161 protein-coding genes, 5 tRNA genes and 3 pseudogenes are annotated in these 197,805 nt (G+C 65.2%); 93 read left to right on the forward strand and 76 right to left on the reverse strand.

Features of this window, described 5'->3' with window-relative positions; genetic code table 11:
• Positions 1-20: 20 nt before the first annotated feature.
• The 6 genes from kdpF (at position 21) to E3U47_RS06085 (ending at position 7,952) form a co-directional block, all read left to right on the forward strand.
• A complete protein-coding gene (gene kdpF, locus E3U47_RS06060; protein ID WP_011534724.1) occupies positions 21-110 on the forward strand; it encodes a K(+)-transporting ATPase subunit F in 90 nt (29 codons plus the stop codon).
• Positions 111-119: 9 nt separating this feature from the next.
• Positions 120-1,814, forward strand: coding sequence for a potassium-transporting ATPase subunit KdpA (gene kdpA, locus E3U47_RS06065; protein ID WP_134690097.1), 1,695 nt, complete (start codon positions 120-122; stop codon positions 1,812-1,814).
• A gap of 10 nt (positions 1,815-1,824) precedes the next feature.
• Positions 1,825-3,879 (forward strand): potassium-transporting ATPase subunit KdpB, encoded by a 2,055-nt coding sequence (gene kdpB / locus E3U47_RS06070; RefSeq protein ID WP_134690098.1) that lies wholly within the window; start codon positions 1,825-1,827, stop codon positions 3,877-3,879.
• 13 nt (positions 3,880-3,892) lie between these two features.
• On the forward strand, positions 3,893-4,450 hold the full coding sequence (kdpC, locus tag E3U47_RS06075) for a potassium-transporting ATPase subunit KdpC (RefSeq protein ID WP_134690099.1): 558 nt from the start codon (positions 3,893-3,895) through the stop codon (positions 4,448-4,450).
• Between the two features lie 158 nt (positions 4,451-4,608).
• Positions 4,609-7,263 (forward strand): sensor histidine kinase KdpD, encoded by a 2,655-nt coding sequence (locus tag E3U47_RS06080; protein ID WP_134690100.1) that lies wholly within the window; start codon positions 4,609-4,611, stop codon positions 7,261-7,263.
• Positions 7,260-7,952: a response regulator gene (locus tag E3U47_RS06085; RefSeq protein ID WP_134690101.1), complete on the forward strand. Its 693-nt coding sequence runs from the start codon at positions 7,260-7,262 to the stop codon at positions 7,950-7,952. The genes E3U47_RS06080 and E3U47_RS06085 overlap by 4 nt, the downstream gene beginning before the upstream one ends.
• 160 nt (positions 7,953-8,112) lie before the next feature.
• Here E3U47_RS06085 and lysA read toward each other — a convergent pair whose 3' ends face one another.
• Complete coding sequence (lysA, locus tag E3U47_RS06090) at positions 8,113-9,348, reverse strand: diaminopimelate decarboxylase (protein WP_134690102.1); 1,236 nt, start codon at positions 9,346-9,348, stop codon at positions 8,113-8,115.
• A 170-nt stretch (positions 9,349-9,518) separates the two neighbouring features.
• Between lysA and E3U47_RS06095 the strand changes: the two genes are divergently transcribed.
• The gene (locus E3U47_RS06095; protein ID WP_134690103.1) at positions 9,519-10,430 is read left to right on the forward strand and encodes a LysR family transcriptional regulator; all 912 of its coding nucleotides are present in this window, start codon (positions 9,519-9,521) and stop codon (positions 10,428-10,430) included.
• Between the two features lie 39 nt (positions 10,431-10,469).
• On the opposite strand, the gene E3U47_RS06100 is transcribed toward E3U47_RS06095, so the two are convergent.
• The 3 genes from E3U47_RS06100 to E3U47_RS06110 are packed head-to-tail and all read right to left on the reverse strand — an operon-like array spanning position 10,470 to position 11,677.
• Entirely contained in the window at positions 10,470-10,946 is a 477-nt protein-coding gene (locus E3U47_RS06100; protein ID WP_134690104.1) for an OsmC family protein, read from the reverse strand.
• Entirely contained in the window at positions 10,933-11,271 is a 339-nt protein-coding gene (locus E3U47_RS06105; protein WP_134690105.1) for an antibiotic biosynthesis monooxygenase, read from the reverse strand. The genes E3U47_RS06100 and E3U47_RS06105 overlap by 14 nt, the downstream gene beginning before the upstream one ends.
• A 19-nt stretch (positions 11,272-11,290) precedes the next feature.
• Positions 11,291-11,677, reverse strand: a complete 387-nt coding sequence (locus E3U47_RS06110; protein WP_134690106.1) for a hypothetical protein — start codon at positions 11,675-11,677, stop codon at positions 11,291-11,293.
• Positions 11,678-11,800: 123 nt separating this feature from the next.
• On the opposite strand from E3U47_RS06110, the gene E3U47_RS06115 reads away from it, so the two are divergent.
• The 15 genes and pseudogenes from E3U47_RS06115 (at position 11,801) to E3U47_RS06185 (ending at position 26,883) form a co-directional block, all read left to right on the forward strand.
• Positions 11,801-12,637, forward strand: a complete 837-nt coding sequence (locus tag E3U47_RS06115) for a helix-turn-helix transcriptional regulator (protein ID WP_372239485.1) — start codon at positions 11,801-11,803, stop codon at positions 12,635-12,637.
• A 146-nt stretch (positions 12,638-12,783) separates the two neighbouring features.
• Positions 12,784-14,976, forward strand: a complete 2,193-nt coding sequence (locus tag E3U47_RS06120; RefSeq protein ID WP_134690107.1) for a TonB-dependent siderophore receptor — start codon at positions 12,784-12,786, stop codon at positions 14,974-14,976.
• A 187-nt stretch (positions 14,977-15,163) separates the two neighbouring features.
• Positions 15,164-15,778 (forward strand): YjfI family protein, encoded by a 615-nt coding sequence (locus E3U47_RS06125; protein WP_134690108.1) that lies wholly within the window; start codon positions 15,164-15,166, stop codon positions 15,776-15,778.
• 17 nt (positions 15,779-15,795) lie between these two features.
• Entirely contained in the window at positions 15,796-16,497 is a 702-nt protein-coding gene (locus E3U47_RS06130) for a PspA/IM30 family protein (RefSeq protein WP_134690109.1), read from the forward strand.
• A gap of 237 nt (positions 16,498-16,734) precedes the next feature.
• Entirely contained in the window at positions 16,735-17,394 is a 660-nt protein-coding gene (locus E3U47_RS06135; RefSeq protein ID WP_167659441.1) for a DUF2491 family protein, read from the forward strand.
• A 12-nt stretch (positions 17,395-17,406) separates the two neighbouring features.
• Complete coding sequence (locus tag E3U47_RS06140) at positions 17,407-17,832, forward strand: DUF350 domain-containing protein (protein ID WP_134690110.1); 426 nt, start codon at positions 17,407-17,409, stop codon at positions 17,830-17,832.
• Positions 17,833-17,857: 25 nt separating this feature from the next.
• Positions 17,858-18,610: a DUF1190 domain-containing protein gene (locus tag E3U47_RS06145; protein WP_134690111.1), complete on the forward strand. Its 753-nt coding sequence runs from the start codon at positions 17,858-17,860 to the stop codon at positions 18,608-18,610.
• A gap of 2 nt (positions 18,611-18,612) precedes the next feature.
• Positions 18,613-19,770: a glutathionylspermidine synthase family protein gene (locus E3U47_RS06150; RefSeq protein WP_134690112.1), complete on the forward strand. Its 1,158-nt coding sequence runs from the start codon at positions 18,613-18,615 to the stop codon at positions 19,768-19,770.
• 98 nt (positions 19,771-19,868) lie between these two features.
• Complete coding sequence (locus E3U47_RS06155; protein WP_134690113.1) at positions 19,869-20,564, forward strand: B3/4 domain-containing protein; 696 nt, start codon at positions 19,869-19,871, stop codon at positions 20,562-20,564.
• 303 nt (positions 20,565-20,867) lie between these two features.
• Positions 20,868-20,981 (forward strand): annotated as a pseudogene (locus tag E3U47_RS25190) (hypothetical protein); the annotation flags it as partial.
• A gap of 25 nt (positions 20,982-21,006) precedes the next feature.
• Complete coding sequence (locus E3U47_RS06165) at positions 21,007-21,432, forward strand: DUF1289 domain-containing protein (RefSeq protein WP_134690114.1); 426 nt, start codon at positions 21,007-21,009, stop codon at positions 21,430-21,432.
• Between the two features lie 357 nt (positions 21,433-21,789).
• Positions 21,790-22,275: a formate dehydrogenase subunit gamma gene (locus tag E3U47_RS06170; protein WP_134690115.1), complete on the forward strand. Its 486-nt coding sequence runs from the start codon at positions 21,790-21,792 to the stop codon at positions 22,273-22,275.
• Positions 22,269-23,813: an NADH-quinone oxidoreductase subunit NuoF gene (locus E3U47_RS06175; RefSeq protein WP_134690116.1), complete on the forward strand. Its 1,545-nt coding sequence runs from the start codon at positions 22,269-22,271 to the stop codon at positions 23,811-23,813. Before E3U47_RS06170 ends, E3U47_RS06175 begins: the two co-directional genes overlap by 7 nt.
• A complete protein-coding gene (fdhF, locus tag E3U47_RS06180) occupies positions 23,810-26,686 on the forward strand; it encodes a formate dehydrogenase subunit alpha (RefSeq protein WP_134690117.1) in 2,877 nt (958 codons plus the stop codon). Before E3U47_RS06175 ends, fdhF begins: the two co-directional genes overlap by 4 nt.
• The gene (locus E3U47_RS06185) at positions 26,683-26,883 is read left to right on the forward strand and encodes a formate dehydrogenase subunit delta (RefSeq protein WP_134690118.1); all 201 of its coding nucleotides are present in this window, start codon (positions 26,683-26,685) and stop codon (positions 26,881-26,883) included. Before fdhF ends, E3U47_RS06185 begins: the two co-directional genes overlap by 4 nt.
• Before the next feature lie 151 nt (positions 26,884-27,034).
• On the opposite strand, the gene E3U47_RS06190 is transcribed toward E3U47_RS06185, so the two are convergent.
• The gene (locus E3U47_RS06190) at positions 27,035-27,454 is read right to left on the reverse strand and encodes a GNAT family N-acetyltransferase (RefSeq protein WP_134690119.1); all 420 of its coding nucleotides are present in this window, start codon (positions 27,452-27,454) and stop codon (positions 27,035-27,037) included.
• A 143-nt stretch (positions 27,455-27,597) separates the two neighbouring features.
• Between E3U47_RS06190 and E3U47_RS06195 the strand changes: the two genes are divergently transcribed.
• Entirely contained in the window at positions 27,598-29,412 is a 1,815-nt protein-coding gene (locus E3U47_RS06195; RefSeq protein ID WP_134690120.1) for an ABC transporter ATP-binding protein/permease, read from the forward strand.
• 116 nt (positions 29,413-29,528) lie between these two features.
• Here the strand turns inward: E3U47_RS06195 and E3U47_RS06200 are convergent, their stop codons facing one another.
• Positions 29,529-30,707, reverse strand: coding sequence for an MFS transporter (locus tag E3U47_RS06200; protein WP_134690121.1), 1,179 nt, complete (start codon positions 30,705-30,707; stop codon positions 29,529-29,531).
• 362 nt (positions 30,708-31,069) lie between these two features.
• Here E3U47_RS06200 and E3U47_RS06205 point away from each other — a divergent pair, with 362 nt between their 5' ends.
• The 7 genes from E3U47_RS06205 to E3U47_RS06235 all read left to right on the forward strand — a co-directional run bounded on the left by E3U47_RS06205 (position 31,070) and on the right by E3U47_RS06235 (position 50,933).
• Entirely contained in the window at positions 31,070-32,800 is a 1,731-nt protein-coding gene (locus E3U47_RS06205; RefSeq protein WP_134690122.1) for a ShlB/FhaC/HecB family hemolysin secretion/activation protein, read from the forward strand.
• A gap of 27 nt (positions 32,801-32,827) precedes the next feature.
• Entirely contained in the window at positions 32,828-45,946 is a 13,119-nt protein-coding gene (locus E3U47_RS25195; RefSeq protein WP_256660230.1) for a hemagglutinin repeat-containing protein, read from the forward strand.
• Positions 45,947-45,961: 15 nt separating this feature from the next.
• A complete protein-coding gene (locus tag E3U47_RS06215; protein ID WP_134690124.1) occupies positions 45,962-46,696 on the forward strand; it encodes a hypothetical protein in 735 nt (244 codons plus the stop codon).
• A gap of 255 nt (positions 46,697-46,951) precedes the next feature.
• The gene (locus E3U47_RS25440; RefSeq protein ID WP_372239486.1) at positions 46,952-47,137 is read left to right on the forward strand and encodes a putative toxin; all 186 of its coding nucleotides are present in this window, start codon (positions 46,952-46,954) and stop codon (positions 47,135-47,137) included.
• Positions 47,138-47,442: 305 nt separating this feature from the next.
• The gene (locus E3U47_RS06225) at positions 47,443-47,994 is read left to right on the forward strand and encodes a hypothetical protein (RefSeq protein WP_134690126.1); all 552 of its coding nucleotides are present in this window, start codon (positions 47,443-47,445) and stop codon (positions 47,992-47,994) included.
• A gap of 182 nt (positions 47,995-48,176) precedes the next feature.
• Positions 48,177-48,551, forward strand: coding sequence for a hypothetical protein (locus E3U47_RS06230; protein ID WP_134690127.1), 375 nt, complete (start codon positions 48,177-48,179; stop codon positions 48,549-48,551).
• Positions 48,552-48,722: 171 nt separating this feature from the next.
• Positions 48,723-50,933 (forward strand): TonB-dependent siderophore receptor, encoded by a 2,211-nt coding sequence (locus E3U47_RS06235; RefSeq protein ID WP_134690128.1) that lies wholly within the window; start codon positions 48,723-48,725, stop codon positions 50,931-50,933.
• A gap of 189 nt (positions 50,934-51,122) precedes the next feature.
• On the opposite strand, the gene E3U47_RS06240 is transcribed toward E3U47_RS06235, so the two are convergent.
• From E3U47_RS06240 to E3U47_RS06280, 9 genes are all read right to left on the reverse strand, one after another.
• Positions 51,123-52,487: a lysine N(6)-hydroxylase/L-ornithine N(5)-oxygenase family protein gene (locus E3U47_RS06240; protein WP_134690129.1), complete on the reverse strand. Its 1,365-nt coding sequence runs from the start codon at positions 52,485-52,487 to the stop codon at positions 51,123-51,125.
• Positions 52,488-52,562: 75 nt separating this feature from the next.
• Entirely contained in the window at positions 52,563-53,012 is a 450-nt protein-coding gene (locus tag E3U47_RS06245; protein WP_134690130.1) for a GNAT family N-acetyltransferase, read from the reverse strand.
• Positions 53,013-53,027: 15 nt separating this feature from the next.
• Complete coding sequence (locus E3U47_RS06250; protein WP_134690131.1) at positions 53,028-53,462, reverse strand: VOC family protein; 435 nt, start codon at positions 53,460-53,462, stop codon at positions 53,028-53,030.
• Between the two features lie 2 nt (positions 53,463-53,464).
• Positions 53,465-55,141, reverse strand: coding sequence for a non-ribosomal peptide synthetase (locus tag E3U47_RS06255; protein ID WP_134690132.1), 1,677 nt, complete (start codon positions 55,139-55,141; stop codon positions 53,465-53,467).
• Between the two features lie 12 nt (positions 55,142-55,153).
• Positions 55,154-56,080: a 3-oxoacyl-[acyl-carrier-protein] synthase III C-terminal domain-containing protein gene (locus E3U47_RS06260; protein WP_256660231.1), complete on the reverse strand. Its 927-nt coding sequence runs from the start codon at positions 56,078-56,080 to the stop codon at positions 55,154-55,156.
• A gap of 114 nt (positions 56,081-56,194) precedes the next feature.
• Positions 56,195-56,671, reverse strand: coding sequence for a cupin domain-containing protein (locus tag E3U47_RS25200; RefSeq protein WP_256660232.1), 477 nt, complete (start codon positions 56,669-56,671; stop codon positions 56,195-56,197).
• A gap of 104 nt (positions 56,672-56,775) precedes the next feature.
• Entirely contained in the window at positions 56,776-57,348 is a 573-nt protein-coding gene (locus E3U47_RS06270; RefSeq protein ID WP_134690133.1) for a biliverdin-producing heme oxygenase, read from the reverse strand.
• Positions 57,349-57,454: 106 nt separating this feature from the next.
• Positions 57,455-58,240, reverse strand: coding sequence for a sulfite exporter TauE/SafE family protein (locus E3U47_RS06275; RefSeq protein WP_134690134.1), 786 nt, complete (start codon positions 58,238-58,240; stop codon positions 57,455-57,457).
• Positions 58,241-58,504: 264 nt separating this feature from the next.
• Positions 58,505-59,107, reverse strand: a complete 603-nt coding sequence (locus tag E3U47_RS06280; protein ID WP_134690135.1) for a helix-turn-helix domain-containing protein — start codon at positions 59,105-59,107, stop codon at positions 58,505-58,507.
• 113 nt (positions 59,108-59,220) lie between these two features.
• On the opposite strand from E3U47_RS06280, the gene E3U47_RS06285 reads away from it, so the two are divergent.
• From E3U47_RS06285 to E3U47_RS06295, 3 genes are all read left to right on the forward strand, one after another.
• The gene (locus tag E3U47_RS06285; protein ID WP_134690136.1) at positions 59,221-60,381 is read left to right on the forward strand and encodes an FAD-binding oxidoreductase; all 1,161 of its coding nucleotides are present in this window, start codon (positions 59,221-59,223) and stop codon (positions 60,379-60,381) included.
• Positions 60,371-60,751: a RidA family protein gene (locus E3U47_RS06290; RefSeq protein ID WP_134690137.1), complete on the forward strand. Its 381-nt coding sequence runs from the start codon at positions 60,371-60,373 to the stop codon at positions 60,749-60,751. The genes E3U47_RS06285 and E3U47_RS06290 overlap by 11 nt, the downstream gene beginning before the upstream one ends.
• Before the next feature lie 104 nt (positions 60,752-60,855).
• Positions 60,856-61,920, forward strand: coding sequence for a hypothetical protein (locus E3U47_RS06295; RefSeq protein ID WP_134690138.1), 1,065 nt, complete (start codon positions 60,856-60,858; stop codon positions 61,918-61,920).
• Between the two features lie 75 nt (positions 61,921-61,995).
• On the opposite strand, the gene E3U47_RS25445 is transcribed toward E3U47_RS06295, so the two are convergent.
• The 3 genes and pseudogenes from E3U47_RS25445 to E3U47_RS06305 all read right to left on the reverse strand — a co-directional run bounded on the left by E3U47_RS25445 (position 61,996) and on the right by E3U47_RS06305 (position 64,917).
• Positions 61,996-62,736 (reverse strand): methyl-accepting chemotaxis protein, encoded by a 741-nt coding sequence (locus E3U47_RS25445; protein ID WP_372239487.1) that lies wholly within the window; start codon positions 62,734-62,736, stop codon positions 61,996-61,998.
• A gap of 114 nt (positions 62,737-62,850) precedes the next feature.
• Positions 62,851-63,882 (reverse strand): annotated as a pseudogene (locus E3U47_RS25450) (cache domain-containing protein); the annotation flags it as partial.
• Between the two features lie 135 nt (positions 63,883-64,017).
• A complete protein-coding gene (locus E3U47_RS06305; protein WP_134690140.1) occupies positions 64,018-64,917 on the reverse strand; it encodes a LysR family transcriptional regulator in 900 nt (299 codons plus the stop codon).
• A gap of 103 nt (positions 64,918-65,020) precedes the next feature.
• Between E3U47_RS06305 and E3U47_RS06310 the strand changes: the two genes are divergently transcribed.
• Positions 65,021-65,449, forward strand: coding sequence for a PACE efflux transporter (locus E3U47_RS06310; RefSeq protein WP_134690141.1), 429 nt, complete (start codon positions 65,021-65,023; stop codon positions 65,447-65,449).
• Positions 65,450-65,670: 221 nt separating this feature from the next.
• On the opposite strand, the gene E3U47_RS06315 is transcribed toward E3U47_RS06310, so the two are convergent.
• On the reverse strand, positions 65,671-66,666 hold the full coding sequence (locus tag E3U47_RS06315; protein WP_134690142.1) for a hypothetical protein: 996 nt from the start codon (positions 66,664-66,666) through the stop codon (positions 65,671-65,673).
• A 166-nt stretch (positions 66,667-66,832) separates the two neighbouring features.
• A complete protein-coding gene (locus E3U47_RS06320; protein ID WP_134690143.1) occupies positions 66,833-67,276 on the reverse strand; it encodes a GNAT family N-acetyltransferase in 444 nt (147 codons plus the stop codon).
• 89 nt (positions 67,277-67,365) lie between these two features.
• Here E3U47_RS06320 and E3U47_RS06325 point away from each other — a divergent pair, with 89 nt between their 5' ends.
• On the forward strand, positions 67,366-67,938 hold the full coding sequence (locus tag E3U47_RS06325) for an isochorismatase family protein (RefSeq protein ID WP_134690144.1): 573 nt from the start codon (positions 67,366-67,368) through the stop codon (positions 67,936-67,938).
• On the opposite strand, the gene E3U47_RS06330 is transcribed toward E3U47_RS06325, so the two are convergent.
• Positions 67,910-68,545, reverse strand: coding sequence for an HD domain-containing protein (locus tag E3U47_RS06330; protein WP_134690145.1), 636 nt, complete (start codon positions 68,543-68,545; stop codon positions 67,910-67,912). The two genes, E3U47_RS06325 and E3U47_RS06330, sit on opposite strands and share 29 nt — an antisense overlap.
• Positions 68,546-68,690: 145 nt before the next feature.
• Here E3U47_RS06330 and E3U47_RS06335 point away from each other — a divergent pair, with 145 nt between their 5' ends.
• On the forward strand, positions 68,691-69,653 hold the full coding sequence (locus tag E3U47_RS06335) for a GlxA family transcriptional regulator (protein WP_134690146.1): 963 nt from the start codon (positions 68,691-68,693) through the stop codon (positions 69,651-69,653).
• On the opposite strand, the gene E3U47_RS06340 is transcribed toward E3U47_RS06335, so the two are convergent.
• The 4 genes from E3U47_RS06340 to E3U47_RS06355 all read right to left on the reverse strand — a co-directional run bounded on the left by E3U47_RS06340 (position 69,635) and on the right by E3U47_RS06355 (position 72,947).
• Positions 69,635-70,321, reverse strand: a complete 687-nt coding sequence (locus tag E3U47_RS06340; RefSeq protein ID WP_134690147.1) for a GntR family transcriptional regulator — start codon at positions 70,319-70,321, stop codon at positions 69,635-69,637. The genes E3U47_RS06335 and E3U47_RS06340 overlap by 19 nt on opposite strands.
• Positions 70,322-70,339: 18 nt before the next feature.
• Positions 70,340-71,041 (reverse strand): FadR/GntR family transcriptional regulator, encoded by a 702-nt coding sequence (locus E3U47_RS06345; protein WP_134690148.1) that lies wholly within the window; start codon positions 71,039-71,041, stop codon positions 70,340-70,342.
• Positions 71,042-71,111: 70 nt separating this feature from the next.
• Positions 71,112-72,422 (reverse strand): C4-dicarboxylate transporter DctA, encoded by a 1,311-nt coding sequence (locus E3U47_RS06350; protein ID WP_134690149.1) that lies wholly within the window; start codon positions 72,420-72,422, stop codon positions 71,112-71,114.
• A 210-nt stretch (positions 72,423-72,632) separates the two neighbouring features.
• Positions 72,633-72,947, reverse strand: a complete 315-nt coding sequence (locus tag E3U47_RS06355; RefSeq protein ID WP_134690150.1) for a helix-turn-helix domain-containing protein — start codon at positions 72,945-72,947, stop codon at positions 72,633-72,635.
• A 276-nt stretch (positions 72,948-73,223) separates the two neighbouring features.
• On the opposite strand from E3U47_RS06355, the pseudogene E3U47_RS25455 reads away from it, so the two are divergent.
• The 3 genes and pseudogenes from E3U47_RS25455 to E3U47_RS06365 form a co-directional block, all read left to right on the forward strand.
• A pseudogene (locus E3U47_RS25455) lies at positions 73,224-73,505 on the forward strand (PAS domain-containing protein); the annotation flags it as partial.
• Between the two features lie 180 nt (positions 73,506-73,685).
• Positions 73,686-74,789 (forward strand): methyl-accepting chemotaxis protein, encoded by a 1,104-nt coding sequence (locus E3U47_RS06360; protein WP_372239488.1) that lies wholly within the window; start codon positions 73,686-73,688, stop codon positions 74,787-74,789.
• Positions 74,790-74,801: 12 nt separating this feature from the next.
• On the forward strand, positions 74,802-76,484 hold the full coding sequence (locus E3U47_RS06365) for a bifunctional diguanylate cyclase/phosphodiesterase (protein WP_134690152.1): 1,683 nt from the start codon (positions 74,802-74,804) through the stop codon (positions 76,482-76,484).
• Between the two features lie 4 nt (positions 76,485-76,488).
• On the opposite strand, the gene E3U47_RS06370 is transcribed toward E3U47_RS06365, so the two are convergent.
• The 9 genes from E3U47_RS06370 to folD all read right to left on the reverse strand — a co-directional run bounded on the left by E3U47_RS06370 (position 76,489) and on the right by folD (position 88,334).
• The gene (locus tag E3U47_RS06370; RefSeq protein ID WP_134690153.1) at positions 76,489-81,300 is read right to left on the reverse strand and encodes a dermonecrotic toxin domain-containing protein; all 4,812 of its coding nucleotides are present in this window, start codon (positions 81,298-81,300) and stop codon (positions 76,489-76,491) included.
• 96 nt (positions 81,301-81,396) lie between these two features.
• Complete coding sequence (locus tag E3U47_RS06375; protein WP_134690154.1) at positions 81,397-81,888, reverse strand: Lrp/AsnC family transcriptional regulator; 492 nt, start codon at positions 81,886-81,888, stop codon at positions 81,397-81,399.
• A gap of 13 nt (positions 81,889-81,901) precedes the next feature.
• Positions 81,902-82,720 (reverse strand): ABC transporter ATP-binding protein, encoded by an 819-nt coding sequence (locus E3U47_RS06380; RefSeq protein ID WP_256660233.1) that lies wholly within the window; start codon positions 82,718-82,720, stop codon positions 81,902-81,904.
• 4 nt (positions 82,721-82,724) lie between these two features.
• Complete coding sequence (locus E3U47_RS06385) at positions 82,725-83,438, reverse strand: ABC transporter permease (RefSeq protein WP_134690155.1); 714 nt, start codon at positions 83,436-83,438, stop codon at positions 82,725-82,727.
• The gene (locus E3U47_RS06390) at positions 83,435-84,142 is read right to left on the reverse strand and encodes an ABC transporter permease (protein WP_134690156.1); all 708 of its coding nucleotides are present in this window, start codon (positions 84,140-84,142) and stop codon (positions 83,435-83,437) included. Before E3U47_RS06390 ends, E3U47_RS06385 begins: the two co-directional genes overlap by 4 nt.
• Positions 84,143-84,238: 96 nt before the next feature.
• Complete coding sequence (locus tag E3U47_RS06395; RefSeq protein ID WP_134690157.1) at positions 84,239-85,021, reverse strand: ABC transporter substrate-binding protein; 783 nt, start codon at positions 85,019-85,021, stop codon at positions 84,239-84,241.
• 249 nt (positions 85,022-85,270) lie between these two features.
• On the reverse strand, positions 85,271-86,317 hold the full coding sequence (locus E3U47_RS06400) for an ornithine cyclodeaminase (protein WP_134690158.1): 1,047 nt from the start codon (positions 86,315-86,317) through the stop codon (positions 85,271-85,273).
• A 19-nt stretch (positions 86,318-86,336) separates the two neighbouring features.
• Positions 86,337-87,254 carry a citrulline utilization hydrolase CtlX gene (gene ctlX, locus E3U47_RS06405; protein ID WP_134690159.1) on the reverse strand — a complete coding sequence of 306 codons (918 nt, stop codon included), beginning with the start codon at positions 87,252-87,254 and terminating at the stop codon, positions 86,337-86,339.
• A 225-nt stretch (positions 87,255-87,479) separates the two neighbouring features.
• The gene (gene folD, locus E3U47_RS06410) at positions 87,480-88,334 is read right to left on the reverse strand and encodes a bifunctional methylenetetrahydrofolate dehydrogenase/methenyltetrahydrofolate cyclohydrolase FolD (RefSeq protein ID WP_134690160.1); all 855 of its coding nucleotides are present in this window, start codon (positions 88,332-88,334) and stop codon (positions 87,480-87,482) included.
• Positions 88,335-88,587: 253 nt separating this feature from the next.
• On the opposite strand from folD, the gene E3U47_RS06415 reads away from it, so the two are divergent.
• From E3U47_RS06415 to E3U47_RS06465, 11 genes are all read left to right on the forward strand, one after another.
• Positions 88,588-88,664 (forward strand) — tRNA-Arg (locus E3U47_RS06415).
• A gap of 40 nt (positions 88,665-88,704) precedes the next feature.
• Positions 88,705-88,780, forward strand: a tRNA-His gene (locus E3U47_RS06420).
• A gap of 54 nt (positions 88,781-88,834) precedes the next feature.
• A tRNA-Leu gene (locus E3U47_RS06425) sits at positions 88,835-88,919 on the forward strand.
• Positions 88,920-88,955: 36 nt separating this feature from the next.
• Positions 88,956-89,031, forward strand: a tRNA-His gene (locus E3U47_RS06430).
• 129 nt (positions 89,032-89,160) lie between these two features.
• A complete protein-coding gene (locus tag E3U47_RS06435; RefSeq protein WP_134690161.1) occupies positions 89,161-89,460 on the forward strand; it encodes a DUF6388 family protein in 300 nt (99 codons plus the stop codon).
• Positions 89,461-89,796: 336 nt separating this feature from the next.
• The gene (gene tig, locus E3U47_RS06440) at positions 89,797-91,110 is read left to right on the forward strand and encodes a trigger factor (protein WP_134690162.1); all 1,314 of its coding nucleotides are present in this window, start codon (positions 89,797-89,799) and stop codon (positions 91,108-91,110) included.
• Between the two features lie 91 nt (positions 91,111-91,201).
• Positions 91,202-91,843 (forward strand): ATP-dependent Clp endopeptidase proteolytic subunit ClpP, encoded by a 642-nt coding sequence (clpP, locus tag E3U47_RS06445; RefSeq protein ID WP_043213484.1) that lies wholly within the window; start codon positions 91,202-91,204, stop codon positions 91,841-91,843.
• A 108-nt stretch (positions 91,844-91,951) separates the two neighbouring features.
• Entirely contained in the window at positions 91,952-93,235 is a 1,284-nt protein-coding gene (gene clpX / locus E3U47_RS06450; protein ID WP_134690163.1) for an ATP-dependent Clp protease ATP-binding subunit ClpX, read from the forward strand.
• A 153-nt stretch (positions 93,236-93,388) separates the two neighbouring features.
• Complete coding sequence (gene lon / locus E3U47_RS06455) at positions 93,389-95,785, forward strand: endopeptidase La (RefSeq protein WP_134690164.1); 2,397 nt, start codon at positions 93,389-93,391, stop codon at positions 95,783-95,785.
• A gap of 153 nt (positions 95,786-95,938) precedes the next feature.
• Positions 95,939-96,211: a nucleoid-associated protein HU-beta gene (gene hupB, locus E3U47_RS06460; RefSeq protein ID WP_011533117.1), complete on the forward strand. Its 273-nt coding sequence runs from the start codon at positions 95,939-95,941 to the stop codon at positions 96,209-96,211.
• 179 nt (positions 96,212-96,390) lie between these two features.
• A complete protein-coding gene (locus tag E3U47_RS06465) occupies positions 96,391-98,250 on the forward strand; it encodes a SurA N-terminal domain-containing protein (RefSeq protein ID WP_134690165.1) in 1,860 nt (619 codons plus the stop codon).
• A gap of 93 nt (positions 98,251-98,343) precedes the next feature.
• On the opposite strand, the gene E3U47_RS06470 is transcribed toward E3U47_RS06465, so the two are convergent.
• Positions 98,344-99,372: a patatin-like phospholipase family protein gene (locus E3U47_RS06470; protein ID WP_134690166.1), complete on the reverse strand. Its 1,029-nt coding sequence runs from the start codon at positions 99,370-99,372 to the stop codon at positions 98,344-98,346.
• 160 nt (positions 99,373-99,532) lie between these two features.
• Here E3U47_RS06470 and E3U47_RS06475 point away from each other — a divergent pair, with 160 nt between their 5' ends.
• The 3 genes from E3U47_RS06475 (at position 99,533) to E3U47_RS06485 (ending at position 101,473) form a co-directional block, all read left to right on the forward strand.
• Positions 99,533-99,811, forward strand: coding sequence for a hypothetical protein (locus E3U47_RS06475; protein ID WP_134690167.1), 279 nt, complete (start codon positions 99,533-99,535; stop codon positions 99,809-99,811).
• 14 nt (positions 99,812-99,825) lie between these two features.
• Complete coding sequence (locus E3U47_RS06480) at positions 99,826-100,593, forward strand: CHAD domain-containing protein (RefSeq protein WP_134690168.1); 768 nt, start codon at positions 99,826-99,828, stop codon at positions 100,591-100,593.
• 82 nt (positions 100,594-100,675) lie between these two features.
• On the forward strand, positions 100,676-101,473 hold the full coding sequence (locus E3U47_RS06485) for an acyl-CoA thioesterase II (protein WP_134690169.1): 798 nt from the start codon (positions 100,676-100,678) through the stop codon (positions 101,471-101,473).
• A 15-nt stretch (positions 101,474-101,488) separates the two neighbouring features.
• On the opposite strand, the gene E3U47_RS06490 is transcribed toward E3U47_RS06485, so the two are convergent.
• From E3U47_RS06490 to E3U47_RS06500, 3 genes are all read right to left on the reverse strand, one after another.
• Positions 101,489-101,857: an Mpo1-like protein gene (locus E3U47_RS06490; RefSeq protein ID WP_134690170.1), complete on the reverse strand. Its 369-nt coding sequence runs from the start codon at positions 101,855-101,857 to the stop codon at positions 101,489-101,491.
• Between the two features lie 92 nt (positions 101,858-101,949).
• On the reverse strand, positions 101,950-103,428 hold the full coding sequence (locus E3U47_RS06495; protein WP_134690171.1) for a methyl-accepting chemotaxis protein: 1,479 nt from the start codon (positions 103,426-103,428) through the stop codon (positions 101,950-101,952).
• An 86-nt stretch (positions 103,429-103,514) separates the two neighbouring features.
• A complete protein-coding gene (locus tag E3U47_RS06500) occupies positions 103,515-104,321 on the reverse strand; it encodes a TatD family hydrolase (protein ID WP_134690172.1) in 807 nt (268 codons plus the stop codon).
• Positions 104,322-104,479: 158 nt separating this feature from the next.
• On the opposite strand from E3U47_RS06500, the gene E3U47_RS06505 reads away from it, so the two are divergent.
• The 4 genes from E3U47_RS06505 to greB all read left to right on the forward strand — a co-directional run bounded on the left by E3U47_RS06505 (position 104,480) and on the right by greB (position 107,529).
• Positions 104,480-105,886, forward strand: coding sequence for a transglycosylase SLT domain-containing protein (locus E3U47_RS06505; protein WP_134690173.1), 1,407 nt, complete (start codon positions 104,480-104,482; stop codon positions 105,884-105,886).
• 117 nt (positions 105,887-106,003) lie between these two features.
• Positions 106,004-106,438 carry a DoxX family protein gene (locus E3U47_RS06510; RefSeq protein ID WP_134690174.1) on the forward strand — a complete coding sequence of 145 codons (435 nt, stop codon included), beginning with the start codon at positions 106,004-106,006 and terminating at the stop codon, positions 106,436-106,438.
• Between the two features lie 214 nt (positions 106,439-106,652).
• A complete protein-coding gene (locus tag E3U47_RS06515) occupies positions 106,653-106,961 on the forward strand; it encodes a hypothetical protein (RefSeq protein ID WP_134690175.1) in 309 nt (102 codons plus the stop codon).
• A gap of 85 nt (positions 106,962-107,046) precedes the next feature.
• Complete coding sequence (greB, locus tag E3U47_RS06520; RefSeq protein ID WP_134690176.1) at positions 107,047-107,529, forward strand: transcription elongation factor GreB; 483 nt, start codon at positions 107,047-107,049, stop codon at positions 107,527-107,529.
• A gap of 125 nt (positions 107,530-107,654) precedes the next feature.
• Here greB and E3U47_RS06525 read toward each other — a convergent pair whose 3' ends face one another.
• Both E3U47_RS06525 and E3U47_RS06530 read right to left on the reverse strand, forming a co-directional pair.
• On the reverse strand, positions 107,655-110,162 hold the full coding sequence (locus E3U47_RS06525) for an ABC transporter permease (RefSeq protein ID WP_134690177.1): 2,508 nt from the start codon (positions 110,160-110,162) through the stop codon (positions 107,655-107,657).
• Complete coding sequence (locus tag E3U47_RS06530) at positions 110,162-110,845, reverse strand: ABC transporter ATP-binding protein (RefSeq protein ID WP_134690178.1); 684 nt, start codon at positions 110,843-110,845, stop codon at positions 110,162-110,164. Before E3U47_RS06530 ends, E3U47_RS06525 begins: the two co-directional genes overlap by 1 nt.
• A gap of 10 nt (positions 110,846-110,855) precedes the next feature.
• Between E3U47_RS06530 and E3U47_RS06535 the strand changes: the two genes are divergently transcribed.
• From E3U47_RS06535 to E3U47_RS06545, 3 genes are all read left to right on the forward strand, one after another.
• Positions 110,856-111,461: an arylesterase gene (locus E3U47_RS06535; RefSeq protein WP_167659442.1), complete on the forward strand. Its 606-nt coding sequence runs from the start codon at positions 110,856-110,858 to the stop codon at positions 111,459-111,461.
• 58 nt (positions 111,462-111,519) lie between these two features.
• Positions 111,520-111,801, forward strand: coding sequence for a hypothetical protein (locus E3U47_RS06540; protein WP_028692618.1), 282 nt, complete (start codon positions 111,520-111,522; stop codon positions 111,799-111,801).
• A 106-nt stretch (positions 111,802-111,907) separates the two neighbouring features.
• Positions 111,908-112,882, forward strand: a complete 975-nt coding sequence (locus E3U47_RS06545; protein WP_134690180.1) for a L,D-transpeptidase family protein — start codon at positions 111,908-111,910, stop codon at positions 112,880-112,882.
• Between the two features lie 127 nt (positions 112,883-113,009).
• Here the strand turns inward: E3U47_RS06545 and oprI are convergent, their stop codons facing one another.
• Positions 113,010-113,261, reverse strand: a complete 252-nt coding sequence (oprI, locus tag E3U47_RS06550) for an outer membrane lipoprotei OprI (protein ID WP_003259780.1) — start codon at positions 113,259-113,261, stop codon at positions 113,010-113,012.
• Between the two features lie 494 nt (positions 113,262-113,755).
• Between oprI and E3U47_RS06555 the strand changes: the two genes are divergently transcribed.
• Positions 113,756-114,037 carry a GNAT family N-acetyltransferase gene (locus E3U47_RS06555; protein WP_134690181.1) on the forward strand — a complete coding sequence of 94 codons (282 nt, stop codon included), beginning with the start codon at positions 113,756-113,758 and terminating at the stop codon, positions 114,035-114,037.
• 57 nt (positions 114,038-114,094) lie between these two features.
• Here E3U47_RS06555 and E3U47_RS06560 read toward each other — a convergent pair whose 3' ends face one another.
• Positions 114,095-115,171: a 3-deoxy-7-phosphoheptulonate synthase gene (locus tag E3U47_RS06560; RefSeq protein ID WP_011533136.1), complete on the reverse strand. Its 1,077-nt coding sequence runs from the start codon at positions 115,169-115,171 to the stop codon at positions 114,095-114,097.
• A gap of 223 nt (positions 115,172-115,394) precedes the next feature.
• Here E3U47_RS06560 and E3U47_RS06565 point away from each other — a divergent pair, with 223 nt between their 5' ends.
• The 3 genes from E3U47_RS06565 to cysB all read left to right on the forward strand — a co-directional run bounded on the left by E3U47_RS06565 (position 115,395) and on the right by cysB (position 118,036).
• Positions 115,395-116,342 carry a putative 2-dehydropantoate 2-reductase gene (locus tag E3U47_RS06565; protein WP_134690182.1) on the forward strand — a complete coding sequence of 316 codons (948 nt, stop codon included), beginning with the start codon at positions 115,395-115,397 and terminating at the stop codon, positions 116,340-116,342.
• Positions 116,343-116,437: 95 nt separating this feature from the next.
• A complete protein-coding gene (locus E3U47_RS06570; protein WP_134690183.1) occupies positions 116,438-116,935 on the forward strand; it encodes a universal stress protein in 498 nt (165 codons plus the stop codon).
• A gap of 126 nt (positions 116,936-117,061) precedes the next feature.
• Positions 117,062-118,036 carry an HTH-type transcriptional regulator CysB gene (gene cysB, locus E3U47_RS06575; RefSeq protein ID WP_134690184.1) on the forward strand — a complete coding sequence of 325 codons (975 nt, stop codon included), beginning with the start codon at positions 117,062-117,064 and terminating at the stop codon, positions 118,034-118,036.
• Positions 118,037-118,074: 38 nt separating this feature from the next.
• On the opposite strand, the gene E3U47_RS06580 is transcribed toward cysB, so the two are convergent.
• From E3U47_RS06580 to E3U47_RS06600, 5 genes are all read right to left on the reverse strand, one after another.
• Positions 118,075-118,809 carry a phosphoadenylyl-sulfate reductase gene (locus E3U47_RS06580; protein ID WP_134690185.1) on the reverse strand — a complete coding sequence of 245 codons (735 nt, stop codon included), beginning with the start codon at positions 118,807-118,809 and terminating at the stop codon, positions 118,075-118,077.
• Positions 118,810-118,922: 113 nt separating this feature from the next.
• Complete coding sequence (gene pabB, locus E3U47_RS06585) at positions 118,923-120,266, reverse strand: aminodeoxychorismate synthase component I (protein WP_134690186.1); 1,344 nt, start codon at positions 120,264-120,266, stop codon at positions 118,923-118,925.
• A 165-nt stretch (positions 120,267-120,431) separates the two neighbouring features.
• A complete protein-coding gene (locus E3U47_RS06590) occupies positions 120,432-121,412 on the reverse strand; it encodes an alpha-L-glutamate ligase-like protein (protein WP_134690187.1) in 981 nt (326 codons plus the stop codon).
• Entirely contained in the window at positions 121,412-122,944 is a 1,533-nt protein-coding gene (locus E3U47_RS06595; protein ID WP_134690188.1) for an inactive transglutaminase family protein, read from the reverse strand. Before E3U47_RS06595 ends, E3U47_RS06590 begins: the two co-directional genes overlap by 1 nt.
• Positions 122,945-122,949: 5 nt before the next feature.
• The gene (locus tag E3U47_RS06600) at positions 122,950-123,486 is read right to left on the reverse strand and encodes an ATP-dependent zinc protease (RefSeq protein WP_134690189.1); all 537 of its coding nucleotides are present in this window, start codon (positions 123,484-123,486) and stop codon (positions 122,950-122,952) included.
• Positions 123,487-123,772: 286 nt separating this feature from the next.
• On the opposite strand from E3U47_RS06600, the gene E3U47_RS06605 reads away from it, so the two are divergent.
• The 6 genes from E3U47_RS06605 to prpD all read left to right on the forward strand — a co-directional run bounded on the left by E3U47_RS06605 (position 123,773) and on the right by prpD (position 132,290).
• Positions 123,773-124,489 carry a GntR family transcriptional regulator gene (locus E3U47_RS06605; RefSeq protein WP_134690190.1) on the forward strand — a complete coding sequence of 239 codons (717 nt, stop codon included), beginning with the start codon at positions 123,773-123,775 and terminating at the stop codon, positions 124,487-124,489.
• The gene (prpB, locus tag E3U47_RS06610) at positions 124,486-125,376 is read left to right on the forward strand and encodes a methylisocitrate lyase (protein ID WP_134690191.1); all 891 of its coding nucleotides are present in this window, start codon (positions 124,486-124,488) and stop codon (positions 125,374-125,376) included. Before E3U47_RS06605 ends, prpB begins: the two co-directional genes overlap by 4 nt.
• A 138-nt stretch (positions 125,377-125,514) precedes the next feature.
• Entirely contained in the window at positions 125,515-126,642 is a 1,128-nt protein-coding gene (prpC, locus tag E3U47_RS06615) for a 2-methylcitrate synthase (RefSeq protein WP_046854911.1), read from the forward strand.
• Between the two features lie 157 nt (positions 126,643-126,799).
• Positions 126,800-129,388: a Fe/S-dependent 2-methylisocitrate dehydratase AcnD gene (acnD, locus tag E3U47_RS06620; RefSeq protein ID WP_134690192.1), complete on the forward strand. Its 2,589-nt coding sequence runs from the start codon at positions 126,800-126,802 to the stop codon at positions 129,386-129,388.
• A 154-nt stretch (positions 129,389-129,542) separates the two neighbouring features.
• Positions 129,543-130,733, forward strand: a complete 1,191-nt coding sequence (gene prpF, locus E3U47_RS06625) for a 2-methylaconitate cis-trans isomerase PrpF (protein ID WP_134690193.1) — start codon at positions 129,543-129,545, stop codon at positions 130,731-130,733.
• A gap of 72 nt (positions 130,734-130,805) precedes the next feature.
• Positions 130,806-132,290, forward strand: coding sequence for a 2-methylcitrate dehydratase (prpD, locus tag E3U47_RS06630; RefSeq protein ID WP_134690194.1), 1,485 nt, complete (start codon positions 130,806-130,808; stop codon positions 132,288-132,290).
• A 123-nt stretch (positions 132,291-132,413) separates the two neighbouring features.
• On the opposite strand, the gene acnB is transcribed toward prpD, so the two are convergent.
• Positions 132,414-135,023, reverse strand: coding sequence for a bifunctional aconitate hydratase 2/2-methylisocitrate dehydratase (acnB, locus tag E3U47_RS06635; RefSeq protein ID WP_134690241.1), 2,610 nt, complete (start codon positions 135,021-135,023; stop codon positions 132,414-132,416).
• A gap of 405 nt (positions 135,024-135,428) precedes the next feature.
• On the opposite strand from acnB, the gene E3U47_RS06640 reads away from it, so the two are divergent.
• Entirely contained in the window at positions 135,429-135,899 is a 471-nt protein-coding gene (locus tag E3U47_RS06640) for a DUF1289 domain-containing protein (RefSeq protein ID WP_134690195.1), read from the forward strand.
• 67 nt (positions 135,900-135,966) lie between these two features.
• Positions 135,967-136,563 (forward strand): hypothetical protein, encoded by a 597-nt coding sequence (locus tag E3U47_RS06645; protein WP_134690196.1) that lies wholly within the window; start codon positions 135,967-135,969, stop codon positions 136,561-136,563.
• 113 nt (positions 136,564-136,676) lie between these two features.
• Here the strand turns inward: E3U47_RS06645 and queD are convergent, their stop codons facing one another.
• Both queD and E3U47_RS06655 read right to left on the reverse strand, forming a co-directional pair.
• A complete protein-coding gene (queD, locus tag E3U47_RS06650) occupies positions 136,677-137,033 on the reverse strand; it encodes a 6-carboxytetrahydropterin synthase QueD (RefSeq protein ID WP_134690197.1) in 357 nt (118 codons plus the stop codon).
• A gap of 53 nt (positions 137,034-137,086) precedes the next feature.
• Positions 137,087-138,166 (reverse strand): patatin-like phospholipase family protein, encoded by a 1,080-nt coding sequence (locus tag E3U47_RS06655; RefSeq protein ID WP_134690198.1) that lies wholly within the window; start codon positions 138,164-138,166, stop codon positions 137,087-137,089.
• Positions 138,167-138,476: 310 nt separating this feature from the next.
• On the opposite strand from E3U47_RS06655, the gene E3U47_RS06660 reads away from it, so the two are divergent.
• From E3U47_RS06660 to E3U47_RS06680, 5 genes are all read left to right on the forward strand, one after another.
• Positions 138,477-138,785 (forward strand): PepSY domain-containing protein, encoded by a 309-nt coding sequence (locus E3U47_RS06660; protein WP_134690199.1) that lies wholly within the window; start codon positions 138,477-138,479, stop codon positions 138,783-138,785.
• Positions 138,785-139,099, forward strand: a complete 315-nt coding sequence (locus tag E3U47_RS06665) for a PepSY domain-containing protein (protein WP_134690200.1) — start codon at positions 138,785-138,787, stop codon at positions 139,097-139,099. Before E3U47_RS06660 ends, E3U47_RS06665 begins: the two co-directional genes overlap by 1 nt.
• Entirely contained in the window at positions 139,100-139,768 is a 669-nt protein-coding gene (locus E3U47_RS06670) for a response regulator transcription factor (protein ID WP_134690201.1), read from the forward strand. It begins immediately after the preceding gene.
• Positions 139,765-141,084, forward strand: coding sequence for a sensor histidine kinase (locus E3U47_RS06675; RefSeq protein WP_134690202.1), 1,320 nt, complete (start codon positions 139,765-139,767; stop codon positions 141,082-141,084). Before E3U47_RS06670 ends, E3U47_RS06675 begins: the two co-directional genes overlap by 4 nt.
• Before the next feature lie 260 nt (positions 141,085-141,344).
• Positions 141,345-142,502, forward strand: a complete 1,158-nt coding sequence (locus tag E3U47_RS06680; RefSeq protein WP_134690203.1) for an HPP family protein — start codon at positions 141,345-141,347, stop codon at positions 142,500-142,502.
• On the opposite strand, the gene E3U47_RS06685 is transcribed toward E3U47_RS06680, so the two are convergent.
• Positions 142,476-143,342 (reverse strand): LysR family transcriptional regulator, encoded by an 867-nt coding sequence (locus tag E3U47_RS06685; protein ID WP_134690204.1) that lies wholly within the window; start codon positions 143,340-143,342, stop codon positions 142,476-142,478. The two genes, E3U47_RS06680 and E3U47_RS06685, sit on opposite strands and share 27 nt — an antisense overlap.
• Positions 143,343-143,437: 95 nt before the next feature.
• On the reverse strand, positions 143,438-144,712 hold the full coding sequence (locus E3U47_RS06690; protein WP_134690205.1) for a leucine-rich repeat-containing protein kinase family protein: 1,275 nt from the start codon (positions 144,710-144,712) through the stop codon (positions 143,438-143,440).
• A gap of 153 nt (positions 144,713-144,865) precedes the next feature.
• Between E3U47_RS06690 and E3U47_RS06695 the strand changes: the two genes are divergently transcribed.
• Positions 144,866-146,755, forward strand: a complete 1,890-nt coding sequence (locus tag E3U47_RS06695) for a propionyl-CoA synthetase (RefSeq protein ID WP_134690206.1) — start codon at positions 144,866-144,868, stop codon at positions 146,753-146,755.
• A 34-nt stretch (positions 146,756-146,789) separates the two neighbouring features.
• On the opposite strand, the gene zapE is transcribed toward E3U47_RS06695, so the two are convergent.
• Positions 146,790-147,890 carry a cell division protein ZapE gene (gene zapE / locus E3U47_RS06700; RefSeq protein ID WP_256660234.1) on the reverse strand — a complete coding sequence of 367 codons (1,101 nt, stop codon included), beginning with the start codon at positions 147,888-147,890 and terminating at the stop codon, positions 146,790-146,792.
• A gap of 108 nt (positions 147,891-147,998) precedes the next feature.
• Positions 147,999-148,241, reverse strand: coding sequence for a hypothetical protein (locus E3U47_RS06705; protein ID WP_134690207.1), 243 nt, complete (start codon positions 148,239-148,241; stop codon positions 147,999-148,001).
• Positions 148,242-148,565: 324 nt separating this feature from the next.
• Here E3U47_RS06705 and E3U47_RS06710 point away from each other — a divergent pair.
• A tRNA-Gln gene (locus tag E3U47_RS06710) sits at positions 148,566-148,640 on the forward strand.
• Positions 148,641-148,836: 196 nt separating this feature from the next.
• Here the strand turns inward: E3U47_RS06710 and E3U47_RS06715 are convergent.
• Genes E3U47_RS06715 through E3U47_RS06725 form a run of 3 tightly spaced genes read right to left on the reverse strand, consistent with a single transcriptional unit; the run spans position 148,837 to position 153,959 of the window.
• Positions 148,837-151,221: a response regulator gene (locus tag E3U47_RS06715; protein WP_134690208.1), complete on the reverse strand. Its 2,385-nt coding sequence runs from the start codon at positions 151,219-151,221 to the stop codon at positions 148,837-148,839.
• 11 nt (positions 151,222-151,232) lie between these two features.
• Positions 151,233-151,694 carry a response regulator gene (locus E3U47_RS06720; protein ID WP_134690209.1) on the reverse strand — a complete coding sequence of 154 codons (462 nt, stop codon included), beginning with the start codon at positions 151,692-151,694 and terminating at the stop codon, positions 151,233-151,235.
• Between the two features lie 15 nt (positions 151,695-151,709).
• Positions 151,710-153,959: an ATP-binding protein gene (locus E3U47_RS06725; protein WP_134690210.1), complete on the reverse strand. Its 2,250-nt coding sequence runs from the start codon at positions 153,957-153,959 to the stop codon at positions 151,710-151,712.
• Between the two features lie 260 nt (positions 153,960-154,219).
• Between E3U47_RS06725 and E3U47_RS06730 the strand changes: the two genes are divergently transcribed.
• From E3U47_RS06730 to E3U47_RS06760, 7 genes are all read left to right on the forward strand, one after another.
• Entirely contained in the window at positions 154,220-154,747 is a 528-nt protein-coding gene (locus E3U47_RS06730; protein WP_256660235.1) for a spore coat U domain-containing protein, read from the forward strand.
• A 24-nt stretch (positions 154,748-154,771) separates the two neighbouring features.
• Entirely contained in the window at positions 154,772-155,308 is a 537-nt protein-coding gene (locus E3U47_RS06735) for a spore coat U domain-containing protein (protein WP_134690244.1), read from the forward strand.
• Positions 155,309-155,325: 17 nt separating this feature from the next.
• Positions 155,326-155,859, forward strand: a complete 534-nt coding sequence (locus tag E3U47_RS06740; RefSeq protein ID WP_134690211.1) for a spore coat protein U domain-containing protein — start codon at positions 155,326-155,328, stop codon at positions 155,857-155,859.
• Positions 155,860-155,862: 3 nt separating this feature from the next.
• A complete protein-coding gene (locus E3U47_RS06745; RefSeq protein ID WP_256660236.1) occupies positions 155,863-156,366 on the forward strand; it encodes a spore coat U domain-containing protein in 504 nt (167 codons plus the stop codon).
• A 34-nt stretch (positions 156,367-156,400) separates the two neighbouring features.
• A complete protein-coding gene (locus tag E3U47_RS06750; RefSeq protein WP_134690212.1) occupies positions 156,401-157,177 on the forward strand; it encodes a molecular chaperone in 777 nt (258 codons plus the stop codon).
• Between the two features lie 68 nt (positions 157,178-157,245).
• Positions 157,246-159,579: a fimbria/pilus outer membrane usher protein gene (locus E3U47_RS06755; RefSeq protein ID WP_134690246.1), complete on the forward strand. Its 2,334-nt coding sequence runs from the start codon at positions 157,246-157,248 to the stop codon at positions 159,577-159,579.
• A complete protein-coding gene (locus E3U47_RS06760) occupies positions 159,576-160,544 on the forward strand; it encodes a spore coat U domain-containing protein (RefSeq protein ID WP_134690213.1) in 969 nt (322 codons plus the stop codon). Before E3U47_RS06755 ends, E3U47_RS06760 begins: the two co-directional genes overlap by 4 nt.
• A gap of 13 nt (positions 160,545-160,557) precedes the next feature.
• Here E3U47_RS06760 and E3U47_RS06765 read toward each other — a convergent pair whose 3' ends face one another.
• From E3U47_RS06765 to E3U47_RS06775, 3 genes are all read right to left on the reverse strand, one after another.
• A complete protein-coding gene (locus E3U47_RS06765; RefSeq protein WP_134690214.1) occupies positions 160,558-161,706 on the reverse strand; it encodes a M14-type cytosolic carboxypeptidase in 1,149 nt (382 codons plus the stop codon).
• Positions 161,707-161,919: 213 nt separating this feature from the next.
• Positions 161,920-162,435: a DUF4880 domain-containing protein gene (locus E3U47_RS06770; protein WP_134690215.1), complete on the reverse strand. Its 516-nt coding sequence runs from the start codon at positions 162,433-162,435 to the stop codon at positions 161,920-161,922.
• 429 nt (positions 162,436-162,864) lie between these two features.
• Positions 162,865-163,182: a DUF6124 family protein gene (locus tag E3U47_RS06775; RefSeq protein WP_134690216.1), complete on the reverse strand. Its 318-nt coding sequence runs from the start codon at positions 163,180-163,182 to the stop codon at positions 162,865-162,867.
• 129 nt (positions 163,183-163,311) lie between these two features.
• Here E3U47_RS06775 and E3U47_RS06780 point away from each other — a divergent pair, with 129 nt between their 5' ends.
• A complete protein-coding gene (locus E3U47_RS06780) occupies positions 163,312-163,968 on the forward strand; it encodes a LexA family transcriptional regulator (protein ID WP_134690247.1) in 657 nt (218 codons plus the stop codon).
• A gap of 132 nt (positions 163,969-164,100) precedes the next feature.
• Here E3U47_RS06780 and E3U47_RS06785 read toward each other — a convergent pair whose 3' ends face one another.
• From E3U47_RS06785 to E3U47_RS06800, 4 genes are read right to left on the reverse strand one after another with little or no spacing between them, the layout of a single operon-like run.
• On the reverse strand, positions 164,101-166,056 hold the full coding sequence (locus E3U47_RS06785; RefSeq protein WP_134690217.1) for an acetyl/propionyl/methylcrotonyl-CoA carboxylase subunit alpha: 1,956 nt from the start codon (positions 166,054-166,056) through the stop codon (positions 164,101-164,103).
• The gene (locus E3U47_RS06790) at positions 166,053-166,862 is read right to left on the reverse strand and encodes a gamma-carboxygeranoyl-CoA hydratase (RefSeq protein WP_134690218.1); all 810 of its coding nucleotides are present in this window, start codon (positions 166,860-166,862) and stop codon (positions 166,053-166,055) included. The genes E3U47_RS06785 and E3U47_RS06790 overlap by 4 nt, the downstream gene beginning before the upstream one ends.
• Positions 166,863-166,865: 3 nt before the next feature.
• A complete protein-coding gene (locus E3U47_RS06795) occupies positions 166,866-168,473 on the reverse strand; it encodes a carboxyl transferase domain-containing protein (RefSeq protein WP_134690219.1) in 1,608 nt (535 codons plus the stop codon).
• A 19-nt stretch (positions 168,474-168,492) separates the two neighbouring features.
• Positions 168,493-169,656: an isovaleryl-CoA dehydrogenase gene (locus E3U47_RS06800; RefSeq protein ID WP_134690220.1), complete on the reverse strand. Its 1,164-nt coding sequence runs from the start codon at positions 169,654-169,656 to the stop codon at positions 168,493-168,495.
• Positions 169,657-169,963: 307 nt separating this feature from the next.
• Between E3U47_RS06800 and E3U47_RS06805 the strand changes: the two genes are divergently transcribed.
• Positions 169,964-171,634 (forward strand): AMP-binding protein, encoded by a 1,671-nt coding sequence (locus E3U47_RS06805; RefSeq protein WP_134690221.1) that lies wholly within the window; start codon positions 169,964-169,966, stop codon positions 171,632-171,634.
• Here E3U47_RS06805 and E3U47_RS06810 read toward each other — a convergent pair.
• Together E3U47_RS06810 and E3U47_RS24910 are read right to left on the reverse strand one after the other, a co-directional pair.
• The gene (locus tag E3U47_RS06810) at positions 171,609-171,869 is read right to left on the reverse strand and encodes an acyl carrier protein (protein ID WP_046856293.1); all 261 of its coding nucleotides are present in this window, start codon (positions 171,867-171,869) and stop codon (positions 171,609-171,611) included. The two genes, E3U47_RS06805 and E3U47_RS06810, sit on opposite strands and share 26 nt — an antisense overlap.
• Positions 171,870-172,031: 162 nt before the next feature.
• Positions 172,032-172,193: a hypothetical protein gene (locus tag E3U47_RS24910; RefSeq protein ID WP_167659443.1), complete on the reverse strand. Its 162-nt coding sequence runs from the start codon at positions 172,191-172,193 to the stop codon at positions 172,032-172,034.
• A gap of 139 nt (positions 172,194-172,332) precedes the next feature.
• On the opposite strand from E3U47_RS24910, the gene E3U47_RS06815 reads away from it, so the two are divergent.
• The 3 genes from E3U47_RS06815 (at position 172,333) to glgB (ending at position 179,995) form a co-directional block, all read left to right on the forward strand.
• A complete protein-coding gene (locus E3U47_RS06815) occupies positions 172,333-174,351 on the forward strand; it encodes an alpha-1,4-glucan--maltose-1-phosphate maltosyltransferase (RefSeq protein WP_134690222.1) in 2,019 nt (672 codons plus the stop codon).
• Positions 174,352-174,466: 115 nt separating this feature from the next.
• Positions 174,467-177,784, forward strand: coding sequence for a maltose alpha-D-glucosyltransferase (gene treS / locus E3U47_RS06820; RefSeq protein WP_134690223.1), 3,318 nt, complete (start codon positions 174,467-174,469; stop codon positions 177,782-177,784).
• Positions 177,785-179,995: a 1,4-alpha-glucan branching protein GlgB gene (gene glgB / locus E3U47_RS06825; protein ID WP_134690224.1), complete on the forward strand. Its 2,211-nt coding sequence runs from the start codon at positions 177,785-177,787 to the stop codon at positions 179,993-179,995.
• An 85-nt stretch (positions 179,996-180,080) separates the two neighbouring features.
• On the opposite strand, the gene E3U47_RS06830 is transcribed toward glgB, so the two are convergent.
• The 9 genes from E3U47_RS06830 to E3U47_RS24915 all read right to left on the reverse strand — a co-directional run bounded on the left by E3U47_RS06830 (position 180,081) and on the right by E3U47_RS24915 (position 193,750).
• Entirely contained in the window at positions 180,081-181,157 is a 1,077-nt protein-coding gene (locus tag E3U47_RS06830) for an autotransporter outer membrane beta-barrel domain-containing protein (protein ID WP_134690225.1), read from the reverse strand.
• A 320-nt stretch (positions 181,158-181,477) separates the two neighbouring features.
• Positions 181,478-182,272, reverse strand: coding sequence for an endonuclease/exonuclease/phosphatase family protein (locus E3U47_RS06835; RefSeq protein ID WP_134690226.1), 795 nt, complete (start codon positions 182,270-182,272; stop codon positions 181,478-181,480).
• A gap of 86 nt (positions 182,273-182,358) precedes the next feature.
• Entirely contained in the window at positions 182,359-184,512 is a 2,154-nt protein-coding gene (gene glgX, locus E3U47_RS06840; protein WP_134690227.1) for a glycogen debranching protein GlgX, read from the reverse strand.
• A gap of 143 nt (positions 184,513-184,655) precedes the next feature.
• Positions 184,656-184,922 carry a DUF2934 domain-containing protein gene (locus E3U47_RS06845; RefSeq protein WP_134690228.1) on the reverse strand — a complete coding sequence of 89 codons (267 nt, stop codon included), beginning with the start codon at positions 184,920-184,922 and terminating at the stop codon, positions 184,656-184,658.
• 17 nt (positions 184,923-184,939) lie between these two features.
• Complete coding sequence (locus E3U47_RS06850; RefSeq protein ID WP_134690229.1) at positions 184,940-187,714, reverse strand: malto-oligosyltrehalose synthase; 2,775 nt, start codon at positions 187,712-187,714, stop codon at positions 184,940-184,942.
• The gene (gene malQ / locus E3U47_RS06855) at positions 187,711-189,780 is read right to left on the reverse strand and encodes a 4-alpha-glucanotransferase (protein ID WP_134690230.1); all 2,070 of its coding nucleotides are present in this window, start codon (positions 189,778-189,780) and stop codon (positions 187,711-187,713) included. Before malQ ends, E3U47_RS06850 begins: the two co-directional genes overlap by 4 nt.
• On the reverse strand, positions 189,777-191,519 hold the full coding sequence (gene treZ, locus E3U47_RS06860) for a malto-oligosyltrehalose trehalohydrolase (RefSeq protein WP_134690231.1): 1,743 nt from the start codon (positions 191,517-191,519) through the stop codon (positions 189,777-189,779). Before treZ ends, malQ begins: the two co-directional genes overlap by 4 nt.
• A 14-nt stretch (positions 191,520-191,533) precedes the next feature.
• Positions 191,534-193,093 (reverse strand): glycogen synthase GlgA, encoded by a 1,560-nt coding sequence (gene glgA, locus E3U47_RS06865; protein ID WP_134690232.1) that lies wholly within the window; start codon positions 193,091-193,093, stop codon positions 191,534-191,536.
• A 489-nt stretch (positions 193,094-193,582) separates the two neighbouring features.
• On the reverse strand, positions 193,583-193,750 hold the full coding sequence (locus tag E3U47_RS24915) for a DUF6026 family protein (RefSeq protein ID WP_220036851.1): 168 nt from the start codon (positions 193,748-193,750) through the stop codon (positions 193,583-193,585).
• A gap of 149 nt (positions 193,751-193,899) precedes the next feature.
• Between E3U47_RS24915 and gnd the strand changes: the two genes are divergently transcribed.
• Together gnd and zwf are read left to right on the forward strand one after the other, a co-directional pair.
• A complete protein-coding gene (gene gnd / locus E3U47_RS06870) occupies positions 193,900-194,931 on the forward strand; it encodes a phosphogluconate dehydrogenase (NAD(+)-dependent, decarboxylating) (protein WP_256660240.1) in 1,032 nt (343 codons plus the stop codon).
• On the forward strand, positions 194,932-196,440 hold the full coding sequence (gene zwf, locus E3U47_RS06875; protein WP_134690234.1) for a glucose-6-phosphate dehydrogenase: 1,509 nt from the start codon (positions 194,932-194,934) through the stop codon (positions 196,438-196,440).
• Between the two features lie 46 nt (positions 196,441-196,486).
• Here the strand turns inward: zwf and E3U47_RS06880 are convergent, their stop codons facing one another.
• On the reverse strand, positions 196,487-197,479 hold the full coding sequence (locus E3U47_RS06880) for a 3-oxoacyl-[acyl-carrier-protein] synthase III C-terminal domain-containing protein (RefSeq protein WP_256660238.1): 993 nt from the start codon (positions 197,477-197,479) through the stop codon (positions 196,487-196,489).
• Between the last annotated feature and the right edge of the window lie 326 nt (positions 197,480-197,805).

The following is a 197,805-nucleotide window of genomic DNA, read 5'->3' on the forward strand; positions in this document are numbered from 1 at the left end:
GCAACTAGGGGAGATTGCACATGTACATGCTCGACGGGCTGTCACTGCTTCTGGCGGTGGCGTTGGCGGTTTACCTGCTGGTGGCGCTGCTGCGCGCCGATCGCGGCTGAGGGGCGACCATGCACAGTTACGATTACCTGCTGCTGCTGGCGTTCTTCGCCATCGTGCTGTTGCCGGCGCCCTGGCTCGGACGCTTCTACTACAAGGTGATGGAAGGCCAGCGTACTTGGCTGTCTCCCGTCCTCGGCCCGGTGGAGCGGGGCTGCTACCGCCTGGCCGGGGTGAACGCCGAACAGGAGCAGGGCTGGAAGCAGTACACCCTGGCGCTGCTGGCCTTCAACCTCGCGGGCTTCCTGCTGTTGTTCGCCGTGCTGCTGCTGCAAGGCTCGCTGCCACTGAACCCGCAGCACCTGCCGGGCCAGGAATGGTCGCTGGCGTTCAACACCGCGGTCAGCTTCATGACCAACACCAACTGGCAGGCTTACAGCGGTGAAGCCTCGGTCAGCTACCTGACGCAAATGATCGGCCTGACCGTGCAGAACTTCGTCAGTGCCGCCACCGGCCTGGCCGTGCTGGTCGCCCTGTGCCGGGGTATCGCCCGACGGTCTGCCAATACCCTGGGCAACTTCTGGGTCGACCTGACCCGCGCCACCCTCTACGGCCTGCTGCCGCTGTGCCTGCTGCTGGCATTGTTGCTGGTGTGGCAGGGCGTGCCGCAGACCTTCGCCGACTATGCCCACGCCATCACCCTGCAGGGCGCCGAGCAGACCATCCCGCTGGGCCCGGCCGCCAGCCAGATCGCCATCAAGCAGTTGGGCACCAACGGCGGTGGCTTCTTCGGCGTCAACTCGGCGCACCCGTTCGAGAACCCCACGGCCTGGAGCAACCTGTTCGAAGTGGCCTCGATCATCCTGATCCCGGTGGCCCTGGTATTCACCTTTGGCCACTATGTGAAGGACCTGCGCCAGAGCCGCGCGATCATCGCCTGCATGCTGGCGCTGTTCCTGATCGGCGGCAGCACCGCGCTGTGGTCGGAGCACCAGCCCAATCCGGCCCTGGAAAGCGCCCAGGTGCAACAAGGCGCGCCGCTGGAAGGCAAGGAAAGCCGTTTTGGCAGCACAGGTTCGGTGCTGTGGACGGTGACCACCACCTCGGCCTCCAACGGTTCGGTCAACGCCATGCACGACAGCCTCAACCCGCTGACCGGCATGGTGGCGATGGTCAACATGATGCTTGGCGAGGTGATCTTCGGCGGCGTCGGCGCCGGCCTCTACGGCATGCTGCTGTTCGTGCTGATCGCCGTGTTCCTGGCCGGCCTGATGATCGGTCGCACCCCGGAATACCTGGGCAAGAAGCTGCAAGCCCGTGAAGTGCAACTGCTGGTGGCGACCCTGCTGGTGATGCCGGTGGGCGTGCTGGTGCTCGGCGCCATCGCCGCCAGCCTGCCAGGGCCTGCCGGCGCGGTGACCAACCCCGGCGCCCACGGCTTCAGCCAACTGTTGTACGCCTACACCTCCGGTACCGCCAACAATGGCTCGGCCTTCGCCGGCTTCGGCGCCAACACCCCGTTCCACAACGTGATGATCGGCCTGGCCATGCTGATCGGCCGCTTCGGCTACATCCTGCCAGTGCTGGCCCTGGCCGGCAGCCTGGCGGCCAAGAAAAGCGCGCCGCAAGGCCTGAACAGCTTCCCCACCCATGGCCCGCTGTTCACCACGCTGCTGCTGGTGACCATCCTGCTGGTCGGTGGCCTGACCTTCCTGCCGACCCTGGCCCTGGGGCCGATTGCCGAACACCTGAGCCTGGGTTTCTGAGGGACACACCATGAACATGCCCATTCCCGAAGTGAAGGCGCGTCATAGCGCCAAGGACCAGACCCGTTTCGCCGCGCTGTGGCGCCCGGCGCTGGTGCAGGCTTTCGTCAAGCTCGACCCGCGTCAGCTCAAGCGCTCGCCGGTGATGCTGGTGGTGGCGCTGACCGCCGTATTGACCACCGTGCTGTGCTTCGCCCCCGGTAGCGGGGTGAGCACAGCCGTGGCGGTGCAGATCGCCCTCTGGCTGTGGTTCACCGTGCTGTTCGCCAACTTTGCCGAAGCCCTGGCCGAAGGGCGCGGCAAGGCCCGCGCCGACAGCCTCAAGGCTGGCAGCCAGGGCCTGACGGCCCAGCGGCGCAAGGCCGATGGCGGTTTCGAAACCGTGGCCGCCACGCAGTTGCGCAAGGACGATGTGGTGCGGGTAGTGGCCGGTGAGATGATCCCCGGCGACGGCGAGGTGCTCGAAGGCATCGCCGCGGTCAACGAGGCGGCCATCACCGGTGAGTCCGCCCCGGTGATCCGCGAGTCCGGCGGTGACCGCTCGGCCGTCACCGGCAACACCCGGCTGGTCTCCGACTGGCTGCTGATCCGCATCACCAGCAACCCCGGCGAATCGACCCTGGACCGCATGATTGCCCTGGTCGAAGGCGCCAAGCGGCAGAAGACCCCCAACGAGATCGCCCTGGACATCCTGCTGATCGGCCTGACCCTGATCTTCCTGATCGTGGTGGTGACCTTGCAGCCGTTCGCACGTTTCGCTGGCGGCGAGTTGCCGCTTATCTTCCTCGCCGCGCTGCTGGTGACGTTGATCCCCACCACCATCGGTGGCCTGTTGTCGGCCATTGGCATCGCCGGCATGGACCGCCTGGTGCGCCTGAACGTGATCGCCCGCTCTGGGCGCGCCGTGGAAGCGGCAGGCGACGTGCATACGCTGATGCTCGACAAGACCGGCACCATCACCTTCGGCAACCGTCGCTGCAGCGCCCTGCACGCAGCCTCCGGCGTGACTGCCAAGGAGCTGGGGGCCGGCGCCTTGCTCGCTTCGCTGGCCGATGACACTGCCGAGGGCAAGTCGATCGTCGAGTACCTGCGCCAGTTGCACGACTTCGCCGAACCTGCAAGCAATCAGTACCAAGCCATTGCCTTCAGCGCCGAGACGCGCCTGTCGGGCATCGATTTCCAGCAGCGCCGCTACCGCAAGGGCGCCGTCGACGCGGTGCTGGCTTTCTGTGGCCTGCAACGCCTGGAGCTGCCCACCGCCCTGGCCCGTGAAGTGGAACGCATCGCCCAGAGCGGCGGCACCCCGCTGCTGGTGTGCGTCGACAAGCACCTGCTCGGCGTGATCCACCTCAAGGACGTGGTCAAGCCCGGCATCCGCGAGCGCTTCGCCGAACTGCGCAAGCTCGGCATCCGCACCGTGATGGTTACCGGCGACAACCCACTGACCGCCGCCGCCATCGCCGCCGAGGCTGGGGTCGATGACGTGCTCGCCGAGGCCACCCCGGAGAAGAAGCTGGCGCGGATCCGCCAGGAGCAGAACGACGGCCGCCTGGTGGCCATGTGCGGCGATGGCGCCAACGACGCCCCGGCCCTGGCCCAGGCCGATGTCGGCATGGCCATGAACGACGGTACCCAGGCCGCCCGCGAGGCCGCCAACATGATCGATCTGGATAGCGACCCGACCAAGCTGCTGGATGTGGTGCAGGTGGGCAAGGAGCTGCTGGTCACCCGCGGCGCGCTGACCACCTTCTCCATTGCCAACGACGTGGCCAAGTACTTCGCCATCCTGCCGGCGCTGTTCGCCGCCATCTACCCGCAACTGGGCGTGCTCAACCTGATGCACCTGGCCAGCCCGCAGAGCGCGATCCTCTCGGCCATCGTGTTCAACGCGCTGATCATCATCGTGCTGATTCCCCTGGCGCTGCGCGGGGTGCGGGTACAGGCCGCCAGCGCCGCCCACTTGCTGCGGCGCAACCTGCTGATCTACGGCCTGGGCGGGATCCTCGTGCCGTTCGCCGGGATCAAGCTGATCGACATGCTGCTCACTGCGCTGCACCTGGTCTGAAGGAGAGACGAACATGACTGCATACGTACGCGCGGCCCTGAGCCTGGTCTTGCTGATGACCCTGGTCACCGGCGCCTTGTACCCGCTGGCGGTGACCGGCATCGCCCAGGTGGCCTTCCCCCAGCAGGCCAATGGCAGCCTGGTGCGCGATGACCGTGGCCAGGTACGCGGCTCGGCGCTGATCGCCCAGCAATTCAAGGGCGATGGCTGGTTCCAGTCGCGGCCTTCGGCCGGTGACTACGCCACCGTATCCAGCAGCGCGAGCAACCTGGCGCCGAGCAACCCGGCCCTGGCCGCGCGCGTCGACGACGCGGCCAGCGCGCTGTACCAGGCGCAGCAGGGGCCAGTGCCGCTGGCGCTGCTGACCACCTCGGGCAGCGGGCTGGACCCGCACCTGCCGCCGGACGCCATCGCCTATCAGCTGCCACGGGTGGCGGCGGCGCGGCAGGTGCCGGTCGAGCGCTTGCAAGTGCTGGTGAATGACGCCACCCTGCGGCCATTGGTCGGGCCGCCGGTGGTCAATGTACTGGCGCTGAACCAGGCGTTGGAGCGCCTGGCGCCGATTAGGTAGGAGCGGCCTTGCGTCGCGAAAGGGTCGCGCAGCGGCCCCAGGGTTCAAGTGTTGATACAAGGATCGCCGGGGCCGCTTTGCGGCCCTATCGCGACACAAGGCCGCTCCTACAGAAACTGAAAGGTTGCTGATAATTGCACCTGATTAAGGACTCAAACATGAGTGACTCCACCCGCGCCGACGCGCTGTTGGCCGGCCTGCCCCGCGAAGGCCGCGGCCGGCTCAAGGTGTTCCTCGGCGCCGCGCCCGGGGTCGGCAAGACCTTTTCCATGCTCCAGGCCGCCCACGCCCAGCAACGCCAGGGCGTGCAGGTGGTGGCGGGGGTGGTCGAGACCCACGGCCGCGCCGAGACCGAGGCCCTGCTCGGCGGGCTGACCCAACAACCCCTGCTGCGCAGCGAATACCGCGGCGTGATGCTCGAGGAAATGGACCTGGACGGCCTGCTCAAGGCCGCGCCACCGTTGGTGCTGGTGGACGAGCTGGCCCACAGCAATGCCCCCGGCAGCCGCCACGCCAAGCGCTGGCAGGATGTGCAGGAGCTGCTCGCCGCCGGTATCGACGTGTACACCACGGTCAACGTCCAGCACCTGGAAAGCCTCAACGACAAGGTGCGCGACATCACCGGCGTGCAAGTGCGCGAAACCCTGCCGGACTGGGTACTGCAGGAGGCTTTCGAGCTGGTGCTGATCGACCTGCCGCCACGCGAGCTGCTCGAACGTCTGCGCGAAGGCAAGGTCTACGTGCCCGAGCAGGCCCGTGCCGCCATCGATGCGTTTTTCTCCCAGACCAATCTCACCGCCCTGCGTGAACTGGCCATGCACACCGCTGCCGCCCAGGTCGATGCCGACCTTGCCAGCGGCTACCGCCAACGCGGCCAGGAAGCCCCGGCCCTGCGTGGCCGGTTACTGGTGGGCATCGATGGCGATGAGCAGGCCGAGCGGCTGGTGCGCCATGCCTGCCGCGTAGCCCAGCGCCGTCACCTGCCATGGAGCGCGGTGCATGTCGACAATGGTCGCCTACGTGACGAAGCCGCCCGTCATCGTCTGCAAGCTGCCCAGCAACTGGCTGAGCGCCTGGGTGGCGAGGTGGTGTTGCTGCGTGCTGGCGAGGTGGCGCGTACCTTGATCCAGCATGCCAGCGAGCGCCGCGCCAGCCTGGTGCTGGTGGGCCAGTCCCGCGACCTGCTGCGCCGACGCTTCTTCGGTGCCGGCGTGGCGACCCGTCTGCTGCGCGAAAGCCATGGCCTGGAAATCAACGTGCTCGACCGCGACGCCCAGCCGCAACCGCCGCGGGCGGCGGTCAAGCGCGTGTGGGTGTGGCGCCATTACCTGCTGGCGCTGCTGGCCACGCTGCTGGCCGCTGGCTTGTCGTGGGCGGTGTCCAGCGTGCTGGCGCTGCCCAATATCTCGCTGGTGTTCCTCGCCGCCGTGTTGCTGGTGGCGGTGCGCAGTAGCCTGGGCCCGGCGCTGGCCTGCGCGGCGCTGTCATTCCTGACCTACGATTTCCTGTTCATCCCACCGAATTTCTCGTTCAGCATCCAGCGCGAAGAAGACGTGCTGACCTTGGTGTTCTTCCTGCTGATGGCCGCGCTCACCGGCAACCTCGCCGCGCGTCAGCGCCGCCAGTTGCAAGCGCTGCGTGAAACCCAGGCGCAGACCAACCAGTTGCTCGACCTGTCGCGTCGGTTGACCGTGGCCACTGACCGCCAGGCAGTATTCAGCGCCGCCGGCCAGCACCTGGATGGCTGGCAGGACGTGCAGGTATGCCTGCTCGAGCGTAGCGCCGATGGCCTGCTGCAAGTGGCCAGCGGCGCTGCCCCGGCTTTCACCGACAACGAGCGCGCCGCCGCCGAATGGGCCTGGCAGCACGGCCAGGGCGCCGGTTTTGGCAGCGATACCTTGCCTCATGGCCGCTGGTGGTGGTGGCCGTTGGCGGTGGACGACCAGGCCCTGGCGCTGCTCGGCGTGCGCCCGCGCAGCGGCGAGCCGCTGACGGCCCAGCGCCGGCGCTTGCTGATGGCCCTGGCACAACCCCTGGCCCAGGCCTTGGCCCGCGCCCGCCTTGGCGAGCAGTTGGAAGCCGCGCGCCTGCACGGTGAAACCGAGCAACTGCGCAGCGCCTTGCTCGCCTCGGTGTCCCACGACCTGCGCACGCCGCTGACGGCGATGCGCGGCAGCATCGACAGCCTGCTGGCGCTGGGCGACGCCATCTCCCCGGATGACCGGCGCGAGTTGCTGGAGGGTACTCGCAACGAAGCCGAGCGCCTGGACCGCTACATCCAGAATCTGCTGGACATGACCCGCCTGGGCCACGGCAGCCTCAAGCTCGCGCGCGACTGGGTGGCCCCCGGCGATATCGTCGGCAGCGCGCTAAACCGCCTGCGCGTGGTGCTGGCGCCGCTGCGGGTGCATAGCGAAGTCCCCGGCGAACTGCCGTTGCTGTTCGTGCATGCAGCGTTGATCGAGCAGGCGCTGGTCAATGTGCTGGAAAACGCCGCGCGTTTCTCGCCCGCGCAAGGACGCCTGGTATTGCAGGTGCAGGTGCGCGACGAGCAGCTGTGCTTCGCCGTCAGTGACCAGGGGCCTGGCATTGCGCTGGAGGAGCGCGAGAAGATCTTCGACATGTTCTACACCGCCGCTCGGGGCGACCGTGGCGGGCAGGGCACCGGCCTGGGCCTGGCCATCTGCCAGGGCATGATCGGCGCCCATGGCGGGCACATCCTGGTGGGCGACGGCATCGATGGCCAGGGCACCTGCATCACTCTATGCTTGCCGCTGCCGACCCAACCCGCTAGCGAAAGTGAAACACCATGAGCCAAGCCGCCACCCTGCTGGTCATCGACGACGAGCCGCAGATTCGCAAGTTCCTGCGCATCAGCCTGGCGTCCCAGGGCTACAAGGTGATAGAGGCCGGCACCGGTAGCGAGGGCCTGGCCCAGGCGGCGCTGGGCAAGCCCGACCTGGTGGTGCTCGACCTCGGCCTGCCGGACATGGACGGCCAGCAGGTGCTGCGCGAGCTGCGTGAATGGAGCACGGTACCGGTGATGGTGCTGTCGGTGCGGGCCAGCGAGGTGCAGAAGGTCGATGCGCTGGATGGCGGGGCCAATGACTACGTGACCAAGCCGTTCGGCATCCAGGAGTTTCTGGCGCGGGTGCGGGCCTTGTTGCGCCAGGCGCCACAGGCGGGCGGGGTGGTCGCGACCGCGAGCTTCGGGCCGCTGGTGGTGGATTTTGCTTTTCGCAAGGTGACCCTGGACGGCGTCGAGGTGGCGCTGACGCGCAAGGAGTACGCACTGCTGGCGCAACTGGCCGGGCACCCGGGGCGGGTGATTACCCAGCAGCAGTTGCTCAAGGATATCTGGGGGCCGACCCATGTCGACGACACCCATTACCTGCGGATCGTGGTGGGGCACCTACGGCAGAAGCTGGGCGATGACCCCACGGCGCCACGGTTCATCATTACCGAAGCAGGGGTAGGGTATCGCCTGGTGACACCGGCCTGAGGTCACAAGGGCGCCGCGCATCCTGTAGGAGCGGCCTTGCGTCGCGAAAGGGCTGCGCAGCGGCCCCGGCGATCTACGCGGCGCAGCTGAAACCTGGGGCCGCTACGCGCCCCATCGCGACGCAAGGCCGCTCCTACAGGGGACGCGGTGTGTTTGTGGATCAGATATCCAGCTCCAGGGCCAGCAGCTCCTGCACGCTCTGGCGGCGGCGGATCATCCGCAGGTTGTCCTGCTCGATCAGAAACTCCGGCAGCAGCGGTCGGCTGTTGTAGTTCGACGACATCGAGGCACCATAGGCCCCAGCGTCGTGAATCACCAGCAGATCGCCCACCTTGGCCTGGGGCAGGTCCTGGGGCGTCAGCTCCTCGTCGTTCTGGGTGAACACATCACCGGACTCGCACAGCGGCCCGGCCACCACGGTCGGTTGCAGGGGGCGATTGACTGGGCGCCCCACGGCATCGAACAGGCTCATGCGGTGATAAGCACCATACATCGCCGGGCGCATCAGGTCGTTGAAGCCGGCATCGACCAGGATGTAGTGCTTGTCGCCCATCTGCTTGACGGCGCGCACCTCGGTCACCAGGTAGCCGCACTCGGCCACCAGGAAACGTCCCGGCTCGATCTCCATGCGCACGGGGTGGCCGAGCATCGCCTCGATCTCCGAGCGCGCCACCGCCCAGGTGCGGGCATAGCGCTGCAGGTCAACCGGCTGGTCGCCGTCGCGGTAGGGCGTGGACAGGCCGCCGCCGATGGAGAAGGCCTCGATGTCCATGCCCAGGCGGCCGATCAGTCCGACCATGGCGCTGGCCACCTGCTCCAGGTGCTGGTAGTCCACCCCCGAGCCGATATGCATGTGCACGCCCACCAGGTGCAGGCCGTACTGCTGCACGCAGGCCAGCGCCTCAGGCAGTTGCGCGTGCCAGATGCCGTGCTTGCTGTTTTCGCCGCCGGTGTTGGTCTTGCGGCTGTGGCCGTGGCCGAACCCAGGGTTGATGCGCAGCCACACGCGGTGGCCTGGGGAGTGCTCGCCCAACTGGCGGAGCATGTCGATGGAGCCGGCGTTGACCTCGATGCCGGTCTCGACCACCCGCGCCAGGGTCGGCTGGTCCAGTACATCGCAGGTCAGCACCACGCCTGCCGGTTCACCCCCCACCGAAGCCCCGGCGGCGAAGGCACGCTCCATTTCCCCCAGGGATACCGCGTCGAGCACCAGGCCGCGTTCGCGGATCAGGCGCAGCACGTGCAGGTTGGGGTTGGCCTTTTGCGCGAAGCGCACGGTGTCGAAGTGCTGCTTGAGCTGGTCGATGCGTTGGCCGATGGTCCGGGCATCGTAGGCCCAAAGCGGCGAGCCGTGCTGGCGGACGGCGTTGGCCAGGAGCGGGGCAGGGGTGGTCATGGTGGTGTTCCTTGTTTGGGATGCACCGATGGTGAGGCAATCATGCAATCCAGAAAAATATCTATTCTTGGCCTTGCTATTCATATTTGATATGTAGATCAATCGTTGTAGGCGCAGGCCTTGCCAGCGAACACCAGCGTAACCGCTGCCACCACAACCCGGAGCCAGCCGTGAAACTGTCCATCCGCCATATCGAAGTCTTCCGCGCGATCCTGACCGCTGGCAGCGTCACCGGCGCCGCGCGCCTGCTGTTCACCTCCCAACCCACCGTCAGCCGCGAGCTGGCGCGCATGGAGCAGGTCACCGGGCTGACTCTGTTCGCGCGCGAAGGCGGGCGCCTGGCCCCCACCGCCCAGGCCTTGCTGCTGATCGAGGAAGTCGAGCGTGCCTTCGTCGGCCTCGAGCGCATCGACCGTTTCGCCCAGGCCATCCGCAACTTCGAGCAGGGCCGGCTGGCCATCACCTGCCTGCCGCTGTTCTCGCAAACCCTGCTGCCCAAGGCCTGCCAGCGTTTCCACCAGCAGCACCGTGGTGTCAGTGTCAGCATCACCGCGCAGGAATCGCCGCTGCTGGAGGAATCGCTGGTCGCCCAGCAGCACGACCTGGGCTTGACCGAGGTCGAGCAGGTGCCACGGGGGGCGGTAGGCGAACTGCTGTTCAGTGCCGACATGGTCTGCGTGCTGCCCCAGGGGCATCCACTGCAAGCCAAGCCGGTACTGGCTCTAGGCGATTTCCACGAGGTCGACTTCATCAACCTGGCCAGCCTGGACACCTATCGACAACAGCTCGACCAGTACTTTCGCGCGGCCGGGGTGAACCGCCGCACGGTGATCGAGACCACCAGCGCGGCGTCGGTCTGCGCCATGGTCCGACAGGGCTTGGGGGTGGCGATCATCAACCCATTGAGTGGCCTGGACGCGGCGCACAGCGGGTTGGCGATGCGCCGTCTGGCACTGTCGGTACCGTATCGGGTGATGTTGATCCAGCCCGAGCACCGCCCGGCCTCGGTGGTGGTCGAGCCGTTTTGCCAGGCGTTGCGCGAGCAGGCGCGGGTTATAGCCACGGCGCTGGGCGCCTTGTAGGGATGGCCCGGGGATCATCCGTGGGGGCGGGCAAGCCACTCAGGGGGTGGCGCAGGTGATGACCGCTTCGCAGGTCACTGGGAAGTTCACCGAGTTGGCAATGAAACATTCATGGTGGGCCTGTTCATGCAGGTGCATGGCCAGGTCGATGTCCGACGCCTGGCTGACCACGATCCGGGGGCGTAGCACGACCTGGGTGAAATGGCCTTTGCGCGTGCTGCTACCTTCGACCATCCGCCCGTGCGGCTGGTCGAGGTATTCGAGCACGTTCACCTGGTTGACCGCACACAGGTGCAGGTACCACAACTTATGACAGGCCGAGAGCGAGGCGAGCAGCATGTCCTCGGGGTTCCAGCGGTGCTGGTCGCCACGGAACGCCGGGTCGGCGGAGCCGAGCAATGTGCGCTTGCCCGGCATGTCGACGGTGAAGTCACGTGTGTAGGCATCATAGCTGGCGGTGCCCTTGCCAGTATTGCCTACCCAGTTCACGGTGACGCTGTACTCATGTTCCTTCATGGTGGATCTCCCAGGCTTGGTAGGGCGAGGCGGGTGCGAGCAGAAATGTACTACAGCCGATCCTCGATATCAGCCGCTGGGTCGCCCACTCGAACAGTGCCATCAGGCAGGGCAGTTGAAAATGCGCGGTCATCCGTTCGACCGAGTCCCAATAGCCGGTGATGATCCAGGGGCCTTTCAAAGCGTCCGTGTAGGCGAGGGTATAGCGCTGGCAGCCCGAGGTGCGATTGAGCGTCTCCAGCAGGGCGCCCAGGCGTATCCGCAAAGCGGCCGTGGCGCCGGGGGTGGGCACGATTTCCACGGTATTGATTGCAACCAGGCCCATGCGCCCATCACTCCCTTGGTTACTTGGCCAATAGCCGGTCTGCCACCTTGAACGCTTCCTCCTGGCTGGCCGCCACGAACAGCGGATACCCCCAGAACGCTTCGAACGTTGGCCTGAAGGCACGCACGCAGGCCTGCCTGGCGGGATCTGGCTCGACATTGATCTGCCCCCTGACAAACGTACGCAGCGCGGTCTTGTGGCGTTTCATCCACAACGACAGTTGCTTGCGCTCTTCGTGGGCGTGCTCGCGCTCCTCGCGTTGTGCGCTGTCGGCATCGAGCAACACGAACGGCTCCTCGCGCAGCAGCAGTGCCTCGAAGGTGGCGAAGCCCTCGTCGGTGGTATCGATGCCGGCATTGCCGAGCTGCATCCAGACCAACGGGAAATAGGTGGTGTTCAACAACATGACGAGTCCTCCTGAAAACAAAGCGTCGACGACGCAGTGCCACGATAGCCAGGCCAGTGATGGACGTCATTGCGCAATTTAGTCATTCTATTTTTCATTCCGGCCATCGTTCAGGACCCCGCCGTGCAATCCAGCAGCGCCGCAGATCATCCACCTACGTGGGACATCGATGGCATGGCCCGCCAGGTCATCGCCCTCAATGCCTCCTCGGTCGGTAGCGACTGGGAACATGCGCCGCACCGGCACCGCAAGGCGCAGCTGATCTATTCGGTACGCGGGGTGCTCAACTGCGAAGTGGATGCCGGCGTGTGGATCGTGCCGCCGCAGTGCGCGCTGTGGATCCCCGGCGACCTGCTGCATGCGGTAAGGGGGTCGGGGCAGACTGAGTGCTATTGCCTGTTCGTCGAGCCGGACACCGTGGTTGGCCTGCCTGCGGTGTGCTGCACGCTGGCGGTGTCGCCGCTGTTGCGTGAGCTGCTGTTCAAGGCCAGCGGTTTCGAGGCGCTATACGCCGAGCACGGGCCACAGGCACGCTTGATTGCGACGCTGCTCGACGAGTTGTGCGCGGCTCCGGTCGAAGACCTGCACCTGCCACTGCCCAGCGACCGCCGCTTGCGCCAGTTGACCCAAGGGCTGTTGGCGCACCCGGCGAGCAAGCTCTCGGGCGCGCAGTGGGCGCGGCGCATCGGCATGAGCGAGCGCAGCATGAGTCGCTTGTTGTTGCAGGAGGTCGGCATGAGCTTTGGCCGTTGGCGTCGGCAATTGCACGTGATCCTGTCGCTGCAACGCTTGGCCAGGGGCGAAAGCGTGCAGACGGTGGCGTTGGAGCTGGGCTATGAAAGCGCCAGTGGCTTCGTCACCATGTTCCGCAAGGCCATGGGCAAGCCGCCGGCGCGCTATCTGCTGGAGCGCGGCGGCCCAGGGGAAGGCGAGACGGGGCGTATCATGCTGGCACCCTGAGCGACGCAGACGCCTGCGACACACTTTCCCCCTACCGTTCATCCCTGCAGTGGCACAAGGCCGCTCTGTTGATTGATGTTAGTATTTGAGAAGCATTAACATTAACTCCCTTGTTCTCAAATATAACATCCGTCAGGACTCCCGCCATGCCGTGCCGTTTCCCTTCTCGCCCAGCCCTGCTGGCGCTTTGCTGTACCGCCACCTTGATGGCGCAGGCTGCTGGGCCCATCCAGCTCGAGGCCACCGACGTCAATGCCGACGCGATCAAGCCAGGACCTTCCGCGTTGCCCGAGGCTTTTGCCGGGGGCCAGGTCGCCCGGGGCGGCCAGATGGGCGTGCTGGGCAACCAGGATTACATGGACGTGCCGTTCACCATGACCAGCTATACCTCCAAACTGATCGAGGACCAGCAGGCCGAGGACATCGGCGATGTGCTGGCCAACGACCCGTCGGTGCGCGAGTCGTTCGGCTTCGGCAACCAGTCAAAGGTCTTCGTGATCCGTGGCCTGCCGCTCAGTGGCGATGACATTGCCTTCAACGGGCTGTACGGCATCCTGCCGCGGCAGATCATGTCCACCGACGGGGTGGAGCGGGTCGAGGTGTTCAAGGGGCCCAATGCCTTCCTTAACGGCGTGAGCCCCACCGGCAGCGGCCTGGGCGGCAACGTCAACCTGCAATCCAAGCGCGCCGGCGATACCCCGACCCGTCGCTACACCCAGGACATCAGCAGCGATGGGCGCATCGGCGAGCACCTGGACATTGGCCAGCGCTTCGGCGAGGACAACCGCTTCGGCGCGCGGCTGAACCTCAGCCAACGCGAAGGCGAAACCGCTGTCGATGATCAGGACCAACGCACCAAGCTGTTTATTGCCGGGCTGGATTACCAGGGCGATGGCTTTCGTGTGTCCTCCGACTTCGGCTACCAGAAACAGCGCATCAATCACTTGCGCAATTCCGTGCGCCCAGGCAGCGCCACCCGGGTGCCCACCGCCCCGGACGCCAGCCACAACTATGGCCAGGCCTGGACCTACAGCGAATCGGAAGACACTTTCGGCATGATCCGTGGCGAATGGGACCTGAGCGATAGCTGGACCGCCTACCTGGCTGGCGGCGCGCGCCACACCCGCGAGCACGGCACCTACGGCACGCCGGTGCTGGTGGGCAACAGTGGCCAGGCCACCCTCGGCGGCTCGGATATCGTCCACGGCGAGGACAACAGCAGCTTCAGCGCCGGGCTCAATGGCCGCCTGCAGACCGGCCCGGTCAGCCACCAGATCGCGCTGGGCGCCAACACCCTGTGGACCCAGGCGGAAAACGCCTACACCTTCTATCGCTCGACGCCTGGCAACAGCAATATCTACAACACCGGCAAGCTACCCCGGCCCAGCGACGTCAGCATGACCGGTGGCGACATGGGTGATCCCGGCGTGACCGGCAAGACCCGCAACCGCAGCATCGCGATTTCCGACACGCTGGGCCTGTTCGACGACCGACTGCTGCTGACCTATGGTGTGCGCCGTCAGCAGTTGCGTGTGGAGAACTATTTCTACGACGGCACCACGCCAAACAGTGTTACCAACCCCTCGAAGGATGGCAGCCGCAATGGTCCTGCCTACGACAAGGGCGTGACCACGCCGGTCTACGGCATCGTGTTCAAGGCCAGCGACAGCGTTTCGCTGTACGCCAACCGCATCGAAGGCCTGGCCCAGGGGCCGAGCGCCCCGGCCAATACCCTGAACGCCGGCACCCTGTTCCCGCCAGGGCGCACCAAGCAGCTCGAGGCTGGCATCAAGTTCGACAAGCAGAGCTACGGCGCCAACCTGGCCGTGTTCCGCATCGAGAAACCGTCCGATGGCTACACCTTGGGCAACCTGTTCGTCCGCGATGGCGAGCAGGTCAACAAGGGCATTGAGCTGAGCGTGTTCGGCGAGCCCATCGACGGCCTGCGCCTGATGGCCGGTGGCACCCGCATGAGCTCGGAGCAGAAGAAAACCTTGAATGGCACCAACGACGGCAACCACGCCATCGGCGTGCCGACCTTCCTGCTCAACGCCAGCGTGGACTGGGATGTCCCCGGCGTGCCGGGCCTGGCGCTCAATGCGCGCATGCTGCGCACCGGTGGACAGTTCGTCGACGCCGCCAACAACCTTAGCCTGCCGACCTGGAACCGCTTCGATGCCGGGGCGCGCTACAAACTGAAGGTGGCCGAGAAGGACCTGACCTTGCGGGTGAACGTTGAGAACCTCACCGACAAGAACTACTGGGCCTCGGCCAATGGCGGCTACATGACCCAAGGTGATCCACGGCTGGTGAAGTTCTCGGGCACTATCGATTTCTGAGGTCCTGCCGACGCGTACCGGTGTGGCCGGTGCCTTGCGCTGCGTTGTCTGCCTCGCTTGCAAGCTGCCCCCTTCGGGCATTGCACGGCGCAGCGAAAGAGTTCTGATCCATGCTCACATGTGAGACTTGCGCAGGTCACAAACCAGGCGTAACGTGCCTCACATGTGAGACAAGGACTCTTCCTCGATGGCCGGCAAGAAAAGCTCCACCGACTACATGCGCGACATGCGCGCCCGGCTCAAGGCCGCGGGCCTGGTCAAGCGCGAGCTGTGGATCCTGCCGGAGCACGCGGCCGCCCTGCGCGGTATCGAGAAAGCATTACGCCAGCCCCACGCGGGCAACCAGGTCAGAACGGAGGATTTCATGACCGAGCACAACCACTGGACGATCGAATCGCTGCACGGCGCCCTGCAGGGTCTGGACGAGGTGCGTGACGGGTCGATCGGCCTGTCCCTGCAACAGGGCGCCGAGCCCAGCCTCAAGCTGGTGATGAACGAACTGGACGGCCTGCCGCTGTACATCGCCGTGGCTGGTGAGCAGATCTTGGTCGACACGCTGCTGGTGGAAGCCAGCCAGGTAAAAGACCGTGCTGCATTCAACGATGCGGTGCTGCGCACCCGCGACGTGTTCCCGCTGTCGTCCATCGGCCTGCACACACTGCCGTCGGGCGAGTCGGTGTACACCATGTTCGGCGCCCTGAGCGCGGCTTCGTCGCTGGACAACATCGCCCAGGAGATCCACACCCTGGCCGACAACGTCATCACCGCCGCCGAAGACTTCGAAGACTACTTCACCCGCTGATTGCCCGGAGATTCACCATGAGCCTGTTGAAAAAGATCGTTACCGCCCTGCGTGGTGGTGCTTCGGAAGTCGGTGAGGCCATCGTCGATTCCCAAGCCCTGCGCATCCTCGACCAGGAGATCCGCGACGCCGACAACAACCTGATCGACGCGCGCAACCAACTGGTCAAGATCATGGCCAAGCAAAAGACCGCGCAGCAGCGCATCGGCGAGTTCGACAAGACCATCGGCGATTGGGAACAGAAAGCCATTGCCGCCCTGGACAAGGGTGAAGACGGCCTGGCCCATGAGTGTGCGGCACGTATCGCCGAGCTGACCAACCAGCGTGACAGCGAGCAGGCGCTGGCCGACCAGTTCGGCGCGTCGGTCGCCACGCTGACCGCCACCGTGAGCAAGACCGAAGCGCAGATCAAGAGCCTCAAGCAGCAGGTCGACCTGGTCAAGGCCCGCGAGAGCGTGCAACGCGCCCAGGTGAGCGCGGCGTCGGCCACCGGCGGCGCCAATGGCAGCCTGGAGACCGCGGTCGGTTCGCTGGACCGTATCAAGAAGCGCCAGAGCGAGCGCGCGGCTGAGCTGGAAGCGGCGGCGGAACTGGCCAGCAAGGCCGATGGCAGCGACCTCGAGGCGCGCTTGAAGGCGGCCGGTATCGGTGCCAGCAACAGCGGCGCCGACGATGTGCTGGCGCGCTTGAAGGCCAAGGCGGCCAAGCCGGCGCAGTGATCCGTTGATCGGACCGGCCTATCGTGGGCCCCGCGATGGAGCCGGCCCGGCTGGCGCAAAACCCTGCTGCAGGCCCGTTGGCGGGGCACACGAAAAGCAGTATCGTGTCGCCCCCGCCAAAGGACTGCCGCGACCCAAGGGACTTTCAATGTCGCTTTCCCCCCACAGGCCCTGCCTGTTTGCTAGCGGCCAAACCTTGGCAGCTGTCCCGTCATCCCCTCAGCCAGGAGATACCCCGTGGGTTGGTTGAAACGCTTCATGGGCTTCGAAGCCCCCAAGCCGGCCGCCAGCGGCCAGCGAGCCGCCGGCAACCTGCCGTTCGGCCTGGGCAGCGGGCGCATGCTCAAGCTCGACCCTTCGCTCAAGTTGCTGCTCGATGGCCATAGCGAACTGGAAGTACCCGAACAGGAAGTGGTCTGGGCCGTCGGTGAAGTCGACCTCGGCCAGTCGGTGCGCCTGGCGCGCTTCTACATGGAAGACGAGGACTACTGGCTGCAGGTGGTGATGAACGGCGCGAGCGCCGACGATGTACGCGATATCATCCTGTTCGGCTACTACAGCGTGGTGCCGGTCACCAGCGACGCCGAGCTCAAACGCCTGGTCGGCCCCGAGTCGAACATTGGCCTGCCGTACTACGAGCACGAAGGCTACGAGTTCGTCCGCCAATGGGGCAGCGAAGAAGGCCAGACCGAGCTGACCCCGATCAGCGAATGGGTCAGCAGCCCGGAAACCAGCTACCGCATCCAGCACCTGTCGATGCTGTATGCCCGCGAGACCGGCTTGACCGAGCGCCGCGAATTCCTCCTGTTGTCGGTGGAGGAAGACGAGGAGGGCAATGTCAGCCTGACCACTTCGGTGGGTGTCACCCTGCAATCAACGGACTTCAACGTCATCTGACAAGGATTCACCATGCTCGACGCGCTTCGCATGTCGCTCAACGCCCAGGCCGTGATCGGCTTCATCCTCTACATCAGCGTGGCGCTGGTGCTGTTCTGGTTGTTCCAGTTCATCTACACGCACCTCACCCCGCACCGCGAGTTCGCCCTGATCCGTGACAACAACAGTGCCGCGGCCATCGCCCTGGGCGGCGCGCTGATCGGCTTCTCGCTGCCAGCCAGCAACATCATCGCCTACAGCGTCAGCCTGCTCGACTTCGTGGTCTGGGTGGTGATCGCCGCGGTGGTGCAGTTGCTCGCCTTTGCCCTCACCAGCCTGGTGCTCAAGGGCCTGGCCAGCCGCATCGCCAAGGGCGAGATGGCTGCCGCGATCTACGCCGCCGCCGTGGCGATCAGCGTGGGCTTCCTCAACTCGGCCTGCATGACCCCGTCGGTCTGAGCCGTCCGCGCGCAAGGAGCCATTCATGAGACGCAGTTCCGTCAAGCTGGTGCTGGCCAGTTCCCTGCCGCTGGCGCTCACCGCGTGCAGCGCGCCGGAGGAAACCTACACGGTCAGCAAGCGCAGCAACTACACCACCGTCCAGGCCTGTGTCGATGACAAGGTGCCGGTGGACGTGTGTTCCGATGCCTACATGCAGGCGCTGGCCGACCACCGCCGCGTCGCCCCGACCTATGCCGACAAAACCGCCTGCGAGGCCGACTTCGTGCCGGACTACTGCCAGGTCACCAGCGATGGCCGCTACATGCCACGCCTGGGCGGTTTCGAACTGGCGGTGTCGGGCGAGGTGAGCCAAGCCCAGGTCGATGCCGCTCGCGCCCAGGTCGAAAGCAGCGGCCAAGCCAGCAGTGGCGGCAGCAACTTCAACGGCCTGCTCACCGGCCTGCTGCTTGGCCAGGTGCTCAGCGACGGCAACCGCCAGTACTACTCGCAGCCGGTCTACCAGTACCGTGACAGCAGCGGCGGCTACCGCAGCACCACCCTTGGCCAGCAGATCGACCAGGGCAAGCGCTTCGAACGCTCCGACCAGGCCCAACAAAGTGGCGGCAGCTACGGCAGCTACTACTCCGGCAGCACCAGCGGGCGCACCTACAAGTCCAGCACTTCGACCCGCTCCAGCGTGTCCTCGTCGATCTCCCGCGGCGGCTTCGGCAGCCAGGCCACCGCGCGCAGTGGCTGGGGCGGCAAGAGCAGCGGCGGCTTCAGCTTCGGTGGTTGAGCATGCGCAAGATCCTCTGCGACGAACGTCCGGACTGGCGTGCCACCGCCGAGCGTGAAGGCTTCGCCTTCCACACCATCGACGGCGAGCGCTACTGGGACGAGCGTGGTTACTACCAGTTCAGTGAGGCCCAGGTCAGCCGTGACCTGGAGGCGCCCACCCAGGAGCTGCACGCGATGTGCCTGGACGCGGTGGCGCGCATTGTCGACAGCGAAGCGTTGATGACCCGCCTGGCGATTCCGCCAGCGTTTTTCGACCTGGTGCGTCGTTCGTGGAAGGAGGGGCATCCGCACCTCTACGGGCGTTTCGACTTCAGCTACGACGGCACGGGCCCGGCCAAGTTGATCGAGGCCAACTACGACACGCCGACCTCGCTGTACGAGGCGGCGGCGTTCCAGCTGATCTGGCTTGAGCAGCAGATCGAGCGCGGTGTGCTGCCGGCCCATGCCAGCCAGTTCAACACCCTGGCTGAAGACCTGGTGCGGGCTTTTGCCGCCTTGGAATGTGAAAGCCCGTTCTACTTCTCGGCCATCGGCGGCTCGATCGAGGACCGCGGCACCACGGATTTCCTGCGCAAGATGGCCGGGCACGTGGGTATCAGCACCCGACATATCGACCTGGAGGATATCGGTCTGAACCACGAGGGGCGTTTCGTCGATCTCGACGGGCGGCCGATCCCGCGCCTGTTCAAGCTGCACGCCTGGGAGCACATCTTCCACGAGGATTTCGGCCAGGCCATCGCCGGGTGCGACACCCAGTTCGTGGAACCGGCGTGGAAGGCGCTGATCTCCAACAAAGGCATCCTGCCGCTGTTGTGGGAGTGGCACCAAGGGCACCCGAACCTGCTGCCGGCGTTCCTCGACGCAGACCCGCGCCGCCCGGTGCCCAAGGGCTGGGTGCGCAAGCCGTACTTCTCCCGCGAGGGGGCCAACGTGGATATCCGCACCGTCGACGACCAGCGGGTGTTCGAGGATGGGCCCTACGACGATGCGCCCTACATCCTGCAGGGCTTTGCCCCCTTGCCGAAGTTCGGCGACAGCTACACGCTGATTGGTGCCTGGGTCATTGGCGACCTGGCTTCGGGGATCGGTATTCGCGAGGACGACACGCTGATCACCAAGGACAGCTCGCGCTTCCTGCCCCACGTGGTGGTGGACTGAGCGCGATCAGCTGGGCTTATACAGGGTAAGGAGATATCACTTTTCCTCACCCTCATGGGGCATCAGCATGGCGCTTTTCAGCCCGTGCGAGATGCCCGATGCAACCTGTCATGCCATCCATCGACCCTGCCATCTTCAACTTGGCCCCCGGCTTCCGGGCGCTGAGCATCACCGTGCAGGCGGCACCGATCCGTCATCCGGAGGTCGCCGGCCAGGCATTGGCCAGTGCCTGCGCCGCCGTCGTGGCAGGCCAGCCGGCCTGGGCCGACGCCCACCTGCAGGCCTGGGCCGAGGTGTTCCGCGGTTTCGGCGCCAAACCCCAGCGTACTCCCTGTTCGGCCGAAGCCTTGCGCAAGCGCGTGCTGCGCGATGGCGCGCTGCCGGCCCTCGACCCGCTGGTCGATCTGTACAACGCCATCAGCCTGGCCTATGCGGTGCCGGTCGGCGGCGAGAACCTGCAGGCCTATGTCGGCGTGCCGCGCTTGGTGCTGGCCGACGGCAGCGAGTGCTTCGACACCTTCAAGGAGGGCGCGCTGGTGCAAGAAGCGCCCGCGGCCGGGGAGGTGGTCTGGCGTGATGACGCCGGAGTTACCTGCCGGCGCTGGAACTGGCGCCAAGGTGTGCGCACCCGGCTGGACGCCCAGGCGCGGCAGATGTGGTTCGTCCTCGAAAGCCTGCCGGCGATGCCGTTGGCGGCACTGGAAGAGGCGGGCAACCGGCTGTCGGAGGGGCTGCACCGGATGATGCCAGGGGCTGGGGTGATCCAGCGCCTTGTCGATGGCCCTGAGGGGTGAACCACTACATGTTGTGTTGACCTTGCCGCTCTTGATCTATATCTTGTGTCCCGCTTTCGTTGGGGACACAGTATGTTGTGTTTTTTGTTTTTCTTAACACTAGATATGGTGTTTTCCTCTGGTAAAGCCCTCATCCGAAACGCGGCACGTTTCGGTATAAAAGCTGACTCTGAAGTCGGTTTTTCAGGTCCAGGAAGGAAGATCGCATGAACAACACGAACCCATCCCCCGCAAACCCACCGGCCGGCACCCCGCGCCGAGGGCTCGATATGGCGGAGCAGGTTGCCGCGCCAACCCCCGTGGCTGGAGAACCCGTTGCCGTGGATGAGCGAGATCTTGGCTTTGAAGAGAGAGAAGAACCTCTTCGCGACCCGGGTGATCGAGTACCAGGCCGGCGCTGCGCTGTCGTGGGATTGATGGCGAGCACGCAGGGGAGAGGCCGATGAACCGGATAAAGACGCCCTGCATCGGCTTGTGTTCGACGGTGTATGGCGATGCGGTGTGCCGTGGCTGCAAGCGCTACGATGACGAGATCATCGCCTGGAACGGCTACGACGAAGCGCGCAAGGGTGCGGTGATGCAGCGGCTCGATGGCTGGTTGGCGCAGGCCATGCGGGACCGGTGCGAGGTGGTCGATGTCGAGCGCCTGCTGGCCGGCGCCAAGGTGTTGGGGGTGCATGGCGGCTCGCGTGCCTTCGTGCATCATTGCGCCTATGAGGTGATCCGGCGCGGTGCCAGGGTCATCACGGCGCTTGAGGATTATGGTATTCGCTTGCTGCCTGCGGTGGCGTCGTTGCCATTGGACGAACTCAGGGACCTGCTGGACCAGGCTGTCTTCCAAATGGCGGTGCAGGCATCAACGGCATAGGGGCGCTCCAGCGTGTCGCCGGGTTCGCCAGCAAGCTGGCTCCTACAGGTATTGCAGGTCGCGATCGGCGTAGGAGCCGGCTTGCCGGCGAACACCGGCGCAGCCGGTGCCAGCCACCGCGTCGCCGGGTTCTCTCGGGGTCGGTTTCAGGACGCGCCTGGTCGCCCGCGTGCAACCCAGCCGCGCCAGACCTGCCATGCTCTGGGGATGCCCATGGACCGAGCGCGCCCAGACGCCCGGCCAGCGGCAAGGAGGGTGCCCGCACCGCGCCACCGTGACGTGCGCGGGCACCACAGCTGAACACCGCCGGACACTGGCCCGCCGCAAGGGCCGGGCCGGGTTGCCGAGGTCTGCTGTATGCCTGATGAGTTGAAACACCTGCCATTGATCCAGCGCGTCCTGGCCCGCGAGAAGGACACTCCCGGCGCGCTGCTGCCGATCCTTCACGCCATCCAGGCCGGTGCCGGCTACATTCCCGACCTTGCCGTCGGCGAAATCGCCCATGCCCTGAACCTCAGCCTGGCCGAAGTGCGCGGGGTGATCAGTTTCTATCACGATTTTCGTACCACGCCGCCTGCGCGTCACACCTTGCGCCTGTGCCGCGCCGAATCCTGCCAGAGTCGTGGCGCCGAAGCGTTGGCCGCGCAGTTGCGCGAGCAATTGGGGCTGGATGACCATGGCGTTAGCGCAGACGGCGCGCTCGACCTGCGCCCGGTCTACTGCCTGGGCGCCTGTGCCTGTTCGCCAGCGCTCGAACTCGATGGCCAGTTGCACGCCCGGGTCACCCCTGAACGCCTGCGGGCCCTGGTGGCTGGCTGCCGCGAGGAGGTGAAGGCATGTTGAACCTGTGCATTCCCTGCGACTCCCTGGCCCGTGCCGTCGGCGCCGACCAGGTGGCCGAGGCATTGCTTGCCGAAGCCGCCCGCCGCCAGCTGGCGCTGCATATCAAGCGCACCAGCGCCCGCGGCCTGTACTGGCTGGAACCTTTGATCGAGCTGGAGAGCGACCAGGGTCGCCAGGGCTTCGGTCCGGTGACCGTCGAGGACGTGCCCGGCCTGCTCGATGCCTTGGCCGGCAACGCCACAGGCCATCCGCTGGCGCTGGGGCCGGTCGAGGAAATAGCTTATTTGAAGACTCAACAACGCTTGCTGTTCGCCCGTGCCGGCATCACCCGCCCGTTGTCCTTGGATGACTACCATGCCAACGGTGGCTTCGAGGGGCTGCGCCGGGCCAGCGTGCTGGACGCCGAGGAGGTGGTCGCCGCGGTGCTTGAGTCTGGCCTGCGTGGCCGTGGCGGCGCGGCTTTCCCGGCGGGCATCAAGTGGCGCACCGTGCGCCAGGCCCAGGGTAGGCAGAAGTACGTGGTGTGCAATGCCGACGAAGGTGACTCCGGCACCTTCGCCGACCGCATGCTGATGGAGGGCGATCCGTTCCTGCTGATCGAAGGCATGATCATCGCCGGCCTCGCGGTGGGGGCGAACACCGGTTACATCTATGTGCGCTCGGAGTACCCGGACGCGGTGCGTGCCTTGAACGAAGCCATCCTGCTGGCTCGCGAGGCGGGCTACCTGGACGTCGCCGGCAAGGGCGTGGCCTTCGATCTGCAAGTGCGGGTCGGCGCTGGGGCTTATATCTGCGGCGAGGAAACCGCGTTGCTCGAGTCCCTGGAGGGCAAGCGCGGCATTGTTCGCGCCAAGCCGCCGCTGCCCGCGCTGGAGGGCCTGTTCGGCCAGCCGACGCTGGTGCACAACGTGCTCACCTTGGCCTCGGTACCGATCATCCTGGCCAAGGGCGCGGCGTTCTACCGCGATTTCGGCATGGGCCGTTCGCTGGGCACCTTGCCGTTCCAGCTGGCTGGCAATATCCGCCACGGCGGCTTGGTGGAACGCGCCTTCGGCCTGACCTTGCGTGAGCTGGTGGAGGTCTACGGCGGCGGCACCGCCAGCGGCCGACCGATCAAGGCGGCGCAGGTCGGTGGCCCGCTGGGTGCCTGGGTGCCGCCTGAGCAGTTCGACACGCCGCTGGACTACGAGGCCTTCGCCGCCATCGGCGCCATGCTCGGCCACGGCGGCGTGGTGCTGGCCGACGACAGCCTGAACCTGGCCAGCATGGCCCGTTTCGCCTTGCAGTTCTGCGCCGAGGAGTCCTGCGGCAAGTGCACGCCCTGCCGGATTGGCTCGACCCGTGGCGTGGAGGTGGTCGACCGGCTCATCGCCAGCACCGACCCGGCCTACCGGCAAAGCCAGGCGGCGTTGCTGCGCGACCTGTGCGACACGCTGCAATACGGCTCGCTGTGCGCCATGGGCGGCATGACCGCCTACCCGGTAGCCAGCGCCCTCAAGCACTTCCCCGCCGATTTCGGCCTGGAGGCCGCGCAATGATCAACTACTTCGACCCCCGCAGCGACATCGACCTGGGCACCCCCGAGCGGATCAGCGAGGTGCAGGTCAGCCTGGTCATCGACGGTCGCGCGATCAGCGTGCCGGCCGGCACCTCGGTGATGCGCGCCGCGGCCATGCTCGGCACCAGCATCCCCAAACTGTGCGCCACCGACAGCCTCGAGGCCTTCGGCTCGTGCCGCATGTGCATGGTCGAGATCGACGGCATGCGCGGCTACCCGGCCTCCTGCACCACGCCGGTGGGCGAGGGCATGGTGGTGCGCACGCAGACGCCACGCCTGGCCGACCTGCGGCGCAACGTGATGGAGCTGTACATCTCCGACCACCCGCTGGACTGCCTGACCTGCTCGGCCAACGGCAACTGCGAGCTGCAGACCGTCGCCGGTCAGGTCGGCCTGCGCGAGGTGCGTTATGGCTACGATGGCGCCAACCACCTGGCCGAACAGAAGGATGTGTCCAACCCGTACTTCGATTACGAGCCGAGCAAGTGCATCGTCTGCAACCGCTGCGTGCGCGCCTGTGAGGAGATCCAGGGCACCTTCGCCCTGACCATCAGCGGGCGCGGCTTCGCCTCGCGGGTGGCGGCGGCGGGGGGCGACAACTTCCTCGAGTCCGAATGCGTGTCGTGCGGCGCCTGCGTGCAGGCCTGCCCGACGGCGACCCTGAGCGAGAAAAGCCTGATCCAGCTAGGCCAGCCCGAGCGCGCGGTGACCACCACCTGCGCCTATTGTGGCGTGGGTTGCTCGCTGCGCGCCGAGATGAAGGGCGACCAGCTGGTGCGCATGGTCCCGGACAAGCACGGCGGCGCCAACCACGGCCATGCCTGCGTCAAGGGGCGCTTCGCCTGGGGCTATGCCACCCATCCGGACCGCATCACCAAGCCGATGATCCGCAAGCGCCTCGAAGATCCCTGGCAGGAAGTCAGCTGGGACGAGGCGGTGGCTTATGCCGCCAGCGAGTTGCGGCGCATCCAGCTCAAGTACGGGCGCGATTCCATTGGCGGCATCACTTCCAGCCGTTGCACCAACGAGGAAGCCTACCTGGTGCAGAAACTGGTGCGCACGGCGTTCGGCAACAACAACGTCGACACCTGCGCGCGGGTCTGCCATTCGCCCACCGGCTACGGCCTCAAGCAGACCCTCGGCGAATCCGCCGGTACCCAAAGCTTCGACTCGGTGATGCAGGCCGATGTGATCCTGGTGATCGGCGCCAACCCCACCGACGCCCACCCGGTGTTCGGTTCGCAGCTCAAGCGCCGCCTGCGCCAGGGCGCGCGGCTGATCGTCATCGACCCGCGGCGCATCGATCTGGTCGACTCGCCTCATGCCCGCGCCGAACTGCACCTGCAACTGCGCCCCGGCACCAACGTGGCCATGCTCAATGCCCTGGCCCATGTGATCGTCAGTGAAGGCCTGCTCGACCAGCGCTTCATCGATGCCCGCTGCGAGACCGAGGACTTCGCCCGCTGGCGTGATTTCGTCGCGCTGGCGGACAACGCGCCCGAGGTGCTTGGCCCGGTGTGCGGCGTGCCCGCCGAGCAGATCCGCGCCGCCGCCCGGCTGTACGCCAGCGGCGGCAATGCGGCGATCTACTACGGCCTGGGCGTCACCGAACACAGCCAGGGCAGCACCGCGGTGATGGGCATCGCCAACCTGGCCATGGCCACCGGCAACATCGGCCGCGAAGGGGTGGGGGTGAACCCGCTGCGTGGGCAGAACAACGTGCAGGGCTCCTGCGACATGGGCTCCTTCCCCCATGAGCTGCCCGGCTATCGGCACATCTCCAATGCCAGCGTGCGTGCCGAATTCGAGCAGGCCTGGGGCGTGACCTTGCAGCCTGACCCCGGGCTGCGCATTCCGAACATGTTCGAGGCCGCGCTCGATGGCAGTTTCAAGGCGCTGTACTGCCAGGGCGAAGACATCGCCCAGAGCGACCCCAACACCCAGCACGTCACCGCCGCGTTGCTGGCGATGGAGTGCGTGGTGGTACAGGACATCTTCCTCAACGAGACGGCCAAGTTCGCCCATGTGTTCCTGCCGGGCAGCTCGTTCCTCGAGAAGGACGGCACCTTCACCAACGCCGAGCGGCGCATCTCGCGGGTGCGCAAGGTGATGGAGCCACTGGCCGGCAAGGCCGACTGGGAAGCCACCATGGCCCTGGCCGGCGCGCTGGGATACCCCATGCACTATCCTGACCCGTCGGCGATCATGGACGAGATCGCCCGCCTGACGCCTAGCTTCCACCGCGTCAGCTATGCCGAACTGGAGCGCCATGGCAGCCTGCAGTGGCCGTGCAACGATGTCGCGCCCGATGGCACGCCGACCATGCACATCGAGCAGTTCGTGCGCGGCAAGGGGCGCTTCATGCTCACCGGCTACGTGCCCACCGACGAGAAGGTCAACAGCCGCTATCCATTGCTGCTGACCACCGGACGCATCCTTAGCCAGTACAACGTCGGCGCCCAGACCCGACGCACCGGCAACGTTGCCTGGCACGACGAGGATCGCCTGGAAATCCACCCCAGCGACGCCGAGAGCCGCGGCATCGCCGATGGCGACTGGGTCGGCGTGGGGAGTCGCGCCGGGCAGAGCGTGCTACGCGCCAAGGTCAGCGGCCGGGTGGCGCCGGGCGTGGTGTATACCACCTTCCACTTCCCCGAGTCCGGGGCCAACGTGATCACCACCGACAATTCCGATTGGGCCACCAACTGCCCGGAATACAAGGTTACCGCGGTGGAGGTGGTGAAGGTGTTCCAGCCCTCGGAGTGGCAGAAGCGCTACCAGCATTTCAGTGAAGAACAGCGGCGCTTGCTCGAGGAACGGCGCCAGGCGGACAAGGTGGAGGTGCGTCGATGAGCAATGACAACCTGGTCAAGATGGCCAACCAGATTGCCCACTACTTCGACAGCGAGCCGGATCATGCCAAGGCGGTGCAGGGCGTGCGCCAGCACCTGCAGAGCTTCTGGACGCCGGCGATGCGCCGGCAGCTGGCCGCGTGGGTCGAGGCGCATGCCGGGGAGGGGCTCGATGCGAAGGTGCGGGAGGCGTTGTAGCCATTCACCGGCTGCTACCGCGTTGGCAGGTTCGCCAGCAAGGCTGGCTCCTACAGGGCAGGGGCGGGACAACGTGTAGGAGCCGGCTTGCCGGCGAACACTGGCAGGCACCGTGTTGGGGGCGCCACAAGGCTGGCTCCGACAGGTGTTGTCAGGGGCATTGGCAGAAATAGACCAGCTCCGGGTCGCCGTCGTCGAGGTGCTCGATCACCCCGCTCTCGACGAACCCCTGCCGCTCCAGCAAACGGCGCATCGGCGCATTGGAACGATTGCTCGAGGTGAACAGCTTGTGCCCCGCGCAATCGGCTTGTATCCATGCCAGCAGCGCCCCAGCCACCCCCAGGCGTCGTTGGTTGCCCGCCACCATCAGCATCTCGATGAACGCGCAGCCGAAAAAATGCCGGTGCGTCACCGCATAGGCCACTACCTGGCCTTGTATCTCGGCCACCAGGCAACGGTAATGCCCGAGCCAGTAGGCAATCTGCCCGGCGCGCCGTGGCTCCTGGCGCGCGAGGCTGTCCAGCGCGACCAGGGCGTCATGGTCCTGAGCCGTGGCTATACGTATGTGCATGGCGCGATCTCCGATAACGGTCATCCGGCGATTATCGACGCCCAGGCCCTGCCTGGCGAGGCAACATGAAAAGTCCGTCATCTTTGCCGGCTTGCCCCAGGGCCGGTGCTACGCTCGCAAAAACACCGTCACGGAAGCCCACCATGGACATGAACTGGCACCAGGCCTTGCAAGAGAGCCTGCGCTGGCTGGCAATCGCCTCATCGATTACCCTCGTCTGCTTCACTGTCTGCGCGCTGCTGGCAGTGCGCCATACCCGCTGGGGCGCCCAGTTCTGGCAGTTGGCCGGGCCCTATTTCAGCTGGCGGCGCAGTTGGCGGCCACTGCTGGCCTTCGCCTTGCTGCTGGTGCTGACACTGTTCGCGGTACGCCTGAACGTGCTGTTCTCGTTCTGGTACAACGGCTTCTACAGTGCCCTGCAGGCTCTGGACCAGACCGCGTTCTGGTACCTGCTCGGCGTGTTCGCGGTGCTGGCGAGCATCCATGTGCTGCGTTCGCTGTTCACCTTCTACGTCACCCAGGCATTCACCATTCGCTGGCGGGTGTGGCTCACCGAGCGTCTGACCGCCGACTGGATGCAGGGTGATGCCTACTACCGTGGGCAGTTTCTCGCAGAGCCGGTGGACAACCCCGACCAGCGTATCGAGCTGGATGTGAACGCCTTCGTCACCGGCTCCGTGTCGTTGGCGCTGGGGGCTGTAAGCGCGCTGGTGTCGCTGGTGGCCTTCACCGGCATTCTCTGGGGGCTGTCGGCGCCGCTGACGGTGGCCGCCATCGAGGTGCCGCGGGCGATGGTGTTCGCGGTGTACGTCTATGTGCTGATCGCCACCTGGATCGCCTTCCGCCTCGGCCAGCCGTTGATTCGCCTGAATTTCCTCAACGAGCAGTTCACCGCCAATTTCCGCTACGCGCTGATGCGCCTGCGCGAAAATGCCGAGAACATCGCCTTCTACCAGGGCGCGCAGGTGGAGCGGGGCACCTTGCTGGGCCGTTTCTTCACCTTGATCGGCAATGCCTGGGCGCTGGTGTTCAGAAACCTCAAGTTCAGCGGTTTCAACCTGGGGGTCAGCCAGGTCGCCGTGGTGTTCCCGTTCATTCTCCAGGCGCCACGCTTCTTCAGCGGCGCGATCAAGCTGGGCGATGTGATGCAGACCGCCCAGGCCTTCGGCCAGGTGCAGGACTCGCTGTCGTTCTTCCGTGAGTCGTACGACACCTTCGCCAAGTACCGCGCTACCCTCGACCGTCTGACCGGCTTTCTCGATGCCAACCAGCAGGCCAGCGCCTTGCCTCGCGTGACCACCGTCGAGCAGGCCCACGCCCTGGATATCCTGGGGTTGCAGGTGCTGCGTCCAGATGGACACGCGCTGATCGCAGACCTGCGCCTGAACCTGCAGGCCGGCCAGGCGCTGCTGATCAAGGGCCCCTCGGGCAGCGGCAAGACCACCTTGCTGCGCGCCCTGGCCGGGCTCTGGCCTTATGCCCAGGGTGAAGTGCGCCGACCCTTGGGCCAGCAATCGTTGTTCCTCGCCCAGCGCCCGTACCTGCCCCTGGGCGACCTGCGCACTGCCATCGCCTATCCGGCCGCTGGCCTGCCGACGGACGATGCGCGCATGCAGCAAGCTTTGCAGCAGGTCAACCTGGCGCACCTGGTCGAGCGCCTCGGCGAGCAGCGCGACTGGTCGCGCATCCTGTCGATCGGCGAGCAACAGCGCTTGGCTTTTGCCCGGGTGCTGTTCAACCGGCCGCAGGTGGTGTTTCTCGACGAATCCACCTCGGCCATGGACGAAGGGCTGGAGCATGCGTTGTATGGGCTGTTGCGCCGCGAGATGGCGGACAGCCTGCTGGTCAGCGTCGGGCACCGCAGTACGCTGGCGGGGTTTCATTCCCATCGGCTGGAGGTGGACGGGCAGGGGGGCTGGGCGTTGTTGCAACAACAAGGGGTTCAAGCGCCAGCTTGATCCTCCACGGCGCTCGGTGCGCCAGCAAGACCGGAACAGACCATAAATGCCGTAGGAGCCAGCCTTGCTGGCGAACACCGGCGTCGCCGGTGCCAGGCACCGCGCGCTCTTATGATTCACAGGGGTGTCCGAACGGGAGTCAGCCATAGCCCTGCCAGCGTGACCAAGGCGAACACGCTTCCCATCATGAAGGTCGCCTGGTAGCCCAGCCAGTCCCACAGCCCGCCGGCCAGCACGCTGGCCAGCAGCAGCGCCACCCCGGTCAGCAAGTTGAACACCCCGAACGCCGTACCGCGCAGGTGCGTCGGGGCATGGTCGGCGATCAGCGCGGCGAAGATGCCCTGGGTAAAGCCCATGTGCAGCCCCCACAGGCCCACCCCCAGCGCCAGGCCTGGCCAGCCCGGCAGCCAGGCCAGGACCAGGTCGGCGATCACCAGCAGGCCCAGCCCGGACATCAACACACCGCGCCGGCCAACCCGGTCCGACAGCGCCCCGGCGGGGTAGGCCGACAGCGAGAACGCCAATGACATCACCACCAGCACTCCAGGCGCCCACAGGGCCGGCAAGCCCAGGGCCTGGCCGCGCAGTAGCAAAAAAGCCTCGCTGAAGCGCGCCAGGGTGAACAGCGTGGCGAGGACCGCCAGCCGCCAATAGCCAGCGCCCAGGTGCGTCAGTTCACCCAGCGCCAGCGGTGCCCGCGCCGGGCTTGCGCTAACGCTGTCGGGCTCGTGGACGAAAGCCGCCAGCACGTAGACGGCCAGGCACGCCGGGATCACGGCCACCCAGAACACTGCCTGGAAGTGGCTGGCGGTCAGCCACATCAACAGGATCGCCAGCAGCGGGCCGATGAACGCGCCCACCGTATCCAATGCCTGGCGCAGGCCGAACGCCGCGCCGCGCAGCTCGGCCGGGGTGATGTCGGCGATCAGCGCATCCCGCGGTGCGCCGCGGATGCCCTTGCCGATACGGTCGACGAAGCGCGCGGCGCTCAGCCATTCCAGCCCAGAGGCCAGCGGGAATACCGGTTTGCTCACGGCGGCCAGGCCATAGCCGATCACCGTGAGCAGCTTGCGTTTGCCCAGACGGTCGCTGAGGGTGCCGGAAAACACCTTGGTGATCGACGCCGTGGCTTCGGCGATGCCTTCGATCAGGCCTACCGCGAGCACCGAGGTGCCGAGCACGGTGACCATGTACAGGGGCAGCAGGGCGTGGATCATCTCCGAGGAGATATCCATGAGCATCGAGACCCAGCCCAGGGCCCAGACGCTGCGGGGGATGGGGTGATGGTCGGGCATGCTGCTCTCGAGGATGGCGTCGCCTTCACTGTAGCCGATGTCGCCCGCGAGCCAGGCGGCTCCTACAGGATTGCGTAACGCGCAAGCCAATCGTCAGGACTTGAAACGCCCCACCAGCCCCTTCAATTCATCAGACGTCCATATACCGCCACATATTTTTTTGCGTACAAAAAATACAGATATTGTTCTTTTTTTCGGAACTCACTGATTAACAAAGAATAATTAATCAGATGGAACAGGCAGGGTGAACGGCCCCTGAAAACTTTCATTTTTACTGGCCGTTCGTTCATTGACGCAGGCGTTAATGGCTAAATAATATCGCGCCTTTCGCACCGGCAGTTCATTGCTTCGAAGGACCGAACATGGAGCTTTTTGCCCACGGCGCACGGTGGTGCGCTGCCTTGGCTGGCCTTTGCCTGGCCGTCACCCTGAACCCGGCCATGGCCGCCTCGCCGATTCTGCCGGGGGACCAGGAGCTGATCCGCGATCGCCAGAACCGCTTGCTTGAAGAACAGCAACGGCGTCTCGAGGAGCTCAAGGATCTGCCCGGCGAGCGGACCGCGCCGGCGACGCCCACGGCGCCGAGCCAGAACCGTTGCTTTGCGATCAAGACCATCGAGCTCAAGGGCGCCGACGCCCTGTCGGCCAGCGAGCGCGACAGCCTGTTGGCACCCTATGTCGGCCAATGCCTGGGCGTCGCCCAGCTCAACGAGCTGCTCAAGGCCATCACCGACCGCTATATCGCCAAGGGCCTGGTCACCAGCCGCGCCTACCTGCCACAGCAGGACCTGTCGTCCGGTCACCTGCAGGTGCTGGTAGTCGAGGGTCGTCTCGAAGGGCTCAAGGCCGTCGAGGGCAGCAAGCTCAGCGCCCGCGAGTTGGACATGGCGTTTCCCGGCCAAGCCGGCGACCTGCTCAACCTGCGTGAAATCGAACAGATGGTCGACCAGCTCAATCGCCTGGCGTCCAACCAGGCCCGCATGCAATTGACCCCCGGCCAGGCCGTCGGCGGCAGCGAGGTGCAGGTCGCCAACACCCCGCAAAAAACCTGGCGGGTCGGCCTGTCGCGCAGCAACGATGGGCAGAAGAGCACCGGCGAGCAGCAGTGGGGCAGCAGCTTCGAGTGGGACAGCCCGCTGGGCCTGGCCGACCAGTTGGTGCTGCGCGGTGGCCATGATGCCATCAGCGACCACCAGAAGACCTCGCGCAACGCCGCGTTCTACTACAACCTGCCGTTCGGCTGGTGGAACCTCAGCTACAGCTACAGCCAGAGCGAGTACCGCGCCCTGGGTGAGGCGGCCAACTACAACTTCAAGCAGTCCGGCGACAGCCAGAACCACCAGTTGCGCCTCGAGCGGGTGATCCACCGCGACTCGCTGAGCAAGACCTCGCTCAACAGCGGCCTGAGCTACCTGCGCACCAACAACTACATCGAAGACAGCCGCCTGGCCAACAGCAGCCATCGCCTCAGCGAAGCGCAGTTCGGCATCAATCATGGTCGGCGCATTGGCGGCGCCTTTCTCAACATCGACCTGGGCCTGCAAGAAGGCATCGGCGCCTTCGACGCCCAGCGTGAGCGCGAGCGTGATAACAACGGCAACCGCCTGCCCAGCGCTCGATATCGCAAGTACAGCGCCACCGCCAGCTACCTGCAGCCGTTCAAGGTGCTGGGCGAGTCGCTGGTGTTCAGCAGTCTGGTCACTGGTCAGCGCAGCGAGGATCGCTTGTTCAGCCCCCAGCGCATGAGCCTGGGCAGCCAGTCCTCGGTGCGTGGCTACAAGGACCAGAGCCTGAACGGCGACAGCGGCTACTACTGGCGCAACGACCTGCGCTGGAGCCGCCAGGTGGGCTGGGACTGGCTGCGCCCGGTGCTGGCCGAGTACGGCCTGGGCCTGGGCTACGACGTCGGTGCGATCAGCCATGACCGCTACAGCGGCGCCCAGCATGGCCGGGTGTCCAGCGATTCGCTCGAGCTGTTCGCCCGTGGTCGCAACCTGTCGGCCAGCGTGACCTTCGCCCATTCCCTCGAACGCCCGGACGGGCTGCTCGAGCGCGAGGCGCCCGTCTACTTGCGCCTGGACCTTTTCCTTTAACCCCGCTTGTTACCCGAGATGCCCAACATGGATGTTCGTCAGTTCGCGTTCCTGCTCCGCCAGCCTTCGGCTGCCCTGCAAACCCGTGACACTTTCTGGGGGCTGTCCAAGCGTGGCCTGGCATTCATGCTGGCCAACATGATGTTCTGGCAGCCGCTGGTGGCCATGGCCGACGGTATCGCGGTCAACGGTAGCGCCACCAGCCTCGGCCAGGCTGGCAACGGCGTGCCCATCGTCAACATCGCCGCGCCCAGCGGCGCGGGCCTCTCGCACAACACCTTCAGCGACTACAACGTTGGCCAGCAGGGGGTGATCCTCAACAACGCCACCAACCGTACCCAGTCCACCCAGCTGGGCGGGATCATCCTGGGCAACAGCAATCTGGGCGGGCGTTCGGCCAGCGTGATCCTCAACGAGGTCAACGGCGCCAACCCCAGCCAGCTCAAGGGCTACACCGAAGTGGCGGGGCAAGCGGCGCATGTCATCGTCGCCAACCCCTATGGTGTTACCTGCAACGGCTGCGGCTTCATCAACACCCCCCGGGCCACCCTGACCACCGGCAAGCCGGTGGTGGAGAACGGCCAATTGCAGCGTTACCAGGTGGAGCAGGGCAGTGTCGCCATCGAGGGCGTGGGGCTCAACGCCAGCAATGTCGACCAGTTCGAGATCATTACCCGCAGCGCCAAGATCAATGCGCAGATCCAGGCCCGGCAACTGGCGGTGGTCGCTGGCGCCAACGACGTCGATGCGCGCACCCTCAAGGCCAGCGCGCGCGCCGCCAACCCGGCGGATGCGCCGCAACTGGCCATCGACTCGTCGGCCCTGGGCGGCATGTACGCCGGCGCCATCACCCTGGTCGGCACCGAGGCCGGGGTCGGGGTGAAGCTCGACGGCAAGCTGATCGCCAGCGGTGGCGACATCCAGCTCGACGCCAACGGCCAACTGCGCATGGCCCAGGTGACGGCCGACCAGGGCTCGGTGGCGATCAACGCCGGCCAGCTCGAGACCCAGGGCGCGGTGTATGCCGGCCGCGAACTGAAGGTCAAGACCCAGGGCGACCTGGACAACCGCAACAACCTGGTTGCCGGCCAGCGCATCGACCTCGACAGCGGTGGCCGCCTGACCAACCACGCCATCATCGAAGCCGGGGTCAATGCCGACAACAGCCGCAACGCCAGCGGCGACGTGCGCCTGAATGCGCAGCACATCGACAACCGCGGCCAGAGCGTGGTGGCCAGCCGCGACCTCAGCGCCAGCGCGGCGCAAACCCTGAGCAACCAGGGCGGTACCCTGAGCGGCCAACGCCAGCTGAGCGCCAGCGCCGAGACCCTCGACAACCACGACAAGGGTCGCCTGCTCAGCTCTGGCCAGGCCAACCTGCAAGCTGGCCGGCTGTTGAACGGTCAGGGCGGCTTGATCAAGGCCGACCAGGCCATCGAGGCGCGCGCCGGACACCTCGACAACAACGCCGGTGAGGTGCTCAGCCAGGGCAGCCTGAGCGCGCAGGTCGAGACGCTGGACAACCTCGCCGGCACCTTGAACGCCGGCCAGCACCTGAGCCTGACCGCCAGCGCCGCGGTGGACAACCGCGGTGGCCAGCTCACCAGCGTGCAGACCCTCGCGCTCAAGGCCGGGCAGGTGAACAACAGCGCCGCCGGGCGCATCGCCAGCAACCAGGCGTTGAGCGCCAATGTGCGCGGGCTCGACCAGCATGATGGCGGCCGCCTGACCAGCCTCGGCGAGCTGCGCCTGGACCTCGACAAAGGCCACCTGAACAACCGCGGTGGCTTGATAAATGCCCCGCGCCTGATCCTGAACAACCTCGACAGCGTCGACAACCACCAGGGCGAGATCTCCAGCGCCGAGGCCTTCGCGCTGGTGGCGCGCAACCTCGACAACAGCCTGGGCAAGCTGCTGGGCAACCAGGGCCTGAGCGTGCGTCTGGACGAGGCGCTGAACAACGTCGGCGGCCTGGTTTCGGCCAGTGGCGTCAGCGTGCACGCGGCCAGCCTGGGCAACCATGACGGCATCGTCACCAGCCGCGCCGACCTGGCCCTGACCCTGGCCGGTGCCAGCGACAACCAGGACGGCGAGATCTCCAGCGCCGGCAGCACCACCCTCACGGGCGCCAGCCTGGACAACCGCAACGGCCAGGTCAGTGGCGACGGCGCCTTGAATCTGGCCCTCGGCGGCGCCCTGGACAACCGCGACGGCCTGCTCGGCTCCGCCGGCAAGATCGACCTCGAGGCGGCCAGCCTGGACAACCGCGAGGCCGGCAAGCTGGTCGGCGACGCGGCCTTGAATGCCCGCATCGAAGGCCTGCTGGACAACCAGCAGGGCGAGATCATCGTCAAAGGCGCCATCGACCTGCGCGCCGCCAGCCTGGACAACCGCGCCGGCAAGCTGCGCGCCGACCAACAGGCCGTGCTCAACGTCGACCAGTTGGACAACCGCCAGCAAGGGTTGCTCAACAGCCTGGCGGCGCTGACCTACAACGGCACCCGGCTGGACAACCGTGGCGGCCTGCTGATTGCCGCAGGCCCGGTGCGCCTGCAGGGCGCCAGCCTGGACAACAGCGGCGGGCGCATTTCCAGCCAGCGCGCGCTGGTGGCCCAGGTGACCGAGGTTACCAACCACAAGGGCGTCATGGCCGCCGATGGCGATCTGAGCGTGAGCGGCACCCGCCTGGACAACGGCAACAGCGGCAAGCTCGGCAGCAAGCAGGCATTAAAGCTGGAGGTGGCCGAGGTCGACAACCGTGGCGGCGAGCTGTCGAGCCAGACCGGGCTGACGGTCAAGGGCGCCAAGCTCGACAACAGTGACAGCGGCAAGCTGCTCGCCGGTGGCGACCTCGAGCTGAAGGTGGGCGAACTGCTCAATCGCAATCAGGGCCTGCTGTCTGGCAAGGCCACGGTGAAAATCGTCGGCCAGCGCCTGGACAACGGCCAAGGCCGCCTGGTCGCCCGCCAGGCCCTGGACATCCGCCTGGACGCCGGCCTGGACAACCTGCTCGGCGTGATCAGCGCCGACGGTCGCCTGAGCGCCAGCGTTGGCCGCCTGGACAACAGCACCGGCAAGCTGTCGAGTGTCGATGCCCTGGCCGTGACCAGCCAGGGCGCGTTGCTCAACCGCAACGGCTCGATCATCGGCGACGCCAGCCTGACCCTCGCCAGCCAGACACTGGACAACAGCGAGGCCGGCCTGCTCAGCGGCCAGGGCGCGGTCAAGGTCGACACCGGCACCTTCGACAACGGCGCCGGTGCGCGGTTGGTCAGTGGCGATCGCCTCGACCTGACCACCGGCCAGCTCAACAATGGCCAGGGCAGCCGCATCGCCAGCGAAAAAGCCTTGGTCGCCAGCGTCAGCGGCCTGGCCCAGGACGGTGGCGAGTTGTTCAGCAAGAGCGCCCTGACCCTCGACCTGAACCAGGGGCGCCTGCGCAACCACAAAGGGTTGATCAACGCGCCGCTGCTGGTGCTCAAGCAACTGGCCGAGGTCGATAACCAGAGCGGCGAGATTTCCAGCGCCCAGGCCTTCACCCTGGCGGCCCGCAGCCTGGACAACAGCCACGGCAAGCTGATCGGCCAGCAAAGCCTGACCTTGCGCATCGAGCAGGTGTTGAACAACCTCGACGGCCTGGTTTCGGCCAATGGCCTGGACCTGCGCAGCCACAGCCTGGACAACAGCCAGGGGCTGATCAGCAGCCGGGGCACGCAGAACCTGGTGATCGACAGCGTGTTGAACAACCAGGACGGCACGCTGATCGCCGACCAACGCCTGGACCTGCAGGCTGGCACGCTGACCAACCAGCAAGGGCTGGTATCCGGCAAGCGCGCACTGCAGGCCAAGGTTGGCAACCTCGACAACCAGGCCGGCCAACTGCTGGCCGGGGAAGACCTGCAACTCAGTGGCGAGGTGCTCGACAACCGTCAGGGCGGCCAGGTGGCGGCGACCCAGAGCCTGGGCCTGCAAGTGGCCAAGGTGGACAACCGTGGCGGCGAGCTATCGGGCAAGGTCGACGTGACCCTGGTTGGCGCACGCCTGGACAACAGCGACGCTGGCAAGGTCCTGGCCGAGGGCCAGTTGCAACTGACCGTGGCCGAGCTGATCAACCGCAGCAAGGGCCTGCTTTCAGGCAAAGCCGGCCTGACCCTGAGCGGCGCCAGCCTGGACAACACTGGCGGCCTGCTGCGCAGCCAGCAAGCGCTGGCCGCGAGCCTGAGCGGCAAGCTGGATAACCGCGATGGCCAGATCGACGCCGAAGGTACCCTGGGCCTGGCCAGTGCCAGCCTCGACAACCGTGCCGGCGGTATTTCCAGCGGCGGTGCGTTGAGCCTCGAACAAACGGGGGAGATCCTCAACCAGGGCGGCGAACTGCTCACCGATGGCACGCTGCTGCTCAAAGGCGGCCACCTCGACAACAGCGACCAGGGCATCATCAGCGCCAAGGGCGCGGCCACCGTCACCACCAGCAGCCTGGACAACAGCCGCAAGGGGCGCCTGGACAGCGCCGCCAGCCTGACGCTGGTCAGCGGCCAATTGACCAACCGCGATGCCGGCCGCCTCGGCAGCAACGGCGCGGTGAGTGTCAGTGTCAGCGGCCTGGATCAGCAGGGCGGCCAGCTGTTCAGCCATAGCGCCCTGACCTTGGACCTCAACCACGGCCTGCTGGACAACCGCCGGGGCCTGATCAACGCGCCGCTGCTGGTGCTCAAGCAGCTCGATGGGGTCGACAACCAAGGTGGCGAGATATCCTCGGCCCAGGCTTTTACCCTGGCTGCCCGTAGCCTGGACAACAACGCTGGCAAGTTGCTGGGCAACCAGGCGCTGACCCTGCGCATCGACCAGGCCCTGAACAACATCAAGGGCCTGGTGGCGGCAGCGAGCGTCGATGCCCAGGCCGCCAGCCTGGATAACCGCGGCGGTACCCTGGCCAGTCGCGGCGATCTGCGCCTGCAACTGGCCGATGGCCTGAACAACGGCCAGCAAGGGCTGATCAGCGCAGTGGACAAGCTGGCGATCAGCAGCCGGTCGCTCGACAACCAGGGCGGGGCGCTGCTCGGCAGCGCCATCGCCATCGACCTGGGCAGCGCCACGGGTGACCTGAACAACGACGGCGGCCTGATCAAGACTGAGGGCGTGTTGACCCTCACGCATCTGCGCGACCTGAGCAACCAGGGCGGCGAGCTGTCCACCCAGCAAGGCCTGGTGCTCGAGGCTCGCAACCTGGACAACAGCGCTGGCAAGTTGATCAGCAGCGCCCAACTCACACTCAACGCCCAGCGCCTGCTCAACCAGGCCGGCCTGGTCTCGGGCTGGCAGGGGCTGAACGTCACTGTCGACAGCCTCGACAACCGCAACCTGGGCACCTTGTCCAGCCGCAGTGGCGCGTTGCAGGCGCAGGTCGGCGGCGACCTGCTCAACAGCGGTGGTGGCGCCTTGGTCAGCCAGCAGGCGCTGACGGTCAAGGCCGTCAACCTGGACAACAGCGCCAAGGGCATCCTCTCCAGCGGCGCCAATCAACACCTGGATATCACCGGCCGGCTCGACAACGGCCAGGGTGGCCTGATCGATAGCGGCGCGGCCCTGACCCTCAAGGCCGTGACCCTGGGCAACGTCGCCGGTGCTATCAACGCCCAGCAGGCCCTGACGCTCAACGCCACTACCCTGGACAACAGCGGCGGCACCTTGGTCGGTAATGGCGCGGTCAGCCTCGACCTGCTCGGCGCCTTGACCAATACCCAAGGCAAGCTGGCCAGCGCCGGCCCGCTGCGCATCGAGCGTGCCACCCAGGTCGGCAACCAGGGCGGGCAAATCGTCAGCCAGGGCCTGCTGAGCCTGCTGGCCGGCAGCCTCGACAACCGCAACCGTGGCACGCTGGCGTCCAGCCAGGCCTTGACCCTGAGCGTGGCCGGCGCCGTGCAGAACGACGCCGACGGCCTGATCTACAGCCAGGGCGGCGACCTCGAGGTACACGCCGCCAGCCTGAGCAACGCCAAGGGCACGCTGCAAGGGCAGGGCGCCCTGCAGCTGGTGACCGGCGATATCGACAACCAGGGCGGGCGGATTCTCGCCGACAGTGGCAACCTCGACGTCAGCGCCGGCCAACTGGACAACCGTGGCGGTGTGCTGGCCAGCCTCAAGGGTGGCGTGAGCGCCGACCTGCGCGGCGTGCTGCGCAACGGCTATGACCTGAACAACAACCGCCAGGGCGGCGTGACCCAGGGCCAGTTCCTGACCCTCAAGGCCCTGGGTGGCATCGATAACTATGGCGGGCGTATTTCCGCCCAGGGCGGCGACGCCAAAATCACCACCGCCGACTTCGACAACCGTAACGGCGGCTTGTACGCCAAGGGCCTGGTGCAGGTCAGCGGCGGCAATTTCGACAACAGTGGCGACAACCACGGCCAGATCGGCGGCCAGCGCATCGACCTCGACCTCAGCGGTGCGCTGAACAACCGCTCGGGCATCATCGAAAGCGACAGCACCCTGGCGATCAAGGCCGCCAGCCTCGACAACCAGGCCGGCCAACTGCGCGCCCTGGGCAACAGCGGCGCCACTCGCCTGCAGATTGGCGGCCAGTTCGACAACCGCAACGGCACCCTGGAAACCGCCAACACCGACCTCAGCCTGGGCGTCGGCAGCTTCCTCAACGGCGGCGGCAGCCTGCTGCACGTGGGCAACGGCACCTTCGATATCGCCACCGCCCATGTCACCGGTGCCGGCGGCAGCATCGTCACCCGTGGCGGCCTGACCCTCAACGCTGGCAGCTGGCGCAACAGCAACGTCATCCAGGCCGGGCGCCTGACGGTCAATGTCGGCGATTTCAGCCAGACCGCCAGCGGCCAGCTACTGGCCAGCCAAGCGCTGGTCGGCAGTGGCGGCAACTGGAGCAACGATGGCCTGATCGCCAGTGACGGCAGCCTCAGCCTGAATCTGGGCGGCACCTACACGGGCAGCGGCCGCCTGAGCAGCCGTGGCGACCTCGGCCTTGGCGCCGGGCAGCTCAACCTTGGCGGCACCGGCAGCATCGCCGGCGGCGGCGCGACCAGCGTCTCGGTTGCCGGGCAACTGAACAACGCCGGGCGCCTGACCTCCGCGGCCGGCCTCAGCCTTGGCGCCGGCGCCGTCAACAACACCGGCACCCTGGGCGCGGCGCAGAACATGACCCTGACCACCGGCGCCCTGGTCAACGACCATGGCCTGCTGTTCAGCGGTGCCGACATGGGCCTGCGCGTCGACAGCCTGAACAACAGTTACGCCGATGTGTACAGCCTCGGCAGCCTGACCATCGACCGCGACGGCCAGGGCAGCTTGGCCAGCCGCATCGTCAACAGCTCGGGCTCGCTGCAAAGCGATGGCTCGATGAGCCTGGCCGCCAGCACCATCGAGAACGTGCGCGCGGTGCTCAAGACCGACAACAAGGGCGTGTACACCGCCCGCATCGGTGAAGTCGCCTGTATCGAGGGCTACAACGCCGGCGACTGCGGCGGCAAGCGCAACCACGTCTGGGAAATCGTCCAGCGCGACAAGTTCGATGTCACCGAGGCCAGCGCCGCGTCGAACATCACCACGGGCGCCAACCTCACGATCCGCGGCGGCGACCTGCTCAACAGCAGCAGCACCATCGCTGCCGCCGGCAGCCTGGTGGCGTCGGTGAACAACCTCACCAACAGCGGCGTGGAGACCGGCGAGACCGAGACCACCCGTATCTTCCGCTCGGCGCGCACCAAGAACGCCGGCGGCTGGTACAGCGTCGCCAACTCGGTCACCAGCAAGTACTGGTACGAGAGCGCGGGCTACAACCCCAACGACCTGGGCGGCCTACAAGGCGCCCTGGCCGGCTTCATCGGCATGACAGAAGCGGAGCTGGTATCGCTGGGCAGCAGCCGCAAGCTCGCAGGCGGCGACCAGAGCTACGCCGGGGTGATGCAGGCCGGCGGCGCGGTGAGCATCACGGCCGGCAACAACATCAGCAACAGCGTGGTACGTCCGGGCTACGACTACATCGGCAGCGGCGCGCGAACCGACACCTCGGCGCCGGGCACGGCGTTCTCCACCCGGATCAACCTCAACCAGCAGTTGCCGCCAGACCTGGCCCAGCAGCAGGTCAATCCGCTGGCGCTGCCCGGCTTCAGCCTGCCGAGCGGCCAGCATGGCTTGTTCCGCCTGAGCAGCGACGCAGGCAGCGTGCCGGCCAACAGCGGCCCGCAAACCTGGACACTGGGCGGCGCCAGCCTGAGCGCGGTGCAACGCCAGCAACCGCTGCCGCTGGCACAGGCCCGCGATATCAACCTGGCCGACGCCGCCCAGGCGGCCGCGCGTCGTACCGAACTGAGCACCGCCAACCGCGTCCCGGTGGGCAGCATCGGCGAGGCCAGCGCCCTCGACACCGCCTTGCCTGGCAGCGGCAACGGCCCGCTGTTGCCGGGGCGATCGTCGGTAGATGACGCCATCAGCCAGGCGTCGACCCTAGCCGGCCAGGCCCCGGCGCCGATCAGCATCGACCGGGTGCAGGGCCTGCCCGACAGCAGCGTGCGCAGCAACCCGCACAAGTACCTGATCGAAACCAACCCGGTACTCACCGACCTCAAGCAGTTCATGAGTTCGGACTACCTGCTGGGCAAGCTCGGCTACGACCCCGACCTGAGCGCCAAGCGCCTGGGCGACGGTTTCTACGAGCAGAAGCTGGTGCAGCAGGCCGTGGTCGCGCGCACCGGCCAGCGCTTCATTGGCGGCCAGGACACCGACGAGAAGCTGTTCAAGTACCTGATGGACAACGCCATCCAGAGCAAGCAGCAGCTCAACCTGGCGGTGGGCGTCAGCCTGACCGCCGAGCAGGTGGCGGCCCTGACCCACGACATCGTCTGGCTGGAAAGCGCCGAGGTGAATGGCGAGCAGGTGCTGGTGCCGGTGCTCTACCTGGCCCACTCCAACGACCGCCTGGCGCCCAACGGCGCGTTGATCGCCGGCAGCGACGTCAACCTGATCGCCGGGCAGAACCTCGACAACGTCGGTACCCTGCGCGCGAGCAACAACCTCTCGGCCCAGGCTGGCAACAACCTGGTCAACAGTGGCCTGGTCCAGGCCGGCAACCGCCTTGACCTGCTGGCGGGCAACAACCTGGTGAACCAGGCCGGCGGCATCATCGCCGGGCGTGACGTGAGCCTCACTGCCACCCAGGATGTGATCAACGAACGCACGCTGACTTCGCACCAGAGCAGCAACGGCAGCTATGCCCAGCGGCGCGACTTCGTCGACAACGCAGCCCGGGTCGAGGCGGCCAACAACCTGGCGATCAATGCCGGGCGCGACCTGGTCAATCGTGGCGGCGTGCTCGAAAGTGGCGCCGACACCAGCCTCAAGGCCGGGCGCGATGTCAGGTTGACCGCGGTCGAGCAAGTGGTCAGCAACGACCAGGGCGTGCGCTCCAACGGCCTGAGCGTGACCCAGAACGGCGCGAGCCTCAAGACCGGACGTGACCTGGCCGTCAGTGCCGGGCGCGATATCACCGCGGTCGCCAGTGCCATCGAGGCCAAGCGCGATGTAGCGATGACCGCGACCGGGGACCTGAGCCTGGTGTCCGCCGCCAACGAGCAGCATTCGGCGAGCAAGACCAGGAAGGTCACCAGCCAGGAAGATCATGTCCAGCAAGTGGCCAGCACCGTGCTGGCCGGCGGCAACGTGACGCTCAAGGCCGGCGATGACCTGAGCCTGAGCGCCAGCCGGGTGACCGCGGGCAATGAGGCGTATCTGTATGCCGGCGGTGACGTGAACCTGGTCGCCGAGGAAAACAGCGACTACAGCTATTACCGCAAGACCAAGACCAGCCGCTCCGGACTTTCGAGCAGCCAGAAAACCCGCATCGACAGCAGCAATGCGGTCACCCAGGAAGGCTCGTCGGTCAGCGGCGACACGGTGGCGATCCGCGCCGGGCAGGATATCGGCGTCTCGGCCAGCAGTATCGTGTCGACCCACGACACGCGCCTGGTGGCGGGTGGCAACGTACAGATCGAGAGCGCCACGCAAACCTTCGAGCAGAGCCAGTCGACTTCGAAGAAAAAGTCCGGCCTGCTCAGCAGTGGCGGCATCGGCTTCACCCTCGGTTCGACCAGCCTGGAGAACACCTCCACCAGCAAGACCGAGAGCGGCAAGGCCAGCACCGTCGGCAGCGTGCTCGGCAGCGTGTCCATCGAGGCCGGCAAGGACCTGGGCATCAAGGGCTCCGAGGTCATCGCCGGCAAGGACATCACCCTGGTCGGGCAGAACGTCGAGATCGTCGCGGCCGAACACCACAACACCAGCGAGCAGACGTCCAAGAGCAAGAGCAGCGGCCTGACCCTGGCCTTGTCCGGCACGGTCGGCAGCGCCGTGGACGCCGCCTACCAGACCACCAAGCAGGCCACCCAGGAAGAAGACAGCCGGCTCTCGGCCCTGCAAGGCATCAAGGCCGGCCTGACCGGCATCCAGGCCTGGCAGGCCGCGCAGGAAAATGGCGGCATGACCTCGGAGAACGCCGGCCAGTTCGTCGGCGTCTCCATCTCGCTCGGCGGGCAGAAGTCCAGCTCGCGCCAGACCCAGGAGCAGACCGTCAGCCAGGGCAGCAGCCTGACCAGCGGCAACGACCTGACCATCGTCGCCAAAGGCAACCAGGCAGACGCCACGGGCGGCGATATCCATGTGCAGGGCAGCAAGCTCAAGGCTGGCAACGACCTGTCGCTGGAGGCCGAGCGTGACATTTTGCTGGAGGCCGCGGCCAACACGCAGAAGCTGGACGGCAAGAACAGCAGCAGTGGCGGCGCCATCGGCGCCAGTATCGGTGTTGGCCCGAACGGCGGTGGCCTGAGCATCTTCGCCAATGCCAACAAAGGCAGCGGCAAGGAGAAGGGCAACGGCACCACCTGGAGCGAAACCACCCTGGATGCCGGTCACCAGGCCAGCTTGCTCAGCGGGCGGGATACCACGCTCAAGGGGGCGCAGGTCAACGGTGACAAGGTGGTCGCCGATGTGGGGCGCGACCTTACGCTGCAGAGCCTGCAGGACACCGACGACTACAAGTCCAAGCAGAGCAACGTCAGCGGCGGCGCGAGCGTCACCATCATTGGTGCCGGCGGAGCCAGCGGCAACCTCAGCGTCAGCCAGAGCAAGCTCGACTCCACCTACAAGAGCGTGCAGGAGCAGACCGGGCTGTTCGCCGGCAAGGGCGGTTACCAGGTCGAGGTGGGCAAGCACACCCAGCTCGACGGCAGCGTCATCGCCAGCACCGCCGAAGCCGACAAGAACCGCCTGAGCACCGGCACCCTGGGCTGGAGCGATATCAAGAACAAGGCCGAGTTCAAGAGCGAGATGGCCAGCGCCAGCATCAGCGGTGGCAACAGCGGCTCGAGCGGTTTCACCAGCAACATGCCGACCGGCACGCTGATCGCCTTCAACCACAGTGGCAGCGCCAGCGGCACCACCTCCTCGGCGGTGTCCGACGGCACCCTGCAGATCCGCGATCCAGACCAGCAGAAGCAGGACGTCGCGACCCTGAGCCGTGACGTCGAGCATGCCAACGACAGCATCAGCCCGATCTTCGACAAGGAGAAAGAGCAGCGGCGTCTGCAGCAGGTGCAGTTGATTGCCGATATCGGCAACCAGGTGTCGGACATCGTGCGCACCCAGGGCCAGCTCAAGGCCAAGGAGGAAGGCCGTGCCGAGCTGAAGGCGCGTGGAGTCGAGGAGCCGGGGAAAGACGCGAGCCAAGAGGCGGTACAGGAGTACCAGAGAAAGCTGGCGGGTACCGATGCTTACCAGAGGATCATGGGTAAGTACGGTACCGGAAGCGATTATCAGAAGGCGACTCAGGCGGTCACAGCGGCGCTACAGGGCCTTGCCGGGGGCAACATCGGCGGTGCGCTTGCGGGCGCGTCGGCGCCATACCTGGCCGGGGTGATCAAGAGGGTTGCTGGTGACAATGAAACTGCACGGATCATGGCGCATGCGGTTCTCGGTGCAGTTGTCGCCCAGGCGCAGGGGAACTCGGCGGCGGCGGGTGCGGCAGGTGCGGCAGGCGGTGAGCTGACTGCCCGATTGATCACCCAGCAACTGTACGGCACCAGTGATACCAGTGCCCTGAGTGAAGAGCAAAAGCAGACAATAGCCGCGCTATCGACCTTGGCGGCTGGTTTCGCAGGCGGTGTTGCGAGCGGTAATGGCACGGATGCTATTGCGGGTGCTGGGGCGGGTAAGAATGCGGTGGAGAACAACCACTTAGGAACCGGCGTCAACATTTTTGGCCACCAGCTGGGCCAGAATCAAATAGCCGAGTTCAGTCAGGAACTTAAAGCTTCCTGTGGCGATGCAGGTGGCTCGCAAGATTGCCTGAAGACATATGACAAGTGGAAAGAAACCTCCTATCGGCAAGGTGGCCTGGATACGAAAGAGGCGCAAGCGGGCTGGGAGGAGTTCGTACAGGCAGTTTACACAGACAAAGTGTTACCCCTGTGTAAAGGCAACGCTGCTTGCGAGCGGAATGTCGCTACTCATATGGCTGTCACAACGATCACCTATGCGGGCGACAGCGCAGGCATAGGGCAAGCGGTGGGTGAGGCCACCCGAGCCGTCAACCTAGCCAATGGGAACTGGGTTCGTACGGGATTGCAAGTCGTAGAGGATGCAGGTTTACTAGCTACGCTTGGCAGCATGGCGGGGGTGTTCTCAAAAGCAGGTAGTGTCGGAGCAAAAGGGGGAGGGGCTGCCGGAAAGTTAGAGACTCCCAAAATCACGATGAACCGCCAGAACGGCTCAGCATTTGAGAAACAAGTAGTTGATGCGTTCAGTCATGTGGGGGGTACGAAAAATACAACTCTGGTAACTGTTCAACTCCCTAATGGAAAGCAGGTAACAACAATCCCAGATATGTGGGGTAGAAATACTGGTGGGTTGCTCGAAGTCAAAAATGTTAAAAATCTATCTATGTCTGACCAGTTGCGCGCACAGTTGCAGTTAGCCGAAATGACTGGGCAGCCATTTAATTTGGTTGTAAGTCCACGGACACAGAGTATTTCTGCACCGCTAAAGGCAAGGATAGATGCAGTTACAAGTAAGGTTGGTGGAGGTATATACAGATATGATCCTTCTACTAAATTGCTGTCAGATTTCTAATTTATTTGGTGGGTTATGCTGCGCATCTCTGTAATAACAAATTTTGATACTACAAATTGGATTGTTGGGAGTCAGGTTCTTTCGGCATTTTCAGAACGGGATTCAAAGCTTATTCCGGAAAGCTTATTTCAATGGGAAAGTCGCATTGCTGACTTTGAAAATGTTCCTGCTTGTGAGGCACATTGGGCTCAAATGGCGACAATGCAGGTTCAGGGTTCAAAAATGGAGTTTCCTATAGGGCTCCGCTGGAAGAGAAAAAAGGTAGCAAAGTATGATGCGGAGATTAGTCATACTCATAGGAATGTGAAGGGCGAGCAAATAGATGGCTCACTTATTGTGCAAGCACAATTTAATAGTAAAATCGATTGGTTCAGTGTTTTTCGAGAGACATGCTTAGCTATGAGAGCAAGCTATGCTCTGATGCATGTTTTTCATGAAAGTGAAGCCGTTAATGTAAGGCCTGGGACTTCGGAGAGCTATTTTCTTTCTGGTGTTCTACATCGTGGCACGATACCGAATATTGGCTGGGCAGTATTTTATGGTGAAGAATTCGCTGGGTCAGTTGACGTTGATCGAATTGCAGGTGCAGGATTTCCTATTGAAAAAATAGGCAGCGGTTACTTGGTAAGAGTTACAGAAAATATTCAAGATGTTGTGAACGATTTCCCTCTTTTTTCTAGGCGTCGTGCTGAGCTCAAAGCTTTGTTTCGGGAGGGTTTTTTTCTCATCCAAGACGAGCCCCTAATCTGAGTGCTTATTTATCTGATCTCTTGGAGCAAAAGGCGCAGGGGTTGTAATTGAAGTTCCGCAGATTACCCTCAATCGCCAAAATTGCACTGCGTTTGAGCGACAAGTCGTGGATGCATTCGACCATGTGGGTGGGGTGAAAAATACAACTCCCGTAACTGTTTAGCTTCCTAATGGTGCGCAAGTAACAACGATTCCTGACTTGTGGGGAAAAACGTAGGAGGTCTGTTAGAGGTTAAAAATGTCCAGAACCTTTCAATGTCTAGCCAGTTGCGGGCGCAGGTTAAAGTTGCAAGCGACACTGGTCAGCCTTTGAATCTTGTTGTGAGTCCTAGAACAAGCAATGTCTCTGGGGAACTCATACGTCAGGTGAGAAGTGCTGGTGGTGATGTTTTTAGATGTGATCCGCCACGGGCGACTTGGCGAGGTTTTGATAATATATGAAGTCAGGGATATCGAGTGAGTGGCAAGGAAATATCCTTCGGTAGATCCTGTGGTACGGGGCGTTGTAGGCCGGATATTGTGGCTGAAGCGCCTGATGGAACGATTAGGATAATTGAGGTTAAGACGGGTAACGCTGATCTAAGTATCTGGTAGTCTGAAATTTCCCCGCAGATTCGTGATGGCAGCTCAATTCCTAGAGGGCAGGTGGCTGAACGTTTCGGTCTTATTCCAGGCAAGCCACTCAGAGAGCAAGGCTATCCCAATGGAATTCCGGTTGAGATCATGAATTTTCCAGGTGCTAAGTAGTGAAGGAAATAGAGATATTGCCAGCTCTAGAGGGGCTTGGCTGGAGATGCGGCAAAGATGAGGTTGGGGATTGTTTTTGCCTAATGGACGTTGGCGATGTCCAGGTTCAGATTATTCCGGCTATAGGGAAGCGCTCTGATCATTTTAGGGTTTCATTAATGCCATCTGTTTCTACAAGGAGTTTTACGGCGGCAGCTGCATTCGTTTTGGGTGAGGCCCGTGATTATGTACCGATCATTGTGAGTAATGACGTGCCGGAGAAAATAGTCGATTTCTCGCTGGATGATGTCGTTAGACTTTCTCGAAGTGCTATATCTTGGGCGTCTGCTCAAGATATAGAAAAAGGCTTGGCAGCTTATAGAGCTTTGCCAACAAATTCGAAGGGCGCTATGCCGTTGCGGCACTTGGCCGCGTTGGCGATAGCTGGAGACGTTAGCTGTCTTGCACACTATCAGTTCAGCTTCGAGCAGGGTGACAGATTAGGGTTTGTTCCGTATATCACCCAAGACATGATAGCGCGCGCTCTCTTGATTGCGCGAGATGTGCGTTGACGCTAATCACCCAACGCCGGCCCCGCGCCGGTGTTGTTCTATTTGCGCTCAGCGGCAGGCAGTAGCTGCCCATCCACATCGAGCATCCAGCCGGTTGCACAGAGCCGTTTCGCATGCTTAGCATGCGCCCCCTCCGCCCACGGCCATGCGGGATCAATGGCCGGTTCAAGGACCATGGACGTATGCTGGCGCTGTTTTCCCGTTTGCTGCTTCACGCGCTCGCCTGCGTGGCGTTTCCCTATCTGCTCGCGCTGGGCTTCGACCTGTATCGCCAGCATGTCGGCCCACCACTGGCTCGTGGTGTCGGCGTGGGCCTGGCCACGATGCTGGTGTTCTACACCTTCGTGTTCTGCAACCTGCTGATGGTGGTGATCCCCCGCCTGCTGATCCGTTGGGCGTTGACGGGCCTGCTGGCGCTGCTGGTGCTGTTCTACTTCAACCCCCATCACCCCGTGCGCGCCCTGGGCTTTGCCGCAGTCTGCGTGGCGCTGTGCGCAGCGGCGATCCTGCTGACCGGGCCGCTGACGGCCTGGTTGCGGGCGACCCTCAAACGCTGAAGACGGGCAGGACGCAACCTGTAAATTTCGTAAATAAGATTTAAATGCATATGAGAATATCTATATTTACCATCCCTGACGGTTCCCCAGGCCCTGCCTGAGCGACCGGTGGGCGAGGGGCCCGCCGGTTCGGAGCCCTGCCATACGCCCACGCTTTCAGGAGATGTACCGATGCAACCGAGCACCTCACCTCGCCGTCTGGCCCTGGCGCTGATGACCCTGGCTTCACCGACCCTGGCCCTGGCGGCCGTGGAGGTCGAGGACAAGCGCGGTGGCGCGCTGGTGATCGAGGACACCTTGGTCACCGCCGAACGCGAGGCGCGCCAGGCGCTGGGTTCGTCGATCATCACCGCCGAGGACATCCAGCGCCGGCCGCCGGCCAACGACCTCTCCGACATCATCCGCCGCGAGCCTGGGGTCAACCTCACCGGCAACAGCGCCAGCGGCGCGCGGGGCAACAACCGGCAGATCGACCTGCGCGGCATGGGCCCGGAAAACACCCTGATCCTCATCGACGGCAAGCCTTCGAGCGCACGCAATGCCGTGCGCTACGGCTGGAACGGCGACCGCGATACCCGCGGTGAAACCAACTGGGTGCCGGCCGAGGCGGTCGAGCGCATCGAGATCCTGCGTGGTCCGGCGGCGGCGCGCTACGGCTCCGGCGCCATGGGCGGGGTGGTCAATATCATCACCAAGCGCCCCACCGAGGAGCTCAAGGGCAGCCTCAACCTGTACACGCAAATGCCCGAGGACAGCGCCGAAGGTGCCAGCCGCCGGGCCAACTTCAACCTCGGCGGTGGGCTGACCGACAACCTCGGGTTCCGTGTCTATGGCGGCCTGGCCAAGACCGACGCCGACGACCTGGACATCAACTCCAAGCACGCCAACAGTGCCTTGGTCGCTGGCCGTGAAGGGGTGCGCAACAAGGACATCAACGGCCTTTTGAGCTGGAAGCTCAACGACGAGCATCGCCTCGAGGCCAGCGCCGGCTACAGCCGCCAGGGCAATATCTACGCGGGCGACACCATGAACAGCAACGGCGGCGGCAATCCCGAGCTGATCTCCAGCCTGTACGGCCACGAAACCAACGTGATGCAGCGCAACACCTACGACCTGACGCACCTGGGCGACTTCGCCTGGGGCACCAGCAAGACCGTGCTGGCCTATGAGTACGTGCGCAACTGGCGCCTCAACGAAGGCCTGGCCGGCGGCCCGGAGGGTTCGATCAACGGCAGCGGCGCGGCGCTGTCGCGGCTGCGCAACACGCGTCTGAGCAGCGAGGTCAACCTGCCGTTCGCCCTGGGCAGCACCGAGCATGTGTTGACGCTGGGCGGCGAGTACCTCTACGAAACCCTCAACGACCAGGGTTCGTTCCGCCCGCAGAGCTTCGACCCCAGTGGCACCGGCAACAATGCCATCATCGGTTTCAACCGCGCCGACAGCAAGATGACTGCCCGCAGCCACGCGCTGTTCGTCGAGGACAACATCATCGTCGGCGACACCACCATCACCCCGGGCCTGCGCTTCGACCACCACGACACCTTCGGCGACAACTTCAGCCCGAGCCTGAACCTGGCGCACCGGCTCACCGAGCAGTGGACGCTCAAGGGTGGCATCGCCCGCGCCTACAAGACGCCCAACCTGTACCAGGCCAACCCCAACTACCTGCTCTACAGCCGTGGCAATGGTTGCAGCGTGCAGCAGGCCAACTCGGGCGGCTGCTACCTGCAGGGCAACGCCGACCTCAAGCCGGAGATCAGCGTCAACAAGGAGATCGGCCTGGCCTATGACCAGGGTGACTGGCGTGCCAGCGCGACGTACTTTCGCAACGACTACCAGAACAAGATCATCGGCGACACCGATGTGCTCTACACCATCAACAGCGGTCGCCGCGTGACCCAATGGGAAAACGCCGGCAAGGCGCGGGTGGAGGGGATCGAGGGCAACCTGTTCGTCGAGCTGAGCCCGAGCCTGGACTGGAACACCAACCTGACCTGGATGCTCGACAACGACAACCGCGAAACCGGCGAGCCGTTGTCGGTGATCCCGCAGTACACGGTCAATACCAGCCTCGACTGGCAGGCCACCGACAAGCTGTCGTTGCAGGTGGCGGGCACCTGGTATGGCAAGCAGAAGTCGCCGACCTACAACTACCGCACCCAGGAGAAGTACGACAGCCAGGCGCAGCAGGATGTCGAGGCATATGGGCTGGTGGACGTCAGCGCCGGCTACCGCTTCAACGCCACCTACGATGTGCGCCTGGGGCTGAACAACGTGTTCGACAAGCAGATCCTGCGTGGCGGCAATGCCAGCAGCTCGGGGGCCAACACCTACAACCAGCCGGGCCGGGCGCTGTTCGCGGCGTTGAATATCTCGTTCTAAGGCCGGCGCGCCCCAGTGTGAGCGGCCTTGCCCGCGAACACCGGCGCAGCCGGTGCCATGCACCGCGTTGCCTGGTTCGCCAGCAAGGCTGGCTCCTACAGAGGGGCGTCTGCGTGATCCCCGTTAGCGGGTCGAAGCAGCCGCAAAACAAGCAAGCTGCCTGCGTGATGTCCTGCTGGCCGGCCAACCTCAGGCCCGTGCGGGGTTGCCGTGCAGGGCCTTGACCTCGGCCTCGGCCCCCGGCAACCACTGCGGGGCGATGCCGAAGGTCTGGAACACGTTGCGGCTGCGCAGTTGGTAGTGCTCGGTGCCGGTCAGGTGGTTGATGATGCTGGCGCTGCGAAAGGCGCCCATGGCCAGGTCGGGCGCGCCGACGCCGTGTGAGTGGATCTCGGCGTTCTGCACGTAGATCCGCCCCTTGATGTGCGCCGAGGTCTTGAGGCTGTAGTCGCGGTTGACCGCGGCATGGCCCTTGCTGTCGAACTCCAGCCATTGCTCCAGGCTGCGCAGGAATGGTGGGAACACATAGTCGTAACCGGTGGCCAGCACCAGCGCGTCGGTGTTGAAACTGAAGCGCTTGTGCATGTCCAGCTGGCGGAAGTCCAATGCCAGGCGCTGGCCGTCGTTGTCGATGTGTTCAAGCTCCGTGCGCGACTGCAGCACCACCGGCAAGGATTGGTCGATCGACTGCATGTACAGGCAGTCGTAGATGTCCTTGATGGTGTCCAGGGAGATGCCCTTGTACCACAGGCTTTGCCCTTGCAGCGCCGCGAGCCGGCTGTGTTCGGGCAGGGCGTGGAAGTGCTCGGCGTAGTCTGGGGAAAAGTGCTCGGAGCCGAGCTTGGAATACTCCATGGCGATGAACCCTCGGCTGCGCGACAGCCAGTTCAGCGCATAGCCGTGACGCGGCCGCTCGCGCAGCAGGTCGAGGAAAATCTCCGCGGCGCTTTGCCCACTGCCGACGATGGTGATGTCGCGGCGGGTCTGCAGCGCTTCTTTGTTCTGCAGGTAGGCGCTGGAGTGGATGCAGTTGCCCTGGCCCATCGCCGCGTTGGCCATGGCCGGCCAGCTTGGTTCGGTGCCGATCCCCAGCACCAGGTGGCGGCCCCGATAGGTCAGCTGCTGCTGGCTGGCCTGGTCGAGCACGCTCAGGTGGAAAATGTCATCGATCACTTCCAACGCCACCACCCGGGATGAGAAGCGGATGTTGTCCATCTGCTCGCTGACCCATTGGCAGTAGCGGTTGTACTCGGCCCGTGGCGCGTAGAAGCTCTCGTAGGAGCAGAACTGGTGCAGCCGGCCTTGCTCGTGCAGGTAGTTCAGGTAGGTGTAGCGGCTGCGCGGTTCGACCATGGTCACCAGGTCGGCGGTGAATGGCACTTGCAGGGTCGCGTCGTCGATCAGCATGCCGGCATGCCACTCGAAGCGCGGCTTGGCTTCGAAGAACAGGCTGTCGACCTGGTCCAGTGGCTGCAGCAAGGCGCAGAGCCCGAGGTTGAACGGGCCGACGCCCACCCCGAGCAGATCGTAGATGCGATCAGTTGAATGTTTCACGTTGGAGTTTCCATGCCCTGGCTGCCGCTGGCAGCCGTATTCCTTGAACTGAACCGCGCCCGTTGGGCGGGCGCCTCAGTCGTTCAACATCTGGTGGTAGGTGATGAAGTCCTGTTCGGCTTCATAACCCAGCGACTCGTACAGGGCCTGCGCCGCTTTGTTGCTGCGCGCGGTGTCCAGGCTCAGGCGCTGGGCGCCTTCGGCCTTGAAGGTGGCGCTGAGGTGGTTCATCAGTGTCCGCGCATGGCCCCCGCGCCGGGCGTGGGGCACCACGAACAGGTCGTACAGCCAGTAGAAGCGCTTCATCGCCAGCGAGCAGGTCGCCGGGTACAGTTGGGCGAAGGCGATCGCCTGGTCGTTGTCGTCCAGCAGCAGGAAGATCCGCGAGTTGCCGGTTTCCAGGTTCTTTTGCAGAAACGCCCGGGCGGTCGGCAGGTCGTCGGCTTCCTCATAGAACATGCGGTACTGGTTGAACAGGTCCGCGGCGGCATCGAGGTGTTGCAGTTCACAGGCAATGATGGGCATGGCTGGGTCTCGTCTTCAGTGGATCTGGCCGATTTCGATCTGCACGTTGTTGATGTCGCGGAAGAAGAACGCCCGGTACCCTTCCAGCTCGCGGGCGGTGTAAGGCTGCTCGGTGGTGGGGGTGATGCCCATGGCCTTGACCCGCGCAAACACCTCGTCGATGTTGTCGACCATGAACGCCAGGTGGATGCCGCCGGAGTCGTTGTGCTGGGAAATGATATGGCGGCCCTTGGAGCTGTGATGCTCGATCAGCTCGAAGTCGCGCTGGCCGATGCGTACCATGCACGAGGTGTAGTCCGGTTGGTGCACGTTGATGACCTGGCCCACGCCGTCGCCGCTGATGCGTACCGCCTCTTCGTAGATTTCCACGGTGGTCAGCTGGCGGTAGAAGGCCAGGGTTTCTTCGATGTTGAGGACGGTGAGGCCTACGTGGTTGAGTGTTTCAAGCATGATTACTGGCTCCGGCTTGCAAGGGTGTGGGTAAGGAAGGCAAGGGTGGGGGTTTCGAGGAAATCGATGAAGTCGACCAGCTCGCCGAACTCGGTTTCCACCGCGGACAACAGGTGCATGATGTTGATCGACGAACCGCCCAAGGCGCGGAAATCCGACGTCGGGCTCAGCGAGGCCAGCGGCACGTGCAATTCATTGGCCCAGAGCTCGGCCAGGCGCGCGAAGGTGTCGCCGTGGTCTTCGCTGCCAGCCTGCGCTTGCGCGGCCGGAACCTGAGCGGGCAACTGGCCCAGGTCGACCTTGCCGTTGGGCTTGTAGGGCATGGCCGACAGGCGCACCACCTGTTGGGGCACCTTGTAGTCCGGCAAGTGCTGGCCCAGCCGGTCGCGCACCTGCTGGCTGCTCAAGGGTGCTGGCGCGACGATATAGGCCACCAGCCCGGCCTGCGGGTCGGCGGTCACCGCCACTTCCTGGTAACCCAGGCGCAGCAGCGCCGCTTCGATTTCTTCCAGCTCGATGCGATATCCGCGCACCTTCACCTGGCGGTCGAGGCGGCCGAGGAAGTGGATATCGCCCTGGGCGGTGCGTTGCACCAGGTCACCGCTGCGGTACAGCCGCGAGGCGTCCAGGGCCGGCAGGCTGATGAAGCGCTCGGCGCTGGTGGCAGGATCGTCCAGGTAGCCGGCGGCCAGGGCCAGGCCGGCGATATGCAGCTCGCCTTGTTCGGCCGGGCGCTGCTGTTCGTCGAGCACGTACAGGCGCACGCCACGAATCGCCTGGCCGATGTTCTGCGCGGCGGTGTCGGCGCTCATGCGCTTGCAGCTGACCAGCACCGTGGCCTCGGTCGGGCCATAGAGGTTGTACAGGCGTCGGCCCTGCGACCAGGCCTCGATGGCGCGCGGATGGCAGGCTTCGCCGCCGGTCAGCACGGTGGCCAGGCTGGGGAAGCGGCTGGGGTCGAAGATGGTCAGCAGCGGCGGTGGCAGGAACGCCTGGGTGACGCCGTGGCGGGCACAGAAGCTGGCCAGTGCGGCTTCGGACATCCGCTCTTCGTCGCTGGCGATGCACAAGGCGGCGCCGCTGAGCAGGGCCGGGAAGATATCCAGCACCGAGGCGTCGAAGTTGATGGTCGAGTATTGCAGCACCCGCGCGCCGGGGCCGAGGTCGAAGGCGTCGATGGCCCAGTCGACCAGGTTGAGCAGGCTCAACTGGCTGACGCTGACGCCTTTCGGGCGCCCGGTGGAGCCCGAGGTGAAGATGGTGTAGGCAGTGTCGCTGGCAATCGTCGCCACGGGCGCGGGGGCCGGGAGGTCGGCCTGGTCATGGGCGTGCAGCCACTGCGGGGTCAGCACCAGCGCGCAGCGGCAGCGCTCGCGCAACTGTTGGCGACTGTCTTCGTTCAAGGCCGGGTCGATCGGTACATAGCTGGCGCCGCTGCTCAGGATGGCCAGGATCGCCACGTAGAGGTCGATGCCCTTGCCCAGCGACAGGCCGATCTTGTCGGTGGGCGCGATGGCCCGCCCGAGTTCGCGGGCAACCTCGTGCTGCAGCAGCGCGGCCATGGCATCGACCCGCGCCAGCAACCCGGCATAGTCGAGCTGGCGGTCACCGGCGATCAGCGCGGGCATGTGCGGGTGACGCTGGGCGCTGGCGTGGAAGCGTTCGATAACGGTATTCATCGGGGCATTCGCTCAGCAGGCAAGGCGGGTGATGAGGCACGCCCCGAGTTGGAACGGCCCGGTGCTGAACAGCAGGGCATGCTCGCCCGGCTGCAGCGCGCCTTCGGCGTGCAGGTGGCCGAGGTTGATCAGGTTGTCGGCGCTGAAGCAGTGGGCATGCTGGGCCAGCGGCGCGGTCACCGCCTTGCTGAAGCTGATCCCGGCGAGCTGGCAGAACAGCCGGGTCGCCTCGAGGGTGTAGTTGTTGCAAATGAAGTGATGCACGGCGCGCGGGGCGATCTCGGCGTGTTGGCAGGTGCGCTTGACCAGCGCGGCGATGCTGCGCATGTCGGTATCGTTGGAGAAATGCTCGATCTGCTCGGTGTTGCTGCTGTACTGCACCTTGCCGCGCAGGGCGTACTGCATCTGCGCCGGCTGGCGGCTGACGACGCAGGCCGCGGCAGCGTCGCCGGTCACGTAGACGAAGTCACTGCCTTCGCCATAGACCCGTTGCAGCGCGTCGCCGGCCTGGTCGAAGGTCACCAGCAGCACATGCTCGGCCTCGCCGCTGGCGGTCAGCGCCGCGGCCATCTTCAGGCCGGCGTGGAACCCCGCGCAGCCTGCCAGGCCCACGGCGTAGAAGGGCACGGCCTGCATCTGCAGGGTGCGGCCCAGTTCCGCGAGCCACAGGGCCTCGAGGTTGTTCTGGGCATCGAGCAGGCCCGATACCAGCAGCACCGCGCCGATGTCGTCGGGCTGACGGCCACTGTCGGCCAGGGCGCGAGTCACCGCGCGGGTCACCAGCTCCCAGTGCTGGCCAGGATGGTGGGAGAAGCAGCGCACGCCATTGGCTTCGGATTGCAGCAGTGCGCGCGTCTGTGGCGCCATCTGCGCCGCCTCGATGTCCACGGCTTGGCCGGTCTCACAGGCGATGCCGCCCAGGTAAACGGTTGGGTTCACGTTTTGCTCATCTTGTTCAAAGGGTGAAGGCAAGCCCGCGCCAGGCCAGCCGATGGGGCGCGAGCGCTGGCACCCGGCGCCTGGTGGCGGCGGGTGTCGGGGGTTACGAGGTGGTCAGTCTTTCCAGTACAGCGGGTGGCGCACCGTCACCTTGGTGATGGTGGCTGGCTGTTTCCAGATGCCCTTGAAACCTTGCGGCAGGACGAAGATGTCACCGGCCTGGTAGTGCTGCTGGGCACCATTGGCTTCGGTGATCTGCACCTGTCCGCTGATCAGCTGGATGACTTCGGTTTCGGGCCAACCTTGCAATTGCAGTTCCACGGGCGGGATTTCGCAAACCTCGACCGCGGCCTGTTCACCGGGGGCGGTGAAGGGCGAGAGGCAACGGTAGCGGTAATGGGTGCCGTTGAGCGCCGTATAGAATTCGGAGGTGTCCGGGGTGTTCACGGTCGGCACGCTGGCCGGAACGCTGCGCGGGATCGGCAGGGTGCTGGGAGATGGCGCTTCAGCGGCGCTGGCGTTGCTGGCGAAAACGGCCGAACTGGCGGCCACGAACACGCAGGCGAGGGGGATTGCGGACAGGCGAGACACGCGTATTGCCTCCTTGGCAACTCTTATTCTTCCGTGGGCTTTTCGAAAAAAAGCACGCGAAGATAGTCTGGTGGCAAAGCGATGTCAAACTGCCTGTGAGCGAGCTAGTCGAGCAAGGTATGACGCGCCTCGAGCCAGCGCTCGAAGCATTCGAAGGTGGTCACCGCGGCCTGGAGCGTCCGCGCCTCGCGCTCGGGCTGGCGGGCGAAGGCGCCGAGCCGCGCGAGGAAGCTGCGCCAGTGGCTGCCGGTCAGCGGGCCGTAGACGTCGAGAAAACCGCCACCGCTGTCAGCGTCGATACCCAGGCGCTTGGCCATGGCCTGCTTGAGCACCTGGCCGCCAAGGGTGGAGCCCTCGAGCACGTACATCACCCCCAGGGCACTGGCCTCGTCGTCGATCCGCGGCAGTTGCTGGCAGCGCGGCAAGGCTTCGACCTCGACGCCAAGCATGCGCAGGTCCCGGGCCAGGGCTGGTGTCTTGTCGCGCTCGCGCCCTTGGTAGTCGGCCAGGCTGGCCTCCAGTGGCGCGTGGAAGCCGTGATAGGCGACCATCAGGTCGCGGTAGCGTGCCAGGTCGAACCCTTCGCTGAAAAACGGCAGGCGTGCCTCCAGCCGTTTGTGGCTGGCCCGGGTGGCCTCGCGCAGGGCGAGCAGCAGCGATTGGGGCGTGTCAGGCATGGCGGAGGTTCTGGGGGGGCGAGGGCTGATAGTGCCAGATCGCTCCCTGTTTGTCCTGGCGTGTCTTGTAGGGGCCGGCCTTGCCGGCGAATCCTCGCAGGCCGTCTCAGAACGCCAGCTTGTAGCCAATCAGCAACAGCATGGTCGCCAGGCACGGGCGCAGGACTCGGTCGGAGATGCGCCCGGTCAGGTGGCTGCCCAGGTAAATGCCCGGCAGCGAGCCCAGCAGCAGGTAGCCCAGCAGCGACCAGTCCATGTTGCCCATGCCGGCATGGCCAAGGCCCGCCACCAAGGTCAACGGCACGGCGTGGGCGATCTCGGTGCCGACCAGGCGGCGGGTGACCAGGAACGGGTAGAGCAGGAACAGCGCCACGGTGCCCAGGGCGCCGGCGCCGATGGAGGTGAGGGTGACCATCACCCCGAGGACGATGCCGGTGGCCACGGTCAGCACGTTGAGGGTGCGGTCGCTGAGGTGGTAGTGATCGCCCGCGTGCTTGCTGGCGAAGGCCTGCAGTTTCGATTTGAACAGGATCGCCAGGGCGGTGAGGATCAGCACCACCGCCAGGCCTTGCTTGATGATGGCGTTGAGCGCGGAGGTGTCGGTGTGCAGGGTGCTGAGGAACCACAAGGTCAGGGCCGCCGCCGGCACGCTGCCCAGGCTCAGCCAGCCGGTGATCTTCCAGTCGATGTTCTTGTTGCGGCCATGCACCCAGACGCCACTGGCCTTGGTGATGGCGGCGTAGAGCAGGTCGGTGCCCACGGCGGTGGCCGGGTTGATGCCGAACCACAGCAGGATCGGGGTCATCAGCGAGCCGCCGCCGACGCCGGTCATGCCGACGATGAAGCCCACGACCAATCCGGCAATGGTGAAACCGAAAGAACCTACATCCATACGCTACTCGACGCCCAGCTTTGCCCGTGATCGGATGCTGCCCAGCATATAGATTTTTTTATAGCCAAATAGACTTGTTCGTTATTAGGTTATAACCGCTCGCTGGTGGCATGCGCTTCTTCCTGTAGTAGCGGCCTGGTGTCGCGAAAGGGCTGCAACGCGGCCCCGGCGATCTGTGCGTCAACGCTGAAATCCTGGGGCCGCTGCGCAGCCCTTTCGCAACACTAGGCCGCTCCTACAGGGGAATGGGCCAGCATTGGATCTTCAGCGATCGGTCATCACCACCATCACTTCGGCATCGCCGCCATCCTCGCTCTCCGACAGGTAGATATGCCCGACCTGGCTGTCGAAATAGGCGGTCTCCTGCGGACCGATGCTCACCGCCTCGCCGGTCTCGAACTCGATACGCACCCGCCCGCTGATGACCATGGCGAACTCTTGCCCGGGGTGGCGAATGAAATCGTCGAACTGGCCGCGTTCGCGGGCGATGATGCGGGCATAGGCCGGGGTCATGCGGCGTTCCGGGAAGGCGCCGGCGATCGGGTAGTAGTCGTAGTTACCGGTGGAGTAACCCGCCACCGTGGCCAGCGAATCCACCACCACGGTGGCCGGTTGCACGGCGCCGCCTGGGCTGCTGGCGCGAAACAGCTGGGCGATGTCCAGGTTCAGCGCGCGGGCGACGGCGGCCAGTTTCTCGTAGCTCACCGACACCTGGGCCAGCTCCATCTTCGACAGGGTCGACAGCGGCACGCCGCTGTGTGCCGACAATTGCTTGAGGGTCATTTGCCGGCTCTTGCGCAACTGGCGCAGGCGCGCGCCGACGGCGCAGCGGTCGAGTTGGGGGCCGGTGGTGGGGGCGTCGGGCATCGGGGCGCTCAGGCAAGTCTTTGGTCGGGCATCTTAGCGTGTCGGCTTGCGCAATTCTAAATTCTCATATATTAGAATTCTCACAAATGATAATTATCCCAGCAGGAGCGCGCATGGGACCGATCCACGATACCTTGATCATTGGCGCCGGCATTGCCGGTGCCTCCTTGGGCTACCGCCTGGCTGGCCAGCGCCATGTGCTGATCCTCGAGCGCGAGGCGCAGCCGGGCTACCATTCCACCGGACGCTCGGCGGCGATGTTCATGGAGGCCTACGGCACCCCACAGATCCAGGCCCTGACCCGCGCCAGCCGGGCGTTCTACGCACAGCCGCCGGCGGGGTTCTGCGAGCATCCGTTGCTGGAACCGCGCGGCTGCCTGTATGTCGCCAACCTGGAACAGCGCGACCTGCTGCACGCGACCTACGCGCAGAACCTGGCCAACGGCACCGCCGTCAGCCTGCTTGACAGCGCGGCGGCGCTCGCCTTGGTACCCAGCCTGCGCGGTGAGCTGCTGGCAGGGGCGGTGCACGAGACCGACGCCATGGACCTCGACGTGCATGCCCTGCACCAGGGCTTTTTGCGTGGCTTGCGCCAGGCCGGTGGCGAGCTGCGCTGCAACGCCGAAGTGGTCCAGGCCTACTACCTGGACGACCTGTGGCATGTCGAGCTGGTCGATGGCAGCCGCGTGCACGCCCGGCAGTTGGTCAATGCCGCCGGGGCCTGGGCCGACCGGGTGGCCGAGCAGTGCGGGGTAGCCAGGATCGGCCTGCAGCCTTGCCGACGCAGCGCCTTCACCTTCCCCGGCCCGGCGCAGCACGACTTCGCGCGCTGGCCGGCGGTGATCGGAGTCGACGAGAGCTTCTACTTCAAGCCCGACGCCGGCCAGTTGCTCGGTTCGCCGGCCAACGCCGACCCGGTCGAGCCCCAGGATGCTGCCCCGGAGGAACTGGACCTGGCCCTGGGCATCTACAACATCGAAGCCATGACCACCCTCGAGATCCGCCGCCCGAGCCACAGCTGGGCGGGCCTGCGCTCGTTCGTCGCCGACGGTGACCTGGTGATCGGCTTCGACCCCGTGGCACCCGCCTTCTTCTGGCTGGCGGCGCAGGGCGGCTATGGCATCCAGTCTGCAGCCGGGGCCTCGCGCCTGGCCGCCGACCTGCTGCTGGGCCAGCCTCTGTGTGCCAGCCTTGTCCGCCAGGGCGTCGAGCCTGCTCGGCTGTCCCCGGCACGTTTCAGCCAACCTTCCATGGAGACTTCCCATGAGCAATGACATCCAGCGTTTTCCCAGCAGCCTGCCGTTTCCTTTTTCCCGCGCGGTGAAAGCCGGCGGTTTCCTGTTCCTGTCCGGGCAGATCCCGATGAGCGCCGGCGGCGAGGTGGTGAAGGGCGATATCCAGGCCCAGACCCGTGCCGCTTGCGAGCGTATCGGCGAGAGCCTGCAAGCCTGCGGCGCGCGTTTCGACCAGGTGGTGAAAGCCACCGTGTGGCTGTCGGACATGAGCCATTTCGCCGGTTTCAACGAGGTATACAAGGAATTCTTCGGCGCCGCGTTGCCGGTGCGTTCGACCGTGGCCTCGGCGCTGGCGCTGGGGGTGGATGTGGAGATCGAGGTGCAGGCCTATCTCGGCCAGGACAACTGACACCGTGGCGGCGGGCTTGCCCGGCGATGTCTGTATCGCGGGGCAGGCCGGCTGCCATGACGCCCTGCAACGACCGGATACAACAATAAGAACCAGAGGTGCACATGCAAGAGCAACTGAAGATCGCCGGCGCATTCGTCGGCGTGATCGTGGGCGCGGGCTTTGCGTCCGGGCGGGAACTGCTGTTGTTCTTCGTCGATTTCGGCCTGTGGGGCCTGGTCGGCGCGCTGGTCAGCGCCGCCTTGTTCACCTTCCTCGGCATGGCCCTGGCCGGGTTGGGCAACCGCCTGCGGGCCACTTCGCACAAAGCCGTCATCGAGGCCATCTGCGGGCGTCACCTGGGGCGCTGCGTCGACTGGCTCATCACCTTCTTCATGTTCGGCGTGACCGTGGTCATGCTTGCCGGTGGCGGTGCCTTGCTGGAGCAGCAGTTCGGCATTCCGGCGCTGGCCGGCAGCGTGCTGGTCACCGTGCTGGTGGTGGCCATAGTCTGCCTCGAGGCGCAGAAGGTGATGGTCGCCATCGGCGTGATTACGCCGCTGCTGATCCTGGTGGCGTCGGCCATCGCCTTGTACGCCGTGTGCACTCGCGGCCAGAGCTTCGCCGCCCTCGACCAGCTGGCCAGCCAGCAGGAGCCCGGCGCGCGGCATTGGTTGCTCGGGGCGTTCCTGTATGTGTCCTACAACATCGTCGCCGGGGCGCCAATCCTGGCGATCCTCGGCGGCTCGGCGCGCACGGGCCGGGTCGCGGTGCTTGGCGGCCTGCTCGGTGGCGCGGCGCTGGGCGGCTTGATGCTGGTGATGAGCGCGGGGCTGCTGTCGCGCCTGGACAGCGTCGCCGCCTTGCCGATGCCGATGCTGTCGATTGCCAGCGAGGTGTCGCCGTTGCTGGGGTTGCTGATGTGCCTGATCATCTTCGGCATGATCGTCAACACGGCCGTGGGCACACTGTTTTCGTTCCTGTCGAGGTTGCTGCCGGCAGGCACGGCGAAGTTTCGCTGGGGGGCGGTGGTGACCGGGGGCGTGGGCTTTGCGTGCAGCCTGGTGGGGTTCATCAGCCTGGTAGGGCAGGTGTATCCGCTGTTCGGCTACCTGGGGCTGGTGCTGATGGTGGCGGTGCTGGTGGGATGGCTGCGACGGGGCAAGGCGGGGAAGGTGGCGGTGGTTTGACCGGCGTCTTCGTCGGCAATGCCGGCTCCTACACGGGGTTGCTGTAGGAGCCGGCTGGCCGGCGAAACGGGCGGCTTAAATGCGGAAGCTGCCCACCAGCTGCTTCAGGCGCCCGGCCTGCTGGCTCAGGGCGTCGCAGTGGCGCAGGGTTTCGTTGAGGTTCTCCACCCCTTGCTGGTTCAGCGCGTTGATCTGGGTGATGTCCAGGTTCAGGCTCTCGACCACGGCGGTCTGTTCCTCGGTGGCGGTGGCCACCGACTGGTTCATGCCGTCGATCTCGCCGATGCGCTGGGTCACGCTGGCCAAACGCTCGCCGGCCTGGTTGGCCACCTGCACGGTCTGCTCGCTGGACACCTGGCTGGTGTTCATGGTGTGCACCGCTTCGCGCGAGCCCACCTGCAGGCTGGTGATCATGCGGTGGATCTCTTCGGCCGATTCCTGGGTACGGTGGGCCAGGTTGCGCACTTCGTCGGCGACCACGGCGAAGCCACGGCCAGCTTCACCGGCACGGGCAGCCTCGATCGCGGCGTTGAGCGCCAGCAGGTTGGTCTGCTGAGAAATGCCCTTGATCACGTCGAGGATCTTGCCGATCTCGTCGGTGCTGGCATTGAGGGTCTCGATTTGCTCGCACGACTCGCTGATGCGCTCGGACAGGGCGGTCATGGCGCTGATCGCTTCCTCGACCACCTCGCGGCCACCGTTGGCCTGTTCGCTGGCACCGCTGGCATGCTGCGAGGCATCGGCGGCGTTGCGGGCGATTTCCTGGGTGGCGGCGCCCAGCTCGTTGATCGCCGCGGCGACGCTGTTGGTGCGCATGCTCTGCTCTTCGGAGCCGGAGAGCGAGGCGTTGGAAGCACCGACGACTTTTTCCGACAGGTCATGCACCAGGCGGGTGGCCGACGATACTTCGCTGATCGAGGCGTGGATACGTTCGACGAAGCGGTTGAACGAGGTGGCCAGTTCGCCGAACTCGTCTTTCTGCTCCACGACCAGGCGGCGGGTCAGGTCGCCTTCGCCTTCGGCGATGTCCTGCATGGCGCGACCCATGGTGGTCAGCGGACGCATCAATACCGGGATCAGCAAGCTCAGCAGGCCTGCGATGACGGCCACGGCGATGAGCATGGCGATGATCGCCGAGGTGCGGAACTGGCTCAGTGGTGCGTAGGCCTTTTCTTTGTCGATCGACAGCCCGATGTACCACTGCGCCGACGGCAGGCCATCGACCGGGGCGAAGGAAATGATCCGGTCCTTGCCGTCCAGGCTGACTTCCTGGATGCCGGTTTCCACGCGCAGCGGCGAGCCTGGGTAGATGTCCTTGAGGTTCTTCATCACCCGGTCCTTGTCCGGGCTGACGATCACCTGGCCATTGCGGTCGACCAGGAACGCGTGGCCGATGCCGCCGAAGTCCACGGCGTTGATGATGTCGACCAGGGTGTTCAGGCTCAGGTCGCCGCCGACCACGCCGATCAGCTCGCCGCTGCCCTTGGCCTTGACCGGCATGGCGATGGTCACCACCAGGCCACCGACCGCCGCCATGTAGGGCGGGGTCAGCATGGTCTGGTTGGCGGCCACGGCCTGGGTGTACCAGGGACGCTGACGCGGGTCGTAGCCGTCAGGCATCTTGGCGTCGGGGCGCTGGGTGAACAGGCCGGTGTTCTGGCCGAAGTAGGTGAACTGGAAGTTGCTGGTGTACGACGGTTGGTCGACCAGGCCTGGCACGTTGTTGCCGGCGCCTTGCTGGGCGATGTCCTGGGCCAGGTTTTCCAGGACCAGGATGCGGCCGCTCATCCAGTTCTGCACGCTGCTGGCGGTCTGCGCGCCAGCCTGGCGCACCGACGACTCGATGTTCTGGCGGATGGTGTTGCGTTGCAGGTAGTCGTTGTACAGGGTGAACAGCGCGAAGGCCAACACAACGACGGCACACGCACTGAGCAGGATCTTGTGGCGGAATTTCAGGTTCATGTTTCGAGACCTTGAGCCGGTGAAAGGAGGGCGCCGCGCGCTTTTGGCACGCTTGGCAGGACCTGTTGCCACGGTTATCGGCCGCTTCTGAAAAATGTTGAAAGACTAAATGCCGCAGTTGTTGGCGGGTACGCCTTAGGGCTTGTAGGAAAAGTCTCCAAGCGACGTCAGCAAGGCGACCAGCGCCCGGGCGGCCTGGCCGAGGGGTTGCTGCTTGAGCCAGAACGCGTGCACGGGCAGTTGCAGTTCGTTGCGGGTGTTCTGGAACGCCAGGCGCACCAGGCGCCCGGCGGCCAGCGAGGGCGCGATCCGTGACAGCGGCAGGTCACCCCAGCCCAGGCCCGCCTCGACCATTTGCACGGCCAGGTCGAGGCTGTCGGTGCGCCAGTGCGAGGTGCCGATCAGCGAGCGAGGGTCGGACAGCGGCAGGTCGCGGCTGCGTACCAGGATCTGGCGCAGGTTGACCAGGTCCTCGAGGTGGCGGATACGCCCTTCGCGCAGGGCCGGGTGGTGCGGCGACAGGGTCGCTACCAGCGACTCCATGGCGATGAACTGGAAGCTGCGCCGCGGATCGACCTGCAACCCGGCGAAGGCCAGGCACAGGTTGGCCCGCCCGCTGTCGAGCAGTTGCAGGGCCTCCTCCTGAGGGGCCGCCAACAGCTCGATATCGAGCAGTGGATAGCGCTCGCCCAGGCGGGCGATGGCCGTCAGCAACGGGCGCTGGTCGATATCCGGCACCACGGCGATGGCCAAGCTGCTTTCCAGCCCACGGGACAGCTCCAGGGCATGCACTTGCAGCAGGCCCAATTGCTCGGCGATCAACCGCGCGTGCGGTTCCAGGGCCAGGGCCTGGGCGGTGGGGCGCGCCTCGCGCGAACCGCGTTGGAACAGGGCGTAGCCAAGCTCCGCCTCAAGGTTGCCAATGGCCATGCTGACCGCCGAGGGTACGCGCCCGGAGGCCCGGGCGGCGGCGGAAAACGAGCCGCGGTCGAGCACGGCGAGGAATAGCAGGATGGTGTCGCTGGAAAAGTTCATGGCAGTCTCCTTTCAGTAAATCTGAAAGGTGTCGACTTTTTCTGTCAAGGTAATTGATGCAATCTGCGCGCCTTTCGTGCAACCCGCAGCAAAGGTAAATCCCGTGCAAGGACTCAAACGCAAACTGGTCTACGTGACCTTCTATGAACTGATCGGCCTGTGCATGTCGACCCTGGGGCTGGCCTACTTGTCCGATACCGAGGCCTCGCACACCGGGCCGTTGGCCGTGATGATCACCACCATCGCCATGGCCTGGAACTTCATCTACAACAGCCTGTTCGAGTGGTGGGAAAGCCGCCAGGCCACGCGTGGGCGCAGTGTGGCGCGGCGGGTGGCGCATGCCATTGGCTTTCAGTTGACCTTGGTGGTGTACCTGATCCCGTTGATTGCCTGGTGGCTGGGCATGACGCTGCTGGAGGCGTTCCTGGTGGACCTGGCGTTCATCATCCTGATCCCGTGCTACACCTTCCTCTACAACTGGGCGTTCGACCGCATTTTCGGCCTGCCCACTTCGGCCATGGCGACTGCCTGACACAGTCTGTAGGAGCCGGCTTGCCGGCGAACACCGGCATAGCCGGTGCCATCCACCGCGTTGCCGGTTCGCCGACAAGCTGGCTCCTACGGGCATTGCAGGGCCGCAACCGGCGTAGGCACCGGCCCCGGCGATCTTTGCCAAGGGCTGAAATCCTGGTGCTGCCGCGCAGCCCTTTTCGCGACGCAAGGCCGCTCCTAAAGGAGCGTGTCGGCTTCGGATCAGGGCGCTCGATAGCCCAGCAAACTGTCCTCCACCTGGCCCGACAGGTAGTACACCCCGGCCATGGCGCCGCTCTGGCGGTTCTCCATCAACTCTTGCCATTCCTGGTTCAGCGCCACGTTGAGGATCACCCGCAACTGCTCGACCATCTGTGGCTGCTCACGGTCATGGGTGATGAGACCGTAGCCGGTCACCGCCACCGAGATCATCGCCCCGGCCGCCTTGCCCACCGCGGCGGCGATGGCGCTGGCCGCGCCGCGCGGCGCCAGCGTGGCACCGAGCTTCTCGCTGGCCTGAGTGGCCACCGACGACAGCCCCGCCTCGGTCTGGCCGGGGGCCTTGGCAGCCTGTTGGTGCAAGTGCTGGCGCAGTGCTTGCCAGGCCGGTTGTTGCTCCAGGGATTTGGCCTGCAGTAATTGATAGAGCGAGGCGTTGCGCGCCGACGGCGGGCCCAGGGCGATGATCGGGATGCGGTTGAGGCGCTGGCTGAACTGCTCGGGCGGGGCGTTGTAGCGTTGGATGATCGTCGGCAATTGCTGGCCGAGCAGTTGCAGGTACAGCTCGCTGGCGCGGTCGCGAATGCCTTCGGGGTTGATCTGCTCGGCCACCGGGTCGATCACCCGCTGGCGGTATTGCTCTTGCAGGTACAGGCCCAGGCGTTTCTCCGCTGGAACCTGGTCGTTGCCGCTGTTCATCTTGTACCAGGCCACCTTGAGGGTGAGCCATTGCTGGGTCCAGTAGCCGGTGAACCAGGGGATGAAATCGTTCTCGGTGCGTTGCTGCACCTGCTCTTTCCACACCCGCATCGAGCGCCGGGCATAGTCGTTGGCCGAGCCTGCGGCGGCAACCGAGGCTTCGACAATGTCCTGGTCGATGCGCTGCCACACGGCTGGCGGCAGGTTCTGCGGCGGCGGCGCGGCGGGCAGGCGTTTGCCAGCGCAGCCGGCCAGGGCCAGCAGCAGGCACAGCGGGACGATCACCAGGCTGGGTTTCACGCGGATGGCCTCCCAGGGAAGGGGCTATCGGCAGTATAGGTTCGTCCTGCTGGACGGGGCGCGGGACAAGCCCGCTCCTACCGGTACTGGGGGCAATACCGGTAGGAGCGGGCTCGCCCTGCGATGGGCCGCAGAGCGGCCCCCTTTGCAGGTTGGCAAGGCATGTTCAGCGCTCCAGTTTCAGGTGCAGCAATGGGTAGGGGTCGCCTTGGCCATCGACTTCGCTGCGCCCGACCTGGGCGAACCCGTGTTTCAGGTAGAAGCCCGCCGCCTGCGGATTCTGTTCGTTGACATCGACCTCGCGCACGCTCAGTTCCTCGATCACCTGGGCCAGCAACGCCTTGCCGATGCCCTGGCCCCGGCACGCCGGTTCGACGAAGAGCATTTCCAGCTTGCCGTCATGCACCCCGGCAAAACCCTGGATCTGCCCCTGGGCATCGTGCCAGGCCCGCAGTTGGACAAAGCCCAGGTACTGCTCGCGCACCAGCGGCTTCAAGCGGTCGATATAGCCCTCGGGCAGAAAGTCATGGGTCGCCCGCACCGAGGCTTCCCAGAGATCGGCGAGCCGATCGAAGTGTTCCGCGCCAACTGGCGCGATGCTGTGTTTCATAAGCCCTCCAAGGCTCCGTGGTGGAAACGCCGGGTAGGGTACGGCATTGCGCTATGCTCGGCACTTCTCTTGCGACCCTTGGAGCGCCGATGACCCTTGCCAAGGCCGATGCCCTGCTGCTGGTGGATGTGCAGTGCGCTTTCATGGAGGGCGCCGATGCGGTGCCCGCACACCTGGCCTTGCAGGCGAGCATCGCCCGCCTGCTGGCCCGTGCCCGCCAGGCCGGGGTGCCGGTGATCTTCCTGCAGAACGACGGTGTGCCCGGTAGCCCGGACGCCCCGCACAGTGCGGGCTGGCAACTGTACTTCGCGCCTGTTCGGGGTGAGCACCTGCTGTTCAAGAGCGAGGACGACGGCTTTCGTGAAACCGAACTGCACGCGCTGCTGATCGCGCTTGGCGTTCGCCGGCTGGCCCTGTGCGGGTTGCTTTCGGACATGTGCCTGACCGCTACCGCGCGCGCCGCGCTGCAACGTGGGTTCGCCGTGCTGCTGCCCCACGATGCCCATGCCACCTACGACGTGCCACCGGGGCCGGGTGGCTCGCCAGGGGTGCCCGCCGCCCTGGCGGCGCGGGCGGCGGAGTGGTCGCTGGGTGACGAAGTGCAGATCCTGGCCGGGGTCGACGCCCTGGGTTTCAGCTCGGCCAGCCTGACTGGCGGATGAGGCTGCAGAAGTTGCCGGGACGGAACGCCGGGTCCTTGTCGGCGATGACGTCGGCCTTGACGTTGCCGAAAGTGGTCTGCGGCTTGTGGCGGATGCCATCGTGGAATGCCTGGATGATCGCTTCCTTGAAGTGCTCGCCGCGCGGATGCGCCGCCACTACCGCATCGCGCTCGCCGGCGGCGAGGGCGTCGTGGTGCAGGCCAAGCACGTCGGTCTCGACCCCGGCGGTAAGCAGCGCGATCAATGGGTGCATGTGCTCGGGAATGCCTGGGGTGGTGTGCAGGGCAATGGCGGTCCAGACTCGTTCGATATCGCGCTCGTCGATGCGCTGCTGCTGCAGGAAATCGCGGGCGGCGTTGGCGCCATCGACCTCGAAGCGGCAGCAGTCGCTGCTGTGGGCGTGGGTCAGGCCCATGTCGTGGAACATACAGCCGCAATACAACAACTCGGCGTCGTACTTCAGGCCCAGGCGGCGGCCGGCGAGGGCGGCGAAATAGTAGACGCGGCTGGAATGATGGAACAGCAACGGTGAAGCGGTGTCGCGAACCCGCTCGGTGATTTCGCGGGTCATGGCGGTGTCGGGGATCTGAATGCCGGCGATGGACATGGTGAGAATTCCTCGTTGGGTGAGTGGCCAGTGTGCGGAGTCTGGTTTTTGTCTTCAATTGACGTAATACGTCAAAATCTGCCATTGTCCGCCAAACCAGGACGCGCGCTTACACAGGCGTGCATGCCAGCAACGAGTGCCTGCCATGCCCATCTCCCTCGCCATTCTCGCCATGCCTGGCGTGCAGTTGCTCGATGCCTGCGGCCCCCTCGATGTCTTCGCCGAGGCCAACCGCCAGCTTGGGCGCGAAGCTTATCGTCTGTCGCTGCTGGCCTGTGAACCCGGCCCGCTGGTCAGTTCCTCCGGGGCCAAGCTGCTGCCCGATGGCTGGATCGGCGATACCCTCGGCCCCTTCGACACCTTGTTGATCGCCGGCACGCCCCAGGCCGCCGAGCAACACCTGCGCAGCGGCATCCTCGACTGGCTGCGCCAGCATGCGGCCAGCAGTCGGCGCTACGGCTCGGTATGCACGGGCGCCTTCGCCCTGGCCGCCGCCGGCCTGCTTGACGAATGTCGCATCACCACCCACTGGGCGGTGGCCGAGGCGCTGGCACTGCGTTACCCGCAAGTGCGGGTCGAGGCCGATGCGATCCAGGTGCACGACGGCAAGGTGCGCACCGCCGCGGGCGTCACCGCCGGGCTGGACCTGGCGCTGGCCTTGGTCGAGGAGGACTTGGGTCGGGAACTTGCCAAACAGGTCGCGGGCCAGTTGGTGATGTATTTCAAGCGTCCAGGCGGGCAGTTGCAGTTCAGCCGCCAGGGGGCGTCATCGGCGCTGGGGCGCTCGGCGTTGCAGGGGCTGCAGCGTTACGTGGCGGCCCATCCGGCGCAGGATCATGGCATTGCCCAACTGGCCGCCCGGGTCGGCTTGAGCCCACGTCACTTCGCCCGGTTGTTCCAGGCCGATGTCGGCATGACCCCGGCGGCCTGGGTGGAGCTGGCGCGGGTCAATGCCGCGCGCGAACGCCTGGAAAGTGGCCTGGAGCCGCCCAAGCAGGTGGCGGCGCTGTGTGGCTTCGCCAATGCCGACACCTTGCGCCGGGCGTTCGTCCGGCATGTCGGGGTGACCCCGGCGGAATACCGCAAGCGCTATGCGCAGCCGTTCTGATCGAGGTCGAGCTTGGCTTCCAAGCGGTCCAGGTGCTCATGCATCAGGGCCAGGGCGCAGGCCTCGTCGCCGCGCTCCACCGCATCGATGATCGCCGCGTGCTCCTGCCAGGCGCAGTGCTCGCAGCAGGGCGACTCATAGCGGGCGATGATCAGCGAGGTCATCGGCACCAGGCCATCGAGAAAGCGTGCCAGCGGTGCGTTGGTGGCCATCTGCGCCAGCTTCATGTGGAACTCGCCACCCAGGCGAATCGCCGTGCAGCGCTCACCGTGCTCATGGTGCTGGCGCTCGCGCTCGACCAGCAGGCGCAGTTGGCGGATCTGCGCTGGGCGCGCACGCTGGGTGGCCAGGCCGATCAGCGTGGTCTCGGCCAGGCGCCGGGCGCTGAGCACCTGGCGCGCCTGCTGTGGGTCGGGTGCTGCCAGGTGCGCGGTGTGGCTGGGGCGCTGCACCACCACCTGCTGGTCGGACAGCCGCCCGAGCACCCGACGGATCACCGTGCGGCTGACGCCAAAGGCATTGCCCAGCGCCTGTTCGGGCAGCGGGCTGCCCGGCGGCAGGCGTTGCTCGAGAATGGCGTCGAACAGCCGGGGGTAGATCTGCTCGGCCGACAGGCGGGTCTCGCCGACGCCGAGCAGGGCAGGCAGGCGGGGGGCACAGGCGCTCATGCTCGCTCTCCTTCTTTATTAAATGCCGGGGTGGTCGTCAGGGATGTTCAGGGCGATGCCCATGCGCTGGCCTTCGGCGAGGATATGTTGGCGCATCTGCAGGCTGGCCTGGGCGCTGTTGCGCTCGCGGATGGCACGCACCACCGCCTCGTTCTCGCTCAGCCGCGCGGCCAAGTGCTCAGGCGAGTTGCGCAGCATCTCGGCGCTCTGCTTGAGGGCATTGCTGGTCTGCTGCACCACGCTCTGGAAGATCGGGTTGGTGGTCAGCGCGAACAGCGCCTCGTGGAAGGCAATGTAGGCATTGACCCCGGCCTCGCTGTCCTGGGCCTCGAGGGCTTCGCGCATATCCATCAGGGTCAGGCGCAGTTGGCCGATGTCCTGGTTGCCGGCCGATTGCGCGACCAGGCCGGCGATGAAGGGTTCAAGGGTGTAGCGCAGCTCGAGCACGTCGGCCAGGCTGGCCGCGGCGACGGCTTCCGGCTCCTGGGCCTGGGCGGTGTCGGCGTCGAGCACCAGCACGCCCTTGCCCGGCAGCGAGCGCACCAGGCCCAGGGTTTCCAGCACGATCACCGCCTCGCGCAGGCTGGGGCGACTGATGCCCAGTTGTTCGGCCAGCTCGCGCTGGCCGGGCAGCATGTCGCCGCTGCGCCACTGGCCACGGGCCAGCGCCTGGCGGAGTTTCTCCACCACTGAGTTGACTACGGTTGAAGAGCTGATCACGGTTCGCTCCTTGGTTGACGCTGCATCTTTGCCGTTGGCGGGCCGGCGCGAGGCGCCGGCGGCCTGGGGCTTAGAATTCCTGTTGATGAGGTTGGCCCTGCTTGCGGGTGGTCGGGGCGTAGCCCGGTTTGTTGGCCAGTACATTGTTGGCCCGCTCCAGGTCGATATCCTTTTCCCAGCGGGCAATGGCCACGGTGGCGACGCAATTGCCGATCAGGTTGGTCAGCGCGCGGCCGATGCCCATGAACCAGTCCACCGCCAGCACCAGCACCAGGCCCACCACCGGGATCGCCGGCACGGCGGTCAGGGTGGCGGCCAGGATCACCAGGGCCGAGCCTGGGATGCCGTGAGCGCCCTTGGAAGTCACCAGCGACACCAGCAGAATGGTCAGCAGGTCGGTCATCGCCAGGGGCGTGCCGGTGGCGTTGGCGATGAACACGATGGCCAGGGTCAGGTAGATGGAGAAACCGTCGAGGTTGAACGAGTAACCGGTGGGGATCACCAGGCCGACGGTGGAACTGCCGATGCCCAGGTGTTCGAGCTTGCGCATCACCTGCGGCAGCACGGCGTCGGAAGAGGCGGTGCCGAGGACGATGGACAACTCCTCGCGCAGGTACTTGATGAACGGCAGCAGCTTCAGGCCCGAAAGGCGCATGACGGTACCCAGCACGATCAGCACGAAGCCGGCGCAGGTCAGGTAGAACAACGCCACCAGCCCGCCCAGGTGTTGCAGCGAGCTCAGGCCGTACTTGCTGGTGGTGAAGGCGATGGCGCCGAACACGCCGATCGGCGCCAGGCGCACGATCATGCCCATGATGCGGAAGATCACGTGGCTCAGCTCGTTGATCAGCCGCGAGATGCCCGAGGCCGACTCGCCCACCAGGTTCAGGGCGCTGCCGAACAGCACCGAGAACAGCAGCACCTGAAGGATGTTGTTGTCGGCGAAGGCGCCCACCACCGAGGTGGGGATCAGGTCCATGAGGAAGGTGGTGGTGCTGTGGATGTGCGCGCCGCGTTCGGCCAAGGCGCCGGCATCGCTGCTGGAGAGCTGGTCGAGGTGGATGTTGGCGCCGCTGCCGATGCCGCTGGTGAAGGCGAACACCAGGCCGATCACCAGGGCCAGGGTGGTCAGCACTTCGAAGTAGATCACCGATTTCAGGCCGATGCGTCCGACCTTCTTCAGGTCGCCGGCCCCGGAAATGCCGCTGACCACCACGCAGAACACGATCAGGCCGATGAGCATCTTGATCAGCTTGATGAAGCCGTCACCCAAGGGTTTGAGTTGCAGGGACAGGTCGGGGAAGCTCAGGCCGCAGACAACGCCTAGGGCGAGGCCGAGCACTACCTGGAGGAAAATCGAACGCGAACACCATTTGAGCATGGGAGGAGTCTCTGGTCGGTGTCCTTGCCCCCCAAGCCACACGGAGCGAAAGAGTGCAGGACTTAATTATTGTGGTCTTACCGGTTTGTTCACTGCGAGGGCCATGAAACGCCGAAATTTTCGACTTTGCAAGGCTTTTTGGCCTGACCGGTCTGACCAGTTATGGTGCATCGACACGGCACTTGCTCTAGGGTGGTACACGGCGGGATTTCAGGCTTTGGCCAGGACCTGATCGACGGCGGCGATCAATTTGCCCAAGTCCTTGGGCGGGGCGTTATGGATGACACCGAAGAGGTAGGCACGCTGCTCTTGCTCGTCGTCGGGTTCGACGAAGAAGGCTTTCGGTTTGACCCCCAGCGCCTCGGCGAAGCTCACCAGGGCCTCGATGCTGGGGGTATAAGTGCCGGTTTCGAAGCGGCTTATGGTCTTGGGGTCGAAACCGGTACGCTCGCCCAGTTGTGCCTGAGTGAAGCCCGCCAGTTTGCGGTAGCGGCGCAGGGCAGGGCCTAGACCTGTTCTCGTCATCGCTCAATTCCCATTTAGAATCAAGCACTTAACGATATATAGCGTTATAGCGCAACGCCATGATCCATCACCTTTATTTGCAAAATGTGATGGAGTTCGTAGAATTGGCCGCTTTGATTGATCAGTCATTCAAGTAATTGTCCAGGGCGATCCGGCCAACTGCCGGCCCGTGCGCAAGCGTTGTCGGACATTTGAACTGATCCACGATGAACGGTTCCGGCACCCCTGGCGTTCTGTCAGGCAGGTCGTCGGGCTGTGTATGAATGGAGTCTCAGCGTGCGTCAGAACCTGCCGGTCAACCCGGTCGAGCAAAGCTTTCCCGAGCACCAGCGGCTCATTTCGGCGACCGACACGGCCAGCTTGATCACCTACTGCAACGCCGAGTTCGCCGCCATCAGCGGTTACAGCCAGGACGAGCTGATCGGCAGCCCGCACAACCTGGTGCGCCACCCGGACATGCCCGAGGCGGTGTTCGAGCTGATGTGGCAGTACCTCAAGGCGGGTCATAGCTGGATGGGCATCGTCAAGAATCGCTGCAAGAACGGTAATTTCTATTGGGTCAACGCCTACGTCACGCCGATCCTTGAAGAGGGCCGGGTGGTTGGCTACGAGTCGGTGCGGGTATGCCCGACCCGCGAGCAGGTCTCACGGGCCGAGGCCCTGTATGCACGTCTGCGCGAGGGCAAGGCAGCACTGTCGCCCGCGCGCCGCCTGGCCCTGCTGGGCCGTGCCCTGGCCGTGCCCCTGGCGGGCGGTGCGCTGGCCGTCGGCGCCAACCTGTTGTGGCCGGGCCTACCGGCGCAGGGGCTGACCCTGGCGCTGTTCGCCGGCATCGGCCTGTGGGCGCAGAGCCGCATGGGCCGGCACCTGCGGCGTATCGTCGAGGGCGCCGACAACACCTTCAGCGATCCGCTGGCGGCGCTGACCTACAGTGACCTGGCCGGTGCCGCCGGGCAACTGCAACTGATCCTGATCAGCGAGGAAGCCCGATTGAAGACCGCGCTCACCCGCTTGAGCGACCTGGCCGGGCAAATGGCCGGGGCTGCCCAGGATGCCGGGCGGCTGTCGCGCGGTACCGAGTCGGCACTGCTCGAGCAGCGCGCCGAAACCGACCTGACGGCCACCGCGATGACCGAGATGGCCGCCTCCATCAGCGAAGTCGCCGGGCATGTGCAACTGACTGCCGAACAGGCCCAGACCGCGCACCTGCTGGCCCAGCAGGGCAGCCAGGTGGCCGATGCCACGGGCGCGGCGATCCATGGTTTGGCCGATACGGTCGGGCAGATCAACCAGGCGGTCAACGACCTGGCCGGTCAGACCGGTGCCATCGCCGAGGCCGCCGGGATGATCCGCGCCATCGCCGAGCAGACCAACCTGCTGGCGCTCAATGCGGCCATCGAGGCCGCCCGGGCCGGCGAGCAGGGCCGCGGCTTCGCGGTGGTGGCCGACGAGGTGCGCGCCTTGGCCGACAAGACCCGCCAGTCCACCTTGCATATCCAGAGCATCATCGACAGCCTGCGCGGCGGCGCCGAACAGGCGGTGAGCATCGCCAGCCAGGGCATCGCCGGCGCCGAGCAAGGCGTGACCCAGGTGGCCCTGGCGCAGGAGGCCTTGCAGGGCATCCGCCACGCGGTGTCGCGGATCAGCGACATGAGCCAGCAGATGGCTGCCGCCGCCCAGGAACAGTCGGCCGTGGCCGAGGATGTCTCGCGGCAGATCAACGGCGTGGCCGGCACGGTCCAGCAGAGCGCCCGCAGTGCCAATGCCGCCGCGTCGCGCGGCACCGAACTGGAGCAGGTCTGTGCCGGCTTGCGGGCGCTGGTGGAGCGCTTCAACCGCTAGGTTGCCAAGGTTATGGACGACAATTACCGCACGGCCGTGGATGCGGCCGCGATCTTTTCCGAGACCGACCTGCGCGGTTGCATCACCTACGTCAACCAGCAGTTCTGCAGCATCTCCGGCTACAGCCGCGAGGAGCTGCTGGGGGCCAACCATCGCATCCTCAATTCCGGCCTGCACGAGCCGACGTTCTTCCTCGACATGTGGCGCGCCCTGGCGGCAGGAAGGGTGTGGAAGGGCGAGATCTGCAACCGCGCCAAGGATGGCTCGCTGTACTGGGTCGATAGCACCATGGTGCCGTTGATCGATCCGCACACCAACAAGGTGCGCAAGTACGTGTCGATCCGTTTCGACGTCACTGAAAAGCGCCAACTGTTGCATACCCTGCAATGGCGCGTGGGCCACGATGTGCTGACTGGGTTGCCCAACCGCGCCTACCTGTCCGACCTGCTCAACCAGGCCTTGGCGTTCTCGCGTCGCGAGCGCATCCCGCTGGCGGTGTGCATGCTCGACCTGGACGGCTTCAAGGCGGTCAACGATGGCTACGGCCATGCCACCGGTGACCTGTTGCTGATGGAGGTCGCCCAGCGCCTGCAGAGCATTCTGCGCGGGGGGGATGCGGTGGCGCGGCTGTCGGGTGACGAGTTCGTGCTGATCCTGCGCCATATCGAGGGCCGCCAGCAGTTGCATGCGGCATTGCAGCGTATCCTGCACGCGCTGGCCGCGCCCTATGTGGTGCGTGAGCACGCGTTGCGCCTGAGCGCGAGCATCGGCGTCACCTTGTTCCCCCAGGACGACGAGGATGCCGACGCCTTGGTCCGGCATGCCGATCAGGCCATGTACGTAGCCAAGCAGCAGGGGCGCAACCGCTATCACGTGTTCGATGTGTCCCAGGCACTGGAGCTCAAGGCCACCCACCAGACCGTGGCGCGGGTGCGCCGCGCCCTGCGCCAGGGCGAGCTGTGCCTGCATTACCAGCCCAAGGTGAACATGCGCAGCGGCCAGATCATCGGTTTCGAGGCACTGCTGCGTTGGATGCACCCGTCCAAGGGACCGGTGCCGCCTGGAGAGTTCCTGCCCTTGGTGGAGCAGACCGATCTGATCGTCGAGCTGGGCGAATGGGTCATCGAGCAGGCGTTGGCGCAATTGCAGCAATGGCAGTTATCCGGGCGTGACTGGTCGTTGAGTGTCAATATCGCCGCCCGGCAATTGCAGCGCGGCGACTTCGCCGAGCGGCTGGCGCGCTTGCTCGAGCGCCATCCCGGTGTGGATCCCGCGCGCTTGGACCTGGAGATCGTCGAGTCGGTGGCCATCGACAACTTGCCGCGAGTGGGCCGCTGCCTGGATGCCTGTCGGGCGTTGGGCGTGCGTTTTTCCCTGGACGACTTCGGCACCGGCTATTCGTCGCTGAGCTACCTCAAGCGCCTGCCGGCGCAGACCATCAAGATCGACAAGTCATTCGTGCGCGACATTCTTCACGACCACGACGACCTGGCCTTGACCACCGCGGTGATCGGGCTGGCCCAGGCCTTCGGCCGCGCGGTGGTGGCCGAGGGCGTGGAAAGCGTCGAGCAGGGGCGGATGCTGATGGACCTGGGCTGCGAGCTGGCCCAGGGCTACGGCATCGCCCGGCCTATGGCGCAGGCGCAGGTGGCGAGTTGGGCGGCGGCCTGGCGACAGCCGCCCGAATGGCGCTAAGCCGTTATTGCTCCTGGTTCGGCGCGCGCAAGTGGGCCTGTAGCAGTGCCTCGGTCAAGTGCCGGACCTGCGCGGCGTCGGCACGTCGGCGCGTGTCGAGCAGCACGCCACCGGCGCGCTCCAGCAGGCTGGGTTCGAACTGGGCGAATGCCACGGCGCTCAGGTCGATGCGCTGCAGCCTGCCCTGATGCCGCCAGGCCAGAGCGGGCACATCAGCGAACGCTTGCTGTAGGGCCTCGACGAAGGTTGTCGGGACCGGCGGGCCGGCATAGTCGCCGTCCATCCCGCCAGGGCTGGCGAGGGCGTCGAAATACTCCGAGGCCCCTGCCCATTGTTGGGTCAACCTCTCGAAGTGTTCAGGTGCGAGACGGCGCAGCCAGGCGGGCCAGAAGTGCTGGTCAACCAGCCAGTGGGCGAGGTTGTCGGCGTTGGCCTGGCCTTGCACGGCGGTTGCCAACCGTTGCAGCGTGGCTTCGCTCAGGCGTGCGAGGTAGTCGTAGAAGATCGCCGTGGGTTGCACCGGCAGGCCGAGACGTTGGCGCAGGTGCATGCGCGCATGCAGCACCATTTCCAGTTCGTCGAGGAGAAAATTCGGCTCGCTCAGTTGCGTGTCGCTGATGTCGTCGTCCTGGTGCAGGGACGGCGGGTCAGTGGCCTCGGCCAGGGCTCTACGGCGCGCCACGCGCCCCTGGTAGAGCTCGCCGATGCGTGCGTCAAGCAGGCGTTGGCGATAGAGGCCGGCCACGGTCGCCACCGCGACCTCTTCGTTGCTGGCCCCGGGTGCGGCCTGGGACACGGTCTGCCAGAGCTGTACGTCGGTCTCGATCTGCTGGAACAGCAGGCTGGCCTGGTCTACGCAGTGTTGGCCGGCATCGACGAGCAGGTCATTGACCTGTTGTTGCAACTGCGCCTGGCCCCAGCCTGCGTCAGTGACAAGGGCGCGCAGCACGTGGCGCATGCGCAGGTCGAAAGCGCTGGGACTCTGCTGGTACTCGGCCGTGCCGGGGAGGCGCTCGTACAGCGCGTGCAGCGCTTGCCAACGGGGTTGCTGCGCGGATTCGGTCACCAGTGTCTGCAATTCGACAGGCCATTGCCGCGACCACTCCCCGCTGGTGCGTGGCGATTGATGAACCTGGAAGCCCGCTTGTTCCAGGCGCTGTTGCGCGCCAGTGCTGAAGGGGTTGTTGTCGAAGGAATAGGCGAACTCGGGCAGGTTCTCGGCAAGGGCCCGGGCGTAGGCGCTGCCTTGTAGGGGCGGTGCGTCGACCAGGGCATTTGCGCTCAGGTCCAGCTGGCGCAGGGCGGTGGGTTCCTGGAACATCAGGGCCGTCAACCCTCCGGGCCAGTGGCTGATGTCGGTGTTCTGCAGGTCCAGCTGGACCAAGGCGTTCCAGCCAGTCAGATCGGGGGCTAGGGATAGCGGGTTGTCGTATAGGTGCAGGACTTCCAGGCGGTTGAGGCCGGCCAATGCGGCCCGGCTCGCGTCGTTCAGCACGATATCGTTCTGCCCCAGTTGCAACCTGCGCAGTGCAGGCCAGCGCTGCAACGCCTGAAAATGTTCCGTGCCAAGGGCCAGATCGTTGAGGTCGGCTTGCAGCCAGTGCAGTGAGGGCAGTCGGGCAAGGCGGTTCAGGGCAGCGACCGGCAGCCCTTGCACGGCGTCGGTCAGGTTCAACTGACGCAAGGTGCTCAGGCGCTCGAGGACGGCCAGGTTGTGTTCATCCTCCAGGTCGAGATTGTTCGCGCTCAGGTCCAGGGTCAGCAGCTCGCTCATTTCGCCCAGTTCCGTGGGCAGCTGAGCGAGGGCGTTCTCGCCAAGATCGAGGTCGCGCACCCCGGGAAAGGCCCTCAGGAGCTCCCCGAGGCCGGTATCGCGCACGAGGTTGAGGCCATTCAGGGTCAATTGGCGGACATGGGGCAGGGGGACGGGCACCGCCGGTAACTGGTCGAGTTGGTGAAGCTCCAGGGTCAGTACCACATGGTCGATGTCGCCATTGGGCTGATCCGGGTCCTCTCGACGCCAGGCGCTGCGGATACGCTCGGCTACGGCCTGACGCTGGGCACGTCGTTGCTCGAACAGGCCTACCGCAATCCCCTCGGGGTCATGCACCCAGCGCTGCAAGGCCAGGTCCAGGCGTTGGTAGCTGGCGCGCAGCCGCTCGAGCAGCCGGGCAAAGGCACCGGGGCGATCACCGGCTTGGTAGCGCAGACGAAGGCGCAGCATCTCCCGGTCGCGCCCGGGGTTGGCCGGGAACAGTTGATCGAACTGTTCGTCGTCACTCAGGCGCCCCCTGCCGCGGCCACTCAGGCGGTAGCCCAGGCGTGGATCGCCTGGCAGGCGCGAAGGCAGTCGATACTGCGGGCGCACCGGGGCCAGGCCCAGGTCCGTGGCGCTTTGCTGGCGATCGCCGGCGGCCAGGTCGAACAAGCGGTCGCGCAGTTCCTGGGTATCGTGGATAGCGAAGCCCAGGGCATCGCGCTCGCTGTCTGGCAAGGCGTGCAGCAGGGCGTCGAACAGGTTGCTGCGGCTGCTCAGCGCGCTGCCGCGCTCGTCGTAGGCGGTATAGCCTTTTGCCGTTCTGACGACGACCTTGGTCGGTGTGGCCAGTGGGCCGGCGCGATTGACCAACGCCCCGCCAGGACGCCCTTCGCGTAGCTCGATGCCCAGGGTCGCCGTCCATCCGGGTAGGCGTTGCAGGTTGGCGAAGACCAAGCTATCGCGATCGATCCGCGCGCCGCTGGCCGTGTGGAAGCCGCTGAGCGCCTTGTTGATGCGCCCGTCCCGGAGGAACAGGCGCGCGGTTTCGGCGATGGGCAGGGGTAGGCGCCCGGTGCGTTGCAGTTGCAGGAAGTCCCGGGCGCTGGCCTGTGCCAGGATCTGCTCGCGAGCTCTTGGGCTAAGCCCGGGGAAGTCGCGTGCCAGGACTGACGCGACCTGCGGCTCGCCGGTGAGCGGCAAGGGCAGGCCGCCGAAGGCTTCCAGGCTATCGAGCAGCAGGGCCGGCAGCGGCTGGTGGTCGAGCAGGGCTTTGCGCAGGAGTGCGCCGTCGTAGCCACTGCAGCGCAGTGCCTGAGCCAGTTGATTGCTGTCCAGGGTGCCTGCGGCAGGGCCGAGGCGTTTGAGCAGGGTGCTGGTATCCCAGCTCAGTGGCCGGTCATGCTCGAGTAGCCAGGTGCCCTGACCATTGCCCTGTAGCCGTGGTGGGCGCCCCAGCCGATGGGGGGAAGCCAGCTGCCAGTCATGCTTTGCCGAGCGTTGCAGCGCCAAGGCCGTTGCGTCCCGTTCGAGCCAGGCTTGGCCCTGCCAGCGGCGCAGGCCCTGACTGTCGTATGGCTGGCCTTCAGGCCAGGGGCGAGGGCGGGTGAACGGCGCCAGGTCGGCGGGCCAAAGGCGCTCGTGAGGGCCATCGCCGATGCGCTGCCAGTCGTGCAGAATCCCGGCCGGCTCGATGAAACCGCTGGCGGCGCCGAGGGCGGCGAACTGTGCCAGGCTTTCGAACACCGCGAACAAATGGCCGATGGCGGCGTCCGCATCGCCCTGGTTGGCCGCGTGCACGCCTTCGAGGAATTCGTCGACCAGTTGCGCGCCACCGACCACCATCATCACTTCACTCAACCCCGGAACGAACAGGGCGGCGACATTCAGCAGCGTAAGGCCCGCGCTCAGCCAGCCCTCGATACGTGCCAGCTGGGCAGCCGCATCACGCTTGGCCACTGGCACCGCGAGGACGGCGGCATCCGCCAACTTGCGTTCGACGCGGGTGCGGGCCCGTTCGCTGAAGGCATCCTTGCGCCAGGGCGTGTGGGTGAAATGCAGGCGGGTGTTCTTGTCCAGGGTTTCCTGCCAGAGGTCCGTGGGCGATGGGAACAGGCGGTGGAGCCAGTCGAAGCGCTCGCCCGGTTCAAGTACCGGCGGGGTGGGGTGCAGTTGAGCGTAGGGGTAGCGTGGATAGAGGCTGGCGCGCAGGCGGGCGCTGAAGCGGGGTTGTTCGGCCAGGCTCACGTAGCGCATGAAAAAGGTGCGCTCCTGCTGCTGCCACAGCAACTGCGTGAGCCAGGTTGCCGCTGCTTGCAGTGATGGGTGCTGACGCAAGGGCTCGCGGTTGTGCCCTGGCAGGTACAGCAGGCAAGCGCCGAGCTGGCGTCGCGGGTCGAGATGGATCAGCAGCGGACCGTCGAGCGGGCAATCGAACAGGCTCAGGAAGCTGCAATGCAGCGACGCCCGGGCGGAATCGGCAAGGCCTGACAGCACGGTCTCGCCGATCGCCGCGCCAAGGCCGTCCACATGCCCCTGCAGGTGAGCCATGCTCAGGGTCGCGGCGAATGCCGCATGGTCCTGTTGGCGTAGCAGGTCGCGCAGGGCGCGGGTGTCGAGGTGTTCGGCCAGGTGCTGGTGATAGCGTCGGCCCAGGTCGAGGTTGCGCACGCCGGCGACGAAGCGTCGGGCATCCAGGCTGGAGCGGTGTATCACCTGGGCATCTTCGTACAGTTTTGGTTGGGCATCGGCGTCGAAGTTCTGCAGGGCGGCCTCGAGCCAGGTGGGGTCGCGGCCCAAGTACCAGACCCGGGCATGATCGATGGCTGGCAGCACGGCATCGGGGTACCAGTGGCGCAGGGCGTCTTCGAGCAGAGGGCGACAGAAGCTGGCCACGTCCTGCACCGGCGCCAGCGCATGGGCCAGTTGGCGGGTGCTGGCATGGCTGCGGCGGATACGGTGTTCAAGGGTGCGTCGTTGCGCACGGGTGGCCTGGGCCAGCCAGGCCGGCAGGCGGCGTTGGATGAAGGCCAGGTGCGGGGAGAGGGGGGTGTCGGTCATCGCTGCTTTGCGTCTATGGATGGAAAGCAGCGAGGCTAGCGTCACGAACAGGGGCGGCTCGGGTACATAATTGATACCTGGCCGGCGCGGCCGCGGTCAGGGTTGTGGCACGGTGCTTTTCACTGCCGCCAGCTCTGGGTGAGCCACCAGCTTGTCGATATGCAGTTCGTCGTTGTTCATCCAGGTTTCGGTCAGCACCCGGTAGTGCTCCATGTCCCGGCAGCGCATGCGCAGGCTGTAGTCGAAGTGGCCGCTGATCAATTGGCACTCGTAGACCTGCGGGCAGGCCCGCACGGTCGCCTCGAAGGCCCGCTGCGCCGAGCGACCGCTCTGGTTGGACAGGGCCACCAGCACCAGCAGCGACAAGCCCGGGGACACCTGCTGCAGGTCGATGATCGCCCCGTAACCGCGAATCACCCCGCGCCGCTCCAGCTTGCGCACCCGCTCCAGGCAGGGCCTGGGCGTCAGGTGGACGAGGGTGGAGAGCTTTTCGTAGGTGATCCTTCCTTGGTGGCGCAGCACGTCGATGATGGCTTCATCGATGCGATCCAGCGGTGCTGCGACGGGTGTGGTGGCCTTGATATCCATAGGCGGCGTGACTTCACTTCAGACGATTGGAGAGGAACTGCCGCAGGCGCTCGCTCTGTGGCCGGTCGAGGATTTCGGCGCTGCCGTGTTCCTCGACCAGGCCCTGGTGCAGGAACAGCACCTGGCTCGAGACCTGGCGGGCGAAACCCATTTCGTGGGTGACCATGAGCATGGTACGTCCTTCCTCGGCGAGCGTCTGTATCACCTTGAGCACTTCGCCGACCAGCTCCGGGTCCAGCGCCGAGGTGGGTTCGTCGAACAGGATGATCTCCGGCTCCATGGCCAAGGCCCGGGCAATTGCCACGCGCTGTTGCTGGCCGCCGGAGAGGAACGCTGGGTACTGTTCGGCGGCCCGCGCCGGCAGGCCGACCTTGTCCAGGTACTTGCGCGCCCGTGCCTCGGCTTCGCCGGCGCTTACGCCCAGTACCTTGCGCGGCGCCAGGCAGATGTTCTCAAGCACCGTCAGGTGGCTCCACAGGTTGAAGTGCTGGAACACCATGGCCAGGCGCGTGCGCAGGTTCTGCAACTGGGCCGGTGGCGGGGTGCGGGTGCCGGGGTGGATCTCCAGGGTCTGGCCGTCGAGGGTGATGCTGCCGGCATTGGGCTGCTCGAGGAAGTTGATGCAGCGCAGGAAGGTGCTCTTGCCCGAGCCGCTGGCGCCGATCAGGCTGATCACGTCACCCTTGCGCGCCTGCAGCGAGACGCCCTTGAGCACCTGGTGCTCGCCGTAGTGCTTGTGCAGGCCCTCGACGCTGAGCTTGATCGCGCCAGTGTGGGCGTAAGCCCTTGGGGCCTGGGCGAAGGTGGAAAGTGGCAGTGCGGTAGCAGTCATGATTTCAGCCTCGGGCAGGGTCAAGGAAGCGCATCCAGCGCCGTTCGGCCACGCGGAACAGGCCGACCAGGGCGAAGGACAGCAGCATGTACAGCAGGGCGGCCACGCCGAAGGCCTGGAAGGTCAGGAAGGTCGCGGCGTTGGCGTCGCGGGCGACCTTGAGGATGTCGGCGACGGTGGCGGTGAAGGCCAGCGAGGTGGCATGCAGCATCAGGATCAGCTCGTTGCTGTAGGCCGGCAGCGAGCGGCGCAGGGCGGCGGGCAGCACCAGGAACAGGTTGAGCTTCCAGCCGCGCAGGCCATAGGCCTGGGCCGCCTCCAGCTCGCCAGCGGGCAGGTTGCGGATGGCCCCGGCGAAGATTTCCACGGTGTAGGCGCAGGTGTTGAGCACGAACGCCAACAAGGTGCAGTTGAGCGCGTTGCGGAAAAACTGGTCGAGCAGGGCGTGGTCGCGCACAACCTGCAGGCTGTAGAGCCCGGTGTAGCAGATCAGCAGCTGGATATAGAGCGGCGTGCCGCGGAACACGAAGGTGTACAGCTGCACCGGCAGGCGCAGCCAGGCATGCCGCGAGGTACGCGCCAAGGCCAGGGGCAGCGACAAGGCGAAGCCCAGCACCATGCTGGCCAGGAACAGCCACAGTGTCATGGCCAGGCCCGAGAGGCCGGTGCCATCATTGTAGAGATAGGCCAGGCCATATTCCTGAAGGAGTTCGATCATCGCGCCAGCTCCTTGATGCCGGTGTTGTAGCGCCGCTCGAGATGCTTGAGCAGGCGATTGGACAAGGTGGTGATGACCAGGTAGACCAGGCCCGCCAGGCACAGGAAGAACAGCATGTCATTGGTGGTCTTGCCGGCGTTCTGCGCGGCCTTGACCAGGTCGGCCAGGCCGATGATCGACACCAGCGCGGTGGACTTGAGCAACACCAGCCAGTTGTTGCCCAGCCCCGGCAGGGCGAAGCGCATCAACTGCGGGAACAGCACCAGCCGAAACCGCTGTGCCCGGCTCAGGCCATAGGCGGTGGCGGCCTCCAGCTGCCCGGCGGGCACGCTGAGGATGGCGCCGCGAAAGTTCTCGGTGAAGTAGGCGCCGTAGATGAAACCCAGGGTGACTACCCCGGCGCTGAATGGGTCGATTTCGACATAGTCCCAGCCCAGCATCTCGGTCAGGTCGTTGAGCCAGATCTGCATGCTGTAGAAAATCAGCAGGATCAGCACCAGGTCGGGAACGCTGCGGATCAGCGTGGTGTAGAGGGTGGCCGGGAGGCGCAACAGCCTGGACCGCGACAGCTTGGCGCTGGCGCCGACCAGGCCCAGTGCGAGGCTGAGCGCCAGTGACAGCAGGGCCAGCTTGAGGGTCATCCAGGTGCCCTGGGCCAGCAGCGGGCCGAAGCCTTGCAGGCCGTGGGAGAGGAAGTCGTTCATGAGAGGATCTCGCGGGTAGACCATCGCCGGGCAAGCCTGCTCCCACGCAGTGGTGAGCCTGTGGGAGCGGGTTTGCCCCGCGATCGGCGCTGTGGGTCACTCGTTGTAGATATCCACGTCGCCGACGTACTTCTTCTGGATCTCGGCGTAGGTGCCGTCGGCATGGATCATGGCGATGCCTTTGTCGAGCAGGGCCTTGAGTTCGGGGTCGCTCTTGCGCAGGCCCATGGCGATGTCCAGCGGCAAGGTTGGGTCCTTGATCGCCGGGCCGCTCCTGAAGTCGGCGCCTTCGGGCTTGGAGAGGAAGTTGAGCTGGGCTTCGAGCTTGTCGGTGACGGTGGCGTCGAGGCGGCCATTGATCAGGTCGGCGTAGTTCTGGTCCTGGCTCTGGTAGGCCTTGACCTGCGCGCCCTGCGGCGCCAGCACGGCGCGGGCGTAGGCTTCCTGCAACGAGCCCTGGAGCACGCCGACCTGCTTGCCCTTGAGCGATTCGCTGGTGTCGCCAAAGTCGGCCGACTTGCGCACGATCACCGAGGTGGGGCTGAGGAACAGGCGGCTGGTGAAGTCGATCTGCTTCAGGCGCGCCGGAGTGACGGCCATGGAGGACATGATGGCGTCGAACTTGCGGGCGCGCAGGGCCGGGATCATGCCGTCGAACTCGTTGTGCACCCAGGTGCACTTGACCTGCAGCTTGGCGCAGATGGCATTGCCCAGGTCGATGTCGAAGCCTTGCAGGCTGCCATCGGCGGCAACGGATTCGAAAGGTGGGTATTCGGGGAAGACGCCGAAGCGGATCTCGGTCCACTCCTTGGCCTGGGCAACGCTGGTGGCACACAACGAGAACAGCAGCACGCCGAGGCGTTTTCGCATGGAGAACATGGTCTTGGGTCCCTGGGTGTTGTTATTGGTAGTAGGGCGGTTGATGCGTTTAGGTCCGTCGGTGACTCATGGGTCGCGCTCAGAATGCGCGAGATAGACAGGTTTTTTGTGTCGTTTGCCAGCACGTGGGGGGCCGGATTCAGCTGTTAGTGGGCGAGTTGCAGCCGAAACGGCTGTTCCGACAAAGATTTATGGATGTGCGACAGCCGTTTCGGTCACTGGGGCCGCCAAGCGGCCCCGAGTGTTCGGTCAGGCAGCATTGGCCTTGCGCTCACACCCTTTTGGTTGCAGCAAGGCAAACAGGTCCTTCGGGTTCTCGAGTTCAGGCACCAGCGCAATGTCGTGCCCGATGTCCAGGGCGCGGGCGACGTCCAGCACATAGCGCAGCGCCGAGTAGTCCTCCAGGGCGAAGCCGACCGAGTCGAACAAGGTGACTTGACCGGCGTTTTCGCGGCCTGCGGCGCTGCCCTCGACCACCTGCCAGAACTCGGTGGTCGGCGAGTCGGCGGGCATCTGCTGGATCTCGCCTTCGATCCGGCTCTGCGGTTCGTACTCGACGATCACCCGGGCGCGCTCGACGATGTCGCGGTGCAGCTCGGTCTTGCCCGGGCAGTCGCCGCCCACGGCATTGAGGTGCATGCCCGGTTCGATCAGCTCCGCGGTGAGGATGGTGGCGTAGGCCTTGTCGGCGGTGACCGTGGTGACGATGTCGGCGCCGCGCACTGCCTCGGCCACGCTGCCGGCGATGGTCAGCTTCAGTTGCGGGTAGCCGGCCAGGTTGGCTGCCAGCTTTTCAGAGGCGCCGCGGTCGATGTCGAACAGGCGGATTTCCTCGATGCCCAGCAGGGTGTGGAAGGCGATGGCCTGGAACTCGCTTTGCGAGCCGTTGCCGATCAGCGCCATGCGCTTGCTGTCCGGGCGCGCCAGGTAGCGGGCGGCCAGGGCCGAGGTGGCGGCGGTACGGATGGCGGTGGTCAGGGTCATCTCGCTGAGCAGTACCGGCGCGCCGGTATCGACATCGCCCAGGGCGCCGAAGGCCATCACCGTGAGCAGGCCGTTGTGGGTGTTCTTCGGGTGGCCGTTAACGTATTTGAAGGCGTACAGGCTGGCGTCGGACACCGGCATCAGCTCGATCACCCCGTCCGGCGAGTGGTTGGCCAGGCGCGGGCATTTCTCGAAGTCGTGCCAGCGCAGGTAGTCCTGGCGGATGTAATCGGCCATCTCGGCCAGGCAGGTGGGCAGGCCCTTGCGGTTGACCAGGCGGGCGAGGTCATTTACGTCGATGTAGCGGGTCATGATGGTTCTCCTTGACGGGTCAGTGGCGCGAGGGCAGGTGGATTTCGGCGAGCATGCAGCGGGCGCTGCCGCCGCCGATGCGTTCGATATGGTCGATATTCACCACCAGCGGGTGGCTGTGACGCTCCACCTGCTGGCGCTGGTGGGCATCGAGGGAGGTCCAGGCGCTGCGCGACATCACCAGCAGCGAGCGGCCATCGCGGTCGTGGACCTCGAGCATGTTGCCGGCGAAGTTTTCCAACTGGTCGAAGTCCAGGGCCAGCAGTTGCTTACCGGTGTCGCGCAGGGAATGCTCCAGTGCCCGGCGCTCATCGGCGTGGGGCAGGGCGGCGAGGCAGACCACGGCGAGCTGGCGGCCAACGTTCATCATCACGTTGCTGTGATAGATCGGCGCTTGCTGGCGGTCCACGGCGTGGAACAGGCACAGGCGGTAATCGAGGTGTTCGGCGAACTGGCGCAGGACGCGTTCGTGGGTGCGCCCGGAGTGGCAGGCGTAGCTGATCCGGTGCTCGCGGTCCAGGACCATGCTGCCGGTGCCCTCGAGGAACAGATTCTGCTGTTCCAATGGGCTCAGGTCGATGGTGCGCTGGATGGCGAAGCGCTCGCTCAGCACGCCCAGTACGCCCTTGCTGCGTTCCAGGCGGCGATTCTTGCCCTCCATCGGGTAGAGCACCAGACTGCCGTCGGCATGGCTGCTCCAGCAGTTGTTGGGAAAGATCGAGTCGGGGGTATGGGGCTCTGGGGTATCCTGCACCACCAGTACGTCGACGCCGTGCTGGCGCAGGCTGTCGACGTAGCCGTCGAACTCTTCCAGAGCCTTTGCGCTGGCGGTCTCAGGGTCCAGCGGCGCTTGCTGGAAGCGGTTGTTGGCGGCGGTGTCGGGATTGAAGGCGAACCGCGCCGGGCGAATCATGAGGACGGTATTTGTTGTTTGCATTGGGCACGCATCCACAGGTGGGCTGTGTGACCATTGTGTGATGGTTCGCGGTGAGATCCCGGCTGAAGCGGGCGGGGCGGGCAGCGGGTCCAGCTGAAATGGCTTGTTTGGCAGCAGAATCGGCTGGTGTCACAGAAAAAGGTCGCCATCCTCGTGGGAGCGGGCTGTACAACTGAAAACGGCGCCTCGAAGGGCGCCGTTTTCTTTATTGCCGGAACACCTTGATTACTTGTGCAGCTCTTCAGCCGCATACAGGGTGTTCTCCAGCAGGCAGGCGCGGGTCATCGGGCCCACGCCGCCCGGTACCGGGGTGATCCAGCCCGCGCGAGGCAGGGCGGTGTCGTAGACCACGTCGCCGACCAGCTTGCCGTCCTCCTGGCGGTTGATGCCGACGTCGATGACGATGGCGCCTTCCTTGATCCATTCACCCTTGACCAGGCCCGGCTTGCCGGCAGCCACCACCACCAGGTCGGCGCGGCCGACGTGGCCGGGCAGGTCCTTGGTGAAACGGTGGCAGACGGTGACGGTGCAACCGGCCAGCAGCAATTCCATGGCCATGGGGCGGCCGACGATGTTGGAGGCGCCAACGATCACCGCGTTCATGCCGTACAGGTCCTGCCCGGTGCTTTCCAGCAGGGTCATGATGCCCTTCGGGGTGCACGGGCGCAGCAGCGGGATGCGCTGGGCCAGGCGGCCGATGTTGTAGGGGTGGAAACCGTCTACGTCCTTGTCCGGGCGGATGCGCTCGAGCAGCAGCGAGGCGTCCAGGTGAGCCGGCAGCGGCAGTTGCAGCAGGATGCCGTCGACAGCCGGGTCGTCGTTGAGCCGGTCGATCAGATCGGCCAGGGCTTGCTGCGTGGTATCGCTGGGCAGGTCGAACGCCTGGGAAATGAAGCCGACCTCTTCGCAGTCCTTGCGCTTGTGCGAGACATAGACTTGGGAGGCCGGATCGGTGCCGACCAGGATCACCGCCAGGCCCGGGGTGCGCAGGCCTTGCTGGCGGCGCTCGGCGACACGTTGGGCGATCTGCTGGCGCAGGTTGGCGGCGATCGCCTTGCCATCGATAAGGTGTGCAGTCATAGACGCGTGATTAACCATCGAGAAGGGAACATATAAGAAGCGCGTATTCTCGCACGACCTGGCCCGAGGGCAAAGGCGGGTGGTCGGGCAAATCCCCTAACCCCTTCAATAATTTAAATTTTTTAGAGAAAGGTGTTGACGGCCTAGAGGGTCGCCTATAAGATTCGCCGCACTTGTCGGGCACTGCCTGGCACGGGTTGGCAAGGTCAGGCAGAATAAGCGGTTCGTTTGTTCGGTCGGACTGATAGCTTAAGCGCCCGTAGCTCAGCTGGATAGAGCATCCGCCTTCTAAGCGGATGGTCGCAGGTTCGAGTCCTGCCGGGTGCGCCATCAGGCCTGGGCAAGTAAGTAATAGCAGTACCGCACTATGGTGGGCGTAGCTCAGTTGGTAGAGCGCTGGATTGTGATTCCAGTTGTCGTGGGTTCGATTCCCATCGTCCACCCCAGATTCTTCAGGGGCGCCTCGATTGCATGATCCGGCGCCTTTGTTTTTGAGTTATGCGGACGTGGTGAAATTGGTAGACACACTGGATTTAGGTTCCAGCGGCGCAAGCTGTAAGAGTTCGAGTCTCTTCGTCCGCACCATGTTTCTGTAAGGCTGTACCGTAACACCGCATTATGGTGGGCGTAGCTCAGTTGGTAGAGCGCTGGATTGTGATTCCAGTTGTCGTGGGTTCGATTCCCATCGTCCACCCCATATTTTCGAAGGCGCCCGCATCGCGAGATCGGGCGCCTTTGTCGTTTCCGGGGTTTGCCGCTACTGGTGGCCTTGCCCAGAAAGCTGATAAATTTCAGCCGGTTGAATGCCCGCGCAGGAGTGGCGCAGATGATTGCAAAAGAAGCGCGCCAGGCCCTGGCGCTGCAACGGTTCGCCGAGCAGAACCCGCAACTGCTCGAGGAAATTCGCGAGCTCGATGAGCGCGAGCAGGCCCAGCAGATTGCGTGGGCGTTCGAGGACGCTGCCGATGAGTTGGGTATGCAGCCTTGGGAATATGCGCTGCAGTTGATTGCCGAATCGCCGGAGCAGCTGCAGGCCATGCGTCTGGAGACCCATCGCGAGGTGGCCGAGGCGCTGGGGTTGGAGTGGGAGGAGTATTGCCAGTTCAATGATATAGAGCTGGAGTGAGGTTGGGGGCGCTTGTGGGGGGCGATAGTTTTGTGGCACCTGCGCGTGCCGTCTTTTATCTCGCTCCCCCTTGAAATTCCAAACAAAATTCTCATATCCCGGCCAATCGCTGTTTGTTTGACAAGGTTTTACAACCGCGTGGCGTTCAAAGCGCCGCGCGGGCCTGACTGAAACTGGCTCGACGCCCCGGAGCGCGGGCCTTTCAAGGAAATCGACCGGCATGCTCGGCCGGCAATCTGGGTGGGGTGACTTCTGTGGCTTGAGTCACTAGAATGCTTGCCCTTGATTCTGGAGTCGGGCTATCGCCGGCTAACGTCTGTGCAACGAGGAATATCCATGCAAGTTTCTGTTGAAAACACTTCCGCTCTCGAGCGCCGCATGACCATCGCCGTTCCGGCCGAGCGCGTCGAGAACGAAGTCAACAAGCGTCTGCAGCAGACTGCCAAGCGCGCCAAGGTCGCGGGCTTCCGCCCGGGCAAGGTGCCGATGAGCGTGATCCGCCAGCGTTTCGAAGCCGATGCCCGTCAAGAGGCCTTCGGTGATCTGGTCCAGGCCTCCTTCTACGAAGCTATCGTCGAGCAGAAACTGAACCCGGCTGGCGCCCCTGCCGTCGAGCCTAAGTCGTTCGAAAAGGGCAAGGACCTCGAGTTCGTCGCCATTTTCGAAGTCTTCCCAGAGTTCACCGTTGCCGGTTTCGATTCGATCGCCGTCGAGCGCCTGAGCGCCGAAGTGGCTGACGCCGACCTGGACAACATGCTGGAAGTCCTGCGCAAGCAGAACACCCGCTTCGAGGCCGTCGAGCGTGCCGCTGCCAACGACGACCAGGTCAACATCGACTTCGTCGGCAAGATCGACGGTGAAGCCTTCGCCGGTGGTTCGGCCAAGGGCACCCAGCTGGTGCTGGGCTCCGGCCGCATGATCCCAGGCTTCGAAGAAGGCCTGGTCGGCGCCAAGGCCGGTGAAGAGCGCGTGGTCAACGTGACCTTCCCAGAGGACTACCAGAACCTCGACCTGGCCGGCAAGGCCGCCGAGTTCACCATCACCGTCAACAGCGTGTCGGCCCCTGTGCTGCCAGAGCTGAACGAAGCCTTCTTCGCCCAGTTCGGCATCAAGGAATCGACCCTGGAAGGTTTCCGCGCCGAAGTTCGCAAGAACATGGAGCGTGAACTGCGCCAGGCCATCAAGACCAAGGTCAAGAACCAGGTCATGGACGGTCTGCTGGCCGCCAACCCGATCGAAGTACCAAAGGCCCTGCTGGAGAACGAAGTCAACCGTCTGCGCGTGCAGGCTGTTCAGCAGTTCGGTGGCAACATCAAGCCAGACCAGCTGCCAGCCGAGCTGTTCGAAGAGCAGGCCAAGCGTCGCGTGGTTCTGGGCCTGATCGTCGCTGAAGTGGTCAAGCAGTTCGAGCTCAAGCCTGATGAGGCCGAAGTTCGCAAAATGATCGAGGAAATGGCTTCGGCCTACCAGGAGCCTGAGCAGGTTGTGGCCTGGTACTACAAGAACGACCAGCAACTGAACGAAGTTCGTTCGGTTGTACTGGAAGAACAAGTTGTAGATACTGTCCTGCAGAAAGCGACTGTGACCGACAAATCGGTCTCGTACGAAGAAGCCGTCAAGCCCGCGCAGGCAGCTGCCGACGCTGAGTAACAGGCTACTCTCGTAGGAAACCCCCACAAGCCAGCCTTCGCGCTGGCTTGTGTGTATTCAAGCCATGACTATTTGGGAGCGAGTGCAGGACATGTCCCGCAATTCTTATATTCAGCAAAGCTCTGACATCCAGGCCGCTGGTGGCCTGGTCCCGATGGTTATCGAGCAGTCCGCCCGTGGCGAACGTGCCTACGACATCTATTCGCGCCTCCTCAAGGAGCGCGTGATCTTCCTGGTCGGCCCGGTAGAAGACTACATGGCCAACCTGGTGGTGGCGCAGCTCTTGTTCCTTGAAGCGGAAAACCCGGACAAGGATATCCATCTGTACATCAACTCCCCGGGCGGCTCGGTAACTGCTGGCATGTCGATCTACGACACCATGCAGTTCATCAAGCCGGACGTCTCGACCATCTGTATCGGCCAGGCCTGCAGCATGGGCGCCTTCCTGCTCGCGGCAGGCGCCGCCGGCAAGCGCCACTGCCTGCCGAATTCGCGGGTGATGATCCACCAGCCGCTGGGCGGCTTCCAGGGTCAGGCTACCGATATCGAGATTCACGCCCAGGAAATCCTCAACATCAAGGCGCGCCTGAATGAGCTGTTGGCCCACCACACCGGCCAGGACCTCGAGACCATCAAGCGCGACACCGAGCGTGACAACTTCATGAGCGCTGCGCGCGCGGCCGAGTACGGCCTGATCGACTCGGTCTACGACAAGCGGCAACTGGCATCCTGAAGCAATGCGCCAGAGCGGGCGGGCGCGGTATGCGCCCACCCGCGGACTTGAAAAAGCCAGCGATTGCCTTCATCTTGTGTTTCAAGCCTACCGGATTGGATCGATCGAATGACTGACACCCGTAACGGCGAGGACAGCGGCAAATTGCTCTATTGCTCCTTCTGCGGCAAAAGCCAGCACGAAGTGCGCAAGTTGATTGCCGGCCCCTCGGTATTTATCTGCGACGAGTGCGTCGACCTGTGCAACGACATCATCCGTGAGGAGGTGCAGGAAGCCCAGGCCGAGAGCAGCGCGCACAAACTACCCTCGCCGAAAGAAATCAGCGGTATCCTGGACCAGTACGTCATTGGTCAGGAACGCGCCAAGAAGGTGCTATCCGTAGCGGTGTACAACCACTACAAGCGCCTGAACCAGCGTGACAAGAAGGGCGACGAAGTCGAACTGGGCAAGAGCAACATCCTGCTGATCGGGCCGACTGGCTCGGGCAAGACCCTGCTCGCCGAGACACTCGCGCGCCTGTTGAACGTGCCGTTCACCATTGCCGACGCCACTACCCTGACCGAAGCCGGTTATGTGGGCGAGGACGTCGAGAACATCATTCAGAAACTGCTGCAGAAGTGCGACTACGACGTGGAAAAGGCCCAGATGGGCATTGTCTACATCGACGAGATCGACAAGATCTCGCGTAAGTCGGACAACCCGTCCATCACCCGTGACGTCTCGGGCGAGGGCGTGCAGCAGGCGTTGCTCAAGCTGATCGAGGGCACCGTGGCCTCGGTACCGCCGCAGGGCGGTCGCAAGCACCCGCAACAGGAGTTCCTGCAGGTCGATACCCGCAATATCCTGTTCATCTGCGGTGGCGCGTTCTCTGGCCTGGAAAAGGTCATCCAGAACCGTTCCACCAAGGGCGGCATCGGCTTCAGTGCCGAGGTGCGCAGCAAGGAAGAAGGCAAGAAAGTCGGCGAGTCGCTGCGTGAGGTCGAGCCTGACGATCTGGTCAAGTTCGGCCTGATTCCGGAATTCGTCGGCCGCCTGCCGGTGCTGGCGACCCTGGACGAGCTGGACGAGGCTGCATTGATGCAGATCCTCACCGAGCCGAAGAACGCCTTGACCAAGCAATACGCCAAGCTGTTCGAGATGGAAAGCGTCGACCTCGAGTTCCGCAGCGATGCGCTCAAGGCCGTTGCCCGCAAGGCCCTGGAGCGCAAAACCGGCGCCCGTGGCCTGCGTTCGATCCTCGAGGGCGTGTTGCTCGACACCATGTATGAGATTCCTTCGCAGAAGGAAGTCAGCAAGGTGGTCATCGACGAGAGCGTCATCGAAGGCACCTCGCAGCCGCTGTTGATCTACGAGAACAGCGAGCCGCAAGCCAAGGCTGCCCCCGACGCCTGATCGGGCAAGGGTAGCGTGATGAAAAGGGGCCTTCGGGCCCCTTTTTGCATTTCATGGACTCGGCGCTTGTAATTTGCCGGGGCTGCCCCCACATTAGCCCCAAGCACCATTTCCAAAGGTTTCCGGCCACAAGGCCGCTGTAGAGGCGAAATCATGAAGACCACCCTCGACTTGCCTCTTCTGCCATTGCGTGACGTTGTCGTCTACCCGCACATGGTCATCCCGCTGTTCGTGGGGCGTGAGAAGTCCATCGAAGCCCTCGAGGCCGCGATGACGGGCGAAAAGCAGATCCTCCTGCTGGCCCAGAAGAATCCCGCCGATGACGATCCGGGCGAAGACGCCCTGTATCGCGTAGGCACTGTCGCCACTGTCCTGCAATTGCTCAAGCTGCCCGATGGCACCGTCAAGGTGCTGGTCGAAGGCGAGCAGCGCGGTGCGGTCGAGCGCTTCAACGAAGTCGACGGTCATATCCGTGCCGAAGTCAGCCTGATCGACGAAACCGAGACCGCCGAGCGCGAGTCCGAGGTGTTCGTGCGCACCTTGCTGTCCCAGTTCGAACAGTACGTGCAACTGGGCAAGAAAGTCCCAGCCGAAGTTTTGTCCTCGCTCAACAGCATCGAGGAGCCCGGGCGCCTGGTCGACACCATGGCCGCGCACATGGCGCTGAAAATCGAGCAAAAGCAGGAAATCCTAGAAATCGTCGACCTGGCGGCACGCGTCGAGCACGTGCTGGCGTTGCTGGATGCCGAAATCGACCTGCTGCAGGTGGAAAAGCGCATCCGTGGCCGGGTCAAGAAGCAGATGGAGCGCAGCCAGCGCGAGTACTACCTGAATGAGCAGATGAAGGCCATTCAGAAAGAGCTTGGCGATGGCGACGAAGGCCATAATGAAATCGAGGAGCTGAAAAAGCGCATCGATGCCGCCGGGTTGCCTAAGGATGCCCTGGCCAAGGCCCAGGCCGAGCTGAACAAGCTCAAGCAGATGTCGCCGATGTCGGCTGAAGCCACCGTGGTGCGTTCGTACCTGGATTGGCTCGTCCAGGTGCCGTGGAAGGCCCAGAGCAAGGTGCGCCTGGACCTGGCCAAGGCCGAGGAGATTCTCGATGCGGACCACTACGGCCTGGAGGAGGTCAAGGAGCGCATCCTTGAATACCTCGCCGTGCAGAAGCGGGTGAAGAAAATTCGCGGTCCGGTGCTGTGCCTGGTCGGCCCGCCTGGCGTGGGCAAGACCTCGCTGGCTGAGTCGATCGCCGCCGCCACCAACCGCAAGTTCGTGCGCATGGCCCTCGGCGGCGTGCGTGACGAGGCCGAGATTCGCGGCCATCGGCGTACCTACATCGGTTCGATGCCGGGACGTCTGATTCAGAAGATGACCAAGGTTGGCGTACGAAATCCGCTCTTCTTGCTCGATGAAATCGACAAGATGGGCAGCGACATGCGCGGCGACCCGGCCTCGGCGTTGCTTGAGGTGCTCGACCCCGAGCAGAACCACAACTTCAACGACCACTACCTGGAAGTCGATTACGACCTCTCGGACGTGATGTTCCTGTGCACCTCGAACTCGATGAACATCCCGCCGGCGCTGCTGGACCGGATGGAAGTCATCCGCCTGCCGGGCTACACCGAGGACGAAAAGATCAACATCGCGGTCAAGTACCTGGTGCCCAAGCAGGTCAAGGCTAACGGTCTGAAGAAGGACGAGCTGGAGGTCGACGTGTCGGCCATCCGCGACATCATCCGTTACTACACCCGCGAAGCCGGCGTGCGTGGCCTGGAGCGGCAGATCGCCAAGGTCTGCCGCAAGGTGGTCAAGGAGCACACCGGGCACAAGCAGGTGAAGGTCAAGGTCAGCGGCGAGCAGCTCGAGCACCTGCTGGGCGTGCGCAAGTTCCGCTACGGCCTGGCCGAGCAGCAGGACCAGATCGGTCAGGTCACGGGCCTGGCCTGGACCCAGGTGGGCGGCGAACTGCTGACCATCGAGGCCGTGGTCATCCCCGGCAAGGGCCAGTTGATCAAGACTGGCTCGCTCGGCGATGTCATGGTCGAGTCGATCACGGCCGCGCAAACCGTTGTGCGCAGCCGTGCCCGTAGCCTGGGGATCGCCGCGGATTTCCACGAGAAGCACGACGTTCACATCCACATGCCCGAAGGTGCCACGCCCAAGGATGGCCCGAGCGCGGGTATTGGCATGTGCACCGCGCTGGTCTCGGCATTGACCCAGATCCCGGTGCGCGCCGATGTGGCGATGACCGGCGAGATCACCTTGCGAGGTCAGGTCTTGGCCATTGGTGGCCTCAAGGAAAAATTGCTGGCGGCACACCGTGGCGGAATCAAGACGGTGATCATTCCTGAAGAGAACGTTCGCGATCTCAAGGAGATTCCGGAAAATATAAAGCAGGATCTGCAGATCAAACCGGTCAAATGGATTGACGAAGTCCTCCAAATTGCGCTGCAATACGCCCCGGAGCCCTTGCCAGATGTGGCTCCGGAGATTGTCGCGAAAGATGAAAAGCGCGACGGCGATGCTAAGGAAAGAATCAGCACGCACTAGTACGTATTTCGCTGGGGGGCTTTGGTTGACAGCATTTTCTGCCCCTTGCTATAAAGCGGCACGCCAGTGTCAACAGGCCACCCAGCGCTCGTTTCATAAGCTTTTCATTACATACTTAGAAACAAACTCAATAGAGAAATAAGGGGACTTAGAGTGAACAAGTCGGAACTGATTGACGCTATCGCCGCATCTGCTGATATCCCGAAAGCTGTAGCCGGCCGTGCGCTGGACGCAGTCATCGAATCCGTCACCGGCGCCCTGAAGCAAGGTGACGATGTGGTACTGGTTGGCTTCGGTACCTTCTCGGTCAAGGAGCGCGCTGAGCGCACCGGCCGCAACCCGCAAACCGGCAAGGCGATCAAGATCGCCGCCGCCAAGGTTCCAGGCTTCAAGGCTGGCAAAGGCCTGAAAGACGCCGTCAACTAAGTCGTCTTTCAGCCGGTCCGGGCATGCCTGGGCCGACCGCGTGACGGCGGGTCGCAAACGTTCCCGCTGGCACGCTCGCTTCGAGAAGGCGCATCCACTGGATGCGCCTTTCTTCTATCAGGACTCTACCCACGCTCCGCGGTTGTCGACGCAGTGGTACAACCGTTTCTGGGGGACGCATGCTGCAGAATATCAGGGACAATTCACAAGGTTGGATTGCCAAGACCATCATCGGCCTCATCGTCGTACTGATGGCGTTGACCGGCTTCGAGGCCATTTTCCAGGCCGCCAGCCATAGCCAGGACGCCGCCAAGGTGAACGGCCAGACCATCAGCCAGAACGAGCTGAGCCAGGCCGTGGACATGCAGCGCCGCCAGCTGATGCAACAGCTGGGCAAGGATTTCGACCCTGCGTTGCTGGACGAAAAGATGCTGCGCGAAGCCGCGCTCAAAGGGCTGATCGATCGCAAGCTGCTGTTGCAGGGTGCCGAAGACGCCAAGTTCGCTTTCTCCGAGGCCGCGCTGGACCAGTTGATCCTGCAGACGCCAGAATTCCAGGTCGATGGCAAGTTCAGCGCCGAGCGCTTCGACGCTGTCATCCGCCAGATGGGTTACGGGCGCATGCAGTTCCGCGAGATGCTCGCCCAGGAAATGCTCATCGGCCAGCTGCGCACCGGCTTGGCCGGCAGCAGCTTCGTCACCGACAAGCAGGTCGAGGCATTCGCCCGCCTGGAGAAGCAGACCCGTGACTTCGCCGCCCTGACCTTCAAGGCCGATCCGGCCGCGGTCAAGGTGAGCGATGACGAGGTCAAGGCCCACTACGACCAGCACGCCAAGGAATTCATGACCCCCGACCAGGTGGTCATCGACTACATCGAGCTGAAGAAGTCGGCCTTCTTCGACCAGGTCAAGGTCAACGAGGACGAGCTCAAGGCGCTGTACGAGAAGGAAATCGCCAACCTCGGTGAGCAGCGCCATGCCGCGCACATCCTGATCGAGGTCAACGACAAGACTACCGATGCCCAGGCCAAGGCCCGCATCGAGGAGGTCCAGCAGCGCCTGGCCAAGGGTGAAGACTTCGCCAAGCTGGCCAAGGAGTTCTCCCAGGACCCAGGCTCGGCCAGCACCGGTGGTGACCTGGGCTTCGCTGGCCCTGGCGTGTACGACCCGGCCTTCGAGGAGGCACTGTACAAGCTGAACAAGGACCAGGTGTCCACCCCGGTGCGTACCGAATACGGCTATCACCTGATCAAGCTGCTGGGCGTCGAGGCACCGGACGTGCCGAGTTTCGCCAGCCTCAAGGACAAGCTGACCCACGAGCTGAAGACCCAGCAGGTGGAGCAGCGCTTCGTCGAGGCCACCAAGCAGCTCGAGGACGCCGCCTTCGAAGCTTCCGACCTGGCCCAGCCGGCCCAGGACCTGAACCTTAAGGTCCAGACTTCCACGGCCTTCGGTCGTGAAGGTGGCGAAGGCATCACCGCCAACCGCGCGGTGATCCAGGCCGCGTTCAGCGAGGAAGTGCTGGAAGAGGGCGCCAACAGCAACGGCATCGAGCTGGATCCGGAGACCGTGGTGGTCCTGCGCGTCAAGGAGCACCGCAAGCCCGAGCAACTGCCGCTGGAGGCCGTGGCCAAGAATATCAGCGCGCACTTGGCCAAGGAGAAGGCGACCGCCGAGCTCAAGGCCAAGGCCGACACGTTGATCGCCGGGCTGCGTGATGGCTCGATCAAGGCCGCCAGCCAGAACTGGAAGATTCAGGAAGCGGCTACCCGCGGTCAGGACGGCATCGATCCGATCGAACTGCAGGCCGTGTTCCGTCTGGGCAAGCCTGAGTCCAAGGACAAGCCGGTCTATGGCAGCGCGGTCCTGGGTGATGGCAGCCTGGTGGTTCTGCAGCTCAAGGGCGTCAACGAAGGCGCCGCGGCCACCGATGAGGAAAAGGCGCAGATCCGCCGCTACCTCGCTTCGCGCGCCGGCTCCCAGGACTTCGCGGCGTACCGCAAGCAACTGGAAGGCAGCGCCGACATCACTCGCTACTGAGTGTTGTCGCGATGACGAAACAGGCCGCTTACGCGGCCTGTTTCGTTTCTGATGCTCAAGACCTAGCGCTTAACCCTCCCCTGTAGGAGCGGCCTACCGCCGAACCCCCTCGTGATTGTCCAGTGTATCGCGCGCGATCTCCCGGCCCAGGGCAATCAGCTCCGGCGCCTTGTAGAACTCGAAGAACCGGCACACCCGCTTGGGCACGTTGATCAACACATCCGGTGGATACCCGGCGATCTTGTACTGCGCCAGCGACGTCTGCATCACCTCGAAGCTCTGGTTGATCAGGTCGAGCAACGACGCCGGGCCCACGTTGTCGACAATGAACGAGCCCGTGGCCGACTTGGGGGCGCCTTCGCTTTGCGGCGCCGCTGCCGGTTGCTGGCCTTCCGGGTCGGCGCCCTCACCCAGCCAGGGGTTGGCTGGGGCGACGATCTCCTGCTCAAGACGCATCAACTGTTCGGCCGGCTTGCGCCGAAACGGCAGGCGCGAGCCCAGTGAGCTGATCAGCGCATCGAACCGCATCTTGAACGCCGCCGGGCGCTCGATCACCGGCAACTGGTATTGCTTCTGGTTGGTGGCATTGAGGTTGACCGCGATGATCAGGTCGCAGTGGCTAGACACCACGGGCACGATCGGCAGCGGGTTGAGGATGCCACCGTCGACCAGCATGCGGTTGCCTTGCACCACTGGGGTGAACAAGCTGGGAATCGCCGCCGAGGCGCGCATCGCCTGGTGCAGGCAGCCTTCCTGGAACCAGATTTCCTGCTGGTTGGTGAGGTCGGCGGCGACCGCCGTGTAAGGGATGCGCAGTTGCTCGATGTTTATTTCGCCAACTATCTTGCGGATCTGCCCGAATACCTTGTCGCCGCGAATGGCGCCCAGGCGGAAGCTGACATCCACCAGGCGCAGCACGTCGAGATAATCCAGGCTCTCGATCCAGCTGCGGTACTCGTCGAGCTTGCCGGCGGCGTAAATGCCGCCGATCACCGCGCCCATGGAGCAGCCGGCGATACAGGCGATATCGTAGCCGCGCCGCTCGATTTCCTCGATCACGCCAATATGCGCGTACCCCCGAGCGCCGCCGGAACCCAGCACCAATGCCACGCGTTTGCCCATGAGTCATTTCTCCCAGCCAGTGCAACGATGGTCCAACAATGCACCCATTGGCGCCTGTGCTTCAATGTAGTCCGCGCTGGGCTACGCTGAGCAGGGCACTTTTCGTTTGCTTTGCCGTCGAACGGCCACCTTAGTTTCTCTCCCCCTCGAGGTATTACCGATGAAAGTCTGGATCACCCTTCCACTGCTGGTGCTGGTCCTGGCCGGTTGCGCAGGCAAGACAGCCTACCGCGACAGCTGCGCCACCCAGCTCGACGCCGCCTGGAAGGAACTGGACCTGGCCAAGGCCGAAGGCTTTGCCGGCACCGTGAGCTATTCCAAGGCACTGTCGCTGTTGACCGGCGCCAAGACACAGCAGCAGTTCGAGGGCTTCGAAGGCTGTACCCACAAGGCCGAGAAGGCGCGTTTCTATATTCGTGAGTCACGCGCTGGGCGCTGATCAGGGAGTGCCCCATGTCCGCGATGCTCGATCATGTGGTTGCCCAGGTGCTTAGGCTGCAGGTGGGCTTGCTGGCCTGCCGTGAGCGCCTCGGCGCTGATACCGACAGCGAGGCGCTGCACGCGCTGCGCACCACGTTGAGGCGGTTGCGCAGTTTGCTGCGACCCTTGCGCGGTCTGCCGGGCGTCGAGCAACTGGAGGGGGCCGCGCAGGCGTTGGGCCGCTTGACCACGCCGTTGCGTGACCGCGAGGTGCTGGCGGCGCAACTGATCGGGCGCGGCCATATGCAGGCCGGTGAGCGCCGTCAGGCGGGCAGGGCGGGGACCTTTGCCGGTGTTGCCGCCAGCCCCGAGCTTGCGCGGGTGCTGGCAATTATCGATGCCTTTGCGCTGTTCCTGCGTGCCGCCGACCGTGAGGGCTTGGCGCGACGCTTGGCCAAACGTATCGATAAGCGCCTGGAAAAGCAGTGGCGCAAGCTGGGCAAGACCCTCGACGACCCGGCGCACGACCGCCATCGCCTGCGCCTGCTGATCAAGCGGGTGCGTTATGGCGACGAAGCCTACCCGCAGCTCGACCATGCGCGGCGCAAGCTTCAACGCTTGCTGAAGAAGGCCCAGGGCGACCTGGGCGATTGGCATGACCGCGTGCAATGGTTGCTGCAGGTGCGCGAGCACAGTGACCTGGCAGGCTGCAAGGTGGCCTGGGAGCATGAGCTGCAGGCTGCCGCAGGCAAGGCTGACGTCACCCTCGAGGCCTTGCGCAAGGCTGTGGCACGCCGTTAGTTCCGGTAAATGACCGATATGCGGGCTGCCGCTGGCGTCTTCGCTGGTTAAGATCGGGCTTTTCCCGCAGGAGCCCAGGCACATGAATTTTACCGAATTGTTGGCGGCGGCACGCGAGCATCCCGAAGCGCTCAGTGTGCCGGCTACATGGGCCCAGGGGCGCGCGGTGTTCGGCGGCCTGATGGCGGCGCTGGTGCATGAGGCGATGCGCCAGAAGCTGGCGGATGACCGGCCGGTGCGTTCCCTGGCCATCACCTTCGTCGGCCCGGCGGCGCCGGATGTGCCGATCAGCCTGGAGGTGGAAGTGCTGCGCGCGGGCAAGGCGGTCAGTACCTTGCTGGGACGCGCGGTGCAGGATGGCCAGGTGGTGACCCTGGTGCAGGGCAGTTTCGGTGCCGGTCGTCCTTCCGTGGTGGCGGTCGACGCGCCAGCTGCGATGCCTATGAAACCGCTGCAGGAAGCGGCACCGGAGCTGCCCTTCATCAAGGGCATTACGCCGGAGTTCATGCAGCATGTGGCGTTTCGCTGGGCGGTGGGCGGGCTGCCGTTCAGTGGCAACGACTCACGGCATATGGGCGGTTGGGTACGCCTGCGTGATATCGCCGAGGGGCCGGTCGGGGTGGCGCACCTGCTGGCGCTGGTCGATGCCTGGCCGCCCAGCCTGCTGCCGTATCTCAAGCAGCCCGCGGCCGGCAGCACGCTGACCTGGACGATCGAGTTCGTGCAGCCCACGCCGCAGCTGTCGACCCTCGACTGGTGCCGCTATGTGGTCGAGACCGAGTATGCCCGTGATGGCTATGGGCATGCGGCCGCTGCGTTGTGGACGGCGGAAGGGGAGTTGCTGGCGTTGAGCCGGCAGACGGTGACCGTGTTCGCCTGAGCCATCTTCATCAAGTCAATCGCGGGGCTTGTGCCGCTCACGCCAGGCCCGCCACCAGGCGCCGCTCAGCACGAAGCGCGGGAAGGTGATGAACTGCTCGGTGAGCAGGCGCTGCACGGCATCCTTGCGGTTGGCGAAGGGCTCCGGTTGCTCGGCCTCCAGGCGATGCCCCTGGCGCTGCAAGCCCAACCCCGCGAGCAAGGCGATGACGCCGACGGCGATCTGCGACAGGTCCAGGCCCCATACCCCCGACAGCACCAGCAGCACCCCCAGGATGAACAGCGGCACGGCGATCAGGTGCAGCACCAGGTTGGCGGGGTGGCGGTGGTTGTGGCGGTAGCCGCGCCATTGCCAGGCGGGCAGGTTGGGCAGTCGTTTGCTCATGGACAGTTCCTCGCAGTCATGTCCAAAGCTTAGTGCGGCCCCCGGGAGGGGGCCAATCGAGGCTGGCTATGGTCGCCATAGCCGCGCCGAACTCAGAGTTTGAGTTGGCCAATAGCCTTGTTCAGCTCGCCGGCCAGGGTCGCCAGCTCGTTGCTGGTGGTGGCCGAGCCGACGGTCTGCTGCACGGTTTCTTCGGTGACGTCACGGATGCTCACCACGGCGCGGTTCATCTCTTCGGCCACCTGGCTCTGCTGCTCGGCGGCGACGGCGATCTGCGTATTGCTTTCGCGCATCTGCGCCACCGCGCTGGTGATCTCGGCCAGGGCCTCGTGGGCCTCGCGCGCCTGCTTGACGCAATCATCGGCCTTGTACGAGCTTTCCTGCATGAAGTCCACCGCGTCGCGGGTACCAGCCTGCAGGTCGGCGACCATGGTGGTGATCTCGTCGGTGGAGGTCTGCACGCGCTTGGCCAGGTTACGCACTTCGTCGGCGACCACGGCGAAGCCGCGGCCCAGGTCACCGGCGCGTGCGGCCTCGATGGCGGCGTTGAGGGCCAGCAGGTTGGTCTGTTCGGCAATGCTGTGGATCACCCCGACCACACCGTTGATCTTCTGGCTGTCGTCGGCCAGCTGGCGAATCATCTCGGCGGTCTGCTGCACGCCGCTGGACAGCCCAGCGATGGAATCCTGAACCCGGCTGACCACGGCCTGGCCACTGCCGGCGAGGGTGTCGGCGGTTTGCGACAGGTCGCGGGTGGCGCCGGCATGCTCGGCGATATGGTGCACGGTGGCGGTCATTTCATTGATGGCGGTGGCGGCCTGGTCGGTCTCGCTCTGCTGGCCGATCATGCCATGGCGCACCTCGTCCATGCTGCCGGCCAGGCGCGCCGCGCCGGAGTCGAGCTGGGCGGCGGTGCGGGCCACGGTGCTGACCACGCGGTGGTAGGTGGTCTGCATGGCGTTGAATGCGCCGGCCATCTGTCCGACTTCGTCGCCGCAGGCCAGTGGTACCCGGGCCGACAGGTCGCCGGTTTTCTCCACGTGCAGCATCACGTCCTTCAGCGTGTTGAGCTGGCTGAGCAAGAATCGGATCAGCAATTGCGAGGCGCAGAGCATGGCCAGCATGAGTACCAATACGCACACCGCGTAGTTGCTGAACCGGTCGAAGTATACCTGGCGCAGGCTCGGCGACTGGGCGACGACGGCCAAGTGGGTGTCACCGTGGTTGAACACCTGGGCGCCGTGTAGCGGGTTGTTGCCGAGCACCCAGGCGTCGCTCAGCTCCACCCAGCCCTGGGCGTCACGCAGGGTCTTGAGGGGTTCGCCGGCAAACTGTGGGGTCTGGCCGCTGCGCCAGCTGATCAGATTGGCCTGGGCAGGCAGGGCTTGGCCTGCGGGCCAAGCAGCAAGCAGCACAGCCTGGGCCTGGGCTTGCGCCTGGGCGCCTGCGGCACGGGCCTGTTGCTCCAGGTACACGGCGTAGAGCACCAGCATCAGGGTGGTGACGAAGGCCACCGCGTTGACGGCCCAGAACTTGTACTTCAGGGAAACATTGCTAAGCCAGGCACCCATGGTAGGTCTTCTCTGAATTGGCGGAAACATTATTGGCAAGGTGCCATCATTGTGCCTGCCTGGGCCAGGGAGTGCCTTGATATGTGTCAAGAAACGTCAGGCAGACCGAAGAACGCGCGGGCGCAGGCGCTGGTGTGGTCGGCGGTGCGCGCCGGCGTCTCGCCACGGTGCAGGGCCACCTCGCGCAGCACCTCCGGGAGGAAGGCCGGTTCGTTGCGGCCATTTTTGGGCTTGGGGCGCAGACTGCGTGGCAGCAGGTAGGGGGCGTCGCTTTCGAGCATCAGGCGGCCTTCGGGAATGTTGCCGACCAGCGGGTGCAAGTGGGTGCCGCGGCGCTCGTCGCAGATCCAGCCGGTGATGCCGATGTGCAGGTCCAGGTCGAGGTAGGCGAATAGCGCCTGGCGCTCGCCAGTGAAGCAATGCACCACGGCGGCAGGCAACTGGTCGCGGTAGGCCTTGAGGATCGCCAGCAGGCGTTCGCTGGCCTCGCGTTCGTGGAGAAACACTGGCAGGCCCAGTTCGGCGGCCAATGCCAATTGCGCCTCCAGGGCCTTTTCCTGCAGGGGGCGGGGCGAGAAGTCGCGGTTGAAGTCCAGCCCACATTCGCCCACGGCCTTGACTCGGGGCTGGTTGAGCAAGTCGCGTAGCTGGCGTTCGCTGTCGGCGCTCCAGTGGCTGGCGTCGTGGGGGTGTACGCCGGCGGTGCTGAACAGACGCAGGCCGGGTTCGTCCAGGCGCTGGCACACTTCCAGGGCCTCGGCGCTGACATCCAGGCTGGTGCCGGTGAGGACCATCTGCGCCACGCCGGCCTGCACGGCGCGCTCGACGACGGCCGCTTGCTGGCCGTGGAAACTGCTGTTGGTCAGGTTGACGCCGATATCGATCAGTTGCATGGTGCTACCTCGGGCCGCGGGGCGGCCAGCATAGCAAAAACTGGGAAATCGCGAAAAACCCAAGAACTTCAAACGTTTGCCGTGGTCTTTTGCCGTCATTTGTCACGGATCGATCATTGCACATGGTGCCTGCCAACCGCCCTCGGACGCCTTCCTCGATGCTGCGAACCCTGCTGACGATCCTGATGTTGTCCGGCCTGGCGTTGGCCGCGCCGGCCCATGCTGGCGAGGCCGGGCCGCAACAGCATGTTGCAGCCAGCAATGCCCGCGACCTGGCGCAGATCCGCGCCAGCAAGGTGCTGCGGGTGCTGGTCAACCAGAGCCGCAACAGCTCCGGCGAGGTCAAGGGCGAGCCCGTGGGCGTCGAGTACTACCGCTTGCGTGCCCTGGAGCACTACCTCAACGCCCGGGTCGCCGATGGTCAGGAGATCTACTTGAAGATCATTCCGCGGGCCAAGGAGCAATTGCTCGGCGCTTTGCAGCGTGGCGAGGGCGACCTCGCCGCGCCCGGCGAGCTGCTGGACCCCAGCGTGGTGCGCGGTGTCGACGCCAGCGCGCCGGTGGTCGATCAGGTGCCGTTGCAGTTGGTAGGACGCAAGGGTGAACGTAGCTACAGCCGGGTCGAGCAACTGTCCGGGCGCACCATCGCCCTGACCAGTGCCAGCGCCGCGGGGCCGGCGATTCAGGTGATCAACCAGCAGTTGGCATTGCGCAAGCGTGCGCCGATCAGGGTCGAGTGGGTCGATCCGACGCTGGCGGTGGAGGATGTACTGGAGATGGTCCAGGCCGGCATCTATCCGTTGACCGTGGTCGAGCGGCCGATCGCCCAGCGCTGGGCACGGGTGATGCCGAAGCTGCGGGTGGACAGCAAGCTGCAACTGGCTCGGCCCGATGCCATGCGCTGGTATGTGCGCAAGGATGCGCCAATGTTCCAGGCCGCGGTGGACCGCTTCCTCGCCGGGTACCGCGCGCCTGACAACCAGGACGCCGCCTTCGAGCGCATCTACCGACGCCAGTACCGAGTGCACAATCCTCTGGCGCGCAAGGATCGCCAGCGCCTCGAATCGCTGCGCCCGGTGCTGCAAAAGCATGGCGGCGACCAGCAGTTCGACTGGTTGAACCTGGCGGCGCTGGCGTTCAAGGAATCCACCCTCGATCCCAAGGCGCGCGGCAGCGGCGGCGCCCATGGCCTGATGCAGATCACCCCGTCGGCGGCGCAGCGGGTCGGGGTGAGCAATACCGCCACGGTCGATGGCAATGTCCAGGCCAGCGCCCGCTACCTGGCGATGCTGCGCCGTAAGTTCTTCGCCAGCCCGCAGCTCAACGAGCGCGAACGCATGGCGTTCATCCTGGCGGCCTACAACCTCGGCCCCGAGCGGGTCCAGGCCATGCGCGCCGAGGCCCGTCGCCGTGGGCTCAACGGCAACCAGTGGTTCTTCCAGACCGAGCGCGTCGCCATGGAACAGGTGGGCATGGGGCCGGTGAACTTCGTCAATAGCGTCAACAAGTACTACCTCGCGTTCAACCGCGAGCGGGCTTCTCTGGAGCGGGTGGCCAAGCGCTGATTTAATCTAATTTATCGATTTGTTTGACGGAATAATTGCGATTTTATTATTCGATAAATTGATTAAGATGGCGCTCATCCAACACACACCTGCTCACACCCAAGGAAGCAAAAGATCATGAACAACTCCCTCAAAGCCCTGTTCGCCACCCGCGCCGGTTATGGCCTGAGCGTCGTACGCATCCTGGTCGGCGTCATCTTCATGGCCCACGGCGCGCAAAAACTGTTCGGCCTGTTCGGTGGCTATGGCCTGGAAGGCACCGGCCAGTGGATGGAAAGCATCGGCCTGGCGCCGGGCTACCTGATGGCCTTGCTGTCCGGCAGCGCCGAGTTCTTCGGCGGCCTGGCCCTGGTGATCGGCCTGCTGGCTCGCCCGGCGGCGCTGGCGCTGGCGGTGACCCTGGTGGTGGCGATCTTCTCGGTGCACATCAACAACGGGCTGTTCATGTCCAACAATGGCTACGAGTTCGCCCTGGCGCTGCTGGCCGGTAGTGTCGCGGTGCTGATCGAAGGTGCCGGTCGCTTCTCTCTCGACCGCCTGATTGCCCGCTGACAGGGCTGCAAGCTGCAAGCCACTCGCTTTCAGCTTGGGGCTTGCAGCTTGCGGCTAATCTGCTCTAGCATACCGACTGCGCCGATTTAAACAGCTACTTGCGGGGCGCAGGAGAAGCCCCTCTCGCGGCACTCTCCGAAATACCGCTAAAGCGCTGGTTCGGTGACGCCTCCCACCGCTGCCCAGCGGGATCAGCGAGGCGGAGAGAGACTCCATGAGTTGCCCACGTACCAGTGTCTGCTTGACCCCCCTGGCCAAGAACCAGGCTTCCCGAACCCCGCGCATTCTGCTCGGCGGCCAGCATCAACCCACGCTTTTGCGCAACCTCGACGGCTTCTCCCGACGCAAGGGTCAGGCCTGTGCCTTCCTGATCCAGTTCGCCGATGGCTGTGAACGGCTCGGCCAGTACGCCAACGACCGTTTCGACCTCGCCGTGATCCAGGCCCCCGAGGCCGAGGATGCCGCCGAAGTCATCGGCCAACTGACTCGCATCGCCCGTCAGGGTCTGATCACCCGGCGTTGAGCCCGTGTCGCGGCAGATCGTTTTTCGTTAAGCTCGGTCATTCGCAGGGCGTTCGGCGCCCATCGAGGCACTGAGGAGACAGGCGTTGAGCACCAATATCATCACCACGGCAGGTCACCTGGCCCTGAAGCAGGAGCTTGACCATCTGTGGCGGGTCTATCGCCCGGAGATCACCCAGAAAGTCACTTGGGCGGCCTCGCTGGGTGATCGCAGCGAGAATGCCGACTACCAGTACAACAAGAAGCTGCTGCGCGAGATCGACCGTCGTGTGCGCTACCTGCGCAAGCGCCTGGAAGACGTCAAGGTGGTCGAGTATTCGCCGCAGCAGGAAGGCAAGGTGTTCTTCGGCGCCTGGGTAGAGATCGAGAACGACGACGGCGAGCAGTTGACGTTTCGCATCGTCGGTTACGACGAGATCCACGGGCGCAACGACTATATTTCCATCGATTCGCCCATGGCCCGGGCGCTGCTGAAAAAGGTGGAGGGCGACGAGGTGGTGGTGCACACGCCTACAGGCGAGGCCACCTGGTATGTCAACAGCATTTCCTACGAGCCCAAGGCGGGCTGATGTCATCGTGGGTACACCTGCTCCCACATCGGCGTGGCTGGTGCCAGGCACCGGCCACGCCTGATTCGTCAGCAATGCTGGCTCCTACACGTCGAGGCGGGCCTCCAGTGTTGTGTGGGCTTGCCTCAACCTTCGCGCAACACCGACAACGGGCTGGCATTCAGGGCCCGCCGCGTCCCCAGCACCCCAGCCCCACCGACCAGTGCCGCGCCGGCCACTGGCAACATCAGCAACCACGGATGTGGCGCCCAGTGCAGGTCGAACGCATAGCGGTATAACGCCCAGGTGATCAGCTCGCAGCCCAGCGCCGCCAGCAATCCGCTCACTGCGCCCAGCAGGCCGAACTCGATGCGCCGCGCCTTGACCAACAGCGGCCGTGCCGCCCCTAGCGCACGCAGCAGGGCGCCCTGGCGAATGCGTTCGTCGAGCGTCGCCTGCAGGCCGGCGAACAGCACCGCCATCCCGGCCGCCAGCACGAACAGCAGCACGTATTCCACCGCCAGCGTCACCTGGGCGAGGATGCTGCGCAACTGCCCGAGCAAGGCATCCACCTGCAAGATGGTCACCGCCGGGAAGGCCCGCGACAGCGCCACCACTTCCTGGTCGTGGCCCGGCGCCAGGTAGAAACTGGTCAGGTAGGTGGCGGGTAGCCCCTGCAGGGTGCCGGGCTGGAAGATCATGTAGAAGTTTGGCTGGAAGCTGTCCCAGTGCACCGTGCGCAGGCTGCTGACCCGCGCCTGGCGCTGCTGGCCGCCGATGTCGAAGGTCAGCAGGTCACCCAACTGCAGTTTCAGGCTCTGGGCCAGCTCGGCCTCCACCGATACGCCGGGCATGCCGTCGGCAGTGGGTGCCTGTTGCCACCAGTCGCCCGCGCTCAAGACATTGCCCTGGGGCAGCTCGGCAGCCCAGGTCAGGCTGAGGTCGCGCTGCACGGCGCGTTCACCGGTCGATTCCTTGCTGACCAGCTGGCGCACCGGCTGCTCGTTGATATGGGTGAGGCGGCCGGGGATCACCGGGTACAGCGGTGCCGAGGTTGCGTTGATGCGCGCCAGGCGTTCGGCGAACGGCTGGCGATCGTCGGCCAGGATATTCAGCGCGAAGTGGTTGGGCGCGTCCTTGGGTAGCTGCGCCTGCCAGGTGTCGAGCAACTCGGCGCGCAGCAGGGCGACCAGGCCCATGGCCAGGAGAATCAGGCCGAAGGCCAGGGCCTGACCTGCGGCGGCCAGGGGGTGACGCAGCAACTGCCCCAAGCCCAGGCGCCAGGCTAATGGCGCGCCGGCGAGCAAGCGGCGCAGGCTGCGCAAGCCAAGCAGCAACAGGCCGCCGAGCAGCAGCGCGGCGAGCAGGCCACCACCGAGCAGGGCGAAAGTCAGCAGCAGGTCCAGGCTCAGTCGCCACATGATCAGGCCCAGGGCGAGCAGGGCGGCGCCATACACCAACCAGCTGCTGGGTGGCGGCGGCAGCAGGTCGCGGCGCAGCACCCGCAGCGGCGGCACCCGGCCCAAGGCGGCCAGCGGTGGCAAGGCGAAGCCGGCCAGTGCCACCAAGCCGGTACCAATACCGGCCAGTGCCGGGGCGAGGCTGCCCGGCGGCACCTGGCTGGGGAGCAGGCCGGCAAGCAGCTGGAACAAGCCCAGCTGTGCCAGCCAGCCGAGCAGGGCGCCCGCCAGGGCCGCCACCATGCCCAGCATGGCCAGTTGCAGGCTGTACAGGCCCAGGGCCTGGTGACGGGACAGCCCCAAACAACGTAGCAATGCGCTGGCGTCCAGGCGGCGGGCGGCATAGCGGCTGGCCGACAGGGCCACGGCGACCCCCGCCAGCAGCACGGCCACCAGGCTGGCCATGTTCAGGTAGCGCTCGGCCTTGCCCAGGGCGCCGCCAATCTGGCGGTTGCCGTCACGGGTATCGAGCAGGCGCTGGTTGGCGGCCAGGGTGTTTTGCGTGCTTTGCCGGTACTGGGCCAAGGCGTCGATATCGCCGCGCCACAAGTCGCGGTAGCTGACCCGGCTGCCGGGCTGGATGACCCCCGTGGCCTGCAGGTCGGTGAGATTCATCAGCACCCGGGGCGTCAGGCTGTAGAAGTTGCCGGCGCGGTCCGGCTCGTAGGTGAGCACCCGGCTCATGCGCAGGGTTTTCATCCCGACCTCGATGCTGTCACCGATGCTCAGGCCCAGCGCCGCCAGCAGGCGGGGCTCGACCCAGGCTTCGCCAGGGGCCGGACCGCCGCCGGGGCGTTCCTCGCCATAAGGCGCCGTCGCACTGCGCAGTTGCCCGCGCAGTGGGTAGGCCGAGTCGGCGGCCTTGATGCTCGACAGCTGGATACCGCCGTCGCCGCCGACCACGCTGGTGAACTCGACCACTCGCGCATGGCGCAGGCCCAGGGCCGTGCCGCTGGCGACCTGCTGTTCGCTGGCCGGAGCGCTGCCTTGCAGCACCAGGTCGGCGCCGAGGAATTCGCTGGCGCGCAACTGCATGGCGCCATTGAGGCGGGCGCCGAAGTAGCCGATGGCAGTGCTGGCCGCCACCGCCACCAGCAAGGCGAAGAACAGCACGCGCACCTCGCTGGCACGGGCATCGCGCAGCAACTGGCGCAGCGACAGGGCACACAGGCCCCAGAAGGATAGGCGGGTCATCAGGGCTCCAGCGGCGCCACCAGGCGGCCGGCATCCAGGCGGATCTGGCGCCGGCAGCGCTTGGCCAGGCGTTCATCGTGGGTCACCAGCACCAGGGTGGTGCCGCGCTCCTGGTTGAGTTCGAACAAGAGGTCGCTGATGCGCTCGCCGGTGTGGCTGTCGAGGTTGCCGGTGGGCTCGTCGGCGAACAGCACTGCCGGTTGCGCGGCGAACGCCCGGGCAATCGCCACGCGTTGCTGCTCGCCGCCGGAAAGCTGGCGTGGCGTATGGCTCAGGCGCTTGCCCAGGCCGACCCGCTCGAGCAGGTCGCGGGCGTGCTCGCGGGCATCGCGGCGGCCGTCCAGTTCCAGCGGCAGCATGACGTTCTCCAGGGCATTGAGGCTGTCGAGCAACTGGAACGACTGGAACACGAAACCGACATGCTCGGCGCGCACCCGCGCGCGTTGGTCTTCATCCAGCGGGCCAAGGTCATGGCCGGCCAGCAGCACCTGGCCGGCGCTGGGGCGGTCGAGGCCGGCGAGCAGGCCGAGCAGGGTCGACTTGCCGGAGCCGGAGGCGCCGACGATGGCCAGGCTGTCGCCCTGGGCCAGGTCGAGCGACAGGGCGTGGAGGATGGTCAGGTCGCCTTCCGCGCTGGGGACCACTTTGCTAAGGTTCTGCGCAACGAGAATGCTGGGGCCCATGGAGAATCCGATGCGAATGTGGTGGTTGAGTGCCGGCCTGGCCCTGTGTTGCCTGGCCCAGGGCGCGGCGGCGGGAACATTGCTGGTCGTCGGCGATAGTATCAGCGCCGGTTTTGGCCTGGATACCCGCCAGGGTTGGGTCAGCCTGTTGCAGCAGCAGTTGAAAAAGGAGGGTTTCGACGACCAGGTGGTCAATGCCTCGATCAGTGGCGACACCAGCGCAGGCGGCCAGGCGCGGCTGCCGGCGCTGCTTGCGGCGCACAAACCGGACCTGGTGGTGCTGGAGCTTGGCGGCAACGATGGTCTGCGTGGGCAGCCGCCACAACAATTGCAACAGAATCTTGCCGCGATGATCGACCAGTCCCGACAGGCCGGGGCCAAGGTGCTGCTGCTGGGCATGCGCTTGCCACCCAATTACGGCGCGCGCTACACCACGGCGTTCGCCCGGGTCTATGAACAGTTGGCGGTCGATAAGCAGGTGCCGCTGGTGCCGTTCTTCCTCGAAGGCGTAGGTGGAGTACCGACGTTGATGCAGGCCGATGGCATCCATCCGGCGGCCAGCGCCCAGCAACGGCTGCTGGAAAATGCCTGGCCGGCGATAAAACCCTTGCTGTGACGCTTTTATCGGGGGCTGCTTTCGGCTAATGTTGCGCCCCCCGTTTCGAGTGCCCCCGATGCCGCGCCCCGCCTGGTCCCTGTATGCCTATCAATTGATCGAGCCCGATGAGCAGCTCGACCTGTTTGCCTGCCAGGAAGTTCGCATTCATCTTGCCGCCCGCCAACTCGAACTGGGCGTGCCCGTCGATCGCACCCTGTGCGGCGGCCTGCTGCCGGCGCAGCCGCGCTGGTCTGGGGTGGAGCGGGCGATCTACCGCGACGAGCGCCTGTGCCCGCTGTGTCGGGCGATTCTCGATGCCCAGCGTCGTGGCATGCGTCCGGTGTGGCCGGAACTCTGAGTGCCTTTCATCATCTGAAACGCTTGCCGCTGGCCGATGCCTCCCGCTTGTATCGGCGCGGGTGTACAATCGATTCCCTTGACTGACCTTTCGAAGGATTTACCGGATGTTGCCGCGCTTTCCTGCCTTCACCCGTAGCCTCTCGCTGGCCGCCCTGTTGGCCGCCGGCCCCGCTGTTGCGCTGGAACTGCCGTTGCCGCCACCCGGTGAGGACGTGGTCGGCCAGGTCCAGGTGATCAAGGCCAAGTACGAAGACACCTTTGCCGACATCGGCACCGCCAACGACCTCGGCTACCTCGAGATGATCGCCGCCAACCCGGGGGTCGATCCCTGGTTGCCGGGCGCCGGCACCGAGATCATCCTGCCGACCCGCTACATCCTGCCGCCAGGGCCGCGCGACGGCGTGGTCATCAACCTGGCCGAGTACCGCCTGTACTACTACCCGAAAGGCCAGGGCGTGGTGTACACCTTCCCGCTGGGAATTGGCCGTGAAGGCTGGGGTTCGCCGATCGCCAACACCAAGATCACCGCCAAGACGCCGAACCCGACTTGGACCCCGCCAGCCTCGATCCGCGCCGAGCATGCCGCCGACGGCGACATCCTGCCGAGCGTGGTGCCGGCCGGCCCGGACAACCCGCTGGGGCCGTTCAAGTTCACCCTGGGCGTGCCGGGCTACCTGATTCACGGTTCCAACAAGAAGTTCGGCATCGGCATGCGCACCAGTCACGGCTGCTTCCGCATGCTCAATAACAACGTGCTGGAACTGTCGAAGATGGTGCCGGTCGGTACACCCGTGCGCATCATCAACGAGCCTTACAAGTTCGGTATCAGTGGTGGCAAGGTATACCTCGAGGCGCATACGCCGCTGGACGACCATGGCAACCCGTCGGTGGTCGACAAGCACACCGCGGTGATCAATGCCTTGCTCAAGCGTGAAGACCTGGCCAACAACTTGCGTATGAACTGGGACATGGTGCGCGATGTAGTTGCCGCCGAAGATGGCATGCCGGTGGAAATCGCCGTGCCGGTGGCGGGGGGCAGTGCGCCGATGGTGTCGAGCATTCCGCCCGAACTGCAGTAAGCGATTCGCTACTTGTCCAAGGCCCGCCTCAGCGCGGGCCTTTTCGTTTGTACGGACCGGCCTTTGCGCGGGCAATAAAAAAGCCGACCCACAAGTGGGTCGGCTCCATAACAATCCGTGAGGATTATTACTTGCGGCTGGCTTTGTCCAGCATACGCAGAGCACGCTCGTTGGCTTCGTCAGCGGTCTGCTGAGCCTTCTGAGCAGCTGCCAGAGCGTCGTCAGCTTTGCGGTAGGCTTCGTCTGCACGGGCCTGGGCGCGAGCTGCTGCGTCTTCGGTAGCAGTCAGGCGAGCTTCGGTTTCTTTGGATACGCTGCTGCAACCGGTAGCCAGAACTGCGGCCAGAGCCAGAGCAGAGAATTTCAGAACGTTGTTCATCGTGTTCCCCTTCAAGGACTTTCTATTAAAGAGCCATCTCTCGGAAAAGAGAAACTGGCCGGCGTACATAGTACCCATTACTTGTAGTAAGTAAACTGACTGAGCGCAAGAACTGCAAAAAAAATGCTGCAAGACGGGGGCGGCGACGGGGTTTGTAAAGAAAGTGTGAAAAAACCGGCAGGGCGCGCAAGCTTCTGTAGTACGGGAACTTTTTGTTGAACTAAGGGTGACTTTATTGGTCGTTCAGCGTCTTAGACCAAAGAACATTCAGCAGCTCTTGCAAGGCCGAGGCGGGGTCGGTAAACCGCCATCGCGGCTTTTTCACCCAGGTTGCTTGAGCAATCACGCCAGTGGCGCCTACTATTTGGAGGTGCCGCAGGGTGGCAGAACGATAGAGGTCGGGCTGCTGTCCAAGGGGCTAGGGTGGCGTGGAGGCTGCTGCGCCGAGTAACCACAGGGCAAGGGTCTGTCGAGAAGACCTGCGAGGAGTAGTGATGAGCGACACGCTGACCATCCACCATGACCAGGCCGGTCATCAGTTCGAGACCACCGTGGACGGTCACCGGGCTTACCTGACGTACATGGATCTGGGCAAGCAGACGCTGGACATCTACCGCACCTTCGTGCCCAACGCCCTGCGTGGCCGCGGGATCGCTGCCGCACTGACCGAGAAGGCTCTGGAGTACGCTGACCAGATGGGCTACACGGTGATTCCGTCGTGTTCCTATGTGGAGCGCTACATGGAGCGCCAGCAGCGCCACTCGAGCAAGGCCTGAACGGGCCGCGCACATGAAAACGCCGGGCAATGCCCGGCGTTTTCGTTTGCGCAAGTGTCAGCCACGTTGGCGCTTGGGCAGCACGTCCTTGAGTTTGGCGTGCATGCTGCGCAGGGTTTTTTCGGTAGCCGCCCAGTCGATGCAGGCGTCGGTCACCGAGACCCCGTACTGCAGTTCGTCGAGGTTCTTCGGAATGGCCTGGCAGCCCCAGTTCAGGTGGCTTTCGACCATCAGGCCGATGATCGACTGGTTGCCTTCGAGGATCTGGTTGGCCACGTTCTCCATGACCAGCGGCTGCAGGGCCGGGTCCTTGTTGGAGTTGGCGTGGCTGCAGTCGACCATGATGTTGGGCTTGATCTTGGCCTTGGCCAGGTCCTGTTCGCACAGGGCGACGCTGACCGAGTCATAGTTGGGCTTGCCGTTGCCGCCGCGCAGTACCACGTGGCCGTAGGCGTTGCCCTTGGTGGTGACGATCGACACGCCGCCTTCCTGGTTGATGCCGAGGAAGCGGTGCGGCTTGGACACCGACTGCAGGGCGTTGATCGCCACGGTCAGGCCGCCGTCGGTGCCGTTCTTGAAACCGACCGCCGAGGACAGGCCCGAGGCCATCTCGCGGTGGGTCTGCGATTCGGTGGTGCGCGCGCCAATGGCCGACCAGCTGATCAGGTCCTGCAGGTACTGCGGGGAGATCGGGTCGAGGGCCTCCGTGGCGGTGGGCAGGCCTTTCTCGGCCAGGTCCAGCAGCAACTGGCGGCCGATGTGCAGGCCATCCTGGATCTTGAACGAGTCATCCAGGTACGGGTCGTTGATCAGGCCTTTCCAGCCGACAGTGGTACGCGGCTTCTCGAAATACACGCGCATGACCAGGTACAGGGTGTCGGAAACCTCCTCGGCCAACACCTTCAGGCGCTCGGCGTACTCGTGGGCAGCCTTGATGTCGTGGATCGAGCAGGGGCCGACCACCACGAACAGGCGGTGATCCTTGCCGTCGAGAATGTTGCGCACCACTTCGCGGCCGGCAGTCACGGTCTGCAGGGCCTTGGCGCTGAGGGGGATTTCCTTCTTGAGCTGATCAGGGGTGATCAAAGTCTCGTTGGAGGCAACGTTAAGGTCATCGATCGGTAAATCAGCCATCGTGTTACTCGTCAGGTCACGGGTGCCGGCCGCCAGCAATCCCCGTGCGGCCCAGCAGCAGAATGTTCGCAGCGGGGAGGGCCGAACCTTAGCGCGTTAGCGGGGGGCGCGACAATGGGCTTGGGCACGTCGACACGGGGTTTTTGCCTGCCAGGGTCGCGGGCTCGCCGATGGGCGTGCTAAAAAACCGCCAGATAACAACAGCTCACGGCAGGAGTATGGCATGTACCCAGGCACACCTCGCATCGGCATTATCGGCAGCGGCGCCATTGGTGGCTTCTATGGACTGATGCTGGCCCGAGCCGGCTTCGACGTGCATTTCCTGTTGCGTGGCGAGTACGGCGTGGTCCGTGAGCAGGGCCTGAGCCTCGACAGTGCGGTGCATGGTCATGTGCATCGGCGGGTGCAGGCCTATGCCAGCGCCGCCGACATGCCGCCTTGCGACTGGTTGCTGGTCGGCGCCAAGGCCACCAGCAATGCCGAGCTGGCGCCGTTGATCGTGCAGGCGGCCGCGCCGCAAGCGCGGGTGGTGCTATTGCAGAACGGCCTGGGGGTCGAGGAGCAGTTGCGCCCGGCGCTGCCAAGGGGGCTGCACCTGCTGGGCGGCTTGTGCTTCATCTGTGTCAACCGCGAAGGCCCCGGGATGATCCGCCACCAAGCCTTGGGCACAGTCAACCTCGGTTATCACAGCGGCCCGGCCGAGGACGGCGGCGCGGCGCTGGTCGAGGAGGGGGCCGGGTTGTTCCGCGCCGCTGGCATCGACTCCCAGGCGATGGCCAATCTCGACCAGGCGCGCTGGCAGAAGCTGGTGTGGAACGTGCCCTACAACGGCCTTTCGGTGCTGCTGCAGGCCAGCACCACACCTTTGATGGGAGATGCCGACAGCCGTGCGCTGATCCAGGCGTTGATGGCCGAAGTGGTGGCGGGCGCCAAGGCCTGTGGCCGTGAGCTGCCGGCGGGTTACGCCGAGCACCTGTTCCGCGTCACCGAGAAGATGCCGGACTACTGGCCGAGCATGTACCACGACCATGCCTTGCAGCGGCCACTGGAGCTGCAGGCGATCTACGCCGAACCCTTGGCCCGTGCACGCGCGGCGGGGTGTGAGTTGCCGCGCATGGAGGCGTTGTACCAGGCACTGGCGTTTCTCGACCGGCGTAACCGGCAGGCCTGAAAGCCGCGGCGGCTGTGCGCCGGACGGCCAGGCGACGGCCCATGGCGCTGCTAAGCTCAAGCTTGCTCTGCCGAAGCGGCAGTCGAGGAGGTCGAATGATCCGTTCCATGCTGTTCGCTACAGACCTCGGTGTTTACGCGCCCTTCGTCATGCAGCACGCCTTGGCCCTGGCGCGGACCTTCAACGCGGAGCTGTATGTGATTCATGCCGTGGAGCCCATGGGCCAGTTCGCCGAGTCCTTGCTGCAGAGCTACCTCGATGAGCAGACCCTCGATACATTGCACAGTGAAGGCGTGACGACGGTCATGGCCAATATCGAGCAGCGGGTGTTGGAGAACTTTCGCGAGGAACTGGGAGAGGTCGCCGACCTGGCGCTGATCCGCGCGGTACGGGTGCGTCAAGGCGACCCGGCGCAGGTGATCCTCGAGCAGGCCCAACGCCTGGCGGTCGACCTGCTGATCTTCGGCAGCCACAGCGCTGGGGCAGGGGTGGACGTGCCGATCGGTCGCACGGCGGTGCGGCTGCTGCAGCTGTCGCCGGTGCCGGTGTACATGGTGCCGTTGGCTCAGCATCTTGGGCGTAGGAAGGTGTGAGTCTGGCGGTAGGGCTTTTCCTGCGGACGTAACAAAATAGTTCTAGATTTATTTCTCTAGCCACTAATATAGTTATAACTCGTCGCTGCCGGCGCGCCGGTGACCTACCGTCTTTGAGGGATATCTATGAAGCTTCAGCAACTGCGCTACATCTGGGAAGTGGCGCACCATGACCTCAACGTTTCCGCGACGGCGCAGAGCCTGTACACCTCCCAACCTGGGATCAGCAAGCAGATTCGCCTGCTCGAGGACGAGCTGGGTGTCGAGGTGTTCGCTCGTAGCGGCAAGCACCTGACCCGCGTCACCCCGGCCGGCGAGCGCATCATCAATACTGCCGGCGAGATCCTGCGCAAGGTCGAAAGCATCAAGCAGATCGCCCAGGAATTCTCCAACGAGAAAAAGGGCACCTTGTCGATCGCCACCACCCACACCCAGGCGCGCTACGCGTTGCCGCCGGTGATCAGCAGCTTCATCAAGCAATACCCGGAAGTCGCCCTGCACATGCATCAGGGCTCGCCGATGCAGATCGCCGAGATGGCCGCCGATGGCACGGTCGATTTCGCCATCGCCACCGAGGCGCTGGAGCTGTTCGGTGACCTGATCATGATGCCTTGCTACAAGTGGAATCGCTGCGTGGTGGTGCCCCAGGGCCATCCGCTGACCAAGCTGCCGAAGCTGACCCTGGAGGCAGTGGCCGAGTACCCGATCGTCACCTATGTATTCGGCTTCACTGGCCGTTCCAAACTCGACGAGGCGTTCAGCCACCGTGGCCTGACGCCGAAGGTGGTGTTCACCGCCGCCGACGCGGACGTGATCAAGACCTATGTGCGCCTGGGCCTGGGCGTGGGTATCGTGGCCAAGATGGCGGTAGACCCGAAACTCGACAGCGACCTGGTGTGCCTGGATGCCAGTGAGCTGTTCGAAGCCAGCATCACCAAGATCGGCTTTCGTCGTGGCACTTTCCTGCGTGGCTTCATGTGCGACTTCATCGAGAAGTTCGCCCCGCACCTGACCCGTGAGGTGATGGCCAAGGCCATCCAGTGCCATAACAAGCAGGAGCTCGAAGAGCTGTTCGAGGGTGTCGAGCTGCCGGTGCACTGATCTGTAAAAGTTGGGGCCGCTTTGCGGCCCCTGCTATTTCAAGCCTTGCTGATCAGGTTGCCCGCGTGCAACCCGCATTCCTTCTGGGTCGACTCTTCCCACCACCAACGTCCTTCGCGCTCATGCTGGTTCGGCAACACCGGCCGGGTGCACGGCTCGCAACCAATGCTGATGAAACCGCGCTCGTGCAGGCTGTTGTAGGGCAGCTCGAGCATGCGGATGTAGCCCCAGACTTCCTCGCTGGTCATCTGCGCCAACGGGTTGAACTTGTACAGGGGGCGTTCGGGAGTTGAGAAGGCGCTGTCGATCTCCAGGGTCGCCACCTGGCTGCGGGTGCCGGGGCTCTGGTCGCGGCGCTGGCCGGTGGCCCAGGCGCTGACGGTGGCCAGCTTGCGGCGCAGCGGCTCGATCTTGCGGATGCCGCAGCACTCGCCGTGGCCGTCCTTGTAGAAGCTGAACAGGCCCTTTTCCTTGACGAACGGGTCGAGCTTGTCGCGATCCGGGCTGAGGATCTCGATCGGCAGGTTGTACTGCTCACGCACCTGGTCGATGAAACGGTAGGTTTCAGGGTGCAGGCGCCCGGTATCGAGGCTGAATACTTTTACCTGCTTGTTAAGCTTCCAGGCCATGTCCACCAGCACCACGTCCTCGGCGCCACTGAAGGAAATCCACAGGTCGTCGCCGAAGTGCTCGAAGGCGAGCTTGAGGATCTCCTGCGGGGACTTGCTGGCGTAGGTCGCGGCCAGGGCGGCGACGTCGAAGGGTTGGCTCATCAGGCGGTTTCCATCGGGTGAGTGGCGCTGTGCGCTCGTAGTGATCAGATGGTAACAAAAAATGGCGGGGCAGACGCCTGGCGCTCGCGGGGCAAGCCCGCTTCCACGGAGTTCTACAAGGCTTGCAGTGTTTCCATCAGCACGCGCACCTTGGCGATCGATTCTTCGTATTCGGCCTGCCAATCCGAATCGGCCACCACCGCGCCACCTCCCCAGCAACTGACCTGGCCGTCCTTGACCAGCAGGCTGCGAATGGCGATGGAGCTGTCCATCTCGCCGCGCACATCGACATACAGTAGCGAGCCGCAGTACAGCGCCCTGCGGGCCGGCTCCAGCTCGTCGATGATCTGCATGGCGCGGATCTTCGGCGCGCCGGTGATCGAGCCGCCGGGGAAGCTGCCGGCGATCAGGTCCAGGGCGTCCTTGCCGGCGGCCAACTGGCCGACCACGCTACTGACCAGGTGATGGACGTTGGGGTAGCTCTCCAGGCTGAACAGCTCCGGCACCTTCACCGAGCCGGTCTGGCAGGTACGGCCGATATCGTTGCGCAGCAGGTCGACGATCATCAGGTTTTCCGAGCGGTCCTTGGGGCTGGCCAGCAGCTCGGCGGCGTTGCGGGCGTCCTCGGCCGGGTCGGCGGCGCGTGGGCGGGTGCCCTTGATCGGGCGGGTCTCGACCTCGCCCTGGCTGACACGGATGAAACGCTCGGGCGAAAAGCTCAGCAGCGCCGTGCCTTCATCCAGCTGCTGGTAGCCGGAGAACGGCGTCGGGCAGGCGGCGCGCAGGGCCTGGTAGGCGCGCCATGGGTCACCCTGGCAGGGGGCGCGGAAGCGCTGGGTGAGGTTGATCTGGTAGCAGTCACCGGCCTGGATGTAGCGCTGCACCTGGTCGAACGCCGCCCGGTACTGCTCGGGACGAAGATCGCCGGTCATGGGCGCTAGCAGGTGGAAGTCACCGCTACCGCCCAGGGAGGCGGCCTCGAACAACGCTATGAGCCGTTGCCGCTCGCCCTCAGGCAGGCACGGGTGGAACACCAGCTGGCTGCTGCACAGCCGATGGTCGGACACCAGTGCCCAGGCATACAGCCCCAGCCGGGCGTCGGGCAGGCCGAGGTCGTCGACCGCTTGCGTCGGCAATTGCTCCAGGCGCCGGCCAAAGTCGTAGCTCAGGTAGCCGATCAGGCCGCCGGCGAAGGGCAGCTCGATGCCCTCGGGCAGTTGCGCTGCCCCAAGGTCCACCAGTGCCTGGCGCAGGCGTTGCAGGTAGTCGCGACCGTCTTCGTCGGGGTGTGCCTGCAACTGCTGCAGTGGCCAGGCGCTGAGCAGGTCATAGCGGCCGCGCTCGGCACTGGGGCGGGCGCTGTCGAGCAGGATCGCGCCGGGCGCGCGGCGCAGGCGTTCGAAGTAGAAGGCGGGGTCGGGCTGGTAGGGCAGGGGGTGCAGCGTACAGGTCGGCATCAGAGTGGACGGCGATGAACAAGCGAGGAGGGCGATTGTAGACCTGTGTAGGAAATGCGCCTAGCGCTGGCAACGACATTCACGATCCAGATTTGCGCAATCCCCCTGTAGGATCGGCCTTGTGTCGCGAAAGGCCGCTCCTACAGGGATTGCGCAGGGCCTGGGCTATAGCGGATTGACGTGCCCGAACAAGCCCTGCGAGACCTTCACGCGTTGCTCGGCATCCTCGCTGCGGCCTTCCTTGGCCAGCATCTCCAGGTGCGCCTCGATGGCGTGGGTGCGTTGCGTGAGCCCGCAGTCGTTGGCAATCTGGATGTTCAGGCCGGGGCGGGCGTTCAGCTCGAGGATCAGCGGGCCCTTGTCCTGGTCCAGCACCATGTCCACGCCGATGTAGCCCAGGCCGCACAGCTCGTAGCAGCTGGCGGCAAGCTTCATGAAGCCGTCCCAGTTCGGCAGTTGCACGCCGTCCACCGCGTTGGTGGTGTCCGGGTGCTTGCTGATGATCTTGTTCAGCCAGGTGCCGCGCAGGGTCAGGCCGGTGGCCAGGTCCACGCCGACGCCGATGGCGCCCTGGTGCAGGTTGGCCTTGCCGCCGGACTGGCGGGTTGGCAGGCGCAGCATGGCCATCACCGGGTAGCCCATCAGCACGATGATGCGGATGTCCGGCACGCCTTCGTAGCTGATGCTCTTGAAGATCTGGTCCGGAGTGACCCGGTACTCGATCAGCGCGCGGTCGCGGTGCCCGCCCAGCGAATACAGGCCGGTAAGGATGCTGGAGATCTGGTGCTCGATCTCCTCGTGGCTGATGATCTTGCCCGAAACCGTGCGGTAGCGATCTTCGAAGCGGTCGGCGATGACCAGGATGCCGTCACCGCCGGCGCCTTGGGCCGGCTTGATGACGAAGTCGTTGCGCCCGCCGATGATCTGGTCGAGCTTGTCGATCTGCTTCTCGGTCTCGATGATGCCGTACATCTCCGGCACATGGATGCCGGCCGCCAGGGCGCGCTCCTTGGTGATGATCTTGTCGTCGACGATCGGGTACAAATGGCGCTTGTTGTACTTCAGCACGTAGTCCGCGTTGCGCCGGTTGATACCCATGATGCCCCGGGCTTCCAGGGCCTTCCAGGTCTTGATCAGTCCGAACATCAGGCGTCAGCCTTCACGAAAGCCTTGAAGCGAACGAGCTCGGTCAGGCGGTAGCCGCGGTAGCGACCCATCGCCAGCATGAAGCCCACCAGGATCAGCAGTACCGCTGGGAAGGTGAAGACGAAGTACACCGCCTCGGGCACGGTCATCAGCAGGTGCGCGATGGACGCGGCGAACAGGGTGCCGATGGCCACTTTCATGGCATGGCCGCCACCACGTTCTTCCCAGGTGATCGACAGGCGTTCGATGGTCATGGTCAGGATCACCATCGGGAACAGCGCCACCGACAGCCCGCGCTCCAGGCCCAGCTTGTGGCTGAACAAGCTGATGGCGGCGATCAGCACCACGACGAAGGTCAGCACCACCGACAGGCGCGGCAGCATCTGCAGCTTGAGGTGTTCCAGGTACGAGCGCAGCGACAGGCCGAGCGCGGTGATCACCGTGAACAGGATGATGCCGAAGCCCAGTTGCGTCTCGCGGAAGGCCAGGGCGATCAGCACCGGGGTGAAGGTACCCAGGGTCTGGATACCGATCAGGTTGCGCAGCACCAGGATCACCAGTACGCCGATCGGGATCATCACCATGATCATGAAGGTCTGCTGGGTCTGCAGCGGCAGGCCGTACAGCGAGTACTCGAGGAAGTCGGCGTCGGTGTTCTCGTCGGTCAGCTTGGCCAGGCGGATGGCATTCATCTCGCTGTTGTTCATGCTGAAGGTGACGGTGGCCTTCTTGCCGCCATCGACGCTGATCAGGTTGTCGTCGCCGGTCCACCACAGCAGGCGGTCGCTGGGCAGGCCCTGCTCGCCGGTCTCCGGGTTGAAGTACAGCCAGTCGTTACCGTTGAAGCTGCGCAGCCACAGCTCGGGGTTTTGCGGGGTGTCGGCGACCAGGCGGATGGTGTGGACCTTTTCCATCGGCACGTGGGCGATGGACAGCAGCAGGTCGATGACCTGGGCTTTCTTCATCGGCGAGTTGTCGCCGGCCAGCAGCAGCTTGGCGTTGTCGTCGTTGAGGTTGTTGACCCGCTTGATGGTTTCGCTGACGAAGGTCTCGACGTCGGCCGAATGCTGGCGGATCGGTGCCATCAACGCCTCGGCGGCGATTTTCTCCGGGCCTTCGACGGCCAGGCTGTCGCGGAAGGTCGGGCCCTTGATCTTGGCCTTTTCGCTGCTGTAGCGCTTGGTCAGCACCAGGCGGTAGTAGAGGGTCTGGTTGCCGCTGGCGCGGCGGGCCGACCAGGTGACCTTGCGGTTGCCGTCGGCGCGGTTGACGCTGACCCCGTAGTTGTTGGAGATGAAGCTCTCGTTGAGGCTGACGTAGTCACGGTTCAGCGGCGGCACGAACATCTGCACCTTGACCGGGTCCTTGGCGCTGGCGACGAACTCGACCTTGGCGTCGATGTTCCACAGGTCGTCGGTTTCGTCTTCAGTCACCGGGATGCCGAGGAAGAAGATCTGATAGGCCGTGACCGCGATGCCCAGCAGCACCAGGACGGTGATCAGGACTTTCAGGTGGAGGGTAAGAGAGCGCATCGGAATTACTCTGCTTTGGGAGCTTCGGTGGCACAGGCAGGTTTGCCGGCCGCGTATTTAAGGCTTGGGTCGACCAGCGCACCGAAGTGCTTGAGGGCCTCGGAACCGATCAGCAGCGGGAACTGGAAGGCGCTGCGGTCGGTGAGGTTGACCTCGATGGTGCGTTGCGTCTGGCCCATGCAGATCTCGAGTTCGATCACCGGACGAGCAGTGTAGGCCTTGCCGGATTCGGCGTCATAGTCCCCGGCGCGGCGCTTGATCTTGCTGACACGGGCCAGGGGGCGTTCGATGGGGTGCTGGTGCGCGGCGTCGATGGCCAGGTAGAAACGCACCCAGCTCTCGCCATTGCGCTTGAAACGCTTGATGTCGCGGGCGCTGAGCGAGGCGGTCTTGGCGCCGGTGTCGAGCTTGGCCGCCACTTCCAGGTCCAGGCCGCCGAGGCGGGCGTATTCGTTCAGGCCGTAAACGGTCTTGTCTGCCGCAGGCGCGAGTGCCGGCAGCAGGGTCAGGCAGAGCAGCAATGAAGCGGGTATGAGTCTCATAATCCTGGCGCGGTGCTGTGCGGGGTTCAGGGCAAGGCGACTGGCCAAGCGTCCTCAAGAGGTCTGTCGACACCATGAAATGATGACAGACACAGTGTCCATGCTCCCGAAGGAGCGCGGCATTCTATCACGCCGGTGCCTTGACGCCAGCGCGCCCGCGATCAGACCGCAAGGGTGCGGGTGAAGTTCGTTATTAGACGATTGTCGACAATATTCTTTTTGTCTTTGACTGTGCGTCTCTATTTAGCTAGTTTTGCCGTCATTGATTTTGAAGGTGTCGACAATCATGCTGGATACAGCCCAAGCCACGTTGCTCCCCCAGGACGAGACCGAGACCCTCTCGGAGCACGTCTTCCGCTGCATCCAGGCCGCCATCGTCAAGGGCGAGATCGCGCCGGGCAGCAAGATCTCCGAGCCGGAGCTGGCGCGTACCTATGGCATCAGCCGTGGCCCGCTGCGCGAGGCGATCCACCGCCTGGAAGGCCAGCGCCTGCTGGTGCGCGTGCCCCATGTCGGCGCGCGGGTGGTTTCGCTGAGTCATGTCGAACTGATCGAGCTGTACGAAATCCGTGAATCGCTTGAAGGCATGGCCTGTCGCCTGGCCGCCGAGCGCATGAGCCAGGCCGCCATCGACGAGCTGCGCCAGGTGCTCGACACCCACGAGCGCGACGCCGCGTTCCAGGCCGGGCAGGGCTACTACCAGCAGGAAGGCGACTACGACTTCCACTACCGAATCATCCAGGGCAGTGGCAACCAGACCCTGTACAAGATGCTCTGCGGCGAGTTGTACCAGCTGGTGCGCATGTACCGCATTCAGTTCTCCACCACGCCCAACCGTCCGCGCCAGGCCTTTGCCGAGCATCACCGCATCCTCGACGCCATCGAAGCCCGCGACGGCGAACTCGCAGAACTCCTGATGCGCCGCCACATCGGCGCGTCCAAGCGCAATATCGAGCGCCACTACCAGGGCGCCGACAACAATAGCCCACGAGGTGAGTCATGACAGTCAAGAGCACCCCCGGCCAGCGTTTCCGTGACGCGGTTGCCGCCGAACACCCGTTGCAGGTGGTCGGGACCATCAACGCCAACCACGCCCTGCTGGCCAAGCGCGCCGGCTTCAAGGCCATCTACCTGTCCGGCGGCGGGGTCGCCGCTGGTTCCCTGGGCTTGCCGGACTTGGGCATCAGCGGCCTGGACGACGTGCTCACCGACGTGCGGCGGATCACCGACGTGTGCGACCTGCCGCTGCTGGTGGATGTCGACACCGGTTTCGGCGCCTCGGCGTTCAACGTCGCGCGCACCGTGCGTTCGATGAGCAAGTTCGGCGCCGCGGCCATTCATATCGAAGACCAGGTCGGCGCCAAGCGCTGCGGTCACCGGCCGAACAAGGAGATCGTCTCGCAGCAGGAGATGGTCGACCGGATCAAGGCTGCCGTCGATGCCCGCACTGACGACAGCTTCGTGATCATGGCGCGCACCGACGCCCTGGCCGTCGAGGGCCTGAACGCTGCCCTGGACCGCGCCGCCGCCTGCATCGAGGCCGGCGCCGACATGATCTTCCCAGAAGCGATCACCGAGCTTTCGATGTACAAGATCTTCGCCGACCGGGTGAGGGCGCCGATCCTGGCCAATATCACCGAGTTCGGCGCTACGCCGCTGTACACCACTGAAGAGCTGGCCTCGGTGGATGTGTCGCTGGTGCTCTACCCGCTGTCGGCGTTCCGCGCCATGAACAAGGCCGCCGAGAACGTCTACACCGCGCTGCGCCGCGATGGCACGCAGAAGCACGTGATCGACACCATGCAGACCCGCATGGAGCTCTACGACGCCATCGGCTACCACGCTTTCGAGCAGAGCCTCGATGCGTTGTTTGCGCAAAAAAAAGGTTGAGGCCGTGATGACCCATCGCGGGGCCAGCCCGCTCCCACGTTCCCTGTAGGAGCCGGCTTGCCGGCGATAGGGGCACAACAGGCACCCCCGAATTAGCCAGAAAGACCTCGATAACAAATTCAAGAAAGGAGCAACACCATGGCCGAAGCAAAAGTACTCAGTGGCGCTGGCCTGCGTGGCCAGGTGGCCGGGCAGACCGCACTTTCCACCGTCGGCCAGGCCGGCGCCGGCCTGACCTACCGCGGCTATGACGTGCGCGACCTGGCCGCAGGCGCCGAGTTCGAGGAAGTGGCCTACCTGCTGCTCTACGGCGAACTGCCGAGCAAGGCCGAGCTGGCCGACTACAAGCGCAAGCTCAAGGGCCTGCGCGACCTGCCGCAAGCGCTGAAAGAAGTGCTCGAGCGCATCCCGCGCGATGCACACCCAATGGACGTGATGCGCACCGGTTGCTCGGTACTCGGCACCCTGGAGCCGGAGTTGACCTTCGACGCCCAGCGCGACAAGACCGACCGCCTGCTGGCGCTGTTCCCGGCGGTGATGTGCTACTGGTACCGCTACACCCACCACGGCGTACGTATCGACTGCAGCAGCGACGAAGACACCCTCGGCGGCCACTTCTTGCACCTGCTGCATGGCAAGAAGCCGAGCGAGCTGCACGTCAAGGTGATGAACGTCTCGCTGATCCTCTACGCCGAGCACGAATTCAACGCCTCGACCTTCACCGCCCGGGTCTGCGCTTCGACGCTGTCCGACCTGTACTCCTGCGTGACCGCCGCCATCGGCTCGCTGCGCGGCCCGTTGCATGGTGGTGCCAACGAGGCGGCCATGGAGCTGATCGAGCGCTTCCAGAGCCCGCAGGAAGCCACTGCCGAGCTGCTGCGCATGCTCGAGCGCAAGGACAAGATCATGGGCTTCGGCCATGCGATCTACAAAGAGTCCGACCCGCGCAACGAGGTGATCAAGGGCTGGGCCAAGCAGTTGGCCGACGAGGTGGGCGACAAGGTGCTGTACCCGGTCTCCGAAGCCATCGACAAGACCATGTGGGAGCAGAAGCGCCTGTTCCCCAATGCCGACTTCTACCATGCCTCGGCGTATCACTTCATGGGCATCCCGACCAAGCTGTTCACCCCGATCTTCGTCTGCTCGCGCCTGACCGGCTGGGCCGCGCACGTGTTCGAGCAGCGCGCCAACAACCGCATCATCCGCCCGAGCGCCGAGTACGTCGGCGTCGAGCAGCGCCAGTTCGTGCCGATCGAGCAGCGCTGAGCCAGCCCGCGATCCCTGTAGGAGCCAGCCTTGCTGGCGAACCCTGGCGACGCCGGGGCTGGGGGTGCTTCGCACCCCATCGCCAGCAAGGTTGGCTCCTGCAGGAAGCAGGGCGGCCGCAACAGCACCGACCTTACCGTGATTGAGTCCCTGTGCCATGAATACAGAATTCCGCAAGCCCCTGCCAGGCACCGCCCTGGACTACTTCGACGCCCGTGCCGCGGTCGAGGCGATCAAGCCCGGCGCATACGACGGCCTGCCGTATACTTCCCGCGTGCTGGCCGAGAACCTGGTGCGCCGCTGCGATCCGGCTACCCTCGATGCATCGCTCGAGCAACTGATCGAGCGCAAGCGCGACCTCGATTTCCCCTGGTTCCCGGCCCGCGTGGTGTGCCACGACATCCTTGGCCAGACCGCCCTGGTCGACCTCGCCGGGCTGCGCGACGCCATCGCCGACAAAGGCGGCGACCCGGCCGCAGTTAATCCGGTGGTGCCGGTGCAACTGATCGTCGACCATTCGCTGGCCGTGGAATGCGGTGGTTTCGACCCGCAGGCGTTCGACAAGAACCGCGCCATCGAAGATCGCCGCAACGAAGACCGTTTCCACTTCATCAACTGGACCAAACAGGCGTTCAAGAACGTCGACGTGATCCAGCCGGGCAACGGCATCATGCACCAGATCAACCTGGAGAAGATGTCGCCGGTGATCCACAGCGACCGCGGCGTGGCCTACCCCGACACCTGCGTCGGCACCGACAGCCATACACCACATGTCGACGCCCTGGGCGTGATCGCCATCGGTGTCGGTGGCCTGGAGGCCGAAAACGTCATGCTCGGCCGCGCCTCGTGGATGCGCCTGCCAGAGATCGTCGGCGTCGAGCTGACCGGGCGCCTGGCGCCGAACATCACCGCTACCGACTTGGTACTGGCCCTGACCGAGTTCCTGCGCAAACAGAAGGTGGTTGGCGCCTACCTCGAATTCCACGGTGCTGGCGCCAGCGCGCTGACCCTTGGCGACCGTGCCACCATCTCCAACATGGCCCCGGAATACGGTGCCACCGCGGCGATGTTCGCCATCGACCAACAGACCATCGACTACCTCAAGCTGACCGGCCGCGATGACCAGCAGGTGCAGTTGGTGGAAACCTACGCCAAGGTCGCCGGTTTGTGGGCCGACAGCCTGGCCAAGGCCGAGTATGAGCGCACCCTGAGCTTCGACCTGTCGAGCGTGGTGCGCAACATGGCTGGCCCGTCCAACCCGCATGCGCGCGTGGCCACCAGCGACCTGGCGGCCAAGGGCATCGCCGGGCAATGGCAAGAAGTGCCGGGGCAGATGCCGGATGGCGCGGTGATCATTGCCGCCATCACCAGTTGCACCAACACCAGCAACCCGCGCAACGTGATCGCCGCTGGCCTTATCGCACGTAACGCCAACAAGCTTGGCCTGGTACGCAAGCCCTGGGTCAAGTCGTCGCTCGCGCCGGGCTCCAAGGCGGTACAGCTGTACCTGAAGGAAGCCGGCCTTGAGCAGGAGCTGGAGCAACTGGGCTTCGGCATCGTCGCCTTCGCCTGCACCACCTGCAACGGCATGTCCGGCGCTCTCGACCCGGTGATCCAGCAGGAGATCATCGATCGCGACCTGTACGCCACCGCCGTGCTGTCGGGCAACCGCAACTTCGACGGGCGTATCCACCCCTACGCCAAGCAGGCGTTCCTCGCGTCGCCGCCACTGGTGGTGGCCTACGCCATCGCCGGTACCATCCGCTTCGACATCGAGAAGGACGTGCTGGGCGTGGTCGACGGCAAGGAAATCCGCCTCAAGGACATCTGGCCGAGCGATGAAGAGATCGACGCGGTGGTGCGCGCCTCGGTCAAGCCCGAGCAGTTCCGCCAGGTGTACATCCCGATGTTCGCCATCGAGGAGGATCGTGGGCCGAAGGTCGCGCCGCTGTACGACTGGCGTCCGATGAGCACCTACATCCGCCGCCCGCCGTACTGGGAGGGCGCCCTGGCCGGTGAGCGTACCCTGCGCGGCATGCGCCCGCTGGCGGTGCTGCCAGACAACATCACCACCGACCACCTGTCGCCGTCCAACGCCATCCTGCTCGATAGCGCCGCCGGTGAATACCTGGCGAAGATGGGCCTGCCGGAGGAGGACTTCAACTCCTACGCCACCCACCGTGGCGACCACCTGACCGCGCAGCGCGCCACTTTCGCCAACCCCAAGCTGTTCAACGAGATGGTGCGCAAGGACGACGGCAGCGTGCAGCAGGGTTCGCTGGCGCGCATCGAGCCGGAAGGCAAGGTGACGCGCATGTGGGAGGCGATCGAAACCTACATGCAGCGCAAGCAGCCGCTGATCATCGTCGCCGGTGCCGACTACGGCCAGGGGTCGTCCCGTGACTGGGCGGCCAAGGGCGTGCGTCTGGCCGGGGTCGAGGCGATCGTCGCCGAGGGTTTCGAGCGTATCCACCGGACCAACCTGGTGGGCATGGGCGTGCTGCCGCTGGAGTTCAAGCCGGGCACCGACCGCAACACCCTGGGCCTGGACGGCAGCGAGACCTATGACGTGCTCGGCGAGCGCAGGCCGCGTGCGACCCTGACCCTGGTGGTCACGCGGCGCGACGGCGAGCGTGTCGAGGTGCCGGTGACCTGCCGCCTGGATACCGCCGAAGAGGTGTCGATCTATGAGGCCGGTGGGGTGTTGCAGCGCTTTGCCCAGGACTTCCTCGAAGCGACCGGTTGAGCATGTAACGGGGGCCGCTTTGCGGCCCTTTCGCGACACAAGGCCGCTCCTACAGGCGACCGCGACCTCCTGTAGGAGCGGCCTTGTGTCGCGAAAGGGCTGCAAAGCAGCCCCAGGGATGTTCGCCGAAACGAAAAGATCAGGAATCACAACAATGGCACACGTACCTCAAATCAAAATCCCCGCCACCTACATCCGTGGCGGCACCAGCAAAGGCGTGTTCTTCCGCCTGCAAGACCTGCCCGAGCGCGCCCAGGTCCCAGGCCCGGCCCGCGACGCCCTGCTGCTGCGGGTGATCGGCAGCCCCGACCCGTATGGCAAGCAGATCGACGGCATGGGTGGCGCCACCTCCAGTACCAGTAAGACGGTGATCCTGTCCAGGAGCATCAAGGCCGACCACGACGTCGACTACCTATTTGGCCAGGTCTCGATCGACACTGCTTTCGTCGACTGGAGCGGCAACTGCGGCAACCTGTCCGCCGCCGTGGGTTCGTTCGCCATCGCCAGTGGCTTGGTCGATGCGGCGCGCGTTCCGCACAACGGTGTTGCCACCGTGCGCATCTGGCAGGCCAATATCGGCAAGACCATCATCGCCCATGTGCCGGTCACCGACGGCCAGGTGCAGGAAACCGGCGACTTCGAGCTCGACGGCGTGACCTTCCCGGCCGCCGAGGTGCAGCTGGAGTTCCTGGACCCGGCTGCCGACGAAGACGGTGAGGGCGGGGCGATGTTCCCCACGGGCAATCTGGTCGACGACCTCGAGGTGCCGGGTGTCGGTACCTTCAAGGCCACCCTGATCAACGCCGGTATCCCGACCATTTTCGTCAACGCCGCTGATATCGGCTATACCGGTGCCGAACTGCAGGACGCCATCAATGGTGATAGCGCAGCCTTGCGGCGCTTCGAGACCATTCGTGCCCACGGAGCGGTGCGCATGGGGCTGATCGAGCACGTCGACCAGGCCGCCGGGCGCCAGCATACGCCCAAGGTGGCGTTTGTCGCGGCGCCGATGACCTACACTGCGTCCAGTGGCAAGACGGTCCAGGCCGAGGAGGTCGACCTGCTGGTGCGCGCACTGTCCATGGGCAAGCTGCACCACGCGATGATGGGTACCGCCGCAGTGGCCATTGGCACCGCAGCGGCGATCCCCGGCACGCTGGTCAATCTGGCCGCTGGTGGCGGTGCGCGTAGCGCCGTGCGCTTCGGACACCCGTCCGGCACTTTGCGGGTGGGAGCCGAGGCGCGCCAGGTGGACGGGCAGTGGACCGTGACCAAGGCAATCATGAGCCGAAGCGCTCGAGTGCTGATGGAGGGCTGGGTACGCGTGCCTGGCGATAGTTTCTAAGGCATCAACAGCGTTCGGCTTTCGTTGGTTGGGGCTGCAGCGCAGCCCCGGCACTCTTGAAGGGAGCTGTATATGAGCGCAAACGTAGACCTCAACGCCCGCCCAGACTACGACCAGGTCCTGCAGGCCCTCGCCGACTACGTGCTCGGCTATCGCGTCGAGTCCGCCGAAGCCCTGGACACCGCCCGCAACTGCCTGATCGACACCCTCGGCTGCGGTCTGCTGGCCCTGCGTTTCCCCGAGTGCACCAAGCACCTCGGCCCGCTGGTCGAGGGCACCATCGTCCCCCATGGCGCCCGGGTGCCCGGCACCAGTTACCGCCTCGACCCGGTCAAGGCAGCCTGGGACATCGGCTGCATCGTCCGCTGGCTGGACTACAACGACACCTGGCTCGCCGCCGAGTGGGGCCACCCCTCGGACAACCTCGGTGGCATCCTGGCCGTTACCGATCACCTGTCGCAGAAGCGCGTGGCCAATGGCGAGGCGCCCCTGGCCATGCGCGAGGTGCTCGATGCCATGGTCATGGCCCACGAGATTCAGGGCGTGCTGGCACTGGAGAACTCGTTCAACCGGGTCGGCCTGGACCATGTGCTGCTGGTCAAGGTCGCCTCCACGGCGGTCTGCGCCAGGCTCATGGGCGCCAATCGCGAGCAGCTGTTGTCGGCGTTGTCCCACGCCTTCGTCGATGGCCAGGCCCTGCGTACCTACCGCCATGCGCCCAACGCCGGATCGCGCAAATCATGGGCGGCGGGGGATGCTTCCAGTCGCGGCGTGCGCCTGGCCGATATCGCTCTGCGTGGCGAGATGGGGGTGCCGGGTGCGCTGACCGCCAGGCAGTGGGGCTTCTACGATGTGTCGTTCAGCCATGCCAACAAGGACCTGGCGCTCAAGCCCGAAGGCCAGCGCCAATTGCGCCTGGCGCAACCGTTCGGCAGCTATGTCATGGAAAACGTGCTGTTCAAGATCAGCTTCCCCGCCGAATTCCATGCCCAGACCGCTTGCGAGGCGGCGGTGATCCTGCACCCGCAGGTGCGCAATCGCCTGCACGAAATCGACCGTATCGTCATCACCACCCATGAGTCGGCGATTCGCATCATCTCCAAGGAAGGGCCGCTGGCCAACGCCGCCGACCGCGACCATTGCTTGCAGTACATGACTGCTGTGCCGCTGATCTTCGGCGACCTGGTGGCCGAGCACTACGAAGATGCCTTCCATGCCGCGCACCCGAGCATCGACCGCCTGCGCGAAAAGATGGTGATCGTCGAGGAGCCACGTTTCAGTCGTGAGTACCTGGAGGCGGACAAGCGCTCTATCGCCAACGCTGTGCAGGTGTTCTTCAAGGACGGCACGCACACGCCGCAAGTGGTGGTGGAGTACCCGATCGGGCATCGGCGGCGGCGGGAGGAGGGGATGCCGTTGCTGGAGGCGAAGTTCAGGGAGAATTTGGCGACGCGATTTGCGCGGCAGCGCTGTGAGGAGATCGTGGCGTTATGCAAGGACCAGGCGAGGCTGGAGGCCATGCCCGTGCACAGGTTTGTCGATCTGTTCGTGATCTGAAAAGCTTCGCCGGCAAGCCGGCTCCTACAGGTGGGCGTAGGAGCCGGCTTGCTGGCGAACGGGGCGGAACGAAAAAGCCCCGGTATCGCTACCGGGGCTCTCTTCTACAACGTACTGCTCAGCTTACGCCTGAACCACCGGGATCTTGGCGTTGGCCGCGGCTTCGCGGAACTCGGCGATCTGGTCGAAGCTCAGGTAGCGGTAGACGTCGGCAGCCATGCTGTCGATGTCCTTGGCGTACTGCATGTACTCTTCAACGGTCGGCAGCTTGCCGATGATCGAAGCGACAGCAGCCAGCTCGGCCGAGGCCAGGTACACGTTGGTGGCGTCGCCCAGACGGTTCGGGAAGTTACGGGTCGAGGTGGAGACCACGGTCGAGCCGGTCTGCACACGTGCCTGGTTACCCATGCACAGCGAGCAGCCTGGCATTTCCATGCGCGCGCCAGCCTTGCCGTAGATGCCGTAGTAGCCTTCCTCGGTCAGCTGGTGGGCGTCCATCTTGGTTGGCGGGGCCAGCCACAGACGGGTCGGGATACCGCCCTTGACCTTGTCCAGCAGCTTGCCGGCGGCGCGGAAGTGACCAATGTTGGTCATGCACGAACCGATGAACACTTCGTCGATCTTCTCGCCCTGTACCGAAGACAGCAGGCGGGCGTCGTCCGGGTCGTTCGGCGCGCAGAGCACAGGCTCCTTGACGTCGGCCAGGTCGATTTCGATGATTTCGGCGTATTCGGCGTCGGCGTCGGCCGACAGCAGCTCAGGCTTGGCCAGCCAGGCTTCCATGGCCTGGGCGCGGCGCTCCAGGGTGCGGGCATCGCCGTAGCCTTCGCCGATCATCCAGCGCAGCAGGGTGATGTTGGACTGCAGGTATTCGGCGATGGCCTTTTCCGGCAGCTTGATGGTGCAACCGGCGGCGGAGCGTTCGGCCGAGGCGTCGGACAGCTCGAAGGCTTGCTCGACGGTCAGGTCGTTGAGGCCTTCGATCTCCAGGATGCGGCCGGAGAAGGCGTTTTTCTTGCCTTTCTTCTCGACGGTCAGCAGGCCTTTCTGGATGGCGTAGTAAGGGATGGCATGCACCAGGTCACGCAGGGTGATGCCAGGTTGCAGTTTGCCCTTGAAGCGCACCAGGATCGATTCTGGCATGTCCAGCGGCATGACGCCGGTGGCGGCGGCGAAGGCCACCAGGCCCGAGCCGGCCGGGAACGAGATGCCGATCGGGAAGCGGGTGTGCGAGTCGCCACCGGTACCGACGGTGTCAGGCATCAGCATGCGGTTCAGCCAGCTGTGGATGATGCCGTCGCCTGGGCGCAGCGACACGCCGCCACGGGTGCGGATGAAGTCTGGCAGGGTGTGGTGGGTGGTGACGTCGATCGGCTTTGGATAAGCCGCGGTGTGGCAGAACGACTGCATTACGAGGTCGGCGGAGAAGCCCAGGCACGCCAGGTCTTTCAGCTCGTCGCGGGTCATCGGGCCAGTGGTGTCCTGGGAGCCGACGGTGGTCATCTTCGGCTCGCAGTAGGCACCTGGGCGCACGCCCTGGCCTTCCGGCAGGCCGCAGGCGCGGCCGACCATCTTCTGTGCCAGGGTGAAGCCCTTGGTCGAAGCGGCTGGTTGCTCTGGCTTCTTGAACAGGTCCGATGGGGCCAGGCCCAGCTCGGCACGGGCTTTCTCGGTCAGGCCACGGCCGACGATCAGCGGGATACGACCGCCAGCGCGGACTTCGTCGAGCAGCACTTCGGTCTTCAGCTCGAAGCTGGTGACCAGTTCGTCGCTGTCGTGGCGGCGCACTTCACCTTTGAACGGGTAGACGTCGATGACGTCGCCCATGGCCAGGTTGGTGCAGTCGAACTCGATCGGCAGGGCGCCGGCGTCTTCCATGGTGTTGTAGAAGATCGGGGCGATCTTGGTGCCGAAGCAGAAACCACCGGCGCGCTTGTTCGGCACGTAGGGGATGTCGTCGCCGAAGAACCACAGCACCGAGTTGGTGGCCGATTTACGCGAGGAACCGGTACCGACCACGTCACCGACGTAGGCGACCGGGTGGCCCTTGGCCTTGACCGCTTCGATCTGCGCCAGCGGGCCGACCGAGCCAGGCTGCGAAGGCTCGATGCCGTCACGGGCCATCTTCAGCATGGCCAGGGCGTGCAGCGGGATGTCAGGACGCGACCAGGCGTCCGGGGCAGGGGACAGGTCGTCGGTGTTGGTTTCGCCAGGCACCTTGAACACGGTCAGGGTGTACTTGTCGGCGATCGCCGGACGGCTGGTGAACCACTCGCCGGCAGCCCAGGATTCCAGCACGGCCTTGGCGTGGGCATTGCCCGCCTTGGCTTTTTCGGCCACGTCGTGGAAGGCATCGAACATCAGCAGGGTGTGCTTGAGCTGTTCGGCCGCGACGGCGCCGAGTTCGGCGTCATCCAGCAGCGCGACCAGCGTTTCGATGTTGTAGCCGCCCTGCATGGTACCCAGCAGCTCGGTGGCGTGCTTGCGGTCGATCAGCGGCGACTTGGCTTCACCCTTGGCGATAGCGGACAGGAAAGCGGCCTTGACGTAGGCGGCTTCGTCGACCCCTGGCGGAACGCGGTTGGTGATCAGGTCTACGAGGAAGGCTTCTTCGCCGGCCGGCGGGTTTTTCAGCAGCTCGACCAGGCCTGCAGTTTGTTCGGCGTTCAGCGGCTGGGGCACGATACCCAGAGCGGCACGCTCTTCGATGTGTTTGCGGTAGGCTTCAAGCACAGTTATTACCCTCATCAGTGGTCCCTAAAGGGAGTCCGGGACGCTCATCCAGCATTCCATGCACCCATGCGCGGTGACGACTTTTTGAGTCGCCCAGCCAGGGTCGCAGAGAATCCTTACAGAAGCTGCTTTCAAAGTTTTACGCCTGCAGAACGGGAGCTGATGAGGGCTGGCGCGGGCATGCGAGGGGTGCATGGCCCGGGCCAACGCCGTTCTGCCGGATCAACTGTGCTCGTGACGCTTTGAAAACAGCTTCCAACGGACATGGTTGCCTTGAAAAGGCGGTGTGATTCTACGGCAAAAAAAAGCCGAAGGTAAGGCGCCGATCATGACTTTAACGGGTGACCCTGGTTAGACAAAGGGCTAACATGACCCGGTGTTCCCCCGCCAAGCCGTTGTTTTTCCATGTCCAACCAGTCCATCAAGACCCCTTGCGTCGGCCTTTGCTCCACGGTTTACGGAGACCTGGTGTGCCGTGGCTGCAAGCGCTTCCACCACGAAGTGATCCACTGGAACGGTTACGACGATGAACAGAAGCGCGCGGTCTGGCTGCGCCTGGAACAACTGCTGGTGCAGGTGATGATGGCCAAGCTGGAAGTGTTCGACAAAAGCCTGTTGCGCCAGCAGTTGGAGCAGCGCTCGATCCGCTTCGTCGCGCACCAGTCCGAGTATTGCTGGGCCTACCAGTTGATCGCCCGTGGGGCGCGGATGATCCGCGATCTGGAGGCCTACGGGATGGCGCTGCTGCCGGAGTTTCGCGACTGGGAGCTGCCACAGTTGCGCGATGCCATCGATCGCGAGTTCTTCCTGCTGTCCGAGGCGCATTACCAGCGCTATATCGCCCCGCGCTTTCTCGTCGATGTGTCGCACGAGTAGCCGTTCCATCTGAAAACCACCTTCGCGCCATGGCAAGGTCCCCTGATATTCATTCAAGGGGTTTGCGATGCCGCTCTTTTACCGTTATGACGCCAGTGGTTCTTTCCTTGCCAGGATGTGGTGGCAAGAGGATGAACTCACGGTCGAGTCAGGACACTGGGACGAAAAGGCGCCGGGGATTCTCCCGGTGTGGGTGCGCTTCGACGGCCACGATGGGCAGGACACCTATATGCGCGCCGAGCCCCTCGCCGTGCAAGGAGAAAAGGGCGTCTTGTTCGACCTTTTCTGGTTTGGTCTTTACGAGGGGCGTGGGCTTGGAGGCGGTTACTACTACCAGATAAGGCCTGTGGCGAGACGTGTCGATGCGCCGCCGAGTATCATGAACTATGCCATGGATGCCGATTACGCCGGCTACCTGGCGATGTACGTCAGTGCATCCGAGGCGGGCAAACGCACGATTATCGCGGCCAGTGATTTGTGGCGTCTTGAGGGGCTAACCCCGACGCGCTTGAAAATTGAAAATATGCGTCACAATTTGAAGCTTACGAATTTCGACGATTCACCGGTCAGGCGCTACAAGCAGTTCGGGGTGCCCTATTTGAACAGCCATGGCGGGCAGGCCGGGCGCGTGACATTGGAAGTCGTGAAGTACCCCTTCCCATGACCAGCGCCCTGAGTCAGGCGCACTTGGCTCTGTACGAAAAGCCTTGATACTCGTTCATGCTGCGTTGAAAACAGCCTCGCCTGACCTTCGTCTCAAGACTTTTCATACAGAGCCTAGTCGCCGGTGTACTCGCAACCACTGGTACAGGTTTCGTGGATACGTACCTTGGACAGCTCCGGCAACAGCGGCTTGACCTGGTCCCAGATCCATTTGGCGATCACTTCGCTGGTGGGGTTTTCCAGGCCGGGAATATCGTTCAGGTAATTGTGGTCCAACTGCTCGTAGATGGGCTTGAAGATCGCCTTGATCTCGGAGAAGTCGCGAATCCAACCGGTGTGCGGGTCGAGCGGGCCGGTCAGGTGCAGGGCGACCTTGAACGAGTGGCCATGCAGGCGGCCGCACTTGTGGCCGGCCGGGACGTGGGGCAGGCGGTGGGCGGATTCGAATGTAAATTCCTTGAAGATTTCCACGCTGTCTTAACTCTGTGTGAATCGATAATGCGCGCAGTCTACCAGCATGACCGCTACAAGGCTTGCAACCGTTCGTGCAGCCGCCCGGTGGCGATCAGTTCCAGCAGTTCGTCGCCCAGGCGCTGGCTTTCGGCGATGGCCTTGTACCAGTAGCGCTTGCGTGCCGGCGCATCGCCCATGAAGCGCTTGAAGTCGTTGCGGTCCGGCAGCTTGCCGTAGGGCAGGGCGGCCAGGTACTGCGGCGACGGGGTCATCAGCAGCACGTTCTGCAGGCGCGTGGCGTCACCCTTGCGCCAGGGCAGGGCCTTGTCGAACCAGCCGGGCACCACCTTGTCGGTGAAGTGCGGGTACAGCACCAGGTCGTCGCCCTTGTAGGGCAGGTCGAGGTGGTAGTCGAGCAGGCCGCCGTCGCGGTAGGTGCCGGTACCTGCGCCGGGAATGTCGCGCACGCCTTCCATGACCATCGGGATCGAGCCCGAGGCGAGCAGGGCATGGCGCAGGTTGGCTGGGGCCAGTGGCAGGCAGCGCGAGGGGAAGTCGCTGAGGGCATCCAGCGGCGGCGAGGTGCGCGGGTCATGCAGGATCACCCGCTCGAAATGCCGGGCCAGGCGCGCGCGGCCCAGCAGGTTGCTGGCGATCACCGCGCCCAGGCCCAGGCCCAGGCGGCCACGGTGGTCGTGGGCGAGCTGGCCGTGGCTTTTCACTACCAGGATGTTCAGGCGGTAGTGCGCGTTGGCGAGGATCTGCCCGTCGCGGCCTTGCAGCAGTTCGTCGAGCATGCGCTGGCAGCTCTGGCTGATCTGCCGGGCGGTCACGCCCTTGGCGAAGTCCTGTTCGGTATATAGCTCGCCGAGGCGGCGGATGCCGGCCACCGGGTCGTCGAGGCAGGCGCTGGCGAAGCGCCAGGCGCCGATCGAGGCGCCGATCAGCGCGCGCGGGCGCGGCGCGGTGGGCAGCCATTCACCGAACAGGGCCAGGTCCAGGCCCTGGATCCCCAGTGGCTTGGGGCCACCGGCGGCGCCGGGCAGGACGCCGACATCCTCGGCCCGCAGACCGCGCTCGCGGATCTGGTGCAAGGCCCGCTGGCCGGCCTTGAAGGTCAGGGCGGGGTACTTGATGTGAATGGCGCTCATGGCGGGGCCTCGGGTCGGGAGGCGGGCAGTATAGAGCGTATCGCGGGGCTGGACGTACACATCCCCCTGTAGGAGCGGCCTTGTGTCGCGAAAGGTCCGCAAAGCGGCCCCGGCGATCTTTGCAAAAACGCTGAAATCCCGGGGGCTGCTGCGCAGCCCTTTCGCGACACAAGGCTGCTCCTGTAAGGGATTGCGTACGGGCCTGCATGAGCTGCGCTATCATGCGGCCAGCTGTTTTCAGGTTGAGTTAAGGACCGGTGGTTAATCTTAACCCCGTAGACAAATTACACATCTCGCTGGAGAGAACCTCATGAAAACCCTGACTGCCCTGTTCACCGCCGCCGCCCTCGCTTTCGGTGCCAATGCCGCCTTCGCCAAGGACGTGCAGCCCGACGAAGTGGTCAAGCTGGTGAACGCCAAGACCATCAAGTCGCTGGATGAACTCAAGGCCGCCGCCGTGGCCAAGCACCCGGGCGCCACCGTGACCGACTCGGAGCTTGAAAACGAATACGGTCGCTACATCTACAAGGTCGAACTGCGTGACGCACAGAACGTCGAGTGGGACGTGGACCTGGACGCCAAGACCGGTGAAGTCCTGAAGGACGAGCGAGACAACTGATGCCCGATCTGCCGCGAACGGCGCGCTGCCTGGCCCTGGCCCTGATGGCCGTCAGTTCGCTCGCCGCCGCCCGTGACCTGGATCAGGATGAGGCCCTGGAGCTTCGGCAGCAGGGCGTCATCCTGCCGCTGGAGCAACTGCTCGATGCCGCCCTGGGGCGTTACCCCGGGGCGCGCCTGCTGGAGGCGGAGCTGGAAGAAAAGCACGGCCGCTACGAATACGAGGTCGAGCTGCTGACCCCGGGCGGCGTGGTCCGCGAAATCAAGTACGATGCCCGAACCGGCGCCCTGCTCAAGGACGAGGAAGACGACTGAATGCGCCTGCTGCTTGTCGAAGACAACGTGCCCCTGGTCGATGAACTGACCGCCGCCCTGCAACGCCAGGGTTATGCCGTGGACTGGTTGGCCGATGGCCGTGACGCGGTGTACCAGGGCCAGAGCGAACCCTACGACCTGATCATCCTCGACCTCGGCCTGCCAGGCTTGCCCGGCCTCGAGGTGCTGGCGCAGTGGCGCGCGGCGAGCCTGGCCACCCCGGTGCTGATCCTCACCGCGCGCGGTTCCTGGGCCGAGCGCATCGAAGGCCTCAAGGCCGGCGCCGACGATTACCTGACCAAGCCATTCCACCCCGAGGAGCTGCAACTGCGCATCCAGGCCCTGCTGCGCCGGGCCAAGGGCCTGGCCAACCAGCCGACGCTGGAGGCCGCCGGGTTGCACCTGGACGAAGCGCGCCAGTGCGTGAGCCGCGACGGTGCCGACGTGCAACTGACCGCCGCCGAGTTTCGCCTGCTGCGCTATTTCATGCTGCACCCGGGGCAAGTGCTATCCAAGAGTCACTTGGCCGAGCACCTGTATGACGGCGAGACCGAGCGCGACTCCAATGTGCTCGAGGTGCACGTCAACCACTTGCGCCGCAAGCTCGGGCGCAGCGTGATCGAGACCCGCCGTGGCCAGGGCTACGTCTACGCCGGGAACGTCGCGTGAAGTCGATCCAGGCGCGCCTGAGCCTGGGCCTGGTGGCCGTGCTGGTGCTGGTCGGCGTGGGTCTGGCGCAGGTGAGTCTGTGGTTGTTCGAGGCGGGCTTGCAGCGCTACCTGGAAAATGGCCTGCGCAAAGAGAGCGAGAACCTGCTGGTGGCGCTGGTACGCGGGCCTTCCGGCCTGCAGTTGGATGAGCGTCGGTTGTCGGCGGCCTACCAGCAGCCGTTCTCGGGATATTACTTTCGCATCGACTTTGACCAAGGTACCTGGCGCTCCCGCTCGCTGTGGGACCTGGACATGCCCAAGCCAGCCCGCCCGGGGCTGGACGATGGCCATGAACTCGGCCCAGAAGGCCAGCAATTGCTGGCCTACCGCGGCGATTACCGGCGCCTGGGGCAGGATATTTCCATCAGCGTGGCCCAGGACTACTCGCCGGTGCGCGAGGTTTTCCGACGCATGCAGCAGATCGGCCTGGGCATGGGCGCGCTCGCGCTGTTGCTGGTGCTGGTGTTGCAGCGTTTCACCGTGACCCGCTCGTTGCGCCCGCTCGAGCGCGCGCGGCAACAGATCGCCCAGTTGCAACAGGGCCAGCGTTCGCAACTGGATGCCGAAGTGCCCAGCGAGCTGCAACCGCTGGTGGACCAGATCAACCACCTGCTGGCCCACACCGAAGACAGCCTGCGCCGTTCGCGCACCGCCCTGGGCAACCTGGGGCACGCGCTGAAGACGCCGCTGGCGGTGTTGCTCAGCCTTGCCGCCAGCGAGCGTTTGCAAGCGTTGCCGCAGGTGCGCGAGCAGATGCGCGAGCAGTTGCAGCAGATCCAGCAGCGCCTGGCTCGCGAACTCAACCGTGCGCGCCTGGCAGGGGACGCGTTGCCCGGCGCGCAGTTCGATTGCGACGCCGAATTGCCCGGGCTGTTGTCGACCCTGGGCATGATCCATGGCGAAGGTCTGTCGCTCGAGCGCGACGTGCCGCCCGGGCTGTTGCTGCCGTGGGACCGCGAGGACCTGCTGGAGCTGCTCGGCAACCTGTTGGACAACGCCTGCAAATGGGCCGACAGCGAGGTGCGCCTGGGCATCGCGCCGACCACCGAGGGTTTCCAGCTGTGGGTCGATGACGATGGCCCTGGGATTGCCCAGGACCTGCGCCAGCAAGTGCTGGAGCGGGGCGCGCGGCTGGACGAGCAGGTCGATGGGCATGGCCTGGGGCTGGGGATCGTGCGCGATATCGTCGAAGCCTGGGGCGGGCGTATCGCCTTGCTCGACAGTACCCTCGGCGGCTTGCGGGTGAGCATCGAGCTGCCGCGCAAGGGGCGTTGATCCTATCGCGGGGCAAGCCGCTGGCACGCAGCTCGCGCGCTATCGGCAGCAGATCAACCATGCAAAAAATTGCAGTACAGCCGCAGTTTTTTGAATTGGCCCATTGCCGAGCGACTCGGCACAATCGCCCCTCACGAAACCGCTTGGTTTCCATCTCTCCATGGACGGAGCCCCTTGCGCTATTGCCTTGGCAATACAGGGCCCAGGCTGGTAACGCTGGGCTTTCTTTTTCAACCAGAACAACACGATCCGATCTCCCGATGTCTGCCTCGCGTCCCGAAAACCGTCTGCACCGCCTGCTCCCGGCGCCCCTGAATATCCCACCCCGAGAATGGCTGCGCGCAGGCCTTGGCGCGTTGCTCGGCCTGTTCCTCGCCGGTTACCTGTGCAGCCTGCTGTATGGGCCGTCGGTCGCCTTGCACCTGCTCGGGCCGCTGGCGGCCTCGGCGGTGCTGGTGTTCGCCGTGCACTCAGGGCCGCTGGCGCAGCCCTGGCCAGTATTGGGCAGCTACGCCCTGGCCGGCGCCGTGGGCCTGGCCATGCGCCATGGCTTCGGCGACGGCCTGTGGGTCGCCGCCGCCGCGCTGGGCATCGCAATCCTGGCGATGTGCTTGCTGCGCTGCCTGCACCCGCCGGGTGGCGGCGTGGCGGTCAGCGCGGTACTGGCCGATCCGGGGCTGGTGGCGCTGGGTGACCACCTGCTCGAGCCGGTGCTGCTCAATGCCTTGATCCTGGTCGCGGTGGCGGTGCTCTACAACCGCCTGACCGGCGTGCGCTACCCCAAGGGCACGGCCCCGCGCAAGGACCTGCACCACACCCACGACCCGTTGCCCGGCGAGCGGGTCGGGATCAACGCCGAGGATCTGGACCAGGCCCTTGCAGAGATCGGTGAGTTCGTCGACGTGACCCGCGACGAGTTGGAGCGGATCATCCTGGCGACCGAGCAACATGCCTTGCAACGCAGCCTGGGCGGCATCACCGCTAGCGCGGTGATGTCTCGCGATGTGCAATCGGCGACGCCGCGCACCACCCTCGAACAGGCCTGGAAGATGCTCGCCAGTCATCACCTGAAGACCTTGCCCGTGCTCGATGGCGGGCGCCTGGTGGGGATCGTCAGCCTCAGCGACCTGGTTGGCCCGGCGATGGCCCGTGGCCGGTTCAGCTGGCGCGGCTTGTGGCGGCGCAAGGTGGTGCGCCTGGAGCAGGTGATGAGCCGCCGAGTGGTCAGCGTCGGCAGCCAGCACCCACTGGAGCGCCTGCTGCCGCTGCTCAGCGAGCAGGGGCTGCACTGCCTGCCGGTGCTCGACGCTGACCAGTTGGTGGGGGTTATCACCCAGACCGACCTGATCGCCGGGCTCAAGCGGCACTTGCTCAATGCCGCGACGCAGGGCTCAGATCAGCGGGTCCCAGCGTTGTGACCAGTCGCTGTCGCCGGCTGCCACCAGCCGGCGCAGCACCGTGAAGGCCTGTTGCAGGGCCTCGCTGTCGCGCTTGCGCGGGTAGACCAGGAAGGTCGGGTAGGTGAACTCCGGCGCCTGTGGTACCCGCTCGAACACCCCGCTTTGCAAGTAGGCTTGCACCACCCGGGTACGGAAGTAGCCGCTGCCACCCTGGTCGAGTATGAACTGCAAGGCCAGCGGCCCGAGGTTGAAACTCAGCGCCGGGCGTGACAGGTCGGGCAGGGCGGCATCGTGCTGGCGGCGGAATGCTTCGCCCCAGTCGATGTAGATGTACGGCTCGGGGGCGTCGATGCGGCGCACGCGGATCAGTTTTTCCTCCATCAACTGCTCAACCTGCAAGCCTGGGCCGTAGGTCGGCTGGTAAACCAGCGCAGCGTCCAGCAGGCCCATCTCGACCTTGCGCAGCAGCGACTCGCCATCGCTCACCTCGCTGCGGATCGCGTGGCTGGGCAGCTCATGGTGCAGGGCGCTGACCCAGTCGAGCATCATCGGGTTGCCCAGGCTCACCTCACCGCCCACATGCAGTACCTGCTGGCAGCCCTGGGGCAGTGGCAGGTCGCGGCGCGCGGCTTCCCAGGTTTGTACCAGTTGGTTGGCGTAGGTGACGAAGGCCTCGCCGTCGCTGGTCAGGCTGGCGCCGTTGCGGCTGCGCACGAACAGTTGGCAGCCGAGTTGCTGCTCCAGGCGCTGGACCCGCGCGGTGATGGCTGTCTGCGACACGAACAGACGCTCGGCGGCGGCGACCAGGCTGCCGCAACGCACGATTTCCAGGAAGGTTCGGGCCTGATCGATGTCCATGGTGACGCTCTGTGGCTGGAGGGGTGGCCTATTCTAGAGGCTTTGCACCCTAATGGGGCGAACGCCGGCGTAGCTGGTGCCAGCCGCCGCAGCGGCTACAGCGAACCTGCGGCTATCTCGGCAAAGGACGGGCGCGCCAGCACTTGCGCTTGCTGGCAAACCCTGGCCAACTCGCGCAGACCCTGGTCGTCCTGTTCGCAGCAGCCCAGCAACTCTTCCACGAGGATGCCGAAGGCGCGTACTTCCAAGCGCTCCAATGCCCTGGCGGCGGGCGGATGGAACGATGCCGCGCCGAAATCCCCCAACAGGCATTGGCCGTCTTCATCGAACAGGATGTTATGGGCATACAAGTCGCCATGATTGAGGCCACGCCCATGCAGGTGGGCGCACACCGAGGCGATGCCGGCCACCAGGCGGCGGACTGTTGGCAAGGCCAAGCGCCGAGCCTCGGGGTAGCGGTCGCGGGTGCAGCTGTCCAGGCTAGGCGGGCCGGCGAGATTCGACCAATGCCCATCGATCAGCGCCATGACCAGCGCCGGCAGGCCTTGAGGATGATCGTCGATACGTCCGGCCAGGCGCACCAGTTGCGGATGCTCGCCGGCAGCGATGCTGGCGCTCATTTCCGCCAGCGGCGAGCCGTCGCTGGTCATCGCGCCCTTGTACAGCTTGACTGCCACCGGCGCTGTCTGGCCTGACCAGTGCGCCCGGTGGATCAGCCCCGAGGCACCGCGGCCGAGTTCCTGTTCCAGGCGGATGTCGCGCCAGTGCAGCGTGGGGCAGTGGCCATCGGTAGCTGGCGCGACAAAACCCTGGGGCAGCGGGTTGTCGGCGTAGGCGAGCCAGGCCAGGCGCGGCAGGTGCAACAGCCAGTCGGGCAGGGCTGTCAGGCGGTTGCTGGCGATGCGCAGCAGTTCCAGGCGCTCGCAGCGCGCCAGGCTGCTGGGCAGCGCCGTCAGTCGGTTGCCGGCGAGCATCAGCTTTTGCAGTTGGGCGCAGTCGCCGAGGGCGTCGGGCAGTTGCTCCAGGGCGTTGTCGGTCAGCACCAGCGAGCGCAGGCTCGCCGGCAGGGCCTGGCCATCGACCTGGGTGATGCGGTTGCTCTTGAACCCCACGGTCTCCAGCAGCGGGCAACGGCCGATGCTCAGTGGCAGGTGGGTGAAGGCGTTCTCCGAGCAGAACAGCACCTTGAGCCGGTGCAACCGGTGCAGGTCCTCGGGCAGGTCGGTGAGGGCGTTGCCGGTGAGGTCGAGCACTTCCAGGCTGTCGGCCAGCTCGAAGATCTCGTGGGGGAAGTGCGTCAGGTCTTGGCGCAGGTCAAGGCGGGTGATGCCGCGCAGGCGGCCGGCGCGCAGGTCGTCGAGGGTAGGCATGGAGCGGCTCTTGAGTCGGGGCTGACTATTCTAGAGCGTTAGTCCCTGCAAATCTGCATATGGGTTGCGACTTAAGTCCGATGGCGAGGGCGCAGGGCCGGTCCATACTCCAGGCTCGCCCTTCAATAACAACAAGTACCGGGTTGCGAACCAATGACCTATCAGCACAGCTACGCCCATTCCATTGCCGATCCCGCGGCCTTCTGGCAGGCCCAGGCCGAACAGCTGGCCTGGCAGCGCAAGCCTTCCATCACCTTGCAGCGCAACGCCGATGGCACCCACCGCTGGTTCGCCGACGGTCGCCTGAACAGCTGTTACCTGGCCCTTGACCAGCAGATCGAGCAGGGCCGTGGCGAACAACTGGCGTTGATCTACGATTCGCCCGTGACCGGCGCGCAGCAAACCTTCACCTACCTGCAACTGCGCGACGAAGTCGCGCGCCTGGCCGGCCTGCTGCGCAGCCTGGGCGTGGGCAAGGGCGACGGGGTGATCATCTACATGCCGATGGTGCCCCAGGCGGCCATGGCCATGCTCGCCTGCGCGCGCATCGGCGCGGTGCACTCGGTAGTGTTCGGTGGCTTTGCCGCGAACGAGCTGGCGCTGCGGATCGACGATGCCCGGCCCGCCTTGCTGCTTACCGCCTCCTGCGGCCTGGAGTTCGACCGGGTGATCGAGTACAAGCCGCTAGTCGACCGCGCCCTGCAACTGGCCCGCCACCAGCCGCGGCATGTGCTGGTGCTGCAGCGGCCCCAGGCCCGCGCCGAGCTGCAAGCCGGACGCGACCTGGACTGGCAGCAGGCACTGGGCGGCGCCGAGGCGGTGGCACCTGTGGCGCTGGATGCCGGTGACCCGCTGTACATCATGTACACCTCCGGCACCACCGGCAAACCCAAGGGAATCGTCCGCGAAAACGGCGGCAATGCGGTCGCCCTGTGCTATGCCATGCGGCATATCTATGGCATGCAGGCCGGTGACGTGTGGTGGGGTATTTCCGACGTCGGCTGGGTGGTTGGCCATTCGCTGATCGTCTACGGGCCATTGATGAGCGGCTGCACCACGCTGTTCTACGAAGGCAAGCCGATTCGCACCCCGGATGCCGGGGCCTATTGGCGTATCGTCGAGCAGTATCGGGTCAACGGGCTGTTCTGCGCGCCTACCGCCATGCGGGCCATCCGTAAGGAAGACCCGGAAGGCGAGTTGCTCCGTGGGCATGACCTGAGCTCGCTGCGCCAACTGTTCCTCGCCGGCGAGAAGCTCGACTCCAGCACCCACGCCTGGCTCGAGCGGGTCACTGGCAAGCCGGTGCACGACCACTGGTGGCAGACCGAGACGGGCTGGCCGGTAACCGCGCCGTGCGTGGGGCTTGAAGGCAGCGCTGCGCGAGCGGGGTCGAGCAACCGCGCGGTGCCGGGTTACCACGTGCAGGTGCTGGACGATGACGGCAAGCCGCTGGGGCCTAACCAGCAGGGCGCCATCGTCATTGCCTTGCCGTTGCCCCCTGGCTGCAGCCAGACCTTGTGGGGCGATCACCAGCGGTATTTGCAGGCCTACCTGCACAGTTATCCAGGCTACTACCACACCGGTGACGGCGGTTACCTGGACGATGACGGCTTCGTCTACATCATGGGGCGCACCGATGATGTCATCAACGTCTCCGGCCACCGCCTGGCCACCGGCGAGATGGAGGACCTGGTGGCGCGCCATCCGGCGGTGGCCGAATGCGCGGTGATCGGCGTGCACGACGAGATCAAGGGCCAGGTGCCGTTGGCGCTGGTGGTGCTCAAGGACGGGCAGGGCATTGGCGAGGTGCAGCTGCAGGGCGAGCTGGTGGCCAGTGTGCGCGAGCAGATTGGCGCCTTGGCTTGCTTCAACCGGGTGCGGCTGGTCAAGCGCCTGCCCAAGACCCGTTCGGGCAAGATCCTGCGGGCGGTGCTGCGCAAGATTGCCGATGGGCAGGACTACGCGCCACCCTCGACCCTGGATGATCCGGCGGTACTGGCTGAGCTCGAGGGTGTGCTGGCGGACCTGCCCAGGGCGGGCTGAACCCATCGCGCAGCGCCGTTTCCACCAGGCGCCTTCAGGGCAACTGCGCAAGCGCTGGTGCGCCGATGCGAGTTGCCCGGTGGTCGCTGGCGTCGAGCTGCTGCAACTGCCCCAGCCGGCTGCGGGTGCGCATCAGGTCGGCGAGCGTCCCGCCCAGGCTTTCAGCCAGTGCCCGCTTGCCGATCAGCGTTAGCTGACGGTCCTGGTCGTACAGCACGTCCACCAGGTTGATGAAGCGCTGTTGCGCGGCCAGCGAGCACTCGGCCAGGTCGTTTAGGCCGTCGATGATCCAGTGCTCGTAACGCTCGGCCAACACCAGGTAGTCGATGACCGCGGTGGCTTGCTCGCACAGGTCGCTGAAGGCGAACATCACCTGGCCGCCAGCCTCGGCCAGCACTCGCAGCGGGCGCTGGTTGATCGCCAGTACCACGGGCTGTACTGGCGGTATACCCAAGGCTTGGCGTTGCGCCGCGTCCCCCGGCCAGATGTAATGCCCCTGGGTGAACCGTTGCTGCGCGCGGTTGGTCGGCAGGCTGCGAAAATCGGTTGCGCCGTCGACCTCCAGCACCTGCATATGGCCGTTGATCAGGTGGATCACCGGCAGGAAGCGTTGGTGATAAAGCGGGTTGGGCAGCAGGCCCTCGGGGGCATAGTTGCTGGTCAGCAACAGAAACACACCGCGCCTGAACAAGGCATCGAACATACGGGTGAGCAGCATGGCGTCACCGATGTCGTGCACGTGAAACTCATCGAAGCACAGCACCTGCACATCGCCCAGCAGTTCATCGAGCGTTGCGCCGAGGGCATCGTTCAGCAGGCGATGGCGATGCATGCCCTGGTGCAGGCGAGCGAAGAAATCATGAAAGTGCAGGCGCCGCTTGGCGGGTGTTGGCACGGCCTGGAAGAAGCCGTCGAGCAACCAGCTCTTGCCACGCCCCACGGCGCCATGCAGATACAGGCTGCGTGCCCGGCCATGGTCGAGCGCAGCCAGTTGCGTGGCCATGGCCTCGATTACCTGGCGCTGGCCGGTGCTCAGGGTATAGCCGCACGCCGCCGCCCGGCCCTGGAAAATGTCGAGCAGGGTGCTGGCCGGAGGGCTGCGGCGGCGCAGCACGGCGGGTATCCAGGTGGGCACGGTAGGTTCCTCACGGTCGAGACAGGGCAGCGCGCAGCTTGCGCGCGCATAGGCATTTTGACCAATCGAGAAAATGCCGGGCAATGATCGTGAAAGGTGATAGGTCGCTCAGCCCTTGCGCGCCAGTTGCCGTTCGATCATGTACTTGATCGCCAGGCGGCGTTCCTTGAGGTGGCGCAGGTCTTCGTCCGCGAAATTGCCCGCCGAGATTGATTCGGCGGCCAGCACCTGGTTGTCGATGTCGACGTACTCGTCGAGCAGGCGGTCGAGTTGCTTGTCCTGCTGGCGGCGCTGCTGGACGATTTCGCGGGGATAGTGCAGGTCCTGGTAGAGATCATGGGAAGCTGGCATGGCGCCCTCCTTGTGAATGCGCAGATAGGTCTCTACCTGATTGGAAGGGGCGAAGCCGAATGTGTTGAAGCGAGGCGGTGGAAAAGCGACGAATGGCTTATGACCGAAGCGTCGTGGCGCCTGGCCCTGGCTGGCGCGGTGTTCGCCGGCGAGGCAGGCGCCTGTGGGCAAGGAGGCGACGGAAAACCACGGCGTATCGGGCAGAACTACTAACTTGCTGTTTTCCTATGATTTTTTTTAAAAAAAGCTTCCCACCTGAGAAAAACGTTGTTAAAGTGCGCGCCATTGCTGAGCAGCGACACACGCAGCGACAGCAGTATCTACAGGGGCGTCGCCAAGCGGTAAGGCAGCAGGTTTTGATCCTGCCATGCGTTGGTTCGAATCCAGCCGCCCCTGCCATATTTGAAAAAATCGCCGAAAGGCGATTTTTTCGTTTCTGCGTAGGTGAAAAGCCCTGTTGCGCTGTATGAAAAGCCTTGAGACGAAGGTCAGGCAAGGCGAAAACAGCCGAGCAAGCGCAGTGTACTGAAGCACATGAGCACCGAGGCTGTTTTCAACGCCGCATGAGCGAGTATCAAGGCTTTTCGTACAGTGCCTAGCGCGGGTCCAGCAGCTCTGCCAGGGCTTGGGCCAGCAGCTGCTCGCTCACCGGTTTCTGTATCACCGCACTGTGCGGCAACTCCAGCCCCTGCAGCTCGGCGTAACCGGTCAGAAACACCACCGGCAGACGGGGAAAGCGTTCGCGGGCGGCCAGCGCCAGTTGAGCACCGTTGAACGCCGGCATGGCGAAATCGGTGAGCAGCAGCTCGACCTGTTCATCTAGCAACGCCAGCGCCTGCTCGCTGCTGTGGGCCTGGCGCACATTGCAGCCATAGCGGCGCAGGACGTCGCCAATCATTTCGCGCACCAGGTGATCGTCATCCACCAACAGCACATGGCGGTCAACGACGCGTTGCGCCAAGGCGCTGGAAGTGTCCTGTTCGGGGGCGATCTCCACGGCTTGTTGATGGACCGCCGGCAGGTACACGGTGACCTGGGTGCCACGGCCTGGGGCGGTCTCGATGCGAACCCCGCCGCCGGATTGCTTGGCGAAGCCGAACACCTGGGCCAGGCCCAGGCCCGAGCCCTTGCCGATATCCTTGGTGGTGAAGAATGGCTCGAACACTTTGGCCAGCACCTCTTCGCTCATGCCGCACCCGCTGTCGCGGATCGACAACACCACGTATTCGCCGGGCTCCGGGTCTTCTGGGCGATGCGGGCGGGCGCTGACCCGGTTGTTGCGGGTGCTCAGCGTCAGTTGGCCGCCCCCTGGCATCGCATCGCGGGCGTTGATGGCCAGGTTGAGGATGATCATCTCGGTCTGGGTCGGGTCGATCAACGCTTGCCACAGGCGGGGGGCCAGATCCAGGCGCACCGCGATGCTGCCGCCCAGGGTGCGCCGCAGCAGTTCTTCCAGGCCAGACAGGGTGCGGTTGAGGTTCAGCGGCACCGGCTCGAGCCTTTGCTTGCGTGAAAATGCCAGCAATTGCGCGGTCAGCTTGGCGCCGCGCTCGCCGGCTTCGCGAATGTGTTGCAGGCGGCTGTGCGCCTTGTCCACAGAACCGCGCTCCAGGTCGCGCTGCAAGAAGCTGGCGCCGGTAAGAATCACCGTCAACAGGTTATTGAAGTCGTGCGCCACCCCGGCGGTGAGCTGACCGACCGCTTCCAGGCGCTGCATCTGCTGCAACGCGGCTTCGATGCGTTCGCGTTCGGCGATCTGCTCGCGCAGGCGCGCGTTGGCTTCGGCCAGCTCCAGGGTGGCCTCGCGCTCGCTGGTGATGTCGCGAGCGACCACGTAGAGCATGCTGTCATCCGGCACCACCACCCAGGACAGCCAGCGCTGCTGGCCGCCGGCGTGCAGGATGCGGCCAACGAAGCGGGCGCTGGTGCGCCCCAGCGACAGCGCCGCCAGCTCCGCGAGAAAACCATCCTGGTCGGTTTCGGGCAACAGCTGCAACAGCGAGATTCTTCCCAACTGCTCACGGGTAAAGCCCAAGCTGGCTTCCCAGGCTGGGTTCAGGGCCACGGGGGTCAGGTCCTTGTTCAGCACCGCCAGCAGGTCCTGGGACAGTTCCCAGGCGCGGTCACGCTCACGGGTGCGGCGCTCGACCCGCTCGCCGAGCATCTCGTTGAGCTGTTCCAGCGCGCGGGTGGCCTGACGCTGTTGATGGATGTCCTGCAATACCCCGGAGAAACGCAGGCAGCGGCCGTCGACGAACTGGGTCTGGCCGCTGGAAAGCAGCCAGCGGGGCTCCAGCCCAGCCGGCTGGTCGATGCGAAACTCGGCGCGGTACAAGCCGTCGCTGTCCGGTTGCATGGCTTGCTCGACGGCGTCGCGCACCCGCGCCCGGTCGTCTGGATAGATCCCGGCATAGAAGACTTCGAGGGTCATCTGGGTATCGGACGGCAGGCCGAACAAAGTTTTGCAGCGGTCATCCCACAGCAGCAGGTTGTCCTGCGGTCGAAAATCCCAGGTACCCATGCCCGCCGCGTCGATGGCGATGCGCGCGCGTGCCTCGACGTCCGCCAGCGCTTCTTCGGCGCGGCGTCGGCGCTGGCGTTCCTGCACCTCGGTCATGGCCCTGCGTACGGCCTTGGGCAGCAGCGGCAGGTTTTTCTTCAGCACATAGTCGGTGGCGCCGAGGCGGATCATCTCCACCGCGTGTTCTTCGCCGTAGATCCCCGACAGAAAAATGAAAGGCACGTCGGCGGCCAGGCGCTGGGCGATGGCCAGCACCTCGGTCCCGGACGAACCCGGCAGTACGCAATCGCACAGGATCAGGTCATAGCTGGCTTCTAGCAGGGCATGTTCCACGCCGACATGGTCGAACACCAGCCGCGATTGCACATGCAGCCCACTGCGCTCCAGGCGCAGCAGGGTCAGTTCGGCGTCCATGCTGCTGTCCTCGACCAGCAACAACCTGATGGGCGTGTTCGGCATCGTCGCGGCGCTCAAGGCTTGCTGCGCCGGTTCAGACGCAGCGAGCCGGGTGGCGGCTCGTTGAGCACGGCCCAGAACACCCCCAGTTCGGAAATGGCGGCAACGAACTCCTTGAACTCCACAGGCTTGACCACATAGGCATTGACGCCCAGCTCATAGGCCCGCAGCAGGTCCGGCTCTTCTCGCGAGGAGGTCAGCATCACGGTGGGGATGCTGCGCAGCTCTGCGGTATCGCGCACCTGTTTGAGCACTTCCAGGCCGTCCACCTTGGGCAGCTTGAGGTCCAGCAGCAATACGGCCGGGTTGCCGTCGTCGCGTGCGGCATAGCTGTTGCGCCGCAGCAGGTAGTCCAGTGCTTCGGCGCCGTCGCGCAGCACGATGACTTCGTTGGCCAACTGGCTGCGCTCCAGTGCAAGGAGGGTCAACTCCAGGTCCCTGGGGTTGTCTTCGACCAGCAGGATAGGTTTGAGCATGTGGGTAACGGTGCCTCAGGAGTGCGCTTGGAAGCGCGGAAGTACGAAATGGAAGCTGGCGCCCTGGTCGGGTTGGCCGTCGGCCCAGACTCGACCGTCATGGCGTTCGATGATGCGGCGCACGCTGGCCAGGCCGATACCGGTGCCTTCGAAATCTTCCATGCGGTGCAGGCGCTGGAACACACCGAACAGCTTGTTGGCATAGGCCATGTCGAAGCCGACGCCATTGTCGCGGACATACACTTCCGTCTCCCGTTCGTGTTGCACGGAGCCGACCTCGATGCGTGCCGGGGCACGGTCGCGGCTGTACTTGATGGCATTGGACAGCAGGTTGTGCAAGACCATGTTGATGAACGCCGGGTCGGCGATGACCTTGGGCAATGGGGCGATCTCCCAGATGACTTCACGTCCCTGGTAGTCGGGCTCGAGCTCGACGCGAATGCTGTCGACCAAGGCATTGAGGTCGACGTCCGACAGACGCAGGGCGGAGCGGCCCATTTGCGAGAAGTTTAGAAGATTGTCCACCAGCGAGCCGGCAAATTGCGCAGCCTCGCCAATGTGGGTGAGGAAGCGGTGGCCGCGTTCGCTCAAACGCTCGCCTTCGATCTCGCCGAGCAGTTCCGAATAGCCGGCGATATGGCGCAGTGGCGCCCGCAAGTCATGGGACACGCTATAGGAAAACGCCTCGAGTTCCTTGTTCGAACGCTTGAGCTCGCCGGCCAGTTGCGCCAGTTCCTCGGCCTTGCGCAGGACGATGCCTAGCACAGCGCTGCGCAGCTCGAGCACGGCATCGAGGATCATCGGGCTCCAGGGCAGGCTGAAGCCGCGCACCACCTCTTGCCAGCGGGCGAAGCTGTGGCGCGGGCTGAGTTGTCCCAGGGGGCTGATCGTCTTGTCGGGACGCCCGGCCCAGTTGACCCGACGCACTTGCTCCGGGCGGAACCACACCAGATAGTGCGAGTGGATCTGGGAAATCGCCACGGCCAGCACGCCGCCGACCTGATCGGCCAGTTCCGCAAGCTCGTCGATGTCCCGCCCGACATTGTCGCTATGGAACACCAGTTCGTCCCCCCGGCGGGCCAGCCAGTGCACCAAGGCGGTGACCTGGGCCTCGGAGGGTGTGTCGCCGATCAGGTCGCAGCGTTCGGCGCTGATGATCGCGGCGCCGCTGGCGTCGGCGAAGGCCAACAGGACTTCGGGAAGGTCGAGCAGGCCTGCGCTGACACTGTCGTGGTCGGCCATCGAGGCCAGCATGCGCACGATGCGTTCGCGCAGCGCCAGTAACGTACGGGTGCTGTCATGGGACTCGCGCGATTCGATCTGCAGCGACAGCACGCTGGCCAGCAGTTCGCAGGCGGTGCGGGTCTGGAAGTCGACGGCGCGGGGTTGCGCGTGGTGGCAGGAGATCAGTCCCCAGAGTCTGTCGTCGACCACGATCGACAGCGACATGGACGCCAGTGTCTCCATGTTGCGCATGTATTGCAGGTGCACGGGCGATACGCTGCGCAGCGTGGCGAAGCTCATGTCCAGGGGGCGCCCGGTACGTGGGTTGAGGGTGGGGTGCAACGGCGAGGGTTGGTAGTTGGCATCCTCGATCAGGCGGATGCGGTTGATCCGATACAGCTCGCGGGCCTGGCGCGGAATATCCGAGGCCGGAAAGCACAAGCCCAGGTAGCTGGGGTAGCCGGGATCGGCCAGTTCGCTCAGCACCGTACCGTTGCCCTCGCTGTCGAAGCTGTAGGCCTTGACCCGGCCGAAGCCGGTGATGCGTTTGATCTGCTCGATCGAGTGCTGCAGCAACTCTTCGATGCTGTTGGCCTGGTGCAAGGTGTCGACGAAGGCGCGCACCAGTGGGTAGTAGTCGCCCTGGAGCGGCCCGCTACGGCGCTGGCTGGGCTCGAACTCGAGGATCAGCAACTGCTCGTGGCGGTGCGCGAGTACCCGCAGCAGGCCCTGGCAGGGTGCGCCCTGGCGCAGCTGCAGATCGCCGATATGAAAGGGAAACGCCTGTGCATCGGGCAGCAGGGCCAGTTGCTCGCGCAGCTCGAAGCCTTCGCGCACCAGCGCGCGGAACGGCATGCCGAGCACTTCGCTGGCACGCAGGCCGAGCCACTGCTCGACGTTCTCGCTGGCCTGCAGCACCTCGAGCGCGGTCTCGTCCAGCACCAGCAGGAAGCCCTGGGGCTGGATACTGCCCGGGACCTGGATCGGTTCCTCGGCACAGCGCTCGATGGCTTGGTCCAGTGGTGTGGGCGCGTTGCTCAAGGGAAAACTCCTGTCAGGCCTGTGCACGGGTTGCAGCTTGCCATGCACGGTATCAGAAGGCCGGTCGTTTTGCCGGTATCTGGGTGTTGGAGGGGCGTTCGACGCAGAGGTTTCGTCGAACCCTGTTGTCGGTAGGCACCAGCCTTGCTGGCGAAGCACCCGCCATTTTCATTAATGCCAAAGAAGGGTAGGGCCGCGCGTTCGTCAGCCAATCGCGCTGCTACGCTCAAGCTCAACCCCTCCAGACAAGGAACCCGCTGGTGTTGGAACGCGTAGTCACCGTGCTGCTGGCCCTGTGTGCCTGCTCCAGTGCCCTGGCCGCAGACTTTCTCGTCGAGGTCCAGGTTTTGGTGCAGCGTGGCTGCATGCTGGTCAGCCAGCAACGCGATGCCGGCGCCCAGGCCTTGGGTGTCGTCGACCTCGGGGCCGCGCCGCGCCTCGATGGCGCCGATGCGCCCTTGAGCGGCGTGCTGTTCAGCCAGCGTCCGCCACGCCTGGAATGCAACCCCGACACCCCGTATCAGGTTCGCGTCGACGGTGGCCAGCACGGCGGCGTCGGCGAGTTGCGTTACCTGGCCAGCAGCGATGCCCGATCCCGGCCGATCCCATACCGCCTGTACGCTGACCCCAGCTGGCGCCAGCCGCTGGCGGTGAATGTCGCACAAGCGGCGCGGGTCCCGGACAGCGGCGTGGTGGAGCTGCCGCTGTACGCCAGGATCGACAAGCTGGCCTGGGTCCCGCGCGCCGGGCTGTACGCCGACCTGCTCAAAGTCACGGTCACCTGGTAGGAGGAGGCACCGCACATGGACGCGCTGCACCGCACTTCACTGCTGTTGCTCACCCTCGGCCCGCTGTTGTTGCCCGCTGGCGTGGCCCATGGCAGCAGTACCGGCTTCATCCAGGCGCGGCTGGTGATCAGTGCCGCCTGCCAGATCAGTAGCGACCCGCAGCAGCCGGCTTCGCTGGGTAACCCAGGCCTGCTTGACTTCGGCGCCCGTGGCCCAACCTGGGACCGGCCCTTGACCAGCAGGGTCGACGAAGCGGGGGGCGAGGGCAGCCTGCAGATCAGTTGCACGCCCCAGGTACGTGCCTTCAGCGTGCGCATCAATGGCGGCCTCAATGGCGGCGACGGCGTACGCCGGCTGAGCAACGGCCGCGAGCTGATTCCCTACCAGCTGGCCATCGACCCGGGCGGCAACAGCCGCTACGGCATCGGTCAGGCGCGAACCTTCACTATCAGCAGCACCCAGCAAGTACCTGTGCCCATCTACGGTGTGGTCATCGCGCAGCCGCGCGCGCTGCCTGCCGGGCTGTATCGCGACACCCTCAGGGTGACTCTGGACTGGTAACACGCAAGGAGATTTCGATGCCCACCCCTACCATCCGCTGCATCCTCGCCGGCCTGGGCCTCGCCCTGGCCGCCCAGGCCCAGGCCGCCACCGTGACCGGCACCATCAGCTCGACCCTGACCTTGACCGCTGCTTGCCAGGTCAATGGCAGCGGCGGCACCTCGGGGCTGAACTTCGGTAGCCTCAACTTCGGCACCCAGGACTCGTTGTTCACCACCGCCAATGGCCAGGTGCTCGGCGGTGGTGGCGGGGCCATGAGCATTCTCTGCTCGGCAGGCACGGTGCCGACTATCAAGGTGCGTGCCGGAACCCATGATTCGCAGTCCGCCGGCGGGACCCGGGCCTTGGCCGATGGCGCGGGCAATTTCGTGCCCTACGACTTCTACACCGACGCCGGCCACACCCAGCTGTTGGCGATCGACGGCACCATCACCCTGCCGACCAGCACCGGCGTGGCGCAGACCGTCAACCTGTATGGCCAGGCCCGGGGTAAAGCCGGCCTGCCGGCCGGGGTGTACACCGACACGGTGGCGGTCGAGCTGAGCTTTTGAGCCATGCCAGGCGCTGCGCGGCTACTGGCGGTCGGCTTGTGCCTGACCTTGACCCAGGGCGCCCACGCGGTCACCACCAGCACCTTCCAGGTGACGGCGCAGATCGTCGCCGGCTGCCTGGTGGTGGGCGGCGTGACGGCCTATGGCGTGCTCGACTATGGCACCAGCTCGGCACTGTCCACGGCCACCCTGAGCACCTCGCTCGGCGGCAGCACGGTGACTTTCCAGTGCACCCCCGGCGTGGCCCTGAGCATGAGCCTGGACGGCGGTCAGAACAGCGCCAGCGGCACCCGCAACCTCAAGCGCTCGGGCGGCACGCAGCTGCTGGCCTACCAGTTGTTCCGCGACGCCGCGTTCAGCCAGAGCCTGGGCATCGGCAGCAGCGTGGCGGTGAGCTACAGCGACCCGACCGCGATCAAGCTGCCGGTCTATGGCCGTACCACCCTGACCGGCACCTTGCCGGCGGGGACCTACACCGATGTCGTGCAAGTGACGGTGACCTGGTGAAAGGCCACTGCGGATAACAGAAAAGGAGAGGGGCATGGGCGCAGGCGCTAACTGGGCGCGTGGGATCATCGGGCTGCTGCTGTTGGCCAGTGCACCGGCTTTCGCGGCCACTTCGGTTTTGATCTGGCCGATCGACCCGGTGTTGGAGGCTGACCAGAAGGCCGGCGCGCTGTGGCTGGAAAACCGTGGCACGGCGCCGGCCAGCCTGCAGGTGCGGGTGTTTGCCTGGCACCAGGGCGAGTACCAGGAGCAGTTCCAGGCCCAGCGCGAGATCATCGGTAGCCCGCCTGTGGCCAATATCCCGGCGGGCCAGAAGCAACTGATTCGTCTGACCCGCACGGGCAGTTCGCCCGCGGGCCAGGAGCAGGCGTACCGGATCATCATCGACGAAATCCCCTCGCCGTTGCCGGCTGATGCCGCCAGCGAAGGGCCGAAGGCGGCGATCCGCCTGCAGATGCGTTATTCGGTACCGCTGTTCGTCTACGGCGAAGGGCTGTGGGGCAAGCCCGACCCAGAGGGCAAGCGCAGTGCCGAAGGCGTGGGCAAGCCGCAGTTGAGCTGGCGCGCGGTGACGGTACAGGGCAAGCCCTATGTCGAGCTGCGCAACAGCGGGCCTGTGCATGCGCGCCTGACCGATGTGGTGCTGCAGCAGGCTGGCCAGGACAGGCCCTTGGTCGAAGGGCTGCTCGGCTATGTGTTGCCCGGCGCCAGCATGCGCTGGCCGGCCCCGGCCACGCCGGGTGCTGCCAGCGTGCTGAAAGGGCGGGTCAACGGCCAGGAGGTGGCGCAGGCCATCAAACAGGGTCAATGAACCACGCTTGAACGGATCACAGGGGCCAGGGAGGACCCGGCGATGGTTGGAAATCGTGTGTGAGCTGGATGCGGGTGGCAACGCACCGGTTGTGGCTGGGTCTGGCGGTGCTGGGGCCCGGCCTGGGCGTGGCCGACGAGCTGCCGCCGCCGCCTTCGGAACATGCCGCCATCGCCGACGCCACGCTGTACCTCGATCTGCTGGTGAACCAGGTGGCCAAGGCTGAGCTGGTGCCGGTGCAGCAGCGCGCCGGGCGCCTGTACCTGGCCAGTGAAGTGCTGCGCGCGGCGGGCGTCAGGCTGCCGGGCGAGCCTCAGGGCGAGGTGGCCCTGGACGACATCTCTGGCCTGCACAGCGACTACGACAGCCAGAACCAGCGCCTGCTGCTGCAGGTGCCGCCGGCCTGGCTGCCCGACCAGCAGGTCGGTGATCGCAACCTGTACCCGGCCAGCGATGCGCGCAGCAGCTTCGGCGCCTTGCTCAACTACGACGCCTACCTCAACGACACCGATGAGGGCGGCAGCTACCTGGCCGCCTGGAACGAGCTGCGCCTGTTCGACGACTGGGGCACCTTTTCCACCACCGGGCAGTGGCGCCAGTCGTTCAATGGCGCCACTGCCCAGGGCCGCCAGGGCTTCCTGCGTTATGACACCACGTTCCGCTACACCGACGAACAGCGCCTGCTCACCTATGAGGCCGGCGACCTGGTGACCGGCGCGCTGCCCTGGACTACCTCGGTGCGCGTGGGCGGCCTGCAACTGTCCCGCGACTTCGGCGCCCGTCCCGACCTGGTCACCTATCCACTGCCGGCCTTTGCCGGCGAAGCCGCCGTGCCGACTTCACTGGACCTGTTCATCAACGGCTACAAGAGCAGCAGCACCGAGCTGCAGCCCGGCCCCTACACCCTGACCAATGTGCCGTTCATCAATGGCGCCGGCGAAGCGGTGGTGGTCACTACCGATGCCTTGGGCCGGCAGGTGTCGACCACCTTGCCGTTCTATGTCACCAGCAGCCTGTTGGCCAAGGGCCTGTCGGACTTCTCGGTGGCCGCCGGCAGTCTGCGCCGCGACTACGCCGTGCGCGATTTCGCCTATGGCCCGGGTGTGGCCTCGGCCACCTTGCGCCACGGCGTTTCCGATTACTTCACCGTGGAAACCCATGCCGAGAGCGCCGAGGCGCTGATGCTCGGCGGCCTGGGCGGCAACTTGCGGCTGGGCACCTTCGGCGTGCTCAATGCGGCAGTGACCCAGAGCCGCTTCGAAGGCGATACAGGCCAGCAGCTGGCGCTGGGCTACCAGTACAACAGCCGGCGCATCGGCTTCAACTACCAGCGTGTGCAGCGCCATGGCGACTACGCCGACCTGTCGCGGGTCGACAGCCCCTACACGCGCCTGAGCCAGCGCAGCGAGCAGGCGACCCTGAGCCTGAACCTGGACAGTTACGGCAGCCTAGGTGCCGGCTACTTCGATGTGCGCGCCGGTGACGGCACGCGCACGCGGCTTATCAACCTCAGCTGGAGCAAGCCGCTGTGGCGCAACAGCAGCCTGTACCTGTCGGCCAACCGCGAGGTCGGTGACAGCCAGTGGGCGGTGCAGGCGCAACTGGTGATCCCCTTCGACCTGCGCGGTACCCTGGCCGTCAGCGCCGAGCGCGGCAAGGACGGCCAGGACCTGCAGCGGGTCAACTACAGCCAGGCGGTGCCGGTGGGGGGCGGGGTGGGCTACAACCTGGGCTACGCCACCGGTGGCAATCGCGACGACTACCGCCAGGCCGACCTGACCTGGCGCCTGCAGTCGGTGCAGTTGCAGGTGGGCGCCTACGGCAGCAGCGGCGAGATGACCCGCTGGGCTGACGCCAGCGGTTCGCTGGTGCTGATGGACGCGGGGCTGTTCGCCGCCAACCGCATCGACGATGCCTTCGTGGTAGTCAGCACCAGCGGCTATGCCGATGTGCCGGTGCGCTACGAGAACCAGCAGATCGGCCGCACCGACCGCAATGGCCATTTGCTGGTGCCGTACAGCAGCGGCTATTACCGGGGCAAGTACGAGATCGACCCCATGGAGCTGCCGGCCGATGTCCTCGCGCCGCAGGTGGAGCAGCGCGTGGCCGTGCGCCGTGGCAGCGGCTACCTGCTGGAGTTCCCGCTCAGGCGGGTGCTGGCGGCGAGCCTGGTGCTGGTCGACGGCAATCAGCAGGAGCTCAAGCTGGGCAGCCGGGTACGCCACCAGGAAAGCGGCACCGAGGCGGTGGTGGGCTGGGATGGGCTGGTCTACCTGGAGAACCTGGCGCCGCACAACCGCCTGCAGGTGGACAAGGCCGATGGCGGGCAGTGCCAGGTAGCGTTCGACTTGCCTGAAGGGGAGGGGCCGATTCCGTTGATCGGTCCGCTGGTGTGCCAGTGAATGTTCGACGGCACGGCCTGCTGTTTGGCCTGTTGCTGGCGCCATGCCAGGCCTGGGCACTGTGCTCGTCGGTGGCCACCACGCCAGCGGCGTTCGGCACCGTCAACTCGACGCTGGTCCGTACCACCGTGCAGACCGCCTCGAGCACCAATTCCGGCTTGCAGTGCACCGGCTCGCTGCTCAGCCTGCTGTCCAGCAATGACCACTTCTACGCAACCATCACGCCCGCCTCCGGTGGCCTGGTCGGCCCGACCGGCGATGTCATCAACTACACCCTGTATGCCGACAACAGCGTCAACTACCCGATCACCCGGGGCGTTGCCTTCGACTTTGCGCGCAATGGCATCATCGACCTGCTCGGCCTGCTCAATGGCCCGACGCCCAAGTCGGTACCGATCTACCTGCGTACACAGATCGGCAGCAATGTCGCCGCGGGCCTGTACCAGGAGACGCTGACCGTGGCCTGGAGCTGGAACTACTGCTCGGGCATCGGCATCGGCAGTATCTGCCTGGGGCGCGATATCGGCAGTGGCAGCAAGACCCTGAACGTCAGCCTGACGGTAAGCAACGACTGCCAGATCACCACGCCCAACATCAGCTTCGCCAGCGCACCGGTGGTGGCCGGGTTCGGCACGGTGAACCAGAGCCTGAGCGTGTCGTGCACCAAGGGCAGCAACTACACGGTGGGGCTGGACGACGGACAGAATGTGTCGGGCGGGCGGCGGCGGATGAAGTCCAGTGCCAACAACTACCTGGCCTACGACATCTTCAAGAGTGCCGGCGTGGTGCGCTGGGGCTCGGTGGGCGCGGCGCGGCGTTCGAGCAGCGATGCCGAGGTGAACCCCGGGGCGGGGACCGGCACGGGCAGCCAGGTGTTCAACTACAACGCCAAGGTGTACACCGACCAGGCCACGCCGCCGGCGGCGACCTACACCGACAGCGTGATTCTGGATGTGCAGTTTTGAGTGCTGGCGTAGCTCAGCGCAGATCGCCGACCATCTTCAGCAACGTCTCAAGCACCGCCCCGGCCAGCGCCTTGGAGCGCTCACCCGACCAGCCGGTGCGCTGATTCGGCGCATCGTCGTGGTCCTTGAACGGCATCTCCAGGGTCAGCGACAGGCAGTCATGGGCCTGGCCCACGGCATTGCAGGCCAGGGTCATGTTGGCCTGGCCCGGTTCGTCGCGGGTATAGCCGTACTTCGTCTGGAAGTCCGGGGTCAGGCTGCACAGGGTGCCGCGGAACTGCTCTTCCAGCTTGGCGATGCGCGGCGTGTAGCCGGGGTTGCCCTCGCAGGCCGCGGTGAACACATGGGGGATTTCCTCGTCGCCATGGGCATCGATGAAGGCGTCCACGCCATGCAGCTTCATCTGGCTCTGGGCGAAGAACACCTCGGGGCTCAGCTCGACGCTGGCGTCCTGCCAGGCGCGGTTGAGGTCCTTGCCCTTGAAGTTGGTGCGCAGGTGGCCGAGGAAGGCGCCGTCCGGATTCATGTTGGGGATCAGGTACAGGTCGGCTTTGGCCAGCAGTTGCTCAATGACCGGGCCATTGGCTTCGAGGGCGTCGATCACGCCTTCCATGAACCATTCGGCCATATGCTCGCCGGGGTGCTGTTGGGCAATGATCCACAGCTTGCGCTTGCCGGCGGCGCCGTCACCTGCGCGTAGCAGCGGGATATCGCGGCCCTGCACACTGCGACCGCTGGCCAGCAGCTCGACGCCAGAGATCTGCCGGGCGCGCTCGATCAGCTGGTTGTGGCGGGCACGGGAGTACGGCTCGAAGTAGGCAAACCAGGCTTGTGGCTGTTCGGCCTTGAAGTCGAAGCTCAGGGCCTTGCCGTCGAACTGGCTGGGCACGCGGAACCAGGTTTGCTGGTCGTACGAGGCCACGGCGTGGTAGCCGGTCCAGGCGTTCTTGTAGGAGGACTGGTGGGCGTTGTCCAGGCTGAAGCGATGAACCTGGCCCGCGGTCAGGCCGCTGGCCTTGAAGTGGAACCACTGGAAGTGCCCGCTGTGGGTGTCGGGGCGGATGTTCAGGTGGACGTGCGCAGGGTCGCTGGTGTCCAGGACCAGGATGTTGCCGGAGTCGAAATCGCAGTCGATGTGCAGCGGGGAGAGCGTCACGGTCATTGCCAGCCTCCTGTTGGCGTTGTTGTGACCGTACTCTACACCGCTTGGGGCGGGGGTGCGTATGTTGATCGGGATTAACCTGTGTAGGAGCGGCCTTGTGTCGCGAAAGGGGGGCGAAGCAGCCCCAGGATTCGTGAGGCGAGCTGATATCGCCGGGGCCGCTATGCGACCCTGTCGCGACACAAGGCCGCTCCTACAAGGATTGCGAAGTCTTCAGGCCCACAGGCCCAGCGCCACCAGTGCGGCGACACCCAGCCCAACCGCAATCGAACACCCGCCCAGCGACAATGCCGCGCGTCCTTGCCGGTACCAGCCGTCATGGCCCAGTTGCCGTGCCGGGGCGAGCAGGCTGCGCCAGCGCAGCTCGGTGTCGTGGAAGGCGCGCAGGTGTTCGGGCCTGGCATCCAGCCAGCGGCGGAAGTCGATGCGTTCGCTGGCGGTCACCTGCGGGCTTTGCAGGCGTACGTACCAGTGTCCGGCGATACCGCCCAGGCTGTCGCCCGGCTGGCGGGTAGCGTTCAAGGCTTGGCTCATGTGGCGCTCGATGCTGACCAGCGGCAGGTCGAGGCGCGTGGCGATCTCGGCGAAACCCAACTGGTCGAGACGGTTCAGCAGGAACACTTGCTGGACCCGCCGTGGCAGGCGCTTGAGCGCGTGCAACAAGGCGTCTTCGCCGTGCCGTTCGGCCGTGCGCGGATCATGCTCGAGGGGCAGCAGCAGACGGGTCATGGACAGCTCCTTGCTCATTGGGGAAGGGGTGGGGGCATCTTCCTTGACGCGAGATCAGCTTAGCCTTAACGAGATTGATTCTCAAGTGCTGATTCGGCAAAGATTTGTAATGAGCGTTCACGTGCTGACACACTTTTGCTATCATCGGCGCCATCAAACGATCTTCATTAGCCTGAAGAGCCAAAAAAAATGACCCGGCAAAAAGCCGGGTCAAAAACCGTGATTAGCCTGATGAGGAGATAATCTGAGCGTCCGACCTGAGGACGTTGCAGGTTATCCAGCGGGTCTCGCGACCTGCTGAGTGCAATAATAATCGTTATCATTTGCCAGTCAAATGATTTTTCCGTGCATCGGTAAAAAAATCTTCCTGACGCCTTCCTCGTCCCCGGCAACTGGGGCTATTGCCGTTCGTCGGCTATCACGTTCTCCCTAGCGATTACCTGCCTTTTCCGTGGCGTGGCACTGCTCCAGCAGGGCCCGGGCCATGTTCATCATGTGCATTAGCGCAAATACCACTTCCCGTGTGGTGCCCTGCAGGTGGCTGCCGGTTTCCTGCGCCGTGGCGGCCGCGCAGCGCAGCAGGGCCATGGCATGCTCGCTGGCCTGGGCGTTGCTGACGCCTTCGCGCAAGGTCCACAGCGAACGCTCCAGGTCAGGCTTGCTGGGGGTGGGGTTGAGGTAATAGTCGAGGGCGCGGCGGGCTGCTTCTTCGTCGAGATCTGTTTCTTCTTTTGTCGAATTACTCATGACTGCTCCTGTGAAATCCCTTCGAGGACAATGAGCGTTGATGTTAGGTCAATTTGTATTATTGTTGAGTTCTGAGATAATTCAGGATGTGTATTGATGCCGTTCATCCAGTCCGTATCGTTCACAGCCATGGAAAACTGGATCGAATTTCTGTCGCGCTACCAGCGCGAGCACAACCTCAAGCAGCACCAATTGGCCGAACGCCTGGGCATGACCCAAGGCGGTGTCGGCCATTGGCTGCGTGGCACGCGCAGGCCCACCCTGGTGACAGTCAACGAGAAGCTGGAAAAGCTCGGGCTGGTGTACCTCGAAGCGCGGGTGATGGTGGTCGAGCGTGACGCCACGGTTCGCGAAACCAGGGGTGTCTATGCCGTGGAACGACCGCTTTCGGTCAATGCCTTGCGCCATGCCAGCTTTCGCTTGCCAGTGTTGAGCTGGGCCGACCTGGAAGGGCCGCTGCCGGCAACCAGTGAAATCCACGAGCTGACCGACTATATGCCTGCAGGCAACGCATTCTGGTTGCCGGTCGAGAACGATTCGATGAACGCCGCCAGCGGCAGGAGCGTGCCGCTGGGCATGCGGGTGTTGGTGGATGCGGGGATCGAGGTGACGCCGGGCAGGCTGGTAGTGGCGCGCCAGCCCGGTAAGCCGGCGGTGCTGCGTGAGTTGATCGAGGAGGGCGGGCAGCGGATGCTCAGGCCGCTCAATACCTTGTATCCGACGGTGCTGTGCGAGGAGGGGTGCGAGTTTCTTGGTGTTGTGGTGCGCATGCACGGGGTGCTTTAGGTTCGCGCGTAGCCGTGTCGGGGTTGCGAGGTGCCAGACGGTAGCCTTGCAGCGCTCTTGAGATCGAGCGCCGCGCGGGCGGCGCTCGATCTTATAGGCGCTGCAAACCTTTCGGCGGGCACATTGCCGCAATCACGCCCCCTCCAACTCCACCAGCACCGTCCCCTCGCTGACCATATCCCCTTCCTGGCAGAACAACGCCTTCACCGTCCCACCATGGGGCGCGCGAATGCTGTGTTCCATCTTCATCGCCTCCAGCACCACCAGCGCGGTACCGGCCTCTACCACCTGCCCCGGCTCCACCAGCACCCGCACGATACTGCCGTTCATCGGCGCCCCCAGGCCGCCCTGGTGGCTGTGGCTGGCCTCGGCCGCGGCGATCGGATCATGGGCACTGACGGCGTGCAACTCGCCCTGCCACTGCAGGTACAGCGTACCGCCCCGGCGAACCGCCAGGTAACGACGGCGCAGGCCGTCGTGGTCATGACACAGCTGCTCCCCCTCCAGGCAATAAGTCGAAGGCGCACTACGCTCCAACGCCACAGCCTGCTCATGCCCGTCGCATTGCAGGTGCACGCTACTGCGTGCCGGTAGCCCCAGGCGCAGGCCATCGCGCAAGGTCCAGGGCGAGGCGGGATCGTCCTGGCGCAGTTGCGCAGGCTCGCCTTGCAGCCAGGCTTCGGCGGCGGCCTCCCAGAATTGCGCCGGCAGCTCCTGTGGCGGGGGTAGCAGCACGTCCTGATGACGCGGAATGAACCCGGTGTCCAGCTCCGCCTCGGCGAACGCTGGGTGCGCCAGGATGCGGCGCAGGAAGGCAATGTTGGTCTTCAGCCCGCCAATGGCGAACTCATCGAGCATCGCCAGCAGTCGCAGGCGCGCTTGCTCGCGGTCCTGCCCCCAGGCGATCAGCTTGCCCAGCATCGGGTCGTAGAACGGCGATACCACGTCGCCCTCGCTGACGCCGCTGTCCACCCGGCGGCCTTCGCCCGGCGCCGATTCGCGGTACAGCGCCAGGGTACCGGTGGCCGGCAGGAATTCGTTGGCCGGGTCCTCGGCGTACAGCCGCACCTCGATGGCATGGCCGATCAGCGGCACCTGCGCCTGGCTGATCGGCAGCGCCTCGCCGCAGGCCACGCGAATCTGCCAGGCCACCAGGTCGAGCCCGGTGATGGCTTCGGTGACCGGGTGTTCCACTTGCAGGCGGGTGTTCATCTCCATGAAGAAGAACTCGCCCCGGGCATCGAGCAGGAACTCGACGGTGCCGGCGCCCACGTAGCCAATGGCCTGGGCCGCGCGCACCGCCGCCTCGCCCATGGCCTGGCGCAGCTCGGGCGACAGGCCTGGCGCCGGCGCCTCTTCCACCACCTTTTGGTGGCGGCGTTGGATCGAACAATCGCGCTCGTTGAGGTACAGGCAGTTGCCATGCTGGTCGGCGAACACCTGGATCTCCACATGCCGCGGCTTGAGCACGTATTTTTCCACCAGCATGCGCGCATCGCCGAACGACGACTGCGCTTCACGCTGCGCCGAGGCCAGGGCGTCGGCCAGCTGGCTTTCCTCCTCCACCACCTTCATGCCCTTGCCGCCACCGCCAGCGCTGGCCTTGAGCAGTACCGGATAGCCGATGCGCTCGGCGGCGGCGCGGAAGGTTTCCAGGTCCTGGGCCTCGCCGTGATAGCCCGGTACCAACGGCACGCCAGCGGCCTCCATCAATGCCTTGGCCGCCGACTTGCTGCCCATGGCGTCGATGGCGCAGGCCGGTGGGCCGAGGAAGGTCAGCCCGGCCTGTTCGATAGCGCGGGCGAAGCCTGCGTTCTCGGACAGAAAGCCATAACCTGGGTGGATGGCCTGGGCGCCGCTGGCCTTGGCGGCGGCGATCAGCTTGTCGATCACCAGGTAGCTGTCGGCCGCCTTGGCGCCGCCGAGGTCGACGCGGATATCGGCTTCGCGGCTGTGGCGGGCGTCGCGGTCGGTGGCGCTGTGCACGGCCACGGTGGTCAGGCCCATGGCCTTGGCGGTACGCATCACCCGGCAGGCGATTTCGCCGCGGTTGGCGACCAGCAGGGTGGTCAGGGTAGGGCGGCTCATGGGCGCGGTTCCTTGTTGTCTTGCCAGGCCGGGCGGCGCTTTTCCAGGAAGGCGCGCAGGCCCTCCTGGCCTTCGGCGCTGACACGGATGCGGGCGATGGTGTTCTCGCAGTAGCGGCGCAGGGCCGGGCTCAATTCGCCGTCGTCCACTTCGCGCAGCAGTTCCTTGGTGGCGCGCAGGGCCTGGGGGCTGTTGTGCAACAGGTTGCTCACCCAGGCCTCGACCTGGGCGTCGAGCTCGGCGGCTGGGTAGACCTCGGCCAGCAGGCCGAGGTCGCGGGCACGCACGCCGCTGAAGCGCTCGGCGGTGAGGGCGTAGCGACGCGCGGCGCGCTCGCCGATGGCCTTGACCACGAACGGGCTGATCACCGCGGGCGCCAGGCCGATGCGAACCTCGGACAGGCACAACTGGGCGTCCTCGGCACCGATGGCCATGTCGCAGCAACTGATCAGCCCCAGGGCGCCACCGAAGGCGGCGCCTTGCACCACGGCCAAGGTCGGAGCCTTGAGCCGGTGCAGGGCGTACATCAGCTCGCCGAGTTCATGGGCGTCGTCGAGGTTGGTGTTGAAGTCCAGTGCCGCCGACTGTTGCATCCAGGCAAGGTCGGCCCCGGCGCTGAAGTGCCGGCCACGACCGCGCAGCAGCACGAAGCGCAGGCGGCTGTCCTCGGCCAGGCGGTCGAGGGCGACGATCAGTTCGCGGATCATCTGCGCGTTGAAGGCATTGTTCTTGTCTTCGCGGCTGAGCCACAGGGTGGCGAAGCCGCGCGGGTCGTGTTCCAGTTCGATAGTCGCGAAGTCGCTCATGGGTCACATCCGGAAAATGCCGAAGCGGCTCTGTTCGATCGGGGCGTTCAGCGCGGCCGACAAGGCCAGGCCGAGCACATCGCGGGTCTGCGCCGGGTCGATGACACCGTCGTCCCACAGCCGGGCGCTGGAGTAGTAGGGGTGGCCCTGGCGCTCGTACTGGTCGAGGATCGGCTGCTTGAGCTTCTTCTCGTCTTCGCTGCTGAACACCTCGCCGCTGCGCTCGCTCTGCTCGCGCTTGACCTGGGCCAGCACCCCGGCGGCCTGCTCGGCGCCCATCACGCCGATCCGCGCGTTGGGCCACATCCACAGGAAGCGCGGATCGTAGGCGCGGCCGCACATACCATAGTTGCCAGCGCCGAAACTGCCACCGATGATCACCGTGAACTTCGGCACCTGGGCGCAGGCCACCGCGGTCACAAGCTTGGCGCCATGCTTGGCGATGCCGCCTTCCTCGTACTTCTTGCCGACCATGAAGCCGGTGATGTTCTGCAAAAACAGCAGCGGGATGCCGCGCTGGCAGGCCAGTTCGATGAAGTGCGCGCCTTTTTGCGCGGCCTCGGCGAAGAGGATGCCGTTGTTGGCCAGGATCGCCACCGGGTAGCCGTGCAGGTGGGCGAAACCGCACACCAGGGTGGTGCCGAACAGCGCCTTGAACTCATCGAACAGCGAGCCGTCGACCAGCCGCGCGATCACCTCGCGCACGTCGAACGGCTGCTTGGCGTCGGCTGGCACCACGCCATACAGCTCCTCGGCGCCATACAGCGGCGCGATCGGCGCCTGGCATTGCAGCTTGCCGAGCTTGTGCCAGTTGAGGTTGGCCACGCTGCGGCGGGCGATGGCCAGGGCATGTTCGTCGTTGTCGGCGTAATGGTCGGCCACGCCGCTGGTGCGGCAGTGCACGTCGGCGCCGCCAAGGTCCTCGGCACTCACCACTTCACCCGTCGCCGCTTTCACCAGTGGCGGGCCGGCCAGGAAGATGGTCGCCTGCTGGCGCACCATGATCGCTTCGTCGGCCATCGCTGGCACATAGGCGCCACCGGCAGTGCACGAGCCCATTACCACGGCGATCTGCGGGATGCCCAAGGCACTCATGTTGGCCTGGTTGAAGAAGATCCGCCCGAAGTGCTCGCGGTCGGGGAACACCTCGTCCTGGCGCGGCAGGTTGGCGCCGCCGGAGTCCACCAGGTAGATGCACGGCAGGCGATTCTGCAGGGCGATAGTCTGCGCGCGCAGGTGCTTTTTCACCGTCAGCGGGTAGTAGGAGCCGCCTTTTACCGTGGCGTCGTTGGCCACGATCATGCACTCCACGCCCTCGACGCGGCCGATGCCGGCGATCACGCCGGCGGCCGGCACGTCTTCGCCGTACACCTCATGGGCGGCCAGTTGGCCGATTTCGAGGAACGCCGAGCCCGGGTCGAGCAGGCGGTCGATACGCTCGCGAGGCAGCAGCTTGCCCCGCGAGGTATGCCGCTCCTGCGCCTTCGGCCCGCCGCCCTGACTGACCTGGGCGAGCAGGCCGCGCAAGGCCTGGACCTGTTCGAGCATGGCCGCGCTGTTGGCGGCGAACTCCGCCGAGCGCGGGTTGATCTGGGTGTGCAGGGTAGCCATGTGCGCCCGTTCCTTATGCTCAGCGGGTTTCGTTGAACAGTTCGCGGCCGATCAGCATCCGGCGGATCTCGCTGGTGCCGGCGCCAATCTCGTACAGCTTGGCGTCGCGCAACAGGCGGCCAGCCGGGAATTCATTGATGTAGCCGTTGCCGCCGAGGATCTGGATCGCTTCCAGGGCCATCTGCGTGGCGCGTTCGGCGGTATAAAGGATCACCCCGGCGGCGTCCTTGCGGGTGGTCTCGCCGCGGTCGCAGGCCTGGGCCACGGCGTACAGGTAGGCGCGGCTGGCATTGAGCTGGGTGTACATGTCGGCGATCTTGCCCTGGATCAGCTGGAATTCGCCGATGCTCTGGCCGAACTGCTTGCGGTCGTGGATGTAGGGGACGACCAGGTCCATGCAGCTCTGCATGATGCCGGTCGGGCCGCCCGACAGCACCACGCGCTCGTAGTCCAGGCCGCTCATCAGCACGCGCACGCCGCCGTTGAGCTGGCCGAGGATGTTTTCTTGCGGCACTTCGACGTCATCGAAGAACAGCTCGCAGGTGTTGGAGCCGCGCATGCCGAGTTTGTCGAACTTGTTGCTGCGGCTGAAGCCTTTCCAGTCGCGCTCGACGATGAACGCGGTGATGCCGTGGGGGCCCTTGTCCAGGTCAGTCTTGGCGTAGATCACGTAGGTGTTGGCGTCGGGGCCGTTGGTGATCCAGGTCTTGCTGCCGTTGAGCACATAGCGGTCGCCGCGTTTTTCGGCGCGCAGCTTCATCGACACCACGTCGGAGCCGGCATTGGGCTCGCTCATGGCCAGGGCGCCGATATGTTCGCCGCTGATCAGCTTGGGCAGGTACTTGAGCTTCTGCTCGTGAGTGCCATTGCGGTTGATCTGGTTGACGCACAGGTTGGAGTGGGCGCCATAGGACAGGGCCACCGACGCCGAACCCCGGCTGATCTCTTCCATGGCCACCACGTGGGCCAGGTAGCCCAGGCCGGCGCCGCCGTATTGTTCCGCCACGGTGATGCCCAGCAGGCCCATGTCGCCGAACTTGCGCCACATGTCGGCGGGGAACAGGTTGTCCTGGTCGATCTGCGCGGCGCGCGGTGCCAGTTCGGCGGCGACGAAGGTGCGCACCTGGTCGCGGAGCATGTCGATGGTCTCGCCGAGGGCGAAGTTCAGGGTGGGGTAATGCATGCGCGGGCACCTTGTTGTTCTTGATGTTCGAGGTATCACGGCGGCTTTGCGGGAGCTGGGTTGTGGCAGCGGGCTGGCCACGCGATGCCCGTCAGAACGGCCAGTTGCATCGACTGGTCCGGCCTCATCGCGGGGCCAGCCCGCTGCCACAACCTCGCTCCTGTCCAGCCGCAGTGATGCGTGGTTGACGTTAACGTAAACCTGGCTCTGCAGGCTGTCAATCACCTTTACGTAAACGTAAATCTGCGCCAGAGTAATTCACGCCTGCTTCAGTCATGCCCAGAACAATCACAAAGAAGGGACATCCATGCCTCAACCAAGCTATACCCGCGGCCGCCAGGACCAGCCCCTGCTGACCCAGACCATCGGTCAGGCCTTCGATGCCACCGTCGCCCGCCATGCCGAACGCGAGGCCCTGGTGGTGCTCCACCAGGGCCTGCGCTACAGCTGGCGTGAACTGGCCGCCGAGGTCGATACCCATGCCCGGGCCTTGCTGGCGTTAGGCATGGCTGTTGGTGAGCGGGTCGGCATCTGGGCGCCCAACTGCGCCCAGTGGTGCATCCTGCAACTGGCCACGGCCAAGGTCGGCGCGATCCTGGTCAATATCAACCCGGCCTACCGCGTCGGCGAGCTGGATTACGTGCTGCGTCAGTCGGGCTGCCGCTGGCTGGTGTGCGCCGGCGCGTTCAAGGCCTCCGATTACCACGCGATGGTGCAGGAACTGGTGCCGGAGCTGGCGACCGCGGCGCCTGGCGAACTGGCCAGCGAGCGCCTGCCAGAGCTGCGCGGCGTGGTCAGTCTGGCCGCCGAGCCACCGCCAGGCTTTATGCCCTGGGCCATGCTGGCCGGGCGGGCAGGGGCGGTGAGCGAGGCCGACTACGCGGCTCGCCAGGCCGAGCTGCAGTTCGACCAACCGGTGAACATCCAGTACACCTCTGGCACCACGGGCGCCCCCAAGGGCGCCACCCTCAGCCACTACAACATCCTCAACAACGGCTACATGGTCGGCCAGAGCCTTGGCCTGAGCGAGCACGACCGCATGGTGATCCCGGTGCCGTTGTACCACTGCTTCGGCATGGTCATGGCCAACCTCGGCTGCATCACCCATGGCGCCACCATGATCTACCCCAACGATGCCTTCGACGCCGAGCTGACCCTGCGCGCCGTGGCCGAGGAGCGGGCCAGCATCCTGTATGGCGTGCCGACCATGTTCATTGCCATGCTCGATCATCCGCTACGGGCCCAGCTCGACCTGTCGAGCCTGCGCAGCGGCATCATGGCCGGCGCCACCTGCCCGATCGAGGTCATGCGCAAGGTCATCGATCAGTTGCACATGGCCCAGGTGCAGATCGCCTACGGCATGACCGAGACCAGCCCGGTGTCGCTGCAGACCGGCCCGGACGACGAACTGGAGCTGCGCGTGACCACGGTCGGCCGCACCCAGCCGCAGCTGGAGACCAAGCTGGTGGATAGCGATGGGCGCATCGTTGGCCGTGGCGAGATCGGCGAGCTGTGCACCCGCGGCTACAGCGTGATGCTCGGTTACTGGGACAACCAGCAGGCCACCCATGACGCCATCGATCCGGCCGGCTGGATGCACAGCGGCGACCTGGCGGTGATGGATGACGACGGCTACGTGCGCATCGTCGGGCGCAACAAGGACATGATCGTTCGCGGCGGCGAGAACATCTATCCCCGCGAGCTGGAGGAGTTCTTCCATACCCACCCGGCGGTGGCCGAGGCACAAGTGGTGGGGATTCCATGCCGCAAGTATGGCGAGGAGGTGGTGGCGTGGATTCGCCTGCACCCGGGGCACAGCGCCACGGCGGATGAGCTGCAGCAGTGGTGCAAGGCCAGGCTGGCGCATTTCAAGGCGCCAAGGCATTTCCGCTTTGTCGATGAATTCCCGATGACGGTGACAGGGAAGGTGCAGAAGTTTCGCATGCGCGAGATCAGTGTGGAGGAGCTGGGGGGTTAGCCATGGTCTTGTAGATCAGGTCGACCAGTTCGGCGAAGGTGACGTGGGCCCGCAGGGGCTCGGCGATGAAGATGCCGAAGGTTTCCTCCATGATCGCCTGCAGCTCCACGAGGTCGAAGCTGTCGGCACCCAGCTCGTCCAGGGTGATGTCGGGGCGGATCTGGTGCAGGCTCTGCTCCAGGAAGCTTGCGAGGATCCATTGCACGTGGAAGGCGATGTAGAGGCGTGAGTGCATGCCGGAAGGATCGTCAGAGAGTGAGGCTTCTCTGTACGTGGCTTTGCGGGCAGGTGCTACTGGTAGAAATGCCAGGTGCGGTTGAGCCAGGTTTGTGCTGTGAATGCCGGCCCCGCGACAGGGCCGGCCAAGGTGGCCAGATTTGCGCAGCCTTGTCTATCCTCAAGCTTTCACCGGCGGCTCCTGGCTCGGCGGGTCGCCCACGGTCGGCGGCACGCTCGGCTTGCTCGGCAGTTCGTCCGGCTCCTCCTCGGGCACCGGCGGGGGGAGCGCCGGGTCGTCGATGTTCGGGTCGGGTGTCTCCGGTGGAATGGGAATATTCATGGGCCTGACCTCGTGGGATGAATGAAGAGGTGTTGCAGGCTTTGACCCGGGTCTGCGCCCTGCGCTCATTTTTTTTGAACCCTCGCGCTTGCGCACGGCTCTGAACCCTTACCGCCACCAGCCCAGGGGAGCAAGATCGATGTCTGGTAACGAGCCGTTCGAAAGCGTGCCCACGGCAGGTGATCACCCGGACCAGGCCATCAGCCTGTCCCAGGCCTTGCTGGCGCCGCGCATCGTGATTGAGGACATCAGCCCGGTGCTCGACGGTGGCACCTTCGCGGCCAAGGCGGTGCGCGGGCACAAGGTCGAGGTGAGCGCCAAGGTGTACTGCGATGGCCACGATCGCCTGGCCGTGACCCTGCACTGGCGCCAGGCCCACAGCCGGCGCTGGCACTGCGTGGCCATGCACTCGCCGGGCAACGACCTGTGGTTGGCCGAATTCACGCCTGCCGAGCTGGGCGTGCATCTGTTCAGCATCGAGGCCTGGATCGACCCTTGGGCCAGCTACTGCCATGACCTGGAGAAGAAGTACGCCGCCGGCGTGGAGGTGAAGCTGGAGCTGGAGGAGGGGCGCCTGCTGCTGGGCAAGGGCATCGAACGCAGTGATGGCCTGCTGCGCGAGCAGCTTGAACAATTGCAGCAGCGCCTGCCGGGGTTGTCGGCGGACGATCAGGTGGCGCTGTTGTTGCACCGCGACGCCGCGCAGTTGATGTTCGAGGCCGAACACCGCAGCTACCTGACCCGCAGCGCCGAACTGCCGCTGGACGTCGACCGCGAGGCGGCGCAGTTCGCCAGCTGGTACGAGCTGTTCCCGCGCTCGGTCACCGACGAGCCCGAGCGCCACGGCACCTTCGACGACGTGCGCCAGCGTCTGCCGATGATCCGCGACATGGGCTTCGATGTGTTGTATTTTCCGCCGATCCACCCCATCGGCATGAAGCACCGCAAGGGCCGCAACAACGCCTTGCAGGCCGAGCCCGGCGACCCCGGCAGCCCTTATGCCATCGGCAGCGCCGAAGGCGGGCACGACGCCATCCACCCGCAGCTGGGCAGCCGCGAGGACTTCCGCCGCCTGGTCGCCGCCGCCGCCGAGCACGGCCTGGAAATCGCCCTGGACTTCGCCATCCAGTGCTCCCAGGACCACCCCTGGCTGCAGGAGCACCCCGGCTGGTTCAGCTGGCGTCCCGACGGCACCATCCGCTACGCGGAAAACCCGCCGAAGAAATACCAGGACATCGTCAACGTCGACTTCTACGCTCCCGAGGCGGTGCCGAGCCTGTGGCTGGCGCTGCGCGACGTGGTGCTCGGCTGGGTCGAGGAGGGGGTCAGGACCTTCCGCGTCGACAACCCGCACACCAAGCCGCTGCCGTTCTGGCAATGGCTGATCGCCAATGTGCGCAGCCAGCATCCCGAGGTGATCTTCCTTGCCGAGGCCTTCACCCGCCCGGCGATGATGGCGCGCCTGGGCAAGGTCGGTTATGCGCAGAGCTACACCTACTTCACCTGGCGCAACAGCAAGCAGGAGCTGCGTGAATACTTCGAGCAGCTCAACCAGCCGCCGTGGAGCCAGTGCTACCGACCGAACTTCTTCGTCAACACCCCGGACATAAACCCGTACTTCCTGCAGACCTCCGGCCGCCCGGGCTTTCTCATCCGCGCGGCGCTGGCGACCATGGGCTCGGGTCTGTGGGGCATGTATTCGGGCTTCGAGCTGTGCGAGGGCACGCCGCTGCCGGGCAAGGAGGAGTACCTGGACTCGGAGAAATACGAGATCCGCCCCCGGGACTTCACCCAGCCCGGCAACATCGTCGCCGAGATCGCCCAGCTCAATCGCATCCGCCGCCAGAACCGTGCCCTGCAGACGCACCTGGGGGTGGTGTTCCTCAACTGCTGGAACGACCAGATCCTGTACTTCGCCAAGCGCACGCCCGAGCGCGACAACGTCATCCTGGTGGCCATCAGTCTCGACCCCTATAACGCCCAGGAGGCCAGCTTCGAGTTGCCGCTGTGGGAGCTGGGGCTGGACGACAACGCCGATACCCAGGGCGAGGACCTGATGAACGGCCACCGCTGGACCTGGCACGGCAAGACCCAATGGATGCGCATCGAGCCCTGGCACCAGCCGTTCGGTATCTGGCGCATCGAGAAGCTGCGCTAACTGCCCGGCAATATCTGCGCGTCGCTGAAATCCTGGGGCCGCTTCGCGCCCCTTTCGCGACACAAGGCCGCTCCTACAAGGGGCGTGCCGAACCAGAAAATGAAAGGAGTCGCACATGGCCAAGCGTTCCCGCCCGGCAGCCTTCATCGACGACCCGCTGTGGTACAAGGACGCAGTGATCTACCAACTGCACGTGAAATCGTTCTTCGATGCGAACAACGACGGCATCGGCGATTTCGCGGGCCTGATCGGCAAGCTCGACTACATCGCCGAACTGGGCGTCAACACCCTCTGGCTGCTGCCGTTCTACCCCTCGCCGCGGCGTGACGACGGCTACGACATCGGCGAATACAAGGCCGTGCACCCGGACTACGGCAGCATGGCCGATGCCCGGCGCTTCATCGCAGAGGCCCACAAGCGCGGCCTGCGGGTGATCACCGAGCTGGTCATCAACCACACCTCCGACCAGCACCCCTGGTTCCAGCGCGCCCGCCACGCCAAGCGCGGCAGCAAGGCGCGGGACTTCTACGTGTGGTCGGACGATGACCAGAAGTACGACGGCACGCGGATAATCTTCCTCGACACCGAGAAATCCAACTGGACCTGGGACCCGGTGGCCTGCCAGTACTTCTGGCACCGCTTCTACTCGCACCAGCCGGACCTGAACTTCGACAACCCGCAGGTGCTCAAGGCGGTGATCGGGGTGATGCGTTTCTGGCTCGACCTGGGTGTCGATGGCCTGCGCCTGGATGCCATTCCCTACCTGATCGAACGCGACGGCACCAACAACGAGAACCTGCCCGAAACCCACGCGGTACTCAAGGCGATCCGTGCCGAGATCGATGCCAACTACCCCGACCGCATGCTGCTGGCCGAGGCCAACCAGTGGCCCGAGGACACGCGCCCGTACTTCGGCGAGGGCGACGGCGACGAATGCCACATGGCCTTCCACTTTCCGCTGATGCCGCGCATGTACATGGCCCTGGCCATGGAGGACCGTTTCCCGATCACCGATATCCTGCGCCAGACCCCGGAGATCCCGGCCAACTGCCAGTGGGCGATCTTCCTGCGCAACCATGATGAGCTGACCTTGGAAATGGTCACCGACCGCGAGCGCGACTACCTGTGGAACTACTACGCCCAGGACCGTCGCGCGCGCATCAACCTGGGGATTCGCCGGCGCCTGGCGCCGCTGTTGCAGCGTGACCGGCGGCGTATCGAGCTGCTCACCAGCCTGCTGCTGTCGATGCCCGGCACGCCGACGCTGTACTACGGTGATGAACTGGGCATGGGCGACAACATTTATCTGGGCGACCGCGATGGCGTGCGCACCCCCATGCAGTGGTCGCCGGACCGCAACGGAGGTTTCTCCCGCGCCGACCCGCAGCGCCTGGTGCTGCCGCCAATCATGGACCCGCTGTACGGCTACCAGACGATCAACGTCGAGGCCCAGGCCCACGACCCGCATTCGCTGCTCAACTGGAACCGTCGGCTGCTGGCGGTGCGCAAGCAGCAGAAGGCCTTCGGTCGCGGCAGCCTGAAGATGCTCACGCCGAGCAACCGGCGGGTGCTGGCCTATATCCGCGAATACACCGATGCCGAGGGCAACGTCGAGATCGTGCTGTGCGTGGCCAATGTCTCGCGGGCCGCCCAGGCCGCGGAGCTGGAACTGTCGCAGTACGCCGACAAGGTGCCGGTGGAGATGCTGGGTGGCAGCGCGTTCCCGCCCATCGGCCAGTTGCCGTTCCTGCTGACGTTGCCGCCCTATGGCTTCTACTGGTTCCTGCTGGCCAGCCACGACCGCATGCCCAGCTGGCATATCCAGCCCAGCGAGGGCCTGCCCGAGCTGACTACTTTGGTGCTGCGCAAGCGCATGGAGGAACTGCTCGAATCACCGGCCCGCGAGACGTTGCAGGCAGCGATCCTGCCGCAGTACCTGCCCAAGCGCCGCTGGTTCGCCGGCAAGGAAGGGCCGATCGACCAGGTCCGCCTGCGCTATGGGGTACGCATGGCCACCCCGGTGTTGCCGGTGCTGCTTGGCGAGCTGGAGGTGCACAGCGAGGGCGTGGTCACCCACTACCAGCTACCCTTCGGCTTGTTGCCGGAGGAACAGATCAATGCCGCGCTGCCCCAACAGTTGGCGCTGTCGCGGGTACGCCGTGGCCGCCAGGTGGGGCTGATCACCGATGCCTTCGTGCTCGAGCCCTTCATTCGCGCCGTGCTCCAGGGCTGCCAGGACGGCCTGCGGCTGGCCTGTGGCGATGGCCTGGGCGAGTTGCGCTTCCACAGCACTGAGCAGTTGGCCGCGCTGCAGCTCGATGAGCACAGCGAGGTGCGCTACCTGAGCGCCGAGCAGTCCAACAGCTCGGTGGTGGTGGGCGGCAGCCTGGTGCTCAAGTTGATTCGCCGGGTCAATCCGGGCATTCACCCGGAGCTGGAGATGAGCGCCTACCTGACCGCCGCCGGCTTTGCCAATATCTCCCCATTGCTGGCCTGGGTCAGCCGCGTGGACGACAGCAAGCAGCCGCACCTGCTGATGATCGCCCAGGGCTACCTGAGCAACCAGGGCGATGCCTGGGACTGGACGCAGAACACCCTGGAGCGGGCGATCCGCGACCAGATGGAACCCGCCAGCGTCGAGCAGGAAGCGCACACCGACGCCTTGGTCGAGCTGACCGGTTTTGCCGCCTTGCTCGGCCAGCGCCTGGGCGAGATGCACCTGCTGCTGGCCGCACCGAGCGGCGACGAAGCGTTCCGTTCACGCCCGAGCGACACCCGCGACAGCGAGCGTTGGAGCCGCCAGATCAGTGCCGAGCTGAGCCATGCCCTCGACCTGCTCGCCCAGCACCGTGACACCCTCGACAGCGACAGTCAGGCCCTGGTCGACGACCTGCAGCAACAGCGCGCAGGCCTGCGACAGCATGTCGATAGCCTCGCCCGCCAGGCCCAGGGCGGGCTGCTGATGCGGGTACACGGCGACCTGCACCTGGGCCAGGTGCTGGTGGTGCAGGGTGACGCCTACCTGATCGATTTCGAGGGCGAGCCGGCGCGGCCACTGGACGAGCGCCGGGCCAAGCACAGCCCGTACAAGGATGTCAGCGGTGTACTGCGATCCTTCGACTATGCTGCTGCGATGATCCTGCGCAGCGCTTCGGCGGTAGACCTCTCCGAGGCCGCGCGCCAGGCCCGGCAGCGGGTCGCCCGGCAGTACCTGCACCAGTCGCGCCATGCCTTCGTCGAAGCCTACGGGTTGGCCACCGCCGCCATGCCCCACGCCTGGCAGCAGGCCGAGGGCGAGCGCGCGGCGCTGGAGCTGTTCTGCCTGGAGAAAGCCGCCTACGAAATTACCTATGAAGCCGAGAACCGGCCAAGTTGGCTGGCCGTGCCTTTGCATGGCCTGCATGGCCTGATCAGTACCTGGGGAGAGTCATAGATGAATGCAACCACGCGTGACAACGGCGACCTTCGGCAACGGGATCTCGATGCCCTGGCCCGCGCCGAGCACGCCGACCCGTTCGCCGTACTCGGCCCGCACCCCGATGGTGCGGGCGGCCAGTTCATCCGGGCCTTCCTGCCCAGTGCCCTGAGCGTGCGCGTGCTGGCCCGCGACGACGGCCGGGTACTCGCCGAGATGCGCCAGGGTGGCGTGCCCGGGCTGTTCACCGCGCACCTGGACCAGGCGGCCCCCTACCTGCTGCAGATCGGCTGGGCCGGCGGCGAGCAGGTCACCGAGGACCCTTACAGCTTCGGCCCGCAGTTGGGCGAGATGGACATGTACCTGTTCGCCGAGGGCAATCACCGCGACCTGTCCGGGCGTTTCGGCGCCCAGCCGACCGAGGTGGATGGGGTTGCCGGGGTGTGCTTCTCGGTATGGGCGCCGAATGCCCGGCGGGTGTCGGTGGTGGGCGAATTCAACAACTGGGATGGTCGCCGCCACCCCATGCGCCTGCGCCATGGCGCCGGGGTGTGGGAGCTGTTCGTGCCGCGCCTTGGCGTGGGCGAGACCTACAAGTTCGAAGTGCTCGGCCAGGACGGCGTGCTGCCCCTCAAGGCCGACCCCCTGGCGCGCGCCACCGAATTGCCGCCGAGCACCGCCTCGAAGGTGGCCGGCGCCCTGGCCCACGAATGGCGAGATGGCCAGTGGCTGGAACACAGGGCCCAACGCCACGCCTATAGCGCGCCACTGTCGATATACGAGTTGCACGCCGGCTCCTGGCGCTGCGAGCTAGACGACGCCGGCGAGGTCGCCCGCTACTACAACTGGCGTGAACTGGCCGAGCGTTTGGTGCCTTACGTGCAGGAGCTGGGCTTTACCCATATCGAGCTGATGCCGATCATGGAGCACCCGTTCGGCGGCTCCTGGGGCTACCAGCCACTTTCTCTGTTCGCGCCCACTTCACGCTACGGCAGCGCCGAGGACTTCGCGTATTTCATCGACGCCTGCCACCAGGGCGGCATCGGTGTGATCCTCGACTGGGTGCCGGCGCATTTCCCCACCGACGAGCACGGCCTGGCGCGCTTCGACGGCACTGCGCTGTATGAGTATGACAATCCGCTGGAAGGCTTCCACCAAGACTGGAACACGCTGATCTACAACCTTGGCCGCAACGAAGTTCGCGGCTTCATGCTGGCCTCGGCGCTGCACTGGCTCAAGCACTTCCATATCGACGGCCTGCGCGTGGACGCGGTGGCCTCGATGCTCTACCGCGACTACTCGCGCAAGGCCGGCGAGTGGGTGCCCAACCGCCACGGCGGGCGCGAGAACCTCGAGGCCATCGACTTCATCCGCCACCTCAACAGCGTCGCCGCCCATGAGGCGCCGGGCGCGCTGATCATCGCCGAGGAATCCACCGCCTGGCCTGGGGTCAGCCAGCCGGTGCAGCAGGGCGGCCTGGGCTTTGCCTACAAGTGGAACATGGGCTGGATGCACGACACCTTGCACTACATCCAGAACGACCCGATCCACCGCACCTACCACCACAACGAGATGAGTTTCGGGCTGATCTATGCCTACTCCGAGCATTTCATCCTGCCGATCTCCCACGACGAAGTGGTGCACGGCAAGCATTCGCTGATCGACAAGATGCCCGGCGACCGCTGGCAGAAGTTCGCCAACCTGCGCGCCTACCTGGCTTTCATGTGGATGCACCCAGGCAAGAAGCTGCTGTTCATGGGCTGCGAGTTCGGCCAGTGGCGCGAATGGAACCACGACCAGCAACTGGACTGGTACCTGCTGCAGTATCCCGAGCACCAGGGGGTGCAGAAGCTGGTGGCCGATCTCAACCGCCTGTACCGCGACCTGCCCGCGCTGCACGAGCAGGACTGCCAGCCCCAGGGCTTCCAGTGGCTGATCGGCGACGATGCCGCCAACAGCGTGTATGCCTGGTTGCGCTGGAGCAGCCAGGGCGAGCCATTGCTGGTGGTGGCCAACTTCACCCCGGTGCCGCGGGAGGGGTACCGCATTGGCGTGCCGTTTGGTGAGCACTGGGTGGAACTGCTCAACAGCGACGCGGAGCTGTATGCCGGGTCGAACGTCGGCAACCTCGGGGCGGTGATGGCCGATGAGGTCGCCAGCCATGGGCAGCTTTTGTCATTGGCGTTGAACCTGCCGCCGTTGGGAGTGTTGGTGATGAAACCGGCATAGGCCATGCCACTGCTGTTCGCCGGCAAGGCCGGCTCCTACAGGCGAGCGCGATCCCTGTAGGAGGCGGCCTTGCCGGCGAACAGCGCTACCAGCGCATCCTGACGCCCAGGCTGCCAATCAGCCCATTCAAATCGTTGTCATCCACATCGCTGCTGTAGTCGGCGCTGACGAACAGCGCCACGTTCGGCGTCACCCGGGCCACCAGGCCCAACCCCAGTTCCACCGTGGCGGCGCTGCGCGAGCTGGAGATCTTGTCCACCTGGTCCAGCTTCACCGGGTCGGCGTTGCTGAAGTCGTACCAGACGTTGGTGCGCACATAGGGTTCGATGGGCATGCCACGCACCTCGTAGCGCGCCGACAGTTTGGCGCCGACCCGGCCGCTCCAGCTGGGTTGGCTGTCAAAGGCCTGCAGGGTTTCTTCCTGCGCCTGGCTGCCGGGGAAGAACTGCTGGTTGATCAACTGCGCCTGGGGCTCGATCACCCAGCCGGCGCCCAGGCCGATGGGGTAGCCGCCCTCCACCGAGAAGGTCATCGCGTGGCCGCTGTCGTCAAGGCGCTGGCCGGCCTGGGAGCGGCCATTGACGTCGATGCGCGTGCCCATGGCCACGGCGTCCACGTGCCAGCCCTTCTCGTGAGTCATGCTCCAGTACACGCCCAGGCTCTCGCCACTGAGGTTGACCGCGTTGCGCTGCTTGTCGCCAAGCAGCGGGCGCATGCCGTTGAAGGTGCTCTGCAGGTTGTTGTGGCCGACGAAGATGCCCGCGCGATGCACATTGCCCGCGTTGGTTTCACGCACGAACAGGTCCGGGCCGATCACCATCTGCTGGCTGGGTGCCTCCACCTGTGCCGGCGGCTGGGCGCCCTGGCGAGGCGTGCCGGGGAAGAACTGCGCCCACTGGCTGGCGATGTGTTCGTTGTCGAGTTGGCCGTGGCGCTCGCCCATGCGTTCGGAAAAGGCGCTGAGCATGCCCTGGCTCAGGCCGCTGGCGCTGACCGGGTCGAGCGATAGTCGCGGCACCTCGGGTTGCGCCAGGAAGGGGGCGAAGGGCTCGCCCTCCTGCAGTTCGAACGCGAAGGTTTCCACCGGGGTTGCCAGGAGCAGCGACGTGGAAACCGCACAGAAAAAAGCGTCGAAGCGCGAGGGATTCGAGGTGCTTTTCATGGCGGATCTCCTGTTGTTGTGTGAAGTGAACAGCCCGATACCTGGCCTGATGTCACGAGCTGTACGACAAGAACAGGGGCGACCCAAACCAGCGCGCCAGCTTCTTGGAACGCGCACGAGGGCGCGAGCTAGAGGCCCGGCACGAGATTTTCCATCTGCTGATTACTGTTCAGCTAAGGAGAGGACGGCGCTTGCGTCAAGAAAGCGTGAAATGATCGATAAATGTCTGTTTAACTACGCAACTTATTGAATAAATTAAGAATTTATTCATGTATATCGACAATGGTGATTTACCGCTACGCCGCTATGCCGAATCGTTGCTACAACCGTACCTCCACCGCCAGCGGCAGGTGATCGGACAGGTGGGTCCAGGGCTTGTTGCCGAGGATTCTCGGCGCGTGGCTGTCGGCATTGCGCAGGTACACGCGGTCCAGGCGTAGCAGCGGCAGGCGGGCGGGGTAGGTGCGGGCGAGCAGGCCATGGTGGCGCTCGAAGGCCTCGTGCAGATCGCGCTGCAGGCCCAAGGTGCGGTTGCCGCGCAGTTGCCAGTCGTTGAAGTCGCCGGCGATGATCACCGGGGCGTCGGCGGGCAGCGCGTCGAGCAATCGGCGCAGCAGTTGCAGTTGTTGCTGGCGGTGGCTTTCGAGCAGCGACAGGTGCACGCAGATGGCATGTACCTGGCGTTGCCCGGGCACATCCAGCACGCAGTGCAGCAGGCCACGGCGCTCGGGACCGGTGATCGAGACGTCGAGGTTGCGGTGTTCGAGGATCGGGTACTTCGACAGCAGGGCGTTACCGTGGTGGCCGTCGGGGTAGACCGCGTTGCGGCCGTAGGCGAAGTCGTTCCACATGCTGTCGGCAAGGAATTCGTACTGCGAGGTCTGGGGCCAGCCCGGGTAGCGCGCGGCGTGGCGGTCGTGGCTGCCGAGCACCTCCTGGAGGAACACGATGTCAGCCCCGGTGCTGCGCACCGCCTCGCGCAGCTCCGGCAGGATGAAGCGCCGGTTGAAGGCGGTGAAACCCTTGTGGGTGTTGACCGTCAGCACCTTGACCCGGTGCACGGCCGGGGCCTGGCTGACGCTGGCGAAACCTGGACTGCCGGCTTCGAGGTTCACGACCGCTCCTGTTCTTTGAGGGCTGCTCGGCAGCCCCAGGTTCAACTGGCTCGACACAGTCTAGGACAGGACTTCCTGTTTCGGGTTCAGTCCTCCTCGCGCTGCAACACCATCAGCAGCAATGACCGCCCCTTGACCTCGAACACCGTGTCGAACGCCAGGTGCTGCGCCTTGCGCAGCTCGGGCCGGTCGGTGTCGACCAGGCAGCTCCAGTAGTCGCCCTCCGGCACCGCCGGCAGGGTGAACGGCACCACGTCGTGGTAGGCGTTGACGATCAGCAGCATGGTCGCCTCGGCGCCGGGCCGGGCAATACCGCTGACCTGGGCGCGGCCATCCATCAGCATGCCCAGGCAACGCCCGTGCGGGTCTTCCCATTGCTCGACGGTCATTTCGCTGGCGTCCGGAGCCAGCCAGGTGACGTCCTTGACGCCGATCGCCTCGTTGTAGTCGCCGACCAGGAAGCGCGAACGCCGCAGGATCGGATAGGCCAGGCGCAGCCGGGTCAGGCGCTTGACGAAGGTCATCAGCGCCTGGCCGTCTTCGTCCAGGTCCCAGTTCACCCAGCCGATCTCGCTGTCCTGGCAGTAGGCGTTGTTGTTGCCGTGCTGGGTGCGGCTGAACTCGTCGCCGGCAACGATCATCGGCGTGCCCTGGGCCAGCAGCAGGGTGGCGAAGTAGTTGCGCATCTGGCGCATGCGCAGGGCGTTGATCGCCGGGTCGTCGGTGGGGCCTTCGGCGCCGCAGTTCCACGACAGGTTATTGTCGGTGCCGTCCTGGTTGTTCTCGTCGTTGTCTTCGTTGTGCTTGTCGTTGTACGACACCAGGTCGCGCAGGGTGAAGCCGTCGTGGGCGGTGACGAAGTTGACCGACGCATAGGGGCGTCGGCCGCGGTTGTTGAACAGATCGCCCGAGGCGGTGATGCGCGCGGCAAAGTCGGCGAGCATGCCTTCGTCGCCTTTCCAGAAGCTGCGCACGGTGTCGCGGAAGCGGTCGTTCCATTCCGCCCAGCCCGGAGCGAAGTTGCCCACCTGGTAGCCGCCCGGGCCGCAGTCCCAGGGTTCGGCGATCAGTTTGGTCTGGCTGAGCATCGGGTCCTGGCGACAGGCGACGAGGAAACCGTGGCGCTCGCTGTAGCCATCGTGATAGCGGCCGAGGATGGTTGCCAGGTCGAAGCGAAAACCATCCACATGCATCTCGCCGGCCCAGTAGCGCAGCGAATCGGTGACCAGTTGCAGGACCCGTGGATGGCTCATGTCGAGGGTATTGCCGGTGCCGGAATCGTTGATGTAGAAACGCCGGTCGTCGGGCATCAGGCGGTAGTACGAGGCGTTGTCGATGCCGCGCATCGACAGGGTCGGGCCGCGTTCGTTGCCCTCGGCGGTGTGGTTGTAGACCACGTCGAGGATCACCTCCAGGCCTGCGTCGTGCAGGTGCGCGACCATTTCCTTGAACTCGGCGATCTTGCCGCTGGCCAGGTAGCGCGGGTGGGGGGCGAAGAAGGCGATGCTGTTGTAGCCCCAGTAGTTGTTCAGGCCCTTGTCGAGCAGGTGCTGGTCGTTGACGAAGGCGTGGATTGGCAGCAGCTCGATGCTCGACACGCCCAGCTCCTTGATATGGCCCAGCAGCTCGTCGTTGGCCAGGCCCGCGAAGGTGCCACGCAGGTGCTCGGGCACCGCCGGGTGGCGCATGCTGATGCCGCGGGTGTGGGCCTCGTAGATGATGGTGCGCTCCCAAGGGATCGACACGCGCTGGTCGCGGCCCCAGGTGAAGGCCGGGTCGATGACCTTGCACTTGGGCACGAACGCCGCGCTGTCGCGTTCGTCGAACGACAGGTCGCCGTCGGGGTGGCCGATGGTGTAGCCGAACAGTGCCTCGGACCATTTCAGCGTGCCCACCAATTGCTTGGCGTAGGGGTCGATCAGCAGTTTGTTGGGGTTGAAGCGGTGGCCGTTCTCCGGTTCGTAGGGGCCGTGCACCCGGTAGCCGTAGACCAGGCCCGGGTGGGCATCGGGCAGGTAGCCGTGGTAGATCTCGTCGGTATATTCGGGCAGCTCGATGCGCTCGATTTCGGTTTCGCCCGTGGCGTCGAACAGGCACAGCTCGACCTTGGTGGCGTTGGCCGAAAACAGGGCGAAGTTGACCCCAAGGCCGTCCCAGGTGGCGCCGAGGGGGAAAGGCAGGCCTTCGCGAATGCGCGACGGGGCGACGGAGCGGGTTTTCTTCGGGGTGCGGGGGCTCATGGCGGTCCTCATGGTCCGGGGAGAGTGGGCCATCGCGGGGCAAGCTCGCTCACACGCACGAGCACTCAGTGACTGAGGCGTGGGGGCGGCGGTGCGCCGATGCGACTTGCCCCGCGATAGGGCGGTACAGGCTTGCTAAAAGCTCAACCAGCGGAAGGCTTCGCCGCTCGCGGTTTTTTAGCCGCCGCAGCCGGCTTCACGCCCGGCAACGCCGCCACCTTGGGCTCTGCCGGTGGCTTGGGCTTGGCCGCTGCCTTCTTGCGTGGCGGCGCCTTGGGGGCCAGCGCCTCGGCTTCGGCCAGCTTGCGCGCCTTGTCCCAGTGTTCCTCCTCGCGCCCCTCGGGCTTACCCTCCGACTCCCAGATCTGATAGGCGAACTCGCGAATACGTTTTTCATCGACACTCATCACGACGCTCCTGAATACAGTTAGGCATGATCAATCAACACATTGACCGGAAACTCTGCCAGCACGGTGCTCAACATCAGCTCCCTTGAAGGGGTGACAGCACCGCCGCCGAAAAGTCCCGAACAGTTGGCAGGCGACAAGGCAAACGGCAGTACAAGCCGGGTATCGTCCCAGTTCTGAGCCGGGATCAACGGGGTGGTGGCCGCGCCCAACAGGGCGCTGGCCAGCCGTGGCACGACGATGATGGCGCGCTCGTCCTGGCCGAGGCGGGCAAAGGCCAGCACCTGGTCGGCGTGGCGGCCCTGTACCCTCAGCGGCAGGTAGGCGCCGCGCTGGAACAGCTCGGGATGGGCCTGGCGGGCGTCCAGCACGCGGGCCACCAGGGCCTGCTTGATGCGGCCATCGCGCCAGTGGGCGAGCAGTTCGGCCAGGGGCGTGCCGTCGTCGAGGCTGGCGCGCCTGGCCGGGTAGTCCACCGGGCGGCGGTTGTCCGGGTCGACCAGCGAGAGGTCCCAGTACTCGTTGCCCTGGTACAGGTCCGGCACGCCGGGGGTGGTCATGCGCAGCAGGCACTGCACCAGGCCGTTCAAGGCGCCAGGGCAGGCCAGGCGCTGCGCGGCCTCATGCAGGGACTGGCGCAGCTGCTGGTTTTCCTCGTCCAGCAGCAGGCCGTCGACATAGGCCGCGCAAGCCGCCTCGTAGCGTTCGTTGGGCGCGGCCCAGCTGCTGCGCAGCTTGGCTTCGCGCAGGGCCTTGCATTGCCATTGGCGAAGGCGTTCGGCGTAGCGCTTCAGGGCTTGCGGGGCATGCAGGTCGAGGTCCAGCGGCCAACTGCCGAGCAGCGTCTGCAACAGTAGCAGCTCGTCGCCGGGGCTTGGCGCCTGGCCATCGTCCAGTGCCTCGCGTAACGGCGCGGCCAGCTCGCGCCAGTGCTCGACCCGGCTGGCCAGCCAGGGCGCGCGTTCGCTGAGCACGGCCAGCCGTGCGCGGCAGTCTTCGCCGCGCTTGTGGTCGTGGGTGGCGGTGGCCAGCAGGTTGTCGGGAAAGTCGCGCAGGCGGCGCTGGGCTTCGTTGTGGAACCAGGCCGCATCGGCGCTGAAACGCTCGGCATCGAAGCCCACGTCGTTGCGCGACAGCAGCCGGGCGGATCGATAGAAGGCGGTGTCCTCCACGGCCTTGGCGGCGCTGGGGGCGGTCAGTTGCTGGAAGCGCACGCAGGCGTGGCGCAGGTGCTTGCGCGGGCGGCCTGGCGGCAGGTGACGCCAGGGTTGGCCGCCAAGCCAGCGTTCTAGCTGATCGAGCAGCGGCCAGTCGGCTTCCCCCAGCGACTGGCGCGCGCCGGTGAGCGCCTGCTGGAAGAACGCCTCATCCTCGGCAGGTCGGCCGCAGGCGTTGATGTAGGTGCGGTACACCGGGTAGTGCTCGACCAGCGCCTGCAGCGCCCGGCGAATCGCGCCGAGGGTGAGGTCGCGGGTCATCAGGTCGTCGCGGGCCACCTGCAGCAGGGCCTGGGCCACCGACTCGCAGTCGCCGGCCAGGCTGGCGTTGAGCACCAGGTGGCGGGCGATGCGCACCTCCTCGGGGAACTCGGGACGCTCGCTGGTGCTGCGCCATAGTTCGTCCAGGGTGAGCTCGCCCGCAGGGTCGTGCTGCAGCAGCGACACCTGGTTCATGAATTCGTAGCCGGTGGTGCCGTCGGTGAGCCAGTCGCGGTGCAGGTGTTCGCCCGTGCCGAGGATCTTTTCCACGTAGATCGGGAAGTGTGCCAGCGCGGCATCGACGGGGCGTCGCGCCAGCAGCGAATCGACCCGGCGGCGCAGATTGCGGCAGTAGCGGCGCGGATCGGCGAGGCCATCGATATGGTCGATGCGCAGGCCGTCGACCAGGCCACGTTCGATGAGCTCGAACAGCTTGGCGTGGGTGGCCTCGAACACCACGGCACGCTCCACGCGCAGGCCGCCGAGTTCGTTGATGTCGAAGAAGCGCCGCCAGTTGATGTCGTCGGCGGCGGTGCGCCAGCTGGCCAGGCGATAGGTCTGGCGTTCGAGCAGCAAATGCAGGCGCTTGAAGCCTGCTTCGTCGCGGCTGTCGAAGGCGGCGAGGGCCGCTTGCGGATCCGCGCCGGCGGCGGCCAGGCGCGCCAGTTCGCGGTGTAGCGGCTGGGCCTCGGCCAGAGGGTCGGCCGCCTCGCCGAGGGTGCTGAAGTGCGCGGCCAGCGCCTGCAGGCGCGGGTCCTCGGCCTGGCCGAGGATGCGTGGATAGTCCAGTGGGCAGATCGGGAAACGGTGCTCATGGTGGGCGACTTCGAAGCGCCCATGTTGCGCATCGAAGGTCAGCGGGATCTCGCCGTTGTGCAGGGCGGCGCCATAGTCGCTGCCGAGGAACGGCAGCAACAGCTGGCCGGCCAGCAACGGGTCGCTGGAATGCCACTGGATATCGAAGAATTCCGCGTAGGGGCTGCGCCGGCCCCAGGCCAGCAGGCTCTGCCACCAGGGGTTGTCGGCGCCGCCCACGGCCATGTGGTTGGACACGGTGTCGACGATCAGCCCCATGCCATGCTGGCGCAGGGCAGCCACCAGGCGTTCGAGCGCCGCCTCGCCGCCGAGTTCGGGATTGACCCGGGTCGGATCGACCACGTCATAGCCATGGCGCGAGCCTGCGCGGGCGGTGAGGATCGGCGAGGCGTACAGGTGGCTGATACCCAGCCGGGCGAAATAGGGCACCAGCGGTACCGCGTGGTCGAGGGTGAAGTCGCTGTGCAGTTGCAGGCGCAGGGTCGCGGTCAAGGGTTTCATCGGTCACGCTCCCAGGCTTGTTCGCGGGCCTGGGCCAGCAGTTCCAGGCGCCGGGCGGCGTCCTCGTCGTCCAGCAGTTCGCGCACCGGCGCCTTGAAGCGACGGCGCCAGTTGGGATGGCCGGTAGTGGTGCCTGGCAGGTTGGGCTGCTCGTCGCTGCCCAGCAGGTCCTCCAGCGGCACCAGCACCAGCGGTGCGCGGGTATGGCCGACGTAGCGGATCGCCGCGTCGATCAGCGCCGAATCGTCGCGCAGTGGCCCGTAGTTCTGCTCCAGGGTGCGGCGCAGGCCGTCGCGCTCCAGGGCCCGGGTGTGGCGCCAGTGCAGTTCGGTGGCGGCGTCGATCAATTGCAGGCGATGGCTCCAGTCGATGTCCCGGCTGGTCAGCCAGCCGGCGAGCGGCGCCAGGTCATGGGTGCCGGTGGTGGCCAGGGCGTTGTCCGGCCAGTCGAGGATCGGCGTGAACCGGCCTGGTGGTTGCTGCTCGAACGGCAGCACGCGCATGCCCAGCACGGCCTTGTCGGCCAAGCGCTCGCGCAGGCCCTCTGGCACGGTGCCCAGGTCTTCGCCGAGGATGATCGCCTGGTGTCGCACCGACTCCAGTGCCAGCAGGCGCAGCAGGTCGTCCAGCGGGTATTGCAGGTAGGCGCCTTCGCTGGGCTTGGCGCCACGTGGGATCAGCCACAGGCGGCGCAGGCCCATCACATGGTCGATGCGCAGGCCGCCGGCATGGGCCAGGTTGGCCCGCAGCATTTCGATGAAGGCGCGGTAGCCGTTACGCCGCAGGCCTTCGGGGGAGAATGCGCAGATACCCCAGTCTTGCCCGGCGCGGTTGAGGATATCGGGCGGGGCGCCGACATTGAGTTCGGCCAGCAGTTCGTCCTGGCGGCTCCAGGCCTGGCTGCCGGCACCGTCGGCGCCCACTGCCAGGTCGGCGATCAGGCCCACGGCCATGCCGTTGCCGCGCGCCGCATCCTGGGCCCGTTGCAGGCTGCGCTCGGCCAGCCACTGGCAGAAGGCATGGAACTCGACCCGCGCCGGATAGGCGTTGGCGAAGGCCTCGACCTCGGGGTCGTAGGGGTCGTGCCAGGCCTTGGGCCAGTTGCGCCAGTCCGCGCCCAGGCCGCTGCTCACCGCCTCGGCTTGCAGCACTTCGAAGCGGCAGTGGTGTTCCAGTTGCTCGCCGGCGCTGGCGCGGAAACTGTCGAAGTCCGCGCGCAAGGGGTGCTGGCCCTGGCTGAAGTGCCGGTAGAGCGCTTCGAGCAGGCGCAGCCGGGCCCCGGCGGCCCTGGGCCAGTCCACCAGTGTGTGCTGCTCCAGCGCTTCGAGGGTGGCCTGCAGTTCAAAGGCCTCGGTGGCCATGCGCACTTCGCGTTCGCCGAAGACCACGCCTGGGCTGGCGTAGAGCACATTGAGCAGCAGGCGGCTGGACGGCGAATAGGGGCTGTAGTGGTGCTGGTCGAAGGTCGACAGGGTGTGGATCGGGCTGATCGCCAGGGCATCGGCGCCGCGCTCGGCGGCGTGGCGTGCCAGTTGTTCCAGCGCCAGGCAGTCGCCAAAGCCGCCATCGCCGGGGCGCCGCAGGCTGTACAGCTGCACGGCAAGGCCCCAGCAACGGGGTGGGGGTTGCTCCACGCAGTCTTGCAGGGCATGGCAACGCGCCGGTGCCACGGCCACGGTGCAGGTCCGGCCATCGATATCCAGGCGGTGATAGCCCAGGGGCAAGCCGGCCGGCAGCCGCGCTTGGGCGTCCAGGGTCAGGTTGCGCTGGCTGCCGTCTTCCAGGCTGCAGCGCACCTGGCTGGCGGCGCTGAAGTAACGCTGCAGGTCGAGGGGCTGGTTGATGTCCACGGTCAGCAGCGGTGGCAGGTGCTCGCTGTCTTCGGCCTGCTCCACGGCGCGCAGGCTGGCGTCGATCTCGGCAGCGTTGCCAACCGGGTGGCCAAGGCCGGCGAGCACCTGGCGCAGCACGTCATCGCTGACCTGCTGCGGGCGGTTGTTGGCGTCGATCCAGTCGCGGGCCAGGCCCACCTGGGCGGCCAGGCGGTGAAGGGGCTCTGCGCTCATGGCGTCTCCTGGTCGGGGGGCAGCAGGCTGACCACGCAGCTGTGCGCGGCGAGCGTCGAGTCGGGGTGGGCGTTGTCGCTGCTGTCGAACAGGCGGCGGGGCAGGGCCGGCAAGGTGACCGGCTGGGGCTGGGCATCGAGGTTCAGGTCGATGCGCAGCTGCTGGCCGTCGCCCAGGCGCCAGAGGGCGGTCAGCGCCTTGGCGCCGAGTACCTCGCAGCCCTCGGCGCGGGTGCCGGGCAGGTGCGGGATGACATGGCGCCTGCGCAGTTCGAGCAACTGCTGGTAAAGGCCGTGCCAGCCGGCAAGCACCTCTTGTTGCCGAGGTTTGGAGGTCTCGAAGGTGGCCTCGGCGTTGGGGTCGGGTATCTGCTCGCGCTTCTGCGGGTCGGCGAAGGCTTCGAAATGAGCGAACTCGCCACGCCTGCCTTCACGCACGGCATCGGCCAGCGCGTCGTGGAAGTCGGTGAAGAACAGGAACGGCTTGCGGCTGCCGTCGTCGTCGCCCATGAACAGCAGCGGGATCATCGGTGCCAGCAGCAGCAGGGTGGTGGCGGCCTTCAGCGCCTGTGGCGGGCAGAGTCGGGACAGCCGCTCGCCCAGGGCGCGGTTGCCGACCTGGTCGTGGTTCTGCAGGAACAGCACGAAGGCGCTGGGCGGCAGGTGGCTGCTGGGCTCGCCGCGCGGCCTGCCGTGGCGGTCGGGCTGGCCCTGGAACACGAACCCTTCGGCCAGGCAGCGCGCCAACTGCTCGATCGGCCGGTCCTTGTAATCGGCGTAGTAACCCTCGGTTTCGCCGGTCAGCAGTACGTGCAGGGCGTTGTGGCCGTCGTCGTTCCACTGCGCGTCGAAGCCTTGCTCAAGCAGCGTGGCCTGGTTGTGCTCGTTCTCCAGCACCAGCCAGACCTGCCGCCCGGGCTCGACCGTGGCGCGTACGCGCTGGGCCAGTTCGACGAGAAAGTCCGGCTGGTCGATGGCGTGCACCGCGTCCAGGCGCAGGCCGTCGCAGCGGTAGTCGCACAGCCACATCAGGGCGTTCTGGATGAAGAACTCGCGCACCTCGGCGCGGCGGAAGTCGATGGCCGCGCCCCACGGTGTCTGGCGGTCTTCACGGAAAAACGGGCTGGCGTAGCGGTGCAGGTAGTTGCCGTCCGGGCCGAAGTGGTTGTAGACCACGTCCACCAGCACCATCAAGCACTGGCCATGGGCGGCGTCGACCAGCGCGCACAGGTCCTGCGGGCGGCCATAGCTGTGCTGCGGGGCGAACGGCAGCACGCCGTCGTAGCCCCAGTTGCGCTCGCCAGGGAACTGCCCCAGTGGCATCAGCTCGATGGCGCTGACCCCCAGTTCGGCCAGGCGCGGCAGCACCTTGGCCACGCCCGCGTAGCCGTCGAGCAGGCCGACGTGCAGCTCCTGGATCACCGCCTCGTGCCAGGGCCGCCCCTGCCAGGGATGGCGCCACGGGTAGCCGCCCAGATCTACCAGCTCGCTGGGGCCCTGCACGCCCTGGGGCTGGCAGCGCGAGGCCGGGTCAGCCACGCGCAGTCCATCGTCGATCACGAACTGATAGCGCTCGCCCGCCTGGCAGGGGGCGACGCCGGTGTACCATCCATCGTCGTCGGGCAGCAGTGCCACGGGTGGCTGCTGGCCGATCGCCACGCTCACGCTGCGCGCGTCGGGCGCCCACAGGGCGAAGCGCGCCGACGTGGCGTCCAGCAACTGTGCGCCATGCTTGTGCATCGTCGGCTCTCCGCTCAGTAATGGGCGTGCTGTGTCTGCTTCACCAGGTCTTCGTACAGGCGCGCATAGGGTTCCACCGCCTGGCACCAGTTGAACGGCTGGGTCATCGACAGGCAGCGCATGGCATTGAGCAGGTGCTTCTTGCCGTACACATAGAAGGCTCGGCCCAGGGCTTCGCGGTAGCTGTCCACGCTGGAGTCGTCGAACAGGAAGCCGGTCACGCCGTTCTCGATGGTGTCGGCCAGCCCGCCGGTGTTGCGCGCCACCGGCAGCGAGCCGAAGCGCTGGGCGTACATCTGGCTCAGGCCGCAGGGCTCGTAGCGCGATGGCATCAGCAGGAAGTCGCTGCCTGCGAACATGCGCCGGGCGTCGGTCTCGTTGAAGCCGATGCGCACGCCGATGCGGCCGGGGTGACGCAGGGCCAGTTCGCGCATGGCCTGTTCTTCCTCGGGTTCGCCACGGCCGATGATGGCGATCTGGCCGCCTTGTTCGACGATGTAGTCGGCCACGCCCAGGGTCAGGTCCAGGCCTTTCTGGTAGACCAGCCGCGAGACCACGGCGAACAGCGGCCCGTCGCTCGCTTGCAGGCCGAACAGCGCGCGCACCTGGTCGGCATTGCGTGCCTTGGCGTCCCAGTCGTTGATGCTGAAGTTGTGGTCCAGGTGCTGGTCGGTGGCCGAGTCCCAGCTTTCGTCGATACCGTTGGGGATGCCGCCGAGCAGTCCCTGCTGGGCCTTGCTGGCGAGGAAACCGTCCAGGCCGCAGCCGAACTCGGGGGTGGTGATTTCCCGGGCGTAGGTGGCGCTGACCGTGGTGATATGGCTGGCGTAGGCAAGCCCGGCCTTGAGGAACGACAGCTTGCCGTAGAACTCCATGCCTTCCTGCTGCATGGCGTGGTCGGGGATCGCCAGTTCCGGGCTGCAGCCGCGGCTGCACACGCCCTGGTAGGCCAGGTTGTGGATGGTGAACAAGGTCGGGGTGCTCAGGCCGCGCCAGTGCATGTAGGCCGGGGCCAGCCCGGCCGGCCAGTCGTGGGCGTGCACCAGGTCGGGGCGCCAGTGGGCCATGCCTTCGCCGGCGGCGATTTCCGCGGCGGCCAGGCCCAGGCGGGCGAAGCGGATATGATTGTCGGGCCAGTCGCGACCGTTGTTGGCGCCGTAGGGCGTGCCATCACGCTGGTACAGCTCGGGGCAGATCAGCACGTAGATCACCAGGCCGTCGGCCAGATCCATGCGGCCGATCTTGCACGGCGGCAGCGCGGCGTGGCCGCCCAGTTCGCCGACGATGTGAATGGGATTGTCGCTCTCGACCACCTGGCGGTAGCCGGGGATCAGCACCCGCACATCGTGCAGATGGGCCAGGGCGCGGGGCAGGGCGGCGGACACGTCGCCCAGGCCGCCGGTCTTGACCAGGTCGGCGATCTCCGAGGTGACGAACAGGATCTTGCGCTTGTTCGGGTTGTGCTGGCGCTGCGCGCCGGGTGCCTTGACTGTCGGGGCGAGGGACGCAGGCAGCGGCTCGCGGTTATCCGGGTTGAATGACTCTACGTGAGGTTCGACAGCGGCACTGATCATACTTCTCTCCGTCCCTTGTTCTGTTTGCTTGGCGTTGGCTCGTGGGTCTGCTCTCTGATCGTTGTTGCATCTTCGTAGTGCGTCCTTGCCCCAGATTCGTGCGCGCAGGCACGGCACGCTCGGCATTCCCGCCGAATGGCGTATGGACTGGTTGGGGTGTGCGGGCCTGGCGTGAGGAAGTCCTTTTGCGTCGGCCCTACTTAAGTCCTGACCTGCCCGTGTTTTGGAAAGTTCGACTTTTTTACGTCACTTTTTCCGAGCAAAACGCGGGCCGAATCTGGAGTGTAGGGGACGAAACGCAAAGAAAGTGACCCGCTGGTCATTTTTGTCGCGACGGTTTACCCGCGCAAACGTTGGCGAGTTGTTGCAAAATATGAGGCTAGCCAGCGTAGGCGCAGCGAATTCGCGACAGACGCGGCACAACGCAATCAGGAAGGGAAGCTGTGACGAGGTGGGAGCCTGGCAGCTCCCACGCAGAGGGGCGGTGAATCAGAGGCCGGCGGCCTTGCCTTGCACGCGGGCCTGCTCAAGCAGCAGGTTCAGCTGGGCGACCTGCTGGCGCAGGTGATCGCGCTCATCCTTCAACTGGCGCAGCTCGTCGCGGCGCACGGTGACATAGAGGGTCTGGGTGGGAGTGGCAGGCATCAGGGTTCCCATGGGCACACCTCGCATGGCTGGTGACATTTTGAAGCGTAGACGCTTCACGCGGCGCGCATTCTGAATTCTTTGCAGGCCCTTGGGAACTTTTTTGTTTATCGTTGTCGCCCCGTTCGTCGCTGAACCCCACGCAAGAACGCTGGACTAATCTGAAATCTTCAACTGTTGTAAAGCAAAACCTACGGGAGCGTCGTCACATGCAACTGGGAATCATCGGGCTTGGCCGCATGGGCGGCAATATCGCAAGGCGCCTGATGCGCGCAGGTCACAGCACTGTGGTCCACGATCGCAACCGCGAAGCCATCACCACCCTGGAAGGCGAGGGGGCCGTCGGCGCCCACGACCTCGGGGCGCTGGTGCAGAAACTCAAGGCGCCACGCGCGGTGTGGGTCATGCTGCCCGCCGGCGACATCACCGAGCAGACCATCGCGCAACTGGCCGACCTGCTCGAGCCGGGCGACGCCATCATCGATGGTGGCAATACCTTCTACAAGGACGACGTGCGCCGCGCCGCCGAGTTGGGCAAGCGTGGCCTGCACTACCTCGACGTCGGCACCTCCGGCGGCGTGTGGGGCCTGGACCGTGGCTACTGCATGATGATCGGCGGCGAGAAAGAGGTGTTCGAGCGCCTGGAACCGCTGTTCAAGGCCCTCGCCCCGGGCGTCGGCGACATTCCGCGTACCCAGGGCCGCAGCGGCGAGCACGAGCGCGCCGAACACGGTTACATCCACGCTGGCCCGGCCGGCGCCGGTCACTACGTGAAGATGGTGCACAACGGCATCGAGTACGGCCTGATGCAGGCCTACGCCGAAGGCTTCGACCTGCTGCGCAGCAAGGGTGGCCCGGAACTGCCGCAAGAGCAGCGCTTCGACCTCAATGTGGCCGAGATCGCCGAAGTGTGGCGCCGCGGCAGCGTGGTCACTTCCTGGCTGCTGGACCTGACCGCCGACGCGCTGGTCGCCGACCCGCAACTGACCGAATTCAGCGGCTCGGTGTCCGACAGCGGCGAAGGGCGCTGGACCATCGACGCCGCCGTCGAACAGGCCGTGCCGGTACCGGTACTGTCCAGCGCGCTGTTCGCCCGTTTCCGTTCGCGCCAGCAGCAGGGCACCTACGGTGACAAGATCCTCTCCGCCATGCGCCTGGGCTTTGGCGGCCACGTCGAGAAAAAGAAGGACTAAATGAATAAACCGACCATCGCCGCGGCGCCGCCATGCACCTTGTTCCTGTTCGGCGCCAACGGCGACCTGGTCAAGCGCCTGCTGATGCCGGCGCTGTACAACCTCAGCCGTGACGGCCTGCTCGACCGCAACCTGCGTATCGTCGGGGTCGACCACAACCCGGCCACGGCCGAGGACTTTGCCGCGCGCCTGCATGCGTTCATGCAGGCGCGCGACAAGGGCGGGGAAGGGAGTGCCAAGTGCCTGGACGAAAAGCTCTGGGCGCGCCTGGCCAAGCGCCTGGACTATCAGACCGGCGACTTCCTCGACCCCGAGACTTACCAGGCCCTGGCTCGGCGCATCGCTAAAACCGGCCATGGCAATGCCATCTTCTACCTGGCCACCTCGCCACGCTTCTTCCCCGAGGTGGCCCAGCGCCTGGGTGACGCCGGCCTGCTCGACGAGTCGGGCGGCGGCTTTCGCCGGGTGGTGGTGGAGAAACCCTTCGGCACTGACCTTGCCAGCGCCGAAGCGCTCAACGCTTGCCTGCTCAAGGTGATGAACGAACGGCAGATCTACCGCATCGACCATTACCTGGGCAAGGAAACCGTGCAGAACATCCTGGTCAGCCGTTTCTCCAACGGCCTGTTCGAATCGTTCTGGAACAATCATTACATCGACCACGTGCAGATCACCGCCGCCGAAACCGTCGGCGTCGAGACGCGCGGGGCGTTCTACGACAACACCGGCGCCCTGCGCGACATGGTGCCCAACCACCTGTTCCAACTGCTGGCGATGGTCGCCATGGAGCCGCCGGCGGCCTTCGGCGCCGATGCGGTGCGCGGTGAAAAGGCCAAGGTGATCGGCGCCATTCGCCCCTGGTCGCAGAAGATGGCCCTGCGCAATTCCGTGCGTGGCCAGTACGGCGCCGGCAAGCAGGGCCGCAAGAAACTGCCCGGCTACCGCGAGGAGGCCAATGTCGCCCCGCACAGCCAGACCGAGACCTATGTCGCGCTCAAGGTGATGATCGACAACTGGCGCTGGGCGGGGGTGCCGTTCTACCTGCGCACCGGCAAGCGCATGAGCGTGCGCGACACCGAGATCGCCATCTGCTTCAAGCCGGCGCCCTATGCGCAGTTTCGTGAAAGCGAGCTGGAGCGGCCCAAGCCCAACTACCTGAAGATCCAGATCCAGCCCAACGAAGGCATGTGGTTCGACCTGCAGGCCAAGCGCCCGGGGCCGGAGCTGGTGATGGAGAATGTCGAGCTGGGCTTTGCCTACAAGGACTTCTTCAAGATGACCCCGGCGACCGGCTACGAGACGTTGATCTACGACTGCCTTACCGGCGACCAGACCCTGTTCCAGCGCGCCGACAATATCGAGAACGGTTGGCGTGCCGTGCAGCCGTTCCTCGATGCCTGGGCGGCCGAGGGTGGCGAGGTGCATGAGTATGCGGCGGGAGAGGATGGCCCCGAGGCCGGTGACGAGCTGTTGGCGCGGGACAAGCGCGAGTGGCATACGCTGGGATGAGCTTGCGGCGACCTACCGCCGTTGGCGGTAGGTGCGCGGATGTGTCCTACAAGGTGAACGACAGGGCCGAGAACACCATCCCGCCGCTGCCTGCCCAACCCATGCAGAACTGACCTTGCTCGGCTTCGCCCCGGCTCATCGCATCAAAGATGCCGAAGGGAATCGACGCGGTAATGATGTTGCCGGTCTTGTGCCCGACGTGATGCAACTTGTGATCGACGCCGATCATCTGGCCAATATGTTCCCACATCTTTGGCGAGCCGGTATGGATGAACACTTTGTGCACATCGTCCGCCGAGAGTTTTTGCATGTTGAACACTTTTATCGCTTCGTTGCGACCATCTTCGTGCAGGGCGGCGGCATAGGAGTTGAATTGATACTGGCCACCGGTAGGTTCGATCTTGGCGATGTCCGCCTCGTTGCAGAACAGTTTCCAGTCCGGCAACGAGATCGTCGACAAGTCACTCAGGTCAGGTCGGTTGATGTACGAGAACTTGAAGTTGTCCGTTGCTTCGTTACTGAGGATGGTGACAACGGCGGCCTCTCCGATGGTAAAGCTCGGAAACTTGTAGGCCAGTTCGGCCGGCGATTGTAGCGAGAAGTTCTTGGGCATCACCGGCCCGCCCGCCGACATGCCGAACTCCATGTTGACAATGGCGGCGTAGCGGATTTCACCCGCTTGCATCTTGCTGTTGATGACGTCCATGGCTGTCACCCAGCCGTTGCAGGCGTCGACCACGTCGAAGTTGCGGCAGTTCAGGCCCAGGGCCTTGGCGATGAAGGTGCTGTTGGCGGGCTCGATAAAACCGCGGGTGACGTTGGGATAGACCAGCAGGTCCAGGTCGGCCTTGCTGATATTGGCTTGAGCCAGGGCGGCGTCGAAGGCGGTTTCCATCAACTGCATGGGTTTCTCGTCGGCTGCCAGCCAATGGCGTGTGTCGCTGCCACTTTTTTCCAGTAACTTGCCGATGGTTTTCAACGTTTTCGGCAGGTCATCCTGGAAGGTGCGTCTGGAATGTTCCTCGACCAGGTTGATCACGTCCTGGTTGCTGACGCGGCGTGATGGCAGTATTCCGGAGAGTCCGATGATCTTCATATGACATCCTTGTCTTTGGATATTGATTAAATACGATTTTTACGTGCTGACAGTGGTTTGCTCATCCTTGTAAGTAGCCACTGGTCCAGTACTTCTAGCATAGGTAAGTGGCGAATCAAGGGCGTGAGACTGTCTATTGATCTGCATCAAGGAACGTGACTGCGCTTAATCCAGGTTGAGGTGTCCGTGGCCGATTCGTTAAGTTGTCATTTGGATAGGGTTTGTTGGTTTAAGTATTAAATACGGTGACTTGTCGATGCACTTCTTGC

The sequence above is a fragment of the Pseudomonas sp. RIT623 genome (assembly GCF_004519305.1).
Lineage (GTDB): Bacteria > Pseudomonadota > Gammaproteobacteria > Pseudomonadales > Pseudomonadaceae > Aquipseudomonas.

Coding starts and splice junctions, on each gene's coding strand:
- E3U47_RS06540 (WP_028692618.1), top strand. CDS start 111,520: ATGCCGCGCCCCGCCTGGTCCCTGTATGCCTATCAATTGATCGAGCCC.
- E3U47_RS06780 (WP_134690247.1), top strand. CDS start 163,312: ATGGAAAACTGGATCGAATTTCTGTCGCGCTACCAGCGCGAGCACAAC.
- E3U47_RS06285 (WP_134690136.1), top strand. CDS start 59,221: ATGGGACCGATCCACGATACCTTGATCATTGGCGCCGGCATTGCCGGT.
- E3U47_RS06270 (WP_134690133.1), bottom strand. CDS start 57,348: ATGCCTGACACGCCCCAATCGCTGCTGCTCGCCCTGCGCGAGGCCACC.
- E3U47_RS06235 (WP_134690128.1), top strand. CDS start 48,723: ATGCAACCGAGCACCTCACCTCGCCGTCTGGCCCTGGCGCTGATGACC.
- E3U47_RS06125 (WP_134690108.1), top strand. CDS start 15,164: ATGGCCGGCAAGAAAAGCTCCACCGACTACATGCGCGACATGCGCGCC.
- E3U47_RS06370 (WP_134690153.1), bottom strand. CDS start 81,300: ATGACCGACACCCCCCTCTCCCCGCACCTGGCCTTCATCCAACGCCGC.
- E3U47_RS06395 (WP_134690157.1), bottom strand. CDS start 85,021: ATGTTCTCCATGCGAAAACGCCTCGGCGTGCTGCTGTTCTCGTTGTGT.
- glgA (WP_134690232.1), bottom strand. CDS start 193,093: ATGATCAGTGCCGCTGTCGAACCTCACGTAGAGTCATTCAACCCGGAT.
- E3U47_RS06250 (WP_134690131.1), bottom strand. CDS start 53,462: ATGCTTGAAACACTCAACCACGTAGGCCTCACCGTCCTCAACATCGAA.
- E3U47_RS24910 (WP_167659443.1), bottom strand. CDS start 172,193: ATGAATATTCCCATTCCACCGGAGACACCCGACCCGAACATCGACGAC.
- E3U47_RS06795 (WP_134690219.1), bottom strand. CDS start 168,473: ATGGCTACCCTGCACACCCAGATCAACCCGCGCTCGGCGGAGTTCGCC.
- E3U47_RS06770 (WP_134690215.1), bottom strand. CDS start 162,435: ATGACCCGTCTGCTGCTGCCCCTCGAGCATGATCCGCGCACGGCCGAA.
- prpB (WP_134690191.1), top strand. CDS start 124,486: ATGACAGTCAAGAGCACCCCCGGCCAGCGTTTCCGTGACGCGGTTGCC.
- E3U47_RS06190 (WP_134690119.1), bottom strand. CDS start 27,454: ATGCACATACGTATAGCCACGGCTCAGGACCATGACGCCCTGGTCGCG.
- E3U47_RS06375 (WP_134690154.1), bottom strand. CDS start 81,888: ATGGATATCAAGGCCACCACACCCGTCGCAGCACCGCTGGATCGCATC.
- E3U47_RS06195 (WP_134690120.1), top strand. CDS start 27,598: ATGGACATGAACTGGCACCAGGCCTTGCAAGAGAGCCTGCGCTGGCTG.
- E3U47_RS06185 (WP_134690118.1), top strand. CDS start 26,683: ATGAGCAATGACAACCTGGTCAAGATGGCCAACCAGATTGCCCACTAC.
- E3U47_RS06755 (WP_134690246.1), top strand. CDS start 157,246: ATGCGGGTGGCAACGCACCGGTTGTGGCTGGGTCTGGCGGTGCTGGGG.
- E3U47_RS06165 (WP_134690114.1), top strand. CDS start 21,007: ATGAACCGGATAAAGACGCCCTGCATCGGCTTGTGTTCGACGGTGTAT.
- E3U47_RS06765 (WP_134690214.1), bottom strand. CDS start 161,706: ATGACCGTGACGCTCTCCCCGCTGCACATCGACTGCGATTTCGACTCC.
- glgB (WP_134690224.1), top strand. CDS start 177,785: ATGAATGCAACCACGCGTGACAACGGCGACCTTCGGCAACGGGATCTC.
- E3U47_RS06120 (WP_134690107.1), top strand. CDS start 12,784: ATGCCGTGCCGTTTCCCTTCTCGCCCAGCCCTGCTGGCGCTTTGCTGT.
- E3U47_RS06790 (WP_134690218.1), bottom strand. CDS start 166,862: ATGAGCGACTTCGCGACTATCGAACTGGAACACGACCCGCGCGGCTTC.
- E3U47_RS06485 (WP_134690169.1), top strand. CDS start 100,676: ATGAATTTTACCGAATTGTTGGCGGCGGCACGCGAGCATCCCGAAGCG.
- prpC (WP_046854911.1), top strand. CDS start 125,515: ATGGCCGAAGCAAAAGTACTCAGTGGCGCTGGCCTGCGTGGCCAGGTG.
- E3U47_RS06680 (WP_134690203.1), top strand. CDS start 141,345: ATGTCTGCCTCGCGTCCCGAAAACCGTCTGCACCGCCTGCTCCCGGCG.
- E3U47_RS06170 (WP_134690115.1), top strand. CDS start 21,790: ATGCCTGATGAGTTGAAACACCTGCCATTGATCCAGCGCGTCCTGGCC.
- prpD (WP_134690194.1), top strand. CDS start 130,806: ATGAGCGCAAACGTAGACCTCAACGCCCGCCCAGACTACGACCAGGTC.
- E3U47_RS06515 (WP_134690175.1), top strand. CDS start 106,653: ATGAGTTGCCCACGTACCAGTGTCTGCTTGACCCCCCTGGCCAAGAAC.
- E3U47_RS06140 (WP_134690110.1), top strand. CDS start 17,407: ATGCTCGACGCGCTTCGCATGTCGCTCAACGCCCAGGCCGTGATCGGC.
- E3U47_RS06715 (WP_134690208.1), bottom strand. CDS start 151,221: ATGCCGAACACGCCCATCAGGTTGTTGCTGGTCGAGGACAGCAGCATG.
- tig (WP_134690162.1), top strand. CDS start 89,797: ATGCAAGTTTCTGTTGAAAACACTTCCGCTCTCGAGCGCCGCATGACC.
- E3U47_RS06745 (WP_256660236.1), top strand. CDS start 155,863: ATGCCAGGCGCTGCGCGGCTACTGGCGGTCGGCTTGTGCCTGACCTTG.
- E3U47_RS06215 (WP_134690124.1), top strand. CDS start 45,962: ATGCTGCGCATCTCTGTAATAACAAATTTTGATACTACAAATTGGATT.
- acnD (WP_134690192.1), top strand. CDS start 126,800: ATGAATACAGAATTCCGCAAGCCCCTGCCAGGCACCGCCCTGGACTAC.
- E3U47_RS06255 (WP_134690132.1), bottom strand. CDS start 55,141: ATGAATACCGTTATCGAACGCTTCCACGCCAGCGCCCAGCGTCACCCG.
- E3U47_RS06810 (WP_046856293.1), bottom strand. CDS start 171,869: ATGCACTCACGCCTCTACATCGCCTTCCACGTGCAATGGATCCTCGCA.
- E3U47_RS06400 (WP_134690158.1), bottom strand. CDS start 86,317: ATGACCCGCTACATCGACGTAAATGACCTCGCCCGCCTGGTCAACCGC.
- E3U47_RS06150 (WP_134690112.1), top strand. CDS start 18,613: ATGCGCAAGATCCTCTGCGACGAACGTCCGGACTGGCGTGCCACCGCC.
- E3U47_RS06580 (WP_134690185.1), bottom strand. CDS start 118,809: ATGAGCCAACCCTTCGACGTCGCCGCCCTGGCCGCGACCTACGCCAGC.
- E3U47_RS06565 (WP_134690182.1), top strand. CDS start 115,395: ATGTACCCAGGCACACCTCGCATCGGCATTATCGGCAGCGGCGCCATT.
- ctlX (WP_134690159.1), bottom strand. CDS start 87,254: ATGCAAACAACAAATACCGTCCTCATGATTCGCCCGGCGCGGTTCGCC.
- clpX (WP_134690163.1), top strand. CDS start 91,952: ATGACTGACACCCGTAACGGCGAGGACAGCGGCAAATTGCTCTATTGC.
- E3U47_RS06655 (WP_134690198.1), bottom strand. CDS start 138,166: ATGAGCGCCATTCACATCAAGTACCCCGCCCTGACCTTCAAGGCCGGC.
- E3U47_RS06720 (WP_134690209.1), bottom strand. CDS start 151,694: ATGCTCAAACCTATCCTGCTGGTCGAAGACAACCCCAGGGACCTGGAG.
- E3U47_RS06645 (WP_134690196.1), top strand. CDS start 135,967: ATGCCGCTCTTTTACCGTTATGACGCCAGTGGTTCTTTCCTTGCCAGG.
- E3U47_RS06595 (WP_134690188.1), bottom strand. CDS start 122,944: ATGCGCTCTCTTACCCTCCACCTGAAAGTCCTGATCACCGTCCTGGTG.
- glgX (WP_134690227.1), bottom strand. CDS start 184,512: ATGAGCCCCCGCACCCCGAAGAAAACCCGCTCCGTCGCCCCGTCGCGC.
- E3U47_RS06510 (WP_134690174.1), top strand. CDS start 106,004: ATGAACAACTCCCTCAAAGCCCTGTTCGCCACCCGCGCCGGTTATGGC.
- treS (WP_134690223.1), top strand. CDS start 174,467: ATGGCCAAGCGTTCCCGCCCGGCAGCCTTCATCGACGACCCGCTGTGG.
- E3U47_RS25440 (WP_372239486.1), top strand. CDS start 46,952: ATGTCTAGCCAGTTGCGGGCGCAGGTTAAAGTTGCAAGCGACACTGGT.
- kdpC (WP_134690099.1), top strand. CDS start 3,893: ATGACTGCATACGTACGCGCGGCCCTGAGCCTGGTCTTGCTGATGACC.
- E3U47_RS06245 (WP_134690130.1), bottom strand. CDS start 53,012: ATGCCCATCATTGCCTGTGAACTGCAACACCTCGATGCCGCCGCGGAC.
- folD (WP_134690160.1), bottom strand. CDS start 88,334: ATGACTGCACACCTTATCGATGGCAAGGCGATCGCCGCCAACCTGCGC.
- E3U47_RS06080 (WP_134690100.1), top strand. CDS start 4,609: ATGAGTGACTCCACCCGCGCCGACGCGCTGTTGGCCGGCCTGCCCCGC.
- E3U47_RS06085 (WP_134690101.1), top strand. CDS start 7,260: ATGAGCCAAGCCGCCACCCTGCTGGTCATCGACGACGAGCCGCAGATT.
- E3U47_RS06325 (WP_134690144.1), top strand. CDS start 67,366: ATGACCCTTGCCAAGGCCGATGCCCTGCTGCTGGTGGATGTGCAGTGC.
- treZ (WP_134690231.1), bottom strand. CDS start 191,519: ATGCACAAGCATGGCGCACAGTTGCTGGACGCCACGTCGGCGCGCTTC.
- E3U47_RS06740 (WP_134690211.1), top strand. CDS start 155,326: ATGCCCACCCCTACCATCCGCTGCATCCTCGCCGGCCTGGGCCTCGCC.
- E3U47_RS06145 (WP_134690111.1), top strand. CDS start 17,858: ATGAGACGCAGTTCCGTCAAGCTGGTGCTGGCCAGTTCCCTGCCGCTG.
- E3U47_RS06480 (WP_134690168.1), top strand. CDS start 99,826: ATGTCCGCGATGCTCGATCATGTGGTTGCCCAGGTGCTTAGGCTGCAG.
- E3U47_RS06335 (WP_134690146.1), top strand. CDS start 68,691: ATGCCCATCTCCCTCGCCATTCTCGCCATGCCTGGCGTGCAGTTGCTC.
- E3U47_RS06800 (WP_134690220.1), bottom strand. CDS start 169,656: ATGCATTACCCCACCCTGAACTTCGCCCTCGGCGAGACCATCGACATG.
- E3U47_RS06320 (WP_134690143.1), bottom strand. CDS start 67,276: ATGAAACACAGCATCGCGCCAGTTGGCGCGGAACACTTCGATCGGCTC.
- E3U47_RS06105 (WP_134690105.1), bottom strand. CDS start 11,271: ATGGGCCTGGTTGCAATCAATACCGTGGAAATCGTGCCCACCCCCGGC.
- E3U47_RS25195 (WP_256660230.1), top strand. CDS start 32,828: ATGGATGTTCGTCAGTTCGCGTTCCTGCTCCGCCAGCCTTCGGCTGCC.
- E3U47_RS06230 (WP_134690127.1), top strand. CDS start 48,177: ATGCTGGCGCTGTTTTCCCGTTTGCTGCTTCACGCGCTCGCCTGCGTG.
- E3U47_RS06545 (WP_134690180.1), top strand. CDS start 111,908: ATGTTGCCGCGCTTTCCTGCCTTCACCCGTAGCCTCTCGCTGGCCGCC.
- E3U47_RS06470 (WP_134690166.1), bottom strand. CDS start 99,372: ATGGGCAAACGCGTGGCATTGGTGCTGGGTTCCGGCGGCGCTCGGGGG.
- E3U47_RS06505 (WP_134690173.1), top strand. CDS start 104,480: ATGCTGCGAACCCTGCTGACGATCCTGATGTTGTCCGGCCTGGCGTTG.
- E3U47_RS06110 (WP_134690106.1), bottom strand. CDS start 11,677: ATGTTGTTGAACACCACCTATTTCCCGTTGGTCTGGATGCAGCTCGGC.
- E3U47_RS06685 (WP_134690204.1), bottom strand. CDS start 143,342: ATGGACATCGATCAGGCCCGAACCTTCCTGGAAATCGTGCGTTGCGGC.
- E3U47_RS06815 (WP_134690222.1), top strand. CDS start 172,333: ATGTCTGGTAACGAGCCGTTCGAAAGCGTGCCCACGGCAGGTGATCAC.
- E3U47_RS06435 (WP_134690161.1), top strand. CDS start 89,161: ATGATTGCAAAAGAAGCGCGCCAGGCCCTGGCGCTGCAACGGTTCGCC.
- E3U47_RS06155 (WP_134690113.1), top strand. CDS start 19,869: ATGCAACCTGTCATGCCATCCATCGACCCTGCCATCTTCAACTTGGCC.
- E3U47_RS06305 (WP_134690140.1), bottom strand. CDS start 64,917: ATGAACTTTTCCAGCGACACCATCCTGCTATTCCTCGCCGTGCTCGAC.
- E3U47_RS06490 (WP_134690170.1), bottom strand. CDS start 101,857: ATGAGCAAACGACTGCCCAACCTGCCCGCCTGGCAATGGCGCGGCTAC.
- E3U47_RS06785 (WP_134690217.1), bottom strand. CDS start 166,056: ATGAGCCGCCCTACCCTGACCACCCTGCTGGTCGCCAACCGCGGCGAA.
- E3U47_RS06330 (WP_134690145.1), bottom strand. CDS start 68,545: ATGTCCATCGCCGGCATTCAGATCCCCGACACCGCCATGACCCGCGAA.
- E3U47_RS06200 (WP_134690121.1), bottom strand. CDS start 30,707: ATGCCCGACCATCACCCCATCCCCCGCAGCGTCTGGGCCCTGGGCTGG.
- E3U47_RS06535 (WP_167659442.1), top strand. CDS start 110,856: ATGCGAATGTGGTGGTTGAGTGCCGGCCTGGCCCTGTGTTGCCTGGCC.
- E3U47_RS25445 (WP_372239487.1), bottom strand. CDS start 62,736: ATGCGCACCAACAGCGTCGCCGCGGCGATCAACGAGCTGGGCGCCGCC.
- E3U47_RS06500 (WP_134690172.1), bottom strand. CDS start 104,321: ATGCAACTGATCGATATCGGCGTCAACCTGACCAACAGCAGTTTCCAC.
- E3U47_RS06600 (WP_134690189.1), bottom strand. CDS start 123,486: ATGAGACTCATACCCGCTTCATTGCTGCTCTGCCTGACCCTGCTGCCG.
- E3U47_RS06570 (WP_134690183.1), top strand. CDS start 116,438: ATGATCCGTTCCATGCTGTTCGCTACAGACCTCGGTGTTTACGCGCCC.
- E3U47_RS06205 (WP_134690122.1), top strand. CDS start 31,070: ATGGAGCTTTTTGCCCACGGCGCACGGTGGTGCGCTGCCTTGGCTGGC.
- E3U47_RS24915 (WP_220036851.1), bottom strand. CDS start 193,750: ATGGGAACCCTGATGCCTGCCACTCCCACCCAGACCCTCTATGTCACC.
- E3U47_RS06340 (WP_134690147.1), bottom strand. CDS start 70,321: ATGAGCGCCTGTGCCCCCCGCCTGCCTGCCCTGCTCGGCGTCGGCGAG.
- E3U47_RS06830 (WP_134690225.1), bottom strand. CDS start 181,157: ATGAAAAGCACCTCGAATCCCTCGCGCTTCGACGCTTTTTTCTGTGCG.
- E3U47_RS06555 (WP_134690181.1), top strand. CDS start 113,756: ATGAGCGACACGCTGACCATCCACCATGACCAGGCCGGTCATCAGTTC.
- E3U47_RS06280 (WP_134690135.1), bottom strand. CDS start 59,107: ATGCCCGACGCCCCCACCACCGGCCCCCAACTCGACCGCTGCGCCGTC.
- cysB (WP_134690184.1), top strand. CDS start 117,062: ATGAAGCTTCAGCAACTGCGCTACATCTGGGAAGTGGCGCACCATGAC.
- E3U47_RS06175 (WP_134690116.1), top strand. CDS start 22,269: ATGTTGAACCTGTGCATTCCCTGCGACTCCCTGGCCCGTGCCGTCGGC.
- fdhF (WP_134690117.1), top strand. CDS start 23,810: ATGATCAACTACTTCGACCCCCGCAGCGACATCGACCTGGGCACCCCC.
- E3U47_RS06385 (WP_134690155.1), bottom strand. CDS start 83,438: ATGATCGAACTCCTTCAGGAATATGGCCTGGCCTATCTCTACAATGAT.
- E3U47_RS06350 (WP_134690149.1), bottom strand. CDS start 72,422: ATGCTCAAATGGTGTTCGCGTTCGATTTTCCTCCAGGTAGTGCTCGGC.
- E3U47_RS06475 (WP_134690167.1), top strand. CDS start 99,533: ATGAAAGTCTGGATCACCCTTCCACTGCTGGTGCTGGTCCTGGCCGGT.
- E3U47_RS06525 (WP_134690177.1), bottom strand. CDS start 110,162: ATGACCCGCCTATCCTTCTGGGGCCTGTGTGCCCTGTCGCTGCGCCAG.
- E3U47_RS06750 (WP_134690212.1), top strand. CDS start 156,401: ATGGGCGCAGGCGCTAACTGGGCGCGTGGGATCATCGGGCTGCTGCTG.
- kdpA (WP_134690097.1), top strand. CDS start 120: ATGCACAGTTACGATTACCTGCTGCTGCTGGCGTTCTTCGCCATCGTG.
- E3U47_RS06850 (WP_134690229.1), bottom strand. CDS start 187,714: ATGAAACCCTTGACCGCGACCCTGCGCCTGCAACTGCACAGCGACTTC.
- prpF (WP_134690193.1), top strand. CDS start 129,543: ATGGCACACGTACCTCAAATCAAAATCCCCGCCACCTACATCCGTGGC.
- lon (WP_134690164.1), top strand. CDS start 93,389: ATGAAGACCACCCTCGACTTGCCTCTTCTGCCATTGCGTGACGTTGTC.
- E3U47_RS06100 (WP_134690104.1), bottom strand. CDS start 10,946: ATGAAGGAACATGAGTACAGCGTCACCGTGAACTGGGTAGGCAATACT.
- E3U47_RS06665 (WP_134690200.1), top strand. CDS start 138,785: ATGCCCGATCTGCCGCGAACGGCGCGCTGCCTGGCCCTGGCCCTGATG.
- E3U47_RS06670 (WP_134690201.1), top strand. CDS start 139,100: ATGCGCCTGCTGCTTGTCGAAGACAACGTGCCCCTGGTCGATGAACTG.
- E3U47_RS06775 (WP_134690216.1), bottom strand. CDS start 163,182: ATGAGTAATTCGACAAAAGAAGAAACAGATCTCGACGAAGAAGCAGCC.
- E3U47_RS06590 (WP_134690187.1), bottom strand. CDS start 121,412: ATGTTCGGACTGATCAAGACCTGGAAGGCCCTGGAAGCCCGGGGCATC.
- E3U47_RS06640 (WP_134690195.1), top strand. CDS start 135,429: ATGTCCAACCAGTCCATCAAGACCCCTTGCGTCGGCCTTTGCTCCACG.
- E3U47_RS06695 (WP_134690206.1), top strand. CDS start 144,866: ATGACCTATCAGCACAGCTACGCCCATTCCATTGCCGATCCCGCGGCC.
- E3U47_RS06660 (WP_134690199.1), top strand. CDS start 138,477: ATGAAAACCCTGACTGCCCTGTTCACCGCCGCCGCCCTCGCTTTCGGT.
- kdpF (WP_011534724.1), top strand. CDS start 21: ATGTACATGCTCGACGGGCTGTCACTGCTTCTGGCGGTGGCGTTGGCG.
- E3U47_RS06495 (WP_134690171.1), bottom strand. CDS start 103,428: ATGGGTGCCTGGCTTAGCAATGTTTCCCTGAAGTACAAGTTCTGGGCC.
- E3U47_RS06290 (WP_134690137.1), top strand. CDS start 60,371: ATGAGCAATGACATCCAGCGTTTTCCCAGCAGCCTGCCGTTTCCTTTT.
- pabB (WP_134690186.1), bottom strand. CDS start 120,266: ATGCCGACCTGTACGCTGCACCCCCTGCCCTACCAGCCCGACCCCGCC.
- E3U47_RS06355 (WP_134690150.1), bottom strand. CDS start 72,947: ATGACGAGAACAGGTCTAGGCCCTGCCCTGCGCCGCTACCGCAAACTG.
- E3U47_RS06295 (WP_134690138.1), top strand. CDS start 60,856: ATGCAAGAGCAACTGAAGATCGCCGGCGCATTCGTCGGCGTGATCGTG.
- E3U47_RS06560 (WP_011533136.1), bottom strand. CDS start 115,171: ATGGCTGATTTACCGATCGATGACCTTAACGTTGCCTCCAACGAGACT.
- E3U47_RS06365 (WP_134690152.1), top strand. CDS start 74,802: ATGGACGACAATTACCGCACGGCCGTGGATGCGGCCGCGATCTTTTCC.
- kdpB (WP_134690098.1), top strand. CDS start 1,825: ATGAACATGCCCATTCCCGAAGTGAAGGCGCGTCATAGCGCCAAGGAC.
- E3U47_RS06390 (WP_134690156.1), bottom strand. CDS start 84,142: ATGAACGACTTCCTCTCCCACGGCCTGCAAGGCTTCGGCCCGCTGCTG.
- E3U47_RS06530 (WP_134690178.1), bottom strand. CDS start 110,845: ATGGGCCCCAGCATTCTCGTTGCGCAGAACCTTAGCAAAGTGGTCCCC.
- E3U47_RS06465 (WP_134690165.1), top strand. CDS start 96,391: ATGCTGCAGAATATCAGGGACAATTCACAAGGTTGGATTGCCAAGACC.
- E3U47_RS06705 (WP_134690207.1), bottom strand. CDS start 148,241: ATGCCAGCTTCCCATGATCTCTACCAGGACCTGCACTATCCCCGCGAA.
- E3U47_RS06605 (WP_134690190.1), top strand. CDS start 123,773: ATGCTGGATACAGCCCAAGCCACGTTGCTCCCCCAGGACGAGACCGAG.
- E3U47_RS06130 (WP_134690109.1), top strand. CDS start 15,796: ATGAGCCTGTTGAAAAAGATCGTTACCGCCCTGCGTGGTGGTGCTTCG.
- lysA (WP_134690102.1), bottom strand. CDS start 9,348: ATGACCACCCCTGCCCCGCTCCTGGCCAACGCCGTCCGCCAGCACGGC.
- E3U47_RS06690 (WP_134690205.1), bottom strand. CDS start 144,712: ATGCCTACCCTCGACGACCTGCGCGCCGGCCGCCTGCGCGGCATCACC.
- malQ (WP_134690230.1), bottom strand. CDS start 189,780: ATGAGCGCAGAGCCCCTTCACCGCCTGGCCGCCCAGGTGGGCCTGGCC.
- E3U47_RS06275 (WP_134690134.1), bottom strand. CDS start 58,240: ATGGATGTAGGTTCTTTCGGTTTCACCATTGCCGGATTGGTCGTGGGC.
- zwf (WP_134690234.1), top strand. CDS start 194,932: ATGAATAAACCGACCATCGCCGCGGCGCCGCCATGCACCTTGTTCCTG.
- E3U47_RS06380 (WP_256660233.1), bottom strand. CDS start 82,720: ATGACTGCTACCGCACTGCCACTTTCCACCTTCGCCCAGGCCCCAAGG.
- clpP (WP_043213484.1), top strand. CDS start 91,202: ATGTCCCGCAATTCTTATATTCAGCAAAGCTCTGACATCCAGGCCGCT.
- oprI (WP_003259780.1), bottom strand. CDS start 113,261: ATGAACAACGTTCTGAAATTCTCTGCTCTGGCTCTGGCCGCAGTTCTG.
- E3U47_RS06805 (WP_134690221.1), top strand. CDS start 169,964: ATGCCTCAACCAAGCTATACCCGCGGCCGCCAGGACCAGCCCCTGCTG.